Origin of the sequence: Brevibacillus sp. NSP2.1 (assembly GCF_000470975.2) — a bacterium.
Taxonomy (GTDB): domain Bacteria; phylum Bacillota; class Bacilli; order Brevibacillales; family Brevibacillaceae; genus Brevibacillus; species Brevibacillus agri.
Window position 1 is genome coordinate 3,348,092 of the sequence record NZ_CP048274.1, and the last position, 226,521, is coordinate 3,574,612.

At 54.7% G+C, this 226,521-nt stretch carries 233 protein-coding genes, 1 other RNA gene, 6 pseudogenes, 3 riboswitches and 3 other annotated features (1 of these 246 running past the window's edge); of the genes and pseudogenes, 78 read left to right on the forward strand and 162 right to left on the reverse strand.

Features of this window, described 5'->3' with window-relative positions; translation table 11 throughout:
* From spoIVB to dxs, 6 genes are all read right to left on the reverse strand, one after another.
* Positions 1–175, reverse strand: the beginning of a protein-coding gene (spoIVB, locus tag M655_RS16170; RefSeq protein WP_005827304.1) for a SpoIVB peptidase. It extends 1,160 nt beyond the left edge of the window; the window shows 175 of its 1,335 coding nt (coding positions 1–175); its start codon is at positions 173–175; the stop codon falls past the left edge of the window.
* Between the two features lie 163 nt (positions 176–338).
* On the reverse strand, positions 339–2,063 hold the full coding sequence (gene recN, locus M655_RS16175) for a DNA repair protein RecN (protein WP_005827302.1): 1,725 nt from the start codon (positions 2,061–2,063) through the stop codon (positions 339–341).
* A 16-nt stretch (positions 2,064–2,079) separates the two neighbouring features.
* Positions 2,080–2,529: a transcriptional regulator AhrC/ArgR gene (gene ahrC, locus M655_RS16180; RefSeq protein WP_005827301.1), complete on the reverse strand. Its 450-nt coding sequence runs from the start codon at positions 2,527–2,529 to the stop codon at positions 2,080–2,082.
* Positions 2,530–2,534: 5 nt separating this feature from the next.
* Positions 2,535–3,392 carry an NAD(+)/NADH kinase gene (locus M655_RS16185; protein WP_005827300.1) on the reverse strand — a complete coding sequence of 286 codons (858 nt, stop codon included), beginning with the start codon at positions 3,390–3,392 and terminating at the stop codon, positions 2,535–2,537.
* Between the two features lie 113 nt (positions 3,393–3,505).
* A complete protein-coding gene (locus M655_RS16190; RefSeq protein WP_005827298.1) occupies positions 3,506–4,324 on the reverse strand; it encodes a TlyA family RNA methyltransferase in 819 nt (272 codons plus the stop codon).
* Complete coding sequence (gene dxs / locus M655_RS16195) at positions 4,321–6,207, reverse strand: 1-deoxy-D-xylulose-5-phosphate synthase (RefSeq protein ID WP_026557065.1); 1,887 nt, start codon at positions 6,205–6,207, stop codon at positions 4,321–4,323. The genes M655_RS16190 and dxs overlap by 4 nt, the downstream gene beginning before the upstream one ends.
* Positions 6,208–6,460: 253 nt before the next feature.
* Between dxs and M655_RS16200 the strand changes: the two genes are divergently transcribed.
* Positions 6,461–8,155, forward strand: coding sequence for a M3 family oligoendopeptidase (locus M655_RS16200; protein ID WP_025843729.1), 1,695 nt, complete (start codon positions 6,461–6,463; stop codon positions 8,153–8,155).
* Between the two features lie 55 nt (positions 8,156–8,210).
* Here the strand turns inward: M655_RS16200 and M655_RS16205 are convergent, their stop codons facing one another.
* From M655_RS16205 to M655_RS16305, 21 genes are all read right to left on the reverse strand, one after another.
* On the reverse strand, positions 8,211–9,104 hold the full coding sequence (locus tag M655_RS16205) for a polyprenyl synthetase family protein (RefSeq protein WP_025843728.1): 894 nt from the start codon (positions 9,102–9,104) through the stop codon (positions 8,211–8,213).
* A gap of 7 nt (positions 9,105–9,111) precedes the next feature.
* Entirely contained in the window at positions 9,112–9,363 is a 252-nt protein-coding gene (xseB, locus tag M655_RS16210; RefSeq protein WP_005827293.1) for an exodeoxyribonuclease VII small subunit, read from the reverse strand.
* Entirely contained in the window at positions 9,332–10,711 is a 1,380-nt protein-coding gene (gene xseA, locus M655_RS16215) for an exodeoxyribonuclease VII large subunit (RefSeq protein ID WP_007785592.1), read from the reverse strand. The genes xseB and xseA overlap by 32 nt, the downstream gene beginning before the upstream one ends.
* A 90-nt stretch (positions 10,712–10,801) precedes the next feature.
* Complete coding sequence (folD, locus tag M655_RS16220) at positions 10,802–11,656, reverse strand: bifunctional methylenetetrahydrofolate dehydrogenase/methenyltetrahydrofolate cyclohydrolase FolD (RefSeq protein WP_005827289.1); 855 nt, start codon at positions 11,654–11,656, stop codon at positions 10,802–10,804.
* A gap of 88 nt (positions 11,657–11,744) precedes the next feature.
* A complete protein-coding gene (locus M655_RS16225) occupies positions 11,745–12,707 on the reverse strand; it encodes a Kae1-like domain-containing protein (RefSeq protein WP_025843727.1) in 963 nt (320 codons plus the stop codon).
* A 20-nt stretch (positions 12,708–12,727) separates the two neighbouring features.
* Positions 12,728–13,132 (reverse strand): transcription antitermination factor NusB, encoded by a 405-nt coding sequence (gene nusB, locus M655_RS16230; RefSeq protein ID WP_005827285.1) that lies wholly within the window; start codon positions 13,130–13,132, stop codon positions 12,728–12,730.
* Positions 13,133–13,190: 58 nt separating this feature from the next.
* Positions 13,191–13,403: a DUF2273 domain-containing protein gene (locus M655_RS16235; protein ID WP_005827283.1), complete on the reverse strand. Its 213-nt coding sequence runs from the start codon at positions 13,401–13,403 to the stop codon at positions 13,191–13,193.
* Positions 13,404–13,415: 12 nt separating this feature from the next.
* Positions 13,416–13,973 (reverse strand): alkaline shock response membrane anchor protein AmaP, encoded by a 558-nt coding sequence (amaP, locus tag M655_RS16240; RefSeq protein WP_007785599.1) that lies wholly within the window; start codon positions 13,971–13,973, stop codon positions 13,416–13,418.
* Positions 13,974–14,122: 149 nt separating this feature from the next.
* Positions 14,123–14,539, reverse strand: a complete 417-nt coding sequence (locus tag M655_RS16245; RefSeq protein ID WP_005827279.1) for an Asp23/Gls24 family envelope stress response protein — start codon at positions 14,537–14,539, stop codon at positions 14,123–14,125.
* 70 nt (positions 14,540–14,609) lie between these two features.
* Positions 14,610–15,965, reverse strand: coding sequence for an acetyl-CoA carboxylase biotin carboxylase subunit (gene accC, locus M655_RS16250; protein WP_007785602.1), 1,356 nt, complete (start codon positions 15,963–15,965; stop codon positions 14,610–14,612).
* A 16-nt stretch (positions 15,966–15,981) separates the two neighbouring features.
* On the reverse strand, positions 15,982–16,494 hold the full coding sequence (gene accB / locus M655_RS16255) for an acetyl-CoA carboxylase biotin carboxyl carrier protein (RefSeq protein ID WP_005827276.1): 513 nt from the start codon (positions 16,492–16,494) through the stop codon (positions 15,982–15,984).
* A gap of 213 nt (positions 16,495–16,707) precedes the next feature.
* On the reverse strand, positions 16,708–17,370 hold the full coding sequence (locus M655_RS16260; protein ID WP_005827274.1) for a SpoIIIAH-like family protein: 663 nt from the start codon (positions 17,368–17,370) through the stop codon (positions 16,708–16,710).
* A gap of 13 nt (positions 17,371–17,383) precedes the next feature.
* Complete coding sequence (gene spoIIIAG / locus M655_RS16265; protein ID WP_005827272.1) at positions 17,384–18,022, reverse strand: stage III sporulation protein AG; 639 nt, start codon at positions 18,020–18,022, stop codon at positions 17,384–17,386.
* Between the two features lie 31 nt (positions 18,023–18,053).
* Positions 18,054–18,731, reverse strand: coding sequence for a stage III sporulation protein AF (spoIIIAF, locus tag M655_RS16270; protein ID WP_026557064.1), 678 nt, complete (start codon positions 18,729–18,731; stop codon positions 18,054–18,056).
* Positions 18,732–18,739: 8 nt separating this feature from the next.
* Positions 18,740–19,927: a stage III sporulation protein AE gene (spoIIIAE, locus tag M655_RS16275; protein WP_026557063.1), complete on the reverse strand. Its 1,188-nt coding sequence runs from the start codon at positions 19,925–19,927 to the stop codon at positions 18,740–18,742.
* Between the two features lie 16 nt (positions 19,928–19,943).
* Complete coding sequence (gene spoIIIAD / locus M655_RS16280; protein WP_005827266.1) at positions 19,944–20,333, reverse strand: stage III sporulation protein AD; 390 nt, start codon at positions 20,331–20,333, stop codon at positions 19,944–19,946.
* 13 nt (positions 20,334–20,346) lie between these two features.
* Positions 20,347–20,550, reverse strand: coding sequence for a stage III sporulation protein AC (gene spoIIIAC / locus M655_RS16285; protein ID WP_005827263.1), 204 nt, complete (start codon positions 20,548–20,550; stop codon positions 20,347–20,349).
* A gap of 16 nt (positions 20,551–20,566) precedes the next feature.
* Positions 20,567–21,085, reverse strand: coding sequence for a stage III sporulation protein SpoIIIAB (gene spoIIIAB, locus M655_RS16290; protein ID WP_005827261.1), 519 nt, complete (start codon positions 21,083–21,085; stop codon positions 20,567–20,569).
* Positions 21,073–22,035 carry a stage III sporulation protein AA gene (gene spoIIIAA / locus M655_RS16295; protein ID WP_007785609.1) on the reverse strand — a complete coding sequence of 321 codons (963 nt, stop codon included), beginning with the start codon at positions 22,033–22,035 and terminating at the stop codon, positions 21,073–21,075. Before spoIIIAA ends, spoIIIAB begins: the two co-directional genes overlap by 13 nt.
* A gap of 193 nt (positions 22,036–22,228) precedes the next feature.
* Positions 22,229–22,711 carry a CD1247 N-terminal domain-containing protein gene (locus M655_RS16300; RefSeq protein WP_005827255.1) on the reverse strand — a complete coding sequence of 161 codons (483 nt, stop codon included), beginning with the start codon at positions 22,709–22,711 and terminating at the stop codon, positions 22,229–22,231.
* Positions 22,712–22,796: 85 nt separating this feature from the next.
* Complete coding sequence (locus M655_RS16305; RefSeq protein ID WP_005827253.1) at positions 22,797–23,060, reverse strand: YqhV family protein; 264 nt, start codon at positions 23,058–23,060, stop codon at positions 22,797–22,799.
* 151 nt (positions 23,061–23,211) lie between these two features.
* Between M655_RS16305 and comA the strand changes: the two genes are divergently transcribed.
* Genes comA through M655_RS16320 form a run of 3 tightly spaced genes read left to right on the forward strand, consistent with a single transcriptional unit; the run spans position 23,212 to position 25,250 of the window.
* Complete coding sequence (gene comA / locus M655_RS16310; protein WP_005827251.1) at positions 23,212–24,033, forward strand: phosphosulfolactate synthase; 822 nt, start codon at positions 23,212–23,214, stop codon at positions 24,031–24,033.
* Entirely contained in the window at positions 24,024–24,740 is a 717-nt protein-coding gene (locus M655_RS16315) for a 2-phosphosulfolactate phosphatase (RefSeq protein WP_026557062.1), read from the forward strand. The genes comA and M655_RS16315 overlap by 10 nt, the downstream gene beginning before the upstream one ends.
* A 39-nt stretch (positions 24,741–24,779) precedes the next feature.
* A complete protein-coding gene (locus M655_RS16320; RefSeq protein ID WP_025843720.1) occupies positions 24,780–25,250 on the forward strand; it encodes a DUF441 domain-containing protein in 471 nt (156 codons plus the stop codon).
* Positions 25,251–25,378: 128 nt separating this feature from the next.
* Here M655_RS16320 and efp read toward each other — a convergent pair whose 3' ends face one another.
* From efp to M655_RS16340, 4 genes are all read right to left on the reverse strand, one after another.
* A complete protein-coding gene (gene efp, locus M655_RS16325; RefSeq protein ID WP_005827245.1) occupies positions 25,379–25,936 on the reverse strand; it encodes an elongation factor P in 558 nt (185 codons plus the stop codon).
* Positions 25,937–25,978: 42 nt separating this feature from the next.
* Complete coding sequence (locus M655_RS16330) at positions 25,979–27,049, reverse strand: M24 family metallopeptidase (RefSeq protein ID WP_005827243.1); 1,071 nt, start codon at positions 27,047–27,049, stop codon at positions 25,979–25,981.
* A 35-nt stretch (positions 27,050–27,084) separates the two neighbouring features.
* Complete coding sequence (gene aroQ / locus M655_RS16335) at positions 27,085–27,525, reverse strand: type II 3-dehydroquinate dehydratase (RefSeq protein ID WP_005827241.1); 441 nt, start codon at positions 27,523–27,525, stop codon at positions 27,085–27,087.
* Positions 27,526–27,696: 171 nt separating this feature from the next.
* Positions 27,697–28,188 (reverse strand): YqhR family membrane protein, encoded by a 492-nt coding sequence (locus tag M655_RS16340; protein ID WP_005827239.1) that lies wholly within the window; start codon positions 28,186–28,188, stop codon positions 27,697–27,699.
* Between the two features lie 136 nt (positions 28,189–28,324).
* Between M655_RS16340 and M655_RS16345 the strand changes: the two genes are divergently transcribed.
* Together M655_RS16345 and M655_RS16350 are read left to right on the forward strand one after the other, a co-directional pair.
* Positions 28,325–29,260, forward strand: a complete 936-nt coding sequence (locus M655_RS16345; RefSeq protein ID WP_025843718.1) for a DUF1385 domain-containing protein — start codon at positions 28,325–28,327, stop codon at positions 29,258–29,260.
* Between the two features lie 35 nt (positions 29,261–29,295).
* The gene (locus M655_RS16350; RefSeq protein WP_005827235.1) at positions 29,296–29,649 is read left to right on the forward strand and encodes a hypothetical protein; all 354 of its coding nucleotides are present in this window, start codon (positions 29,296–29,298) and stop codon (positions 29,647–29,649) included.
* 49 nt (positions 29,650–29,698) lie between these two features.
* Here M655_RS16350 and M655_RS16355 read toward each other — a convergent pair whose 3' ends face one another.
* The 3 genes from M655_RS16355 to M655_RS16365 all read right to left on the reverse strand — a co-directional run bounded on the left by M655_RS16355 (position 29,699) and on the right by M655_RS16365 (position 31,893).
* On the reverse strand, positions 29,699–30,628 hold the full coding sequence (locus M655_RS16355; protein WP_005827233.1) for a patatin-like phospholipase family protein: 930 nt from the start codon (positions 30,626–30,628) through the stop codon (positions 29,699–29,701).
* 176 nt (positions 30,629–30,804) lie between these two features.
* Positions 30,805–31,233: a transcriptional regulator MntR gene (mntR, locus tag M655_RS16360; protein ID WP_005827231.1), complete on the reverse strand. Its 429-nt coding sequence runs from the start codon at positions 31,231–31,233 to the stop codon at positions 30,805–30,807.
* Positions 31,234–31,329: 96 nt separating this feature from the next.
* A complete protein-coding gene (locus M655_RS16365) occupies positions 31,330–31,893 on the reverse strand; it encodes an NADPH-dependent FMN reductase (RefSeq protein ID WP_025843715.1) in 564 nt (187 codons plus the stop codon).
* Between the two features lie 160 nt (positions 31,894–32,053).
* On the opposite strand from M655_RS16365, the gene M655_RS16370 reads away from it, so the two are divergent.
* Entirely contained in the window at positions 32,054–33,064 is a 1,011-nt protein-coding gene (locus M655_RS16370; RefSeq protein WP_026557061.1) for a membrane protein, read from the forward strand.
* On the opposite strand, the gene M655_RS16375 is transcribed toward M655_RS16370, so the two are convergent.
* The gene (locus tag M655_RS16375) at positions 33,055–34,716 is read right to left on the reverse strand and encodes a PAS domain-containing sensor histidine kinase (RefSeq protein ID WP_286085840.1); all 1,662 of its coding nucleotides are present in this window, start codon (positions 34,714–34,716) and stop codon (positions 33,055–33,057) included. The two genes, M655_RS16370 and M655_RS16375, sit on opposite strands and share 10 nt — an antisense overlap.
* 390 nt (positions 34,717–35,106) lie before the next feature.
* Positions 35,107–36,447 carry a M28 family peptidase gene (locus tag M655_RS16380; protein WP_007785304.1) on the reverse strand — a complete coding sequence of 447 codons (1,341 nt, stop codon included), beginning with the start codon at positions 36,445–36,447 and terminating at the stop codon, positions 35,107–35,109.
* 355 nt (positions 36,448–36,802) lie between these two features.
* Between M655_RS16380 and dat the strand changes: the two genes are divergently transcribed.
* Positions 36,803–37,654: a D-amino-acid transaminase gene (dat, locus tag M655_RS16385; protein ID WP_026557058.1), complete on the forward strand. Its 852-nt coding sequence runs from the start codon at positions 36,803–36,805 to the stop codon at positions 37,652–37,654.
* A gap of 82 nt (positions 37,655–37,736) precedes the next feature.
* On the opposite strand, the gene lipM is transcribed toward dat, so the two are convergent.
* The 5 genes from lipM to gcvT form a co-directional block, all read right to left on the reverse strand.
* The gene (gene lipM / locus M655_RS16390) at positions 37,737–38,567 is read right to left on the reverse strand and encodes an octanoyltransferase LipM (protein ID WP_005827220.1); all 831 of its coding nucleotides are present in this window, start codon (positions 38,565–38,567) and stop codon (positions 37,737–37,739) included.
* A gap of 76 nt (positions 38,568–38,643) precedes the next feature.
* A complete protein-coding gene (gene murG, locus M655_RS16395) occupies positions 38,644–39,717 on the reverse strand; it encodes an undecaprenyldiphospho-muramoylpentapeptide beta-N-acetylglucosaminyltransferase (RefSeq protein WP_026557057.1) in 1,074 nt (357 codons plus the stop codon).
* A gap of 106 nt (positions 39,718–39,823) precedes the next feature.
* Complete coding sequence (gcvPB, locus tag M655_RS16400) at positions 39,824–41,296, reverse strand: aminomethyl-transferring glycine dehydrogenase subunit GcvPB (RefSeq protein WP_005827216.1); 1,473 nt, start codon at positions 41,294–41,296, stop codon at positions 39,824–39,826.
* Positions 41,289–42,641 (reverse strand): aminomethyl-transferring glycine dehydrogenase subunit GcvPA, encoded by a 1,353-nt coding sequence (gene gcvPA, locus M655_RS16405; protein WP_005827214.1) that lies wholly within the window; start codon positions 42,639–42,641, stop codon positions 41,289–41,291. Before gcvPA ends, gcvPB begins: the two co-directional genes overlap by 8 nt.
* A 43-nt stretch (positions 42,642–42,684) precedes the next feature.
* Positions 42,685–43,788 carry a glycine cleavage system aminomethyltransferase GcvT gene (gene gcvT / locus M655_RS16410; protein WP_025843709.1) on the reverse strand — a complete coding sequence of 368 codons (1,104 nt, stop codon included), beginning with the start codon at positions 43,786–43,788 and terminating at the stop codon, positions 42,685–42,687.
* Positions 43,789–43,879: 91 nt separating this feature from the next.
* Positions 43,880–43,996, reverse strand: a riboswitch (glycine riboswitch).
* A riboswitch (glycine riboswitch) is annotated at positions 43,997–44,093 on the reverse strand. It lies immediately after the preceding riboswitch.
* Positions 44,094–44,313: 220 nt separating this feature from the next.
* Between gcvT and M655_RS16415 the strand changes: the two genes are divergently transcribed.
* The 3 genes from M655_RS16415 (at position 44,314) to M655_RS16425 (ending at position 48,125) form a co-directional block, all read left to right on the forward strand.
* A complete protein-coding gene (locus M655_RS16415; RefSeq protein ID WP_005827210.1) occupies positions 44,314–46,014 on the forward strand; it encodes a DEAD/DEAH box helicase in 1,701 nt (566 codons plus the stop codon).
* 36 nt (positions 46,015–46,050) lie between these two features.
* Positions 46,051–47,172 (forward strand): YqhG family protein, encoded by a 1,122-nt coding sequence (locus M655_RS16420; protein ID WP_026557056.1) that lies wholly within the window; start codon positions 46,051–46,053, stop codon positions 47,170–47,172.
* Between the two features lie 104 nt (positions 47,173–47,276).
* Complete coding sequence (locus M655_RS16425) at positions 47,277–48,125, forward strand: hypothetical protein (RefSeq protein ID WP_286085841.1); 849 nt, start codon at positions 47,277–47,279, stop codon at positions 48,123–48,125.
* A gap of 113 nt (positions 48,126–48,238) precedes the next feature.
* On the opposite strand, the gene M655_RS16430 is transcribed toward M655_RS16425, so the two are convergent.
* The 5 genes from M655_RS16430 to M655_RS16450 form a co-directional block, all read right to left on the reverse strand.
* Positions 48,239–48,493 carry a YkuS family protein gene (locus M655_RS16430; RefSeq protein ID WP_005827202.1) on the reverse strand — a complete coding sequence of 85 codons (255 nt, stop codon included), beginning with the start codon at positions 48,491–48,493 and terminating at the stop codon, positions 48,239–48,241.
* A 36-nt stretch (positions 48,494–48,529) separates the two neighbouring features.
* Positions 48,530–48,691, reverse strand: coding sequence for a YqzE family protein (locus M655_RS16435; protein ID WP_005827201.1), 162 nt, complete (start codon positions 48,689–48,691; stop codon positions 48,530–48,532).
* Between the two features lie 66 nt (positions 48,692–48,757).
* A complete protein-coding gene (locus M655_RS16440; RefSeq protein ID WP_026557054.1) occupies positions 48,758–49,279 on the reverse strand; it encodes a shikimate kinase in 522 nt (173 codons plus the stop codon).
* A complete protein-coding gene (locus tag M655_RS16445; RefSeq protein WP_025843704.1) occupies positions 49,276–51,144 on the reverse strand; it encodes a stalk domain-containing protein in 1,869 nt (622 codons plus the stop codon). Before M655_RS16445 ends, M655_RS16440 begins: the two co-directional genes overlap by 4 nt.
* A gap of 181 nt (positions 51,145–51,325) precedes the next feature.
* Positions 51,326–52,288: a substrate-binding domain-containing protein gene (locus M655_RS16450; protein ID WP_005827190.1), complete on the reverse strand. Its 963-nt coding sequence runs from the start codon at positions 52,286–52,288 to the stop codon at positions 51,326–51,328.
* Positions 52,289–52,434: 146 nt separating this feature from the next.
* On the opposite strand from M655_RS16450, the gene modA reads away from it, so the two are divergent.
* Genes modA through M655_RS16465 form a run of 3 tightly spaced genes read left to right on the forward strand, consistent with a single transcriptional unit; the run spans position 52,435 to position 54,673 of the window.
* Positions 52,435–53,247 carry a molybdate ABC transporter substrate-binding protein gene (gene modA, locus M655_RS16455; RefSeq protein ID WP_025843703.1) on the forward strand — a complete coding sequence of 271 codons (813 nt, stop codon included), beginning with the start codon at positions 52,435–52,437 and terminating at the stop codon, positions 53,245–53,247.
* Between the two features lie 22 nt (positions 53,248–53,269).
* Positions 53,270–53,953 carry a molybdate ABC transporter permease subunit gene (modB, locus tag M655_RS16460; protein WP_005827184.1) on the forward strand — a complete coding sequence of 228 codons (684 nt, stop codon included), beginning with the start codon at positions 53,270–53,272 and terminating at the stop codon, positions 53,951–53,953.
* 15 nt (positions 53,954–53,968) lie between these two features.
* On the forward strand, positions 53,969–54,673 hold the full coding sequence (locus tag M655_RS16465; RefSeq protein ID WP_026557053.1) for an ABC transporter ATP-binding protein: 705 nt from the start codon (positions 53,969–53,971) through the stop codon (positions 54,671–54,673).
* 90 nt (positions 54,674–54,763) lie between these two features.
* Here M655_RS16465 and M655_RS16470 read toward each other — a convergent pair whose 3' ends face one another.
* Positions 54,764–55,528, reverse strand: coding sequence for a LamB/YcsF family protein (locus M655_RS16470; RefSeq protein ID WP_005827181.1), 765 nt, complete (start codon positions 55,526–55,528; stop codon positions 54,764–54,766).
* A gap of 160 nt (positions 55,529–55,688) precedes the next feature.
* On the reverse strand, positions 55,689–56,033 hold the full coding sequence (locus M655_RS16475) for a YlbG family protein (protein WP_025843702.1): 345 nt from the start codon (positions 56,031–56,033) through the stop codon (positions 55,689–55,691).
* Between the two features lie 77 nt (positions 56,034–56,110).
* Here M655_RS16475 and M655_RS16480 point away from each other — a divergent pair, with 77 nt between their 5' ends.
* On the forward strand, positions 56,111–56,440 hold the full coding sequence (locus M655_RS16480; RefSeq protein ID WP_026557052.1) for a hypothetical protein: 330 nt from the start codon (positions 56,111–56,113) through the stop codon (positions 56,438–56,440).
* A 14-nt stretch (positions 56,441–56,454) separates the two neighbouring features.
* On the opposite strand, the gene M655_RS16485 is transcribed toward M655_RS16480, so the two are convergent.
* The gene (locus M655_RS16485) at positions 56,455–56,910 is read right to left on the reverse strand and encodes a YlbF/YmcA family competence regulator (protein ID WP_005827176.1); all 456 of its coding nucleotides are present in this window, start codon (positions 56,908–56,910) and stop codon (positions 56,455–56,457) included.
* 72 nt (positions 56,911–56,982) lie between these two features.
* Positions 56,983–58,881 carry a hypothetical protein gene (locus M655_RS16490; RefSeq protein WP_286085842.1) on the reverse strand — a complete coding sequence of 633 codons (1,899 nt, stop codon included), beginning with the start codon at positions 58,879–58,881 and terminating at the stop codon, positions 56,983–56,985.
* A gap of 70 nt (positions 58,882–58,951) precedes the next feature.
* Between M655_RS16490 and M655_RS16495 the strand changes: the two genes are divergently transcribed.
* Positions 58,952–59,398 (forward strand): protease complex subunit PrcB family protein, encoded by a 447-nt coding sequence (locus tag M655_RS16495; protein WP_502708208.1) that lies wholly within the window; start codon positions 58,952–58,954, stop codon positions 59,396–59,398.
* A 93-nt stretch (positions 59,399–59,491) separates the two neighbouring features.
* On the opposite strand, the gene M655_RS16500 is transcribed toward M655_RS16495, so the two are convergent.
* A complete protein-coding gene (locus tag M655_RS16500; protein WP_005827170.1) occupies positions 59,492–59,911 on the reverse strand; it encodes a hypothetical protein in 420 nt (139 codons plus the stop codon).
* Positions 59,912–60,113: 202 nt separating this feature from the next.
* Between M655_RS16500 and M655_RS28345 the strand changes: the two are divergent.
* Both M655_RS28345 and M655_RS28350 read left to right on the forward strand, forming a co-directional pair.
* A pseudogene (locus M655_RS28345) lies at positions 60,114–60,492 on the forward strand (ribonuclease J); the annotation flags it as partial.
* Positions 60,493–60,798: pseudogene (locus M655_RS28350) on the forward strand (ribonuclease J); the annotation flags it as partial. It lies immediately after the preceding pseudogene.
* Positions 60,799–60,851: 53 nt separating this feature from the next.
* Here the strand turns inward: M655_RS28350 and M655_RS16510 are convergent.
* The 16 genes and pseudogenes from M655_RS16510 to M655_RS16585 all read right to left on the reverse strand — a co-directional run bounded on the left by M655_RS16510 (position 60,852) and on the right by M655_RS16585 (position 74,198).
* Positions 60,852–61,421 carry a manganese catalase family protein gene (locus M655_RS16510; protein ID WP_005827166.1) on the reverse strand — a complete coding sequence of 190 codons (570 nt, stop codon included), beginning with the start codon at positions 61,419–61,421 and terminating at the stop codon, positions 60,852–60,854.
* Positions 61,422–61,441: 20 nt separating this feature from the next.
* On the reverse strand, positions 61,442–61,711 hold the full coding sequence (locus M655_RS16515; RefSeq protein WP_005827164.1) for a spore coat protein CotJB: 270 nt from the start codon (positions 61,709–61,711) through the stop codon (positions 61,442–61,444).
* Positions 61,701–61,937 carry a spore coat associated protein CotJA gene (locus M655_RS16520; RefSeq protein WP_005827163.1) on the reverse strand — a complete coding sequence of 79 codons (237 nt, stop codon included), beginning with the start codon at positions 61,935–61,937 and terminating at the stop codon, positions 61,701–61,703. Before M655_RS16520 ends, M655_RS16515 begins: the two co-directional genes overlap by 11 nt.
* A 140-nt stretch (positions 61,938–62,077) precedes the next feature.
* Positions 62,078–63,121: a 2-hydroxyacid dehydrogenase gene (locus M655_RS16525; RefSeq protein WP_026557049.1), complete on the reverse strand. Its 1,044-nt coding sequence runs from the start codon at positions 63,119–63,121 to the stop codon at positions 62,078–62,080.
* Positions 63,122–63,139: 18 nt separating this feature from the next.
* Positions 63,140–63,994: a class II fructose-bisphosphate aldolase gene (locus M655_RS16530; RefSeq protein ID WP_005827160.1), complete on the reverse strand. Its 855-nt coding sequence runs from the start codon at positions 63,992–63,994 to the stop codon at positions 63,140–63,142.
* Between the two features lie 31 nt (positions 63,995–64,025).
* A complete protein-coding gene (locus M655_RS16535; RefSeq protein ID WP_238500528.1) occupies positions 64,026–64,802 on the reverse strand; it encodes an SDR family NAD(P)-dependent oxidoreductase in 777 nt (258 codons plus the stop codon).
* Positions 64,799–66,313 carry an FGGY-family carbohydrate kinase gene (locus tag M655_RS16540; protein ID WP_026557047.1) on the reverse strand — a complete coding sequence of 505 codons (1,515 nt, stop codon included), beginning with the start codon at positions 66,311–66,313 and terminating at the stop codon, positions 64,799–64,801. Before M655_RS16540 ends, M655_RS16535 begins: the two co-directional genes overlap by 4 nt.
* Positions 66,314–66,334: 21 nt before the next feature.
* Complete coding sequence (locus M655_RS16545) at positions 66,335–67,597, reverse strand: PTS galactitol transporter subunit IIC (protein WP_005827156.1); 1,263 nt, start codon at positions 67,595–67,597, stop codon at positions 66,335–66,337.
* A gap of 150 nt (positions 67,598–67,747) precedes the next feature.
* Complete coding sequence (locus M655_RS16550) at positions 67,748–68,326, reverse strand: glycerol-3-phosphate responsive antiterminator (protein WP_026557046.1); 579 nt, start codon at positions 68,324–68,326, stop codon at positions 67,748–67,750.
* Positions 68,327–68,566: 240 nt separating this feature from the next.
* A pseudogene (locus M655_RS28355) lies at positions 68,567–68,816 on the reverse strand (EAL domain-containing protein); the annotation flags it as partial.
* Positions 68,817–68,896: 80 nt separating this feature from the next.
* Positions 68,897–69,943, reverse strand: a complete 1,047-nt coding sequence (locus M655_RS16560; RefSeq protein ID WP_286085843.1) for a response regulator — start codon at positions 69,941–69,943, stop codon at positions 68,897–68,899.
* Between the two features lie 167 nt (positions 69,944–70,110).
* Positions 70,111–70,854, reverse strand: a complete 744-nt coding sequence (locus M655_RS16565; protein ID WP_026557044.1) for a thermonuclease family protein — start codon at positions 70,852–70,854, stop codon at positions 70,111–70,113.
* Between the two features lie 191 nt (positions 70,855–71,045).
* Positions 71,046–71,721 (reverse strand): annotated as a pseudogene (locus tag M655_RS28360) (transposase).
* 4 nt (positions 71,722–71,725) lie between these two features.
* A complete protein-coding gene (gene tnpA, locus M655_RS16575) occupies positions 71,726–72,124 on the reverse strand; it encodes an IS200/IS605 family transposase (protein ID WP_025843694.1) in 399 nt (132 codons plus the stop codon).
* Between the two features lie 448 nt (positions 72,125–72,572).
* Entirely contained in the window at positions 72,573–73,622 is a 1,050-nt protein-coding gene (locus M655_RS16580) for a MerR family transcriptional regulator (RefSeq protein WP_005827143.1), read from the reverse strand.
* A 135-nt stretch (positions 73,623–73,757) separates the two neighbouring features.
* Entirely contained in the window at positions 73,758–74,198 is a 441-nt protein-coding gene (locus tag M655_RS16585) for a CBS domain-containing protein (RefSeq protein WP_005827142.1), read from the reverse strand.
* 176 nt (positions 74,199–74,374) lie between these two features.
* On the opposite strand from M655_RS16585, the gene M655_RS16590 reads away from it, so the two are divergent.
* Positions 74,375–74,719 (forward strand): YugN family protein, encoded by a 345-nt coding sequence (locus M655_RS16590; protein ID WP_005827140.1) that lies wholly within the window; start codon positions 74,375–74,377, stop codon positions 74,717–74,719.
* 70 nt (positions 74,720–74,789) lie between these two features.
* Entirely contained in the window at positions 74,790–75,959 is a 1,170-nt protein-coding gene (ftsW, locus tag M655_RS16595; RefSeq protein WP_007785222.1) for a putative lipid II flippase FtsW, read from the forward strand.
* 53 nt (positions 75,960–76,012) lie between these two features.
* Here the strand turns inward: ftsW and M655_RS16600 are convergent, their stop codons facing one another.
* Both M655_RS16600 and M655_RS16605 read right to left on the reverse strand, forming a co-directional pair.
* On the reverse strand, positions 76,013–76,348 hold the full coding sequence (locus tag M655_RS16600) for an Asp23/Gls24 family envelope stress response protein (RefSeq protein WP_005827135.1): 336 nt from the start codon (positions 76,346–76,348) through the stop codon (positions 76,013–76,015).
* Between the two features lie 74 nt (positions 76,349–76,422).
* Complete coding sequence (locus M655_RS16605) at positions 76,423–78,051, reverse strand: thiamine pyrophosphate-binding protein (protein WP_007785220.1); 1,629 nt, start codon at positions 78,049–78,051, stop codon at positions 76,423–76,425.
* A gap of 148 nt (positions 78,052–78,199) precedes the next feature.
* On the opposite strand from M655_RS16605, the gene sleB reads away from it, so the two are divergent.
* Positions 78,200–78,967: a spore cortex-lytic enzyme gene (gene sleB, locus M655_RS16610; RefSeq protein ID WP_007785218.1), complete on the forward strand. Its 768-nt coding sequence runs from the start codon at positions 78,200–78,202 to the stop codon at positions 78,965–78,967.
* A 68-nt stretch (positions 78,968–79,035) separates the two neighbouring features.
* Here the strand turns inward: sleB and M655_RS16615 are convergent, their stop codons facing one another.
* The gene (locus tag M655_RS16615; RefSeq protein ID WP_005827129.1) at positions 79,036–79,296 is read right to left on the reverse strand and encodes a hypothetical protein; all 261 of its coding nucleotides are present in this window, start codon (positions 79,294–79,296) and stop codon (positions 79,036–79,038) included.
* 171 nt (positions 79,297–79,467) lie between these two features.
* Here M655_RS16615 and cax point away from each other — a divergent pair, with 171 nt between their 5' ends.
* Positions 79,468–80,511, forward strand: coding sequence for a calcium/proton exchanger (cax, locus tag M655_RS16620; protein WP_005827127.1), 1,044 nt, complete (start codon positions 79,468–79,470; stop codon positions 80,509–80,511).
* 87 nt (positions 80,512–80,598) lie between these two features.
* Here cax and M655_RS16625 read toward each other — a convergent pair whose 3' ends face one another.
* The 5 genes from M655_RS16625 to M655_RS16645 all read right to left on the reverse strand — a co-directional run bounded on the left by M655_RS16625 (position 80,599) and on the right by M655_RS16645 (position 86,946).
* A complete protein-coding gene (locus M655_RS16625; RefSeq protein WP_025848480.1) occupies positions 80,599–81,939 on the reverse strand; it encodes a sodium-dependent transporter in 1,341 nt (446 codons plus the stop codon).
* A gap of 56 nt (positions 81,940–81,995) precedes the next feature.
* Positions 81,996–82,245 (reverse strand) — a binding site (T-box leader).
* A gap of 39 nt (positions 82,246–82,284) precedes the next feature.
* Positions 82,285–82,525, reverse strand: a binding site (T-box leader).
* Positions 82,526–82,628: 103 nt separating this feature from the next.
* A complete protein-coding gene (locus M655_RS16630) occupies positions 82,629–82,910 on the reverse strand; it encodes an Fpa/YlaN family protein (RefSeq protein ID WP_005827123.1) in 282 nt (93 codons plus the stop codon).
* Between the two features lie 93 nt (positions 82,911–83,003).
* Positions 83,004–83,936: a glutaminase A gene (gene glsA, locus M655_RS16635; protein WP_005827121.1), complete on the reverse strand. Its 933-nt coding sequence runs from the start codon at positions 83,934–83,936 to the stop codon at positions 83,004–83,006.
* Between the two features lie 107 nt (positions 83,937–84,043).
* Positions 84,044–85,213, reverse strand: coding sequence for a MalY/PatB family protein (locus M655_RS16640; RefSeq protein WP_026557042.1), 1,170 nt, complete (start codon positions 85,211–85,213; stop codon positions 84,044–84,046).
* A gap of 203 nt (positions 85,214–85,416) precedes the next feature.
* Positions 85,417–86,946 carry an AbgT family transporter gene (locus M655_RS16645; RefSeq protein ID WP_026557041.1) on the reverse strand — a complete coding sequence of 510 codons (1,530 nt, stop codon included), beginning with the start codon at positions 86,944–86,946 and terminating at the stop codon, positions 85,417–85,419.
* 277 nt (positions 86,947–87,223) lie between these two features.
* Between M655_RS16645 and M655_RS16650 the strand changes: the two genes are divergently transcribed.
* On the forward strand, positions 87,224–87,727 hold the full coding sequence (locus M655_RS16650; protein ID WP_005827115.1) for a hypothetical protein: 504 nt from the start codon (positions 87,224–87,226) through the stop codon (positions 87,725–87,727).
* A 161-nt stretch (positions 87,728–87,888) separates the two neighbouring features.
* Here M655_RS16650 and M655_RS16655 read toward each other — a convergent pair whose 3' ends face one another.
* Both M655_RS16655 and M655_RS16660 read right to left on the reverse strand, forming a co-directional pair.
* Positions 87,889–88,026, reverse strand: coding sequence for a sporulation histidine kinase inhibitor Sda (locus M655_RS16655; RefSeq protein ID WP_005827113.1), 138 nt, complete (start codon positions 88,024–88,026; stop codon positions 87,889–87,891).
* Positions 88,027–88,301: 275 nt separating this feature from the next.
* On the reverse strand, positions 88,302–89,513 hold the full coding sequence (locus tag M655_RS16660) for an ornithine--oxo-acid transaminase (protein ID WP_007785208.1): 1,212 nt from the start codon (positions 89,511–89,513) through the stop codon (positions 88,302–88,304).
* Positions 89,514–89,791: 278 nt separating this feature from the next.
* Between M655_RS16660 and M655_RS16665 the strand changes: the two genes are divergently transcribed.
* The gene (locus tag M655_RS16665; RefSeq protein ID WP_237716668.1) at positions 89,792–91,132 is read left to right on the forward strand and encodes a sigma-54 interaction domain-containing protein; all 1,341 of its coding nucleotides are present in this window, start codon (positions 89,792–89,794) and stop codon (positions 91,130–91,132) included.
* Positions 91,133–91,348: 216 nt separating this feature from the next.
* The gene (locus tag M655_RS16670) at positions 91,349–92,782 is read left to right on the forward strand and encodes an amino acid permease (protein WP_007785204.1); all 1,434 of its coding nucleotides are present in this window, start codon (positions 91,349–91,351) and stop codon (positions 92,780–92,782) included.
* A gap of 307 nt (positions 92,783–93,089) precedes the next feature.
* Here M655_RS16670 and M655_RS16675 read toward each other — a convergent pair whose 3' ends face one another.
* The gene (locus tag M655_RS16675) at positions 93,090–94,307 is read right to left on the reverse strand and encodes an MDR family MFS transporter (RefSeq protein ID WP_026557039.1); all 1,218 of its coding nucleotides are present in this window, start codon (positions 94,305–94,307) and stop codon (positions 93,090–93,092) included.
* 133 nt (positions 94,308–94,440) lie between these two features.
* Between M655_RS16675 and M655_RS16680 the strand changes: the two genes are divergently transcribed.
* Positions 94,441–95,325: a LysR family transcriptional regulator gene (locus tag M655_RS16680; protein WP_005827103.1), complete on the forward strand. Its 885-nt coding sequence runs from the start codon at positions 94,441–94,443 to the stop codon at positions 95,323–95,325.
* Positions 95,326–95,330: 5 nt separating this feature from the next.
* Here M655_RS16680 and M655_RS16685 read toward each other — a convergent pair whose 3' ends face one another.
* Both M655_RS16685 and M655_RS16690 read right to left on the reverse strand, forming a co-directional pair.
* Positions 95,331–95,999: a phosphatase PAP2 family protein gene (locus M655_RS16685; RefSeq protein WP_026557038.1), complete on the reverse strand. Its 669-nt coding sequence runs from the start codon at positions 95,997–95,999 to the stop codon at positions 95,331–95,333.
* A complete protein-coding gene (locus M655_RS16690) occupies positions 95,983–96,447 on the reverse strand; it encodes a YaiI/YqxD family protein (RefSeq protein WP_005827098.1) in 465 nt (154 codons plus the stop codon). The genes M655_RS16685 and M655_RS16690 overlap by 17 nt, the downstream gene beginning before the upstream one ends.
* Positions 96,448–96,520: 73 nt before the next feature.
* On the opposite strand from M655_RS16690, the gene M655_RS16695 reads away from it, so the two are divergent.
* Positions 96,521–96,847, forward strand: coding sequence for a hypothetical protein (locus M655_RS16695; protein ID WP_026557037.1), 327 nt, complete (start codon positions 96,521–96,523; stop codon positions 96,845–96,847).
* Between the two features lie 76 nt (positions 96,848–96,923).
* Here the strand turns inward: M655_RS16695 and M655_RS16700 are convergent, their stop codons facing one another.
* Positions 96,924–97,853, reverse strand: a complete 930-nt coding sequence (locus M655_RS16700) for a S8 family peptidase (protein WP_005827093.1) — start codon at positions 97,851–97,853, stop codon at positions 96,924–96,926.
* Positions 97,854–98,044: 191 nt separating this feature from the next.
* Between M655_RS16700 and M655_RS16705 the strand changes: the two genes are divergently transcribed.
* Positions 98,045–98,284, forward strand: coding sequence for a stage VI sporulation protein F (locus M655_RS16705; protein WP_025848465.1), 240 nt, complete (start codon positions 98,045–98,047; stop codon positions 98,282–98,284).
* Positions 98,285–98,373: 89 nt separating this feature from the next.
* Here the strand turns inward: M655_RS16705 and M655_RS16710 are convergent, their stop codons facing one another.
* The 3 genes from M655_RS16710 to rnz all read right to left on the reverse strand — a co-directional run bounded on the left by M655_RS16710 (position 98,374) and on the right by rnz (position 100,537).
* Positions 98,374–98,463, reverse strand: coding sequence for a YjcZ family sporulation protein (locus M655_RS16710; RefSeq protein ID WP_007785194.1), 90 nt, complete (start codon positions 98,461–98,463; stop codon positions 98,374–98,376).
* A gap of 130 nt (positions 98,464–98,593) precedes the next feature.
* Positions 98,594–99,250 (reverse strand): YczE/YyaS/YitT family protein, encoded by a 657-nt coding sequence (locus tag M655_RS16715; protein WP_025848460.1) that lies wholly within the window; start codon positions 99,248–99,250, stop codon positions 98,594–98,596.
* A gap of 327 nt (positions 99,251–99,577) precedes the next feature.
* Positions 99,578–100,537 carry a ribonuclease Z gene (gene rnz, locus M655_RS16720; RefSeq protein ID WP_025848458.1) on the reverse strand — a complete coding sequence of 320 codons (960 nt, stop codon included), beginning with the start codon at positions 100,535–100,537 and terminating at the stop codon, positions 99,578–99,580.
* Between the two features lie 130 nt (positions 100,538–100,667).
* Between rnz and M655_RS16725 the strand changes: the two genes are divergently transcribed.
* The 3 genes from M655_RS16725 to M655_RS16735 are packed head-to-tail and all read left to right on the forward strand — an operon-like array spanning position 100,668 to position 103,256.
* Entirely contained in the window at positions 100,668–101,660 is a 993-nt protein-coding gene (locus tag M655_RS16725; protein WP_005827085.1) for an ABC transporter substrate-binding protein, read from the forward strand.
* 5 nt (positions 101,661–101,665) lie between these two features.
* Complete coding sequence (locus tag M655_RS16730; RefSeq protein ID WP_005827083.1) at positions 101,666–102,469, forward strand: ABC transporter ATP-binding protein; 804 nt, start codon at positions 101,666–101,668, stop codon at positions 102,467–102,469.
* Positions 102,450–103,256 (forward strand): ABC transporter permease, encoded by an 807-nt coding sequence (locus tag M655_RS16735; protein WP_005827080.1) that lies wholly within the window; start codon positions 102,450–102,452, stop codon positions 103,254–103,256. Before M655_RS16730 ends, M655_RS16735 begins: the two co-directional genes overlap by 20 nt.
* Before the next feature lie 90 nt (positions 103,257–103,346).
* Here M655_RS16735 and M655_RS16740 read toward each other — a convergent pair whose 3' ends face one another.
* The 3 genes from M655_RS16740 to M655_RS16750 all read right to left on the reverse strand — a co-directional run bounded on the left by M655_RS16740 (position 103,347) and on the right by M655_RS16750 (position 105,342).
* A complete protein-coding gene (locus tag M655_RS16740) occupies positions 103,347–103,736 on the reverse strand; it encodes a VOC family protein (RefSeq protein ID WP_007785186.1) in 390 nt (129 codons plus the stop codon).
* Between the two features lie 170 nt (positions 103,737–103,906).
* A complete protein-coding gene (locus tag M655_RS16745; RefSeq protein ID WP_007785184.1) occupies positions 103,907–104,869 on the reverse strand; it encodes a tetratricopeptide repeat protein in 963 nt (320 codons plus the stop codon).
* A gap of 98 nt (positions 104,870–104,967) precedes the next feature.
* Positions 104,968–105,342, reverse strand: coding sequence for a hypothetical protein (locus M655_RS16750; protein WP_005827074.1), 375 nt, complete (start codon positions 105,340–105,342; stop codon positions 104,968–104,970).
* A gap of 174 nt (positions 105,343–105,516) precedes the next feature.
* Between M655_RS16750 and M655_RS16755 the strand changes: the two genes are divergently transcribed.
* Positions 105,517–105,954, forward strand: a complete 438-nt coding sequence (locus M655_RS16755; protein WP_007785178.1) for a DUF2621 domain-containing protein — start codon at positions 105,517–105,519, stop codon at positions 105,952–105,954.
* Between the two features lie 152 nt (positions 105,955–106,106).
* Complete coding sequence (locus tag M655_RS16760; RefSeq protein ID WP_005827069.1) at positions 106,107–106,352, forward strand: hypothetical protein; 246 nt, start codon at positions 106,107–106,109, stop codon at positions 106,350–106,352.
* Positions 106,353–106,442: 90 nt separating this feature from the next.
* Here the strand turns inward: M655_RS16760 and M655_RS16765 are convergent, their stop codons facing one another.
* Positions 106,443–107,051, reverse strand: coding sequence for a DUF502 domain-containing protein (locus M655_RS16765; protein WP_025848451.1), 609 nt, complete (start codon positions 107,049–107,051; stop codon positions 106,443–106,445).
* A gap of 97 nt (positions 107,052–107,148) precedes the next feature.
* On the opposite strand from M655_RS16765, the gene M655_RS16770 reads away from it, so the two are divergent.
* The 3 genes from M655_RS16770 to M655_RS16780 are packed head-to-tail and all read left to right on the forward strand — an operon-like array spanning position 107,149 to position 108,948.
* Complete coding sequence (locus tag M655_RS16770) at positions 107,149–107,994, forward strand: sulfurtransferase (protein WP_025848449.1); 846 nt, start codon at positions 107,149–107,151, stop codon at positions 107,992–107,994.
* Complete coding sequence (locus M655_RS16775; protein WP_005827063.1) at positions 107,991–108,782, forward strand: DUF817 domain-containing protein; 792 nt, start codon at positions 107,991–107,993, stop codon at positions 108,780–108,782. Before M655_RS16770 ends, M655_RS16775 begins: the two co-directional genes overlap by 4 nt.
* Positions 108,769–108,948 carry a hypothetical protein gene (locus tag M655_RS16780; RefSeq protein ID WP_129552215.1) on the forward strand — a complete coding sequence of 60 codons (180 nt, stop codon included), beginning with the start codon at positions 108,769–108,771 and terminating at the stop codon, positions 108,946–108,948. The genes M655_RS16775 and M655_RS16780 overlap by 14 nt, the downstream gene beginning before the upstream one ends.
* A 255-nt stretch (positions 108,949–109,203) precedes the next feature.
* Here M655_RS16780 and M655_RS16785 read toward each other — a convergent pair whose 3' ends face one another.
* The 3 genes from M655_RS16785 to M655_RS16795 form a co-directional block, all read right to left on the reverse strand.
* On the reverse strand, positions 109,204–111,147 hold the full coding sequence (locus tag M655_RS16785; protein ID WP_081414681.1) for an AraC family transcriptional regulator: 1,944 nt from the start codon (positions 111,145–111,147) through the stop codon (positions 109,204–109,206).
* 246 nt (positions 111,148–111,393) lie between these two features.
* The gene (locus M655_RS16790; protein ID WP_026557036.1) at positions 111,394–112,395 is read right to left on the reverse strand and encodes an NADP-dependent oxidoreductase; all 1,002 of its coding nucleotides are present in this window, start codon (positions 112,393–112,395) and stop codon (positions 111,394–111,396) included.
* A 95-nt stretch (positions 112,396–112,490) separates the two neighbouring features.
* Positions 112,491–112,814, reverse strand: coding sequence for an ArsR/SmtB family transcription factor (locus tag M655_RS16795; protein ID WP_005827057.1), 324 nt, complete (start codon positions 112,812–112,814; stop codon positions 112,491–112,493).
* 517 nt (positions 112,815–113,331) lie between these two features.
* On the opposite strand from M655_RS16795, the gene M655_RS16800 reads away from it, so the two are divergent.
* Positions 113,332–115,305 (forward strand): hypothetical protein, encoded by a 1,974-nt coding sequence (locus M655_RS16800; protein ID WP_025848438.1) that lies wholly within the window; start codon positions 113,332–113,334, stop codon positions 115,303–115,305.
* 528 nt (positions 115,306–115,833) lie between these two features.
* On the opposite strand, the gene M655_RS16805 is transcribed toward M655_RS16800, so the two are convergent.
* The gene (locus tag M655_RS16805; RefSeq protein ID WP_026557035.1) at positions 115,834–116,985 is read right to left on the reverse strand and encodes an MFS transporter; all 1,152 of its coding nucleotides are present in this window, start codon (positions 116,983–116,985) and stop codon (positions 115,834–115,836) included.
* Between the two features lie 123 nt (positions 116,986–117,108).
* Complete coding sequence (locus M655_RS16810) at positions 117,109–118,707, reverse strand: peptide chain release factor 3 (protein WP_025848437.1); 1,599 nt, start codon at positions 118,705–118,707, stop codon at positions 117,109–117,111.
* A 188-nt stretch (positions 118,708–118,895) separates the two neighbouring features.
* Between M655_RS16810 and M655_RS16815 the strand changes: the two genes are divergently transcribed.
* From M655_RS16815 to M655_RS16830, 4 genes are all read left to right on the forward strand, one after another.
* Complete coding sequence (locus M655_RS16815; RefSeq protein WP_026557034.1) at positions 118,896–120,416, forward strand: carboxypeptidase M32; 1,521 nt, start codon at positions 118,896–118,898, stop codon at positions 120,414–120,416.
* 186 nt (positions 120,417–120,602) lie between these two features.
* Complete coding sequence (locus M655_RS16820; RefSeq protein ID WP_005835081.1) at positions 120,603–120,746, forward strand: hypothetical protein; 144 nt, start codon at positions 120,603–120,605, stop codon at positions 120,744–120,746.
* A gap of 122 nt (positions 120,747–120,868) precedes the next feature.
* On the forward strand, positions 120,869–121,447 hold the full coding sequence (locus M655_RS16825) for a mismatch-specific DNA-glycosylase (RefSeq protein ID WP_026557033.1): 579 nt from the start codon (positions 120,869–120,871) through the stop codon (positions 121,445–121,447).
* A gap of 77 nt (positions 121,448–121,524) precedes the next feature.
* Positions 121,525–122,511, forward strand: a complete 987-nt coding sequence (locus M655_RS16830; RefSeq protein WP_025848433.1) for a YutH/CotS family kinase-like spore coat protein — start codon at positions 121,525–121,527, stop codon at positions 122,509–122,511.
* Positions 122,512–122,591: 80 nt separating this feature from the next.
* On the opposite strand, the gene M655_RS16835 is transcribed toward M655_RS16830, so the two are convergent.
* Positions 122,592–124,457 (reverse strand): bifunctional homocysteine S-methyltransferase/methylenetetrahydrofolate reductase, encoded by a 1,866-nt coding sequence (locus tag M655_RS16835; protein ID WP_005835074.1) that lies wholly within the window; start codon positions 124,455–124,457, stop codon positions 122,592–122,594.
* A gap of 33 nt (positions 124,458–124,490) precedes the next feature.
* The gene (gene metH / locus M655_RS16840; protein ID WP_005835072.1) at positions 124,491–127,943 is read right to left on the reverse strand and encodes a methionine synthase; all 3,453 of its coding nucleotides are present in this window, start codon (positions 127,941–127,943) and stop codon (positions 124,491–124,493) included.
* 116 nt (positions 127,944–128,059) lie between these two features.
* A riboswitch (SAM riboswitch) is annotated at positions 128,060–128,161 on the reverse strand.
* Positions 128,162–128,371: 210 nt separating this feature from the next.
* Between metH and M655_RS16845 the strand changes: the two genes are divergently transcribed.
* Complete coding sequence (locus tag M655_RS16845; protein ID WP_005835070.1) at positions 128,372–128,479, forward strand: YjcZ family sporulation protein; 108 nt, start codon at positions 128,372–128,374, stop codon at positions 128,477–128,479.
* Here the strand turns inward: M655_RS16845 and M655_RS16850 are convergent.
* Entirely contained in the window at positions 128,476–128,754 is a 279-nt protein-coding gene (locus M655_RS16850) for a hypothetical protein (RefSeq protein WP_025848430.1), read from the reverse strand. The two genes, M655_RS16845 and M655_RS16850, sit on opposite strands and share 4 nt — an antisense overlap.
* Positions 128,755–128,967: 213 nt before the next feature.
* Between M655_RS16850 and M655_RS16855 the strand changes: the two genes are divergently transcribed.
* The 3 genes from M655_RS16855 to M655_RS16865 all read left to right on the forward strand — a co-directional run bounded on the left by M655_RS16855 (position 128,968) and on the right by M655_RS16865 (position 133,166).
* Positions 128,968–129,462 (forward strand): hypothetical protein, encoded by a 495-nt coding sequence (locus tag M655_RS16855; protein ID WP_005835067.1) that lies wholly within the window; start codon positions 128,968–128,970, stop codon positions 129,460–129,462.
* A gap of 43 nt (positions 129,463–129,505) precedes the next feature.
* Positions 129,506–129,766 (forward strand) — a binding site (T-box leader).
* Between the two features lie 76 nt (positions 129,767–129,842).
* Positions 129,843–131,558 (forward strand): arginine--tRNA ligase, encoded by a 1,716-nt coding sequence (gene argS, locus M655_RS16860; protein WP_025848427.1) that lies wholly within the window; start codon positions 129,843–129,845, stop codon positions 131,556–131,558.
* A 336-nt stretch (positions 131,559–131,894) separates the two neighbouring features.
* Positions 131,895–133,166: an erythromycin esterase family protein gene (locus tag M655_RS16865; RefSeq protein WP_026557032.1), complete on the forward strand. Its 1,272-nt coding sequence runs from the start codon at positions 131,895–131,897 to the stop codon at positions 133,164–133,166.
* A gap of 202 nt (positions 133,167–133,368) precedes the next feature.
* Here M655_RS16865 and M655_RS16870 read toward each other — a convergent pair whose 3' ends face one another.
* From M655_RS16870 to M655_RS16895, 6 genes are all read right to left on the reverse strand, one after another.
* Positions 133,369–134,556 carry a thiolase family protein gene (locus M655_RS16870; protein ID WP_026557031.1) on the reverse strand — a complete coding sequence of 396 codons (1,188 nt, stop codon included), beginning with the start codon at positions 134,554–134,556 and terminating at the stop codon, positions 133,369–133,371.
* Positions 134,557–134,584: 28 nt separating this feature from the next.
* A complete protein-coding gene (locus M655_RS16875; protein WP_025848422.1) occupies positions 134,585–135,325 on the reverse strand; it encodes an amino acid ABC transporter ATP-binding protein in 741 nt (246 codons plus the stop codon).
* A gap of 18 nt (positions 135,326–135,343) precedes the next feature.
* Positions 135,344–136,009, reverse strand: a complete 666-nt coding sequence (locus tag M655_RS16880) for an amino acid ABC transporter permease (RefSeq protein ID WP_025848420.1) — start codon at positions 136,007–136,009, stop codon at positions 135,344–135,346.
* 87 nt (positions 136,010–136,096) lie between these two features.
* Positions 136,097–136,912 (reverse strand): transporter substrate-binding domain-containing protein, encoded by an 816-nt coding sequence (locus M655_RS16885; protein ID WP_026557030.1) that lies wholly within the window; start codon positions 136,910–136,912, stop codon positions 136,097–136,099.
* A gap of 40 nt (positions 136,913–136,952) precedes the next feature.
* Entirely contained in the window at positions 136,953–137,615 is a 663-nt protein-coding gene (locus M655_RS16890; protein WP_007785141.1) for a 3-oxoacid CoA-transferase subunit B, read from the reverse strand.
* Positions 137,615–138,283, reverse strand: coding sequence for a CoA transferase subunit A (locus tag M655_RS16895; protein WP_005832850.1), 669 nt, complete (start codon positions 138,281–138,283; stop codon positions 137,615–137,617). The genes M655_RS16890 and M655_RS16895 overlap by 1 nt, the downstream gene beginning before the upstream one ends.
* A gap of 287 nt (positions 138,284–138,570) precedes the next feature.
* On the opposite strand from M655_RS16895, the gene M655_RS16900 reads away from it, so the two are divergent.
* Positions 138,571–139,995, forward strand: a complete 1,425-nt coding sequence (locus M655_RS16900) for a sigma-54 interaction domain-containing protein (protein ID WP_026557029.1) — start codon at positions 138,571–138,573, stop codon at positions 139,993–139,995.
* Positions 139,996–140,120: 125 nt separating this feature from the next.
* On the opposite strand, the gene M655_RS16905 is transcribed toward M655_RS16900, so the two are convergent.
* Complete coding sequence (locus M655_RS16905; protein ID WP_007785135.1) at positions 140,121–140,522, reverse strand: hypothetical protein; 402 nt, start codon at positions 140,520–140,522, stop codon at positions 140,121–140,123.
* 51 nt (positions 140,523–140,573) lie between these two features.
* Entirely contained in the window at positions 140,574–141,416 is an 843-nt protein-coding gene (locus tag M655_RS16910) for a deoxyribonuclease IV (RefSeq protein WP_005832855.1), read from the reverse strand.
* Between the two features lie 151 nt (positions 141,417–141,567).
* Between M655_RS16910 and M655_RS16915 the strand changes: the two genes are divergently transcribed.
* Positions 141,568–142,161: a TetR/AcrR family transcriptional regulator gene (locus M655_RS16915; protein WP_026557028.1), complete on the forward strand. Its 594-nt coding sequence runs from the start codon at positions 141,568–141,570 to the stop codon at positions 142,159–142,161.
* A gap of 147 nt (positions 142,162–142,308) precedes the next feature.
* Positions 142,309–142,701 (forward strand): MFS transporter, encoded by a 393-nt coding sequence (locus tag M655_RS16920; RefSeq protein WP_007785128.1) that lies wholly within the window; start codon positions 142,309–142,311, stop codon positions 142,699–142,701.
* 128 nt (positions 142,702–142,829) lie between these two features.
* On the opposite strand, the gene M655_RS16925 is transcribed toward M655_RS16920, so the two are convergent.
* The 14 genes and pseudogenes from M655_RS16925 to M655_RS16990 all read right to left on the reverse strand — a co-directional run.
* On the reverse strand, positions 142,830–143,699 hold the full coding sequence (locus tag M655_RS16925) for a universal stress protein (protein WP_005832862.1): 870 nt from the start codon (positions 143,697–143,699) through the stop codon (positions 142,830–142,832).
* A gap of 150 nt (positions 143,700–143,849) precedes the next feature.
* Positions 143,850–144,911, reverse strand: a complete 1,062-nt coding sequence (locus tag M655_RS16930; RefSeq protein WP_007785125.1) for an HD-GYP domain-containing protein — start codon at positions 144,909–144,911, stop codon at positions 143,850–143,852.
* 175 nt (positions 144,912–145,086) lie between these two features.
* On the reverse strand, positions 145,087–145,716 hold the full coding sequence (locus M655_RS16935; RefSeq protein ID WP_235694763.1) for an HD-GYP domain-containing protein: 630 nt from the start codon (positions 145,714–145,716) through the stop codon (positions 145,087–145,089).
* 77 nt (positions 145,717–145,793) lie between these two features.
* Entirely contained in the window at positions 145,794–147,047 is a 1,254-nt protein-coding gene (locus tag M655_RS16940) for a molybdopterin molybdotransferase MoeA (protein ID WP_026557027.1), read from the reverse strand.
* A 5-nt stretch (positions 147,048–147,052) separates the two neighbouring features.
* Positions 147,053–148,060: a GTP 3',8-cyclase MoaA gene (moaA, locus tag M655_RS16945; protein WP_026557026.1), complete on the reverse strand. Its 1,008-nt coding sequence runs from the start codon at positions 148,058–148,060 to the stop codon at positions 147,053–147,055.
* Positions 148,047–148,868, reverse strand: a complete 822-nt coding sequence (fdhD, locus tag M655_RS16950) for a formate dehydrogenase accessory sulfurtransferase FdhD (RefSeq protein WP_025848403.1) — start codon at positions 148,866–148,868, stop codon at positions 148,047–148,049. The genes moaA and fdhD overlap by 14 nt, the downstream gene beginning before the upstream one ends.
* Positions 148,869–148,904: 36 nt before the next feature.
* Complete coding sequence (locus tag M655_RS16955; protein WP_005832873.1) at positions 148,905–149,255, reverse strand: Na-translocating system protein MpsC family protein; 351 nt, start codon at positions 149,253–149,255, stop codon at positions 148,905–148,907.
* Positions 149,252–149,674, reverse strand: coding sequence for a phosphate-starvation-inducible protein PsiE (locus tag M655_RS16960; RefSeq protein ID WP_026557025.1), 423 nt, complete (start codon positions 149,672–149,674; stop codon positions 149,252–149,254). The genes M655_RS16955 and M655_RS16960 overlap by 4 nt, the downstream gene beginning before the upstream one ends.
* A 44-nt stretch (positions 149,675–149,718) precedes the next feature.
* Positions 149,719–150,198 (reverse strand): helical membrane plugin domain-containing protein, encoded by a 480-nt coding sequence (locus M655_RS16965; RefSeq protein WP_005832877.1) that lies wholly within the window; start codon positions 150,196–150,198, stop codon positions 149,719–149,721.
* A complete protein-coding gene (fdhF, locus tag M655_RS16970; protein WP_026557024.1) occupies positions 150,198–153,149 on the reverse strand; it encodes a formate dehydrogenase subunit alpha in 2,952 nt (983 codons plus the stop codon). Before fdhF ends, M655_RS16965 begins: the two co-directional genes overlap by 1 nt.
* 246 nt (positions 153,150–153,395) lie before the next feature.
* Entirely contained in the window at positions 153,396–154,409 is a 1,014-nt protein-coding gene (locus M655_RS16975; protein WP_007785108.1) for a cytochrome d ubiquinol oxidase subunit II, read from the reverse strand.
* Entirely contained in the window at positions 154,406–155,734 is a 1,329-nt protein-coding gene (locus M655_RS16980) for a cytochrome ubiquinol oxidase subunit I (RefSeq protein ID WP_026557023.1), read from the reverse strand. The genes M655_RS16975 and M655_RS16980 overlap by 4 nt, the downstream gene beginning before the upstream one ends.
* Before the next feature lie 151 nt (positions 155,735–155,885).
* A complete protein-coding gene (locus M655_RS28115; RefSeq protein WP_309479501.1) occupies positions 155,886–156,380 on the reverse strand; it encodes a helical membrane plugin domain-containing protein in 495 nt (164 codons plus the stop codon).
* A 111-nt stretch (positions 156,381–156,491) separates the two neighbouring features.
* Positions 156,492–158,629: pseudogene (locus M655_RS16990) on the reverse strand (molybdopterin-dependent oxidoreductase); the annotation flags it as partial.
* Positions 158,630–158,844: 215 nt separating this feature from the next.
* On the opposite strand from M655_RS16990, the gene M655_RS16995 reads away from it, so the two are divergent.
* Positions 158,845–159,498, forward strand: coding sequence for a hypothetical protein (locus M655_RS16995; RefSeq protein ID WP_286085844.1), 654 nt, complete (start codon positions 158,845–158,847; stop codon positions 159,496–159,498).
* Positions 159,499–159,510: 12 nt separating this feature from the next.
* Positions 159,511–159,750 carry a Ger(x)C family spore germination C-terminal domain-containing protein gene (locus tag M655_RS17000; protein ID WP_035422680.1) on the forward strand — a complete coding sequence of 80 codons (240 nt, stop codon included), beginning with the start codon at positions 159,511–159,513 and terminating at the stop codon, positions 159,748–159,750.
* Positions 159,751–159,800: 50 nt separating this feature from the next.
* On the opposite strand, the gene M655_RS17005 is transcribed toward M655_RS17000, so the two are convergent.
* From M655_RS17005 to M655_RS17030, 6 genes are all read right to left on the reverse strand, one after another.
* Positions 159,801–160,112, reverse strand: coding sequence for a hypothetical protein (locus M655_RS17005; RefSeq protein WP_005832886.1), 312 nt, complete (start codon positions 160,110–160,112; stop codon positions 159,801–159,803).
* A gap of 46 nt (positions 160,113–160,158) precedes the next feature.
* Positions 160,159–161,676, reverse strand: a complete 1,518-nt coding sequence (locus M655_RS17010) for a solute symporter family protein (protein ID WP_206699488.1) — start codon at positions 161,674–161,676, stop codon at positions 160,159–160,161.
* Positions 161,677–161,811: 135 nt separating this feature from the next.
* Positions 161,812–163,338, reverse strand: a complete 1,527-nt coding sequence (locus M655_RS17015; protein WP_005832888.1) for a solute symporter family protein — start codon at positions 163,336–163,338, stop codon at positions 161,812–161,814.
* Positions 163,335–163,685 (reverse strand): DUF485 domain-containing protein, encoded by a 351-nt coding sequence (locus M655_RS17020; protein WP_005832890.1) that lies wholly within the window; start codon positions 163,683–163,685, stop codon positions 163,335–163,337. The genes M655_RS17015 and M655_RS17020 overlap by 4 nt, the downstream gene beginning before the upstream one ends.
* 140 nt (positions 163,686–163,825) lie before the next feature.
* Positions 163,826–164,554, reverse strand: coding sequence for a LytR/AlgR family response regulator transcription factor (locus tag M655_RS17025; protein ID WP_005832892.1), 729 nt, complete (start codon positions 164,552–164,554; stop codon positions 163,826–163,828).
* Complete coding sequence (locus M655_RS17030; RefSeq protein WP_025848389.1) at positions 164,554–166,305, reverse strand: LytS/YhcK type 5TM receptor domain-containing protein; 1,752 nt, start codon at positions 166,303–166,305, stop codon at positions 164,554–164,556. The genes M655_RS17025 and M655_RS17030 overlap by 1 nt, the downstream gene beginning before the upstream one ends.
* A 133-nt stretch (positions 166,306–166,438) precedes the next feature.
* On the opposite strand from M655_RS17030, the gene asnB reads away from it, so the two are divergent.
* A complete protein-coding gene (asnB, locus tag M655_RS17035) occupies positions 166,439–168,286 on the forward strand; it encodes an asparagine synthase (glutamine-hydrolyzing) (RefSeq protein WP_007785093.1) in 1,848 nt (615 codons plus the stop codon).
* 46 nt (positions 168,287–168,332) lie between these two features.
* Here the strand turns inward: asnB and M655_RS17040 are convergent, their stop codons facing one another.
* From M655_RS17040 to rnpB, 3 genes are all read right to left on the reverse strand, one after another.
* The gene (locus M655_RS17040; protein WP_235694761.1) at positions 168,333–168,926 is read right to left on the reverse strand and encodes a DL-endopeptidase inhibitor IseA family protein; all 594 of its coding nucleotides are present in this window, start codon (positions 168,924–168,926) and stop codon (positions 168,333–168,335) included.
* Between the two features lie 47 nt (positions 168,927–168,973).
* The gene (locus tag M655_RS17045) at positions 168,974–171,016 is read right to left on the reverse strand and encodes a molybdopterin-containing oxidoreductase family protein (protein ID WP_026557022.1); all 2,043 of its coding nucleotides are present in this window, start codon (positions 171,014–171,016) and stop codon (positions 168,974–168,976) included.
* A gap of 225 nt (positions 171,017–171,241) precedes the next feature.
* Positions 171,242–171,631, reverse strand: an RNA gene (gene rnpB, locus M655_RS17050) — RNase P RNA component class B.
* A 135-nt stretch (positions 171,632–171,766) separates the two neighbouring features.
* On the opposite strand from rnpB, the gene M655_RS17055 reads away from it, so the two are divergent.
* Both M655_RS17055 and M655_RS17060 read left to right on the forward strand, forming a co-directional pair.
* Entirely contained in the window at positions 171,767–172,075 is a 309-nt protein-coding gene (locus M655_RS17055; protein ID WP_025848379.1) for a HesB/IscA family protein, read from the forward strand.
* Positions 172,076–172,088: 13 nt separating this feature from the next.
* Complete coding sequence (locus M655_RS17060; protein WP_007785089.1) at positions 172,089–172,619, forward strand: gamma carbonic anhydrase; 531 nt, start codon at positions 172,089–172,091, stop codon at positions 172,617–172,619.
* A gap of 45 nt (positions 172,620–172,664) precedes the next feature.
* Here the strand turns inward: M655_RS17060 and M655_RS17065 are convergent.
* A pseudogene (locus M655_RS17065) lies at positions 172,665–173,210 on the reverse strand (GNAT family N-acetyltransferase).
* Positions 173,211–173,422: 212 nt separating this feature from the next.
* The gene (locus M655_RS17070; protein ID WP_026557021.1) at positions 173,423–174,103 is read right to left on the reverse strand and encodes a DUF1385 domain-containing protein; all 681 of its coding nucleotides are present in this window, start codon (positions 174,101–174,103) and stop codon (positions 173,423–173,425) included.
* Between the two features lie 78 nt (positions 174,104–174,181).
* On the opposite strand from M655_RS17070, the gene yfkAB reads away from it, so the two are divergent.
* Both yfkAB and M655_RS17080 read left to right on the forward strand, forming a co-directional pair.
* Positions 174,182–175,297 carry a radical SAM/CxCxxxxC motif protein YfkAB gene (yfkAB, locus tag M655_RS17075; RefSeq protein ID WP_005832907.1) on the forward strand — a complete coding sequence of 372 codons (1,116 nt, stop codon included), beginning with the start codon at positions 174,182–174,184 and terminating at the stop codon, positions 175,295–175,297.
* Between the two features lie 30 nt (positions 175,298–175,327).
* Positions 175,328–175,582, forward strand: a complete 255-nt coding sequence (locus M655_RS17080) for an alpha/beta-type small acid-soluble spore protein (RefSeq protein ID WP_026557020.1) — start codon at positions 175,328–175,330, stop codon at positions 175,580–175,582.
* Between the two features lie 5 nt (positions 175,583–175,587).
* On the opposite strand, the gene M655_RS17085 is transcribed toward M655_RS17080, so the two are convergent.
* The 8 genes from M655_RS17085 to M655_RS17120 all read right to left on the reverse strand — a co-directional run bounded on the left by M655_RS17085 (position 175,588) and on the right by M655_RS17120 (position 183,133).
* Entirely contained in the window at positions 175,588–177,114 is a 1,527-nt protein-coding gene (locus M655_RS17085; RefSeq protein WP_286085845.1) for an MDR family MFS transporter, read from the reverse strand.
* A gap of 263 nt (positions 177,115–177,377) precedes the next feature.
* The gene (locus M655_RS17090) at positions 177,378–177,566 is read right to left on the reverse strand and encodes a hypothetical protein (RefSeq protein ID WP_005832911.1); all 189 of its coding nucleotides are present in this window, start codon (positions 177,564–177,566) and stop codon (positions 177,378–177,380) included.
* A gap of 121 nt (positions 177,567–177,687) precedes the next feature.
* Positions 177,688–178,071, reverse strand: coding sequence for a LysM peptidoglycan-binding domain-containing protein (locus tag M655_RS17095; protein ID WP_005832912.1), 384 nt, complete (start codon positions 178,069–178,071; stop codon positions 177,688–177,690).
* 177 nt (positions 178,072–178,248) lie between these two features.
* Positions 178,249–178,995: an HIRAN domain-containing protein gene (locus M655_RS17100; protein WP_005832914.1), complete on the reverse strand. Its 747-nt coding sequence runs from the start codon at positions 178,993–178,995 to the stop codon at positions 178,249–178,251.
* Positions 178,985–179,449: a HipA domain-containing protein gene (locus M655_RS17105; RefSeq protein WP_286085846.1), complete on the reverse strand. Its 465-nt coding sequence runs from the start codon at positions 179,447–179,449 to the stop codon at positions 178,985–178,987. Before M655_RS17105 ends, M655_RS17100 begins: the two co-directional genes overlap by 11 nt.
* Before the next feature lie 147 nt (positions 179,450–179,596).
* Complete coding sequence (locus M655_RS17110; RefSeq protein WP_007787630.1) at positions 179,597–180,790, reverse strand: transposase; 1,194 nt, start codon at positions 180,788–180,790, stop codon at positions 179,597–179,599.
* An 80-nt stretch (positions 180,791–180,870) separates the two neighbouring features.
* A complete protein-coding gene (locus tag M655_RS17115) occupies positions 180,871–181,410 on the reverse strand; it encodes a hypothetical protein (protein WP_286085847.1) in 540 nt (179 codons plus the stop codon).
* Positions 181,411–181,597: 187 nt separating this feature from the next.
* A complete protein-coding gene (locus M655_RS17120) occupies positions 181,598–183,133 on the reverse strand; it encodes a fumarate hydratase (protein WP_007785077.1) in 1,536 nt (511 codons plus the stop codon).
* Between the two features lie 179 nt (positions 183,134–183,312).
* On the opposite strand from M655_RS17120, the gene M655_RS17125 reads away from it, so the two are divergent.
* The 3 genes from M655_RS17125 to M655_RS17135 all read left to right on the forward strand — a co-directional run bounded on the left by M655_RS17125 (position 183,313) and on the right by M655_RS17135 (position 186,843).
* Positions 183,313–185,259 (forward strand): beta-propeller domain-containing protein, encoded by a 1,947-nt coding sequence (locus M655_RS17125; protein WP_007785074.1) that lies wholly within the window; start codon positions 183,313–183,315, stop codon positions 185,257–185,259.
* Positions 185,260–185,339: 80 nt separating this feature from the next.
* Complete coding sequence (locus M655_RS17130; protein WP_007785072.1) at positions 185,340–186,026, forward strand: tetratricopeptide repeat protein; 687 nt, start codon at positions 185,340–185,342, stop codon at positions 186,024–186,026.
* A gap of 199 nt (positions 186,027–186,225) precedes the next feature.
* A complete protein-coding gene (locus tag M655_RS17135) occupies positions 186,226–186,843 on the forward strand; it encodes a SurA N-terminal domain-containing protein (protein ID WP_026557017.1) in 618 nt (205 codons plus the stop codon).
* 89 nt (positions 186,844–186,932) lie between these two features.
* On the opposite strand, the gene M655_RS17140 is transcribed toward M655_RS17135, so the two are convergent.
* The 6 genes from M655_RS17140 to M655_RS17165 all read right to left on the reverse strand — a co-directional run bounded on the left by M655_RS17140 (position 186,933) and on the right by M655_RS17165 (position 191,907).
* Entirely contained in the window at positions 186,933–187,622 is a 690-nt protein-coding gene (locus M655_RS17140; RefSeq protein WP_005832924.1) for an MBL fold metallo-hydrolase, read from the reverse strand.
* A 93-nt stretch (positions 187,623–187,715) separates the two neighbouring features.
* Positions 187,716–188,507: an ABC transporter ATP-binding protein gene (locus M655_RS17145; protein ID WP_005832926.1), complete on the reverse strand. Its 792-nt coding sequence runs from the start codon at positions 188,505–188,507 to the stop codon at positions 187,716–187,718.
* A 172-nt stretch (positions 188,508–188,679) separates the two neighbouring features.
* Positions 188,680–189,117: a hypothetical protein gene (locus M655_RS17150; protein WP_005832928.1), complete on the reverse strand. Its 438-nt coding sequence runs from the start codon at positions 189,115–189,117 to the stop codon at positions 188,680–188,682.
* The gene (locus M655_RS17155) at positions 189,114–189,944 is read right to left on the reverse strand and encodes a DUF3100 domain-containing protein (RefSeq protein WP_005832930.1); all 831 of its coding nucleotides are present in this window, start codon (positions 189,942–189,944) and stop codon (positions 189,114–189,116) included. Before M655_RS17155 ends, M655_RS17150 begins: the two co-directional genes overlap by 4 nt.
* A 33-nt stretch (positions 189,945–189,977) precedes the next feature.
* Positions 189,978–191,153, reverse strand: a complete 1,176-nt coding sequence (locus M655_RS17160; protein ID WP_026557016.1) for an amidohydrolase — start codon at positions 191,151–191,153, stop codon at positions 189,978–189,980.
* A 271-nt stretch (positions 191,154–191,424) separates the two neighbouring features.
* The gene (locus M655_RS17165) at positions 191,425–191,907 is read right to left on the reverse strand and encodes a hypothetical protein (RefSeq protein WP_026557015.1); all 483 of its coding nucleotides are present in this window, start codon (positions 191,905–191,907) and stop codon (positions 191,425–191,427) included.
* A gap of 312 nt (positions 191,908–192,219) precedes the next feature.
* Here M655_RS17165 and uvsE point away from each other — a divergent pair, with 312 nt between their 5' ends.
* The 5 genes from uvsE (at position 192,220) to M655_RS17190 (ending at position 196,454) form a co-directional block, all read left to right on the forward strand.
* On the forward strand, positions 192,220–193,152 hold the full coding sequence (uvsE, locus tag M655_RS17170) for a UV DNA damage repair endonuclease UvsE (RefSeq protein WP_026557014.1): 933 nt from the start codon (positions 192,220–192,222) through the stop codon (positions 193,150–193,152).
* A gap of 347 nt (positions 193,153–193,499) precedes the next feature.
* Complete coding sequence (locus tag M655_RS17175; protein WP_155808674.1) at positions 193,500–193,673, forward strand: hypothetical protein; 174 nt, start codon at positions 193,500–193,502, stop codon at positions 193,671–193,673.
* Positions 193,674–194,087 (forward strand): hypothetical protein, encoded by a 414-nt coding sequence (locus tag M655_RS17180; RefSeq protein ID WP_286085848.1) that lies wholly within the window; start codon positions 193,674–193,676, stop codon positions 194,085–194,087.
* A gap of 324 nt (positions 194,088–194,411) precedes the next feature.
* Positions 194,412–195,920 carry a histidine ammonia-lyase gene (gene hutH, locus M655_RS17185; RefSeq protein WP_007785063.1) on the forward strand — a complete coding sequence of 503 codons (1,509 nt, stop codon included), beginning with the start codon at positions 194,412–194,414 and terminating at the stop codon, positions 195,918–195,920.
* A 105-nt stretch (positions 195,921–196,025) separates the two neighbouring features.
* On the forward strand, positions 196,026–196,454 hold the full coding sequence (locus tag M655_RS17190; RefSeq protein ID WP_026557013.1) for a thiol-disulfide oxidoreductase DCC family protein: 429 nt from the start codon (positions 196,026–196,028) through the stop codon (positions 196,452–196,454).
* Between the two features lie 106 nt (positions 196,455–196,560).
* On the opposite strand, the gene M655_RS17195 is transcribed toward M655_RS17190, so the two are convergent.
* The 10 genes from M655_RS17195 to M655_RS17240 all read right to left on the reverse strand — a co-directional run bounded on the left by M655_RS17195 (position 196,561) and on the right by M655_RS17240 (position 203,611).
* Positions 196,561–197,481 (reverse strand): aldo/keto reductase, encoded by a 921-nt coding sequence (locus tag M655_RS17195; protein WP_026557012.1) that lies wholly within the window; start codon positions 197,479–197,481, stop codon positions 196,561–196,563.
* Between the two features lie 75 nt (positions 197,482–197,556).
* Positions 197,557–198,066 carry an acyl-CoA thioesterase gene (locus M655_RS17200; RefSeq protein ID WP_025848534.1) on the reverse strand — a complete coding sequence of 170 codons (510 nt, stop codon included), beginning with the start codon at positions 198,064–198,066 and terminating at the stop codon, positions 197,557–197,559.
* 67 nt (positions 198,067–198,133) lie between these two features.
* Complete coding sequence (locus tag M655_RS17205) at positions 198,134–198,907, reverse strand: DUF3109 family protein (protein ID WP_005828016.1); 774 nt, start codon at positions 198,905–198,907, stop codon at positions 198,134–198,136.
* The gene (locus M655_RS17210; protein ID WP_007785058.1) at positions 198,904–199,227 is read right to left on the reverse strand and encodes a hypothetical protein; all 324 of its coding nucleotides are present in this window, start codon (positions 199,225–199,227) and stop codon (positions 198,904–198,906) included. Before M655_RS17210 ends, M655_RS17205 begins: the two co-directional genes overlap by 4 nt.
* Positions 199,228–199,332: 105 nt before the next feature.
* Positions 199,333–199,617: a 4a-hydroxytetrahydrobiopterin dehydratase gene (locus M655_RS17215; RefSeq protein WP_005828012.1), complete on the reverse strand. Its 285-nt coding sequence runs from the start codon at positions 199,615–199,617 to the stop codon at positions 199,333–199,335.
* Positions 199,618–199,705: 88 nt separating this feature from the next.
* On the reverse strand, positions 199,706–200,443 hold the full coding sequence (locus tag M655_RS17220; protein WP_005828009.1) for a class I SAM-dependent methyltransferase: 738 nt from the start codon (positions 200,441–200,443) through the stop codon (positions 199,706–199,708).
* A gap of 268 nt (positions 200,444–200,711) precedes the next feature.
* The gene (locus M655_RS17225; RefSeq protein WP_005828008.1) at positions 200,712–201,401 is read right to left on the reverse strand and encodes a deoxynucleoside kinase; all 690 of its coding nucleotides are present in this window, start codon (positions 201,399–201,401) and stop codon (positions 200,712–200,714) included.
* 44 nt (positions 201,402–201,445) lie between these two features.
* Complete coding sequence (locus tag M655_RS17230) at positions 201,446–202,087, reverse strand: deoxynucleoside kinase (protein WP_025848528.1); 642 nt, start codon at positions 202,085–202,087, stop codon at positions 201,446–201,448.
* Between the two features lie 160 nt (positions 202,088–202,247).
* Complete coding sequence (gene splB, locus M655_RS17235) at positions 202,248–203,321, reverse strand: spore photoproduct lyase (RefSeq protein ID WP_026557011.1); 1,074 nt, start codon at positions 203,319–203,321, stop codon at positions 202,248–202,250.
* Positions 203,322–203,401: 80 nt separating this feature from the next.
* Complete coding sequence (locus M655_RS17240; RefSeq protein ID WP_035317425.1) at positions 203,402–203,611, reverse strand: hypothetical protein; 210 nt, start codon at positions 203,609–203,611, stop codon at positions 203,402–203,404.
* A gap of 140 nt (positions 203,612–203,751) precedes the next feature.
* Here M655_RS17240 and M655_RS17245 point away from each other — a divergent pair, with 140 nt between their 5' ends.
* Both M655_RS17245 and M655_RS17250 read left to right on the forward strand, forming a co-directional pair.
* Positions 203,752–204,276 (forward strand): sigma-70 family RNA polymerase sigma factor, encoded by a 525-nt coding sequence (locus M655_RS17245; protein ID WP_025848525.1) that lies wholly within the window; start codon positions 203,752–203,754, stop codon positions 204,274–204,276.
* 6 nt (positions 204,277–204,282) lie between these two features.
* Positions 204,283–205,620 carry a DUF4179 domain-containing protein gene (locus M655_RS17250; RefSeq protein ID WP_241753010.1) on the forward strand — a complete coding sequence of 446 codons (1,338 nt, stop codon included), beginning with the start codon at positions 204,283–204,285 and terminating at the stop codon, positions 205,618–205,620.
* 62 nt (positions 205,621–205,682) lie between these two features.
* Here the strand turns inward: M655_RS17250 and thiD are convergent, their stop codons facing one another.
* The gene (gene thiD, locus M655_RS17255; RefSeq protein ID WP_026557009.1) at positions 205,683–206,477 is read right to left on the reverse strand and encodes a bifunctional hydroxymethylpyrimidine kinase/phosphomethylpyrimidine kinase; all 795 of its coding nucleotides are present in this window, start codon (positions 206,475–206,477) and stop codon (positions 205,683–205,685) included.
* Between the two features lie 106 nt (positions 206,478–206,583).
* On the opposite strand from thiD, the gene M655_RS17260 reads away from it, so the two are divergent.
* The 3 genes from M655_RS17260 (at position 206,584) to M655_RS17270 (ending at position 208,538) form a co-directional block, all read left to right on the forward strand.
* The gene (locus M655_RS17260) at positions 206,584–207,390 is read left to right on the forward strand and encodes a sensor histidine kinase (RefSeq protein ID WP_005827995.1); all 807 of its coding nucleotides are present in this window, start codon (positions 206,584–206,586) and stop codon (positions 207,388–207,390) included.
* Entirely contained in the window at positions 207,387–208,037 is a 651-nt protein-coding gene (locus tag M655_RS17265; RefSeq protein ID WP_005827993.1) for a response regulator, read from the forward strand. The genes M655_RS17260 and M655_RS17265 overlap by 4 nt, the downstream gene beginning before the upstream one ends.
* Before the next feature lie 99 nt (positions 208,038–208,136).
* Positions 208,137–208,538 (forward strand): SET domain-containing protein, encoded by a 402-nt coding sequence (locus tag M655_RS17270; protein ID WP_005827990.1) that lies wholly within the window; start codon positions 208,137–208,139, stop codon positions 208,536–208,538.
* A gap of 148 nt (positions 208,539–208,686) precedes the next feature.
* On the opposite strand, the gene M655_RS17275 is transcribed toward M655_RS17270, so the two are convergent.
* The 3 genes from M655_RS17275 to M655_RS17285 form a co-directional block, all read right to left on the reverse strand.
* On the reverse strand, positions 208,687–208,902 hold the full coding sequence (locus M655_RS17275; RefSeq protein WP_026557008.1) for a gamma-glutamyl-gamma-aminobutyrate hydrolase family protein: 216 nt from the start codon (positions 208,900–208,902) through the stop codon (positions 208,687–208,689).
* A gap of 81 nt (positions 208,903–208,983) precedes the next feature.
* Entirely contained in the window at positions 208,984–210,135 is a 1,152-nt protein-coding gene (locus tag M655_RS17280) for a TIGR03943 family putative permease subunit (protein WP_026557007.1), read from the reverse strand.
* A gap of 13 nt (positions 210,136–210,148) precedes the next feature.
* A complete protein-coding gene (locus tag M655_RS17285) occupies positions 210,149–211,153 on the reverse strand; it encodes a permease (RefSeq protein ID WP_007785036.1) in 1,005 nt (334 codons plus the stop codon).
* A 139-nt stretch (positions 211,154–211,292) separates the two neighbouring features.
* On the opposite strand from M655_RS17285, the gene M655_RS17290 reads away from it, so the two are divergent.
* From M655_RS17290 to M655_RS17300, 3 genes are all read left to right on the forward strand, one after another.
* On the forward strand, positions 211,293–211,694 hold the full coding sequence (locus M655_RS17290) for an ArsR/SmtB family transcription factor (protein ID WP_005827982.1): 402 nt from the start codon (positions 211,293–211,295) through the stop codon (positions 211,692–211,694).
* Between the two features lie 135 nt (positions 211,695–211,829).
* A complete protein-coding gene (locus M655_RS17295) occupies positions 211,830–212,876 on the forward strand; it encodes a flavin-containing monooxygenase (RefSeq protein ID WP_026557006.1) in 1,047 nt (348 codons plus the stop codon).
* A gap of 27 nt (positions 212,877–212,903) precedes the next feature.
* Entirely contained in the window at positions 212,904–213,869 is a 966-nt protein-coding gene (locus tag M655_RS17300) for a cation diffusion facilitator family transporter (RefSeq protein WP_005827978.1), read from the forward strand.
* Positions 213,870–213,994: 125 nt separating this feature from the next.
* Here the strand turns inward: M655_RS17300 and acsA are convergent, their stop codons facing one another.
* Entirely contained in the window at positions 213,995–215,710 is a 1,716-nt protein-coding gene (gene acsA / locus M655_RS17305; protein ID WP_005827976.1) for an acetate--CoA ligase, read from the reverse strand.
* A 162-nt stretch (positions 215,711–215,872) separates the two neighbouring features.
* On the opposite strand from acsA, the gene M655_RS17310 reads away from it, so the two are divergent.
* From M655_RS17310 to M655_RS17340, 7 genes are all read left to right on the forward strand, one after another.
* Positions 215,873–216,781, forward strand: a complete 909-nt coding sequence (locus tag M655_RS17310) for a metallophosphoesterase (RefSeq protein WP_005827974.1) — start codon at positions 215,873–215,875, stop codon at positions 216,779–216,781.
* A 44-nt stretch (positions 216,782–216,825) separates the two neighbouring features.
* A complete protein-coding gene (locus M655_RS17315) occupies positions 216,826–217,860 on the forward strand; it encodes a PucR family transcriptional regulator (protein WP_025848506.1) in 1,035 nt (344 codons plus the stop codon).
* A gap of 109 nt (positions 217,861–217,969) precedes the next feature.
* On the forward strand, positions 217,970–219,085 hold the full coding sequence (locus M655_RS17320) for an ABC transporter ATP-binding protein (RefSeq protein ID WP_005827971.1): 1,116 nt from the start codon (positions 217,970–217,972) through the stop codon (positions 219,083–219,085).
* Between the two features lie 134 nt (positions 219,086–219,219).
* Entirely contained in the window at positions 219,220–219,996 is a 777-nt protein-coding gene (locus M655_RS17325) for a Cof-type HAD-IIB family hydrolase (protein WP_005827969.1), read from the forward strand.
* Between the two features lie 19 nt (positions 219,997–220,015).
* The gene (locus tag M655_RS17330; RefSeq protein ID WP_005827967.1) at positions 220,016–220,648 is read left to right on the forward strand and encodes a trimeric intracellular cation channel family protein; all 633 of its coding nucleotides are present in this window, start codon (positions 220,016–220,018) and stop codon (positions 220,646–220,648) included.
* 70 nt (positions 220,649–220,718) lie between these two features.
* Positions 220,719–222,122: a S8 family peptidase gene (locus M655_RS17335; RefSeq protein WP_007785028.1), complete on the forward strand. Its 1,404-nt coding sequence runs from the start codon at positions 220,719–220,721 to the stop codon at positions 222,120–222,122.
* Positions 222,123–222,155: 33 nt separating this feature from the next.
* Positions 222,156–222,749: an NAD(P)H-dependent oxidoreductase gene (locus tag M655_RS17340; RefSeq protein WP_007785026.1), complete on the forward strand. Its 594-nt coding sequence runs from the start codon at positions 222,156–222,158 to the stop codon at positions 222,747–222,749.
* 63 nt (positions 222,750–222,812) lie between these two features.
* On the opposite strand, the gene M655_RS17345 is transcribed toward M655_RS17340, so the two are convergent.
* From M655_RS17345 to M655_RS17360, 4 genes are all read right to left on the reverse strand, one after another.
* The gene (locus tag M655_RS17345) at positions 222,813–223,325 is read right to left on the reverse strand and encodes a DUF3907 family protein (RefSeq protein ID WP_005827960.1); all 513 of its coding nucleotides are present in this window, start codon (positions 223,323–223,325) and stop codon (positions 222,813–222,815) included.
* A 93-nt stretch (positions 223,326–223,418) separates the two neighbouring features.
* Positions 223,419–224,594 (reverse strand): ABC transporter permease, encoded by a 1,176-nt coding sequence (locus M655_RS17350; RefSeq protein WP_005827958.1) that lies wholly within the window; start codon positions 224,592–224,594, stop codon positions 223,419–223,421.
* Entirely contained in the window at positions 224,587–225,777 is a 1,191-nt protein-coding gene (locus M655_RS17355) for an HlyD family secretion protein (protein WP_005827956.1), read from the reverse strand. The genes M655_RS17350 and M655_RS17355 overlap by 8 nt, the downstream gene beginning before the upstream one ends.
* Positions 225,778–225,824: 47 nt before the next feature.
* Complete coding sequence (locus tag M655_RS17360; protein ID WP_007785022.1) at positions 225,825–226,406, reverse strand: TetR/AcrR family transcriptional regulator; 582 nt, start codon at positions 226,404–226,406, stop codon at positions 225,825–225,827.
* Positions 226,407–226,521 lie beyond the last annotated feature (115 nt).

Here is a 226,521-nt window from a genome sequence, read left to right on the forward strand (position 1 = left end):
TGATTAGCGTGCCCATCACCGGCACGGAGACCCGGAGTTGCTCAAGGGACCCTTCCATCAAACGCAATTCACGGGGAAAGGAGGACAGATCGCGAAACGGGGTGGAACTCACGACAAGCGCCGTGATGAGGAGAAGGAGACTTCCCATCCATTTTCTTTTGTTTTGTCGGATCACCAGCAATCACTCCTACCGTTCCCTACCTACACCTACAAAGAGACACCTCCACCTTGTGTACTTTTAATGTTGCCCCCAGCCAAGCGGATTATGTCAGGAAAATCCCTCACCTGCCAGCGTCTTTGCAAACTTTTTTGCGTCAAAAAAAGACTGCCAACCCGGATCAGTTGACAGCCTTTCTTTCGCGGCCGAGGACAATCATCTCGCGCGCGTGTTCTTCTGTTTTCGCCGTTACTTCCGCCCCGCTGAGCATGCGGGCAAGCTCGGTCACCCGCTCCTCCTCCGAGAGCCTCGTCACGACCGTTTTCGTCTCGTGCTCGCTCATTTCCTTTTTAATGAGAAAATGAGCATCGGCCATGGATGCTACTTGCGGCAAGTGCGTAATGCACAATACTTGCCGCTTCTGGGCGACACGGGCCAGCTTTTCGGCAATCGCCTGCGCCGCTCTTCCGCTTACCCCTGTGTCGACCTCGTCAAAAATCAGCGTCTCCACCTGATCGGTTCCGGCGAGAATCGTTTTGATCGCCAGCATCACCCGCGACAGCTCCCCGCCGGAAGCGATCTTGGCCAGCGGGCGCAATGGCTCGCCCGGGTTCGGGGAGATCAAAAACTCGATCTGGTCCATGCCGTTCGCGTCGACGTGCCGCTTGATCCCTTCGATTTCTACCCCTTCCTCGTCAGGGGTCTGGCGCACGTCAATGGCGAAGCGCGCCCGTTCCATGTGCAGCTCTTTTAGCTGCTGCTCGATCTCGCGGGCGAGCTTCGTCGCACACTCCTGGCGAATGACGGACAGCTCCAGCGCCTCTACGGCCAAGTCTGCTGCCAGCTCTTGCAGGCGCTTTTCCACCTGTTGCAGCCGATCTTCGTAATGGTGCATCTCGTCCAGCTCGTCGGAAATCGTTGCCGCGTACTCCAAAATGTCGTCCACGCTTTTTCCGTACTTGCGCTTCAAGGACTGGATCTGATCGAGCCTGCGCTCCACTTCCGCGAGCTGCTCCGGCTCAAAGTCGAGGTGGTAGGAGAGCTGGCGCAGCTTGTGCACGACGTCTTCAATCTGGTAGTACGCCGTCTGCACCGTCTCGAGAATCGGAGCCAACTGCTCCTCGTACAGCACCCCGCGCTCCAGCTCGCTCATCGCATGTCCGAGCCAGTCCATGCCTTTTTGATCGCCGTGCAGCGAGCGGTACGCATCCTGGACGGTCGCGTAAACCTTCTCAATGTTCATCCACTTTTTGCGCTGCTGCATCAGCTTTTCGTCCTCGCCCGGCGAAAGCGCAGCCGCTTCGATCTCGTCCAACTGGTATTGCAAAAGGTCAATGCGCTGCACCAGCTCGCGCTCGTTGCGGGCCATCCGTTCGAGGTCCTGCTTCGTTTTCCGGTACGCGGCGTACAGCTTGCCGTACTCCTCTTTCGCCGCTCCGAGCGCGGCCTCGCCGTAGGCGTCGAGCCAGTTGATATGCTTGTCCGCCTGCATCAGCATGTGCGTGTCGTGCTGTCCGTGCACCGTGACCAGCCACGGTCCCAGCTCGCGCAGCATGGCAAGCGTCACCATCTGCCCGTTCAGGCGAATGATGCTTTTGCCCTGGTTGGAAATGTCGCGGCGGACGACGAGCATGCCATCTTGCTCGACTTGTACGCCGACGTTGGCACACACCGCGAGCGCCGGATGGCCAGGCGGCAGTTCAAACAGCCCTTCCACCTCTGCGCGCTGTTCGCCATAGCGGACAAAATCTGCGGAGGCGCGACCGCCCAGAAGCAGCCCGAGCGCGTCGATAATGATGGATTTTCCGGCCCCCGTCTCCCCTGTGAGGATATTCAGCCCGCGCTGAAAAGAGACAGTGACCGATTTAATGATGGCAAAATTACGGATAGAGAGTTCCACTAACATCTGTTGCGCCCACCTTCTACAGCATTTCCATAAAGCGCTTGGTGACTTCCGCTGTATTTTCCTTGGAACGGCAAATAATCAGGATCGTGTTGTCCCCGCTGATCGTGCCCATGATCTCTTCCCAAGGCAGGTTGTCAATCAGCTCCGCTACGGCGTTGGCATGGCCGGAAAGTGTTTTCAGCACGATGAAGTGATCGGCCTGGTCGATGCTGACAAACGAGTCGACCAACATCCGTTTGAGCTTTTGCAGCGGATTGAATTTTTGTTCAGCAGGCATGGAATATTTATATCGCCCATCAGGGAGTGGCACCTTCACCAGATGCAATTCCTTGATGTCTCGGGATACTGTCGCCTGCGTAACATTGAACCCTGCAGCGCGCAGTCGCTCCACCAGTTCATCCTGAGTTTCCACCTCTTGGTTGCTGATGATATCCCGAATACGGATATGTCGTTGCCCCTTGTTCATATGGATTACTCCCATTCCCCTTGTAGTTTCGTGCGAATTGCTTCAAAAAAGCTGCCCTTTTTCCACTTGATGAGCGGAGTGACGCACGGAGACTTTTTGATGTAGATTTGATCGCCGCCCTCCAGCCGGTAACCGAACTGGCCGTCGATGGACAGCCCCATCTCCTGGTGGATGGCATCGACCTCTACGCGAATCGTCTGATTGCCCGACAACACCATCGGCCGCGCCGTCAGCGAATGGGGCGCCACCGGAGTCAGTAATAGCATGTCCACATTCGGGGCCACAATCGGTCCGCCCGCAGACAGCGAATAGGCGGTAGATCCGGTCGGACTCGATACGATGACCCCATCTCCGCTGAACGTAGCTACGTATTCGTCATCCGAGTAGACAGCGCATTGAATGATCCGGCAAAAAGAGCCTTTGGCGATCCCGATGTCATTCATCGCGGTATATGTACCCAGCGTGCTGCCTTTGCGGACTAATGACGCTTCCAGCATGGCGCGCTCTTCGATATTGTACTTGCCTGAAAGCAGATTATCTACGGCGTGAGGCAGGTGCTCCGGCTCCGCTTCTGACAAAAAGCCCAGCGTGCCCAGATTGATCCCGAAAATGGGGATCGATCGTCCGGCGAGCTTGCGGGCGATGCTGAGCAGCGTTCCGTCGCCGCCGAGCACACAGACCAGGTCAGCGTGGCTGCCGATTTGCTCGATGGAAGCACCCAGCTCGGCGCGCCCCAAATCCGATGCGATCGTTTCGTCCAAAAATACGTGCGCTCCCCGTACCTCCAACAGATAGACGAGCTCCCGCGCCACGATCCGTGCCTCGGGCTTTCCTTTGTTTGCAATGATTCCTATCTTTTTCACATGGTCCACCCCAAACTGGTTGGTTGGAAATCCTTATACAAGTATACAACTTTTCATGCATAAATAAAAAGCCTCGATTGCAACAAAACTCCCGAGGCTTTTGTTTTTTGTCCCTATTTCAATTTGGCATGGGCCTGCGCGACAACCTCGCCGACGAGCTTCAGCCACGCTTCGGCGTCCATGCCGCCTTCGCTTTTTGCCACATGCATGACAAATTCAATATTGCCCTCGCCGCCCGTAATCGGCGAAAAGTCCAATCCTTTCAGCGCAAATCCAAGGCCGCTGGCGAATTGCCCGATGTCCGTCAACACCGCTTCGTGTATTTCCGGCTCCCGCACAATCCCGTTTTTTCCGACCTTGTCCTTGCCTGCCTCAAACTGCGGCTTGACCAAGGCCACTACGTCTCCGCCTTCTTTTAAAAAGCGGTACAGGACGGGCAAGATCAAGCGCAGCGAGATAAAGGAAACATCAATGGAAGCGGCGTCCGGACGCTCCTGTTCGAAGGCTTCCGGGTCCATGTGGCGGAAGTTGGTCCGCTCCATGACGACGACTCGCTCATCCTGGCGCAGACTCCACGCGAGCTGTCCGTAGCCGACGTCAATCGCGTAGACGAGGCGGGCGCCGTTTTGCAGGGCGCAGTCGGTGAATCCGCCTGTCGAGGCTCCGATGTCCATCATGACTTTGTCGTGCAAGTCGATGCCAAACACTTTCAGCGCCTTTTCCAGCTTCAGCCCGCCGCGGCTGACGTACGGATGGACCTCGCCTTTGACCGTAATCGCGACGTCCTCGGCAAATTTGGTGCCTGGCTTGTCGCAGCGCTCTCCCGCCACCTGAACCAGCCCAGCCATGACGGCTGCTTTCGCTTTTTCCCGGGTTTCAAAATGTCCCCGTTCGACGAGCAATACGTCGACTCGTTCTTTTCTCACACTCATGCTTCCAGTACACCCTTCGATATCGGCATCAAGGCGCGTACCCGGGAAGCGATGTTCTCCACGGTCAGCTCGACCTCTTGACGCTGTTCTTTTACGCTGCCATGCTCGACAAAATAATCCGGAACGGCAACGACCTGCACGTTCACGCCGTGGTAGCCCGCGCGGTTGTAACATTCGATGACGGCGCTGCCGAATCCGCCCATTTCACAGCCTTCCTCGACGGTGACGATGTCGTAGCCTTCCTTCGCCAGCCTGAACAACAGCTCCTCATCGAGCGGCTTGCAGAAGCGGGCATTGACGAGCATCGGTCTGATTCCTTCCGCATTCAACTGGTTGACTGCCTGCTCCGCCAGTTCAAATACATGGCCAAACGAGAGGATCGCCACTTGCTTTCCTTCGCGGACGATCTCCGCCTTGCCGATCGGCAACACTTGCAGCTCCCGATCCAGCGGCACGCCGCGCGCTGGCAGGCGCGGGTAGCGGTAGGAGATCGGCCCTTCGTTGTAGGCCAACGCCGTTTTCATCATGTGGCGCAGCTCGTTTTCGTCCTTTGGCGCCATGATGACCATGTTCGGAATGATGCGCATGAACGCGATATCGTACATGCCCTGATGGGTTTCCCCGTCCGCCCCGACCAGTCCTGCCCGGTCGACCGCAAACACGACGTTCAGCTTTTGTCTCGCTACATCGTGAATCAACTGGTCGTACGCCCGCTGCAAAAACGTCGAGTAAATCGCAAGCACCGGCTTCAAACCTTGTGTCGCAAGGCCAGCCGCAAAGGTACAAGCGTGCTGCTCGGCAATCCCGACGTCAAACAGGCGGTCCGGGTATTTTTGTCCAAACGGAATCAGGCCGGAGCCTGCCGGCATGGCTGGGGTCACTGCCACGAGCGACTTGTCTTCCGCAGCCAGCTCGATCATCGTTTCCGCAAAGACGGACGTGTAGGTCGGTGCCGACTTCGGCGTATCCCCGGACTCGATTTTGTACGTGCCGATTCCGTGCCATTTCACGGAATCCGCCTCTGCCGGAGCGTAGCCTTTGCCTTTTTTCGTAATCGCGTGAATCAGTACCGGGCCTTTTGTCTGCTTGGCCGTTTTCAGCGTATCGACCAACAGCTCCATGTTGTGGCCGTCAATCGGCCCGATGTAGGTGAAGCCCAGTTCCTCGAATAGAACGCCGGATACGAGCAAATACTTCATGCTGTCCTTGAAGCGCTCGGCGATTGAGGCCAGCTTGCCGCCTACGGCCGGGATGGATTTGAGCAGCCCTTCGACCTCGTCCTTGGCCCACTGGTAGTTTTCCGTGGAGCGGATTTTGCCCAGGTAGTTATGCAAAGCGCCCACGTTTGGCGCGATGGACATCTCGTTGTCATTCAACACGACGATGACGTTTTTGCGCTCGTGCCCGATATGGTTCAACGCTTCCAGCGCCATGCCGCCCGTCAGCGCCCCGTCTCCGATGATCGCCACGACGTGGTTTTTTTCTTTTTTCAGATCGCGGGCGGTCGCCATCCCCATCGCAGCGGACAAGGATGTGCTGCTGTGCCCGGTCTCCCAGACGTCATGCGGGCTCTCGTTCATCTTGGGGAAGCCGCACAACCCTTTGTACTGGCGCAACGTAGGGAACATATCCCGGCGTCCTGTCAGCATTTTATGTACGTATGCCTGGTGCCCGACATCCCAAATCAGCTTGTCCTTGGGGCTGTTAAACACGTAGTGCAAAGCCAGCGTCAGCTCGACAACGCCCAAATTCGGCGCGAGGTGTCCCCCCGTCTTTGAGAGCGTCTCGACGAGAAACTGCCTGATTTCGGATGCCAGCGTATGAAGCTGCTGCGAATTGCACTTTTTCAGGTCTTGAGGATCATTTATGGTAGTAAGCAGCATTGGTATTCCTCACTTTCCACTGTTCGTTCTCCGGCGATTGTGCATGCTGCAATTCAATCCACCACATGGAAAACTAGGCTTCTTCGTTGTGGCCTGGAGCCTATACTCCGCTTAATTTCAACTTGATTCATTATAACGGTTTCTTCATAAAAACACCACTTTTGATCCACACTCGCAATCTTGTGCGCAACGGCTGCTAACTTCTGGTAAAATAAAATGGATCAATCCATTCGAGAAAAAAGAGGTGGACCCCGTGAAGTTCTCGCAAATACCGTACACACGCGTTGATATGACAGATGTCGAGGAACGTTTCACAAGCTTGTTGAAAGCGTTTCAGCAGGCCGCAAGCTTCGAAGAGCAAGACCAGGTGATGGGTAAGCTGAACGAGCTTCGGCAAGAGGTGGAATCCGCGCGAGAAGTGGCGCAAATCCGCCACACGATCAATACGGAGGACCCCTTTTACAAAGAAGAGCAGGACTACTGGGACGAAGCGGGTCCGGTGTATCAGGGCATCGTCTCCCGCTACTACGCCGCCATCGTCCACTCTCCCTACCGCTCCCAGCTTGAGCAAAAATGGGGAGCCCAGCTTTTCCGCATTGCCGAAACGACGCTTACCACCTTTTCCCCGGAGGTCGTCGCCGATTTGCAGGAGGAAAACCGTTTGGCCAGCCAGTACATCGCTCTGATGGCTTCCGCGAAAATCATGTTCGAAGGCGAAGAGCGCACGCTTCCGCAACTGCTCCCCTTCCAGACTTCGACGGACAGAAAAATGCGCAAAAAGGCGAACGAAGCCAAGTACGATTTTCTCCGCCAGCACACCGAGAAGCTGGACAGCATCTACGACAGTCTGGTCAAGGTGCGGACCCGCATTGCGAAAAAGCTCGGCTTCAACAGCTTCGTGGAGCTGGCCTATGCCCGGCTGAACCGCACCGATTACGACGCGGATATGGTCGCCCGCTTCCGCCGTCAGGTCGAGGAACAGATTGTTCCGGTCGCCACCAAGCTGGTCGAGCGCCAACGCGAGCGGATCGGCGTAGATACTATGAAGTATTACGATTTGGCTTTCGATTTCGCTACGGGTAATCCGACGCCAAAAGGCTCTCCGGACTGGATCGTGGAAAACGGCAGAAAAATGTACGCGCAGCTTTCTCCGGAAACCGATGAGTTTTTCAGCTTCATGCTCGAAAACGAATGTCTCGATTTGCTGAGCAAAAAAGGCAAAGCGACAGGCGGCTACTGCACCTATATGAGCAAGTACAAGCTGCCTTACATCTTCGCCAACTTCAACGGCACCTCAGGCGATATCGACGTTTTGACCCACGAGGCGGGACACGCCTTCCAGGTGTACGTCAGCCGCGGCTTTGAAGTGCCGGAGTACCACTTCCCGACGTATGAAGCGTGCGAGATCCATTCGATGAGCATGGAGTTTTTGACCTGGCCGTGGATGGAGTTGTTCTTCGAGGAAGATACGGACAAGTACAAGTTCTCGCATCTGAGCAGCTCGCTGCTGTTCATCCCTTACGGCGTCGCCGTCGACGAGTTCCAGCATGCAGTCTACGAACAGCCGGAAATGACCCCGGCCGAGCGGAAGCGCACCTGGCGCGAGATCGAGCGCAAATACCTCCCGTACCGCAATTACGACGAGAACGAGTTTTTGGAGGAAGGCGGCTTCTGGCAGCAGCAATCGCACATTTTCCGCGATCCGTTCTACTACATCGACTACACGCTGGCGCAAATTTGCGCCTTCCAGTTCTGGAAGCGGGCTCAGGAAAATCCCGAGCAGGCGTGGGCAGACTACTTGACGCTCTGCCGGGAGGGCGGCAGCAAGTCGTTTACGGAGCTGGTCAAAGTCGCGAAGCTGTACTCGCCGTTTGAAGATGGCTGCATCCAGTCGGTCATCGGCGACATCGAGGCGTGGTTGAACAGCGTGGACGACAAGCGCTTGTAAACACCGGCCTATACGTAAAAAAGCTGGCATCCCCATGCAGATGCCAGCTTTTATATTACTTGTTCCGGTTTTGCACGTAATCTGCCAGCGGGCTTAATGCGGAATGCTCGATTCCGGCATCCGCGAGAGCCGCCTTTGCTTCGGCAATCAAAGCGGTGAGCCTTTCCTTGGACTCAGCCAGCCCGAGCAACGACGGATAAGTCGCCTTTTCCCGGTCCGCGTCGCTGCCAACGGCTTTCCCCAGCTCCGCGGCGTCCCCTTCTACATTGAGGATGTCGTCCTGGATTTGAAAAGCCAGTCCGATGCAGACGCCGTAGCGGGTCAAAGCGTCCATCTGCGCTTCGCTCGCTTCCGCCAGATAGCCGCCGCCGCGCAAGGCTGCCACCAGCAAATCCCCTGTCTTGTGGCGATGGATGAACTCCAGTTGCTCCAGATCAAGCTGCTTGCCCTCTCCCTCGATATCCGCCATCTGTCCGCCGACCATGCCTGTCGCGCCCGCTCGTTTGCCCAGCTCGGCAATCAGCTTGACAGTCGTGATTGGCGCCACATCGGAGCGCTCCTGGTACGCCTCCGCGATATAGGCAAACGCCCGCGTCAGAAGCGCGTCTCCCGCGAGAATCGCCGTCGCCTCCCCGAACACTTTGTGATTCGTCGGCTTGCCGCGGCGCAAATCGTCGTCGTCCATTGCGGGCAGGTCGTCGTGAATCAGCGAGTATGTATGGATCATTTCCAGGGCAACCGCGAACGGGACTCCGCGCTCCATCGGCTTGTCCAGCGCTTCGAGCACAGCGAGGACCAGCATCGGTCGCAGCCTTTTTCCGCCTGCCATGAGCGAATACTTCATGGATTCGTACAACTGGGTCGGGACTCCTTGCTGCTCCAGGGCAGGCAAGAGATGCTGCTCAATGTAGGACGTTTTTTCCACCAAATATTGTTGGAATGTATCCACGGTGTCTTTATTCCCCTTCCACGCGAAAAGCCTTCTGCTTCAGTTGCCCGTCTTCTTCTACCAACTGAATGATCTTGGCTTCAATTGCATCGAGCTTCTGTCCGCAAATCCGCGAGAGTGTGACCCCTTCCTGGTACAGCGTAATCGCTTCCTCCAGCGGGATGTCTCCTTCTTCGAGCTTCCCGACGACTTCCTCCAGCCGCTTCATCGCTTCTTCGAACTGCATGTCAGTCTCTTGGTCCGTTTTCTTGCGAGCCATTGCGCTTCTCCTCCCGATTCAACTGTTCCACTCGTGCAGTAGCACTGCCATCACTTAATCGTACCACGATCTCGTCGCCAGGAGCAAATTGTTCCACGGATTTTACCAGCTTGTCACCCGTGTACACAAGCGAAAAACCGCGCTTCATGACCGCGAGCGGACTGAGCGCCTCCAGCGTCGCGATGCGCGAGGCAAAAGCCATCCGCTTTTGGTTGAGCCGCGCCAGCATCCGCTCGTCCAGCCGGGCGCGAATCGTCGCAACCGCTTTGCGCCGTTCCCCGACCTGATCCGCCAGCCGATACCGCTTGATCTGCTCGTCCAACCGCGTGTAGCGCTCGCGCCTGCGCTCCATCAAATGCTTCATCGCCTGGCGCATCCGCAAATGCGTCCGATCCAGCCGTTCCGCCGCTTCCTCCAGTCGCCGCTGCGGCTGACGCATCGCATACGAGTTGCTCAGGCGGTTCAGGCGGGTGCGTTCCTCTGCCAACTGATTGCGCACCGCCCTTTGCATGCGAATGTCCAGTTGCCGAACGCGCTCCACCCATTCCAGATAGTGCGGCACGGCCAGCTCCGCCGCTGCCGTTGGCGTCGCCGCACGGACATCGGCCACGAAATCGGCAATCGTGACGTCTGTCTCATGGCCCACCGCCGAAATGACCGGAATCATCGAAGCCGCGATGGCTCGCGCTACGCTTTCATCGTTGAAGGCCCACAGCTCTTCAATCGAGCCGCCGCCCCGGCCGACGATCAGCACGTCGATGTCGGGTTGCTGGTTGATAATGCGAATCGCCGAGACGATCGAAGCCGGAGCGTCCGTCCCCTGCACGACTGCTGGCGACAACACAATCTCCGCCTGCGGGTATCGCCTGCGGATCGTCGTGCAAATATCGCGAATCGCCGCTCCGGTCGGAGAGGTCACCACTCCTACCCGCTTCGGAAAACGAGGGAGGACGCGCTTTCGCTCCGCTGCAAACAGACCTTCCTGCGCGAGCTTTTCCTTGAGCTGTTCAAAAGCCAAGTAGAGCGAGCCAAGGCCGTCCGGCTGCATCTCTTTTGCATACAGTTGATAGGCGCCATCGCGTTCGAAGGCGGAAATCGAGCCGCGCACAATCGCCTTCGTCCCGTCCTTGGGCAAAAAGCGCAGGAAGCGGTTGTAGCTGGCAAACATCACGACTTTGATCCGCGACGTCTTGTCCTTCAAGGTAAAATACATATGGCCGCTGGAATGGTGCGTGAAGTTGGAGATTTCCCCCCTCACCCAGACGTCCTGCAAATTCGTCTCTCTTTCCAGCACGAGCTTGATATAACGGTTGAGATCGCTGACAGACAAAATATTGGGTGCAGCCATACACTCCTCCTCCTTTCAGTCCCTTGTTTGTTCCGATGCAAAAAGAAATGGATAAAGCACAGGCCCTATCCATTCCTTGCGATGCTTCTTCTACAGTTGCGCTTGCTTGCGTGCTGCCACGACCGTGTTTTTCAGCAGCATGGTAATCGTCATCGGCCCGACACCGCCAGGTACCGGAGTCAAAAAGCTGGCGACCTCTTTCACTTCGTCGAACTTGACGTCTCCGACCAGCTTCCCGGTTTCGATCCGGTTTACCCCGACGTCAATCACGACCGCTCCCGGCTTTACGTGCTCCTTGCCGATCATGTGCGCGCGGCCTGTCGCCACCACGAGAATATCTGCCCTTCTCGTATGTTCTTCCAGGTTTTGCGTACGCGAGTGACACATGGTTACCGTAGCGTTTTCCTGCTGCAGCAAAAGCGATACAGGCTTGCCGACAATGTTGCTGCGTCCGATGACGACAGCGTGCTTGCCTGCGATGTCTGTTCCCGTCCGCTTAATCAGCTCGATGACGCCATGCGGAGTGCACGGCAGCATCGTCTCATTGCCGAGTACCATGTTGCCTACGCTGATCGGATGGAAGCCATCCACGTCTTTTTCAGGATGAATCGCTGCAATGACTGCCTTCTCCGAAATATGCGCCGGCAGAGGAAGCTGAACCAAAATCCCGTGAACGTTCGGATTTTCGTTCAACTCGTGGATGATCGCGAGCAGTTCTTCCTCTGTCGTCGAAGCTTCCTTGAGGATCAGCTCGGAGTGGATACCGACTTCCTCGCAGCCTTTTGATTTTCCGCGTACATACGAATGCGATGCGGGATCGTCACCCACAAGCACAACAGTCAGACCAGGGACAATGCCTTGTTTTTTCAGTTCCGCCACTTCAATCGCGAGCTCTTCGCGAATGCTTTTTGCCACTTCTTTTCCTTGGAGAATGGTTGCAGTCATGGAGAAAAAGCCTCCTTCTTAAACGTCGATACCATTAGTGTACCGATTTCGCTCGCAACTGTAAAGCCGAATCATAAAAAGTTTATCATTATTTAATGTTCGTCTTTTGCTTCATCCATCCAAGCATCGCTACTCCGTAGGCGTTGTCGCCGGAGTAAACCGGGTCGCAAAAATACAGCTTGGCTTTGACCGCAGGGTGCTCCAGCCGCTTTATCAGCCGCTCGCGCATGTACTGATTGGCAGCGACTCCCCCTACGATCAGGATGTCCCGTGGATGGCCCTGTTCGACAGCGTGACGCAATACTTTTTCCAACGTGTTGGCGATACACTGTTCGGTTGCGCGGGCGATATCGGCATGGCTCGTCTCGCCGCGCTCGATGGCCCGCAACAGCGACGCTTCCGGGCCGGAAAAGCTGAAGGCCAAGCCGTCCACCGCAGAGGCGATGCGAAATTCCCCTGTCGACTCCTTGGCCAACTGCTCCAAATACGGTCCCGCCGGAAAAGCCAGCCCGAGCGCTACTCCGATCCGATCCACCAGTTGTCCTGCGTGCAAGTCGATCGTGCCGCCGATTTTTTCAATCGCATACCCGGCCGCCTGCCGCTCGCACAAGAGCAGCTCGCTCGTTCCGCCAGACAGATGGACGGCCAAAAAGCGGTCCTGCTGCGGGCGTTCTTCGGCTGTGTACTCCCCTGCCGCAATATGTCCTTCCTGGTGGGTGGTCAGGTGCAAGGGAACGCGCAAGTAGGTCGCAAGCGATTTGGCCAGCCCTTCCCCTACCTTGAACACCGGCATGTACGAACGGTCGACGGGCCTCGGCTTTTCGCTGACGCAGATCGCCTCGATCTCGTATTCGTTCCACTTCATTTGCTCGCTTAGTTCCGGCAAGTTCATCACATGCTGAAAGACGGCTTCGGATTGTTGCAGCCCGCGTTTGCCCTCCTTCACTTTGAGAAGGCGTTTTGCTTCTGCAACAATTCGGCCGTCTTCCTGAGCCAAGCACAGCGATGTCCGGTAATTGCTCGTATCAATGCCTAACATTACCTTACTCATGCTTGTATCTCCTGCCTGTTTTATGCCTTTTGCGTTTCTCTTGCCTGCAAGAAGCTCGCCAGTACGCCGTTGATATAACGGTGGGACGCTTCGTCGCTGAACAGCTTCGCAATTTCAATCGCTTCGTTCATGACGACCTTGTCAGGCGTATCCGCTTCAAACATGATCTCGTAAAAAGCGAGGCGCAAAATGGCGCGGTCTACGTTGGCAATACGCTCCAACTGCCAGCCGCGCAAATACTTTTTGATCTCTGCGTCGATCTCTGCCAGGTTCGCCAAAACCCCATCGAGCAAATAACGCAAATACTGCGAGCTTTCCTCGGACTCTTCCATGACCAGATCAACCGCTTCCTTGACAGGCACCTCGGCCATGTCGATCTGGAAAAGACATTGGACTGCTTTTTCTCGTGCTGTTCTACGCTTCATTCCATTCACCTACTAATTAAAGTCAGCAGGGGAGCAAATTCCTTCCCCTCTTAATCTGCTACCGAAACTTGCCAGGCAGAATCCGATCCAGTATTTCGCGCAAGTCTTCCTTATGGTCGAGCTTGCGACCGATGTAATAGCCGGTCCCGACAAACACAACAAAGACTAGTGTATTCCAAAAACCGACGAGAAGGTAGATGATGCCGAAAAAAATTCCGGCCAAAATCCCCATTAGCTTCCCCTTGTGTTCCCACAATAACTCCCACATCATGGACTTCACCTTCTATTCCACTCGCTTGCGAGCCGCGTAGTTTTCTTGCTGAGCCACTTCCGTTACCACAACCGACACTTCGGAAATCACGACGCCAGCAATTCCTTCGACTTGCTCCTTCACGTCTGCCTGCAACTTTTGCGTCAGCTCCGGCAACGGGGTCTCGCCATCGACGGAAACGCGCAAGGTGATGATGTTCCCACTCTCCAGCGCTTTGACTGCCGTTTTCATATCGCGCACGCCTTTTACGCGCCGGGCAGCGCGCTCGGCAATCGTCTGGATCGTCTGCATCGTAATGTGGACTTCGCCAAGATCACTGCGCTGGCGAATGCCACGATCAATTTTTGGCTTCGTGGAACGAAAAGAACTGAAAAAGAAGCGAAGACTCACAACGAGGAAAATAATCGCGACGATGAGATACGTGATGTTCGTTCCCGCCAGCATTTGCTCGACATAAGGGCGGAAAAACTCGGGTGAAATCAAACCGCTGGTGGCAGTTATCGCGATGCAGGACAAAATAATCAGCGCAAAGCTGTAAATCGTCAAAATAAAGCGGTCAAACAAATTCACATGCATCTCTCCTTTTCGCCGTGTTTGAAAGGAGACAAACAGGGCAAGGTCAAAGGCTAATTCCCCGCCTTAGCCAAGGCTTGGCAAAACAACTGACTTGGAATGAGGAAAATGCCCCCTGTCAGTAGGGGGCATCCATCCGGTGCATGTTAGCGCACACGCTGGTAATCTTCGACTACAGGCGTCGCCGGAGCTTTTTCTTCGGCTTTCAGCTCTACATCGACGATATGTACGTTTACTTCCACCACCGAAAGTCCGGTCATTCCTTCGATCGCATTGCGCACACTATCTTGAATATTACGAGCGACGTCTGGAATCCGGTGTCCGTACTTGACAATGATGGAGACATCCACTGCCGCTTCGCGGGAGCCAACCTCCACGCGAACGCCGCGAGCTATATTTTTACGGCCTAATCGTTCAGCTATTTCCCCTACGAAACCGCCGCTCATCTGTGCTACGCCTTCCACCTCGGACGCAGCCATGCCGGCGATCACTTCCAGTACTTCGGGAGCGATCTGGACCTTTCCAAGCTCTGTTCTATCTAAATCCGGAGTAAACTCTTCCATGCTTCGCACCTCCCTTTAGATTTGTAATTCATTATACCAAGCGCACCGTTTTTTTACAAATCAGCCTTGATTATTCTTCATCCAGGTTCAATTCGTAGTTTTCCAGGAACTTGGTGTCGAAGTGGCCGCTCACGAACACTTCATGCTCCAGCACTTTTTGATGGAACGGAATCGTCGTGGTGATGCCGTCGATGACAAATTCGCCGAGTGCGCGCTTCATCCGTTCGATCGCCTCGTTGCGGTCCTTGCCCCAGACGATCAGCTTGGCGATCATGGAGTCGTAGTAAGGCGGAATGGAATAGCCCGCATAGGCAGCGCTGTCCACCCGCACGCCGAAACCGCCCGGAGGCAAGTATTCGGTGATGCGTCCAGGTGACGGCATGAAGTTTTTCGCCGGGTTCTCTGCGTTGATCCGGCATTCGATCGCCCAGCCGTCAAGCTTGATGTCTTCCTGCGTAAAGGACAGCGGCTCTCCCGCTGCTACCGTGAGCTGCTCCTTGATTAAGTCGAAGCCTGTAACCAGCTCGGTCACCGGATGCTCTACCTGAATCCGCGTGTTCATTTCCATAAAGTAAAACTGTCCGTGCTTGTCCAGCAAAAATTCGACCGTACCGGCTCCGTGATAGGAAACCGCTTTGGCCGCCGCGACAGCCGCTTCGCCCATTTGCTTGCGCGTCTCCTCGCTCAAGGCAGGCGATGGCGCTTCTTCAATCAGCTTTTGGTGACGGCGCTGGATGGAGCAGTCGCGCTCGCCCAGGTAGACCGCGTTGCCATGCTTGTCGGCCATGATCTGGATTTCGACGTGACGCGGACCTTCGACGAATTTTTCCAGGTACACGCCCGGGTTGCCGAAAGCGGTTTTCGCCTCGTTTTGCGCCTGGCGGATCGCCTTTTCCAAATCTTCGTCGTCGACCGCTACGCGCATGCCGCGTCCGCCGCCGCCCGCAGTCGCTTTGACCATCACCGGATAGCCGATTTCGTTGGCTGTCCGGATGGCGCTCTCGATATCCTCAATCAGCCCTTCTGTCCCAGGTACTGTCGGCACTCCGGCCGCTTTCATCGTATCTTTTGCCGTGGACTTGTCGCCCATCTTCACGATCGCTTCCGGATCAGGACCGATAAAGGTGATGTTGCATGCCGCGCAAATCTCGGCAAAGTCAGCGTTCTCCGCCAAAAATCCGTAGCCCGGGTGAATCGCGTCTACGCCCACCTTGGTCGCCACGCTCATGATGTTCGCTATGTTCAGATAGCTTTCCTTAGATGCTTTTGGACCAATACAGTAAGCTTCGTCGGCCATTTTCACATGAAGCGCTTCACGATCCGCTTCGGAGTAGACAGCGACCGTACGAATGCCCAGCTCGCAGCATGCCCGGATGATCCGAACGGCAATCTCCCCGCGATTGGCAATCAATACTTTTTGAAACATTTCGCTCTCCCCCACCTTATTCTGGCTTCACCAAAAACAGTGCTTGACCGTATTCAACGAGCTGGCCGTCTTCGACCAGCACTTTGACGATCTCGCCATGTACTTCTGCTTCGATTTCGTTGAACAGCTTCATCGCTTCCACGATGCAGACGACCTTGTTCGGATTGACCTTGTCGCCAGCTTGTACATAAGGAGGCTTGCCAGGCTCTGGTGCGCTGTAGAAGGTTCCGACCATCGGCGAGACGATCTTGTGCAGGTTCGCGTCGTCAACAGCAGGAGCGCTCGGAGCAGCTTTCGGCGCTTCCGCCGCAACAGGCGCTGCTTGCACAGGCGCTGGAGCCGCCGCTACTGGCGCAGCCGCAACAGGAGCCGCCGCCTGGGCTTGTACGACTGGTTGTGTCACTACTACTGTCTCTGTACCGCTGGATTTCTTCAGAGTCACTTTTGCCCCTTCGGTCTCCAGTTTAAATTCATTAATGGAAGATTGATCGATCAGCTTAATAATTTCTCGGATTTCATGAATTTTCATGACGAAAAAGCACTCCTTCGTTTGTTTCAATAGCGGAACAGGGAGTCCCATATGTATCCTTTTTGGCAAACCATAAATCCATGGTAGCCTGTTGCCCATACCACGTCAAGAAAGGATTTCCCCGCTTCCTGCCGAGAGGAAGCGAGAAAATCCTTACCAGCATGCCCACTACAGGGGCCGCTTATAACGGGTAGCTCAGCTTGTTTTCGCCAGTCAGGACGCCTTGAACTGGACGTTGATGTTCGTCGCCGGCATGTTCAAATGCTGCTTGACCTGGGCGATGATTTCCACCACTTCGTTTGCGCTCAGTTTGTCTTTTTGCACAATCACAGTGGCTTTGTCGTTCTTGATGAGGACGACCGCATCCTGGTAGCCGCTCGCCTTGAGCATTTCTTCCACGTTCATCGTAGCCGTCTCCAACGTGGACAGCTCGTCGTACTTGGCCTTGGCTTCGGCTACCGCCTGCGGAGTAGCATCGGCATTGTTGATAATCGCAAGCTGCTCATCCTTTTGCTGCTGGATTTGCGCTTCCCGATTCAGCTTGAAGCCCTGGAAAACTTCGGCCGCCGTCTCGGCTACCGGAACGACCGCGTTGCCAGAAGTTTGCTTCGCTTCTTCAGGAGCTGGCGTTTGCCCGACAGGAGTCGTTGCTTCCTGCTTGCCATCCTTGGCATCGACCGCAGTAGCGCCTGGAGCCTGCTCGACTTGCTTGGTCTCCACCTCCACGCCGGAAATCTGCTCTTGCTTCTGGACTGCCTGCTCTTGTCCCGAGGTCGGAATCTGCTCTTGCGGCCCCTTCACCAAATAGTAGCCGGAGAGTACCACCATTACAGCCAGCATCGTCAACAACCAAACTGTTTGCTTGCGCAGAATCATTCGCCATTACCTCCTACCCTTTTTTGGGCAATATGGATATCTTGTAAGCGGGAACATCCAAAACCTTTTGCACGGCCTCGGTGATCCACGCTTTTACCTGGATGTTGTCGGCCCCTTTGGCCACGACCAGCACCCCCCGGACGCGCGGCTTCAATGTCTTGACGATGACGGGCTGGTCTTGCTTGCCGCCCTGGACAATGACGACCTGCGAATCGCGTGATTGGTCACTCTGATTCCGGGTTGCCTTTTCCTTATCCATCTCCTGGTTGACCGAGGAGCGGACATTCGTGTTTTTCTCGACGACCAGCTCCGGTGTCGATTCCAGATTGACCATGACTTCCACCTCTCCCACGCCGACTACACTCGCGAGGATATCGCGAAGCTGGGATTCGTAGATGTTTTCGTACTCCGCGATAATGTCCGGCGCGGGCGACCCGCCAAGCACCGGAGACGTCGCATCGCCTGATGGCTGCGGCGACGTCTCGCCGGAGTTTATCGCGAATCCGAGCGGCTGATCTTTTTCGACGTGCAGAAAATCCGTCAAGATCATGACAGCAATCCCGATGCCAAGGACGACGATCAAATAGTGCAACGGCTTGAGCTTTTTGTTGCTGCCGTTTCCTTCCCACAGTTTTTTCAGCTTTTCCAGCATTTTTCTCACCTCGCTTGTGTCGACAGCGCCATTACTGTTTTTCTCTTTCCCTGGACTCGTCTTTGATAATGACCTGCTCTTTGGAAAGCCCCCATTGTGCGGCCAGATCGCTCGCCATCCGGCTCATCAGCGGATTGTCCTCGCGCGCCGCCACCTCGACTTCCTGTTTGGGCTCCTGCGCCTCGCCAATCGTGACCTCCACCGGGGCGATGGGCGTAATCGGCTTGATCGGCTGGACCTGCTGCAACCCGTTCTGGTCCGGGGCGCTGTCCGCTTCGCCGATCACCAGCTCCATGCGGGACAAGGTCGGCTCTCCCTGCTGCTTCTGCTCGATCACGACTGCCACGTCCGCGACCTCCACACCGTAATCGGCCTTGATTTTCGCCTTCACAGCGGCTGCTACCTGCGCCTGCACGTAAGCGGTCATCTGCTCGTTTTGCTGTCCCAGAAGCTTGTCAGTCATTTTTTTCCATTCGACAGAGGCCGGTTTGTTCAGCTCTTGCTGGTAGCGATCCAACCGGAGGGCGAGATCATCCTGCGACAGACTGAACAGGCTGAACACCGGGGAGATGATCGTCAACAAAAGGATCAGCCCCATGACCATTTTCACGTAGCGCTGCAAGGTCGTATTGGGCAGGATCAGATCGAGAAAGGCTGCCAGGAGGACGAGCAGGATGATTTTTTTCAGCCAAAGCGTTAACCATGTCATGTCATCACCTACCGAACCATCATGGAGATGTTGCCTGCCGCAATGATGATGGTAATAGCCAGAAAGAACATCAAGCCCACCGTCGCCAGCGCGGCGAAGACGAACAGGAGACTTTTTCCGATCGTGCCGAGCGCGCTGATGATCGGGCTGTTGCCGAGCGGCTGCAGCACGGCGGATGACACGTTGTAGATCAGGGCGAGCACCAGTATCTTGAGAGCCGGGAAAGCGCACAAGATGATGAGGATGACCACTCCAGCGAGGCCGACTGCGTTTTTGACCAGAAGCGATGCGTTTAAGACCGTATCGGCCGCATCGGAGAACATGCGTCCGACGATCGGGATGAAGTTGCCGGTAATGTATTTGGCAGTCCGCAAGGTGACGCCGTCTGCGACAGCCGAGGTGGCTCCCTGAATCGAGATGACCGCGAGAAAAATCGTCAGGAAGGAACCGAGCACGCCCATCGCGATATTTCGGAGCAGCGTAGCAAGCTGCGTGACCTTGTAGCGTTCCGAAAACAGGCTGACAATCGACAGCATCGCCGAGAGAAACAGGAGCGGGAACACGACGTACGTAATCATCATGCCGCTGATGTTAATCATGAAAATAATCAGCGGGTGAAACATGGTCGCTGTCGCGAGGTTCCCCACTGATGCCAGGAGGGCGATGACCAGCGGGATCATGGCGAGCATGAAATCCGTCATGCTGCTGATCGCGTCCTTGGCGTAAGTGATGGCGAGGTGAAAGCTGTTGATAGCCAACACCATCAAAACGAGATAAGCGATGGAATAGGCCACGGTAGAAACGGCGTTTCGTTCGAAAGCATTTTGCATCGTCTCCAGGATCATGGCAAACACCGTGATGATGATAATCGAGCTGAGCAGTTTGCCGTTCATCAAGATTTCGTGGAAGATGAATTTGCCCATCCCTTGCAGGACGCCAGAGATCGTCAGTTCCTCCTGCTGCATCAAAATCTGGATGAAGCCCTGGGATTTCAAGTCCGGCAAGTAGCCTTTGTACTCCCGCTGAAGCTGCTGCCAATACTGCTCGACACGCTCCAGTTGCAGGTGATCGACTTGCTCTTCGACGATTTGGTTGATCGGGTTGGCTGCGGGTGCCCCGGCTGCATCGACCATTCCCGGCGACAGATAGAAAAAGAGTGCGAACCATAACAGGATCAATTTGCCAGTACGCGCCACAGACATCCCCCCTCCCTTACGCCGGCAGCAAGTCGATCACTGTTTCGATGATGATTTGGATAATCGGCACGGCCATGACCAGGATCAGCACTTTTCCCGCCAACTCGATTTTGGAGGCAATCGCCCCTTGTCCGGCATCGCGGGTCATTTGCGCCCCAAATTCTGCGATGTAGGCAATTCCGATAATTTTTAAAATCGTTTCCAGAAACACGAGGTTCAAATCTGCCTGGACCGCCAGCCTTTCCAGAATGCGAATGACTTCGGCGATTTTTCCTACCAGGAAGTAGAAAATGATGACGCCGCTCGCAATCGCCAAAAGAAAAGCGAACATCGGCTTTTGTTCTTTAATCACCAGGGCAAGTATGGTTGCGACCAGTCCAAGTCCAACGATTTGTACGATTTCCATCGAGAGCCCCTCCTCAGTTGAACAGGAAGACGCGTTTCACCTCAGAAAACAGGTCGCCGAGGTAGTGGGACACCATGTACAGGACGATGATGAATCCGACCAGTGTCGCCCAGTGCGCAATATCTTCCTTTCCCGCCTGTTTGAGGACCGTGTGCAAGATCGCTGTGATGAACCCTACCGCTCCGATCTGGAAAACAGGTGTCAAATCAAAATCCACTGTGAACACCTCGCCTTTAGAACATCAGGATGACGACCAAGAGCCCGCCGAGGAAGCCAAGACTTTTGTACATGCGTTCGTATTTTGCCTGCTCCGCCCGCGCTTCTTCCTCAAGTCCTCGCAGGTGGGTCACCGCAAGGCGCAGATGCTTTTGCTGGTCTTCCCTGTCGGATGACCCGAGAACCTGTCCGAGACTCGCGAGCACCTCCCGCTCCTGCCGGCGCAGGGCCGTTTGCGCCCAATGCTTTCCCATCGCCTGCTGCAAGGAATCTTCGGCCGATTGCGCCTTTTCGCTGACCAAAAGCTCTGCGGCGTGCAGAAACACTTTGCCCACTTCCTCGGAGACGCGGCGACCCACTTTGACAAAAGCGCGGTGCAGCGGCGTCATGCCGTACACGATTTCCGTCTCCAGCATTTGCAAGGCGACCAGGAGCGCCCGTAGCTGAACCGGGCGATAGGCGTAGTACCTGCCGATCTGCCAGCCGACCATGGAAGCGGAGAACAGGATGAGCACCGCACCAATCAGCTTGACCATGCGACCTTCTCCTTTTCGAGCGGCTTCATGCTTTGGTCGTAGATCGCCTGGATCGTGCCCACGCCTTTCGCCCGGCTAAGCACGATATAGCGGGCAAACACGCCGTGTCGCACCAGGTTGCCGAGCATCGGGCGCCGGGCCACCTCCTGGATGTCGGCGCCATGCGCGGAGCAGATGACCGCGACTCCGGCATGAATCGCTTCCCAGACGGCATCCCCGTCCTCCGCCCGCCCCACCTCGTCCACGATCAGCACATCGGGAGACATGGAGCGAATCAGCATCATCATCCCTGCGGCTTTCGGGCAAGCGTCCAGCACATCTGTCCTGGGGCCGACATCTCGCTGCGGCACTCCCTGGAGACACCCGGCCAGCTCGGAACGCTCGTCCACAATCCCTACCTTGCGACTGGACGACCATTCACTCCCGTAGCTGAGGGAGCGGGCCATATCGCGCAAAAGCGTCGTCTTCCCGCATTGCGGCGGAGAGATCACCAGCGTACTCAGCACTTTGCCGCCTTCAAACAAATAGGGCATTACTTTTTGCGCAGCCCCTTTTTTCTCCCGGGCAATCCGGATATTGAAGCTGGTGATATCCCTGATGCCTTTGACATCCCCTTTGTCCAGCACCACTTTTCCTGCGATGCCGATGCGATGGCCGCCTACGACTGTAATGTAGCCCCGCTTCAGCTCTTCCTCCAGCGCGTACAAAGAATGCTGGCTGACCTGATTCAACAGCTTGACTGCGTGCTCTGCGGAAAAAATCCATCCTTTACTCGCGGTGGAGGTAAGCTGGCCTGTCGGCGTCACATAGCTGGATTGCTGGCCAAAGCGCACTTCCAACGGCTGATTTTGCCGAAGCCGTATCTCTTCCAAATGCTCTTTGACTGCGGAGGGAAGAGCAGTCAAAATCGAGCGTATGGCTTCCGGCAAGATCGCCATGATCTCTCTCACATCTGGTACCCTCCTTTTTGTGGCTGACTCTCGTTTGTCCACATTGACTTACCTCCATCCTATGCGCGGATGGACGAGATTTATGCTAAGACTCTTTTGGCAAAATGCGAAAAAGCAGCAGGCTCATTCGCGTGCCGCTGCAAACAAAAAAAGCTTGCCCCGGCGCTTTTGGCAGCACGCGGGGACAAGCTTTTTACGTAGGGTTGATCGGCTGGTATTCACGCTCGCCAGAAGACTGCTCGATGACGTAGTGGGTGTAGCCTTCCTCATCATGGCCCTCTCGCAAGTGAATCTCTTTTTGGCAGTGCGGGCAGGAAAATTCGTAGCCGCCCGCCAGATATGCGTCGCCATCTGCTTCGTACAAATACGCGTCCTCGTCATCGTCGAGGTCGTAGCAGGTGGCGTACTCTATGTCGTCGTCTTCTATCGTTTCGTACAAGTCGTCGTCCTCTTCGAAAAGATAGAGTTCCACATCTTCGAGGTCTTCGTCCAGCGCCTCGACATAATCCTCCGCCTCTTCCACGCGGGCGTGCAGCTCGCGGAACTGGGCGCACACCTCGTCCATGATCTCGATCATCTCTGCCATGATTTTGCCTTCCGCACTCTTTTCGCCCACATCCAGGCCGTCAGCCAGTCCACGCAAATAGGCGATTCGATTCGCCATCGCTTCGATCATCCCATTCCCTCCCATTGGTCTTTTGACACTAGCATTCCCTAGAGCGGCGCGGATTACCATTGGAAGGAACTGGATCGTCGAATCGCTACTTGCGCACCCCGATCAGGATGCAGGAGATGCCGAGCAAAATCCAGGCGATTTTGGCAAAGCTGACCCGATCCGACATGCCGAGCAGGCCGATCGTCGTCGTCGTAATCAAAATGACAGGTCCGACAATCGCCAGCCCGGAATTGATGAGCAGCGCCTTTTCGACCTGATTGACCTTCAAAATGAGCAGGGCGGCCAAAATTTCGATGCTGCCTGACAAAACCCGCAGGGCGGCCATGCCCATAATCGCTTTTTCCCACATACCGTCTCGTCCTCCCCTCCGTTCACTCTATGCCTGTACCCGCTCATTTCAGCACTTGCGCTGGGCGATCGCCTACCGCCTTTCTTCTTCACTCCTGTTGTCAGATGGGCATACACTGAACCATACGCCTAGAAGAAATGAGGAAAATGCGATGGTAGACTGTGAGCATCCGTTTTTGCCCCCAAGCTGGGCGAATCCGTCCGGGCGCATGCGCGAAAAGCCCCGCCAGAAGGGGCTGACCATGGTCATTGACAAAGGACTGGGACTTACTGCTTACTTCGATTTACTGGATCTGGCTTCTCCTTATATGGATATATACAAACTCGGCTTTGGCACGACTGCCCTCTATCCGCCAAAAGTGCTCCGGCAAAAGCTCGATGCCGCGAAGGCTCACGGACTGCACATCATGCCTGGCGGAACCTTTTTCGAGGTCGCCATCCGGCACAGCACGATCAAGGAGTACATGCAGCAAATTCGTTCGCTCGGATTTTCCGCTGTGGAAATTTCCGACGGCACCTTTCCCCTCCCTTTTGAAAAACGCAAGGAGGCGATTGCGCTGGGCGTGGACGCCGGGCTTATCGTCTATACAGAGGTGGGCAAAAAGGCTGCCGGCTACCGCGCCCAGCGCCAGGAGCTGCTCGAAACGCTCGACTTTGACCTGACGGCCGGCGCCAGTTACGTCATCGTCGAAGCGCGGGAGAGCGGGACAGTCGGCGTCTTCGACGGAAACGGCAAGGTCGATCACACGTTTCTTCGGGACATTGTCTGGGCAGCGCAGGCCAACGCGGAGCGGCTCATCTGGGAAGCGCCACAAAAAGATCAGCAAGTGGGCTTGATTCAGGCTCTTGGCAGCGATGTCAACCTCGGCAACATCGCTTGCACGGACGTCTTGTCCGTCGAGACGCTGCGCCGGGGCCTGCGCGGGGATACGGCCCTGATTATGGAAGAGGGGAGGTCGGCTCCGTGCGAATAGAAGTAGTGCCGACAGTCGAGGAAATTCGCTTTGACCAGATCAGCAACCACGTCGTCATCGTCATCGACGTCCTGCGCGCTTCCAGCACGATCGTCACCGCGCTCGGAAACAGCTTTGTGTGCGTCATTCCCGTCGAGACGATCGGGCAGGCAAACTCGTTGCGCGCTGCCGACTGCCTGTTGGCTGGCGAGCGGCACTGCCGCAAAATTCCGGATTTTGACTGCAACAACTCGCCGACGGAAATCTCTGCGACCAAAAAGCCAGGCAAGCGCCTCGTGCTCACGACGACGAACGGAACGCGCGCGATCCAAAAGGCGGAGCGAGCCTCTGCGCTGCTGATCGGCTGCTTTTTAAACGCGACGGCCTGCATCAAGCACGCGCTCACCTATCATCTCGATATTACGCTGTACTGCGCGGGCACGCGCTCCGAGTTCGCGCTCGAGGATGGGCTTGCCGCCGGGCTGATGATCGTGCAGGCGCAAAAAGCGTTGGCCAACATCCAGACTTGCGATCTGGGGGAAGCCTTGAAAGCGAGCTACCTGTATTACGCGGACAAATTGAGCGAGCAGTTGCTGCAAACGACGACGGGAAAGCGGCTCGTCTCGCATCATTTTGCCGAGGATTTGCGCTTCTGCTCCCAGGTCGACCAGTTCCAGCTCGTTCCCTACGTCAAGGACAAACGCATACTCCCCCACCTTGTCTCATAGAGTGAAAGGAGAACAGGGACAGGGGTTTTGATGCCAATGATGATGTCTGGAGAAGTGATGCTTGTCATCCTGATCGTCATAGGGTTAATTGGCCGTTCACCGATTATCGCGACGGCAGCGAGCATTCTTTTGGTGCTGAAGCTGACGGCCCTGGAGCGCTTTTTCCCCACGGTCGAGCGTCGCGGCCTGGAACTTGGCCTGCTTTTTTTGACGATTTCCGTACTGGTCCCGTTTGCCAGCGAAAAAATATCGTGGAAAGATGTCACGCCGCTGTTTACGACAGTCGTCGGTTTCACAGCACTCGCAGGTGGCGCGATTGCCACCTGGATGAACGGCAAGGGGCTTGACCTGTTGCGCACCGAGCCGCACATGATTATCGGCCTCGTCATCGGGTCGATCATTGGCATCGTGTTTTTTCGCGGCATTCCCGTAGGCCCCCTCATGGCGGCAGGCATTACCGCTTTCGTGCTGAAGCTGTGGGAATGGTTTGGCGGGCGCTGGCCCCAATAAAAGCGGCAAGATCGGAAGTAAACGGCACCCCCCTTTTTCTCAGGCGAAAAAGGGGGTTCTTGTCCGTACAAAAAAAAGCCGCACCCGAGCGGGCACAGCTTTTTCTTGTCCATTCTGTCGGTTACGCCTTACGCGCGAGAAACGTATGCCTCTGTACGCGTGTCGATAATCAGACGCTCGCCTTCTTCTACGAAGAGGGGAACGTTGACGACAAAGCCAGTTTCCAGCGTTGCTTTTTTGGTCACGTTGGAAGCGGTATCGCCTTTAACGCCTGGCTCACATTCCGTTACAACCAGTTCGACTGTGTTTGGCAACTGGATACCGATGGTTTCGCCGTTGTACTGCATGATTTGCACATTCATGTTTTCCTTGAGGAAACGCAGCTCGCGCTCGATCTGGCTACGAGTGAACGTCAGTTGCTCATAGGTTTCGGTGTTCATGAACGTGTACTCGTCACCGCTCGCATACAAGTATTGCATGGTGCTGGTTTCGATGCGGGCAGGGTTTACTTTTTCACCGCCGCGGAAAGTCATTTCTGTGGTGTTGCCGTTGCGCAGGTTGCGCAGTTTGGAGCGTACGAACGCCGCGCCTTTTCCTGGTTTTACGTGTTGGAATTCAAGCACGGTGTAGATGTTGCCGTCCACTTCGATCGTCAAACCGGTCCGAAAATCGTTTACAGAGATCATCGTTGTCCTCCCAAATCAATCAATAACGTAGAATAGTATAAATTACACGGGCAAAATGAGCAACTCTTTCGTAGACTTGTTGAGGTTCTCATGCCCGTCTGCGGTAATCAGCACGTCGTCCTCGATGCGCACGCCGCCCAGTCCGGTAATGTAAATGCCCGGCTCCATCGTCACGAGCATGCCTGGCTCCAGTACGAACGTGCTTGCGGTAGACAGACCTGGCAGCTCATGCACTTCGATGCCAAGGCCGTGACCCGCGCTGTGTCCGTACGCTTCGCCGTAGCCTGCCGCCGTGATGATGTCTCTCGTTGCGGCATCCGCTGCTTTTGCCGTCACGCCTGGCTTCAGCGCTTCCAGACCTGCCAGTTGCGCCCGCAGCACGATGTCGTAAATCTCTTTCATTTTCGCGCTCGGCTCTCCGACAGCGAGTGTGCGGGTAATGTCCGAGTTGTAGCCTTTGTAGGCAGCTCCGAAATCGAGCGTGACCATTTCGCCTGCCTCGATCACTTTTTCGCTGGCTCGTCCATGCGGCAGCGCACCGCGCACGCCGGACGCCACGATCATGTCAAAGGCAGAGCCTGTCGCGCCCTGCTTGCGCATGAAATACTCCAGCTCCAGCGCGACGTCCACCTCGCGCACGCCTGGGCGGATATATCCTTGAATATGCGCAAAAGCCGCTTCGGCAATTCCCACCGCTTCGCGGATGATGACCATTTCCGCCTCGTCTTTGAACATGCGGATTTTTTCCAGCAGGCCGCTTGTCGGGACGAGCTCTACGCCGTCAAAGCCTTTGCTCCACTCCTGATACGTGCCGAAGGAGATGCTGCTTTCGAACGCCAGTCGCTTGACGCCTTTTTCCTGCAGCAGCTTGGCGATCGCCTCGACGGCTTTGCGCTCGTTGTTGACGACCGTAAAATCCGGCGCCTGCTCCTGCGCTTGCTCCACGTAGCGGAAGTCTGTAACGAGGAACGCTTCTGTTTCGGTGACAACCACCCAGCCGGTCGAGCCGGTAAAGCCGCTCAGATAGAAGCGGTTTTCCGCTTTTTCCGTAATGAACGCATTCGCTCCCACTTGGGCAAGCGCTTCACGCAATTTATCCAAACGTTGTTTCATGGCAATCCGTTTCCCCTTTCGTCTATGCGAAGCCGTTATTTTTTTTCGATTTTGCGGACGAGCGCCCGCAGCGCCCACTCGTATCCGTCCATGCCCAAGCCGACCACCTGGCCGATCGCAACGGGCGCAATGACCGAGTGATGGCGAAATTCCTCGCGCGCGTGAATATTGGAAATATGTATTTCAATCGTCGGGAGCGCCACACTGGCGAGCGCATCGCGAATGGCATAGCTGTAGTGCGTGAATGCGCCAGGGTTAATCAAAATGCCGTCGTGAACGCCTCTTGCCTGGTGAATCGCATCAATCAGGACTCCCTCGTGATTGGACTGGCAGTGCGCAAGTTTGCCGCCCAGTTCGTCCATGACAGAAGACAGCTTGGCTACCAGATCGTCCAGCGTTTCCTTTCCGTAAATTTCTGGCTCCCGCGTTCCCAGCAAATTGAGATTGGGACCGTTCAACAGCAGAACGGAAGTCATTGTCATCCCTCCCCATATGTTTTTTCGCAAAAAGTTTTTTTACTAATGAAACATTTTACCACAAGCCATTCCCTGCACAACAGTAGGATGCAAAAATCGGCTAACATTGCGAATCTTCCGACTCTGGCAAACGAGAGGGGGCGATCCGCTCCCCTAGCGTTTTACACCGTGTCACTGCTCCTCGTCCGAATGCTCCAGGACGAGTGTCATGCCAATGAACAACCCGTAAGACAAATACCAGGCACCTTCCGTGCTCAAGGTTCCTACTTCCCAATTCCCTATGCGAAAGAAGAATCCTGCAATCGCAAGCAAGATCGCGCCGTAGAGAAGTCCGGTCCACCAGGCGCGCATTTGCCCGAACAATAAGGAAAACAGGAAGCTTGCCAGAACCGTTTCCACAAACAGCACAATCGCCCCGAGCGCTACACCTGTCAGGCTGTCCTCCTCGAACCCGGTGAGCAGCGGCCGGGCAAACGCGCCGAGCCCGTACGGCGTCAAATTCAGGAAGTGCGCGAGCAGACGAATGATTCCCCATACAATCGTTCCCCAAAAAGCAAGCTCCACAATTTTCGCGCCCGCCGCCGGCTTGCGCCCCTCTTTGCCGCGCTCTTTTGGCTTGCCCCACAGCTCCTTGTGCCTTCGTGCAGCTTTGCCTGCTACCATTTCCTATCACCTCACACGTAGTATGTGCTGTTCCCATGTTTTTCACTAACTGTTTACATTTCTTGGCGATGCTTGAACTCCTTGTAGCTTCAAGGCCCGCTTTCCGTTAAAATGGAGGGTAAGGAAGGTGATTGTGTTGGCTCAGCAAAAAGTACCCAGCTACGGCGGTCAGGCCGTCATCGAAGGTGTGATGTTCGGCGGCAAAACGATGACCGTAACGGCTGTTCGCAAAAAAAATCATGAGATTGAGTATTTTGAAGCCCCGCGCACGGAATATAAATGGATTACTCCGCTGAAAAAAATTCCGTTCATTCGCGGCCTGGTCGGCCTGATCGAAGCCAGCGCCAACGGGGCCAAACATCTGAACTTCGCCTCTGAACGCTACAACATGGAATCCGGAGAAGAAGTGAGCGAGGGCCCTTCGAAACTGACGATGATTCTGGGGGTCGCCCTTGTCGGTGTGCTCTCCTTCCTGTTCGGTAAATTCGTCTTTACACTCGTTCCCGTTTTTCTCGCCGATTTTCTTTTGGGCAGATGGGTGCCGGATGGAGTTCCGCAAACGTTGGCAGAAGGCGGCTTCAAAATTTTGCTGCTGCTCGGCTACATCACAGCTATTGCGCAAGCCCCGCTCATCAAGCGGCTCTTTCAATATCACGGAGCGGAGCATAAAGTGATTAACGCCTTCGAAGCCGGGGTAGAATTAACAGTAGCGAATGTGCAAAAATTTTCCACCTTGCATTACCGTTGCGGTAGCAGTTTTCTCATTTTCACCGTGTTCGTCGGTGTCGTGATCTACTCGCTGTTCAGCTACGACTCCCTGACTGAGCGGGTCGTGCAGCGCATCGTCCTCTTGCCGCTCGTCATCGGGGTTTCCTACGAGGTCCTGCAGTGGACAAACAAGCTCCGCGACACGCCTGTTTTGCGCTACCTTGGCTATCCGGGGCTGTGGCTGCAAAAAATTACGACACGTGAACCGGATGACAGTCAGGTCGAAGTAGCCATCGCTTCTTTCCAGAAGATGCGGGAGCTGGATCTTCAGCAGGTTCAGGGGAAAATGGCTACGACCGGATAACGTGAGGCATTCTTATTCCCATTGAGGTGAGGCCTATGTTACGTCGCATTCCACCCGTGATTTTGATTATTGTGCTGCTCGCCATTTACGGATTTTTGTTGACCTTCATCCGTGACCCGATCAATACGCTGATTATTCTTGGCTTGTCAGCGGCTCTGTTTTTGATCGTCCGCAACTATTTGCGCACGGGCTCCTTTTTTCCGAAAAGCGCAGGACCTGGCAAGCCGAAGCAACAAAAGGCAAAAGCAAAACCTCCGGTGATGCGACAAGCGCACAAAAAGCAATCGACGGCCTCCAGAAAAGAGCATCCGTTCCGCGTGATCGACGGCAACAAAGGAAAATCGAAAGAAAAACAGGACGAGAAAGCGCAAAACAACATTTCTCACTGAAAGCAAAAACAGGTTGCCAAAGCGGCGACCTGTTTTTTGTGCCCGTTTGCTAGACCAGGTGTTTCGGGGACGAAAAGCGAAAGACTTTGACGTATTCTTCGAAATCCCAGCGCTGCAAAAACTGCTGGGCTGCCGCTTCTCCCGATGCGTACAGCCGCTCGCGCATCTCTTTGGACAACTGAAATTGCGTGGTCCGCACGCCGAGCGTATGAATGAACACCGTCCGGACCGCGTGCGCTTTGTCGACGTACAGCCTGTCGTGGGCATCGAGCATCGTCGCCAACAATCCGCGGGAAAAGGAAAACAAGCCGGTGATCTTTTTCTGCTCCCGTTTGTCCTGGTCGTCCGAGAGCCGGAACCCGATCGTCGGCCACTGCGGGATCCCCGGCACGTCGAACAGCCAGACCGGATAGTTGCTCAGCAGCGCTCCGTCCACGATATAGTGCGTGTCGTTGCCGCTTTTCAACTGGGCCGGCTGAAAGAAAAACGGAATCGAGGAAGACATGCGCACCGCTTTGGCAACCGAAAAGCTGTCCGGATCAATGCCGTAGCGCGGAAGATCGTCAGGCAGCACCGCCATTTTCTGCGCAGTGACATCGGAAGCGACGATTTTCAGCTTTCCAGGCGGCAAATCGCCAAAGGTGCGCACTCCTTTTCGCAGCAGCAACTCTTCAATGAACAGCTCGATTCGGTCGGCGCGAAACACCCCTTCCCGCACGATCAGCTCGTAAATCGGCCCGATGAGCGGAAGCCTGCCGATCCCCGCCCGATGCAAAAAGTGAAGGTAATCCAGCTCGTCAAAAATCGGTTTCAGCTCCTGGCTGTTGTACCCTGCGCTGAGCAGGGCGGCCACGATCGAGCCTGCCGACGTGCCGGCCAGCTTCTCCCACACATATCCGTTTTCCTCCATGACTCGCAAGGCGCCGATAAAAGCGATCCCTTTTACGCCTCCGCCTTCAAAAACCGCGTCCGCCTTCAACCTGTCGCCCCCTTCCCCAAAAACGCTCTACTACCAAATATAGGGCGACAGCTCATCCGTTAGGATTAGAAAACAGGGTTCGCTTTCGTTTTTTTTGTGCAAACTCGGTCCTGCCCGCGTCCGTTTTTCAGGCAAAAGAAAAGCGCAAGCCTGATTCGCTTGCGCATTGTAGATGCCTATTCTTCTTTTTGCTCCTCTTCCAGCCGAATCCGGCGAAGCTCCTCCATCCGGTTCGGGTCAGCCTGAAAGTATTGCACAAGATATTCCAGACAAGTAATGGATTCCCAGCTCAAGTGGTGTTCGATCCCTTCGACATCCTGGTAAATGTGCTCTTCGTCAACGCCAATGACCCGCATGAACTCTTCGAGCAGGCTGTGGCGATCCACCAGACGCTTCCCGATCTTTTTCCCTTTGGGCGTCAACACGAGGCCACGGTATTTTTCATACACGAGATATTTGTCTTTATCCAGCTTTTGAACCATTTTCGTGACCGAAGAGGGATGTACTTCCAACGCTTCAGCAATATCGGAGACACGAGCATAGCCCTTTTCTTCAATTAAGCTGTAAATACGTTCCAAATAGTCTTCCATACTCGGCGTCGGCATGTGAACCCCTCATTTCAAACCATATTTCTTCCGTCCAAAAAAGGCACGTAGAAATATAATACCTTTAAATGAGAACGATTAGCAAGAGAAACCTGCCTATTGTAATTGTTTTTCTGCTTTCTGGTTCATCAAATTGACAAATTCAACCAATTGCTGGCCAAGCGTCTCCATCCGCGCCTGCAAGCGCTCGTCTTTCAGCTTGCCGTCCGGCGTGAAGGCGTTGTACGCGCTCGGAATGCTCGGGCTGGCTGGCAGCGGCCATGCGTGCAGATTGCGCATAATCAGTTGCAGCGTGTTGACAGTGTTGGTAGCGCCCATGCTTCCTCCGGCGACGCCAACCAACGCTACCTGCTTATCGCGCAGATGGCGGCCTTCCAAAAAGTCGAGCGCATTTTTCAATGCCCCGGTCATCGTCCCGTGATACTCAGGCGAACCGATCACGAGGCCATCCGCTTCGGAAATTTTTTGCACGAAGCGATGGACTACTTCCGGATATGTCGACGCGTCTTCCCGATCGTCGTAAATCGGCAGCTTCCAGTCTGCCAGGTGAATCATTTCAATATCAGCACCTGCAGCCTTCGCTGCATCGAGTACAATCGCTACCGCTTGCTTCGTCGTGGAGCTCTTGTTCATGCTTCCTGCGATTCCTACAATTTTCATTCTGAAGTCACCTCATGCGCTCTGCTTTTACTGGTATGTTTTTCATTATAATCCATATCGTCATACTTTGTAAACGAAAAAGTCTGTTTAATATTCCCTGTTCTGAACAAGCCTTGCCTGGACATACACATGTAGCAAGTTGGGAATAAGGATGATGCCTATGGACAAAGTCGCTTGGCAAATCGCCATTCTTTTTGCCGGGTCCGCACTCGGAGGACACTATCTGGGCGGTTATGAGTGGCTCCGTTTCTTCACCTATTTCGGCTCCTGGGGGACAATCGGCATCGTGCTCGCTAGTCTTGGGATCGGGTGGCTCAGCCTGCAACTGTTGGGCTTTTGCCACCGCCATCATATCCGCTCGCTCTATGAGCTTTACCTGCGCCTGTTCGGCGAAGCGTTTGCTTCCAGCCTGTCGGTCATCACGCATCTGTTCCTGCTTGGGTATGTCGGCGTCATGCTCGGCCAGCAGTCCGCATCTCTCATTGCAGGGCTGTCTCCGATCTGGGTCCTCTTATTGTCCCTCATCGTCACGATCAGCTTTCTGTTCAAGCGCTGGCAATGGATTTTCACTGGGACGGGAATATGCCTCGTGGCCGGTCTGTTGTTTTTCGGCTTGCTTTTTTTGCGGCAGCCACATGTCCCGATTCCGAATCTCGGCTATCAAATGAATGGAAACTGGCTCATTCACGCCGTTTTTTTCCTGGCTCTGCACTTTTTGCTTACGCTCGCTGTACTGCTGCCCTTCGCGGGACGGGCAAGCCAGCCCCAATCGTTTCGGCTCGGGCTTGGCGTCGGTACGGTTGCCGTCTCTCTGTTTTGGCTGCTCGGTCAAGCTGTTTTGCTCTCCCACTGGCATGATATTCACGCCTCGCTCTTGCCGGTAAAGCTGATTTCCGTACAGCTTCTGTCCGGCGGCGAACTTGTTTTCGCGCTGCTCGCGCTGATTCAGGGAGGGGTGCTGTCAGCCTTGTTGCTCTATTCGCTCGCCCACCCTGTCACAGAGCGCCACCAGTTGCAAATGGCGCCGCTGCTCTTGGTCATGCTGCTTGCGGTCAGCCTGTTTGCCGTCCTGTCGATCGTTCTTCCGTGGAGCGTCTCTGTCGTGGCGAGCGGAGCCACCTACTGCGGCTTATTTTTGATCGTCTGGTTCGTCTGGAAGCGTCAGACCTGACTTGCGCTTTTCACGCATACCGGCAGCACGATGCTGACCGTCGTTCCTTTCTGCCGCTCGCTTTCAATTTGCAGGCTTCCGCCATGGTCCTCCAAAATCCGCTGGCTGACCATCAGGCCGAGGCCCGTTCCGTTTTCCTTCGTCGTGTAAAAAGGCTCGCCCAGACGCGGGATGCGCTCGGGATCAATTCCGCAGCCGTTGTCCCTGATGCTGATCTGAATGTGCTCCGCGCTCACCTGCTGGCCCTTCACGTAAATCTCGCCTCCGTCGGGGAGCGCCTCCATCGCATTTTTGCATAGATTGAGCAGCACTTGCTTGATCTGATTTTCCTCACACGAAATAAGCGGCAATTGCTCGTCAATCGAAGCGTGCATCTGGATGTTTTTCAAATTGGCCTGGCTTTCCAGAAGCGAGAGCACATTGCGAATCAGCTCGGACAAATCTTTTGGCTGAAAACGCACCGCTTGCGGCTTGGCCAAAACCAACAGCTCGCTGACAATCAGATTGATCCGGTCCAGCTCAGAGAGCATGATCTGGCAGTAGTTGCGCTGCGCGCCTCCCACCGAAGCGTCGAGCAACTGGATAAATCCGCGCAGCGACGTCAGCGGATTGCGGATCTCGTGCGCAATGCCTGCCGCCAACTGGCCGATGGCAGACAGCTTGTCTGATTGGCGCAGCATCTCTTTTGTCTTCGTGATCTCAGACACATCGCGCGAGACGATCAGCATGCTGTCGCCCACTCCGTCACTGTTGCCCACAGGTTTGAAGCGCGACTCCACATTGACCCAATGCCCCTGGCTGTGCTTCAGCCGATAAAAGGTCGTCGCTTCCTCTTCCTTGCGCCAGCACTGTTTGAAAAGCTCGGTGACTCTCTTCTGGTCTTCCGGATGAATAATCATATGTATGACGGCAGGACCCATTCTGGTCATTTCCTCGCACGAATACCCCAAAAACGTCGCGTGCGCATTGGACACATACGCGACGCTTCCGTCCCGCTTTACCAAATAGATCATTTCGCTCATGTTTTCCGTAATCAGGCGAAAATGGGCCTGGCTCTCCTGCAACTCCTGTTCGATCTGTTTTCGCTGGGTAATGTCCCGGGAGTAGCAAATGATCCCTGTTACTCGTCCCTGCTTGTCCAAAACAGGGCCGTACGACAGCGAGACATGCATGAGCGAGCCGTTCTGGTGCCGACGGACTGTTTCATAGCCGACAATCGCCTTTCCCCGCAAAACTTCCGCATGGTAATGCTCCATCTCCGCGCGATATTCTTCGGGCACACACGGAATCGTTTTGCCGAGCAGGTCAGACGTACTGTAGCCGAACTGTTCCACGGACGCCTGGTTCACGTGAATGAATTTTCCGTCCAGATCCAGAATCGAGACTGCATCCGGAGTCTGCTGCAAAAATGCATCAAGTAGCTCCTTGGCTTTATCCAGCTCTCTTCTCAGCCGCGCCAGCTCTTCCTGTTCCCGCGTGTGCTGCCCTCCTTCCCTCGCCTGTTTGTACATGCGGTAGCACGGAATCGTCAGCAGCAGCGCGTACAGTAAATTCAGCGAAAAGAAAGACCACAAATCAATTCTCTCGGGATAGTGGCGCAGCAACAGTACGCTGACTGGAATCCAGCCGATGATGAGTGTTAACGAAAGCATAAAACTACTTGAGCCTATTGGTATCATCACAACCTCCGCTGTTCTTTGCTGAGTAGTATGGACTGTCGTAACTAGCATGGATTGGATTGAATATAATTTTCAGAAATATGTAAAAACAACAATATAGACTGGACGAACTTTTTTAGGATTCTTAAAAATTATAAACTTTTTTCCAATGTGTGGCTATTCCTTGTCATTCGACATATTACGACAAAACGCAGGCAAAACCCCAACAAAACACTCCTTCATGGCTAAAGTTCGCGGTGCGGCCAGAAATCAGGGCACATCCCCTTGTGTTCGCTTGCTCTTCAGCAAAAAAAGCGCCCTCCCGAGGACGCTCCACCTCTTCGTTTCCCGCACTTGTTCCATCGCTCAACACGCAGCAGCGCACTACTGAAAATCTTCCTCCGGCTCGCCCTGTCCGGTCGTCTGTCCTGACCGGATCGGATAGGCCGGAGTCGCCGTGTCCGTTATGTTTCCGACCGCGGAAAAAATCATTTGCGCCGCTTCGGCGAGCTGCTCTTTTTCTATAGTGGCGGGCACATCTCCCGCTCTGTCTGCCTCACCCGCCGCTTTTTGCCGCGTGACGAGCACAGCGGGAATGCCTGCCACGGTCAACGGCGCAAGCTCCCTTTGCTGCTCTGCACGCGCGACTTCCAGCGCAGACTGCTGTGCTCCCGCTTCCGCCAGCAAGCCAGTCGCCAGAACGGCTTCCCGGCGCCCGGCGAAGGCCGTTACGTCTCCGCTCCGCCCCACCGCATCGACGTAGTAGGCGGCGACGATTTTTTGCCTGTCCTGCTCGGTCAGCGATTCGCTGAAGGCCCGCTGCCCGCGCTGGCCCGCTGTCACGGCGCCAAAGCTGACCAGTTGCACCTCGGTATCGAGCTGGCTCTCGGACAGCTTGCGGGCGACCTCAAGCATGACTGCCACGCCGGAGGCATTGTCATTAGCCCCTGGCGACGAAGCGGCTGAATCGTGGTGGGCGAGGATGAGCACGCGCTGGCCTGTTGCCGCCTCTGTCGGCTTTTTCGTCGCGATGATGTTGTAGGCAGTATGCCGCCTTGTCACGCCGCCCTCGACCTTCACAGTGGCTCTCAGCGGCTGTTTCAGCGCCCGCTGCCGGAGCAGTTGCCCTTCCTCCCGCGACAGGCCGATGACCGGAACTGACATGTCCAGCGGCTCGCCCAGCGACGCCCGCCATTCCCCCTCGCGATCGTTCCAGACGATAACCGCTACGGCTCCGGCGGCAGCGGCCTGTCTGACCTTTTCTCCAAACGGAATTTCCCCGCGCTTGACCAGTGCAATTTTCCCCCTCGCCGCGCCGCTGGCAAAATCAGCGGCCCGGCCATAGCCCGCATCGACCAACTCTGCCGTCTGCGCGCCGTTTTGTCCAAACGTCAATGGCAGCGCCGCCCAGCTCCGCTCCCAGCCTTCGATCGCCAGAGACAGGCTCGCGGGCTTTTGGTACGTATGATAATAAAAAGGCTGCAAGGCAGTCTCATAACCGTATGAGCGCAAGGCATTCTCCACATATACCCCTGCGGCAAATTCCGTCTCGGTCGCGGCTGGTCTCGCTGTTTTCGCCAGGCGCTCCACATGGCTGTACAACAGATCGGCATCCATCCCTGTGCGCGCCTGATTCGCATATGCCTGCGGCAGCGCGAAAGACAGCGGCAACAGGCTTCCCCAAACAAGCAGTGCTCCTAGTGCGTAATGACCGGCGGATCGCATGGCATTCTCCCTTCTTCCTGATGCGGTTTGCCTTTATTATGGGCCGCCCTGCCAAACAGCGTCTAGTCAGAATAGTTAGTCAAATACCGGCACGCGCCGTCAGCGGCGGACAGCTTTCGTTTTCCTTCTGCCCAAATCGGCTCGCAGGCACATCTGGTCTTCGCCGAACGCGTCGATTTGTCGAGACGGCGGCGCCTATATGAAAACTTAATAGAGTAGCGCTTCTCCCCGCTAAATAATTGATAGCGGATTTTCCGTTTTCAAATTGACCCTGCGCAGTGCGATTTGCTACTGTTGTATCAAAATCATAAACCGTTGGAAAAAAGCGGATGGAACCACTAGAGGAGGACTCACCATGCTATATGTCGATGGCAAATGGGTTGAAGAGGGGCAAGCGGCCGTTCAACCGGAAGATCGCGGTTACAACTTTGGGGACGGCATTTACGAAGTCGTACGAATCTACAAAGGGCGCCTGTATCAGTGGGACGCGCATCTGACGCGGCTGTTCCGCAGCGCCCGCGAGATCAAGCTTGCGCTGCCGTGGAGCGCTGAAGAGCTGACCCAGTTGGCCAAGGAACTGCTTTTGAAAAACAACATCACCGAGCAGGACGATGCGACTCTCTACTTGCAAATCTCTCGCGGCGCAGCTCCGCGCATTCACGATATCCCGAGCGGCATCAAGCCTGTCATCATGGCTTTTGTCCGCCACAAAGCCCGACCTGTAGAGGACTTGAAAAAAGGCTGGACAGCCCAACTCGTCGAAGACATCCGCTGGCTGCGCTGTGACATCAAGACGCTGAACCTGCTGGGAGCCGTACTGGTCAAGCAGTACGCGAAGGACGCCGGAGCGCAAGATTCGATTTTGCACCGCAACGGCATCATTACAGAGTGCAGCTCGGCCAATCTGTTTGCGGTAAAAAACGGCGAGCTGTACACGCATCCGGCCGACCACTTGATCCTGCACGGCATTACCCGCCAGGTCGTCCTTGATCTGGCGAAGGCAAACGGCATCGGCGCTCACGAGACGGCTTTTGACATCGCCTTCCTGAAGCAAGCCGACGAGCTGTTCCTCACCAGCACGACAGCGGAAATCATGCCGCTTGTATCCGTCGATGGCGAGGCCGTTGGCAACGGACAGCCCGGTCCTGTCACAGCGAGGCTGCAAGCTTTGTTTGAACAGCACATTCACGACAGCGTGCTCGTCTAATTCGATTGATTCCATAAAGAAAGCTCTCCTGACTGGCAGTACGCCCAGGAGAGCTTTTCGCGTATGTTCGCCAACAAACAGCCTAGCGGCGCAAATTCCACTCATCCGTCGCATAGCGCGTCCGGGCGAGCTCCTCCGCCAATGCCAGTTCCTCGTCTGTCAACGCGGACGGCACCAGCTCCACTTCCAGTCCGGTGGCGAAGCCTTTGGAAAACGCTTCAATCGCTTCCTGCAAGCTCACAGGCCGCGGGCTTACCTCGTTGATCGTCACCGCTTTTTGGCGGAAGCTGTCCATCATCCGCTGCTTGACGCGGTCCGACGGGAAGTGCAGCAGCGAGAACAGCAATTCGACGTCCATGTCGAGCAAAATGGAGCCGTGCTGGAGGATGACGCCCTTTTGGCGCGTCTGCGCGCTGCCTGCGACCTTTTTCCCTTCCACGACCAGTTCATACCACGATGGCGAATCGAAGCAAGCGGACGAGCCTGGAGAGGTGTACTTTTCTTTTTCCTCCTCGCTCGCAAGCGACACCATCTCTGCTGCCAGGCCGAGGTTTTGAAAGCCGTGCAAAAGGCCGAGACTGATGATTTTGTACGCCTCGGTGACGCCGGACGGCATCCGCGGATGCTCCTCCGACACGATCACGCTGTAGGTCAGCTCCTGATCGTGCAAAACGGCACGTCCTCCTGTCGCGCGGCGGACAAAGCCCAGCCCGCGCTTTTGCACTTCCTCCAGATTGATTTCCTTGATCGCCTTTTGAAAATAACCAATCGACAAAGTAGCCGGGTCCCACGTGTAAAAGCGAACGGTCGGGGGCACCTTGCCCTCGCTGTGCAACTGCAAAATCGCCTCGTCCACAGCCATGTTCATCGCCGGAGACATCGCTTCCGTCACGATATAGCGCCACTGTTCCATCGTATGTACCTCCCTACTCACAACACCTTCATTTTACGCTTCTCCCCATAGGACGGCAAGGCTTGGATCGGCTGCATCAACGAGCCGTCTCCTCGATGATCGCCATGACCTGCGCCAGCGCGTCCTGCTGCTTTTCGCTTGCGGCGCGCAGCTTCTCCGTAATCGCCGGACGCTTTTGCTGCAAACGGTCCAGCGCCCGGATCAGGCTGTCTGCGCTCAACGCTTCCTCTTCGAGCACCTCGCAAAAGCCTTGCTGCTCAAAAGAGCGGGCGTTCAATATCTGGTCTCCCCTGCTCGCCGCCCGCGACAACGGCACGAGAAGCATCGGCTTTTGCAGTTGCAAAAACTCGTAAATCGCATTGGAGCCTGCGCGCGAGACGACGAGGTCGGTCATCGCCAACAGGTCAGGCAGCTCGTCCTGGACGTACTCGAATTGCCGATAGCCGTCCCGCTTCAGGCTGTTGTCCAACTGATTTTTGCCGCAAATGTGCACGACAGAAAAACGCTTGGTCAACGCGTCGAGCGTGCCGCGAACGGCTTCGTTCAACCGCCTCGCCCCCAGGCTGCCGCCCATGACGAGCAGCACCGGTTTGTCCGGGGAAAAGCCGCACAGCGCAAGCCCCGCTTCCTTCCGGCCTGTTTTCAGCTCGTCGCGAACGATCGCCCCTACATGTGTCCCTTTGCCCTTGGGCAAATGCTGGAGCGTATCGGGAAACGTCGCGCACACTTTAGCGGCAAAAGGCAGCGACAGCCTGTTGGCGAGTCCCGGCGTCAGATCGGACTCGTGCAGGACGACAGGCAGCCCATTCAGCCAGGCGCCAAAGACGACGGGCACGGAGACGAATCCTCCTTTGGAAAAGACGACAGCCGGCTTCCAGGCTGCGAGAAAGCGGTAAGCTTGCCAGGCGCCTTTGCCTACGCGCAGCGGGTCGGTGAAGTTTTTCCAGTCGAAATAACGGCGCAGCTTGCCTGTCGCAATGCCGATGTAGCGCACGCCGTCGAGCCTGCTGACCAGCTCCCGCTCGATCCCTGTCGTCGAGCCGATGTAGGCGACCTCCCAGCCTTGCTGCAAAAAACGCGGGATGAGCGCGAGGTTGACGGTGACGTGCCCCGCGGAGCCGCCGCCTGTAAATACGATCCGTTTGTTCATCATTGGTTCTCTCTCCCCGAAATGTCGGATCAATCCCATCTGTTCATGATAGCATCATTCGGAAAGAAAAACCGCCCTGTAAAAAGGCGGCTTTTCCAAAAGAGAGCTATTGTGCTTGCGGCTGGTAGCGCAGAATCGGCTTGCGCGCCGCTGTCGCTTCGTCCAGACGTTTGACCACGGTTGTGTGCGGCGCTTCCTGTACAAGCTCAGGCGTTTCCTCGCACTCGCGGGCAATTTGCAGCATAACGTCGATGAACTCGTCGAGCGTTTCTTTCGTTTCGGTTTCGGTTGGCTCAATCATCAGGCACTCGTCGACAATCAGCGGGAAGTAGATAGTTGGCGGGTGATAACCGAAGTCGAGCAAGCGTTTGGCGATGTCGAGCGTGCGTACGCCCAGCTTTTTCTGGATCACGCCAGACAAAACAAACTCATGCTTGCAGACGCGGTCATACGGCAGATGGTAAGCCGTAGCCAGACGGCGCATCATGTAGTTCGCGCTGAGCACCGCATTTTGCGACACTTGCAGCAAGCCTTCCGGACCCATGGTGCGGATGTAGCTGTGAGCGCGCACGAGAATGCCGAAGTTTCCGTTGTAGCCTTTTACGCGGCCGATGGAAGCCGGACGGTTGCTGTCCCAGTAGAAGCTGCCGTCTTCTTTTTTCGCCACGATCGGCGTTGGCAAAAACGGTTCGAGAATCTTTTTCACGCCGACAGGGCCAGCACCTGGTCCGCCGCCGCCGTGAGGGCCTGTAAACGTTTTGTGCAAGTTGAGATGCACCACGTCGAAGCCCATGTCGCCTGGACGGGCAATGCCGAGGATCGCATTCGCGTTCGCTCCATCGTAATACAAGAGGCCGCCTGCTTCGTGGACGATTTTCGCCATTTCCACGATGTCTTCCTCGAACAGACCGAGCGTGTTCGGGTTGGTCAGCATGAGTGCCGCTGTATCAGGGCCTACGGCATCGCGCAGCGCCTGAATGTCTACCAGGCCGCGCTCGTCAGAGGCAATCGTGACGGTGTCCAGTCCTGCTACCGCTGCAGAAGCCGGGTTCGTACCGTGCGCGGAGTTTGGCACGATGACTTTTGTGCGGTGGCCTTCGCCGCGGCTCTCGTGGTACGCGCGGATCATCATCAGACCTGTCCACTCGCCTGCTGCCCCCGCAGCCGGTTGCAGCGTAACTGCGTCCATCCCGGTGATTTCAGCCAGCTCTTCTTGCAGGTTGTACAAAAGCTCCAGTGCGCCTTGTACGGTTTCTTCCGGCTGGTACGGGTGCGTCTGCGCGAAGCCTGGGTAGCGGGCAACGTCTTCGTTGATTTTCGGGTTGTATTTCATCGTGCAAGAACCGAGCGGGTAGAACCCGTTGTCTACCCCGTGGTTGCGACGGGACAATTCGGTGTAGTGACGAACCAACTGCAGCTCGGATACTTCCGGCAGTTCAGCAGGAGTTTCGCGGATGAGGTGCTTCGGCAGCAGGCTTGCCACCTCTACCTCTGGTACATCCAATGCCGGCAGATTGTAGCCCACACGGCCCGGTTTGCTCATTTCAAAAATCAGTGCTTTTTCCTGGTCGTTACGCACGTGTGATCGCCTCCAATTCAGCCGCCAATGTGTCGATTTCTTCCTTGGTCCGCAGCTCGGTTACCGCAAGCAGCGTATGGCCCGCGTATTCCGGGTAATCCAGTCCCAGATCGTAGCCGCCGATGATGCCAGCGTCAAGCAGCTTTTTGTTTACTTCTGCCACCGGCTTGGACAGTTTGACTACGAATTCGTTGAAGAATGGAGCGGCAAAGACCACTTCCAGACCTTTTGCCTGCAGCGCTTGCTTGGCGTAATGCGCTTTTTGCAAGTTCATCATCGCCATTTCCTGTACGCCCTGTTTTCCGAGCGCAGTCAGGGTGATCGCAGCCGCCAGTGCCAACAGAGCCTGGTTGGAGCAAATGTTCGAAGTCGCTTTTTCACGACGGATATGCTGTTCACGAGCTTGCAGCGTCAGTACGAAACCGCGCTTGCCGTTCTCGTCTTTGGTTTGCCCGACGATCCGGCCTGGCATTTTGCGCATCAGCTTGGTAGTCGTTGCGAAATATCCGCAGTGTGGTCCGCCAAACGATGCCGGAATGCCGAACGGTTGCATGTCGCCCACCACGATGTCAGCGCCCAGTTTGCCTGGCGCTTCCAATACGCCCAGCGCAAGCGGGTTGGAAGAAACGATGAACAGAGCGCCTTTGCCATGAGCAATCGGCTCGACCGCTGCCAAGTCTTCCACGTTTCCAAAGAAGTTAGGATATTGCACGATAACGGCCGCTGTGTTTTCGTCAATCAGCGCTTCCAGAGCTTGTGTGTCGGTTACGCCGTCGTTGTTGATGCCGACTTCAACCAGCTCTACGCCTTGACCGTACGCGTATGTTTTCAGAACGCCGCGCGCTTCCGGGTGCACAGCACGGGAAACGATGACGCGCTTTTTGCCAGTGTGACCAGCCGCCATCATCGCCGCTTCTGCCAAGGAAGTCGCTCCGTCGTACATGGAGGAGTTCGCTACTTCCATTCCGGTCAGTTCACACACCATAGTCTGGAATTCAAAAATGGCTTGCAGCTCGCCCTGGCTGATTTCAGGCTGGTAAGGCGTATAGGCGGTAAAAAATTCTCCGCGCAGCAACATGTGGTTGACTGTGCTTGGCGCATAGTGCTGGTAAACGCCAGCACCCAAAAAGTTGACGTGCGTGCTGAAGTTCACGTTTTGATTAGCCAGACGCGTGAAGTATTTCACCAGATCAGGCTCGGACAGAGCTTCCGGAATGTTCAGCGCCCCTTTGAAGCGCACTTCTTCCGGGATGTCTGCAAACAGTTCTTCTACACTGGAAATGCCGAGAGTTTCGAGCATTTCGCGCTTGTCCTGATCGGTTTGGGGCAGGTAGCGGTATTTCACGAACGTTGTCCTCCTCAAAATAGGATGTATAGTGGGCGATTGCTTAGTTTTTCGGACGTTTATAAAACGGAGCGGCGACAACCTCTGCTTTGAGGCGTTTTCCGCGAATTTCCACTTCCAGTTGGGTGCCAAGCGCCGCATGTTCGCTTTTCACGAGCGCCAATCCGACGTTTTTCTTCAAGGTAGGGGACTGCGTGCCTGTCGTCACTTCGCCCACCAGCTCTTCGCCGACGTAGACCGGATAGTGCGTGCGCGGAATGCCGCGGTCGATCATCTCGATGCCGACGAGCTTGCGCGGCGCGCCGTTTTCTTTTTGCGCCTTGAGCACCTCTTGGCCGATGAACGGCACTTCTTTGTCCACCTTCACCGCGAAGCCGATGCCTGCTTCAATCGGCGTGATGTCCTTGCTCAGCTCCTGGCCGTACAGCGGCAGCTTCGCTTCGAAGCGCAGCGTGTCGCGCGCGCCAAGTCCGCAAGGCAGAAGCCCGTCTTCCTTGCCCGCTTCAAGCAACGCGTCCCACAGTTCAGCGGCACGCTCTGCAGGCAGGTAAATTTCAAAGCCGTCCTCGCCTGTATAGCCTGTGCGGGATACCAGAGCGGAAATGCCAGCGACCTCTACGTCGCGCTCGAAACGGAAGAAGCCGATTTTCGACAGGTCTGTGGCGGTCAGCTTTTGCAAAATCGACTCGGCCAAAGGCCCTTGAATGGCGATTTGCGCCGTTTGCGGCGAAATGTTTTCAATCGTGACACCCGGAATCAGGTGCTCTTCCAGCCATGCATAGTCTTTGTCAATGTTTCCTGCGTTGATGACAAGCAGGTAATGGTCGTCCGCGTATTTGTAAACGAGCAGATCGTCGACCGTACCGCCGTCCGGGTAGCAGAGCACGCTGTACTGCGCTTGCCCGACAGCCAGCTTGGACACGTCGTTGGTGGTGACGCGCTGCAAGTATTCGAGCGCACTCTCGCCTTTTACGTCTACTTCTCCCATGTGGGATACATCAAACAGACCTGCTTTCGTCCGAACGGCTTCGTGCTCCTGGCCAATGCTGGAAAACTGTACAGGCAGCTCCCAGCCGCCGAAGTCGATTGTCTTGGCGCCGTATTTTGCGTAGGAATCAAACAGTGGCGTTCTTTTCAGATTGGACATGTGTGGCACCTCCCAAAAACTGTTAGTCGGCATTTCTCCCCATGAAAAAACAGAGGCGAAAAAACGGGTACACCAAAAGAACGGTGCCCATTTCTCCTCCTCTGTCCTTGGTACCTGAGAGTTACCTTGCCAATCAAGCGCGGCGGGGATCACCGCGCTTGCAAGTTTCCCCTTTGGTGGCTCCGATTTCGAGCTCTCTCCAGAGTTGCGTCCAGTAGAGGTTCTTTTGCCTGAGAGATTCACCGTTCCCGGCTTGCTCCTTCGGCGCTGCAGTGGTTCGCGCAGTCTCTCCCTGCTACTATCATTCGCGTTGGTTAGATGGTCATACATAAGTTTTTGCTATGATTTCCATACTAATGAATGAACTTCCTCTATATCCTACCATGAGAGTCCGCCGTTGAAAATATGCAAATTAACAGTCAGATCAAGAAATACTTAACAAAATGATGAACACGATCATAAATGTTAAGTTTTTTGATAAAGCGCATGAAAGTTATGGCAGAGCTGTGTAAAGGAGTAACGTATATGCCGAATATTCCTGTTTCATTTGACACGAGCTGGATATCCCCGCTGACGGAGCGAATGCACGAAGACGGCCCCTGGGACAAGTGGGAGCTGTTCAAGCTGGCGCTGGAAGCGGAAGAGGCCATGGCTGTTCGCGAGTTCGATCAGTTGCAATGCCTGAAATACTTGCCGCTGCTCTCCCCGTTTCCCCACCAGTTGCAAACGGCGGAGCGAGTGCTCAACGACATGCGCGGACGCGCGATCCTCGCCGACGAGGTCGGACTGGGCAAGACGATCGAAGCCGGGCTGATTATGAAGGAGTACATGGTCAGGGGCCTGGCGAAAAAAATTCTCGTGCTCGTCCCCGCCTCCCTCGTCATCCAATGGACGAAGGAGTTGCAGCAAAAATTCGGGATTCCCGCCGTGGCGCAAAAAAAGGAGTACATGTGGCGGCAGCATGAAGTCGTCGTCGCCTCCATCGACACGGCGAAACGAGATCCGCACCGCCGCCACGTCCTCGACATCGACTACGACATGCTGATTATCGACGAGGCGCACAAGCTGAAAAACAAACGGACGCGAAACTATCAGTTCGTGAAGGAAATTCGCAAAAAATATTGCCTGCTGCTCACGGCTACGCCGATCCAGAACGAAATGGACGAGCTGTACAACCTGATTAATTTGTTGAAGCCGGGGCACCTCGGCCACTCCACGTCGTTTTCCTCCAATTACGTCGAAGGAAAGCGACAGTCGAAAAACAGCGACAAATTGCGCGAAGAAATTGAAAAGGTGATGATTCGCAACAAGCGAAGCGACGGCGGCATCCAGTTCACCAGTCGCCGCGTCCAGTCGATTCCGATTGAGCTGTCGCAGGAAGAGATGGAGCTGTACGAGGGCGTCACCCGCTTTGTGCGCGACCAGTACCAGACAGGAGCTGGCCTGTTCAACTCGCTCGCCTTGATTACGTTGCAGCGCGAGGTTTGCTCCAGCAAGGAAGCCTCGTTCATGACGCTGTACAACATGCACCAGCGCACCAGCGAAGACTCCCCCCTGCGCGGCCGAATTTTGGAGCTGGTGGAGATGATTAAGCGGATCGAGACGCATTCCAAGGCGGCCAAAACGGTCGAGCTGATCCAGGAGATCAACGACAAAGTCATCATTTTCACCGAGTACCGGGCGACGCAAAACTACCTGCAAAAATATTTGCATGACCACGGCATTACTTCTGTGCCGTTTCGCGGCGGCTTCAAGCGCAGCAAAAAAGACTGGATGACCGATTTGTTTCAAAACCGCGCGCAAGTACTGATCGCCACAGAGGCTGGCGGGGAAGGGATCAACCTGCAGTTTTGCAACCAGGTCATCAACTACGACATGCCGTGGAACCCGATGCGCGTCGAGCAGCGGATCGGCCGTGTCCACCGTCTCGGCCAGAAGCGGGACGTGCACATTTACAATTTGTCCACCGTCGGCACGATTGAGGAGCACATTTTGAAGCTGCTGTACGAAAAAATCGACCTGTTCGAGATGGTCATCGGCGAACTGGACGACATCGTGGAGCGGCTGAATCTCAACTCGTCGCTGGAAGAAAATTTGACGCAGATCATCATGGATTCCAAATCGGCCCGCGAAATGGCGTTGAAGCTCGACAACATGGGCCACGCCATCCGCGCCAGCAGACAACAGCACGCATCCCCTGCCCTGTCGGAAGCGGCAGAGCAGTAGCAGAAAAAACGCACACAAGAAAAGAGGTTTCTCCTGATGCAAGCCAACCAGGTCAGGCAATTTGTAGAGCGCTACCTCGCGACTTTTTCCGCGCACATCGTCGAAGCCCACCCGGATTACTTGACGGTCAAGCTTCCGGTCGAGGTCGACAAGGATATCGGCAACCGCCCGTTTTACTGGAGCTGGGTCGACAAAATGAACCTGGCCTACCAGCCGCTCGTGCTCACCTTTGCGTTTCACCCGGACCGGATGCCGGACGGGCTGCGTGCCGAGCATCTGCATCTGGGCGCTGCGCGCATGCAGCAAATTTTTGCCTCGGCGAAAAAGCACGGGCGCTTTTTATGCATGTACGAGCAAAATACCGCTTCCTTGCCAAGCACCGGCAAGCGTCGCTCCACGCCGCTCGTTCCCTGGCTCGGGCTCAACCTGAAAGTATCGCTCATCTGCGACAAACGGCGCGACATCATGCTCTATCTCGGGATCAACCTGCATCAGCCGCGCCTCGTGCACGACTTTTCCTCGTTTTTGTTTCAGTTGACGCTTGCGCCCGCGATCCCGGACTACTTTTACACGCTCGACCGGAAGCTGTCTGTGGAAGACGCGCTGGAGCTGGCCCGGCAGGAGGTCGATGCGATCATCGCGCAGGAAGACCAGGAGTGGGCCGTAGAGGCGCGGGCGCGACTGACGGAGGAGCTGGACATCCTCGCCGCCTACTACGAAGAGCTGGCCCGACGAGAGCCGCCTGCCGAACAGAGCGAGACAGAAGCAGCCGAGGCGGAAGCGGTAGAGTCCCCGGAGCAAAAAGCCTCGATCCCGCTGCCTGCGCGCGACGCCGTCCCCGCCAGGGAGGCTGTTGTCGAAGCTGCGCAGACGCTTGACGAATACCGCTCTTCCGGCGGGCGAATCCTCGACTTTTTACGTGCCAATGGCGTCCAGGTGACGCCGCGCGAGGAAATCAACCAGGAGGAATGGAAAAAAAGCACGCCGGAAGAAGAAAAACAGCGACGGATGGACGAGCTGCGCTGGCAGTACGAGCCGCGCATCGAGGTTCATTTTATTAACGGCGGACTGTTTTACTTGCACTCTGCTCCGCCTGTCATTAAAGCGCATCCGGCAAAAACGGTGCGCCATCTCCCCGCATCCGGGCGAATCATGTAAAAGATCAGCGAGAAGAAGTGCTGCGGAACTGACAAGTTGCAACAAATCTTTTTGTCATAGCTGGTTACAATAGGAATAAGCTTAGCCTGTACAAAAGGTGGTGCATGTTTGTGACCAGACGATTCCTCCCCCTTCTCGGGGTGCTCTTGTCTTTTGCGTTGCTCGCCTGGCCTGTCCACGCAGAGGAGAGCTGGGACAGAGAGTTTCACGCCCAAATCCAGACGTGGATGAACGAACTCGCCAACCGCGATCCGCAATTCAAGGAGTGGCAAAAAGCCGATACAGAAGTGCAGACGCTCGGCCCGAATCAACATCAGTGGCTGGTCAGCATCAAAAAAACAGACAGACAGGTAGGGTACCTGGTCGTGGGAGAGGCCGTCGAAGCGCCTGCCCAGGAAAAATTCGTGCTGTTGGAATACGGGGTCGGGGAATACATTTTGTTCGACGATGCCTTTGCCCCGCGGGAAATTGCCGCAGAGCCTGTCTACGACGGATTCGCTTCCCACTGGCTGATCGCCCGCCAGTCGTCGCCGCAACTGGTGAACGCCAAAACAGGCGAAGCGTACCCCGCTTCCTTCGCCGCAAACGAGCCAGTCTTTCGCAGCCTGGCTGCGCAAAATCTGGTACAGACCGGGCAACGGCTAACAGAGACGCGCATCCTGCAGCGGGCGCAAAGAGATCCGTTCGACCAGATCGGCTGGGTCAGCCAGTTGTACGGGGACAGCGCAATTTCATGGCCGCAGTTGTGGCAGCAGCAAAGCGATGCACCCGTGACGCTGACCGTTCCGCTGTACCACTCCCAGGTGCTCGCCCCGTTCGTCGTCGGCTCGCTTCATTTGTGGAACGATCAAAACGCTTACGTGGGAGTATGGGATGAAGGGCTGCGCTTTGTCCCCTACGCTTACGCTGACAAGGTCGGAAGATTTTACGTAGCGGGACAGCCGCAGAGCTGATCCGTCGCTTTTGGCAAAAAAACAAGCTCCCTGCCAGTCGCTGGCGGAGAGCTTGTTTTTGATTGGGCTGCGCATGCTTGTCTAGCGAAGGCGCAGCCTTTGGCTTTTTTCGATCAATGATGATCGGTTGGGGAAAGGCGTTCGTGTACGGCATGAAAAACTTCATTGGCCGTCATTCCCTCTGCATTGATTACCGACGCACCTGTAATCGTCTTGTTCTGATCGCCCAAGACGTTTATATCCTGACCCGTAATCACGATCGCGTCGACCACCTGTTGCCAGTTTCCCAAATCGACGACATCATAGCCGTTATCGCACAGCATTTTGCGAATCTGGGAAAGGGACTTTTCTACCGCTACTCTCGCCATACGCACCGCACCCTCCGTCCGCTTACCAAGGTAGGATTATTTGCGCCACAACAGCCGGATCGACATAGGGATCGCCCCGAACCAGCGTGCCGACCAAGGCTCACGCGGAGCCTTTCGCTGACGCCGTTCATCTTTTGGCGTATCCATGTACTGGACAAACAATTTCGTCAGGTACTTCAAATACTCTTGAAAGGACATCGCACGTGACCTCCTTCGTACTCGCAGATACACGCCGTCTTTTTTCCGGCAATAGCGCTGTCCTTTTTATTGTTTCCCGTCTTTTGCGCTTTCAACCACCTGCGCCTTAATTTCGTCCACGATCGCCTCCAGGCTTTTTCCGGTCGTATCCACCTGGATCGGGGCAAAATCGTACGCCCCCGCGCGTTCCGCCATCAATGTTTTCACACGTTCTGCCACCCCGCCGGAAAGCAGCGGGCGCGAAGTATCGTTTTCCAGCCGCCTGATTAATTCTTCTTCGCTGGCATAAAGCGAGATCACGGTTCCTTTTGCCAGCATGACCTCGACATTTTGCTTGCGCAGGACAGCTCCTCCGCCTGTCGTCAAAACTTGCGGACCATCGTCCAGAAGCTGTGACAGCAGGCGGGACTCCGCATCGCGAAAATACGTCTCCCCGTGCCGGGCGAACAGCTCCGGGATGGAGCAGCCTTCCTTTTCGATGATCGCGGCATCCAGGTCATGGTGCGCGATTCCCAAAGAATCGGCCAGCGCGACGCCGACCGTCGTCTTTCCGGTTCCCATAAAGCCGACCAGAATCAAGTTTTTCATTTTGTTTCCGCCACCTTTCCACTCGCTTTTCGCGTTTGAATTTTTACGGTTTTCTCGGCTGGATTGTAGTCCGTATCCCATTCGAATACGTCAGCGAAAAACGACAGCGGCACCATCGTGCGCTCCTTGATTTCCGTCAGCGGATGACCGAGGTCGAGCTTTTGCCCATCGCGGATGGCGAAGCGTTCCCGCTCCTTGACGAACACTTCTCGGCCATTGCCTCTTACGCGAATCATCTGCTTTTCCTGATCCCAGCTTATGGCAAGCCCCATTTTTTCCCCCAGCTCGCGCAGCGGCAAATACACCGTGCCGCCTGTCGCCCTGGCCGGAATGGACGGATAAAAGCTCATGTTGTTGATGATCGTCGTGATGTACGGCTCCAGTTGCACAGCGCCCAGGCCTTCGCGATTCGGCTTTTTCGTCGCGTACACGAAGTATTTCGCTTCGCCTTGCAGCGTTTGCCCCAGCGCCTGGTCGAGATGCTCGGCCCCGATCACGCTGCCGTGGTAGTTTTGCTGCACGCGGTGCAGAAAACGTTTGTACGCGTCATCGCCAATCTGCTTGCGCAAATGGTCAAACAGCAGCGCCCCTTTCGAATACCACGTCCAATGGAACTCTTCTTCGGTCGCGAACTTTTGCAACGGCTTGTCCAGGCTGCCGTTGGGGTAGCGCTCCTGCAAGCGGCGGGCGTCGCGATTGTACTCATCGAGCAGCGTGGAGGCCGACTGCGCTCCGTACCGGTTTTGCAAGTAATGGTACACGCTCAGCTCCACAAGCCCTTCGTCCAGCCAGCCGTGAGACGCTTCCAGCGTCGCCACGCTGTTGTACCACCACAAATGGGCGATTTCATGCGGCAACCAGTGGTCGATCAGATTGCGCTGGTACATGTCGCGCTTGAAAATGGCGAGATTGGCGTACTCCATCGCATACGTCGTGCCCGTGCTCGTCTCGGCAATCGCGACGTGCGGATACGGAAGCGGTCCGTACCAGTCGTTGTACGTAGGAAACACCGACTCCGCAATCGTCTTGATCCGCTGGATGTTGCCTTTGTCCACGGACGCAATATCGACAGACAGGTTCGGCCCCATCTGGATCGTCTCCACATGATACAGCGGGCTGCCGACCAAGGCGAAATTGAGCAGCTTTTTGCCCTCGTAGCGGATTAGCTGCTTGCTGCCCTCGACTGCCTTTGTACTGCCCCGGCCCCACGAGCTGACCCAGTTGTAGCCTTTCGGGGAGACGAAGGAGACGTCGTAGTCGGCGTAATGGTAGACGAACGGATCGCCAAAATCTACCCGTTGCGGCGGATCGTACCATTTTCCTTGCTGGTTTTGCGCGCCCAGCATCGGATACCACGTCGTCAGCGTCCAGATGTCGTCCTTGACGCCAAAGCGCGTCCCTCTGCGCGGCACCGGATTTTCAAACTCGATCGCGAGCGTCCCCCGCATTTCCGCTCCCAGCGGGTTTGCCAGCTTGACCGTGGACAGGCCGCGTTCAAAGGCAAGCGGCTTGTCTTTGTAGCGGATCGACTTGACCGTCATTTTGTTCCACAAATAATCGTAGACGTACAGACGCAGGTCTGCCGTCTGCGGATTGTCAAATTCGACCGTCATTTTCCCCGTAATTTTGGCCTCAGACGTATGTAATTCGGCTTGAATCTTGTAAACGGGATGCAAATCCTTCACGTAGGAAGGCAGCGGCGGATCGTATGAAAACGGATCGGCTCCGGTTTGTTCCGCGCCTGTCGCCTGGCTTGTCTCCAACCATTTGGAAATCGCTGGCCAATAGCTGATGATGCCGATAGAGCCAAACATGACCAGAATCGTTACACATACCAATAAACTCGTTTTTTGCAAAGTCTTCATGACAGCCCCCAAAAAATCGCTCGGCTGCAAGCGTTCATTTTTGTTCCATTGTAGCAAATAAAAAACAGAGTGAGTAGAAATTCAGGAGATTCTGTAGAGAAATCGCCATTTTTGTCGATCTGTTTTGCCGCAAATGAAAAAGCCGCCTCCCTGTCAGCAGCTTGGGCGAACGGCGAATTTCCTACCATGTTTCGTATATGATTTTTCCTGTCTGGCTCAGATCGTAGCCGCCGACTGCCTCCATCTCCTTTTGGAAAGCGGCAGAACGCAGAATGTCGAGGACGGCAGCAAGCAAGGCTTCGTTTTCTTTTGTTTTGAGCATAACGAGATCGTACCTTTCCTTCACCATCGGCACGAACTCCACCCCGACCAGACGCGCTGCCTTTTCGATCCCGACGCCTACGTCCGCTTCCTTGCGGGCGACGACTCCCGCCACCGCGAGATGGCTCGTCTCTTCGTGCTCGTAGCCGTTCACGTCGCGCCCTGCGATTTTCGCCAGCCGGAACTGTTCCTCAATCAGCGTCCGCGCCCCCGAGCCTTTTTCGCGATTGACCATCCGCACTCCCGGCTTGGTCAGGTCGGTCCAGGACAAAATATGTTTGGGATTGCCCTCCTGCACGTAAAAGCCGGCCCAGCGCGCCAGCATGTTGACGACGAGAAAGCGATGCCCGGTCAGGATGCGGCGAACGTATGGCACGTTGTACTCCATCGTCTCTCCATCGAACAAGTGGGTGCTGACGATATCGGCTTTGCCCGTGTACATGGCAACCAGGCTGTTCAGCGAGCCGGCGTAGGAGCGAAGCGGCCGCAGCGACAGCTCGCGCTTTTCCAGATGGCTCGCGAGCAAGTCCAGGCTGACATCCTGCCCGCTAATAATGACGTGGCGCGTCCCTGTCGATTGCGCCTGCTCTATTGTCTGTTGGGCTTGTCCCTGCAGCGGGGCGGAATATGCCGCCTGCGCCGGGCGATAGCCGCCTTTTGCCCGCGCCTTGTACGCCTCCAGGTCGCTTTTGTCTACGCGCATCTGCCTGCCGACACGGTAAGCGGGCAGCTCGCCTTTTTTAATCAGATCGTACACGGTCAACTTCGAGATGCGCAAAAGCTTTGCGATTTCTTCCGTTGTATAAGAATTTTCGTCAGTCATATTTGGCCTCCGTTCCGTTCTTTCCTTTCATTTTCTTTCCATTCTCCTAAATTCGCAATTGATTATTCGCAAGAAGCTACTATAATTCATTTATATCCAGTTATAATTAGTTATAACTAGACATAACAAATGGAGGTCAATTTCCAATGAAAAAGCAATGGCTCGCTCTATGCGCAGCATTCACCCTGATGCTCGGCGCATGCTCGACTTCACAACCCGCTCCGCAGGCGACTGAACCTGCCAAAACAGAAAATGCGCAGCAACAAGCGCCACAAGCGGAGCTGATGGTTTCCGCAGCGGCAAGCTTGACGGATGCCTTAAACGAACTGAAAACTTCTTTTGAGGCCGAAAACCCTGGCACGACACTCACCTTCAACTTCGGCAGCTCGGGAAAACTGGCTACCCAGATTGCCCAGGGCGCTCCTTCTGACGTCTTCCTGTCTGCCAGCCAAAAAGACATGGACGGGCTGGATGAAAAACAACTGATCGTAAAAGATACGCGTCAGGACTTTACCGGCAACGCGCTCGTGCTCGTGGCAGGCAAAGACAGCACGCTTGCCATCAGTTCTTTTGAAGAACTGAACAAGCCGGAAATCAAGCACATCGCAGTCGGCGAGCCGGAAACCGTTCCAGCAGGCCGCTATGCAAAAGAGTCGCTGGAAACGCTGAAACTGTGGGAGTCCTTGTCTGGCCGCATGGTATTCGGCAGTGACGTTCGCCAAGTGCTGACCTTCGTAGAGTCAGGCAACGCCGAAGTCGGAATCGTCTATTCCAGCGACGCGGCGATCTCCAAAGATGTGAAGGTGCTCGCGACAGCCAAACCGGAATGGCACAAGCCGATTGTGTACCCAGGAGCGGTCGTCAGCGCTTCCCAGCATCAAGATGCAGCAAAAGCTTTCCTTGCCTACTTGACAAGCGACAAAGGAAAGGCGATCTTACAGAAGTACGGATTCCAATAAGAAAACGGAGGTGGCGAGCGTTATGGAAACCAATTTGACACCGTTGATGCTCTCATTAAAGGTGGCTGCGCTATCCACCTCCTTTGTTTTTGTGCTCGGCATGCTCGGCGCGCGCTGGATGACGCAGAAGGAGTTTTGGGGCAAAAACGTGCTGGAGTCGTTTTTTTTGCTCCCGCTCGTCCTGCCGCCGACGGTCGTCGGCTTCGGCCTGCTATTGCTGTTCGGAAAAAATGGAGTTTTGGGCCAACTGCTGTTCCAATGGTTCGGCATCCAGGTCGTCTTCACGCTGACAGGCGCAGTGATCGCTTCTGTCGTCGTTTCGTTTCCGCTGATGTACCAGAGTGCGGTCGCGGCGTTTACCGGAGTGGATCGCCGCCTGGAAAATGCCGCGCGGACGATGGGGGCTTCCGAATGGCGGGTGTTCTGGACGGTCGCTTTCCCGCTCGCCTGGCCGGGGTTGTTGGCAGGACTTGTCCTGTCGTTTGCCCGCGGCCTGGGCGAGTTTGGCGCCACGCTGATGCTTGCCGGCTACATACCAGGAAAAACGGATACCATCCCGGTCGCCATCTACTTTGCTGTAGAGGCCGGGCAAATGGAAAAAGCGCTGTTTTGGGTCGTCATCATCGTATCGCTCGGCATGGGCACCACGCTTTGGCTCAACTGGTGGAGCCGCCGCAATGTGCGAAGGTACGCCAATCAAAAGTAAGGCAGGGGAACCTACATGCTTTCGGTAACGATTCAAAAGCGTTTGCCTGATTTTTTGCTCGACGTCTCCTTTTCCACGGAACAGGAGATCGTCGTCCTCTTCGGTCCATCCGGCTCAGGGAAAACCACGATCTTGAACAGTATTGCCGGACTCGTGCATCCTGATGAGGGCGAAATCGCGCTGAATGGTCGGACTTTTTACAGGCAAGGGCAAAAACCGCTCCCCGTGCAAAAGCGCAAGGTCGGCTATTTATTTCAGGACTACGCGCTGTTCCCGCACATGACGGTCGCCCAAAACATCCGCTACGGCTTGAAGACGGGCCATGAGCTGCATCTGGAGCCGCTCTTGTCTACGGTCGGGATCGATAATCTGCTGGAAAAGTACCCGCATCAGCTCTCCGGCGGGCAAAAGCAGCGGGTCGCGCTCGTCCGGGCGCTGGCCACCGAGCCGGATATTTTGCTTCTGGACGAACCGCTCTCCGCGCTGGACGCGGACACGCGCAGGCAATGCCAGGATGAGCTGCTCCGGCTCCATGCCATGTGGCACATCCCGTTTCTGCTCGTCACCCACGACCGGGAAGAAGCGGAAAAGCTGGGAGACACGATCCTGCTTTTGGAAAACGGAAAAATCGTCGAGCAAACGAAGCAAAACGGCCAAGACCGTTTTCCCCTCTTGTCGGGGGACAAACACGCTGACCGCATGCGGTCGCAGCCGCTTTGATGAAAAAAGCCAACGGCAACGTCCTCTTCCTGACCGGATTTGGCGTTGCCGTATGGCTTTTTATGCGGATTGCCTGGCACTCTGGCGAGCCTAGCGAGCGCTGATCGGCTCGATCTTCACATCGTTTTGCTTCGCCCATTTGTGCAGTTCACCCAAAAACTGCAAAATATCGTGGCTCTCGTGATGAACGCAAAGCGTATCTGCCGCCAGATCAATGTGCTGGCCGTTCACGGTCTTCACTCGCTGCTTCAGGACGAGCTGGCGCGTCTGCTCCATCCGCTCTTCCTTGCTGATGAGCACGCTGCCCTCCAGCTCGCGGGGAGCGAGACGGCCATTCGGCAAGTACGCCCGCTCGGCAAACACTTCCTCGGCCACCTGAAGCCCGTGCTCCAGTCCGGCCTCGACCAGCTTGCTGCCGGACAGGGCGTACAGGATCAGCTCCTCGTCGATGTCGGCTACCGCCTGAACCACCGCCTCGGCAAGCTCCGGCCGCTCCGCCGCTTCGTTGTACAGCGCCCCGTGCAGCTTGACGTGATGCAGCTCGCCACCGAGCGCCCGCGTCATGCCGGAGAGGGCTGCCACCTGATACAGCACCAGCTCATACACTTCGTTGACGGACAAATTCATCGAGCGCCGTCCAAAGCCTTGCACATCCGGGTATCCCGGGTGCGCTCCGATTTTTACGTCGTGCTTGAGCGCTGCCTCAATCGTTCTGCATATGAGATGCGGATCACCTGCGTGCATGCCGCAAGCAACATTGACGGAGGTGATCCATTTCATAATTCCCAAATCCTCTGATTGTCGTCCCCTGCTGAAGCCCTCGGCCATGTCGCAGTTAATGTCAAGATGAATCATGTATGTACGCCCCCACCTTTCCTCTCATGATCTATGTACGCGTGTTGAAAGCGCATTCATTGGCACTACTTCTGGTGTTTTCCTATTCCTCTAGCATACCATGTACGGTGGCCGAGCAAAAGGAAAAAAGCTGCCGAAAACTGGCAGCTTGGTGAACATCTTATGTCGAACCTACGGTCGCTGGGCTGCTCTCTTCTGCCATCAGTGTCTCTGCCAGCGCCATCACTTGATTTTTTTCCTGCTTGTAGTCGTATTCCTTCGCCTTGTCCGGTCTTGCGTTGTTGTACTCGACCGGAATCTCGTGACGATGGGAGCGCTCGATTTTGGTCACGAAATGCAGCTTCTCCATGATGCGGATCGTTTCATCCAACATATTCGCATCAACGTACATCGAAACGTAATTTAACCGTTTGGAGATGTAATGAATGGTGCCAAATTTGCGTAAATTTTTGGCCGCACGCGTGTTTTTTACCCACACCGCAACACCCAGACGTCGTTCTCTCATGTAAGCCGTTGGTCTCCTTCCCCATCATGGTATAATCACCTGTAAACGCCTGTTACAGAAAGGAACTGTGGTCTTTTATGCTGGCTACGTTTTATCGACGCTTCGAGGAAGCACTGCACCAGGAAGGCATCGTCACAAAAAGCGGCTGGCGCACCCATGCCGGCCAACGCTTCTTCTATGTAAGCAGCGCGCTCCCCGCTTCCAGCCTGACCGAACGGCTGATGGAAGCGGGCGAGCGACTGACCACCGGTACCAAGCTAAAGCCCGAATGCATTTACGTGCGCTCAGGCGACGACCAGCACGTGTACCGCTTTCGCTTTCTGGTCCCCAGTGAAAAGCAGTTTTGCTGCGGCAACCTGTGCGAAGACTGTTTTCTGCTGCGGGAAAAATCTCCGCCGCAAAGCTAAGCCTCGCTTGCGAATCAGGAAGACTTTTTCACGCTGCAACCGCAGCTTCCGCCCGTGCCGCAACCGCTTCCTTGCGCTTCGAGAAACGGATTGTTGCTCGGCACCTTGATCGTGTCGGAGACAGAGTGGGCGATCGTTCTGCTCACCTGGTAGAGCAGTTCATCCAGCGCGTCCTCTGCCCGCTTGAAGGCTTGCACGGAATCGCGCAGCTCGATCGTCCGCTTCAGCTCGCGGACTTCTTTTGATATATGGTTGTAATCGGGATGGTACTTCCCGAACCGTTGGACATCCTCGTACTGTTCCTTTTTCTTTTCGAACAGCAACAGGAGGCGCTGCACTTCCTCGTCTGCCTCCATCCGGCGCTTGGCCTCCAAGTATTCCAAGACCTCGCGCGATTGGTTAATCATGGTGGACAGCTCGTGCGACTCCATAATAAGCTGTGCCATATCCACAGTCTCTACTGCTTCCATTGAGCGAGACCCCCTTTCACACTAAAGGCGTAAAGCTTTTAGTCCCTTCTGATTGTACCACGATCCACATTCTTAGTACAGATAGTCAGGCACCACAATGCGCACTCGGCCGATCTCGTCAAGCCTGTACGGACGCTTTCCGTGCGGCCCGCTGATCGTGACGAGCCAATAGCCCATTTCCAGCTTGACCTCCACGGGCAGCCCGCGCAGCTTCTCCTGGTTCGTCAACTGCACTTCCACTTCCAACTGCAGCTCTGTCGCGCGTTTCAACAGATCGCGCAGCGACTGCGGGTGATACGATTGGAAGTGCTGCGTCCACATTTTGGGAAGCGTCGACAGTTGCGGCATGGCTTCGCTTTGGGCCGGAAACGTATTTTCGATGGCGTAGCCGTCCCACGGGCGCTCGATGACGAGCAGCCCTCTGTCGGACGATTGGGCGTCCTCGTGCGTTTCTTTCGCTTCCGCGGACTCCGCGTGCAAGACGACGTGCGGCTCGTAGCCGTAATGCCTGAGCAGCTCGACCAACTGCCTTTTTTGCGGGAGCGGAATAAAAAACTCCGTCGGCGAGAGGACGTGCTGCAAAAAGGGCTGAAAGTCGGGGATTTGCCGCCATTCCTCCACGAATCCGGCATGTGCGGTCCTGACGCAAAAAAACGGCTCCAGTTGAATTTGCGTAGCCGTCTTCGCCCAATGCCCGATGACTTCGACGAGCCCCTCCGGCAGCGGATGGGCGCAGGCGACCCGCAGCTTTTCCATGACCAGCTCTTCGCTGCCGCCGGAAGCGAGGTACGTTTGCAGCAGCTTCGCTTGCAACTCTCCGCGAATCAGTTGCCCATCGAAGCGCAACTGACAAAACTCGCTGATCTCCCACACTTCCCGCAGCGGAACGAGCGGCGGAATCGTCAGCGCTCCCGTCGGGTCTACGAACCAGCCCTCTTCCGCCGTCAGGTGCGGCAAGCTGTTCCACCGCCAGAACAGGCGCTCCTGCTCGTCTGCCCCAAGCTGCACCCAGCCCAGCCCGAGCAAGACGTGCAGCCACTGCTCCACAATCAGCCTGTCTGCCTCTTGCGGCAAGGCAAAGCCCGCTGTCTCTAGCATGCGCAATTGGCTGTCAACACAACACCATTGATCCAGCGGAACCTGTCTCATCATCTGGGCAAACGCATCCCACCAATCGCCGTGCGGCAAAAGCTGCTCCGCAACCAACTGGTACAGCTCTTCCCACCGCTCAGGCGCCGACTTGTTCAGCCAGCGCCTGATCTGGAAGGAGTCGAGCGCCATGCTCTTGTCCCTGCGCACTACGAGCCCGAGCCGAAAAGCCAGATCGAGGACAACCGTCAGCGCGAGCCCCTCTCGCTGCTCTTTGTCCAGCGGCGCAAGAGTGACGCCCTGCACGTGCTCGTCTGTCATCGACAAGAGCGGAACCATTTTTTGTATCGCCCTGCGGTGAATGCTTCCTTTTTGCGTCACCGGCACCTGATTGTCGCGGATGTACAGGAGAAGCCCAAAAAGATCCAGATGTATCCCCCTGCCGGCTGGTATATAATAAGGGAGCGTTTTGGACAAGGACACATACGCCGCGGATGAGTCCGGCAACAGTTGAAGCGTCAACTGCTCGCGAATTTCCTGCGGCATCACATAGCCTATTTCACTCCACATTTTGCGTACAGTCAAAATCAGTCCCAGTCGGCGCAGCTTCGTCAGGCCGACGGACAAGTGCCTGTGCTCTTTTGCCGTTTCGCGTTCCCAGGAACGCTTGCTGAAAAATCCTCTCGTCGCCTTGGTGATGAACAGCTTGATGACCGTTCGTTCCAGTTCGTCGGCCTGTTCCCACACCTGCTGCAAAAAGCGGGAATCCGCCAGCCTGGACGACAGCTCCTGATCTTCTGTTTCGATGCAAAACCGCTTTTGTTGTTCGTTCAGAATCGCTTGTCTCGTTGCTTCGGACAGGTATTCCAGCGAATCCTTCACACGCACTCCTGTCACCTCAGTTTTTATGATCTCATCACGATTACTTTTACCAATTGGAGGGAGATTGATGATGAATATATTCTCTGGCTTGTTGCTCGCTGCTTCCCTGTGTGTCACTGGCGCTACGTCCATGTCTCTTCCACATCCTACCGCATCTGCGCCCGCAGGAAAAGAGGTTGTACCGTCCGCTGTAGAGACTGTTCCATACGAAGCTGTCGCCGCTCCGTATCCGCCTGCTGTGACGGAAGCGTTGAAAAAAGTGCGAAAAAGCGGCGGACACACGGTCGTGCGCGCAAACGGCAAAGCTTATGTCGTCATCGGCGCGGGACAGAAGCCGACCGGCGGCTATCGCATCGTAACCGACCAGGTCAAACGGACAGGCCCGCACGGCTTTACCGTTCGCGTGCACGTGCAGCCGCCTGCTCCGGGTGCCTTGAAAACACAGGCGATCTCGTACCCGACGCTCGTCATCGCCTTGCCGGACCAGCAGGCACAAGTGAGCGTGCACATGCGCTAGCCGTTCCTGTTCATGATAAAAGCCGACAATTCGAGTGCCCATGGCGCTTTCCTGTCGGCTTTTTTCTATGGAATCCAATCGACTAGGCAAGCATCAAGGCTTGACCTCGATGCTGAAGCGCTCGGATACTCCATACGATTCATGGTTATTGTGGGCCAGTTCGACCGTGATCTCGTGCTTGCCACTCGGAATGTCTTTCAAGACATAGCTTGGTTCAAACACTTTCGCGATCTTTTTCCCATCCAGATACAAATGGACGTGGCCTTCGCCGTGCTTGTTTTCTTTCCCCATGTTCTCCAGGGAAAAGTTGAAATTCGTAACGGCCAGCTTGAGTTGCAGGTCATCCTGTTCAAGCGAGTGCGCGACTTTTAGTGTAGGCGCTTCCTGATGCGCCTCTGCCTGTTCGACAGCCACGTTCGTCTGCGTATCGTCCTTGGAGTAGACGAACCACTCGACAACCGCTGCGATCGCGATCAGCAGGAACAAGCGGAATATCAATCGTTTGCTTTTCACCGGGACGGCTCCTTTCCAAATTCAGTCATCCCACATTGTGCCCGATTGCTCCCGTTCTCATTCACGCTGCTGTGCTGTTGGCTTCCTCGCCGTTTCCCCGTCTGGCTTTCATACATAATCCTTCTTTCTCGCGCAAAAAGTAACCCCTTATCATCACATGGTTTTCGGGAGGTCATGGTTCGGTATGAGTACACAAAACGGCACGCGCCTGACGCTCGGACTGATTGAAATCAAGCTGAAGAGCACGGCTTGCTGCAGCAGGCAGAGCTGGTTCAAATCGACCGCAACGCCAAGCTCGCACTGGGCGCCATGACCGCCAGCTTTTTTCAGACGAACCACAGCATTCCTGATTGCCTTGGCGTCGTTTTCGACACGCCGGAAGGCAAAGTGGTATATTCCGGGGATTTCAAGTTTGATCTGACCCCTGTCCACAAGCAGACCCCCGATTTGCACGAAATGGCCGCCATCGGTCAAAGCGGCGTGCTCGTCCTGCTGCGGAGAGCACGAATGCCGAACGCCCGGGCTTCACGCCTTCGGAAAAGCTGGTCGGCGATCATCTGCGCGAGGCGTTCGCGCTGGCCATTTTGCGCGACCGCAAGCATCTGTCTGAGGACGGCATTCTCGTCGTCGTCACGCGCAACAAAACAGACGGAAAAATCATTTCCGGTCCTGACCTCATCTCGCGCGGGTTTGTTTACGGCCCCGATTCGGATGGGCTGATTGACGAGGCCACGCGGATCGCGGCAGCCGCGATTGAGGATTTGCAGGACGAGAGCATCACCCAGTGGAATCGCTTGAAGCAAGCGCTGCGCGAGTCGATCGGGCGGTATTTGTACGCGAAAACAAAGCGCAGGCCGATGATTTTGCCGATTATTATGGATGTGTAGCAAAAAAGAGAGCGCCAAGGCTCTCTTTTTTTGATCGGGCTTGACGTGCGCTGTTAAAAAATCGTCTTGCGCCCTTGTTCTTCTTTCAAAATCTCCACCGCTTCCCGGAAGCGCAGCGAGTGGACGATTTCCCGCTCGCGCAAAAACTTCAGGCTGTCCTGCAGGTCGACGTCGTCTGTCATGTCGATCAGCCATTGGTACGTGGCCCGCGCTTTTTCCTCTGCGGCGATATCTTCGTACAAGTCTGCGATCGGATCGCCCTTGGCCGCGATATAGGTAGCCGTCCAGGGAACCCCTGCCGCATTGTTGTAAAAAAGCGCCCGGTCGTGGTTGGCGTAATGCGCGCCAAGCCCGGCTTCCTCCAGTTGTTCGACCGTCGCGTCCTTGGTCAGCTTGTAGACCATCGTCGCGATCATTTCCAGATGGGCAAACTCTTCAGTCGCAATGTCGGTCAACAGCCCGATGACTTTGTTCGGAATCGTGTAGCGCTGGTTCATGTAGCGCAAGGCCGCCGCCAGCTCGCCATCGGCACCGCCGTATTGCTCCGTCAAGTATTTGGCCATTTTCACATCGCATTTGCTGACACGAACCGGATATTGCAGCTTTTTCTCATAAATCCACATCGTCTACGTCTCCCTCATTTCTACACTTGCCATGGCCAAGGCTCGTCGTTCCACTGCCACGGGTATCCGGAATAGCTCCGCCCGAAATTTTGCAAGGGGCCGTAATGCTTCTCGTACTCATTCGCCAAAGCCCAACGCTTTTCTGTCAGATCGTTGAACTGTTCAATCGCGTTGACATCGGTTGGATGCGTATCCAGGTACAGATTGAGCTCGACCAGGACAAAATCGATCTCCTGCAGTTGCTGTAACAGTGCGTAATATTCTTTGCCTCGCTGTTGACTATGTGCCATGGGAACCCTCTCTTCCTACGTAATCCTGCTGCGGATTGTAAGGACTGTACAGAGACGGCCACAATGTGCCTGCCCGTAATGCCTCGGCCGGGGAATACTGTGGCAGGTCTGGCGGCTGGAACGTGATAAACAACTGCGGAGGAACCGCGTATGTTTTGACCCGAATGGGCGGACAAGGATCGTATGGGCTGACGTAAGGAAACCAGATACGTGTTTGCGAGTTCAACAGATGCCCTCCTCCATGCGCATTTTTCTCGTTCGTCATGGTTACCATATGCCGCCCACCCAGCAAGCGTGATAAATGTCCCGCCATGAAAAAAAGCCTTTTGTTCATCAAGTTGCGATGAACAAGAGGCCAAGCGTGATCTACGGCAGCCGCGGCTGTAATCGGTTGACGATCGGCAGCTTTTCTTCGCCTCGCACGATCGCAGCCAGGTAGCCTGCCATCTGCTTGGGACTGTTCGTAAAAGCGTCTCTCGTGCTGCCCGCCATATGCGGGGTAATCGTCACATTGTCCAGTTGCAGCAACGGATCGTCTGCTGCCAGCGGCTCGTTGTCGAATACGTCCAGGGCGGCGCCTGCGATTCGCCCCGCTTGCAAAAATGACACCAACGCTTTTTCGTCAATCAGCCCGGAGCGTGCCGTATTAATCAGGACGGCGTTTGGCTTCATCAGCGCCAGCTCCGGTGCCCCGATAAAATGGTGCGTCTTTTCCGTGAGGCGCAAATGCAGGGAGACGACGTCCGCGCGCTGCAACAGTTCGTTCAGTTCCACCTTTTGACAAGGTTCGGGCACTTGAGCGATGTACTCGTCGTACACGAGGATGTGGCAGCCCATGGCCGTCAAAAAACCGGCGATCAGTTGCCCGACATTGCCATAGCCGATCAATCCTACTGTTTTTCCATACAATTCGGGAATCGCGTCGCTGTTCGGAAACGATTTTCGCCACTCCGCCTGTTTGAGTGCCGCGTGCGCGCGGGCGATGTTTCGCACTTCTGCGAGGATCAGCCCGAGCGTAAACTCCGCCACGGCCCGGGCATTTCGGCCTGGCGTATTCAGTACGCTGATCCCCCGTTCGTTGGCTGCCGCAATCGCCACATTTTCCGTACCGCCGCGCAAAATCCCGATGACCGCAAGCTTGCTCGCCGCTGCGATGATTTTCGCAGAGACCGGCGTGAACTGCACGATGAGCACCTCGTACTGCTCGATTCCCGCAAACACGTCGTCCGGCATGGTCACCGCCTCCGGCCCGTGCAGCTCTACCGCGAGATTGTCTTTTTGCAGCTCTTCCAAAGAGGCGTGCTGCCATTCCCTGACCTCTACGTCCCAGCCCAGCTTTTCCAGCTCTCCAAGTCCTTCCGCCATCTCGCGTGCAGGAATAAACCGATCGGCAATCGCCAATACTTTCATCTCTCTCACTCCTATCCGTTACGCTCTGCCATTTGCGCCCAGCATGCGAATTTTTTGCTCCACCGTTTGCTCCAGCTCTTGTCTGATCGGCAAAAACATTTCTTCCGGCAGCGGGTCGATCCTGGTCATTTCCGCCGCAGCCCGCTTCAAGCCTTTTGCCATCGCGATCCGGCAGTCGGCGTACAGGTTCACTTTGCTGATTCCGTGCTGCACGACTTCCTGCACCTGGGCATCCGGCGTGCCCGAGCCGCCGTGCAAAACGAGCGGGACAGGGCTGACCAAATTGATCTGCCGCATCCGCTCTACGTTCAGCTTCGGCTCCGCCGTATAGACGCCGTGCGCTGTTCCGATGGAAACGGCCAGGGCATCGACACCTGTTCGCTCGACGAACTCCGCTACCTGATGCGGCTCGGTCAGTTTCGACTCGGTGCCGTACGTGCCGCCCAGCTCGTTGCCGCCGACGTGCCCAAGCTCCGCCTCCACGCTGATGCCGTGGGGGTGCGCCAACTCTACGACCTGTTTGGTCAGCGCTACATTTTCGGCAAAAGGCAAGCTCGATCCGTCGATCATGACAGATGTGAAGCCGTGGGCAATCGCTTGCTTGACCAACTCCGTGTCCATCGCGTGATCGAGATGCAGGACGATCGGAATGCGATAGGCAGGGGCAACTGCCTTGATGTACTCTGCCAGGAAAATGAATCCGTTCGGCTCCTTCAGGTTGTGCTCCAGGCACATCAGGATGACGGGCGATTGCAGCCGCTCCGCCGTATCGAGAATCGTCCGCACCATAATATCGCCCACGCAGTCAAAGGCAGGGACGGCGTACTGATTTTCTCGGGCATCGTTTACGACTTCGTGCAGTGTGGTTAACATCTTTCTTCCTCCTATCCTTTCGTACAGCTCTTTATCTCATCAGCATGCCGCCGGTGGCATCCATCGTCGCGCCTGTAATGTAGTTCGCTTTTTCCGAGACGAGAAAAGCGGCGATATCGGCAATTTCTTCCGGCTTGGCGACACGGCCGAGCGGGATCCGGTTGACGTAGTAGTCTTTTTTCAGCTCCAGGTCGGCCTTAATCATGTCCGTCTCCACGATGCCAAGCGCGAGCGCGTTGACGTTGATTCCTTGCTTCGCGACCTCGCGGGCAAGCGAGACGGTAAACGCGACGACTCCCGCTTTGCTCGCGGCGTAATGCGCATGGCCTGTCGTCGAGCCGTGGAACGCCGCTTGCGAGGTCACGTTCAAAATTTTGCCGCGGCGTTTTTCGGCCAACAGGTGATGGACAAAGCTTTGGCAAGTGAGAAACACCGAGGTCAGGTTCACATCCATGGTGTGGTTCCACTCAGCAAGCGAGATGTCCGTCACCCAGTTTTTCGGCCACACGCCAGCGTTGTTGACCAAAATGTCGACGCTGCCGAAAGCTGCGGTCGCTTCCGCCATCAGCCGGTCGCACTCTTCCTTTTTGCCGATGTCCGCTTGAATCGTGATACACTCGCCGCCTTTTTGCCGGATCAGATCCGCTGCCTCATTCGCGCTGTCGGCGCTGCGGTTGTAGTTGATGACGACTTTTGCCCCTTCTTTCGCAAGCGCGAGAGCAATGGCCCGCCCTACGCCGCGGGAAGCTCCGGTAATGATTGCGCTTTTTCCTTTGATGCCGAAGTCCATGTCGATTCCATCCTTCACGAAAGTTTTTTCCACAGTGGCTGCAACGCTTCCAGCACTTCCAAATACGCTTGGTACTTCTGCTCGTAAATGGCCTGATGCTGTTCGTTTGGCGTGTACGTCTTGCTGATTTTCACCATCGACTGCGCCGCTTCGGAAAACGACGCGAAATGCTTCGTCGCGACCCCGGCGCAGATGGAGGCCCCGAGCGTGCCTTGCTCTGTTCCTTCCACCACCTCGACGGGCAACTGCAAAATGTCTGCGAACATCTGCATCCATTCCTCCGACCTCGTGGCCCCGCCAGCGAGACGCACAGCTTTTGGCCGGGAGCGGTGAACGAGCAGCTTGTCGATGTGCTGGCGATGGCCGAAAACGACTCCTTCGTACAAGGCTCTGACCATATGCGCTTTCGTATGCCAACCGTTCAGGCCGATAAAGCACGCCTTGGCGTTGGCATCCACATTGGAGCCGAACAAAAACGGGAAGAAGACGATATGCGAATCCTCGGGCTTCGTGCCTGCGACCATCTGGTTGCAAAGCTCATACACGCTGATGCCCTGCTTGGCGGCCGCGTCGTGCTCCTGGCTGAAAAACTCGTTGGTGAACCACTCCAGGTTGCTCGCCGAGGTCGGACTACCCTCCAGCGTCAGCCAATAGCCGGGGATGCAGTAGATGGAGGTCATGAACAAGTCTTTGTCCACCACTGGCTCCTTCGTGATGTACTCGTTGATGCTCCACGTCCCCGCGACGACGCACAGTTTGTCTTCGTCCGTCACGCCCGAGGCAATCGCGGAGGCGTCGATGTCGAACAGTCCTCCAGCCACCGGTGTGCCCACGGCAAGCCCCGTTTCCCGCGCCGCCTGCTCCGTCACATAGCCGCAAATGTCGGCGGAGTATTTCACCGGGGGCAGCTTGTCGAAGATTCCTTGCAAGCCAAAATCGGCAAGCAGTTCGCGGTCGTAAGCGACTTCTTTAATGTTGAACAGGTTCGTGCCGGAAAGATCGGTCACTTCGGCGTACGCTTCCCCCGTCAGCCGATAGCGGATAAAGTCTTTGCACATCAGAATCCAGCGCGCTTTTTCGAGCAGCTCGCCTCGATGCTCCTGCAGCCAACGCAGCAACGCGACCGGCTGACCAGCCCAAATCGATTGCATCGTCTTCGGCAGGACGCGCTCCGCCGTTCCGTCCGCGTACCACTGCTCGACCAGATGCTTGGCGCGCGTATCCGTCGAGACGATTCCGTTTCCGACCGCCTGCCCTTCGCCGTCGACGAGGTACAGTCCGTTTCCGTGTCCGGTCACTGCCAATCCCGCCACGTCGTGCGGATCAATGCCCGATTGCCTGAGCACATCTGAAATTACGGCCACATTGGCTTTCCACAGCTCCTCCATGTCTCGCTCGGTATGTCCGGGCTGCGGCATCAGCATGGCCGTTTTCCGGCTGGAGACAGCTACCTCCCGACCGTCGATGGTGTACACCGCTGCTTTCGTGACCGTTCCCCCATTGTCAATGCCAATCAAAAATTGTGCCACGTTCTCTCCCCCTTAACGGTTTCATGCAAAAATTGAGGCCAGCTTGATGAGCAGCCAACCAAGCGGCGTCGTTGCTCCGCCGACCAGGTTAGCCAGTTCTGTCGTGGCGCTGACTCCTTCCGGCAGCGAGACGTTCACCAGATTGGCCGCGGTCGTGTACAGCGGGGCGATGCTCGTTCCGGCATAGAGGACGAGCGCGACCATGACCAGCCCCGAAATAAACAGGCGGACGAGGTTTTTTTGCAAATACGGAGCCGCCATCGGAATCAAAAACACGAGCGACGCCAAGTCCACGAACGGCAGCACCTTGTTGCCCGGAAGCAGGATGGCGAGGATCAAAGCACCCGGGATCAGCAGCAAGCCAGTGGCGAGCACGGCAGGGTTTCCGATCAGCAAGGCCGTGTCCAGACCAATGTAAAACTCCCGGTCCGGGAACCGCTGTTTCAAAAACGCCTCCGCTGCTTTGCGCACGATTTCCAACCCTTCCACCAGCACGTTAATCATCGCAGGCAGCAGCACCATGACCGCCGCCACTTTTACACCGAGCGTCAAAATTTCGGCAATCCCGAAGCCCGCCAATATCCCGAGCAGAACGCCGAGAATCGTCCCCAAGGTGAGCGGCTCGCCCATCACTCCGTATTTTTTGGTGATTTCTTCCGGATCGGCTTTGATCGTCCGCAGGCCCGGAATTTTTTCGATGATCCAGTTCACTGCCATCCCGATCGGCACGTAAATGGCCGAAGTGGCATGCGCGAACGAGACGCCTTTCAGATCAAATTCCTTTTGGATTCGCGGGGCGGTGACGTCTGCGATCACGATGGCAATCAAAAAGTGGATCAGCGCCGCAATCGTTCCGACCACGACACTGTTGGTCGCCGCGTAGACGACGCCCCCGGTCAGCATGAAGTGCCAGTAGTTGAAAATGTCGATGTTGACCGTTTTCGTCCATTTAAACATAAGCAGCAAAATATTCAAAATTACGGCACTAAACACAACAAACGGAACAATCGGCGTCCCCCAGCCAATCGTCGCTCCGACCGGCCAGCCCGGGTCTACGACCGTCAGCGACAGGCCAAAACGGCTGACCATCGCTTCTGCTGCCGGTCCGAGCGTTCCGAGCAACAGGCCGATGACGAGGTTGATCCCGACAAACCCGATGCCTACCAGCATGGATGCTTTGAAGCCTTGCCCGACTCTCACCCGAAAGATCATCGCCAGAATAAAGAAAATAATCGGCATCATGACTGCTGGACCAAGCTGAATCAAAAATTGAATAACCGCCATTTACGTTTGCCTCCCCCATTTGTTTTTTGGCTTGCACAAGCAGCACTCGTCGGCTGCACCACCTCCTTTTTCGCAAACAAAAAACCCTACACAGAGCTAGCGCCTTTTCGCACTAACTCTCTGTAGGGTTTCGCATCTACACATAACCCGTTACTGTATTTTGTTGTACATTGTATTCCACAAATCCCGCTTGCTCGTCGTCACGCCGTTAATCCCGGCGTCGAACAGCTCGTGGATCACTTCCACCGAATCGATAAAACCGCCCGCGAGAATCGGCACATTTTTGACCGCCCGAAACTGGTTGAGAAACGGTTTGGCGAACGGGCCGGGAAGAATCTCGATCGCATCGAGTTCGCTCATTTCAAGACCTCTCAAGCCGTTTTCCAGCGAGCGCGAGTCGAGCAAAAAGAAGCGATGAATCCCGATCAGGCCGACATCTTTTGCCCGATTGACGATCTTGGCATTCGGGGAGATGAGTCCGTCCACCTGAAACAAATCTTTGAGCAGCTTGATGCCGATTTGGTCTTTGTTCAACCCGCCGATCAAGTCTACGTGCACAATCACTTTTTTCCGCGCTTCGTGGCACTTTTGCGTCAAGCTCTTCAGATTGCCGATATGGACATCCGAGAGCAGGATGATGGGCGCCTCACTCTGCAATGCAAACTGAAAATGGCGCAGGTCCCTGACAGAAGGAATTGTGACGTGATTAGAAAAAAATGCATTCGCCATCTGGGAGGCCCTCTTTTGACATTTCGTTGTTGATTGTTAATTAAAGCGCTTTCGCCATTATTTAATAACAGAATTTTTGGTTTGTCAACCGTCTGTAATAAAAATCTTCCCACTTTTCTGCCCACAACCTTCGCCCCGTAAAAATCGAGGCCAACCCGAAATCACAGGTTGGCCCAAAGCGCACGGCAAACGCCCTCGTCGAAGTTTTTGCCGCTGAAAAGAAGCCGCCTGCCAGCCCAGCTACTTGCGACTGTCCAGAAGGCGCGAAGGCATGAAAAACATTTTCTCCACATCGTCCGCTGACAGGGGGCAGGCGAAGTAGTAGCCCTGGATTTTTTGCAGTCATTCTCCGTCAAAATGTCCAGTTGGTCTTTCGTCTCGATCCCTTCCGCAATGACGTCGAGCTTGAGGTTTTGCGCCATGGGATGATCGTGGACACGATTGCCCGGTCGTTTTGGCTTGGCGAAATATCGGTAATGAACGAGCGGTCATTTTCTTCCGTGATGTCTTTGATGATGATGTGCGTCCCCATCAATTCTCCCGCGATGTCGACGGGAACCTTCATGACGCTCAGCTCGATGCTTCTCCCGTCCGGATGCAGCCAACGCGTTTCAAAGCTGTTCGGCAAGTCGCCGGAAGCCTCGTAAAACAGCTTTTTTGTTTTCTCCCGCTCTTCTTTTGGAATGTGCAAGCCGATCTGGGCAATATGCCGATGGATATAGTACTTCGGCACCGGGCGAGGCGATGGGCATGCTGCAAAAATTTTCCGCGAAGCCGGCTTCGTTCTGTTTCCGCCCATCGGTAATGGTGGTCCGCCAAATAGTCTCCCCTGTATTGCTGCGACAGCCGCAAATGCCCGTCCACGGTTTCGCCAGTCAGCTCCGGCGCGCCGTCGAGCGCTGCTTCCCATTCAGACACGTCCAGCCTCGTTCCGTTCATCTCCAGCAAATATCCTTCATCACAATTTACAATCTGGATCGCCAGTCCTTCTTCATTCAATGTTTTTCTGATTGGGTACACGGTCGTATAGAGCTGCGTAATGCCTTTCTTCCAGTCGATGTCCGGCCAGAGCTGGTCGAGCAGCACCTGCTTTTTGACGACCGTTCCCCGGTGATGCAGCAAAAAGGCGAATACTTCCTGCCCCTTGACCGTTTTCCAGCGAATCGTCACCGGCTCTCTTCCAGCCTGCTCCATTTGCAAGGAGCGAAAACAGCGAAGGAAGCCAGTCCCAGCCTGCAGGACGCTCGCTGGCTGAGGCGGCCGGCTTTTGAAAAGCCGCTCGATCGTTTTTTGCAGGCGGTCGTACTGAATCGGCTTTAACAAATAGTCCAAGGCGTTCAGCTCGAATGCCTTGATCGCGTATTCATCGTAGGCGGTGACGAAGATGATCGCGGTATCCGGATGCTCCTGCAAAATTCGTTCGGCCAATTCGATTCCGTTTCGCTCAGGCATCTGGATGTCGAGAAACACGGCCTGCGGGGGTGCTTGGACGATTTTATCCAGAGCCATCCGCGGCTCCCGGTACTGCCCCTGAATGTTCAGACCGCCCACGCGCGCGAGCATCCGGGCCATACGGCGAAGAGCAAGCGGCTCGTCATCCACAATAATCACGTTCATAAAAATTCCCCACCTTCCCTGTCGGCAAACGAATCAGAAATGCGCTTCATCCAGCGCCCCGCTCATGCGGTATGTCGGCGAACTGCTCTTGCCTCTCTTCGGGCGCCTTGCTGGATGGTCGGGGACATCCGCTCGCTCCGGCAGCCCCTCGCAGACAGCAAACCCGCCTAGCGTTTGGGAGCGCGAAACCCGGCAGCTTGCGCCTCTTCTTCTGTTGCGAACCACATCTCGGCCTTCGTCTGCTCGTAGCTGGCGGAGCCGGGGACGTGATAAATTTTTTCGCCCTTGGCGTTGATGTTGCCTTTGATCGCTTTGCCTTCTGGCGGCGTATCGCGGTCACTGTCCGTTGGTTTGCCAGGCTTCGCGGCGGACTTGCCCGTTTCTTTGTCTGCTGATTTTTTGTCCGCTGGCTTTTTGCCCGCGTCCTTGCCGTCAGGATCTAGGCCCCACAGCCCGCGATTGGCTTCCCGCGCCTCGCGCTCCGCTGCCAGAAACACATCGGCCTTGGCGACATTCGGCGGAATCGTCATGATGCGCGCGTAGCCGTCCCGCACCAGCTTTTCATTGACGAACGTCCCGTCTTCCATATACACATAAGCGAGCAGCCGCTGATATTTGTCGTACGGCTCCACGTCAAACTTGAGCGTCACTTTTTTCCCTGTCAAAAGCTCTTTGGTGTAGTTGCTGGCTTCCTTGCCATATGGCTCGACCGGATGGTTAGGCTTGACCGTCTCCGGCGTGTCGACTCCAATCATTCTCACCTTTTCCCCGCTCGCCAGCTCAAACGTGTCGCCGTCCACCACCCGTTTGACCGTAGCGGTCATCTCCCCGTTTGCCTCGGGCTGTCCCGAAGCGGAACAGGCGGCCAAGAGAAGCGCCAGAGCGAACAAGTAAAGTACGATTGGTTTCATTGATTCTTCTCCTCTTCTTTGTTGCATTGATTCTCAGATTATTGAGATTCCCACTCCTAAAGGGGCAAGCTGACACCTTTGGTACCAATGGGATTCTTGGGTGGTAGTCGGAAGTGCATTTCTGCTATCCGTAGTTCCCCCAAGTTCAGGGCTGTCTCATCAGCCCGTCCTAAGACAGTGCGTCTAGCATCTTAGGCTGACAGACTGTTACCATCTGCCACAGGTTGACGCATGATATTGATGGCTCCAACCCGATCACGATGCGTTTTGAATCCGCATGAACATTCGTACTTTCTGTCTCTCGCTTTGTTCTTCTCCCCACAGACAGGAAAGAGTTGAGAAGTATAGGCTGGATTCACTTCCACAACTTGTATCCCAACAAGATTTGCTTTGTAGGAGATGAATTGCTGAAGCCTACCGAAATTTGAGCGTACCATTTCCCTGACTTTTCCATGATACGCATCAACCCACATTTTCCTTTGCGTAACCGTTCCCGATCTCGGCTCGTCATCCTAGCATCAAACGCTGTTTTCTTCGTCTTTCCATCTACCACGATCGGGAAAGCAACTGTATTTTCGGATACCGTGTAGTTTTGATTGTTGACGAAATAGACAGGTTTTTTCAGAATGGGGCGAGTACCCAACTTCTTGATTTTTCGGTATACACTCTTGGCATCACGTATGGCTTGATTACAGACGGCTGATGGTAGAATGGTTTCTACATTTTTCGTCGTTGTCTTTGGAAACGTACCAAGTTGTTCAGCTTGTTCCGTTAGCTGATTGACTACACGAATATATTCCTTTCCTAAATGACGAAGAAGATCTGGTGATCAGGAGATAGGCGAACCGTAACCGTTAAAGCTTGCATGTGTTCACCCCCTTTTCTTTTGTTCTTCCACATAACGCTTTACGGTTTCGCTTGATACGTTTCCTGCTGTACTTACGAAAAAAGAGCGTGTCCACAGACTCGGCAAATGAGCAAGATGCTTGAACTCCTGCCTTATGATTCGAGAGGTCACTCCTTTCACTTTTGCCATGATGTCTGATGGAGAATCGGTGGGAAGACAGTTCAGGAGCAGATAGACATGATCTGGCATCACTTCCATGGCTACTATATGCCAGTCATTCTCTTGACATATTTTTTCAAGTAGTTCCTTGAATCGAATTTCCACCTGGTTCACTAATACTTTTCTTCGATAACGAGGGCAGAAAACAAAATGATAGTGGATGAGAGATACTGTGGTAGCTGTACGTCTATATTCTTGTCCCATAGGGTCATTGTATCAGTATAAAAAACAAACTTCAACGATGAATAACAAAAGAAAAACACTCGCACATGTGCTATGTGTTTCGTAAGTCCGCCGCTGCCTGCGCAGCTTGACGGCCTCGTCTTTTCGCTCGTTCCGCACGCGGCTTTGCGTGAAGCCCCGCCAAAAGAACAGATTCTGGCGACAGAAGTTTTTTTCGCCTAAACCGAAAAAACGACCTTCCACAAGGTCGTTTTGTCTATACGTACAGACTTAGTCACGATCGGCGCTAAACAAGAACAGCAGAACGACCACGACAATGATAATCCACAGAAACTCCTCGTTATCGCGATCAAAAAAGCTATCGAACAGACCCATAGTGGAGTCCTCCTTTCCTTCTCGCTACAGCCTATGCAGAAGGCTAGGCACGTGTCAGCGTTTGGAAGAGCCCAAAAGTAAAGGAATGTTCTTCTTATTTCAGCCTCGCGACGATCATATGCGTGTACGTGGTGAGCTGTCGCGCCTCTGCGGCGAATCCGAGCGCCGCAAGCTCCCGGAGCAGCCGCGAGCGGTCGGCGTAAAAGCGGTCCTCAATTTGCGCAATCGCCTCGTTCTTCCCGTCTCGGGCCAATGCAGCGAGATGCGCCTGTCTGGCAGCCTCGTCCACAAACATCAAATCCGCGATCGCCAGGCGTCCCCCCGGCTTCAGCACCCGGCGGCATTCGGCGAGCGCGAGCAGCTTCTGGTCGTCATCGAGAAGGTGCAGCGCATAGCTCGTCGCCACAAAGTCAAAGCGATCCTCGAGAAACGGAAAGGCGAAAAAGGTTCCGAGCTTCGTCTCCATCCCGGGCAGCTTGCTCCGGCAGCGCTTCAACATTTGCGGCGACTGGTCGAAGCCGCTCATGCTCGCCCCCTGGCGGACGAGACGGCTCGCCAGGTTGCCCGTGCCTGTGCCTGCGTCCAGCCCGCTCTCGCCTTTCACGGGACCGAGCGCGGCGACGACTTCATCCAGCACCCGCTCGTACGCTTGATGGGCGTTCGTGCTTTGCGACTCTCGCTGCACCCACTCGTCGTAACTGTCTGCCATCTGGTTGAAATTCCAGCGATCCACCCAGTTGTCGCGCGTTTGCCGCAGCCGTTTGTTCGCTTCTGCCAGCTCGAACAGCTCGCCCGGGTCGATCGTCTGGCTGTTGCCGATGCGCTCGATCATCGCCTCCGTCGTCTGGATGACTTTGGCCATCTCCACCCATCTCGTGTACATGAAAGAGCGCTGCAGTTCCAGGTAATGCAGCAAGGTACCTTCGTGCTCCTTCATCTGCGCCAGCAGCTCGCGAATATCGTCAATCGACATTCCGACCTCGCGCAGCGTCATGATCGTTTGCAGCCGCCAAACATCTTCTTCGGTAAACTGGCGATATCCGGAATCACCTGCCTTCGCCGGCCGGATCAGCCCTTTTTCCTCATAATAGCGAATGGCTCGCGGCGTGATTTGCAGCCTGCGCGCCATGTCCTTAATCAGCATGCGTGTCTCTCCCTGTCAGCTTCTTTATCGGTATCATATACCTTACCGCTGCGTCAATGTACAGAGAAAAAACGAAAAAGCTGCCCGGCGTTGCTTCCGGCAGCTTTTCATGCGTGCTTTTGGTTCAGGCAGCCATTAGTGATGAGCAGGCTCGGAAATTTCTTGGAGCGCGTCGCTCGCCTCGTCGTGGTGCACTTGCCGGATCGCCATGTCTGCGAGGGCGACAATGCCGACGAGCTTGCCGTTTTCCACCACAGGCAGGCGGCGGATTTGGTGCTGGGCCATGATCTTCGCCGCTTCATCGACTGTCATGCCCGGCTGGCCGAGAATGATGTCCTTGGTCATGACTACTTCTGTCGCCGTGGAGCCTTCATGCTTTTCCGCAAGTCCGCGAATGACGATATCGCGGTCGGTGATGATCCCGATGACGTCGTTCTTTTCGTCGACGACAGGGATGACGCCTACGTTCCAGTCACGCATTTTGCAAGCTACTTCGTACACATTATCCTTAAGCGTCACGGTTGCGACATCTTTGGTCATAATTTCGCGCAGGGTACGGTTTTCCACTTTGGCCATTTCGTTCTCCTCCTTTTGCTAATTGAACGATTGTAGTTTGTCCTCTCCGCTATCCTTTCATTCGCGAGAAAGGGCAAGCTAAGGTCGCGGCCGAAATGGAGTTATGCATTGCGCTTCTTCCAAAAACAGACTATCATTAATAAGTGAAAATCTCACCATTTGTAGGAGGAAAAAGAATGGTTATCAAGGACACTGGGCTTAGCACGAAAGAAGTCTTTTTCGCCGATCTGGAGCATTACATGAGCGAGCTTGGCTTTGATCGTGGCGCCTGGGATTACAAGCACGCTACATACGATTATAAGATCCAAGATAAAGGAAACGTCTTCTACCTGCGCATCGAAGCAAACGTGATCGAAGGCAAGCTGGAAGACACCCATGCCGTCCTGAAGCTGGAAGATCCGTACATGGGCAAACACCTTTTCCCGCACGGACTGGATTACGACTATCCGATGCCTGAATCCGTTGTCAAAACGGCGAAGCTCAAGCTGCAAATGCTTGGCGAAAAGCTTTCCTCGCACTAATTCCAAATGAAAACGCACTGCGGTACAGAGAGGTATCCCCTCTCTGTTTCACGTAGAAGGGGGTATTACCGTGAAGACTAGGGGCGTACCTGACTTCCTGCTCCTGTTTTTAACCGCCCTGATCGTCGGGTTTGGTATTACCATGGTGCTTAGTGCAAGCTCCATTTTCGCCCTGACCAGCTTCACTAGCAATGGCTGCTCTTATTGCAACGGGGACGAGCTGTATTTCGTGAAGCGGCAAATCCGCTTCCTGCTGATCGGAATCGTCGGCATGCTGGTCGCCATGAATATTCCCTTCTCCTTTTACAAGCGCAATTTCTTGCTGATTGCGTTAGGAAGCTTCATCATGCTTGTGCTCGTGCTGATTCCGGGAATCGGGGAGGATGTGAAAGGAGCGCGTTCGTGGTTCAGGATCGGATCATCCAGCCTGCAGCCCGCAGAGTTCGCCAAGCTAGGTCTGATCTTGTACCTGGCGGCGATTCTCGCGAAAAAAGGAGAGGGGGTACGCAAACTCCAGTCTGGTTTGCTTCCCCCGCTCATGGTTACCGGTTTGTTTTTCCTCCTGATTGTCGTGCAGCCCGATCTTGGGTCAGCCGCCATTCTTCTGGGCAGCGCCTTGATCGTGATGATCTGCGGCGGAGCGAGACTTCGTCACCTGATTGGCCTCGGCGGCCCGGTTGTGACCGTGGCTTTTCTCGGATACATCACGTTGAAGCCGCATGCCTTGAATCGCATTAACTCCTACATCAATCCATGGAACGATCCGAGCGGAACCGGGTACAACATCATTCAGTCGTGGATTGCCATCGCCCACGGAGGACTGTCCGGGACGGGCTTCGGGAAGAGCATCCAAAAGTATTTGTACTTGCCGGAGATGCACACCGACTTCATTTTCTCCATCATTACGGAGGAGCTTGGGTTTATCGGTTCTTCTCTGTTCCTGCTGGTCTACCTGCTGTTCCTGTTGCGCGGCATCCACATATGTCTGCGCGTCAAGGACACCTTTGCCAGCCTGGCCGGGATCGGGGTCGTCAGCATGATTGCCCTGCAAGCGATCTTAAACATCGGCGGCGTGACAGGACTGATTCCGCTCACGGGCGTACCTCTTCCTTTCATCAGCTACGGGGGCTCTTCCTTGCTCGTTTGCTTGATCTCGACAGGCTTTTTGCTGAGCGTGTCGCGCGAGGTCAGCCGCCAGAAGCTGGAGGAGCAGCTCAAGAAGCAGCCTTATTCAATGTAGCATCTCGCTTTGCCCAGAAGCAAAAAAACGGCCTGCCGATGCGCAGGTCGTTTTCATTTGCCAAGCTCGATTGTCTCTACACGCACATTGACCGCTTCCACAAACAGTCCGGTCAAGCTCTCGACGGCTTCCTTCACCTTTTCCTGCAACGTGTGGCACACGCGATGAATTTGCGCGCCATAGCGGACTGACACGCGCATGTCGACGATGACTCTGTCCTCTGTGACCGCCACGGTGATTCCTTTCGCCCCGCCATTCAGCTTTTTCGCCAAGTCCTGATACAGCCCACCCGACCGCACAGTAACGTCCAGCACTTCCTCCACGGCTACGGCAGCAATGATCGCGATTACTTGATCGGCCACTCTGATCTCGCCAAGTCTGTCAGCCATCAGGATGCCCTCCTCTTCGACCGAATGATATCTGCTCCCCCGTTTTATCTGAGTTTTCTTTCATTATAAACAACTCATGCTTGGGCTTGGAAGGGAATTTGTTTTTTTCTCTCGGATAATGTCGGCGCTGTGCAATGGATGTCAAGCAATGTCAAGCGCTCGCCCGTGAGCGCTTGCCGCAAGACAGGCTCCAAGGCCGCACCCGTGCGCACCACCTGGGAGTCCACCCCGCACGCCTTGGCCCACAGGGCAAAATCCGGGTTGTGCAGTTGCACGCCAAACGGGCGAAACCCTTCCTGCTGCATTTTCAGTTCTTCCAAACCGAGCGTCCGGTTGTTCACGACCACGACCGTGATCGCGAGTTGCTGTTCGGCTGCCGTCATCAGCTCCGCGAGATTCATTTGCAGGCCGCCGTCTCCGGTTATGCAGACCACTTGCCTGCCCGGAAAAGCGAGCTTGGCCGCAATCGCCGCTGGCAAACCGAAGCCCATCGTGCGCCACTTCCCGGAAAAGAGCGGCTGCTGTCTGCTTGCGCGAAACGCGCGATTGAACCAGATCGTATGCTCGCCGGTATCGAGCGCGACAATCGCATCGTCTGCCACCACCTCGCCCAATGTGTGCATCAAGCTTTCCGGCCTCACTGCCTCGTCAGGCGACTGCGCCTGACTGCGCTTTGCGTTTTCCGCCCAAAACCGAGCATGCCAGCTCTCTACGCTCTTCTCCCAAGCATCGCCTGGCGGACGGGTTTTTAAACGGTGGCTCCACATCGGCAGGACGTCCAGCAGATCGGCCGTGACAGGCAGAAGCTGCGAATGCGCATGCATGGATGCCGCCGCGTGATCGACCTGGATGATCGGCAACTGCTTCGGAATGAACTCCTTCGGAAACCAGCTTGCGCCCAAAATGACGAGCAAATCGGCCTTTTCCAGCGCTTGCAGGGAAGCCTCGCTGCCGCCTTCGCCCAAGCCGCCGAGCACCAGGCGATGCGACTCGTCGATGGCCCCTTTTGCCCCGAGCGACAACAAAATTCCTGCGCCCAACTGCTCCACGAACCGTAAACACAAAGCTGCCGCCGGACGCGCTCCTGTGCCAAGCAGGATGAGCGGCGCTTTCGCACGCATGATCTGTTCTGCGGCGGATTCGATCTCCACCCGGTCGCCGAGCACGCGCGGGATGCGCGGCAGTTGCGGCAGCACGACCGCTTTCGTTTTTTGCGCAAACACGTCCTTGCAAATCGCCAGATGCGCCACGCCTTTTTGCTGGGCAGCCGTCACGAAGGCGCGGTGCAAAGCTTCGCCCACGGCGTCCGGGTGACTGACGGTCGTCTGGTAGGCGCTGATCGGCCGAATCATGTCTTCCTGGGCGACAAACTGCTTGTAGCCCCCGCCCAGCTTGTGCGTCTCGACCTGTCCGGCGATAGCGATGACGGGAACGCGATCTGTATGCGCATCCGCCAGCCCGTTCAGCAGGTTGACGAAGCCCGGTCCCATCGTCGCTGCGCACACGGCCGGCTTGCCCGTCAGCTTCGCTTCGGCGCTCGCCATCATCGCCGCCGCAGACTCGTGCCGGCACGAAATGTACTGAATCTCCGACTGTTTCCCCAGCGCGTCCAGCCAGGCGAAAATGCCGTCCCCGGCCACGCCGTAGACGCGTTTTACGCCCCACTCTGCCAGTTGTTTCGTCACGTATTGCGCCACTCTCATTTGCTACTCCTCCATTCAATCTACAGCCATGAAAAAGTCAATGGTAGTGTACGCATTCTCCAGTATTTTACTAGGGCGTTGTGTAGAAAGTTGGAGAACCTAACAATTATCATCAGTTGATTAGCACATTTCCAAAGGAGGAGCAAAAATGAAGCAGCCTGTGAAATGGCTGATAGCACTGGCAGCAATAGCGCTCGTTGTCACAACCGCGATCATGATCTCTCCCATGCGCTCCGATGCGTTCAGCCAGCAAATCGTCAAAGTGGGCGCAGAAGGGAGCGACGTCCGGGAAATGCAGTATCGCCTGAAGCACCTCGGATTTTATACCGGGACGGTAGACGGGATCTTCGGCTGGCGTTCGTACTGGGCACTGCGCAACTTCCAGTACGAGTTCGGACTGCCTGTTGACGGCGTGCTCGGAGCGAAAACGAAATTGAAGCTGTACAACGCTACGAAAAACTACAAGCCGACCGCGGCAGACTTGGGCGTGTCGCCATCAACTCCGAGCGCACCTGCGGCGCCGAGCAGTCCGAAAAAAGAGACGTACCACGCCGCCAACATCTCGGCCAACGACCTGCGCCTGATGGCAAATGCGGTTTACGGGGAAGCCCGCGGTGAGCCGTACATCGGGCAGGTAGCGGTGGCAGCGGTCATTTTGAACCGGACGAAAAACCCCGCCTTCCCGAACACACCTGCCGGGGTGATCTTCGAGCCGCGCGCTTTCACCGCTGTAGCAGACGGGCAAATTTGGCTGACGCCAAACGAGCAGTCGAAAAAAGCGGTCAACGACGCCTTGAAAGGTTGGGACCCGACCGGAGGGGCAATCTACTACTTCAACCCGGATACGGCTACGTCCGGTTGGATTTGGAGCCGTCCGCAAATCAAAAAGATCGGCCGCCACATCTTCTGCCGATAAGGTTTGCAAAAAAAGAACAGGCACAACAGTCGAGCAGACTGCGTGCCTGTTTACGTTTTCCCGTCCTGTCAGGTGGAGCGCTGGGACTGCATATGCTGCGCCATCTTGACGAACCGCTCTTCCGATTCGGTCGTGCCGCATACTCCGCACTGAATCATGTAGGATTCGCCCTTGTACGGCTGATGAAACAAGTCCAGTTCCTCGCTGCCCATCTGCTGGACGACTTCTCCCGTTTGCGGGTCCAGCCGTATGTAGCGCGGGATTTGTTCGATAATGGTAAAGCGCATCCGGTTTGACTTGCACGTGGGACACAACAAAGGCTTGGTCATAGTAGCACCTCCCTGTCTTCTTTCATCGTTTAGTTTCTGCCAGAAGAGGAACTCTATACCTATCGTCCTGGTTTCCAGGAGAGCATCAATTTTTTGGTACAAAAAGGAAGACTTTGCTGGTATGATTCAATAGGTAGGTAACTAATGGATATTTGCAATTGAGGTGATCGCATGAATTTACGACTCTTTTTTTCTCTCGTCGGGGCCTCTGTGCTCTTGGCGGCTTTTGCGCACTACTTTACTGATAACGAATTTTTCCAGTTCGCGACCTCTGCCCTGGCCATCATCTTTCTCGCGGCCTGGCTCGGCAAATCGACGGAAAGCGTGGCTCATTATGCGGGAGACCGGATTGGCGGCTTTTTGAATGCCACCTTCGGCAACGCCGCCGAGCTGATTATCGCGTTTTTCCTCGTCAAGGAAGGCTTGTTCGACATGGTCAAGGCGTCGATCACCGGGGCGATCATCGGCAACATGCTTCTCGTGCTCGGGCTAAGCGTGCTCTTGGGCGGACTGAAGTACAGGGAGCAAAACTTCAACAGCCGACTGGCTGGGCACAACGCCTCGCTGATGACACTCGCGATCGTCGCCCTGTTTATTCCGGCTGTCTTCATGAGGGAGCTGCCGCCAGTCAAAATTGAGACGCTGAGCATCGTCATCGCGATTTTGCTGATCGTCGCCTACATCCTCTGGCTGATTTTCTCCATGATTACGCACAGCGACTTTTTGTCCGACATCGAGCCTCACGGAAGCGACGCTGTCTGGTCGAAAGGCGTCTCGATCCTGATGCTCGCCGTCTCGACCGTGTTTGTCGCGGTCGTCTCGGAATGGCTCGTGCACGGCGTCCAGCATGTGTCGCACTCGCTCGGCTGGTCCGAGCTGTTCGTCGGTGCGTTCGTCATCGCCATCATCGGGAACGCCGCCGAGCACAGCGCAGCGCTTTTGCTCGCGATGAAAGGGCGGATCGGCGCTGCCGTGGAAATCGCCATCGGCTCGAGCTTGCAAATTGCGCTGTTCGTCGCTCCTACGCTCGTCTTGGTCAGCCTGCTGCTCGGCAATCCGATGGACATCGTGTTCACGCCTTTTGAGCTGGCAGCGATCGGGGTTGCGACCTTCATTACGATCTCGATCACGAAGGACGGGGCGACCAACTGGTTTGAAGGGGTTCTTCTGCTCACGGTCTACATCATTCTCGGAACCGCCTTCTTCTTCGCCTGATCCCCGCTGCTTTGGGAAAAAGCAAAAAGGAGCGCCGCGGCAGTCGTTGCCGTTGCACTCCTTTTTTAGTTGGCCGGCTCGCTGCCGCTACCAGATTCCGAGCATCTGCATGAAGACGAGCACGATCGCCAGGGGCGACACATATTTCAGCAGCAACAGCCAGACGACGAACAGACGCTTGGCGAGCGGCGATTGGTCGGCGCGCAGTTCTTCGATCAGCACTTCCCGCTTCATTTTCAGCGGCACAAAAATGGCAATCAGCAAAGCTCCGAGCGGCATCAAAATGTTGCTGACGAGATAATCGAATGCATCGAAGATCGACTTTCCAAACACGGTCACCTCGCTCCAGACGCCAAACGACAAAGCAGACGGCACGCCGACGACGAAAATGAGCAGGCCGACGATCCACGACAGGCGCTTGCGCTTTCCTTCCTCTCCTTTGGCCAAGGAAGCGACGATGATTTCCAGCATGGAAAAAGCAGAGGTCAGCGTGGCAAACAGGAACAAGGCCAGGAAGATGAACAGGAACAGTCCGCCGAGCGCAATTTTTTCAAAGACAGACGGCAGGACGATAAACAGCAGGCCAGGACCAGCCGTTGGCTCCAAGCCGAGCGAGAAGACCGCCGGGAAGATGGCCAGTCCGGCGAACAGGGAAACGAGCAGATTCAGGCTGACAATCGAGCCTGCGGAGCGCACCAGGCTTTCGTTTTTCGCCAAATACGAGCTGTACGTAACCATGACCGATACGCCGACGCTGAGCGAGAAGAACGACTGGCCGAGCGCGTACAGGATCGCTTCTGCACTCAGTGCGGAAAAGTCGGGCCGGAGGAAGAACGCGACGCCTTCCATCGCCCCAGGCAACGTCAAGGAACGGAACATCAACACGAGAAACAGAATGAACAAGGCCGGCATCATGTATTTGTTCGCCGATTCGATCCCGCTCTGCACACCGCGGGCCACCACCCAGGCCGTAATCAGCATGAACACAAACTGGGCAGCGACTGCGCCTACCGGAGCGGAGATGACCTCTCCGAAAAGCTGCTCATACTGCGCACCGATCAACTGTCCCAACAGGCCACGCATCAGGTAAGTGAGAATCCAGCCTCCGACCACACTGTAAAACGACAACAGCAAAAAGCAGGTCACGACGCCAAGGCGGCCGATCCAGTGCCACATCGTCCCCGGTGCAATCGCCCGGTAGGCGCTGATCGCTTCTTTTTGCGTGCTGCGGCCAATCGTAAACTCGCCTAGCAACAGCGGCAGCCCGATGACGAGCGTAAAGATCAGGAACAGGCAAAAAAACGCGCCGCCCCCGCTCGTCCCTACCATATACGGAAATTTCCAGATCGCTCCCAAGCCAATGGCGGAACCTGCTGCGGCCAAAATAAAGCCGAGCCGGCTCGTCCACTGTTCTGCTTGATTTTTCATCATGATTCACTCCTCAACTATACAGATTGCTGCCACACATAAAAAAACCCGCCCCAAAAAGGGACGAGTTGTTCGTTTCTCGCGGTACCACCCTAGTTAGACATCGCCTTTGCTTATAAAGACATGTCTCTCCTCGTCATTGATAACGGGTATGACCCGGACTCTCTTACTTGCGGCGCCTTGCGTTCAGAGGTCAGCTCCAGAGGGAATTCGACGAAGGCTGTCCTGCGGCTGCTCTCAGTCTATGGCAGCGGCTTCCCTGTCAGGCAGCACATTTCGTTTACTGGTCTCTTTCGTAGCTATTTTCCTATGCAGGGAGGCAGGCGAATAAAAAAACCCGTCCAAAAAAGGGACGAGTCTGTTCGCGGTACCACCCTGATTAAGCACCAGGAACATTCGCGCTCCCGGCACTTCACTTGCTCATCGTTAACGGAAATGACCCGTTTCCTCCTAGTTGGCTCTGCCGTTCAGAGGGCTGCTCCGGAGGGAATTCCACGGTTCGCGCTTCAAAGCTGCTTGCAGTCTGGGGCAGCTTCTCCCTGTCAAGCGGTGTCTTCCGTGTACTGGTCTCCGTCATCGCATTTTCGCTTATATCAAATACTTGTGTATAAATTTAATATATACAACACAAATAGGCAAGACCTTTTTCAAAAAAACGAAAAGCGAGGATAATCGCCGCTCTCCTCGCCTTACTTTTGATTGAACAGTTCATGGAGAGTCGCCAGTTTGCGTTCCAATGAACCCATGATTTCACGACCAATTTCTTCCGCAATCAGTCCAAGGCGAACTGCATACTCTACTTCCCGAGAAAGCCCGAACATTTGGGTATCAAGCACTTCTTCATACAGTGGGCACTGCGGCATGGTCAGGTTTTCCATCTGTACGTCGATGAGCTTGTAAATCTTGTCTGCGTCTGCTTTGAGCAGTGCTAGCGCTTTCTGTTCCAGATCAGGAACTTTAATTTCTGTCAAAACCTATCCCTCCGTTTGCCTCCATCCTTATCATACATAGTACGCGATTCTGGGCCATTTGAAAAGGGGAGAAGCTGGATCAACTGCAAGAAGCTAAAAGATAGCAAGATTCCATTCCTTTGCGAGAAGCTCAAGCAGCTTGACTCCGGCGACCGAATTTCCTTTTTCGTCCAGAGCAGGACCGAAGACCCCGATCCCCATCCGCTGCGGGACCGCAGCCATGATCCCTCCGGCTACGCCGCTTTTCGCAGGAATCCCGACGTCAATGGCAAACTCTCCGGAAGCGTTGTACATGCCACAGGTCACCATAAAAGTTTTACAGATGCGGGCGACCTCTTGCGGGATCACTCTCTCGCCCGTCTCGGGAATCACGCCGTCGGCGGCAAGCACCATGCCCAATCTCGCTACCTCTTTGGCTGTGACCTCAATCGCGCAATGCCGGAAGTACAAATCAAGCGTCTCTTCCACGTCTGTCGCAAGAACCCCGCTGTCTTTCAAAAACCAGGCGAGCGCCCGGTTGCGGGCAGCCGTTCGCTTTTCCGAGCAGTAAACCGCTTCATTGATGGACAGCGCGGGATTTCCTGTCATTTTGCGCAGCAGGCTAAGCACTGCGTCCAGGCGCTGCTCCACTCCATTGCCCTGAATCATCCCCGCGACGGCAATCGCCCCGGCGTTAATCATCGGGTTCAGAGGCTTGTGCGGCTTGATCGTCTCCAGCTTGATAATCGAATTGAACGGGTCCCCTGTCGGCTCCTTGCCTACCCGCTCAAACACATGCTTCTGTCCGTTTTGGCACAACGCGACGATCAGCGAGCATATTTTGGAGATGCTTTGCAATGTAAACGGAACATCTGCATCTCCCGCCGACAAAATCGTCCCGTCGGGCAGGCAAACCGCGGCCCCGAGCATGCGCGAATCTACTTTTGCCAGCTCGGGAATATACGCCGCCACCTTGCCTTGTCCTGTATAATCGCTGGCCGCTTTCACTGCTTCGGCCAGTTGAATCGACGCTCGCTCGATCTCCATCTGCTATCCCCTCTATCCATATTCACGATGTATATGAATAGATTGTAGATTTGAATACGGTGGCTGTCAAATTGTGGGACGCATCGCCACTCTTTTTGCCACCCGCCCTACTCCGTAATGGCCCGCTTCAAACGCTCCATCGCTTCTTCGACGACAGCGCGCGGGCAGGCAAAATTGATCCGCTGGAAGCCTTCCCCTTCCTGTCCGAACACGACGCCGTCCTGAAACCCGAGCTTTGCTTTTTCGCGAAGCAGACGATTCAGCTCCGGCTGTTTCAGGCCCAGACGGCGAAAATCCATCCAGCCCAAATAGGTTGCTTGCGGCACAGGCATACAGACGCCCGGTACATGCTCAGACAAATAGCGCTGGATGTACGTCGCGTTTTGCTGCAAGTACATAAGCAGTTCGTTGAGCCATGGCTCCCCGTGCCGATAGGCCGCGATGGTGGCTTCCATGCCGAACAGGTTCAAGTTTTCGTAGCCCATCCGGGAAGCGGTCGCGGTAAAATCGCGCAGCAGTTGCCTGTTTTCCGTCAGCAGATAAGACGTGAACAGCCCTGCCAGATTGAACGTCTTCGAAGCCGCCAAAAACGTCACGCTCTGTCTGGCCAGCTCCGGGGGAAGCGAATAGTACGGGGTGTGGCTGCCTTGCTCGTAGACGAGGTCGGCGTGGATTTCGTCAGCCACGACGATTACGCCATGCTCTAGGCACAAGGCTCCGAGCCGCTCCAGCTCCTGCCTGGTCCATACTCTGCCGACAGGATTGTGCGGGCTGCACAAAAGCATCAGCTTCACTGCGGGGTCGCTCAGCTTTTTGGTCAGGTCGTCCCAGTCCATCTCATAATGGCCGTCTTGCTCGCGCAACGAGCTGCGCACGACTTGCCGTCCCCGGTTTTCAACCGCATGGAAAAACGGATGGTACACCGGCGTCTGAATCAGGACGCGCTCCCCTGGTGATGTATATGCCTCAATCGCGACATGGATGCCAGGAACTACACCTGGAATGCCCGCCATCCAGCTCGTTTCCACCTCGACTCCAAACCGTTTGCGAATCCACTCCTGCAAGCTCGCAAAAAAAGCGGCGCTCTTCAGCGAATAGCCGTAGATCGGGTGCGCCGCCCGCTGCACAATCGCTTCCGTCACTTCCGGCGGGCAGGCAAAATCCATGTCGGCCACCCACATCGGCAGCATGCCCTCTCCGTTCACCTTCGGATTGTCAATGTCCCATTTTACGCTGTCCGTTCCTCTGCGCTCGATTCTCGTCTCAAAGTCGTACATGGTTTTCCCTCCCGCGATTTCCAAAGCTTCCGGCAGCCTGTCCGCCCTGTTCCCGCTCGCTCCTGTTGTCCGTCTCCAGGCCAAGCCAAGCTTTCCTCTCTATCGTTCAGCATAACCGCTTCGTCGGCAATTGTCCAAGGCTGCGCCTGCTTTTTGACGCACAAAAAGCCGCGACGAAGTCAGCGGCTCTTTGGCACCGTTTGTTAACGCGGATAGACACCTGGCCCGACTGGCAAGCCTGCGTAATACCAGATCGCCATTTGAATGAGCCAGATGACCAAAAAGACGATCGCATACGGCATCATGGTGGAGAAAATCGTCCCCATCCCCGCGTTCTTGTTGTACTTCTGGTAAAAAGCGAGGATGAGCGGCAAATAAGGGTTCACCGGAGAGATCGTGTTCGTGGCCGAATCGGCAATCCGGTAGGCCACCTGAATGAACGCCGGGTGGTAGTCAAGCAGCATCAGCATCGGCATGAACACGGGAGCCAGGATCGCCCACAGCGCGGAGCCGCTCGTGATGAACAGGCTGCAAATGCCTGTAAACAGGCTGAAGGCAATCACAACAGGCAGCCCGGTCAGCCCGACGCTTTTCATGAACTCTGCGCCGTTTACCGCCATCAGGATGCCGATGTTGCTCCAGTTGAAAAAGGCAATGAACTGAGCGGCTGTGAACGCGAGCACGATGAAGCCGGACATGTCCTTGATCGCCTCTGACATGTAGTGCGGCATGTCCTTCGACGTCTTCATTAGCCCCATGGCTCGTCCGTACACATACGAGACGGTGACGAAGAACAGCAAAATGAACGGAATGATTCCTTTTAAAAACGGCGAGGTCAGAAAATCGCCTGTCTTCGGATCGCGCAACAGCGCTCCTTCCGGTACCACGAGCAGGGCGAGAATGACGACAAAGACGAGCGCGGCGATCCCCGCGTGACGCAGCGCCTTGTTTTCCTGCAAAGTCAGCTCGTCGAACTGGACGTTCCGATCCCCCTGGTATGTGCCGAGGCGCGGCTCGATGATTTTGTCGGTAATCCAGCCTCCGGCAAAGGCGAGGAAAAAGACGGACGCCGACATGAAAAACCAGTTGTCCACCGGAGTGACGACGGCATTCGGATCAATCGTCCGCGCTACCTCTGTACTGATCCCCGACAGGAGAGCATCGGTTCCCGCGATAAACAGGTTCGCGGTAAAGCCCGAGGATACACCCGCCATCCCGGCGGCAAATCCTGCGATCGGATGGCGCCCCATCGCCAGAAAAACAAGCCCGCCAAGCGGCGGAATGATGACCATCGCCGCATCAGACGCGAGATTGCCGAGAACGCCCACGAATACGACCGCGTAGCTGACAATCGCCTTTGGCACACGGGCCATCATTTTTCGCAACACGGAGGTCAACAGCCCGACTTTTTCCGCAAGGCCGATCCCGAGCGTCATCGCCAGCACCAGTCCGAGAGCCGGAAACTCGATGAAGTTTTTCAGCATGCTCGTCAAAATCCAGTGAATGCCTTCGACGCTAAGCAGGCTTTTGACCGCGACTGCCTCTCCTTTTCCGGGATGCACGACGGACAAGTTCATCGCGGACAAAATCGCCGAGATGACCATGAGTGCCAAACAGAGGATGACAAAGAGCATGAACGGATGCGGCAGCTTGTTGCCGACGGTTTCGATCCATTTGAGAATGCCTCTTTGCTGCTCCAGTTGCGGTTTCAGATTTGTTGCCCCATTTGCCATAGTATGCCCCCTCATGATGTCCAAGTTTTTTGACCTGAACGTGTTAGCGCGTCCAGTCAGGCGTCCGTTCAAAACCGCGGCTCGTTCCTTCCCCTGCCGTCCTGCGCCAAATATCTTACTTATAAGAATATTTTAATATAATTATATAAATTCAAAAATGTGTGTCAATAATTTTCAGACTGATTTATGAAATTTTCGTTATTTTCATTGTTTGCCCTTTCGCGAACAGGTATAGTAAAATGCTAGATGATGTTGAAAGATTACGGAGGTATGCTTCATGTCTGATGTTATCGTGTTCAAAGGGGCTGTCACGTACCCGATCACTTTGGACCCGACTGTCTGGGTTTTCGACGAGCGCAAGTTTGATTTGAACACGTATGCGGGCGAAGAAGACCCGTCCTTGTCCAAACAGATGCAATATTTGCAAGGAACAGGAACGCAGTGGGACAAGGAGCTGAAGGAAGGCGCGCAACTGCCGTCCGAGCGCAAAAGCCTGGCAGAGGAGCGCAAAGTGCTGGACGGCGACTACGGGATTCGGCTGGATCCGTTTATTACGAATGCGGCACCGCTGCCAGAGGCGACACACGTCCGGCTGCATCGCGAGAACGCGGACCCGGTCGTCCTCCCTATTTCCGAAGCGAGACGGGCCATCCTGCAGTTTTCCAAAGCCGGCAAGCCGATCAAGGAAGACGGACCTGTCTACTTTTACTTGCCGGAAACTTTGCTGAAAAAAGAAGCGCCGATTACGGGAATCACGGCGTTGGAGTTTTTCACGGCCTGATCTATGGATTTGGGCAGCATGGAAAGCAGTCAAACAAACGAACGACAGAAAAAGCCATCCTCTAACTGAGCGGCCCCTTCCCATTGTCAGGAGAATCTGGCAATCCGGAGCTGTTCGTCGCCAAGGATGGCTTTTGTCGCTGGTTCTTATGTGTGTTGCTCTTAGGCGCTGGCCTGTGTGATGCGAATGTTGCGTGTCTGCAGCTCTGCGCGAAGCAATTCAATAAAAGCGGAATCTAGCTGAAGGTCGACAGCACGATGATATACTTCTATCAGCATCTGGTCACTCAAGTATTTCACCCTTGCTCACCTCCATCCTCTCGTATGCGTTCATTGTACCAGATGATAGAGTATCGAACAACCGTTCTGATATCCACAAACGATGTGGAAATGCTGTGAGTAACTTGTGGGCAATCTGTGTGTAACAACAGAAAACGCCGCTATACGTATGTGGATATTTATTCCACTTTTATCCACAGACAGTCGAAATTTGTCGAACGATTGCGACTGCTCTTTCCTTTTTCCCTTTCAAACAAAGAAACAGCCCTCCTGAATCGGAAGGCTGTTTGTGTTTGTTACGCGTTTGCTGTTTCGGAAACGTGCAATACTTGCTTGATGCGCTCGATCGCCCAGTCGAGGTCTTCCTTGCTAATTACGAGCGGCGGTGCAAAGCGGATGGTCGTTTCGTGCGTTTCCTTGCACAGAAGACCCAGCTCTTTCAGCTTCTCGCAGTAAGGACGGGCAGCAGTCGTCAGCTCCAGGCCGATGAACAGGCCGCGGCCGCGAATTTCCTTGATGATCGGGTTGTTGATTTCCTTCAATTTTTCCATGAAGTACTCTCCCATCTCCAGGGAACGTTGGACAAGACCTTCGTCAGCGAGAACGTCCATCGCCGCTACGGCTACAGCGCAGCCGAGCGGGTTTCCGCCGAAGGTAGAGCCGTGGGAGCCTGGTTCGAACACGCTGAGAATTTCTTTGTCCGCTGCAACGGCAGAGATCGGGAATACCCCGCCGCCAAGCGCTTTCCCCATAATGTACATGTCTGGCTTGACGTCTTCCCAGTCGCTTGCAAACAGTTTGCCTGTACGTCCGAAGCCGGTCTGGATTTCGTCGCAGACGAGCAGGACGTTGTTTGCTTTACATACTTCTTGCGCTTGTTTCAGGAAGCCCTCTTGCGGAATGATGATCCCCGCTTCGCCCTGGATCGGCTCGAGCATGAACGCGGCTGTATTTGGCGTGATCGCTTGCTTCAGCGCCTCGATGTCGCCGTAAGGGATGATTTTGAAGCCAGGCGTGAACGGTCCGAAGCCGCGTCTGTACTCTTCTGCGGAAGAGAAGGACGTGATGGTCACGGTGCGGCCGTGGAAGTTGCCTTCACAGACGATGATTTCCGCCTGGTTTTCCGGTACTTTTTTCACGTCGTAAGCCCAGCGGCGAACAGCTTTGAGAGCGGTTTCCACTGCTTCCGCGCCTGTGTTCATCGGCAAGATCATCTCTTTGCCTGTCAGTGCGGACAGCTTCTCGTAAAATTCGCCCAACTGATCGTTGTAAAAAGCGCGGGAGGTCAGCGTTACTTTGTCTGCCTGATCTTTCAGCGCCTGGATGATGCGCGGATGGCGGTGTCCCTGGTTCAGAGCGGAGTACGCGCTCAGCATATCCAAATATTTATTGCCTTCCGGGTCTTCTACCCATACGCCTTCTGCCTTGGAGATGACGATCGGTAGTGGATGGTAGTTGTGTGCGCCGTATTTTTCGGTTTGTTCAATGACAACTTTTGTTTTCGTCATGCTGATAGCCTCCTTCGATTTCACTTGCTAATCTTATCCAAGCAAGAATGATGCCAATGTAAAAAACAAAGGAAATGACGGGGAACGGGCCGTTTTGAGCAAAAAAATTTTGCAGGTCCTTCCCGTATTATTTTGCAGGTGCATAATCATTTTGCACGCAGTCGTTTGTATGATATGATACTGTCACGAAGAAAGGCTGGTGAACCATTGTGTCGTCTTCAAGGCAAGAAAACTCCCTCGAAACGCTACTTCGCATCTACGAGCATATCCTAGACAGAATGAATGAGGGCGTCCACGTGATTGACGCCACCGGAACGACGATCGTGTACAACCAGAAAATGACCGAGCTGGAGTCGATGGCACGCCAGGACGTCCTGCACAAGCCTCTGTCAGAGGTGTTCCAGTTCCACAGCGGACAGGAGAGCACGCTGCTCACCTGCTTGCGGACAGGAAATAGCATACGCAATACGCGGCAAACGTATTTCAACGACAAGCAAAAAGAAATTACGACCATCAACAATACATACCCGATCATCGAAAACGGGCAAATCATCGGCGCGATGGAGATCGCCAACGATGTGACAAAGATGGAGCGGCTCATCCGCGAAAACTTGCTTGCGAAAAACGGCTCCCGCTACACGTTTGACCAGATTATCGGAAAAAGCGGAGCGATTCTCGACGTGATCGAAAACGCCAAGCGGGCAGCGCGCACCTCCTCCTCCGTGCTCGTCGTCGGCGAAACCGGAGCAGGCAAAGAACTGTTCGTGCAAAGCATCCACAATGCCAGCCTGCGCTCATCCGGCCCGCTCATCTCGCAAAACTGCGCGGCGCTTCCCGACAGCCTGATTGAAGGCTTGCTGTTTGGCACGGCCCGCGGCGCTTTTACCGGAGCAGTGGAAAGACCGGGCTTGTTCGAGCAGGCAGAAGGCGGCACGTTGTTTCTTGATGAAATCAACTCGCTTAGTATGCCTCTCCAGGCCAAATTGTTGCGCGCCCTGCAGGAGAAGTCGATCAGGCGCATCGGCGACACGAAGGATCGGGCGATTGACGTGCGCATCATCGCCGCTATCAACGAAGACCCGGTAGAGGCGATCGCCAATTCTCATTTGCGAAAAGACTTGTACTACCGCCTTGGCGTCGTCACCCTGTTCCTGCCTCCGCTGCGCGAGCGCAAGGAAGACATCCCGATGCTCGTTTCGCATTTTATTGAAAAGTACAATGAGCTGTTTCAAATGGAAGTGACAGGTGTCGCGAGCGACGTCCTGCAATTTTTTCAGGAGCACGACTGGCCCGGCAACGTCCGGGAACTGCAGCATCTCATCGAAGGGGCGATGAACTTGATGGTGGACGAGACGACGATCCGCTACGAGCACTTGCCGCTGCACTTTTTGCGCCGCTCCCCTGCCAGCGCGACCGCAAGCGAGCAAGCGTCTCCCCGCTCTCTTCCGTTTATTGAGGAAGGTAAATCGCTGAAGGAAACGATGCAGGAGTTTGAAACCGCCTATATTCATCACGTCGTAGACCGCTACAACGGCAACATCTCGCGCGCGGCCAAGGAACTGCACATCAGTCGGCAAAGCTTGCAGTACCGCCTGCGCAAATTGGGAATCAGAGGATAAGCGGCTTGCTTCTTCATTTTACGACGCCAAAATTTTTGGCGTTTTTTTATTTTTTTTGCACAGAAACGCCCATTTTCTTTGCACTCTTCTCCATAATCTACCTGACAAAGATGATTTGCTTGCGCTGATACTTTTGGTATCATTCTTGCAAAACATATAGCACGCCTGAAAACGCATTCATCAAATCAATATTTCTCGCGTGAAGGAGAGGGTTTTATGACACCAAGCAGCAACGAACAGCACAATGAACTAAAACGCAGTATGAGCAGTAGGCACCTCTTCATGATTTCTCTTGGAGGCGTGATCGGGACCGGACTGTTTCTCGGTTCTGGCTATACGTTAAGCCAGGCTGGACCCGTTGGCACGATCCTTTCTTTTCTGGTCGGCGGCTTTATCATGTATTTGACCATGCTCTGCCTTGGCGAGCTGACTGTAGCGATGCCGGTAGCTGGTTCGTTCCAAACGTACATGACCCGGTTCGTCAGTCCGTCCCTTGGCTTCGGCGTAGGCTGGCTGTACTGGCTCGGCTGGGCCGTAACCGTTGCCCTCGAGCTTTTGTCTTCCGGTCTGTTGATGCAGCGCTGGTTCCCTGACTCTCCGGTCTGGATGTGGTGCGCCATCTTCGGTGTCCTTCTGTTCCTGTTGAATGCGCTTTCTGCCCGTGCGTTCGGTGAGTCCGAATTCTGGTTTTCCAGCATTAAAGTAAGCGCTATCATCCTGTTTATCATCTTGGGTGGAGCGGCTATGTTCGGCTTGATTGACATGAAAAATGGACAACCTGCTCCGATGTTCTCCAACTTCACCAGCAGTCCGCTGCTTCCGTTTGGCATTACCGGCCTGTTGATGACGATGATTACGGTGAACTTCTCCTTCCAGGGTACCGAACTGATCGGTATCGCGGCCGGCGAGAGCAAGGAACCGGAGAAAACGATTCCGAAGTCCATTCGCGCTACCGTGTGGCGCACGCTCGTCTTCTTCATTTTGGCGATTGCCATCGTGGCCGGGATGATTCCGTACCAACAGGCTGGCGTGATCGAAAGCCCGTTTGTCGTCGTGTTTGACAGCATCGGTATCCCTTATGCAGCAGACATCATGAACTTCGTCGTCCTGACTGCGCTGTTGTCTGTAGCCAACTCCGGCTTGTACGCCGCTACGCGGATGCTCTACTCCTTGTCCAATGAGCGAATGGCTTCCCGCAAGCTTGCGATCGTCAACCGCAAAGGCATTCCAATGAATGCGTTGATTATTACTTTTTCCATCTCTCTGCTCTCGCTTCTGTCCGGCTTTTTTGCAGAAGATACCGTGTTCATGGTGCTTCTGTCCATCGCTGGCCTGGGTGCTCAGGTAGGCTGGATCTCGATTTCCGCGTCCCAGCTCGCTTTTCGTCGCCACTACCTGAAAAATGGCGGCAAGCTGGAAGACCTGAAGTTCCGTACGCCGCTGTACCCTGTACTTCCATTGGTTTCGCTGATTTTGAACCTGAGCGTCCTCGTCAGCCTGGCCTTTGATCCGGAGCAGCGCATCGCTCTCTACTGTGGCATTCCGTTCATGCTCATTGCGATTCTGATCTACCAGCTTCGCTTCAAAAACAAGCTGGAGCCGCAGCCAGACACTGAACTGGGCTCCTATCGCAAAGCGAACAATCTGTAAGCAAATATAAAAGAAAAGCTTGCACTCCTGTTCAAAGGAGGCAAGCTTTTCGCTTTATGGTCATGATTTTTTGGCCATGCTACAGGGAGATTCGCACAATTTCCGTTATGACTACCATGGCAAAGACGGCAAATCCAAGGGAACTCGTCACCAGCAACATCCGTTTCAGCTTTTTCATATCTTCCATATCAGATTCCCTCACTTTCCTAACGCCCATCGTTTTCGTTTCTATCGTTATATACGCACCACCCATGGAAAATGTTTCAATGGGCGCCCAATAACATTTCGTGTTTTCTCGTCAAAAAGCTTACGGTTGCGCGATTTTTGTCAAATCGTTGCCGAGCTTGAACGTGTCTTGCTCCATCAAATGGAGCATCCAGGCAACCAACAAGCCTACGGCGAGACAGATCGTCCACGGAAGCCACGCCGCCTGCAGCTTCAGCCCGACATCGTACACCCAGCCGCCTGCGACCTGGCCGAGCGAGCCGCCGATGGCAATCGAGTATCCGTTGAAGCCGTAATAGGCTCCTACCAAATCTTTTGGCGCAAAACGCGGAACGACATCTACCAGATTCGGCACGGCGATCATCGTGCCCAGCGCGAACAGGAAGACGTCGATGAGCAGCATCCACAGCGAATCGGCAAAGGTAAACAGGAACAGCCCCACGCCCATGACCAGCGTGCCGATGCCGATCAAGGTCAGCCGATGCGGATATCCTTCCAGCCATTGCGTCACCTTCATCTGGAAAAGAATGACGAACAGCGACATCGCCGACAGGACAATCCCGACAGAAGTTTTGCTGTGTGTCACATGCTCCACGAGCAGCGGTATGGTCAAAAATACTTGCATATTCAAGTAATAATAGCCCATCAGGATGAACGTGAAGCGGACAAAACGCTTGTCCCGGATCACCGTGAACATGCTCTCCCAAATACTGTGCCGTGTATTGGTGGCACTGATCGGGGACAGAAAAAAGAAGGAGACAAGCGCGTTCACGCCAAAAATCGCTCCGGCAAACAGCGACAAGTACGTAAAATCAACGGCCGAGAGTGCGGTGCCGACGATTTGCGAGCCGACTACCGCAATATTGCCGAGTACATTGCGAAAGGCAAACACTTCTTTGCGAATGGAATCCGGCGTCAAAATCGCAAACGCAGCCGAGCCAGCCGGGTCAAACAGCGCCCCGCCGAGGCCAGACAAAATCGCTGCGATAAAAAAATGCCACGTCTCTGTACAGAATGCGAACATCGCAAACCCGACAGCCCGCACGGCCATGCCGAGAACCATCGCACCTTTGTAGCCAAAGGCGTCGGCCATCACTCCGCCCAAAAACGCAAAGCCTTGCTGGGAAAACTGCCGCACGCTGAGCACGAGTCCCGCCATCGCCAGCGTCCATCCAATACTGCCCGTCAAGTACAAGGTCAGATACGGAATCAGGGCATAAAAACCAAGGTTCATCATAAAGGATGTCGTCAAGAGCAGCTTGACAGAAATCGGTGTTTCTTTCCACATTTCCCTCTTCATTTGATACCCCTCGCTCTCCCGCTATCTCTCATGATTTGGGGATATCCCCAGCTTAAAGAACAGGGTATAATTTGGGAAACGAACGTTTTTGTATATGGTTATCAAATATTTAGATAAGAGGGAAACACACGCTATGGACTTCGAACAACTGCGCGCCTTCTACACGTTGGCACAGACGAAAAACTTCACCAAGGCTGCGGAAATGCTCCATCTCGTTCAGTCTACGGTGACGATGCGAATCAAGCAACTGGAAGAAAAAGTCGGGAAGCCGCTGTTTATCCGCGACAAGCGGAGTGTGGAAATTACCCAGGCTGGCTTGACGCTTTTGCCCTATGCCGAAAGAATCCTCAAGCTGTCTCACGAGGCACTGAGCGAAGTCGCTTCTCTCCAGCCATATGAAGATTACTTGTCCATCGGCAGTCTGAACGCCATCTGGACCTCTACCCTCGAACCGATCTTGAAAGAGTATCATTACCGTTATCCGCAAATTGCCATCAGCACCAAAACCGGGCATTCCTCCGACGTCATCCAGTATTTGCTCGACAACGTCATTCAGATCGGAATCGTATATGTGCCGCCGTCTTTGCCGAACTTTGAGGTCATTCCCACCTGGGACGATGAAATCGTCCTCGTCTGCTGTCCGCAGAGCAGCTTCGCCCAGTCGACTCATGTGGACTCACGCGAGCTTCGCAACCTGCCGCTGCTCTACATGAACTGGGGACCGCCCTTCAACGAATGGATCAGACAGACGCTGCCGCGCAACTACGTGCCCAAGCTGACCGTCGACAAGGCGGAGCTGGCCATTGATTTGATTAAGGAAGGGCTGGGCGTCAGCCTGCTGACCCGCTCCGCCGTCAAGTCGGAGCTGGCTGCCGGAACGCTCAAGGAACTGCCGATTACAGGAAACAAGCCTCCGAAGCGCTCCGCCTACATCGTCCTGCCGAAAGACAAAAAAAATAAACCCAGCGTGGAAAAATGGCTGAGTCTCATGAGTGAATTAGGTTATTCTACCACTTAGCGAATCTAGCGCGATTGCGGTATGGGGTCGACGACGGAATCTCGTCTCCCCAGCCTTCTTTCATAGCCCCAGCGGACGAGAAAATACCAGCACAGCGACAGGCAAAATCCCGTAAGCACGTCGCTCAAATAATGCACACCGAGGTAGACGCGGCTTGCCGCGAGCAACACCACGACGACGAGCGCAATCGGCTGTATGTACGCCGACCAGCTTTTCTCCTGATACCAGCGCGCAATCAAAAGGGCGAGCATGAGGTAAAAGCAAGGAGCGATCATGGCGTGGCCGCTCGGGAACGAAAACGAATCCGGCAGCTCGATCAGATTAAAGCCACTAGGCCGGGGACGGGCAAACATCAGCTTCAACAGTTCATTGGCGACCTCGCTTACCCCCAATGTCAGCAGGACGACGACCGCCTCCAGCTTGTGCCCTTTGAAGAAAAAGGCTGCAACCAGCACGACGCCGAGCGGCGCTAAGGTCGTTGCGTTCCCCAAGAGCGTAAGCATCTGAAAAAAGGTCGTTGCCGCCTCCGAGCGAACGTCTGCGAAAAACGCAAAGGCCGCCTGATCCATCCCCGCTACCTCACCTGCTATGTACTGGCGAAACATCCATGCTCCAAGCACCGCAAAGACGAAGCCGCACACAATCAATCCACTTTCCTTAGCCGTCCACTTCATACGTTTCTCCTCTCTCCAACAGCGAGCGCAGCGCAGCCGCAAAGCGCTGGTCATCTTCGCGCGTACGCGCCGCCGGGCCTCGCGTTCTTCCTCCCCCGCGACGATAGCGGGCTTTTTCGTTTCGCTCCTCCAGATGAAAAGCAATTCGCTCCGGCTCAAAAACAAGACCGTGCGGCGTCAGCGGCCGCGCCTTTTTGCCGAGGATGAGCGCAGCCAGTCCAATATCTTGCGTCACGACCACATCACCCGGACGGGTTTCGTTGGCGAGCTTCATATCGACCGCCTGTGGCCCTGCATCTACCGTTACGTGATGTTCAGAGCCGATCTGATGATTGTAGCTGGCAAAAGTCAGGCAAAGCCACCCGAATTCCTTGCACAGCTCCTGTGCGATGACGAGAGCCTGTCGTGGGCAGGCATCGGCATCGATGAGAACGCGTCCTTTTTCCATTCGCCACTTCCTTTCGTGCGCTTTTCTCTCTCCCCGCGCTGCTCCGTTTTTGGTATGATGGAAGTGGAGAGGAGTGAGATCACCTTTGCGCAATTATTTTATTTTCGATGAACGATTAGGTATTCGCCTTCCTGCATTGGATATGCCATGGGAGGAGTATTCACATACGGAACGAGCCGACATTTTGATGGAGTGGGAGGAAATCCGCGCGACCATCCCGGATCAGATCCAACGGGTGGAAGCTGTCATCATCGAAAAAACAAGGCAGATGTCGGAAGAGGAAAATTTCGCCCGTTCTTGTGAGCTGAACAGCGAGATCCATGAATTAGCAAGCGTCATTAATGATCTTAATATATGGTTTCGCGTCCAGCAAGACCATGACACCAAAGTCCATCAATAATTTTCCGATGGAAGGAACACGAAAAAAGCTCCGCGGCTACCTCGCTGCCATGGAGCTTTTTTTCGTCCTCTTCGGACTATTTCTTTTTGTTTCGCTTTCGCCCGATTTCGAGCGCCATCAGACCAGAAACGTGCGGGGCAGCCATGGAGGTTCCGTTCAACTTTTTGAACTGGTTTCCGGGCCATGTTGACAAAATTTCCACGCCAGGCGCTTTCATGTTGGCACCTTTGCCGCGCGCGCTAAACGACGCCAGTTTGCCCGACTGATCGATCGCGCTTACCCCCATCACGCCTTTGTACCTGGCCGGATACTCTACTTCTCCCCCGCTATTTCCCGCAGAAGCTACCAGGACGATGCCGTGCTCGTTCGCCTTTTCCACCGCTCGCGCCAGCGCCTCACTGTACTGCGGCATGCCGAAGCTCATGTTGATGACATCCATTTGATTGGCAATCGACCACTGCAAAGCCTGCAAAATCGTCGACAGCGACGATTTGCCTTCGTGGTCAAAAGCACGCACGTCGTACAAGTGGGCTTCGGGAGACACACCGACAATCCCGCGCTGGTTCATCTCCGCGACGATGATCCCGGCCACGTGCGTGCCATGCCCGTTTTGCTTGCCGCGCACAAAATTGACGCCGCCTTTGATCCGTCCCTTCAAATCAAAATGATTGCGGGAGATTCCCGTGTCAATGACAGCGACCTTCACGCCCTCGCCCCTGCCTTTTCGCCACAGTCGCTCTGCTCCGACGTAGCGGACACCCCACGGGATTTCGTCCTCGTTCTCGGTCTGTGCATGCACGCTTACCGTCACGTTCTCCTCTACCATCGCCTCATACCTGCGAAAATGTTCGCAGTGCTGCTCGTATATGTTTTCCTTGATGCACAGGCAAGACCAGTCGTCGTAACAACGCCAAGGAAGTCTCTCCGTTTTGGTCATTACTTTTTTCTGCAAATCGGTCAGGATTTCGTGAAACGGCATCCCCCGCTGAAAGCTGATGATTTTCAACCCGCTAGCCTCCTGTCATGCATGGCGTTGCCACATCCTATGTCACATCCGCCTGTGTCTGCTTGGGCATTCGCACATCGCCCGGCAAAATAGGCGAATAGCCCAGTCGATCTGTCCAAGCGAACAGAAGGCTTCTCCCATATATTTGCAAGGGGCAGGCGTAAATACATTTGGAGAGGAGCGAGTGCTGCATGGCAAAAGCAAAAGGAAAGAAAACGAGCGATCTTCTGAAAAAAATCAACAAAAAGAGCAAGAAGAAATGGAAAATGGACGATATCAAGTCACTGGCGAAAGGGATTACGAAAAAGGACCTGAAAGATGACAAAAAGCTTGCCGACCTGATTAAAAAGGTCAGCAAAGCGGTCGGGGTCAAACTGTCCGACAAGCAAATGGCAAGCGTCAAAAAGCAGGTGCATGAAAAGCTCGGCTGACGCCGCTGACAAAACAAAAACAGCAAAAAGGGAGAGCAGCTACGCTCTCCCTCTTGCTATTGCCAACCTATGCAGCCGGTGTTACCTCGTTAGTCGCAAGAGCAAGCAACGATTGTCAGCAATACGAACAACACCAGAATCAAAGCAAAATCGTCGAATCCTCCGTTGAACAGACTCATTCGCTTTCCCTCCTTTGTCAGCAACTAATCATACTGTATGTGCGAATAGCCAATCTTGATTGGACGCTCGCCCAGTCCGTGCCCATTTCTGGTTACGTGTGTAGTTGCTGTGAGGAAAAACAGCGGCAGATCAACTCGCCCGCCGCTCGATCGGCTCCATCATGCCGTACTGCTTTTTCATGACCGATTGCCAAAACGGAATGGTCCTCTGGATCATCGGCCCCGTCAGCAGGGCGATCAGCACCGTCCCGATGGAAACGGGTCCGCCCAATGCTGCCCCGGCAATCAGGACCGCGACTTCAATAATCAGCCGAACCTTCTGAATGCTCCAGCCCAGCCGCTCGTTCATCGCCAGCATGAAGCTGTCGCGCGGCCCGGCTCCCAGCCGAGGCGACAAGTACATCCCGATCCCGATGTTCATCACCACAAGGCCCAGCAAAAACATCGCCAATCGCGACCAAACGGACGACAGCTCCGGCACGATATCGAGCCACAAAATCAGATCGAGAAAGCTCCCGAAACAGACCATGTTCAAAAACATGCCAAAGGTCGGCTTGATTTTGGCAACCAGATACGATGACAAAATCACGGCCAAGCCGACGATCTGCGACCAGATGCCAATCGTTAAGCCAAACGTTTTTTGCAAGCCGATGTGGAACGTATCCCACGGCGCCACTCCCAGGTTTGCCTTGATCGCGAGCACACAGCCAAATGCCCCGATAAACAGCCCGAGAACAAACATGGCGTAGCGCACGACAATCGACCTGCTGACCCGTCTACCGGACACAGTCTTTCACCTTTCCTCTCCCGTTGCGCTCTCTCTTTTTTCCCGGCGAAAACGCCGCCCTGGCGAACAAAATGCCAGGGCTTGCCGCGACGAGCCGGTTACTCTCTTTCCAGCAATCCGTTCTTTGCAGTCATGCCTCTTAGGCTTTGCAAAAGTTACATGCAGCTTCCTGCCTCGGCAAGCTGCCGTCTCGTCCCGATCCGCTGACGCTTTCCCGGCTGACTGCTTCTGCCTCCCAGGGACAACCGCCTTCCCGTGAGAGGGGCAACGTCATTCGCTGCATGCTCCTCCTCTTTCCTAAGTAATAATTTATTCATTATAGCAGGGTTACTCGGTTTCTCCCACCGTTTTTCGCACTCGCTTTACCGCGATACTGCCCAAATCCTCCGCGAGCTGCGTCTCCGGAAAAATCGCCTGCGCTTCCGCCAGCAGGTCGGCCATGGAAAAATCGCCATCCTCGTCTTCATAGCGCGGGCTGAAGTGCGTCAGACAGAGCGCCTTCACGCCTGCCCGCTTCGCCAGCTCGGCGGCCTCCTTCGCCGTGGAATGCCCGCTGCGCACAGCCAGCTCCTTGTCGCGATCCGCGTAAGTAGCCTCGTGTACCAACAAGTCAGCCCCTGCTGCCAGCTCCTCGACACTTTGGCACGGCTCCGTATCACCGCTGAAGACGATTTTGCGGCCAGGCTGCGGAGCGCCGACGAAGTCTTTGCCATCCAGCACGCGCCCGTCTGGCAGCATGACCTGCTCGCCCCGCTTCAACGCGCCGAACAGCGGTCCGGACGGCACCCCCGCTGCTTTCGCCCGCTCGACCAGAAACGCCCCCGGCTTGTCTTTTTCCAGGACGCTGTACGCGAACGAAGGCACCCGGTGCTTCGCCTTGCGACATGTGACGATCACGTCCTCGTCTTCGTACACGATGCCTTCGCTGACGATGCACAGATCCAGCGGGTATTGCAAATGCACCGGGCTTATGTCCATGATCGCGCGAAAATAGCGGTCCAGCCCCGGCGGCCCGTACAGCGCAAGCGGAGGCGCCTCCCCGTTACGCAGCGATCTGGAAGCGAGCAAGCCGATCAGTCCGTACAGGTGATCGCCGTGCAAATGCGTAATGAAAATTTTGTCCAACTGGCTGATTTTCATCGGAGAGCGCAGCAGTTGATGCTGTGTCCCTTCCCCGCAGTCAAACAGCCACCATTTTCCTGCTTGTAAAAAGCGAAGCCCGATTCCGCTCACATTGCGGCGGGTAGTGGGCGCACCTGATCCAGTCCCTAAAAATGTCACGATCACGACTATTGCACCTCTCCTTTGGCGGAGCTTCCCACAAGCTTGCCTGTCACGGTCTGTAGGCATTCACCCTTTTTTGTCTGGGCGCATAACTTACAACAAACAACAGCCTAGCAAGGAGGGACTCCCGATAATGAAACGATTTTTTGCGCTGGGGCTGGCTGCCTGTCTGGCTCTGTTCGCCGCTTTGACCGGCTGCTCCAGCACTTCTGAAAAAATAAGAATTGGCGAAGTAACCCGCTCCCTTTTTTACGCTCCCCAATACGTTGCGCTGGAAAAGGGATTTTTTAAGGAAGAAGGCCTGGACGTGGAGCTGTCCACGATTCCCGGCGGCGACAAGGTGATGTCTGCGCTCCTGTCCGGCGGGATCGAGGTCGCTCTGGTCGGTTCGGAAACGAGCATCTACGTCTCGCAGCAAGGGGCGGCAGACGTCGTCGTCAACTTCGCCCAGTTGACCCAGACAGACGGTACTTTCCTCGTCGCGCGCAACAAAACGGACTCGTTTTCGTTTGAACAGCTCAAAGGCAGCGTCTTCCTCGGTCAACGCAAGGGCGGCATGCCGCAAATGGTCGGAGAGTACGTGCTGGGAAAGCACAATATCAATCCACAAAGCGATCTGGAGCTGATCCAGAATATCGAGTTCAAAAACATTGCCTCTTCCTTTGCTTCCGGAACCGGCGAGTTTGTACAGTTGTTCGAGCCGGAAGCGTCCCGCTTCGAACAGGAAGGGATCGGCCACGTCGTCGCCTCATTCGGCAAGGAGAGCGGCACCGTCCCTTACACCGTCTACATGACGAAGCAAAGCTATATCGACAGCAATCCTTCGGCTATCCAAAAGTTTACCAATGCGGTCTACAAAGGGCAACAGTGGGTTGCCAGCCACAGCGCCAAGGAAACGGCTGAAGTCATCGGAAAATACTTCGAGCAGATCGACCCGCAAATTTTGGAGAACGCCGTACAGCGCTATTTGGAGCAAGGTTCCTACGCCGCCGATCCAGTGTTGGACGAACAGGAATGGAACCAGCTTCAAGAAATTATGGATGCGGCAGGTGAGTTGAAGCAACGGGCGGATTACACCAAGCTGGTCAACACCACCTTCGCCAAACAATCCAAGGAAGGGAATTAATCGTCATGAACCAGATTCCTTCTACGCCGGCCAAGATTGAACTTTCCCACGTGACCCATCTCTATTTATCTACGACCAGGGCGTTCATGGCGGTGCAGGACATCAACCTGCGCGTGGAGGAAGGCGAGTTCATCTGTATGGTTGGCCCTAGTGGTTGTGGCAAAACGACACTGCTCTCCCTCGTTGCGGGACTGGAGACGCCGACTGCCGGAAACGTGCTGATCGATGGAAAACCCGTTCGCGGAACGTCCCGGCAGGTCGGCTACATGCTCCAGCAAGACTATTTGTTCAACTGGCGCTCGATTGAAGACAACGTTTTTCTCGGACTGGACATCCAGGGAATCCGCACCAGGGAGACGGAACAATACGCCTTGCATCTGCTCGATGAAATGGAGCTTGCCGACGTGCGCAAAGCTTCCCCGCAGCAGTTGTCCGGCGGCATGAGACAGCGGGTCGCCCTCGTCCGCACCCTTGCCTGTCAACCGGATGTGCTGCTTCTCGATGAACCGTTTTCCGCTCTGGACTATCAGACGAAGCTGAAGCTGGAAGACCTGATTTTTTCCACCTTGCGCAAGCATAAAAAAACCGCCATCCTGGTGACGCACGACCTGTCCGAATCAATTGCCATGGGCGACCGCATCTACATTTTTTCGCGCAACCCGGGCCGGGTCAGCAGCGAGCTGGCCGTCCCTGCCGCGATTCGCGACTCTCTGCCATTCGACGCCCGCAACCAGGATGGCTTCCAAGACTTGTTCCATCGCGTCTGGAAGGAGATGGAGGTGGTATCCGATGCAGCGAAAGGACATTGAAGCCATCCACCGCAACTACTTGAAGCAGGAGGCGACGGGCCGCTACTGGGTGTTTTCCACGCAATGCCTGCTGTTTCTCGCCTTTCTCGGCTTGTGGGAGCTGCTTGCGCGCACGAACACAATCAATGCGCTCATTTTCAGCTACCCTTCCAAAATCTGGGCACAGTTTTGGTCCCAGCTACTGGACGGCAGCCTGCTTCCCCACGTAGGCATGACGGTATGGGAAACGGTCATCGGCTTTCTTTTGGGCACGCTGCTCGGGGCGGTCATCGCGACCGTCATCTGGTGGTCCCCGTTTCTGTCGCGCGTGCTGGAGCCGTATCTCGTGATCGCCAACAGCATGCCGAAAGTCGCGCTCGGCCCGGTCTTCATCGTCGGCTTCGGGCCGGGGCTGATGTCTGTCATTGCCATGGGCTGCGCGATCTCGATCATCATCACCACGATCAACGTCTACTCCGGCTTTCGCGAGGTCAACCAAAACTACGTCAAGGTCGTCCAGACGCTCGGCGGCAACAAACGGCAAATTTTCCGCCTCGTCATTCTCCCTGCGACGATTCCGACCTTGCTTGCCACGTTGAAGGTAAATGTCGGCCTTTCCTGGGTGGGCGTCATCGTCGGCGAGTTTCTCGTTTCCCAGCAAGGGTTGGGCTATCTGATTATTTACGGATTCCAAGTGTTTAATTTTACCATGGTCATGATGAGCCTCGCCATCATCGCGGTCGTCGCCACGCTGATGTACCAGGGCGTCGCCTTTCTCGAGCGGCGGCTCACCAGCCAGTTTAAATAGATGGAGGTACGAAACAGCGCGATCATCATCCGGGGATGGTCGCGCTGTTTCGCTGGTTGTGTGTCTTGCCCGGGCGCTTTCGCCACTCTCTTACTCCGGCGCTACGATCTCCACCTTGATCCGATCCGGGTCTTCGCAAAACAGCGCGTAATGCTCCCGGCCGCCCGCGTGTGGATAGCGGTCCTCGTAGAGCAGCGGCACGCCTCGCCGCCACAGCTCCTCGCGAATCGCCTCCACCTGCTCCCGGCTGCGCGCGTGAAAAGCCAGATGGTTCAATCCGACGCGACAGCGGTGATACGGCACATCGAGAAACCGTTCCTCTGCCTGCACGAACACCAGATACGTGTTGCCGTGCTTCCAACTGATCCCGCTCGCCCATTGCTGGTAGCGCTCATAGCCGAGCTGTTCCTCCAAGAGCCACCCCCAAAACTCCGCGGATCGCTTCAAATCCGCTACATACAACTCCAGATGGTGCAGCATGCTTCGTCCTCCTTTTTGCTCGCGGTCTTTTGGCGCGGGCGGCCCCGTTCGCTCGCGGCTTTTGCGCCAAGCGCGCGTGGCTGTCCCCTGCCGTTCGCCGCACAGGCTGTTGCAACCGCATAGAAAAACGCCCGACAGCCAGATGTCGGGCGCTATGTACGCGTTTTCGGCTACTTCCAAAACTTCCACCAGCTCTTTTTCGCCGCCTGATCGCCAGGCTGGCTGTTGGCTGCCACTTTTTGCTGCGCTGCCGCTTCCACTTCCAACGCTCCGGGAACCCGGGCGAGGAAATGGTCGACCATCGGCTTGTAGTTGTCCGGCAGATGCTCCTGCATCGTGCGCAGAATCGCAATCGCCTTTTCCTTCTGGTCGGTCGCCAACAAGGCGTTGGCATAGTTGAAGCCGGCATACGGATACGGAAACTCCGGCGTCCAAAACTTCTCACAGATTTGGATCAGTTGATACACATAGCCTGCCTGTCCCAGCTCGCCCGTTACCGTCATGACCACTTCGAAGCGGTCTTTGGCTCCTTCGATAGCCACCGTGTACCATTTCATCGCGTTCAGCAGATCGTTTTCGGTCAGAGCGAGGCGGGCCAGATGCAACTGCGGCCTCCAGGCGCCTTCCTTGACACAGAGCGCTTCCAGGCGAGAGCGCAACTCCTCGCGCTTGCCGCTCTGCAAAAAGCTCTCGACGTACATGTTCAGGCCGTTTTCCTGGTTCGGGTCTTTGTGCAGGCCCGTATTCAAGATTTCGAACGCTTTGTCTTCTTCTCCCTCATACGCGTAAATCTTCGCCAGATTGGTGCAGGCCGTCCCCGACGAAGGGAAGCGCTCCAGGCAATCGGTCAGGATCGTTTTCGCCCGCTCAAATTCTCTCGCCTGCATGTGAACAACCGCGCGGAAAATGAGCGCAGACTCAATTGGCCCGTACAGCTCAAGCAGCCTGTCCGCCGCAACAGCCGCCTGCTCATGAAATTGCTCCTTCACCAACTCCATCGCAAAGTCACGAAGCTTTTCTTTTTGGTCCCAATACATATCCAGATTGTGCGGAATCACTTTTTTCTGGTAGTCCTCCCGGGACATCTCGATGGTTTGACCAAATTCATTGGTAAACGTCACAAATTCAGACATGAAACAGCCTCGCTTTCATTTCCTTCACAATAGTATCAAGGGACAAGCCCCGTCCTGCAAAGAAGAACGATTTTCCCCAAAAGGAAAACCGCAGATCGTTATATCCAGGCTTTCAGATTTACTTTACGGATAAAATCCTCCATTGATTCCTTCGCTGGTTCGTCATTTGCCTCTTCTGCATCCGACATGCCCATCAGTTGCCTGAAGAGTGCTTCGTTGCGCGTCGCCAGAGCGTAATCAAGCAAAGCTTCCTGCGAGACACGCTGCGCTTCCTCCTCCAGCAGTTTTTCTTCCAGGGCGATGTCTTCTTCTACCACTGGAATATGCTTATCTATCTTGGGTATGCGAATGACCCATGCAAACGCACTGTCCGGGTTGCGGTCGCGTGCGATCAAATACCCGTATTCGCCTATCGGCAAGCCTTGCTCGAAGGAGTCGGCAACAATGACGACGCGTTGTCCAAGCTTGAACATGAGCGTCCACTCCCAATAAAGATTAATTCTAATCATACTAAATTGTATGTGTACTTGGGAAGAGAAAACCAGCAGGATGGGCAAAAGCACAAAAAGTTTGTTGCTCGACTGAAAATAAGGTACACTTTACCTATATGCGCATTTTTATGGATTACGGTTACGAGGTGTACGCACATGAGTGAAATGTCGACAGGGTTTTCCCTGTTTATTGTCGGGTGGACGTTTGTGCTTGTCGGGTTGATGGGGATCGGCGGCTACTTCATGTTTCGCAAATTCCTCAAGTCCATGCCGAAACAGGACGGGAAGTCCGATCTCGACTGGCAGGACTACTACATCGAGCAGACGCGCTCGCTGTGGACAGAAGAAGGCCTGACGCTGCTCAACGAGCTGGTTGAGCCTGTTCCGCAGCTATTCCGCGATGTGGCAAGACGCTCGATCGCAGCCAAAATCGGGCAGATCGCCCTGGAAGAGAAAGCGACCTCGATTACGACAGAGCTGATCGTCAAAGGATACATCGTCGCTACTCCCAAGCGCGACCACAAATGGCTCATCGCCCACTTGCAATCCAAGCAAATCGACTACACCCCTTACGAGAAATATTTGAACGCGTAAAGGCAGCAGGCACTGCCCCGCCTGCCCGAAAGCCGGCTTGCTCCGTCTGAAACTTCCTCTCTGCCCATCCGTAAGAATACTTATACGGATCACTGGCCTGCGCAAAAAGCTTTTTCAACGCGAAACGGGCTGGGCAAAAGGAGACGATGCAGATGTCAGTCATACTGACCATTTTGGGGATCGGGTTCGTGCTGTTTGTTGTCGCGGTCATCATTGTCGTGGCTCTGTTGAAAAAAGGCGCGCGGTTTTTTTGGAAAATGGGCGGGCGCGGCTACCGCAAATACAGCAGCAGCGATTATCGCCATCGCGGCCCGCTGTGGAAGCTCGGTCACAAAACGTATGGCCATCGCTACTATCGTCGCAAGCATTCCAGCCACAGCGGTTTTTTCAGCAGTTAATGGACGCGAAAAAAGAGCAGGGCAGCTACCGGTCGCAAAGCCGGAAGCTGCCCTTTGTATGTTCCATAGAAAAAAAGACGAAAAGCTGCCTCATGCCTGGCAGCTTTGTTCGTTTTCGGCCTTGGGGGTCGCCTTTTTGCCGGATACCCCGCCCGAGACGAGAAACGCCATCACCTCGGCGCTGTCCATGTCGAGCGGCTGCACCTGCTCGCTCGGAAAGAGCAGCAAATTGCCCGCAAAGTTGTACGACTGCGGGAGATAAACGGCGACGTGATCGGCAAGCCCGTATGTATCCATGCTTTCTTTTGTGATGAAGCCGATGACTTTGGCTCCCGAATCCTTCGACAGCGTCACCAGAACCGGCTTGTCGAAGCTTTTTTTGTCGCCGACGAACGCCCCGATCAAGTCCTTGATCGCGGTATAAATCAGCTTGATGAACGGCACTTTTTCAAAAATGCTGTCCACGACGGCCAACAGGCCGCGCGTCAGCACGTTGGAGGCCAAAAAGCCGACAATCGTAATCCCCACAATTGTAATCAGCACTCCGACGCCGGGAAAATGGAGATGGAACCGGTTGCTGGCCAGATTGTAAAACCAACTGTCCACCGTCGTAAAAATGGTGTATAAAATGTAAATCGTCACAGCCAGTGGAATCACGTACAGCAAGCCTTCCAAAAAGTATCGGATCACACGCTTCATCCCGTTGCTCCTCTCTTCCGCCACTTTTTAGAAATATTGTACCCCATCGGATAGTCATCTGCTATGATGAAGAAAAAATCAGAAAGCAGGGTGAACCATGCAAGCACTTGTCACACCACAATGGCTCCGCGATCATTTGCACGACGAGCGGATCGTCATCGCCGATTGCCGCTTTGCGCTGTCCGCTTCCGAACAAGGCGCGCAAGAATACGAAGTCGATCATATTCCAGGGGCGCTCTACTTTCATCTGAATCGCGACCTGTCCGGTCCAAAGGGCGAGCATGGCGGACGCCATCCCCTCCCGGACATCACCGCTATCGCTGCCCTTTTTTCGCGCGCAGGAATTGATGAGCAGACGACCGTGATCGCCTACGATGACCAGGAAATGTCGATGGCTGGACGTCTCTGGTGGCTTTTGCGCTACCTCGGTCACGACCGCGTCGCCGTGCTCGATGGCGGATACGCCGCCTGGAAAAAGGCTGGCTACGAGGTGACCGCTGACGTGCCGACACCGCAGGCGCGTACGTTTGTCCCGCGCCCGCGCCCGGAGATGCTGGTCGGCATCGAAGACGTGCAAAAGCGCACGCCTGAAACCGTGCTGCTCGATTCGCGGGCAGGCGAGCGCTATCGCGGCGAACAGGAGCCGCTCGATCCGAAGGCCGGACACATCCCTGGCGCCCGCCATTTCTTTTACAAGGACAACCTGGCAGCGGACATGACCATGCTTCCGCCCGAGCAGCTCAAGGCTCGCATCGCCGACTTTGCAGACCGGGAAATCATCGTCTATTGCGGCTCGGGAGTCACAGCCTGCACCAACCTGCTCGCCTTGCACCAGGCAGGACGGGCTGACGCCAAGCTGTACGCAGGAAGCTGGAGCGACTGGAGCTCCTACGATTTGCCTGTCGCCAAAGGCCCTACTCCTGCCGAAGGAATCGAAGAATGATCCGCTTCATTCGCCTCCTGCTGCACTTCGGGTATCAGGAGGCCATGTCTTGCCTGTTTCCCGTCTTCATCTTCGCTTCGCTCGCGGTATCCAAATTCGTCGCGATCCCTGGCCTGCCCAGATACGACTTGCTTTTGCTGCTCTGTTTGGCTTTTCAGGTGTTCATGGTGAAAAGCGGGCTGGAGTCGCGGGACGAGTTGAAGGTAATCACGGTCTTTCACCTGATCGGACTGTGTCTGGAAATATACAAGGTGCACATGGGCTCCTGGAGCTATCCCGAGGCCGGGTACAGCAAGGTGTTTGGCGTTCCGCTCTACAGCGGCTTCATGTACGCGAGTGTCGCGAGCTATTTGTGCCAGGCGTGGCGTCGCCTGGACGTCAGCCTGACCAACTGGCCGAAGCCGATCTGGGTGACCTCGCTCGGTGCGGCGATCTACCTCAATTTTTTCACCCATCACTTCATCTGGGACCTGCGCTGGGTGTTAATGGTGCTCATGTTCATCGTGTTCTGGCGATCGAAAGTGTACTTTCGCGTCACCCACGAGCGCTTTTCCATGCCGATCCCGCTCGGCTACTTCCTGATCGGCTTTTTCATCTGGATCGCGGAAAATATCGCCACCTTTTTCGGCGCCTGGGCGTACCCGAACCAGCGCTCCGGCTGGGAGCTGGTGCATCTTAGCAAAATCAGCTCGTGGTTTTTGCTCGTCATCGTCAGCTTCATCATCGTGGCGGAGTTGAAGCATGTAAAAGCGCGACGGACAGGCGGCAAGTCGGTTGAGACAAAGTGAGCAGGCGGGCAATAGCAAAAAAGGCAACGGTAGGTTCGTTGCCTTTTTGCGCTGGGAATCTCTCTACTTTTTCGCTTCCGCGACCAGCCAATCCGCCAGAAGCTCTGCCTGCGACAGCACGGCGATCGGGTCCTGGAACCACGAGCTTTCCTCGCCCCAGATGTAGACCCGCCGTTTTGGACCGCCTGCAATTTGCCCCAGATCGGGTCTGCCTGGTAGTCCGCCAGCTTTTTCGAGTCGCTCGTCAACACGAGGTAATCGCCATCGTACTCGCCCAGCGTTTCCAGCGAGATCGGCTTGTGGGCTGCCAGAAACAACTGGCTATCATTATAAGTGATAATTATTCTAAATGACAGACGGCAATAAAAAATCCCAAACCGCCGCCCGCTTGCTGCGAACGATGGTTTGGGGTGTGAGTGACTTATTGTTTCAATACGTTTTCCAGCACGTTCTCGATCATCTGGCGGTTGGCGATCACGCCTGTGTACAACCAGCTTGATTCTGTCGTAAAGTCGTAGACATGTCCGTTTTTCACCGCAGGGATATTCGCCCAGACCGGCTCCTTCAGAAACTCGTCCTTGGACACGCCTTTGCTGTTTACGACAAACAGGTAGTCGGCGTCAAGCTGTGCCAGCTTTTCCAGAGACACGGAGTTCCAGTTGGCATCGCCCGACTTGGAAATTTCCTGGACGACAGCAGGCACTTTGAACCCAAGGTCTTTGTACAGCACGTCCCCGCTGGACAAGTCCTGACGCGCCATGTAGACGGCTTTCGCCGTTACCCACAGTGCCGCCGCCGATTTTTCGCCAATGCCCTGCTTCAGCTTTTCTTTGCTTTCGGCCACGTACGTATCGTAATCGGCCAGTACCTTTTTCGCTTCCTCGCTCTTGTTCAGGACCTCGCCCACGATCAGAAGCTCTTTGCGCCAGTCGCTGTTCTTTTCTTTGCCAATCGTGTACGTCGGCGAAATTTTGGCGTACTGGCTATATTTGTCTCCCGCTACCAGTTCTGCATTGTCCATGATAATCAAGTCGGGATTGTAGCTCATCACGACTTCAGGCGGCAGGTCATACGGAATCGCCGGGATTCCTGCCAAATCTTTTTGCAGATACCCCTGCACGTCGCCTTTGCCTACCGACCACTGGGCGACCGGCTTCACGCCCAGCGCCACCAGATGGTCTTCCAGATAAGAAGCGATGATCCGCTGCGGATGCGCAGGTACGGTCACTTTGTTGCCCAACCCGTCTGTCAATTCGCGCTGGGCCGCTCCGGCTTGCTCCTGTACGCTCCCCTCGGCTTGCGGTGTCGGACTTGCCGTGCCGGAGCACGCGCTCACGAGCAGTGCGAGACTGACCATGAAGAGAGTTGCCATGTGGCGCGTTGATTTTTTGTTCATGCGAACGATCCCCCCAAAGCTTCGTTGATAACGATTATCGTTAACACTATAGCTTTCCCCCTTCTCGTCCACAATAGATAATCCGGGCTTTCCATATAGACGATCCGGAACTGGAGGCGCGGCCAGGGCATGCTTGGAAAAGGCGCTCGGCGTCATGCCTGTATGCTTTTTGAACAGCCGACTGAAGTAGAGCACATCCTGGTATCCGACAGCAGCCGCTACTTCCTGCAGCTTCGCGTCCGTCCGGGCCAAAAGCTCCTTCGCTTTTTCCATCCTCAGTGAGATGACGTAATCAATCGGGCTGTGGCCTGTCTCTTCCTTGACCAGTCGGGTCAAGTAGCGGGCGCTGTAGCAAAACTGCTCAGCGAGGCTCTCCAAAGAAATCCGCGTTGTGTAATGCGCTTCCAGGAAGCGGACGACCTGCTTGGCGAGCGGCTGTTGTTCTTGGTGAAACCCGTGCTGAATGAGCTGCTGCATGACCTCGTGGACAAACTGCAAAAACGTGCCTTTTGCCCGAAGCCGCTCCTGTGCGTCCCATTCGCGGGCCATCGTTGCGGCCAGATGGTACAGTCCGGTTGGCTCATGCGGCACAAGCGCATAAGGCAACTGAAACGGCTCTTTGCCGCCATCGTTTAGCAACGCATGGTCGGCAGGGCGCGGCAGCAACGTTTTTGCTTTGTACAAGATCAGGTAAAACGCGAATAGCTCGTCGTCTGTCAGCTTCACGTCGAGCACCATGCCTTTGCCGCCGTGAAGCAGCAAGAAGCGGTCTGCCGCATATTCGCGCCCATCCAGTCGAACCGTGGCCTGTCCCTTGCAAGCGTAAAAATAGCTGGAGGCCGGAAGCCGGTAGCTGTTCCACGACTCTTGCGCCTGCAACACAAAATGCCGAACGTCGATCACCTGAACAGCCGCGTGCGTCCAATGTGCCAACAAGTCATGGATTTTCTTTTTTTCCTCTTCCTTCATCCGAGCACACCTGCCTGTTATTGCGCAAGAAGCGTTGATTTGTTTGATTTTTATGAGAATGATTATCACAAAAACACATCGGTATTATAAGGGAATTTGGGGGCCAGATCAACCTGCGGAAAATTCCAGTTCGGGGTCTGGCCCGTGCAAGTTCGCGAGCATTCCAAAAACGTCGGCAGCATGGCAGGGAAGCGTTCCTGTTTCAATTCATGCGGAGCGGTTGCCTTTTCTTCCTTGCATTACTGTTTACTTTACTTTTACGATTACCTTTCCTTTGGCCCTTCCGCTTTCCAGGTAGTCGAATGCTTGCGCGGTATCTTTCAACTGGTACACCTTGTCAATTACAGGCTTAATCTGGCCTGCTTCGATCATTTCCGTCAGGATCTTCCATTGCGCGCCGCTCGCTTTCATAAAAAGGAAGTGATATTTCGTTTGGGTCTTCCGCTCAAGCGCTGTGATTTTACGGCTCACGATGGACAACATAGCCGTTTTCATCCAACCCAAATTGGCTTCTTTTCCGAATCTTGCGTTTGGCATGCCCGAGACGGAGACGATTTGTCCGCCTGGCTTGAGGATGCGGAACGATTTTTCCAGGACGTCTCCCCCTAGCGTATCAAAGACAGCGTCATACCCGGTAAGCATTTCCTCAAAGTTCTCTTTTTTATAATTAATGATGAGATCGGCCCCCAACGATTTGACCAGTTCATACCCTTTGTCGCTTGCTGTTGTCGCCACGAAAGCGCCCATCCTTTTGGCCAGTTGGATGGCGAAGGTGCCTACGCCGCCCGAACCTGCGTGAATCAAGATTTTTTGGCCTTTTTGAAGATGCAAAATATCGGAAAACGCCTGGTAAGTCGTAAGTCCAACCAGCGGTATGGACGCCGCTTCTTCAAAGGTCAAATTTTGCGGTTTCAGCCAAATATCATCCTCATGCACAGCAATAAATTCGGCCAATGTGCCGATCCGGCTTTTGCGGGGCCTGCCGTAAACTTCATCTCCGGGTTTAAACGCCTTCACCCGTTCGCCAACCTTGACGACAACTCCGGAGAAATCGTTGCCCAAGATCAGCGGAAACTTGTAACTCAACAGGAATTTCACTTTTCCTTCTTTAATTTTAAAGTCGATCGGATTTAAGCTGGCAGCATGAATTTCCACCAGCACATCATGTTCTCCGATACTGGGCATTGGCTGTTCTGTCAATACTAATGGAGCATTTTTTCCATAATTCTCAATGACGATGGCCTTCATGTACGATCACTCCTGTTTATGATTATTGGTTTAAACAAACGAACCAATTGTGCAAAACAATTTCGCTACCACATTTCTCTTGCATCTCTAGGTAGTCACTGCGACCCATTGCACTCGGCTTCCACGGCGGTAATTAATGCTTTGAGTTGTTCAAGCGGTTTGCGGACAGTCAATACGTAATAATTTTCTACGCCTTTTTTTTCGGATGTGATAAAGCCGGACTGCTTCAACACCTTCAAATGATGGGAGACAGCCGGTCTGGACAAATCTATATGGCTCGCGATCGCATTGACGTTCAGTCCCGATTTGTTCTGTGCCAGCAGCATAATAATCGCTTGCCGATTTTCATCGGTCAGCACTTCCAGCAGAGGAATGCAGTCTTTAAATTGTTGCAGCACATGCTCGGTTCGCTGGCTCATGCGGTTCATCCTTTCGTTCGTTCATTGGTTCTTTGGTTTAATCGTTTAAACGTAATTATAACCACTTGTTTTGTAAATGCAAGTGGGAGGTGGAGGTTTTTGCAGATGCAAGCCCGTTGTTTTACTTTCTTACTTTGAATCTTTGTCTCTACCAGCAGCAGCTTCCATTTGCCACTGAATAAGTTTTTATTTACTGCCAAATGTGCCCCTTCCTGAGTTCCCTCTTTCATTCATTTTTTCAATTGCCCGCTTTTCTATGTATCCTCCTGCCACTCGCTAGTTATAGGGAAACGGTTCCCGCTACAATGTTGTTAGAATGAACGTCTGTTTGCCCATAGCCATTCATGCGGAGTAGAATATACACTCGACTTCTTCTAATGAAACTTGCAATTGTTGGCTGACATCATATATTCCCACATTCTGCGCTTGTGTATCTTCGGGGGTACTCTTGCAATCAACAGGAAAAACATGGTAGATTGTCTTTTGAAGTCTTATGTATGTTTGGAGGCATGGTAATTTGAAGATCACTAGCATCCGTAAATTATTATTTAATGAAAAATCTTTCAACCCATTTAGTGACAATTACAACCCAGAGCAAATTCAACTTATCTTAAAAGAGTATCTAAAATCGGAAAAGGAAGATACATCACAAATTAAAGATAAGGAAAGTGATATTGACGCCGTTAGAATAGCTGTGCAAACGCCTGTATTTAATTACTATTACAAAGAACTGTACGAATATATGAAAAAAACTTTAAGTGAACCAGGAATTAATGTAATAAACGTTATCCAATACTTAATTGCGATTGTAAATCATGATACAAAAATGATTGAGATGTCAATAAATAAAATGATTCAATCAACTAATCAATTAAGACTTGAAGAAATGGCAATGCTCAAAATTGATGAAAAAAATTTCAAAAGTAATGCTGTAAATTCTTATGAGTTGCAAACTGATCTTTTAAATCTACTATTAAATTACTTAAAATATTTTCACAAAGAAGATTCTCGGCATGATAATGCTGTACCAGCAAGAATTCATGAAGCTTCTAGTAAAATGTATAGAGCTTCGAACCTGCTATACGTAGTTAAAGATGCTTTTGATCGTATGGTATGGGAGAACGGAACGATCATTGAAAAAAATGAAGAATTATATCTACGTTACATTGAACCGGATTCCCAAATTCTTCTTCAACTTGGTATGTTCAGAGTGCAAAGGAATGCGCTTGCATACTCTATAACTATTTACCAGCACTTAAAGGAAAATCCGATTTACTTACGCTTTTTATCAGAAACGAGAAAAGGGAAGAACATTTCAAATATCCGTATTAACTCGAGAGGATATATTCGCTATTCAGTTCAAAACGAGGGGCCGAATGCTTTACTACAATCAGAGTTGGTACAAGGATTGGCTTTTATTGCAGCATTCTACCCACATTTCACAAGAAAAGAACTTGAAAAATTAGGAAAGCTAACTGTGGATGATTTAATGGTTTTACACAGTGAGCTAGTTCATTTAACCGAAAAAGTTAAGGATTGCTTACCTGAAGTAAATGATGCGACAGATATAAAAGACTATATGGTTAGAATTAGAAAAAAAGATTTAATGAATTATTTTATAGATACAACGACATACACAACTACTCAAATTGAATCTTACATAAATCTAATACAAAGCGACATTCTCCAAATGGAAAGAATAAATCTATGGAAACGCCCTTTAGTAAAAGATCAAGATGTATTCTATCTTTCTATACCATCCATATTATCTCCCAATTATCTGCAATTGATCGATGAATGGCTTGAAGGAGCTGGATTTAATTTAAATGAGAGGGGTTTTGCACTAGAAACTTTCATTAAAAATGATTTAAAATCCAAGTTAGTCTCTAAAGGTAATTTTACTATTCCTTCACTAAGCGATTTTCAGATTTCAAAGAAAGTTTCTGAGGAAATTGACCTTATCGTTTCATTCGATGATTTTATCTTTATTGCTGAAATAAAAAATGTAAAGTATCCAATGGAGCCAAGGGATGTCCATAATGCCATCAAAAGATTATCTGATGGAGCCCTACAGTTAAAGAGAAAAATAAACTTTGTACAAAAACATAATGATTACTTTTCTGAAATACTAAATGGTGTAGAGGGGAAACCAATTTATTCTGCTGTTATTTGTAATTATCCCCACTTCACAGGAATGAAATTGCATGACGTTCCAATAATTGATTTTATGGCACTAGCAACATATTTTGGCCATGGGTCTATTACTGACCTTCGCTCTGAGAATATTGATGCTGAATCACAAAAAGTAAGAGAACTCAGGTTATGGAACAATCGGAAAGAGTTCGCTGACAATTTCCCCAATTACCTTATAAAGCCAACTGTCGTTGATGACTTGAAACACAAATTTAAAACAAAATTTCATCGAATAACGCTAGAGACCGCTAATCCGCAAATGCACTTACAAGTCGCAGAAATAATTGAAACAAATTAGTCTGTAAAGTATTCTGTCTAAACACTCAATCTTCCCCCCTACTTTTAACTATTTGCTTTTTATAATGACTGGATCACCAAATTACCCAGTTTACACTGGACTTCATGTAGTTTAATAGTGCCAATCGTGGAGCCAGCCCCCATAAGGTGTGCATATTACAACACACTAGTATCATGGACACTAGTTTTGTCTACTGTTTGGGAGGCTTGCTTCACTCTGGAGCACAGAAACTAGATCTACAGTATTTCGCCTCGCTTGTGTCTACTTGAATTCCTCTGAAAATTACTCTGGCAGACTAAGGAAAACCAAAGAACAGTGTAACTGCAGTACTAAACGAAGATACTTGCATTTCTAGAAACTGTCCCAACATTTTCTCTCGTTAAAGACCATGAATCATACTTTCGTTAATAGCTATTATTATCAATAAGGCATTTTCGGTCGCCCCCCTCATTTCTGCTTTTAAAAATGTCGATATACCCCGCACACAAAAAAAGAGTTCCCCCGCCCCAGGAAAACTCTCTCCACCCCCTACCGCGGAACCCCGCTCAACAACAACCGATGCAACACGCCGATCAAACACACCCCTGCCGTCACGAAGAACGCAATAAAGTACGAATGATGCCAATTCTCCAACAAGCCCGCGATGACCGGGCTCAGCACCGCCCCGACAGACAGCACCGCCGAGTAGATGCTGAACACGCTGCCGTACAGCTCGCGCGGCGAGTGCACCGTCAGGATCGTGGCAAAAGCCGGGAACAACATGCCGAAGCAGGCGCCGAACAAAAACATCATCACCTGGATCGGGATCGCCACGCCGAGCGCGAGCATGTACAAAAGCGCGCTGAGCACTCCGAGTCCGGCAAAGCTTCGCGTCTCCACCGGGACTTTGTGCAGCCAAAACTGGCAGAGAATCGCCAGCGCCCCCAAACCTTTCAAACTGAACAAAATGCCGGTCACGGCTGGCGACATCCCTTGCTTTTGCACGAGCAGCGGCACCTCGTAGATGATCGTCCCTTGCGCGTAAATGATCGCAAACCCGCCCAAAAAGGCCGGATACAGCATGCGATTTTCCAGAATCGTCAGCAGGCTTTGGCGACCTGCCGCCTTGGGCAATAGCTTGGCAGGCATGCCGCCGCCATCCACTTTGGCCGGGAGCACGAGCCAGGAAAACACGCCGGCTACGATCATGATGTAGCCGAGAATGACAAACGATTGGCCGTAGCCGAACTGAACGGCAAAAAAGCTGCCGACCGCTGGCGACACAATCCCCGCTGTCGTGAGCACCAGTCCTTTTTTGCCCATGATCTCGCCTTGTTCGAGCGCCGTCTTGCCCGTCTCGCCCAGCATCGCCGAGCAGGCGGGAGAGACGAAGGCCATGACAAAGCCGAGCATGAGCCGAAAAGCAAAAAAACCGCCCGTATGCGTCACGACGCCTTGACCAATCAGCATGAATCCGGCCAGAATCAAGCCTCCGGCGATAAACCACTTTTTCGGAAACCGATCGAGAAAAGGACCCGCGAAGAGATTTCCGGTCAGATTGCTTACTGCATAGCCGCCCAGCACAAAGCCGATCATGGCAGCCGACACACCCAAAATATTCAAGTACGGCGCCAAAAGCGGCGTCTGTGCGTGCATGTCGAAGGCAACGAGAAACAACACGACCAACAGCAGAACCCTCAAAGCATTCCCTTCCTCTCATCCCGCCAGTCTTTGTCCCAGTATATGAGGGGAGTCGTCCAAGTAGGATAGGAAAAGCAAAACAGGACCCCGCCACTGCTCAAGAGGTCCTGTTCTTTTCATCACTTATGACTGCGTCGCCTTCAATCCGAGCGAGCTTTCGTGGAACTTGATCGACGAATACTTTTCCATGGCGACCCGCAGTTGATACTCGCTTTCAAACAGCATCACCGGGCGGCCATAGCGGTCGGTAACCGTTTTGTTTTTCACGGCGTCGAGCGCCGCCTTATCGCCTTCCAGCCAACGCGCGATCTGGTACGGCATTCTCGTCAGCATGATTTCGACACCGTACTCGGCCTTCAGGCGGTATTCCAGCACCTCGAACTGCAGGACGCCGACTACACCCAAAATCAGCTCTTCCATCGGATAGGTGCGGAACAACTGCACCGTCCCTTCCTCTGTCAGTTGCATGATGCCTTTTTGGAACTGCTTGTGTTTCATCGCGTCTTTCACCATCACCTTGGAGAAAAACTCCGGCGAGAAGTGCGGCATTTCCTCGTACTCGAACGATTGGCCGACACAGAGCGTATCGCCGATCTGGAAAATGCCCGGGTCGAACAAGCCGATGACGTCACCGGCGAACGACTCCTCGACGATTTCGCGATCTTGCGCCATGAACTGCACAGGCTGGGCCAGCTTGATGTCTTTGCCGAGACGCACGTGCTTCACGGACATGCCCCGCTCGAACTTGCCGGAGCAAATGCGCAAAAAGGCGATGCGGTCGCGGTGGGCAGGGTTCATGTTGGCCTGGATTTTGAAAATGAAGCCGGAAAACGGATTCGTGTACGGATCGATCAGGCCGATATTGCTCTTTTTCGCAGAAGGCGCTGGCGCCATTTGCAGGAAGTTGTCCAGGAAGGTCTGCACGCCGAAGTTGTTGATCGCACTGCCGAAAAATACAGGCGTGAGCTGTCCTTGGGCGATCAGCTCGGGATCAAATTCGTCCCCGGCGACATCGAGCAGGGAGATTTCGTCCTGCAACTGCTGCCACAGCTCCTGACCGACGCGCTCGCCGATCATCGGGTCCTCTGCGCCCTTGACCGGGAAAAACGAAATTTCCTCGTGCTGCGAGTTGTTCTGGTACAGCTCGACGCGGGATTTCATCCGGTCGTAGACGCCGCTGAAGTAGCTGCCCATGCCGATCGGCCAGTTCATCGGGTACGAGCGGATGCCCAGCACGCGCTCGATTTCTTCCAGCAGTTCAAACGGGTCCTTCCCGTGGCGGTCGAGCTTGTTGACGAACGTAAAAATCGGGATGCCCCGCATCCGACAGACTTTGAACAGCTTGATCGTCTGCGCCTCCACCCCTTTGGCCACGTCGATAATCATGACAGCGGCATCGGCGGCGGTCAGGGTGCGGTATGTGTCTTCGCTGAAGTCCTGGTGACCAGGAGTGTCCAAAATATTGATATGGTGCCCTTTGTATTCAAAGTCCATCGCACTGGACGTCACGGAGATTCCGCGCTTTTTCTCGATCTCCATCCAGTCGGATGTGGCGTGCTTGGCGTTTTTCCGGCCTTTGACCACCCCTGCCTCACGAATGGCTCCACCGTAGTAGAGCAGCTTTTCCGTCATCGTTGTTTTACCCGCATCCGGGTGGGAGATGATGGCAAAGGTGCGGCGTTTTGCTATCTCATTTTCCCATTGGGGATTGGTTTGACTCATCTTCATTCTCCTGTCGTCGCGAATAAGGTGCCAGATTGTTTTCCTATACGATTATACCGACAAATGCGCCCTGCATCCACCTAGTAATTTTTCTCCAAATCGTTATAATATTTAGTAGTAAAAATTTTTTGACTGCATGATGTACATATTGATAACATGGCTATGCACAATTACACAGGAGGGACTTCATGACGACGAATCTCGAAACACGCGCGGCCGATTTTCGGGCCTATGTGAAAAAAATGACCAGCTACAACCAGGCACTCGCCGTCCTGCATTGGGACAAAGCTACACAAGCTCCGCGCAAAGGGATGGATGCCCGCTCCGAGATCATCGGCGTGCTGGCTGGCGAACAGTTCAAGCTGGCGACGTCCAAGGAAATGGAAGCGTTTCTCGCCGAGCTCGGTGAACCGTCCGCCCTGGAAGCACTCGACGAAATCACCCGCCACAGCGTCCTCGAATGCAAAAAAGAGTTCGACCGCAACAAGCAAATTCCGGCTGCCAAGTATCAGGAGTTTGTCGTGCTGACCTCCCAGGCGGAAACCGTATGGGAAGAAGCCCGGGCGAACAACGACTTTTCCATGTTCCAGCCGTACCTGGAGAAAATCGTCAACTTCCAGCTTGAGTTTATTGAATATTGGGGACACGACGGCAAGAACAAGTACAACACCTTGCTCGACCTGTACGAGCCGGGCATGACGGTCGATCAGCTCGATCCGATCTTCGCCACCTTGCGCGAAAAAACCGTCAAGCTGGTCAAAGCGATCGCCGACTCCCCGAACAAGCCGGACACGTCGTTTTTGCACAAAAACTTCCCCATTGCCGAGCAGGAAGCGTTCAGCCGCTATATCCTGGAGAAAATCGGCTACGACTTCAAGGCAGGCCGGATGGACAGAAGCGCGCATCCGTTCTGCACGACCTTCAATCCGGGAGATGTCCGCATCACGACGCGCTACGCCGAAAATGATTTCAACTCCGCCTTGTTCAGTTGCATTCATGAAGCGGGCCACGCGATGTACGAGCAAAACATCAATCCGGAGCTGCTGTTTACCCCGCTGTGCGACGGCACCTCGATGGGCATTCACGAGTCGCAGTCCCGCTTCTGGGAAAACATGATCGGGCGCAGCCTGCCGTTCTGGAACCACTTTTTCGCGGATTTGCAAAAAGCGTTCCCGGCGCAGTTCGCAGGCGTGACGGCCGAAGACCTGTACCGCGCTGTCAACTCCGTGACCCCGTCGTTCATCCGCACCGAAGCAGACGAGCTGACGTACAACCTGCACGTCATGATTCGCTACGAGATCGAAAAAGGGCTCATCAACCAGACGATCCAGGTTGCCGATCTGCCGCAAATCTGGAACGAAAAGATGAAGGAATACTTGGGCATCGAACCGCCAACCGACAAGCTGGGCGTCCTCCAGGATGTGCACTGGTCCGGCGGCAGCTTTGGCTACTTCCCAACCTACTCGCTCGGAAACGTGTACGCCGCCCAGTTCGCCCATGTGATGAAAAGCGAGCTTAGCGGCTTCGAAGACCTCGTGGCGAACGGCGACTTCGCTCCGATTCGCGCCTGGCTCAAAGAAAACATTCATCAGTACGGCAAAATGAAAAGCCCGCGCGAACTCGTGCAAGCGATTACCGGGGAAGGCACAAACGCCACTTACCTGATGGATTACCTGGAGAAAAAATATACCGACATCTACAAACTGTAACAGGTTGTACCCTCAGCGTTCCCGATCCGGGAGCGCTTTTTTCATCTGTGGCTGAAATCGCTTCCTTTTTGTTCACGTTCTATCCACCATTTCTTCACGCCTTATTCACAGATCCCCAACCACAAACCAACAAAACAGGAGTATGATGAGCATGTAAAACATTACCACCAAGTGAGGAGAATCCTTATGATTCAATCGTTGTCGCGCTGGTTGTGGGGCAAAGAAGAACACGAAGCCGTTCCATTCGAGACAAAAAAATACGTCCGCAATGAAATGGAACAATTCATCATGAACGAGCCGGAGCACATGCTGCCGTACGCTCAACTGTAATTTCACTACCGAACCGATCGACCTTTTACCGATAAGCTGCCAGCCGTCTGGCGGCTTTTTTTGCTTGTTGCTGTAAGCGCTCTCGGATGTGCTACAATGTGAAAAAAACGGAGGGAATCGCATTGGTCGACTTTACGGAAAAATGGCTGCCAACTTACATCCGCCGCGATCTGGCGGTTTTGTTTTGCGGCATCAATCCCGGGCGCGTCTCGGCGTCGGCAGGCTTCCACTACGCGAACCCGGCGAATTTGTTTTGGCGCGGCCTGTTCGAAGGCGGGCTTACCCCCCGGCAACTGCGCCCGGAAGAAACCGCCCTGCTGCTTGAATACGATTACGGCATTACCGATCTCGTCTCGCGCCCTACCCGCTCGTCGCAGGACCTCACCCGCGACGACTTCGCGACAGGGGCCGAGCAGTTCGTCCAGATGATCCAGACCTATCGCCCGCGCGTCATCTGCTTTAACGGGATTACCGCCTTTCGCCATGCCACGGGCCGGAAGAAGGCGGCTGTCGCTCTCGGCTTGCAGCCGGAAAAAGCATTTGCCACAGATGACTGGGCTGGCAGCTATCTGTTTGTGATCCCGTCCACGAGCGGAGCCAACGCTTCCTTCACGCGCGCAGAAAGAATCGCCAAATTCGCCGAGCTCAGCGCCTTTTTGCGGGAAAAGAACTGGCATCCGCTGCCCTTGCCGCCCGGCTGAGCATTTTTGTGTCAACTGCTGTCTCTCTTGGCGTACTATAATCGTACGATCTTATACGCAAGGGAGGCGCAAACCGGATGGACGACCTCATCCGCAAGATCGAGCAAAAATACGCCCTGACTGTCATCCAGCACGAAAAGCTTAGGGAAACGCCCAAGTCGCTCGTCGTTTTTTTCGATACTTCCATCGGCAAGTTCATCGGCAAAGTATCGTATTTGCCCAAAGAGCGCCAGCATTTTATCCTGAACGCCGAAGCGCACCTGCGCAAACAAGGAATCCTCATCCCCGGTATTCAGCGGACGAAAAACAGCAAACGCTATATTATTTGGAAAGACAACCTGTTCGTCCTCCATCAGTGGCTGTCCTGGCCGAAGCTCGCCTACAACTCGCCGGGCAAGCTGGAGCAGGTCGGCGCTTTGCTCGGGCAGTTTCACAAAAGCTCGCTCGGCTTTACCTCCAAGCACGGCGAACTTTACAACGGCGCCAAAAAATGGTCGGAAGAATACAAAACGGACCTGGCCGCGCTGGAAAAATGGGAGCAACGGCACGCAGACAAGCAGAAGCCGCATTTCTCCACCATCGTCGAGTACCTCCCGTATTTTCGCCAGGCTGGACAGACGGCGCGCAAGCAACTGAATACGTCCGCCTATTTTGCCAAGTGGAAAAAAGCGCCGCTCAGCAAGCACTTCCTCTGCCACGGCGACTTCAACAACGGCAATTTGCTTGTGCGCAACAAACGAATCGCGATCATCGACTGGGAAGATGTCCGCTACGACTTTCCTTCCAAAGACATCAGCCGTGTGCTGTCGCTTGCCATGCGCAAGGAAGGGGCATGGAACAAGCAACTGTTTGCCTACCTGTTGCGCGGCTATTTGCGGGAAAACCCGCTGTCGGCCGAACAGCTTCACCTGCTGTTTGTCGACCTCGCCTTTCCGCATATAATGGAACGCTTTTTGCGCATGAAGCAGTACGAGCAAATGGATGCGGCGCACATCCAGCAATTTTGCACACGCGAATCCTTAAAGACTGCGTACATGCTGGACGAACTAAAAGCCCTCGCGTAAACGACAAAGGCTGTAGCCTGTCTTTTACGCGAGGGCCTGTTGGCATGTCGACAGAGAGTGGGCTTGGCGAGCGAAAGCCGTTACGGCTGCGCCGTTTTGACCAGCGCGCTCTGCTGGCGCACGTAGGCGATCAGCTCCGCTGCCATCTCGTAGTAGTTGAAGGGCGTAATCAGGTAGATGCCGTTGAAATAGCGGACAGCCGTATCGAGCAGCTCTTTCGCAATGGCGATCCCTTCCTGTCTGGCGGCCGGACCCTGCACCTTTTTCATTCGCTCCAGCGCTTCCGCCGAAAGCTTGATGCCCGGCACCTCGTTGTGCAAAAACTCGGCGTTGCGCGAGCTGGTCAACGGCATGATTCCGATAAAGACGGGAATCCCGATGTGCTTGGTCGCCTCGTGCACCTGCCGGATCGATTCGACGTCGTACACCGGCTGAGTCATGATGTAATCGGCCCCGGCCTCGACTTTCTTTTCCAGTCGGGCGACGGCTGCCGCCATGTTGCGGACGTTCGGGTTGAAGGCCGCGCCGACGATAAACTGGGCTTTTTGCTTCAGCGGACGTCCCGAGAACGAGACGCCTTCGTTCAGTTGCTTCACCATGCGGATCAGATCGAAGGAAGTAACGTCAAACACCGAGCTTGCCCCCGGCAAATCGCCGAAGCGCGACGGGTCGCCCGTGATGACGAGAATTTGATCGATGCCGAGCGCGTGCAGCCCCATGAGGTGGGATTGCTGACCGATCAGATTGCGGTCGCGGCAGGCGATGTGCAGCAGCGGGTCGATCCCATGCCTGTTTTTCATCAGCGCGCCGAGCGCCATGTTGCTCATCCGCACAGTGGCGAGCGAATTGTCCGCCAGGGTGATCGCATCCGCCCCGGCCTTGTGCAGTTCGCAGCAACCGTCCAAAAACTGCTCGGCGTCGAGATCGCGCGGCGGATCAAATTCGACGATGATCGTCGTGCCTGTTTTGACCCGCTCGACAATGCTCGGCTTTTCCCGCTCGTGGGTGCTTTGCACGGAAATGTGCGGGCGCTCGACCAGGGCAACGGGCGGATTGACGCGGGCTTTCGGCTGTTGCGAAGCGAGCGCGTCTGCCATCGCCTTCACGTGCGCAGGAGTCGTTCCGCAGCAGCCGCCGATCAGGCGAACTCCCTGGTCCCTCAGGCGCAAGGCGCTTTCGGCAAAGTATTCGGGAGACGACTTGAAGGCGTACTCCCCGTCCGTCATGCCCAGCCTTCCTGCGTTTGGAAACGCCGACAGCAGCGAATCGTCCGGGAAGATCGTCCCTTCAAAAGAGCGCAAAATTTCAGCCGGACCCAAACGGCAGTTCAGGCCGATGATGTCAGCTCCTGCCTTTTTCAACTGCGGAAAAGCGTCTGTCAACGAGTAGCCGTCGCGCGTCCGCCCGACTTCGAGCGTCGCAAGCTGGGCGATGACCGGCACATCTGTCAACGGACGGATGACCTCAATCGCCAGCAATAGCTCCTCCAGATCGAGAAACGTCTCCAAAATCAGCGCGTCTGCGCCTGCGTGCAACAGGGCGATTGCCTGTTCCTCGTACTGGTCGCGATATTCATCCAGTACCTTTTTCTTGACCCGTCCGGCTAAAATCGAGCCGATGCTGCCCGCTACATACGCATCATCCTGTGCCGCCTCGCGAGCGATCGCCACAGCGAGACGGTTGATCCGCGCTACCTTGTGCTCCAGGCCGTAGCGGCTGAGCGCGTCGCGGTTCGCCGAAAACGTATTCGTCTCCAAAAGGCGCGCCCCCGCCTGATAGTACGAGGCATGAACCTCATGCACCACGCGCGGATTGGATAAACACAATTCTTCAAAGCTGACGCCAACCGGGGCACCCAGCGCATGTAGCTGGGTCGCCATGGCTCCGTCTCCGACCAGCAGGTGATCTTGCAAATAGTCCCGTAAGTCTTTCTTGCTCGTCGTCAACTCAATCCCTTCTCTCCCATTTCATTAGACGATCTATACTTCAAACACCGACGGACCCGCGTTAAAGTAGCGCGCTTCCGGGTGGGCAAATACCATCGCGGAGACAGATGCTTCCGGCTCCATCATGAAGCCTTCTGTCAACTGAACGCCGATATCCTCTGGCCGCAGCAGACGGAACAACTGCGCCTGGTCCTCCAGATTCGGGCAAGCCGGATAGCCGAACGACACGCGAATGCCTTGGTAACGGGCACCGAAGCGCTCCAGCATGGTCATCTCCGCCGGATCGGGAATCCCCCAGACGTCGCGCATCATGTGGTGAATCCGCTCGGCGAACGCCTCCGCCAACTCCAGAGCGAGCGCCTGCAAGACGTGCGAGCGCAAATAGTCGCCGCGCTCCTTCAGTTCCGTCGAACGCTCGCGGATACCGCCCCCTGCCGTCACAGTCAAAAAGCCGACGTAATCCATTTCCTTGCTCTCGACCGGGCGCAAGAAATCAGACAGACACAGATGCGGTTCCTCCGGCTGGCGCGGGAACGAGAAGCGCTCCAGCACTTTGCTGTGATCGTTTGGATCGTAGACGATAATATCGTTGCCGTCCGCTTGCGCCGGGAAAAACTGGTACACGCCGTGCGCAGTAATCGTTCCGCGCTGCTTCGCTTCCTTTAATAGTTCCTCGACCACGCCGTACAGCTCCAGCACTTTTTCGTCGCCCGCTTCGAGCAGCTTTTCCACATTGCCGCGCACGCCCAGATGCTTGCCGAGCAGCATGCGCAAGTTCAAGTACGGCTGCAAGTGGCTGATCGGGTATTGGCGCAGCACATGGCGGTCGCAATCCGGCGGCAGGTGGATCGGAACGGTTCTGCTGATGGCCGAACGCGCCGGGAGCGGAGCTTTTTTCTCCTGCACGACAGGCTGTGCAGCAGCGGCAGCAGCCGCTTCGGCCAAATCCTGCTGTTCCGCGATCAGCCGCTCGCGCTCCTCCGGGTTTTGCAGACGGTTGACGAGATCGAGGCCGTCCATCGCGTCTTTGGCGTACAGCACAACCCCGCGGTATTCAGGCGCAATCCGGTTGGAGGTGAACTTGCGGGTCAACGCCGCCCCTCCGACCATCATCGGCACGTCGATTCCCGCCGCACGCAAGTCCTGTGCGGTAATGACCATCTGCTGGGCCGACTTCACCAGCAGCCCGGACAGGCCGATCGCATCCGGCTTCTCTTTGCGGCAGGCGGCAATCAGTTGCTCAGGCGGCACTTTGATCCCCAGGTTCACGACGTTGTAGCCGTTGTTGGCCAAAATGATCTCCACCAGATTTTTGCCGATGTCGTGCACGTCGCCTTTGACGGTCGCCAGCAAAATTTTGCCTTTCGACGCGGAATCGCTCTTTTCCATGAACGGCTCCAAAAACGAGACGGACGCTTTCATGACTTCCGCGCTTTGCAGCACTTCCGCAACGATGAGCTGGTTGCCGTTGAACAGACGGCCGACCTCTTCCATCCCGGCCATCAGCGGACCGTTAATGATTTCCAGCGGCGTGTACTTTTCCAGTGCCAGCTTCAAATCGTCGACCAGGCCGTCCTTCGAGCCTTCCACCACATAGCGGGCCAGCCGCTCTTCCAGCGTCAGCGAGGAAGCTTCCACGCGCACTTCTTTTTTCTTCTGGCGGTAAAACTCCGTAAAGGCTGCCAATGTCTCGTCGTTTGTTTCAAACAGCAGCGCTTCCGCCAGCTTGCGCTCGTCCTCCGGGATCGAAGCGTAGCGCTCCAGCTTCTCCGTATTGACGATGGCAAAATCAAGTCCGGCGAGCGTCGTATGGTACAAAAACACCGCGTTGAGCACTTCGCGTCCCGCTGGCGGCAAACCGAAGGAAACGTTGCTGACGCCAAGAATCGTCTTGCACTGTGGCATCGCTTCTTTAATGAGGCGAATCCCCTCCACCGTCTCCCGCGCGGAGCCGATGTACTGTTCATCTCCCGTCCCTACCGGAAAGACGAGCGGGTCAAAAATGATATCCTGCGGCGGGATGCCGTACTGGTTGACCAATATGTCATAGGAGCGCTTCGCGACCTCAAGCTTTTTCTCGCGGGTGATCGCCATTCCGGCTTCCTCGATCGTCCCGACGACGACGGCCGCCCCGAACTTGCGGATTAGCGGAGCCACTTCTTCAAAGCGCTCCAGTCCGTCCTCCAGGTTGATCGAGTTGAGAATCGCTTTTCCCTGGGAATAACGCAAGCCCAGCTCCATCACTTTCGCGTCTGTCGAGTCGATCATGAGCGGAGCCTTGACCTTTTTCACGACGAACTGCAAAAACTTTTCCATGTCCGCATACTCGTCGCGATCCGGGTCAGCCAGGCAAATGTCGATGACGTGCGCCCCGCGCTTCACCTGGGCGCGGGCGATGTCGGACGCTTCCTCGTACTGCCCTGCTGCGATCAGATCGCGGAATTTTTTCGAGCCGATGACGTTCGTGCGCTCCCCGACCAGAAGCGGGCGATTGTCGTCCTCGACGTAGACGACCTCGATGCCGGATACGGCACTGACCGCCTGCTCTGTTGCCTGGCGCGGCTTGCAGTCTTTGAGCGCCTCCGCCATTGCCCGGATGTGGTCAGGCGTCGTTCCGCAGCAGCCGCCTGCCACGTTCAGCCAGCCTTGCTCGGCAAAAGCGCGCATTTTCGCAGCAAGTCCTTGCGGCGTCTCGTGGTAGTGCCCGTTTTCGTCCGGCAGCCCGGCGTTTGGATAGCAGCTTACCCCACATTGGGCCAAGCCGGACAACGTGCGCAGATGGTCGCGCATAAATTCCGGCCCTGTCGCACAGTTCAGGCCGATCGTCACGGGCTTCAGGTGCTCAAGCGAGATGTAGAACGCTTCAATGTTTTGCCCCGCCAAAGTCGTACCCATCGGCTCGATCGTTCCGGACAGCATCACCGGCAGTTCTACGTTCAGTTCTTCAAACGCCTGGCGAATGCCGATCCCGCCTGCCTTGACGTTCAGCGTATCCTGCGACGTCTCCAGCAACAGGACGTCCACCCCGCCGATAATCAACCCTTTTGCCTGGCGGTAGTACGACTCCACCAGTTCCTCGAAAGTGACGCCGCCTGTCAGTGCCAGCGTTTTCGTCGTCGGCCCCATCGCCCCCGCCACGTAGCGCGGCCATTCGGCTGTGGAGTAGGCATCGACTGCTTCCTTCGCCAGACGGGCAGCGGCGATATTGATTTCCAGGTCCTTGTCCGCGACATCGTATTCGGCCAACACGACCGAAGTCGCCCCGAATGTATTGGTCTCCACGATGTCCGCTCCCGCTTCCAAATATTTTTCATGGATGGAGCGAATCACATCGGGCCTGGTCAAATTCAGCAGCTCGTTGCAGCCGTCGTACGCTTCGCCGCCAAAATCATCGGCGGTCAGGTTCGCCTGCTGCAGCATGGTGCCCATCGCACCGTCCAGAATCAGAATTTTCCGGGAAAGCTGTTCGCGAAAAGTGGGTTTCATTGACGTGCTCCTTTTCTCCCTTGCGTCGGTTTATTCTCAGCCGTTTTTTGCATCAAAAAATCCTCTTCTTTGAAAGAAGAGGATTTGTCCGCGGATACACTTGCGCCTGAACCATCCTCTCATCTTTCAAAGCACGTAGCTTTGCTGGAATTGGCACCGGATTTTAACCGGTTGCCGAGGCTTCATCAGGCCAGTCCCTCTGCCTCTCTTGATAAGAGTTGTTACTATGCTATTCATTTTTTGCTTTCAGGTTTGATGTTTGAAAGTATCTTAACACCGCGAAAAGTCTTCGTCAATTGAGAATTTGTCTATTCTTTACACTCTTCCCGCTCTTCTGCGCCCATTTTTGCGCATACCGGGCATTCGCCCACGCCAATCTGTGCGTTCGTGTATAGACTGTAGCATAACGGAAAGGAGGGGGAACAAACGTGAGTACATCTTACTGCGGACACGGCATCTTTGGAGACAGCTTCGCATTGGTGCTCGTACTGTTTATCCTGCTGGTCATTGTCGGGTGTTCGAACGACGACTGCTAAGTAAATGACAGGAAGAGGCTATCCCCCTTGCCTTGGCTTGAAGGGATAGCCTCTTTTTTCATGTCATGGACAGTGCGATCGCAGCCAGACCGCCTGCCGTAAAAGGCGACGCGCTCACGCTTGTCCACCTGGACGGTCAGGACGTCATACGGGACAGGCTTGCCGTTTTCCATCCGCTGGTCGCTGACGTTCATCCACGTTCCGTTGCGCCAATGCTCATCCGCATAAACCTCTGTCGCCTGGCGCTCGTAAACGTCGGCTTCTTCCCCCACCATCGTTTTCCAAAAGGCTTGCGCGACTTTTTCTGCTGCCGCAGGCGCGACCGTTGCCTTCTCGCCGCCATTGATCCAGCTACGGGCTTTTTGTGAGAAGCATCGTTAGTTAACTTTTTTCAACAGGATGGCACTTGACCGCTCTGCCTTCATTGTCAGAGCGAAACGCTTTTGCTATCATGAGGCTACCCAAACCGATGAAAGGAACGATCGACAATGGACGCTCTGCTCGCGCGTGAAAAGGACGAATTTCTGTCCTGTATAGAAACGATAAAAGAACTGGAAAGCTCCGAATTTGAAAGCTACTCCATCGTAAAGCATACCGAAACAGGAGAACATTATTTGCGCTACTTTTTGTCCCATATCAACCTGTCGGAAGGGGGCCGCAGGGACAACTACGATCACTTCCTGCCGATTGACTCCGATGACGTCCTGGGACTGATGTTCGGCGAGCAGCCGTACCGCTTCCCGGAAAACTGGCGCTCCCCCTACCTGCGCAGCGGCAACGACAATCGGCTCATTCCGTTTGATCCATCCGAAAACTACGATCTGGACGAGGAGGCGGCGGCCGAGCTGGCGATGGTGGAGCAACTGGAGCTTTACAAGCAGCAGTGGATGAACGCGGAAACTATGAGCGCGGAAGAAAAAGAAAAGCTGACGAAGCAATATTTCGCCGAGCTCGACAAGATTTTGAAAAAAGCCGAAGAGTAAGTTGCATCCTGGCACCAAAAACGGCTATAATGCTAGAGAAACAAGCGAATCGTTGATGAGGAAAGTACTCCTGGAATGAGGCTGTAGCGAGTCGGGGATGGTGGAAGCCCGATGCCGAACCACGCGAGGAAGCGCCCCTCGGAGATGCGGCCTGAACATCCGGCGAAGCAAATCGCGCCCGGATCGCGTAGGGTTTTGCCGGGTCTGCCCGTTACAGCAGCACAAAGCGGTTTTTGCCTGATGCACGCATGCAGGCGAAAACAACAAGAGTGGCACCGCGGGAGCACAACCTCTCGTCTCTTTTATCCAGGAGACGCGGAGGTTTTTTTGTTTTCTTTTGCGTCCCTTAAGCTTTTTCCCATTTTGAAAGGAGAATCACAATGAGCTACAAGCACCAAGTCGCGGAAAAAATCGCCGCTGCCCTCACCTCTCTCGGTGTGGACACCTTCCCAACAGAAACAGTTTACGGCATGCTGGAAACGCCGCCAAACCCTGCGATGGGAGATATCGCCTTCCCTTGCTTCCAGCTCGCAAAAGCGCTCCGCAAAGCGCCACCGATGATCGCCACAGAGCTTGCCGAAAAAATCGAAGGAGCGCCACTGCGCTCTGCCCAAGCGGTCGGCCCTTACGTCAACCTGTTTCTCGATCAGGAAAATGTGGCGGCGCAAGTGATCGGAACGATCCTTGAGCAAGGCAGCGCCTACGGCAGCAGCCAGGTAGGCCAGGGCCGCAAAGTGCCAATCGACCTGTCCTCGCCGAACATCGCCAAGCCGTTTTCCATGGGCCATCTGCGCTCTACCGTGATCGGAAACGCGATTGCGAACATCATGGAAAAACGCGGTTACCAGCCTGTGCGCATCAACCATTTGGGCGACTGGGGCACGCAGTTCGGCAAACTGATCGTCGCCTACCGTCTGTGGGGAGACGAGGAAAAAGTAAAAGCCGAGCCAATCAAGGAGCTGCTCAGCCTGTACGTGCGCTTCCACGAAGAAGCGGAAAAAGACCCGACTCTGGAAGACCAGGGCCGCGAATGGTTCAAAAAGCTGGAGGACGGCGACGCAGAAGCACAGCATCTGTGGAAATGGTTCCGCGACGAATCGCTCAAGGAGTTCATGAAAATTTACGAGTTGATGAACGTCTCCTTCGACTCCACGCACGGCGAAGCTTTCTACAACGACAAGATGGATCGCGTCGTCACCTTGCTGGAAGAAAAAGGACTGCTGACCGAATCGGACGGCGCCTTGGTCGTCAACCTCGACGAGTACAACATGCCGCCGTGCCTGATTAAAAAATCGGACGGTGCGACGCTGTACGCGACGCGCGATCTGGCTGCCGCCCTGTACCGCCACGAGACGTACGACTTCGCCAAAGCGCTCTACGTCGTCGGAAACGAGCAGCGTCTCCACTTCCAGCAACTGTACAAGGTACTGGAAAAAATGGGCTACGCCTGGTCCGCCGACATGCACCACATCCCGTTCGGCATGATGCTCAAGGACGGCAAGAAAATGTCCACCCGCAAAGGAAAAGTCGTTTTGCTGGAGGAAGTATTGGCACAAGCGATTGCCGACGTGCAAAAAGTGATCGAGGAGAAAAACCCGACGCTCGCGAACAAGGAAGAAGTTGCCCGCCAGGTTGGGGTCGGCGCTGTCATTTTCCACGACCTGAAAAACTACCGCCTGAACGACATCAACTTCTCCTGGGAAGAAATGCTCACCTTCGAGGGCGAAACCGGACCTTACGTGCAATACACGCACGCCCGCGCCTGCTCGCTTCTGCGCAAAGGCAACTACCAGCCGCAAACGGCGGCGAGCCTCGTACCAGGCGCTTTGGACAGCAAGGAAGCATGGGCGGTCATCACCTTGCTGAACGGCTTCCCTGAGGTGATCGAACGGGCCAGCGACAACTTCGACCCGTCGCAAATCGGCAAGTACGTCATCGACCTCGCGCAGTCGTTCAACAAATTCTACGCCAACGTCCGCATTCTCGCGGAAGAAGAAGACGTGAAAGCTTCCCGCCTCCAGCTCGTAGCAGCGGTGGTGGCGGTGCTGAAAGAAGGGCTGCGCCTGCTCGGACTGGCAGCGCCAGAGGAAATGTAGGAAGCGCCGTTCTTTGACGCATGATCTGACCCAAAAGCCGGAAGCCTGCCTTGGCAAAAGGTGGCCCCGGCTTTTGCTTTTGGATGAAAAGCGCCTCGCGGGTAGTTGACTCATTTGTTTCGTGCCCTTTTTTCCAGCCTGTGCCATAATAGGAGAGGAAAGCAAGAAGGATGTGGCAAATACGGGCAACGGGCAGATTCCTTCCGTTTGACACCCCGGCTTAAGATAGCGGCTCCCCCGCAGGAACGCCTTGGCTCCACTCGGCAACAAACACATCCCGCTGTTCACACCTGGTCGCAAACAGGCGACCTGCCACAGAAAGCGAGACGGTAAACGATGAAAAAATTTCTTTTGCTCGCCACAAGCTTGCTGCTCGTGCTGAGCGTATTGACAGCCTTCGAGGCGAAGGCGGCAAGCGCACTGCCATCGTCTATGAACAAGCATGTCGTTCCCGTATCGAAAATGGAGCTGCCCCAAAAAACGGTTATCGGCTTTGGCGAAGCGACCCACGGCAACAAACAATTTACGACGCTCAAGCTGGACGTGTTTCGGCAACTGGTAGAAAAGCACGGCTACCGCGCCTTCGCCATCGAAGGCGACTTCGGCGGCGGCCAGAAGGTCGACGCCTACATATCCGGCGGAAGCGGGACAGCGCAAGAGGCGGCAAAAGCGCTCGGCTTTGCGATCTACAACACCGAGGAGATGGCAGCGCTGTTGTCCTGGATGCGCGCGTACAACGAACAGCGCGCTGACCGCGACCGCATCCGCTTTTACGGCTTTGACATGCAGCGCTACGACCAGAACAAACAAGCGCTGTTCGCCTATTTGCAAAAAGTCGATCCGCCCCTCGCCGCAACCTATGAAAAAGCTTTAGCAGCTTTGACCGATCAAACGCTGTCCGAACAACAGCCGGCCAAGGAAGGGCTTCCCCACATCCAGAGCTTGCTCGGCCGGATGAAAGCAAACAAAGCCGCCTACACCGCCAAAAGCTCCGAAAAAGACTACGAGCTGGCGTTAGCCTTTGCCGAGTCGATCAGACAAAACGCGATCCTGCACGGAACGAACGTCAACTACGGCAGCGCCCGCGATCGCTACATGGCGGAGCGCGTCATGTGGATTCTCGCGTTGGAAAAGAAACATTACGGTCGCGAGCGCCTGTTCATTACCGGACACAACGGGCACATTGAAAAGACGTCCACGACCACGGGCGTTGCAACCTGCATGGGGGCGTATTTGGCGAAAGCGCTCGGCGACCAGTATTACGCAATCGGCAGCGAATTTTATGAAAGCGCCTTTCTGGCCAAGGACGCCACTACCGACGAACGCAAGCTGTTTGCTGTCAAAAACGCCGGGGATCACCGCCTCGCCGTGCTGTTCGCGCGCACCAACCTGCCGGACGGCTTCCTGGACTTCGCCAAAACGCGGCAGGATGCCGATTTTTACGCCTATGTGAATCGTCCGCAGCCGATCAGCGCCATCGGCGACGTGTTTAGCGGCTGGTACGCGAGCATCGAGAACATGTACACGCTGCAAATGGTCCCGGCAAAAGCGTTTGATGCGCTCGTGTTCGTGCGGACGGCGACTCCTTCTGTCATGCTCGCGGACTGACGGCGTGCGAACGAAAACGTGCACCGGAACCATCCGCCTGCTTTCCGGTCGCTTGTGCGCAAAGCGCAAATGGCTCCGCTCCGCCCCAAGACGTCGCCCCGGATCACCAGCAAAAGAAAGCCCCGCCAGACCGCCACGAGCCGAGATCGACGTGGCCCTCTGACGGGGCTTTTCCTGTGCTGTTCTTTGTCCGCCGAAAAGCTTACGAGGACAGCGTCAAGTTTTCATAAATGACAGACAGGCCCATTCCCCCTGCCATGCAAAGCGTCACCATGCCGTACTTGACGCGGCTGCGCACCATTTCGTTCATCAGGCTGACGGTCAGCTTCGCGCCGGTGGCACCGACCGGGTGGCCGAGCGCGATCGCGCCGCCGTTGACATTCACCTTGGCCGGGTCCAGCTCCAGCCCTTTCATCACCGCCAACGCTTGCGCGGCAAACGCCTCGTTCAGCTCGATCAGCCCGATGTCGTCCAGCGTCAGCCCTGCTTTTTGCAGCGCTTTTTGGGTGGCCGGCACAGGCCCGATCCCCATCACGCCCGGCTCGACTCCCGCGCTGGCAAACGCCTTGATTTTGACCAGCGGCATAAGCCCCGCTTCCTCCGCTTTTTCGCGAGACATCATCAACACTGCGGCTGCGCCGTCATTCATCGGACACGCATTGCCTGCCGTGATCGTTCCGTCTTTTTGGAATACGCTTTTCAGCTTCGCCAAGTCTTCGAGGCTAATCTCGTGGCGGACCGACTCGTCCTGATCGAACACCCGCACTCCTTTGCGCTCATGGATGGCAATCGGCACGATCTCGCTGGCAAACTTGCCTGCGGCTATGGCAGTCGCCGCCTTTTTGTGGCTGTCGTAGGCGAAGCGGTCCTGTTCCTCGCGGGAAATACCGTACTGCTGCGCAAGCCGTTCAGCCGTGTTGCCCATGTGCTCGCCTTCCAAGGAACAGATCAAGCCGTCAGACAAAAGCGCATCTTCCATCGTCAAGTTGCCGAACTTGCTGCCCCAGCGGTTTTTCATCAAATACGGCACGTTGCTCATGCTCTCCACGCCACCCGCAACCACCACGTCCTCTTGCCCGGCCATGATCGCAAAAGCGCCGCTGCCAATCGCTTTCAAGCCCGAGCCGCACGCCTTGATGATGATGTGCCCGTACACATGGCGGGGAAATCCGGCCAACTGCGAGCTGATGCGCGCCGCGTTCAGCCCGCCTCCGTGCACGTAGCCGTTGCCGAAAATCACTTCGTTCACTTCCTGCTTGGGAAAAGCCGCCTTTTCCATCAGCCCTTCCAGCACTTGCCGTCCCAGCTCCGTTGCCGGGACGTCGCGCAAGCTTTTGCCGAATGCGCCGACCGCGCTGCGCACGCCGGCGACAATGACTACCTCTCTCATCGTTACGCTCCCTTTCGTTTTGCCCTCGTTACAAGACCCGGTTCAAAAATTCGCGCGTCCGCTCTTCCTGCGGATTGTTGAACATTTCTGCCGGGCGGGCCATCTCCACGATCTTGCCCTGGTTCATGAACGCGACCCAGTCCGCCACTTCTTTGGCGAAGCCCATTTCATGCGTCACAATAATCATCGTCATCCCGTCCTGGGCGAGCTGCTTCATCGTCTCCAGCACTTCGCCGACCAGCTCCGGGTCGAGCGCGGAGGTCGGTTCGTCGAACAGCATGATCTCCGGCTTCATCGCCAGCGAACGGGCGATCGCTACCCGCTGTTTTTGTCCGCCTGACAGCGAGGATGGATAGACGTTTGCTTTTTCGGACAAGCCTACCTTCTGCAACAGTTGCAGCGCTTCCTGCCTCGTTTGCTCCTTGTCCGCCCTTTTCGCGATCAGCGGCGCTTCCATGATGTTTTCCAAAACCGTTTTGTGCGGGAACAGATTAAAGTGCTGGAACACCATGCCGACCTTTTGCCGCACCTTCGTCAAATCGTCCTTTTTCGGATCGATGCTCTTGCCTTCGATGAAAATCTCGCCGCCGTCCTTGATCTCCAAAAAATTGATGCAGCGAATCAGCGTGCTTTTTCCCGAGCCGCTCGCCCCGATCAGCACGACGACTTCGCCCTTTTTCACCTGTAGCGTCACGTCTTTCAGCACCTCCACGGCGCCGAAGCTTTTTTTCAAATTTTGCACGCGGATCATGACTTGCTTGTCTTCCATCGTTCTCCCTCCCCTCTTCTATACGTCACCTTTGGCCAACCGCTTTTCCATCACATGGACGATATACGTAAAGATCATGACAATCACCAAATAGTACAGGGCCACGATCAAAAAGTACGTCATCTCATCAAAGGTTTCCGCAGACAGGCGGCGCGCCAGCGAGAACAGCTCATCCATCGCGATGAAAGCAGCCAGCGACGACTCCTTCAGCGACAAAATAAACTGGTTGCCGAGCGGCGGAATGGAGCGCTTCATCGCCTGCGGCAAAATGATCCGGCGCATCGTCTGGCCGGTAGACATCCCGAGCGACAAGCCTGCCTCCATCTGTCCCTTGTCGATCGACTGGATGGACCCGCGGAAAATTTCCGCGATGTACGCCCCGCTGTGGATCGCCAAGGCCAAAGCCGCTGACCAAAATTGACCGAGATCAATCACCTTGTAAAAACCGAAATAGAGGACAAAAATTTGCACGATCAAAGGCGTTCCGCGAATGACCATAATATAGACGTTGGCAACAATTTGCCCGAGCTTGAACTTGGAGACCTTCAACAGGGCGACGAACAGCCCGATGATCGACCCTGCGATGACGGAAGCGATCGTCAGCTCAAACGTCAAGAGCAGCGGCTTCCAAAAAAACGGCAATGTGCGGAAAAACTCTTCTGTCAAATGGGCAATACTGGGCACTCGATGCCACCCCTCGCTGATAAAATGTCCCTGTCACCCGCCGCTTTCCTTGTGCGGATGACAGGCGGCCTTACACAAACGTCAACCTTATTCGTTCTTGCTGATGTCGCGATTGAAGTACTTTTCGCTCAGCTTCAGATACGTGCCGTCTTCGTGCATTTGGTTCAGCACCTCGTTGATTTTGTTCAACAGCTCGCTGTTGCCTTTGCGCACGGCGATTCCGTGTTGAACCTCGGACAACGGCGCGCCGCTTTTCTTGATTTTCAAGCCTTGGGCAATCGCGATCTCGCCGACCACACTGTCCGTAATGACCACGTCATGCTTGCCTTGCTCCAGCGCGCGCAGGGCCGTGACGTCGCTGTCGTACGTCTTGATGTTGTCGGTGTACTCCCGCGCCATTTTTTCATGCGTAGTGCCCAAGGCGACTGCGACTTCCTTGCCCTTCAGCTCTTCCAGCGTAGAAGTCGTGCCGTCGGGACGAGTGAACAGTTGGCCGCCGGACAAGTAGTACGGATCGGCGAAATCAATTTGCTGCTTGCGCTCTTCCGTAATCGCGTGACTGGCAATTGCCGCATCGTAGCGCCCTTCCTTGACCCCCGCGATAATCCCGGAAAACGGCGAGGTGACGGGCTTTGGCTGCAAATTCAGCCGTTTGGCGATCTCGTTGCCGATTTCGATGTCAAACCCGGTAAGCTGCCCATCCTTGAAATAGCTGAACGGCTGGTACTCGCCGGAAGCGGCAAAGACGAACACGCCTGCCTCCTTCGTCATCGCGGACGCATTTCCGCTGGCTGCGCCTGCCTGTCCCCCGCCATCGTTCGTCGAAGCCCCCTGGCTACATCCTGCTACGAGAAGCGACAGCGAGAACAATACGCCTGCAACGGCTTTGAGTGATTTTTTCATGTTGGTAAGCCCCCTTATCTTTGTGCGGAAAAATTTTTCATTACTCCACCATTTGCAAATGTTCTGAAATCAACAACGGCGCTCCGGTATGGTAAATGACATCCTGCAAGGAGTACGGATACATGACCTCTGTCAGCATCAGCCCCTGCGGCGTGACCTCGATAACCGCCCGCTCTGTGACGATCAGGTCGACACAGCGCTTCGCGGTCAGTGGAAACGTACACTCCCTGCGGATTTTCGGCTCGCCTGTCCGCGTCACATGGCTCATCAGGACGATCACCTTTTTGGCGTAATAGGCCAGCTCGGCTCCACCGCCGATGCCATGAACGCGCGAGCCAGGGACGATCCAGTTCGCCAAATCTCCCCTGCGATTGACCTGCAAGGCCCCGATAAAAGCGACATCGAGCTTCTTGCGCCGAATCATGCCGTAGGCAATCGTGCTGTCGAAGTAAGAAGCGCCCGGAACTACGGTAACGGGCGCTCCCCCCGCATTGGAGATATGCTGGTCTTCTTCGCCCTTGATTGGCGTGGGGCCTACCCCGAGAATGCCGTTCACGGAATGAAACATCACGTGCCATTCGTGCGGGATAAAGTCCGCGACCAGCTCCGGTATCCCGATCCCCAGATTGACAGCCATCCCCGGTTCGATTTCCTTGGCGGCGCGCCGCGCGATCATGTTTCGCTGATCCATCGTCAGTCGCATCAGCCGTTCCCCCCGCCGCTGCGATTCACCATGTAATCGACAAAAATGCCGGGTGTCACGATTTTTTCCGGGTCCAGCTCTCCTGCCGGAACGATCTCCTCCACTTCGGCAATGGTGATGTCAGCAGCCATCGCCACCAGCGGATTCAAGTTTCTCGCCGACTTGTCGTAGATGAGATTGCCGTACGTGTCCGCCTGTTTCGCATAGACGATGCCTACATCGGCCGTCAGCGCCGGTTCCATCCAGCACGGCTTCCCCCCAAAAACCACCGCTTCCCCTCCTTCTGTCGCTTCTCCCCACATTTGCGCATCGACAACAATGCCGGGAATGCCTACGCCCCCTGCGCGAATTTTTTCCGCAAAAATTCCTTGGGGACAAAACGTGACCTGGAGCCGTCCGTCCATCATCTGTTGACCAGCTTCCGGATTGGAGCCGATATGCGTCGTCATCAGCTTCCTCACCCGCCCGTGGCTAATCAGCTTGCCGATCCCGACCTGCGGATACCCCGCGTCGATTCCGATCAAGGTCAGGTCGCGCACCCCTTTTTCCAAAATCGTGTCGATCAAAAGAGCCGGGGAGCCGATCGTTCCGAAACCGCCGTACATCAGCCGGACACCGTCTCGTACACATTCCGTCGCTTGTTCGCGCGTCACCAGTTTCGCTAGCATCGCATGCCATTCCTTATCTCTCTTGTTTATTGAGCAAAGTCGCTTACGTCCTGCTAACAGTAGCAAGTCCTGTGCCAACACCCAAAAAGCTGGATGGTAGCGAAAATTGCCGAAACTACGTCTTTTCTGACGAATCGAAGTAGAATCACTTTTGAGTCGAAAGGGAGAGAAACGCACTCTTTTCAGGTGAATCGAAATCGACTCGCGTTTTTTCAAATCCGACTCACTATACAATCGGCAGTCACTTCCTGTACAATCAGGTCAAAAATGGGGGGAGCGTATCAAGCGTGGAAAAAGATGCGGAGATTTTGGCCTTGTCGTCTGTAGATCGGTTCATCGACATATTGAACTCGCTTGCGGACGGCATTTTTATATCGGATGCGCAAGGAACCACACTGTGGCTGAACAAGGCGAGCGAAAACTTGTGCGGCATCCCGAAAGCCGAGCTGATTGGGCAAAACGTGACCGATCTGGAGGAAATGGGCATTTTCAGTCCTTCCGTGACCCGGCTTGTCCTGGAATCGGGCAAGCCGACGACGACCATCCAGCTTGTGAACAGCAAAGGAAAATTTCTCGTGACAGGCCATATTATCCCGGACGAAGACGGAAAGCCGGAGCTGATCGTCGCCCACTCCCGGGACATTACGGAGGCGGCACGGGCCAGCTCGCAGTTGGAGGAAACCGTCGCGCTATTGAAGCGCTACAGCGAGGAACTGCAGCTCATGAAGCGGGAAGCGAACCAAAGCTCGTCGCAGACGCTGATCGGCAACAGCCGCTCGTATTTGGCGCTCATGGAACTGATAAAAAAAGTCGCGCTGGTCGACACGACTGTGCTCATCACGGGCGAAACCGGGGTGGGCAAAAGCCATCTCGCCGAGCAAATCCACCAGCTTAGCGAGCGAAGCGCAGGGCCGTTCGTGCATGTAAACTGTAGCGCCATCCCCGAAACGTTGATCGAATCGGAGCTGTTCGGCTATCACAAAGGGGCGTTTACCGGGGCGAACCACTCGGGGAAAATCGGGCTGGTCAAAATGGCGGACAAAGGGACGCTGTTCCTCGACGAAATCAGCGAGCTGCCCTACCATTTGCAGTCGAAGCTGCTGTTGCTTTTGCAAAACAAGACGTTCATGCCGATCGGCGGCACCAAAACTTACACGGCGGACATCCGCATCATCGCCGCGACCAACACCAACCTGCAGGAGCTGGTGCGCCAAGGGAAGTTCCGGCACGACCTGTACTATCGGCTCAACATTTTGCCGATCAACGTCCCGCCCTTGCGCGAGCGCAAAGACGACATTTTCCCGTTGTTGCACCACAATTTGCAAAAATTCAACGCCAAGCACCACCAAAAACGCCGTTTCACATCTGACGTGCTGGACGTGTTGCACCAGTATGACTGGCCAGGCAATGTGCGGGAGCTGGAAAATTTGGTCGAGCGCATCGTCATCACGTCCAAGTTCGACGAGATTTCCGCCACCGATTTGCCGGAGGAACTGCGCAGCATTCGCGAGCTGGAGGACGGCATCCTCACGCTCGGCTCCCTTTCCTTGACGGAGCGGATGGAAAAAATCGAGGTCGAATTTATCATGCAGGCGCTGCGCATCCACAAAACGACGCGCAAGACCGCGGCGGCGCTCGGCATCACCCAATCGCTTCTGATGCGGCGGATCAAAAAGTACGACATTCAGCTTGAGGACGAGACGGCCGAATGATCTCGGTACTTGCCGCTCCCAGCCTTCGCCTGTTCCTCGTCACGAGCGACTACATCCTGCGATTTTTTGCGCGAAAAAAAAGGAGCGCTACCACTCGCAGCGCTCCTTTCCCTGTTCTTGTCCGACTATTCCTCGACCTTTTTTGGCGCCTTGCCAAACCAGGTCTTCGCTATCAGCTCGACGACTTGCTTCGGCAGCGATTGCGGCGGCTGCACTTCCTGGCCTGACGCGTCGACGCTGCGATACAGCAGCGCTGTGTCGTCTGCCGGATCTGACTTCGTTTGCAAAGTCCACTCGCCGATTTGCCCGGCGTTGGTCCATTCCTCGATCATGAGCTGGTATTCGCCCGGTGCCAGCTCAATGTAGTCGTCCTCTGTCACATCAATGACAGCGTAGCCGTCGTGCTCGATTTCGGCATCGTATGTATTCCCGTTGGCTGCTTCGTAAAGAGCCAGCTCTTCCGGGTTGTTCAAATTCTCTTTCAGCGTCGCAAAATCGTGAATCGTCACTTTGATCCGTTTTGCCATTGGTACCCCTCCCTCGTTGACAACATCCTCTCACACTGTACCACAATCCGGTCAAGCCTGCCAATTGTTCGCCAGACGCCGGACGTGCCTGATTTCTTCGCGATGCCCCCCGCTTGACCCTCGCGCTGTCTCCAATACAATCGGCAAGCCTTGAAGCTGCGGCGTGCGCAACAGCTCGGCAAAAGCATTGTCCCCGATCATCCCTTGTCCGATGCGCGCATGCCGATCCCGAAACGAGCCGCTCGGGTAAACCGAATCGTTCAAATGCACGGCGGACAAATACGGCAAATAGTCCAGTTCTTCCATACGCTGTATGACCGCGCCCCAATTTTTCCCGTCCCACAGCCCGCTGGCAAACGCGTGGCACGTATCGAAGCAAAACCCGACCTTCTGCGGCTCGGCAAGCAGTTGCCGCACCTGTGCCAGCTCCTCCAGCGTCGTGCCCATCCGGTTGCCCTGTCCGGCGTTGTTTTCGATCAGCAGCTTGGCCTGTCCGGCCCAGCCGTCCACGATTCGATTCGTCAGCAAAATCATCCGCTTGTAGCCGGCAAGCACGTCCGTCCCTTTGTACTGCCCGAAGTGGACAACTACGCCAAGCGCTCCGCACGCCTCGGCAATCTCCAGATCGTTGCGCACCGATTGCACCGTCACCAGAGCCAGCTCGTCGTCTTCCACGCACAAGTTGACCGGATAAGCCGTATGGGCAATCGACGCCAAGCCGTGTTCCTCGCAAAAAGCGCGGCAAGCTGCCGCATCGGCCGGATCAAACTGCTTGACCCCCAGGCTGCGCGGGTTTTTCGGGAAAAACTGATAAGAGGCGGCTCCTTCCCGCAGAGCGGTTCGCGCCGCCTCTGCATAGCCGTGGCGGATGCTGATGTGACACCCGATTTTCATGCGTTCCTCGCCCCCTCACTCGCTTTCCCCATTTTTCCCCTGGCCGTCCATTCTCAATCGCCTTGCGGGAAAGCACTTGCGCTTCTTTCTCCCATCCGGTAGACCGAAATTAAACCGAACGTTCAGTCTATAAAAAGGAGCCTTGCCTTTCATGTCCAAACGTCGCCTTGATGGGGAGAAAACCAAACAACATAACGTCGAGAAAGCAACCGAGCTGTTTTCCCAAAAGGGCTACTTCGCCACATCGATCGAAGACATCTGCCAAGCGACCGGAGCGAGCAAAGGGAGCCTTTACTACCATTTCAAAAACAAGGAGCAGCTTTTTTTGCACCTGCTGGAAAAGCAGTATAACGAGTGGACAGAGCTGTGGAAGGAAAAAGAGAAGCAGTACGCCACTTCGGTGGAAAAGCTGTACGCCTTGGCCGCTTTTCTGCTCGAAGACTTTTTGTCCCACCCGTTGAAACGAGCCGGAGAAGAGTTTTCCGGCAGCCAGCTCGCCGATCCGCTCATTATGGACCAGGTGCTTGCGATGCTCAGCTCCTCCTACATGCTGTACACGTCGATTTTTCAGGAAGGAATGGCGCGCGGAGAATTTGCCGAGGCCGATCCGGAAGAGCTGGCGATGATCCTCGAAGGGTTTGTCAACGGCCTTATCAATGTCGGCTTCAAAATGGAGGAGGAGCGCCTTCATGCCTTGATGAAGCGGGGGATTGATGTTTTGCTGCATGGTATTGTCGCCAGGTAGCTTTTTTTTTCGAAAGTTTATAGACCGAACGTTCGGTTTAATTAATCGCAGGAGTGTGCAAAATGAAGCCACTAATGGGGAAATCGCGTCTTTCTCACCGTCTTTGTCTCCGATACGCTGGAAAACGTCGGGATTTGGATACGCAACATGGCTTTGCTTTATTACGTGATGGAGACGAGCGGAAACAATCCGGTTGCCGTCTTCGCTCTCTCCATCGTCGTCGAGGCGCTCTCTGTCTGGCTGATCGTCACCGCTGCCATGCGTTTTTTCACCGGAGTGGGGCTTGCTTTTCTGGAAATTGTGATCGGAATGCGGATGATTACGCTTGTCGAAGAAGCGTACGTCGGCCGGGTAAACGGGACGATTGCGCCGCTGCTCGTCGGGCTGATGATGCTCGGTTCGTTTGTGGCCGGGCCACTGATGCAGTTGACCGCGCTGATTTATGTCTTCGTCATCGCAGGCGCGGTCGTGCTCGTTGCCGCCTGGGGAAGCTCCCGCATCAACTGGGCGTCCGGCGCTGAGCGTGCCCTGGAGCATTAGAAAACTTGGCTGCGCCAAGCCATTGGCACAGCCTTCGTTGCACTTTCCGCTGGATAAAATCTTATCCAACCTTATCTGCACAAAAAAGCTGCCCGGAGTCCGGACAGCTTGCCTGTTCACGAATGAGCCTATGATTTGACGATCAACAGCGGCGTTTTGGTGCGATGAATCGTTTTGAAGGTCACGCTGCCGAGAAGAGTGCCCGCGATGCCGCCAAGCCCGTGGTGACCGAGCACGATCAGACCTGCTTGCTCCTCTTCGGCGGTCTGGCGAATCACTGTCGCCGGATCGCCAATTACTACCTTGCTCTCGTAAGGAATTTGCGCCGCTTCCAGCACTTCTTCGCAAGTGCGCACGGTTTCTTTTCCCCAGTTTTCCAGCGTCGCTGTGTCTTCCCAGCCTACGCCGTACACTCCGGCATAAGCGACAGGAGGCGTCACGACACTGAGCAGCAGGTAGGAAACGCCCGGAATGTCCTGGCTCAAGGCAATCGCTTTTTGCGCTGCGTTTTTCGCCTGCTCCGAGCCGTCGACGGCGATCAGCACTTTTTGCCAAGGGAAGCGGCTGGCATCGGTCTCCTCGGAAATGAGGAAGACAGGAAGCTGGGCGTCGTGAATCGTCGGGTAGCTGACGCTTTGCAGCAGGAATCCGGTGATCCGGCCGTATCCGTGCGTCCCCATGACGATTGCGGCGTACTCGCCTTTTGTCGCGTGCTTGGCGATCACTTCATGCGGCTCGCCGAACTCGATTTCCAATTCGTAAGTGACTCCTGCCTCTTCGACAATCGTGAGGAACTTTTTCAAGTCTTCTCTCGCTTCATCCAATTGGAAATCTTCCACGCTTTTTTGCCCGAGCTTGCGGACGACGTTGCGCGATGGAAACGGAGGGATGGCATGAAGCAGAGTCAGTTCATGCTTATCTTTGGCGTACGCAAGAGCAAAGCGAACCGCCTGAATAGACTGTGCAGAGAAATCTACTGGTACTAGAATACGGGACATAAGGACACGTCCTTTCCTCTTTCATCGTCGCAAAAAGTCGATTTTTGAGACTTTTTGCCTGTTTTCATTGTAGACTGACACCCTCATTATGTATGTAGGGGAATTCCCTGATCTTGGCATCGAAAAAACCCTTAGGTCTAGTTTCTCTCTCTATTCTAGTACTCCTGTAATAAAAATGGTGGGCTCTGCGCCGAGATCAATATCGCAAATCTCGTGATCTTCTGCCATCCGCCTATTCGCCTGCTGCTCCCGCCTGATGACCCGCACGACCGGACGGGCTGGCAGGCCGCGGTTTTGGTCGATCACGACGCCGACTTCGCCTGTGCTCAGCTTGAGCGACGTGCCGATCGGGTACAGCGCGATCGAGCGCAGGAAGTGGATGACCATTTTGTGGTCGAAGCGCTTTTCCGCAAGGCCCATGATTCGCTCGCACGCCTCGTAGGGAGGCAGCGTCTCCTCTTCCTCGGAAAGCGGCGAGATCAGATTGTCGTAGTAGTTGCAGATCGCGACGATTTTGGCGAACTCGTGAATCTCGTCGCCGCTTAGTCCGCGGGGGACTCCGGTTCCGTCGACCCATTCATGGTGCTGGAGCGGCACGTGCGCAGACACGATGCTCATCTCGTGTTTTTTTCGCAATATTTCAAACCCTATCCAGGTATGATGATTGGTCCTGCTGTTTTTCTTGTAGGCTGGCGCTTCCTTGTCCACCGACAGCTTGCCGATGTCATGCAAAAGCGCGCCGATTGCCAGCTCTTTCAGTTGCGTGGTGTTGTAGCCAAGCCCGACGCCCATCACGGTCGCCATCATGCAGACGTTGAGCGAATGGATGTACAGGGCGTTGTCCTTGGTGCGAATTTCCCCGAGATTTAACAGCACCTTGCGATTGCGCAGCGTCTCTTCGACAATGTTGCCGACAGACTTTTGAATGCCGCGCACGTCGAACTCCTTGCCGGACTGGACACACGAAATCGCGCCTGACAGATTGCGAATGGCATCTTTTCGCGTCGTCTCTGTGACTACCTCCTGTTCCTTCACCTCGTCGAAAAAAGGGTCCTTGATACTGAGCATCGTCACCCCAAAGCGCCGCAGCTTGTTTATCATTCCGACGGTCAGTTGCACACCCGTCTGCAACAGCGTCAAGCCCTCGCTCGTATAAATGCTGCGAGCCAGCACATCCCCAGGCTCAACTTGATCTACGCTCACATATTTCATGGGGTCAATCCTCCTGATTCCTTCTCCCCTGATGCTTTTTCCCTATCTTAGCATTGGAAAAACATGTTTCGCAGATGTTTTTATGAACAATCCGGCAAAAAAGGACCTTTGCAGCAAAAAAGCACCGGATGATCCGGTGCTTTTCGCACAAAAGACGGCGCTGTTTCTTTTGGCCTTACAGTCGCGCTTTTTCTCTGCGGCTGGCCATCGCCTCCAGGAACACGTCGACGACGGTCGGGTCAAACTGGCTGCCTTTTCCGTCCAGCAACTGGTCGACAGCCTTCCCGTAGTCCAAAACAGGGCGGTAAAGCCGCGCTGATGTCATCGCGTTGAAAGCCTCGGCGACAGAGACAATTTTTGCGCCCAGCGGAATCTCGGCAGCGAAAAGGCCGTGCGGATAGCCTTTTCCATCCAGCCGTTCGTGATGGTACAGCACCGTCTTGGCAATTCCTCGCTGTTGCAAGGGAGCAATCCGTTTTACAATCGCGTAGCCGATCTCTGGATGCTTTTTCATGATAGCCAATTCTTCCGGTGTGAGCGACCCGTTTTTCCTCAGGATCGAATCCGGTGTGCCAATGATCCTGATGTCGTGCAGCAAGGCGCCGATATACACATTGGCACATTCTTCCTCGTCGAGCTGAAGTTGGTTGGCGATTACCCAGACGTAAAAGCCAACGTTGACCGAATGCTGATACGTATAAGGATCACGGGCGTTCACGCATGAAACGAGCGAGTGGATCGTTTCGACCATGTGATTCGTAGCCGCACGGTTACTATGCAGCATCGTCGTTAACAGTTTTTGCAATGGTGCCTCCCCGGCCATGTCATCCCGCTCTTTTCTCTCAAGCGAAATTTACGAAATGTAGCGCCGCAACGTTTTCGTCATTCTCGGAGCAGCAGAGCAAAGACAAGCTCTCCTTGCTGCACACCCTTCCCGCCAGGGGGAATCTTAATCAAGCAGTCGGAATCTTTAATCGACACGGTTACGCTTGACTGGTCCATTCCGACAGGCTTTACGAACAGTTTGCCATCTTGCACATACGATTTTCCGCGGACATAGCGCGGATACGCATTGACCTTGGCAAACGCCTCTCCTAAAAAAGCCGTGCATTCCGGTCTGTATTTGTTTTTGCGCCCTTGCATCCCCAAAATCGCCGGGCGGACGAACAGCTCGAAGCCGACAAAGCACGCCCCCGGATTGCCTGACAGGGCAAATAAAAAGGCGTCTTTCCACACCCCTGCCGTCGTCGGGCTTCCGGGCCGCATCGCTACTTTGTTGAACAGCAGCTCCCCTTCCCAGTTTTGGAAAAGATCGACGAGAATATCGTAGTCGCCTACCGATACGCCGCCTGATGTGATGACAAAATCCGCGGTGGAAAACGCATCGAGAATAACCGCTTGCGCTTTGTCCGCTTCATCCGGGACCGCGTTCATCAACAGCGGAATGCCCCCCGCTTCCCGAACGAGCGCTGCCAGCATGTAAGAGTTGCTGTTTCGGATTTTCCCCTGGCACAGTGGCGCGTCCACAGGCAGCAGTTCGGAGCCTGTGGCGAATATCGCGACGGTCGGGCGCTTATATACGTTGACACGAGAAAAGCCGAATGTAGCCAGCAGCGCCGTCTCGCCAGCGCGAATTTCGCTTCCTTTTTGCAGGACGCATTCGCCTTTGGCGAGTTCGTGGCCGATCGGAGTCAGATTTTTGCCGGGCGGCATCTCTTTTTTGATGGACACGAACGTTTTGCCCTGCTTCTCCACGTTGTCGGTCATTTCCAGCATGATAACCGCGTCTGCCTGTTCCGGCACCATCGCTCCGGTCATGATCCGCGTAGCCGTATTAGGCGATACGGCTTTAGTCGGAACTAAGCCGCACGGAACATGCTCGATCACTTCCAGCAGGACGGGCGATTCCGGTGACGCTCCCTTGGTAGCGCTCGCCATGATCGCAAAGCCATCCATCCCGGAACGGCGGAAATGCGGCATCGGCTCGGGCGCCGTCACCTCCTCTGCCAACGTGCGGCCGCAGGCATCTTCCAGCGAAACCTCCTCCACGCCAAGCTGGCGCAGATGCTGTTCGATTCTTCGCTGCGCTTCCTCCACCTGAACAGTCTGTCGGCGAAAACGATTTGCGTTTTCCATCTCGCTTATCCTCCAATTTGCGACATGCGCCTTGCCGTCGGTACATGAGATTGGCTTTCATCTGCCAAAGCCTTGGCCATTTCGTGATTCATCGGCTTGATGCTCAACGCTTTGAAAAAAAGCTGGCGAATCGCTTCATCGTCTCCGATATGCTTGCGAACGTTAAACTCGTCTGCCCAATACAGGCACGGCTTGATGTTGCCATCCGCCGTCAAACGCAGCCGGTTGCACGTTTCGCAAAAATGATCGCTCACCGGGTGAATCAACCCAAAGCTGCCTTTGGCCCCGGCAATCCGAAAGGTCTTGGCGGGACCGTTGCCGCGCACGTCATGGCTTTCCTCTGTTTCCCAGCCAAGCTGCTTACATCGCTCCAAGACGGTCGACAGCGGCAAATACGACTGTTTCCAGCGCATGTCGTTGTGGCCGATCGGCATGTACTCGATAAAGCGGACTTGCACAGCGCCGTCCAGCGTCAGCCGCAAAAAATCTTCAATCTCGTCGTCGTTGATTCCCTTCATGAGAACGACATTCAGCTTGATCGGCCAAATCCCGGCTTGTTGACAGGCCGCGATACTGTCCAAAACGCGCTGGACATCGCCGCCGCGGGTGATAAGCGAAAAACGGTCGGCCTTCAATGTATCCAGGCTGATGTTGACGCGCTTCAAGCCCGCTGCTTTTAATTTCGCCGCCTTTTTCGCCAAAAAAATGCCGTTGGTCGTCAAGGCAATGTCTTCGATTCCCGGTGTTTCCGCTATCGCTGCGACCAGTTCTTCAATGCCTTTGCGGACGAGCGGCTCCCCGCCCGTCAGCCTTACTTTTTTCACGCCCATTTCGGCCAACACTCTGACAACCTCGGTAATCTCGTAAAAAGACAAAATGTTTTCGTCCGGCTCAAATTCCATCCCATCCGCTGGCATACAGTACACACAGCGCAAATTGCACCGATCAGTTACGGAAAGGCGCAAATAGTCGTGAACGCGGCCAAACGAGTCCACTAATTCACTTGGAATCACTGGACGTCCCCCCTTCGGCCTGTTCGATTCGCTCAGGCCAGGTGTACACGTTGAACGACTGGTTGCGAATAAAGCCAACGGTAGTAATGCCAAGCTCCTGCGCCAGCCGCAGGGCCAGCTCGGTCGGCGCCGATTTGGACAACACGATACTGCATCCGATCTTGGCTACTTTCAACAGTACTTCTGACGAAATCCGGCCGCTGAACACCATGATTTTGTCTTCTACCGGCACGGAATGCATCAGGCAATGCCCGTACAGTTTGTCGAGGGCATTGTGCCTGCCGATGTCCATTCGGGAGACGACGATCCCGTTTGCATCGCACAGGGCAGCATTGTGAACGCCGCCCGTGTCCTGAAAAAGCTTCGCTGACTGCTGCATCGCCTGCATGAAGCGAAAGCAATCCGCGCTTGAGATCGTCACGCCTGTCGTTTCCAACTTTTTCACCGTGCGCGCGTCGTTGTAAAAGTAAAAGCTTTGGCGGCTTTTCCCGCAGCACGAAGTGACGTACCGTTTCGAGTGGAACATCTGGTTGTACCTGTTCACTTTTTCGGCGCGGACGTAGGCGTACCCAGTGGTTTCGTCCACAAACAGGTCAGTCACATCCGTGTATGCCTGAATTACCCCTTCAGACGCCAAAAAGCCAATGACAAGCTCTTCGATGTATTCCGGGCTGCACACTAACGTCGCAAACTCTTCCTCGTTCAACATGATCGTAATCGGCGACTCTGTGACGATGGAATCTTCTACTTCCTCCAAAGCGCCATTTTCATAGTGCAGGACAGGAGACAAAATAGACACGGGCTGAATCACGATTGTTTCCCACCTTTCCTTTGCTGCTGCTCGTTATGAAATGGATCGGTCCAGTACATATACGGTCATGGCGATGTCTTCTTCCAGGCTGATATCGGAAAAAATCCGCAAAATTTTGGCGTCGATAATTTCCTCCAGCTTCGCTACTACCGCCGGATCATTGTAAATGTTCTTCACCAGCTTCGTACGCGCATCGTGAACCATTCGTCTGCCGTCTTCGGACATAATCATGAACTTTTCTACGTTGGTCAAATTGCCTTTCATCTCGCAAATGACCCACGGCCCGCAAAACCGAGTGAGGATTTCGCGCGGACCGTTTCCAACGTATTCCTTGCGTATCTCGCGCACAAGCATGCTGAATTGGTGCTCAAGACTTTTTGTCATTCGATATTCTCCTTTAGCTCCCCGACCTTGTTCTGACGGGGAGCCAGCATAATATAGCTGATGACCAGGATAAAAATAACGAGCGATAAAATCAGATTGTTCATCGCATCATCCCGATTGACGATGATAAAACGCACAGTGCCTGTGATCCCGATATAGATCAGATAGCGCAACGGAAAGTGATACGCTTCGTGGAAATACTTGACGATCATCGAAACGAAGACAAAGTAGAGAAAAAAGGCCAAGACTTTTTCCAAAATATCATGGACGTTATTATTTCCTTGAAGGGCATCCAGTACAATGGCATACAGTTCGCGTACAAGGTAAAAGCTCAAGACCAACCCGAGAATGATGAGCGAAGTATTTAGCATGAGTTGATAAAAGCGCACGATTGTCAATTCGTTTTTGCTTTTCGTCATCCAACTAGCTGACCTCCTCTTCAAAAAGCTTGCTGCCTGTTTCATCAGTCTTTCAATCCTTCCCCGACTCCTTTCAGCAGGTTGATGCCAAATCCCATCGCCCGGTTGATGTCCGGATCGCGCAACGCTTTTATCAAATCGAACACGCCGACCTTTGCTCCCGACTGCAAAGCTTCATCCGCTCTTTGCAGCCCTTTGGTAACGCCGGCCATCAGCTTTTTGGTCATTTCCGGATCGAGCTCTGTCAATCCTCCCGCCGCCGCCATCGCATTGTTAATCATGTTCGTGACGGGCGGACGAACCATTTGTCCGACGACGATTTTGGCGATATCTTCTTTCGCTTCGACAGCGGCGTTGAGCGCCCCCAGTATGCCGCTGTCATGCAGCTCCTGCAGCAGCTTGATCGTCGCCTGAATCCCCTCTGGATTTTCGGCCAGGGATTGCAGGACGCGATCGACTGTTTGCGCTTGTTTTTGTTCTTCGCTAACCTCTGGTTTCACTACTTTCGTTATCGGTCTTGCCATTATTTTTCTCCTCCCGCAACGTTAACTTCTGCAATCGGCACGTAATCTTCTCTCGCCCATTTCCGCTCTACCTGGACACCCAGTTGCGGGTTTCGTTTCGCGTAGCGAGGATTGTACATAGGCAGCGGGGTCATGCCTTTTTCTTTGAGCAGCTCCATGCGCACCTTCGTCTGTTTGTACGCAGGGGTTTGCGTGCGAACGTCGCCCACGCTGCCTGTCAGCAGGTTGATCGCATTTTCATGGCTGACGGAGTGCATCGGTACGTACAGTTCGTTGCCGCTGACCCGATCGGTCACGAGCACCCGCAGCTTGATCGCTCCGTACGGCGAGACGAGGCGAACCAGGGAACCGTCTTGCACGCCGCGTTCGCGGGCAAGTTCAGGCGAAACCTCCACAAACACTTCCGGCAGTTTGTACTGGATTCCTTTTGACTTGTTCGTCATGTTTCCTTCGTGGAAATGTTCCAGCAATCGACCATTATTCAAAGTAAGGTCAAATTCCGATGGATATTCCACAGGCGGAATGTATTCCACGAGCGAAAGTCTCGCTTTGCCGTCCGGGAAGTTGAAGCGCTCCTGGTAGAGAAGCGGTTCGTCGGTGCCGTCTTTTTGTACCGGCCAATGCAAGCTGTTCCATCCTTCCAGACGGTCGTAGGACACGCCTCCGTAAAGCGGCGCCAGGCTGGCGATTTCGTCCATGATTTCGCTCGGATGCTGGTAGTTCCAGTTGGCTCCCATGCGTTGCGCGATCATCTGGATGATCGCCCAGTCCGGCTTGGAATCGCCAAGCGGTTCCAAAACTTGATACAAACGCTGGATGCGTCTTTCGGTGTTCGCGAACGTACCGTCTTTTTCCAGCGATGGCGACGCAGGCAAGACGACATCGGCAAATTGCGCCGTTTTGGTCAGGAATACGTCCTGGACGACGAAGAAGTCGAGCTTGCTGAGCGTGTCGTGCACGTGGTTCGCGTTGGAATCTACCCACGCCATGTCTTCGCCCATCAGGTACATCGCTTTCAGTTCGCCTTTTTCGACGGCTTCCAGCATTTCGATATTGGTCAAGCCCGGTTTGTTGGAGATGGTGACGCCGTACGCTTTTTCAAATTTCGCTCTCGCCGCATCATCGGTAATATGCTGGTACCCTGGCAGCCAGGTAGGCAACGTGCCCATGTCGCAAGCGCCCTGGACGTTGTTGTGTCCGCGCAAAGGATAAGCGCCCGCTCCTGGACGGCCGTAGTTTCCTGTCACCAGCAGCAGGTTGGAGATCGCCGCCGATGTATACGAGCCTGCGACGTTTTGCGTGACGCCCATTCCCCACAAAACGCAAGTGCCGTCCGCTTCATGGATCATTTTGGCGGTCTGGATCAGTTGTTCTTTGCCGAGTCCGGTAACTGCTTCGGCGTAGTCCAGCGTGTATTTTTCCAGCATGGCGCGATATTCGTCAAACTGGTTCACCCGCGCCCGGATATACGCCTCGTCATGCCAGCCCTGGTCGATGATGTACTTCGCAACGGCCGTCAGCCAGACAAAATCTGTTCCTTGTTTCGGGTGCAGGAACAGATCGGAGCGCTCTGCCATCTCATGCTTGCGCAGGTCGGAAACAATCAGTTTTTGCCCGTGCAATTTTTTCGCCCGTTTTACGCGGGTTGCCAAAACGGGATGGCCCTCTGTCGGGTTCGCCCCGACGATGATGACCAGTCCGGCGCTGGCGATATCTTTAATCGTGCCTGAGTCTCCGCCGTATCCGACAGTTGCGAGCAGTCCGTCGGTTGCGGGCGATTGGCAATAGCGGGAACAGTTGTCGATGTTGTTCGATTCAAAAACTTGGCGCGCCAGCTTTTGCATCAGGTACGCATCTTCGTTTGTCGTTTTCGACGAGCTGACAAAGCCAAGCGCTTCGCCTCCGTAGGTTTGCTTGATCGCACCCATCCGCTCGGCAATCAGCGTCAGCGCCTCATCCCACGTCGCCGGAACGAAGGCGTCGTCTTTGCGAATCAGGGGCGTAGTCAAGCGCTGGTCGCTGTTGACAAAATCCCAGCCGAACTTCCCTTTCACACATGTGGAGACGCTGTTGACCGGAGAGTCTTCCGTTGGCTCCACTTTCAAAATGTGGCGGCCTTTGGTCCATACTTCAAACGAACAGCCTACGCCGCAGAACGTACAAACCGTTTTCGTTTTTTTGGTTCGCGTCTCCCGCATCGCCGCTTCGACTTCTGAAATCGCAAAAATGCTGCTGTACCCAGGCTCGACTTCTTTAATCAGATCGATCATCGGGTTCAGCAGGTCTTTTTGAATGCCTGACATGAATCCTGCCTCGCCGAGCATCGATTTTTCCATCAGCGCATTGCACGGGCAAACGGTCACGCACTGACCGCAAGATACGCACGAGGAGTCGTTAATCGATTTGTTGTCATCCCAAATGACTCGCGGGATTTCCCGCTCCCAGTCGATGGTCAGCGTTTCGTTTACTTGCAAATCCTGGCATACTTCGGTACAACGTCCGCAGAGGATGCATTGATCGGGATCGTAGCGGTAAAAAGGATGCGACATGTCCACTTCGTAGTTTTTGCCGCGGAACGGACGCGTTTGGTGGTCGATTTCGAGCAACTCTGCCGTGTTGTGCACCCGGCAATTTCCGTTGTTGTTGTCGCAGACGGTGCAATACAGCATGTGGTTTTCCAGGATGCGGTCCATCGCTTCGGTCTGCGCGCCTTTTGCCCGCTCGGAGGAAGTGAGAATCTTCATCCCGTCTGCAATCGGCGTCGAGCACGCCCGCATAATTTTTCCGTCCACTTCGCACATGCACGTATCACAAGTTTGAACTGGGCCTAAAATGGGTGAGTAGCATATATGCGGATGCTCGATGTCGTGTTGCAGCAGGTAGTCCAGGATGCGGGTCCCTTCTTCCGCTTCGTGCTTCACGTTGTTTAGTTCAAACTTTACCTTTTTCATTTCCCAAAAACCTCCAGAATCATAATAAAAGCCCACCATAAAACAATTCGGGCATAACGCATGCACAAATTGTCTTATGGTGGGCTAATGACTAAGCATCAATTGATACCAGTTATCCATCCCATTCGTATGGAGGAGATCAGGATGCGTTGGCTATACGTGATGACCACCCATCAATGATCGACTATAGCTTCATTATAGCACCAAAACCGCCCGAAAATCCAACTCTTTTTGTTGAAGGATTGCTCACACCTTGCCTTTCACATATCTTGCGTTAAAAATGAACAGCCGCATCAGCAAAAACAGCGACGGAATGAGCAACACCATCCCGCCGATGAAAGCCGCGACCAAAAACTTGGCCATCGTCGGATTCGTGACGCTCGTATGAAAGGAGACGTACGGGTAGAGCAAATACGGCAAATGGGACTTTCCGTACCCCCAGAACGCCGTGAAAAATTGCAGCATGACGGAAATGAACATCCAGCCGTATGCCCTTTTGACGATCAATAAGCGCAGCGCATTCAAGAAGAAGCCAAACGACAAAATAAACCAGATGCTATGGTCCATGAGCGAAGAAAAATGCTCAGGATTATGCTTCCACAAGGCCATAAAGACGAGCAAAGACGCAAAAATCGTCGGCAAGCTGTTAAACAGCGCCCATTGCCGCAGCACGCCCTCTGCCTGCGCGTCCTCCGCCCGATTCGCGTAATAGGTCAAAAAGCTTGCGCTGATAAACAGCACACTCACGAGAGCCAAAAACACAACGGCCCAGGAATACGGGCTGTAAAAAAGGTTGCCGGGCAAAAAATGCGGGACGCCGCCGTCCATTTCGATAAATCCCCCTTCCGATATCGTCAGGACGGTGGAAAAGGAAGCCGGGATCAGGACGCCTGTTGCCGCGTACAAAAAATGGTACAGGTGGCTGCTCGGATTGCCGTATTTGCTGAAGGCGTAAAAAGAGCCGCGAATCGCCAGCAAGACCAGGGCGACGCTCGCCGGGACGAGCAGCGCTGTCCCGTAGAAATAGCCTGTCTCCGGAAAAAAGCCGACGATGCCGACGAAAAAGAACACGAGAAAGACGTTGGTCACTTCCCAGACCGGCGACAAATAGCGGGTAATCACTTTGTTGATGATTTCTCCTTTGCCTGTGATCCTTCCGTAGTAGGAGAAAAAGCCCGCCCCGAAGTCAATCGAAGCGACGATGATATAGCCGTACAAAAACAGCCAGAGGATGGAGATTCCAAGCCCTTCCGTCGTCACGTCTGCTCACTCCTCGCATCCAGTAGCGGCTCCACCGGATTTCTGCGCGCCATTCGAACCAGCACATACACGGTCAATATGCCTAATAGAGCGTAAATCACACTAAACAGGACAAGCATCGCCCCGACGTCTGGCGATGTTGTCGCCGCCTCTGCCACGGTCATATACCCGCGCAAAATCCACGGCTGCCGCCCTACTTCAGCAAAAATCCAGCCAAATTCGATCGCAAGCATCGACAACGGGCCTCCGAGCACGATCAGGCCGAGCAGCCAGCGGTTCCATTCCAGTTGCGGCTTCCAGATCCGGCAAGCGACAAAGATACAGGAAAGCACAATCATGAAGCTTCCAATCCCTACCATCAGGTCGAACCAGTAATGAATGATTAAGGGAGGCCAGTTTTCTTTCGGAATGTCGTTTAAGCCCGTGACCTCTCCCTGAAAGCTGTCGGTTGCCAAAAAGGAGAGCATGCTTGGCAATCGGAGGGCGTAGTTCACCTCGTTCGTCGTTCTGTCCAAGGTTCCCCCTACCAGAAGGTCAGCGTGCGTTTTCGTCTCGAAATGCCATTCCGCCGCAGCCAGTTTTTCCGGCTGGTAGGCAGCGAGAAACTTGCCCGACAGATCGCCCACCACGGCCGTCGCCACTGCAAAAATCAGTCCTACCATCATGCTCAGTCGCAACGCCTTTTTATAGTACTCGTTGCGGTGGCCCCGCAAAATAAACCAGGCCGCAATGGCGGCGATCACGAAAGCCGTTGTCATGTACGCAGACGTGAGTACGTGCGCTACCTTGGTCGGCGTCGCCGGGTTGAACATCGCTTTTAACGGCTCGATGTTCGCAATCGCTCCGTTTTCGATCGTAAACCCTTGTGGCGTATTCATGAACGCATTTACCGTCGTTATGAAAAAGGCGGACAGGCCAGAGCCAATCGCGACCGGAATCAAGACGAGCAAATGAAAGAGCGGCTTTTTAAACCGGCTCCACGTGTACAGGTAAATCCCTAAAAAAATCGCTTCAAAGAAAAAGGCAAACGTCTCCATAAATAGCGGCAGAGAAATCACTTGCCCCGCGATTTTCATAAACCCCGGAAACAGAAGGGACAATTGCAGGCCGATGATCGTCCCCGTCACGACGCCAACCGCAACCGTGATCGAATACCCTTTGGCCAGCCTGCGCGCCAAAAGCCTGTACTGCTGGTCTTTTTTCACAATCCCCATCGTTTCAGCCAGTAACAGCAACAACGGCATTCCCACTCCGATGGTGGCATAGATGATGTGAAACCCTAACGTAAGTCCGAATAAAATTCTGCTTTGCAACGCCAAATCCATCCGCTTTCCTCCTTGGCAGCATTCGGTCGTCCCTGCTCGTCTCCCGGTGGAACCCGGCAGCACCGCTCACTTTTTCCGCGTCGTTTTCATCCTTCATTCCCTGCACGGGGATTTTGTCTGTATGCATTCTCGCGCCTCCTTGCTGTCGCGGTCAATGAACGTGCTTCTCGGCTTCCTGCATGCCTTCGCCCATTCCGCGCAAAAAGTTAATCATGGAGCCAAGCGCGAGGGTGACGTTCGGCTCCATCATCGCCCTGCCCATTCCCATCAGGCCCATCGGTTTCTCGCTTTTCGTGTCCGTTAACCGCACGATTCCATGATCGACGGCGTTCAAGATGTTTTGCAGCTTGCCAGGCTCCAGCTTGCCCAAAAACTGCAGCGCGTTCATCCCGTTTTTCATGATCCGGTGCATGCCGGGCTGGTTGAGCTGGGACACGGCGATAACCCCGATGTCATGCCGATTTTTCAGCGCTCCCTGGACGATGTCCAAGACGCCAATCTCCTGCAATTCCTTCACGATATCGAGCAACGTAATCAGCGCCTGGTGGTTTTCGCTCACCGCATCCAGCACCTGCTGGATCGCCTTTTGCTTTTCTTCCTCCGGCGTGGGAATGTACCGTTCAATGTTTGTAATCGCTTTGGCCATCGGCTTGCCCTCCTGTTCCGAGTAAATCGGGGATGGAAATCCAGTCGTCACGCTTCCGTCCTTGATGTCTCGTTCTTCGGCCAGCTCCGGCGAAACCTCCAGCCACGGATTCGGAACCTTGTGGGTAATTCCCGTCGCTTTATACGTCATGTTTCCTTCATGGAAATGCTCCAGCAGGCGGCCGTTGTTCAGATGCAAGTCGAAGTCCTTCGTCAGCTCGAACATCGGCGGCAGCCAGTCAACCTGAATCAGTCGTACCTTTCCATCCGGGAACGGGAACCGCTCGGTAAAGAGCAACGGCGTATCCTCCCCGTCAGGCTTCACTGGCCATAGCTGGCTGTTCCAGCCTTCCAGCCGCTCGTAGCTGACTCCGGCAAACATCGGAGCGAGGCTGGCTGCTTCCACCATGATTTCACTTGGGTGCGTGTAGTTCCCGTTTGCGCCCATCGTGTTGTCCAGATCGCGAATAATCATCCAGTCCGGCCTGGATTCGCCCAACGGCTCAAACACTTTGTGCAGCCGCTGAATCCGCCGTTCCGTGTTGACGAACGTCCCGTCTTTTTCCAGACTCGGCGATGCGGGCAGCACCACGTCGGCAAACTCGCCCACAGGATGCACGTGCCGTCGGCTTCGTGAATCATCGTCGCCAGCTTTATCTGCTCTTCTTTTGTGAACCCGGTCACTTCTTCGGCATATTCGAGGGTGAACTTTTGCAGCGATTGGACGAACTCTTCGTAGCCGTTTACCCTTGCTTGAATAAATTCTTTTGCTTCCCAGCTCTGGTCGATGATGTATTTCGTAATCGCGGAAATCCAGACCAGATCGGTTCCCGGCTTCGGATGCAGATGCAAATTCGCTTTTTGCGCCAATTCGTTTTTCCGCAGATCGACAACCGCGAGCTTTTGCCCAAACAGCTTGTGCGCTCGCTTGATCCGGGTCGTCAGCACCGGGTGGGATTCCGCCGGATTGGCCCCGACCACGATGACCAGGCCGGCGCTGGCGATGTCCTGAATCGTTCCCGAGTCGCCGGAGTAGCCAACCGTCCGCATCAACGCCATGGAAGCAGGCGACTGGCAATAGCGGGAGCAGTTGTCGACGTTGTTCGTCTGGATGACAGAGCGGGCGAACTTCTGGAAAATGTAATTTTCTTCATTGGTGCATTTGGAGGAAGCGATGAAGCCGATCGAATCTGGCCCGTACTTTTCTTTCAGTTCGTTCAGTTTCTTGCTGATAAACCCAAGCGCTTCTTCCCAGCTCGCTTCGACGAATTTGTCGCCTTTGCGAATCAACGGCCTGGTCAAGCGTTCTTCGCTGTTGACGAAATCCCAGCCCCATTTCCCTTTGACACAGGTGGAGATGCCGTTTACGGGCGCTTCTGGCTGCGGCTCGATTTTCAAGATTTTGCGGCCTTTCGTCCATACCTCGAAGCTGCAGCCTACCCCGCAATACGTACAGACCGTTTTGGTCCGCTTAATCCGGGTTTTGCGCATGCTGGCCTCGATTTCGGATACGGCAAAAATTTCTTTGTAGCCAGGTTCCACTTCTTTGGTGATGTTAATCATCGGCTCCAGCACATCGGCGGGAATCCCTGTCATATACCCGGCTTCGCCGAGCATGGATTTTTCCATTAACGCGTTGCATGGGCATACGGTGACACAATGCCCACAGGAAACACAGGAAGACTGGTCGATCGGCACATCGTTGTCCCAGATTACGCGCGGATTTTCGCGGTTCCAGTCGATGGAAAGCACTTCACTGACTTGCAGATCATGGCATGCTTCCACACAGCGGCCGCACAGGATGCATTGATCGGGTTCGTAGCGGTACATCGGATGGGATAGATCGGGGGGATACGGCTTCGGCTTGAACTCGTATTTTTGATGCTCAATTTCCAGGTACTCGGCGGTGTTGTGGACGACGCAGTTTCCGTTGTTGTTGTCACAAACCGTACAGTACAACTGGTGATTGCGCAAAATGCGCGACATCGCCTCCAACTGCGCTTCTTTGGCCAGCTCCGACTTTGTGTTGACGATCATTCCCGGCTCGCTCCCCGTTGCACAGGAGCGAACCAACTGGACGTTCACTTCCACCATACATGTATCGCACGTCTGAATCGGCATCAGATTGGGATGTTTGCAGATATGAGGAATATAACAATCATGGGATTCTGCCACATCCAAAATCGTTTGCCCTTGCACGGCGGGGTACGTTTCGTCGTTGATTTGAATCGTGTACGATCGCTCGTCCATTTTGCCATCCCTCCACAAAATAAAGAACATCCTGGTATGTACGCAAAGCAAACAAAGGTAAATAAAATGCCTGTACCCTTTCTATTCTGAAGTTATTCTGTCGTAACGCTGGGGGATTATACATTTTTACGCAGACGCTGTCCGGGCGCACGAGCTGCAGCTTTACATTCCGCCTGCTCACGTTGGCAACAAAAAACCCAGGGTGTTTGCCCTGGGTGTCGTGCCGGAGAATCGCGTATAGAGAGCGGTATGACGGCGCGATTTTATCGTTGGCACTCGGCCCGATCATCGGGGACATCCTCATGTACATCTTTACCAGCACGATGCTGACGTTTCGCGGCCAATGGTTGCCGGAAATCTTGCGGCACGCGTTGCCCAGGGCCATTGCGATTCCGGCGCTGCTGCTTCTGGGCAGCGCGTCGTTTATATCGGGAGCGCTCGTATTGATTAACTACGCCTTCATCGTGTCCCGCTATTTAAGCCCGGAGACTCCGGTGTACGTACTGTTGATTCTATTTGTTGCGGTAGCGAGCTTCGGCGCCTTGCAAGCTTCGAAAACGGTGCTGTACAGCACGGAGCTGATTCTGATTTTGAACGTGCCGCTCCTGCTGTTTTCAATTGTCAAGGCGTACACGAACCCAAACATGAACTTCGACGAAGTAAGGGCGATGATTGATTACACGTGGATTTTTCCCAGTTGGAAAAGCCTCGCCGTCTCGACGTATGCGGTGACGGGATACATCAGCCTGTCGATTTTCAACCGCGCGTTTTCCGGTGTCCAAATACTCAAGCACCGCTGGACGATCTCCTGTATCGGGTTCAGTATCCTGTTTACCGCGTTTTTTGCATTTCCTATTTATTCGCCATGATTACATGGCGCCTTGTTCGGGATCGGGACCGTAATCGTCGGAAGCTGGCTCAGCGAAGGGACAAAGCGCTATCACCACGTGCTGCGAAAGCTGCAGACGCTTGGCGTCGATCCGATCGGGTTTGGCTTGCGCTATCGGGCTACCCACTACGAGCGGGAAAAAGACTGGGAGAGATGGAAAGCGATCTATCCCCGGCTCGACTGGCAAATCAAGGTGAACATCGACCTCGTCGGATCGGGCGGAATCAAATGACACAGCCGCCCACAAAGACAAAACGACCCTCTGCACGGGGTCGCCAGTTTCTACTCTTCTTTTTTCATGACGCTGTACTCGTCGCGCACCATGGAGACGTCATCGCCTTGCTGGGTCATCTCCAGCTTGTACAAAATGTCGGAAAGCACCGAGGCGACGATCAAGGTCAGATCGCCCGTATTGACGGGTTGGCGAAAATAGTGCCCGATCATCTCGTAGCCTTTTCGCTTGAACGATTCGGTGTCGTCCTCGCCCAAGGCATCACACAATTCTGCGATCAACTCGTTCAACGCGATTCGCGCCCGCTCGTACACGTCGGGCTGATCGGTGGAAACGACATCTGCTTCCTTTTTCTGGCCCAAATTGTCTCTCCTCCTTCCCCCTATAGGGTGGAACAGGAACAAATTTTTATGCAGAATCCGCTTGGCGTGCTGTCCGCGCCTGCGAAGTGCGGATGCCCGTCAATGCCTGGAGCAGCACGCGGTCGTAGTGCGCTTCAGCGTCAGGCTTGCGGGAATCGAGCAGCGTGCCGAGCACAGCGCCCAAAAACCCGAGCGGAATCGAAATCAAGCCGGGGTTGGTCAGTGGAAAAATCGGCTCGGCCAAAATGAAGCCGGTCTGTGGATTCATCACGGTCGGTCCGGCCACGACGAGTACGACGGACGCGATCAGCCCCGTCAACACGCCGCAAATCGCCCCGCGCACGGTAAAGCGGCGCCAGTACAGCGTAAACAACAAGAGCGGCAAATTGGCCGAGGCGGCGACGGCAAAGGTCAGACCGACGAGAATCGCGACGTTCATCTTTTCCGCGCCGATCGCCAGCCAGATGGAAGCGAATCCGACGGCAACCGACGAGCATTTGGCCATCGCGACCTGTTCTTTTTCCGACGCCAGCCCCCGCCGGATCAGATGGCTGTAGACGTCATGGGCAAAAGCGGACGAGGCGGACAGCACCAGCCCGGTCACCACGGCCAAAATCGTGGCAAAGGCGACTGCAGCGATGTAGGCCATCAAAAATTCGCCGCCGAGCGCATCCGCGAGCAGCGTCACGGTCAGATTGCCGCCAAAGCCGACATTTTTCAGCGCCTCATAGCCGACGAAGGCGCTTGCGCCAAAGCCGAGAAAAATCGTCAGCAAATAAAACGCGCCGATCACCCACGTAGCCGTGTAGATCGAGGAACGGGTGGTCACCGCATCCTTGACCGTAAACAGGCGGGAGATGATGTGCGGCAGCCCGGCGGTGCCGAGAATCAGGGCGAGATGCAGCGAGATCGTCTCCAGCGGATCGTTCAACTGGTTGCCCGGATGCAAAAATTGCTCCTGCAACGGCGTGATCGTGCTGACGTGGGAAAACATCTCCGACAGGCTCCAGCCGAATCGCGAAAAGACGATCAGACTGAGGATGAGCGTCCCCGTCAGCAACAAAATCGCCTTCACAATCTGCACCCACGAGGTCGCGACCATCCCGCCGAAGACGACGTAAAACGTCATCAGGCTGCCGACGATCATGACCGCCGTATCGTAGTGGACGCCGAGCAAATAGTGGATGAGCGCCCCTGCCCCGACGAGCTGCGCGATCATGTAAAAAATCGTAATCAACAGCGTCGTACAGGCGACCACCCCGCGCAGCCACAAGCTGTCGAAGCGGACGGCAATCGCGTCGGCGAGCGTATAGCGCCCGAGGTTGTGCAACGGCTCCGCGATCAGAAACAAAATGATGAGATAGGAGACAAAAAAACCGATGGCGTACACGAAGCCGTCAAAGCCGTACATGGCAATCGTCCCGGCGATGCCGAGAAACGAAGCCGCGCTCATGTAGTCGCCCGCAATGGCAATGCCGTTTTGCAGACCCGTCAGGCGGTTGCCGGCGGCGTAAAAATCTCTGGTCGTTCCCGTCTGCTTGGCAGCCGAATACGTAATCGCCATCGTCCCGATTATGACAGCCAAAAAGAAAATGATCGTCGTCACGGACCCGCTCTCCTTTCCCCGCGCCAAACGAAAAAGCCCAGGGATCACCCTGAGCCTTTTTGCCTGGCAGGAGCTTCCTTGCGTTATTTGCTTCTACGCCGAGTCCTTTATTCCTGTGTTCGCCCGCACCAAAATTTCGTCGTACTTCGCGTCGTTGCGCGAGCTGGACAGCAGCGTGCCGATCCAGGCGGCCAAAAACCCGAGCGGGATGGAGACGATTCCCGGATTCGGCAGCGGGAACAACGCTTCTCCGACCAAAATCGCTTTTCCGGCAACCGGATTCCAGACGTTGGGGCTCAAAGCCACGAGAATCAGCGAACTGAACAGCCCGACCAGCATGCCGCTGACCGCCCCTGTTGTGTTAAACCGTTTCCAGAAGATCGTGAACAAAATGACGGGCAGGTTGGCGCTGGCCGCAACGGCGAAGGCAAGCGCGACGAGAAACGCCACGTTCAAATTTTGGGCAAACAGCGCAAGTGCGATGGACACGACCGAAACCCCTACCGAAGCCCATTTCGCCATCTTCATTTGCTCTTTTTCCGTCGCTTTGCCCTGGCGGATGACGTGGCCGTAAAAATCGTGGGCAAACGCCGAGGCTGCGGTCAGCACCAATCCGGCCACGACGGCGAGAATCGTCGCGAAAGCAACGGCGGATACAAAGGCAAAGAGGAAGTTGCCGCCGAGTGCCTGGGCGAGCAGCGGAGCGCCCATGTTCCCGGCCGCATCCATGTTTTCCGCTCCTACAAACGCCGCTGCGCCAAAGCCGAGGAAGATCGTCATGATGTAGAAGAGGCCGATAATCCAGGTGGCGTAGACGACGGACTTGCGGGCAGTCGTCGCGTCTTTTACCGTAAAGAAGCGAATCAGGATGTGCGGCAGCCCGGCCGTTCCGAGCACCAGCGCCAGGTTGAGCGAGATCGTATCCAGCCCGACCTTGAACTTGTTGCCCGGATTGAGGAACTGCTCCCCGAGCGGCGTCGCCGTTTTCATCTGTTCAAACATCGTCATCAGGTTGAAATCAAACTTGGCAAAGACCATCAGCGAGATGATGAACGTGCCGACCATGAGCAGCACGGCTTTGACAATTTGCACCCACGAGGTTGCCGTCATGCCGCCAAACACGACGTAGACCGTCATCAGCGCCCCTACAATCAAAACAGAGGTCGTGTACTCCAGCCCGAGTAATAGCTTAATCAACGCCCCCGCCCCTACGAGCTGGGCGATCATGTAAAAAATCGAAATGGCGATGGAGTTCAGTGCAGCCACACCACGTACCTGCTTATTGTCAAAACGCGCAGCAATCATGTCCGCCATCGTGTATTTGCCGAGGTTGCGCAAAGGCTCCGCTACCAAGTAAAGCACGACGAGGTAGGCGACGAGAAAGCCGATGCTGTAAAAAAAGCCGTCAAACCCGCTTAATGCAATCATTCCGGCAATCCCGAGAAACGAAGCGGCAGACATGTAGTCGCCCGCAATCGCCAGCCCGTTTTGCCACCCTGTCAGCCCACCGCCCGCGGTGTAAAACTCGCTGGTCGTATTCGTCCGCTTGGAAGCGTAATACGTAATCACCAGCGTAAGCACGACAATTCCTAAAAAAAGTAAAAATGCCGTTACATTCATTTGCCCCCGCCCCCTGTCTCCCGCTTGATTTTCTCCACCAGCTCGTCAAAGCGCGCGGCCCGTTTGGTGTACAAAATACAGAGGCCCCAGGTCATGATGAATTGGGCAAAGGCGAACACCCACGCCCACGAAATCGCTCCAATCGCCGGCTGGTTGAGCACGGTGAAATAGGAGGTCAAGATCGGCAAAGTAAAGTAGAAGACAAAGAAGAAAATGGAAGATGGCAGGATGAACGCCCGTTTGCTGCGCAACAGCTCCTTGAAGGTGTCTGATTGGATGATCGCTGTGTAATCACTGCTATCCTGCTTCTGGCCCTGTGTTTTTGGAACCGAAAGCGGCTTGCTCATTGGAACCTCCCCCTCTTCAAACAAAAAATGTAAGCGCTTCCTCTATTGTAGGGAATCCGTTTTTGTTCGTGTGGCTTTTCGCGCAAGATGTCTGGGGGCGTGCGCCAACGGCCGATTTTGCATCGCGATCTGCAAGCGCCTCATTCTTCGAGCCGTCTCAGCAAATCTTTGGCCGAGGTTCGGGACACCGGGATGCGCGTCTTCGCCTCTCCTTTCAATAGCAGGTTGTAGGCGCCGTTGAACCACGGCTCCAGCTCGCTCACATAGTGCAGGTTGACCAGGTAGCTTTTGTGCGTGCGAAAAAAATCGTAGCCGGCAAGCTTTTCCATGAGCTGGGTCAGCGTCATCCGCGTGGAATACGTGTCGGTCTGGGTAATGATGCGCACGAGCCTCTCTTCTCGCACAGCGTAGACGATCGTGGCCGGATCGATCACGACCAGCCTGCTGTTGTCCTCCACGATCAGCTTGGAGCGCTTGGGAGCAGCCGGCTCCTGCCTAGGCTTGACCAGCCGCTCGCGGATGCGCTGCATCGTTTCCACCAGCCGCTTCGGCTCCGTCGGCTTCAGCAAATAATCGACGGCGTTCAGCTTGAAGGCGTCTACGGCAAACGTCTCATACGCCGTACAGAAGACGATGAGCGGCTGCGGCTTGCGGGCGGCCAGCATTCTCGCGGCCTGTGCCCCTTCCAGCTCCGGCATTTTCATATCGAGAAAAACGACGTCCGGCTCGTGCTCGTCGACCATTTCCAGCAACTCCCGGCCGTTGGTCGCGTAGGGAAGCAGCTCGACATCCCCTTCCTGTTGCAACAAATAGCTCAACTCTTCACGTGCAAGTCGTTCGTCTTCTGCAATCATGATGCGAATCGGCATCAGGCACTCACCTCTTTTTTGATTGGAATCGCAAATGTGATCGAACTGCCGCCTTCTGGCCTGTTGGCAAAATGCAGTTGCGCATCCGGGCCTTGCAAACTGATGAGCCGCTGGTTGACGTTGTGGACCCCGATGCCGTTTCCGTCCTTGCGCTCCATCGGAATTTTGCCCAGGAGCGGAAGCAGTTCCTCCGGGAATCCTCGGCCGTTGTCCTCGATCGTAAACACGATGGCATGGCCTTGCCGCTTTACGCGCAGGCTGATTTCCCCGCCTGCCCCCATGTCGCGCAAGCCGTGGTGAATACAGTTTTCAATCAGCGGCTGCAAGGTGCCGGGCGGCATGAGCGCGTCTTCCACGCCGGGATCAACGGACGTATGCACGGCGAACTGCTCGGAAAAGCGGATGCGGATAATCTCCAAATAAGCGTGCAGATGCTCCAACTCCTGGCCGACCGTGACCAGCGTGCTCGACGTGAGCTTCAGATTGAAGCGCATGAACACGCTAAGCTGAATGGTCATATGGCGGGCGAGCTGCGGGTCGATCCGGATCAAGGTCACGATCGAATTGAGCGTGTTGAACAAAAAGTGCGGGTGAATTTGCGCCTGCAGCATTCGCAGCTCCGCGTCCTTCATCAGCCCTTTCATCTGCTCGGCGAGCGACAGCGTCAACTGGTTGGAGATGAGGTTGCCAAGCCCTTTTGCCAGCGCCTCCTGAACTTTGCCGATTTGCTGGGGACGGCGAAAATACAGCTTGATTAAGCCGACGACGCTTCCCCCTTCTTTGATCGGAACGAGTATGGCGGCTTGCAGTTGGCATTGCTTGCGCTTGCAGCCGAGCATCTCCCGGCCCACGCCCTTGTCGATCGAGCCGCTGGCCAGCACGCGCTGCTCCAGATCGCTCTGAACCGTTTCTCCGGGCAAGTGATGGTCGGCCCCGGCGCCGACGTGGGCCAGTACGCACTCCCGGTCCGTCACGGCTACTGCGATCGCTTTCGCCTCGCGTTGCAGCACGAGCGCCGCTGCTTGCGCTGTCTGCGGCGTCAGCCCCATTTTCAACTGCGGCAAAATACGCTGAGCAATCGTGAACGCACGCTCAGCCTCCAACGCAGCGGAGCGCTCCTCTTCTTGCAAGGCGACGCGAATCATCGTCGTAAAAATGGCAATCGAAATGCTGTTCGTAAGCACCATCGGAATGCCAATGACATTGACCATCGTGCGAACCAGCTCCGGCGGTCCTGACATAATCAATAGCAGCGACATCTGGATCACGGGAGCAAACATGCCGATAAACAGCGCTTTGGAGGGCGAGATCACCCGTTCTTGCGAAAAAAACCGCGCCACATAACCTGCCAACAGCCCTGTGAGCGGAACGGACAAGCCCATGGGAACCGCGGCAAAACCGCCCAACTGATACAAGTGCAGGCCTGCAATAATCCCCGCTCCCAGCCCGACCATCGGCCCGCCCAGAAGCCCTCCGATCACGACGCCGACCAGCGTGGAATTGGCAACGATCTCCTCTCCTGCAAGCGAAAAAATCCAAAAGCCCGGGATGTACCCGTCTTTGTGCACCACCACGCCCGCATACGTGCCCGCGATGCCGAACAAGCCGAACATCATCGAAAAAGCGATGGAGGTTCCAAGGTGCAGCTCCCGGTCCAAAAGCTGCCGGAACAGCGGAATCCGCGTCAGGATAAACCCGAGCGTCAAGAGAATGCCCATCCGTTCGATGAGCAGCAGCGTGAGATTGTCCACGGCTTCCTCCTGTTTATGTTGAAATCTTCTATAAATTCCGCATTTATTTCGAATTCCCTGCTGGACAGACAATCAAGCTGGGCGTTTTGCATACGCTGAGTGTGCAATGCTTCATGGGAAGGGTGATGGAAACATGTGTGGAATCGTAGGTTGGATTGATTGGGAAAAGGACCTTTCCCAGGAGCGTCCGGTACTGCAAAAAATGACCCGGTGCCTCACGGATCGCGGGCCTGACGCCGACGGGTTTTGGCTGACTCCGCGGGCCGCCCTCGGTCATCGTCGCCTCGTCGTGGTAGACCCGGCAGGCGGGCAACAGCCGATGACGGCTCTCAAAAGCGAACATGCCTGCACGATGATTTACAACGGGGAGCTGTACAACACGGAAGACTTGCGGCAGGAGCTGCTCGCCTGCGGCCATACTTTTCAGTCCCATTCGGATACGGAGGTGCTGCTGCACACGTATCTGGAATGGGGCACGGACTGCCTCTCCAAGCTGAACGGTATTTTCGCTTTTGCGATCTGGGACGATCGGGCACAGCAATTGTTTGTCGCACGCGACCGACTGGGTGTCAAGCCGCTGTTTTACGCGCAGAGAGGCAGCTCGTTTTTGCTCGCCTCCGAATTAAAAGCGCTGCTGGCCCACCCCGATGTACGGCCGGAGCTGTCGCGGGAAGGGCTCGCGGAAGTGTTTGGCATCAGCCCCGCGCGCACGCCGGGCCATGGCGTGTTCCATAACGTGCACGAAGTACGTCCGGGCTGCTTCCTCACCGTCACGCGCGACCGGGTCAAACAGGAGCGATACTGGCAGTTGGAAAGCCGTCCGCATACCGACGACCTGGACACGACGACAGCGCGCGTCAGAGAGCTCGTCGTCGATTCCATCCAGCGCCAGTTGGTAGCGGACGTCCCTGTCGCGACCCTCCTGTCCGGCGGGCTTGACTCCAGCGTCATTACGGCTGTGGCCGCCGACTATTTCAAAAAAGAAGGCCGCGGAACGCTCCACAGCTACTCCATCGACTATGTAGACAACGACAAGCATTTCAAAGCGAGCGCTTTTCAGCCGAACGAGGATGCGCCGTATGTGCAGCTCGTTTCCAAATTTTTGGGCACCGCGCACCATACGATCGAATTTGATACGGCTGAGCTGATCGATGCCTTGAAAACAGCGACGCTCGCCCGCGACCTGCCAGGGATGGCGGACGTGGACGCCTCGCTCTACCTGTTTTGCCGCGAGATCAAAAAAGAGACGACGGTTGTCCTCTCCGGCGAATGCGCAGATGAAGTGTTCGGCGGCTACCCGTGGTTTCACCGGGAGGAGCTGCTTACCGCCGGGACCTTCCCTTGGTCGCGGGCGGTGAAGGAACGGGCCTCGTGGCTTGCGCCCGAGCTGCGAGCCTGGGTCAAACCGGAGGAATACGTCGCGATGCGCTATGCGGAATCGCTCGACGAAGTGCCGCACTTGCCGGGTGAGGACCCGCTGGAAGCACGCCGCCGGGAAATGTTTTACCTCAATATTACGTGGTTCATGAATACGCTGCTCGATCGCAAGGACCGGATGAGTATGGCGGCCAGCCTGGAAGCGCGCGTGCCTTTTTGCGACCATCGGATCGTCGAGTACGTCTGGAATATCCCCTGGGAAATGAAAACGTACGGCAATCGCGAAAAAGGGATTTTGCGCAAGGCGATGGAAGGCATTCTCCCCGACGAAGTGCTGTACCGCAAAAAAAGCCCGTATCCGAAAACGCACAACCCGTCCTACACCGAAGCCGTCCGCACCTGGCTGCTTGATACTTTGAACGACCCGAGCTCGCCGCTGCTGCGGTTGGTCGATGTCCCCGTCATTCGCAAAATTGCCGAGTCGGACGCCCAGGCTTCCAGCATACCGTTCTTCGGTCAGCTCATGAGCACGCCGCAGCTTTTCGCCTACCTGGGCCAGCTAGACTACTGGCTGCGCGAATACAAGGTCACGATCAAGGCGTAGCGTAACGATGGCAACCGTGCAAAAGCAAAGCTCCTCGACCCCATGGTTATGGGGTTTTGAGGAGCTTTTTCTTTCCTTTGCTCTTTTTCTTTTTGGCCTGCTTTGCCTCGGGCTTCGCTGCAGGGTGCAAGACCGGCTTCGGCGCCGGCTTCGGCGTCGCCTTCAAAGCGGCGGCAGGCGGACGGTATCGCACGTCACCTTCGCGGCCGGACCGCTTCATGATCGTAAACGCATCGGTTTCTCCCGCGCGGATCAAGCGGTAATCCACTCTCGTCTTCTTTTCTCCCCCGACGAGGATCGCTGCCACCACTCGCTGGTTGGGGCAGTTCGCTTTGACTTGTACAGACTGTACCGTGTTCGGAAACGGCGGGACCGCGCCATACGGGATACACAGCTTTCCTTTTAGCATCCGCAGGCGGAGGTTGCGAATCATCGCCTCTGTCAGTTGCTTGCCCCAATACCTGCGAAAGATGCGGGAGATTTTCCGCTTCGTGTTGTATTTGTCGGGCAAGGGCGTGTAATCGACGCCATTTACGGTGTAGACGACCTTTCCTCGCGGCGACGTGGCGATCTGTGTCCAGACTTGCTCGGCCGAGCTGATAAACTGCTTGAACATGCGCCATTCATCCAACGATTTCACCTCCTCCATAAACCGTATGGAGAAGGGCTTATGCTAGTACGCCCTTTTTATTTGGCGAGCTTCACAACGTCCACACGCCCGGAGAAAAAGGTCGCGCCGCCGCCCATGTCGGCAACCCGATCAGGGGTGAGCGCGTTCACGTAATGCTTGGCCTGCGGGGCATCTGCCCACAAGCCTTGGCTGACGACCACGCCCGGCAAAACATTTTCGCCGACGGATACGACCAGCTCGCATTCTCCCCGCTCATTCCAGACGCGCACCGTGTCCCCATCCGCAATCCCGGCGGCGAGCGCATCCGCGCTGTTCATATGCAGGCGAGGAATTTTCTCCATCTTGACGTGCTTGTCATTGTTGGAAAACGTCGAGTTCAAAAAGTTATGGTTCGGGCCGGGAATGAATCGGTACGGATAAGCGTCGTCCGTCAGAAGCGGCGTATATGTCGGCAAGGCCGGATAGCCTCTGTCTGCCATCGCCTGCGAGTACAGCTCGATTTTTCCGCTCGGAGTTGCCAGGCGGCCGGCAAAGTACGAATCGACCTTGGCCTTCATGAAGTTTCGTTCCGCGAGCGTCTCGAAGTCGATTCCTTCCAGATGCGGATTGCCGTGCCCCTGCAGCGCCTGGCGAATCATCTCCTCGTCGGAATCGCGGAAGGCAGGCTCGTCGTAGCCCATGGCAGCAGCGAGCAAGCGGAACAGTTCCGTGTTGGACTTGCTCTCGCCATACGGGGCGAGAACCGGCTTTTGCAACTGAATGTAGTGGTGCCAGTAGCTTGTGTAAAAGTCCATGTTTTCGTACGAGGACGTAGCGGGCAACACGATGTCGGCATAGCGAGCCGTCTCGGTCAAAAACAGATCGTGGACAACGGTGAACAAATCTTCCCGCGCAAGCCCTTGTCTGACCTTGTTGCCATCCGGAGCGACAATCGCCGGGTTGCTCGTGTACACAAACAGCGACTTCACAGGTGGATTCGCTTCCAGGAGCGCTTTGCCCAGCTCGTTCATGTTGATGACGCGGGTGTTTTTGTCGGCGAGCAAATCCGGCCGCTGCAACGCGCTTTTGTTGTGCTCCAAAAATCCTTTGTTGCCCTTGATCGCGCCCCCGCCCCGCACGAGCCACTGTCCGGTGAGCGCGGGCAGACAGGCGATCGTCCGCACGCACATGCCGCCGTTGTCGTGATGCTGAATGCCGTTGCCGATGCGGATAAAGGCTGGCGACGTCTGCCCGTACCAGCGCGCCAGCTTGTAAATATCGTCAACCGGGACGCCCGTAATCGCGGACACGGTAGCCGGGTCGTACGCTTTTACGTGCTCCCTCAGCTCTTCGTGGCCGACCGTGTACGTTTGCAAAAAGGCGGAATCGACCAAGTTTTCTGCGAACAGGACGTGCATAAGTCCGAGCGCCAGGGCGGTATCGGTCCCGGGCAAAATCGGGATGAACCAGTCGGCCCAGCGTCCTGTCTGGTTTTTATGGACGTCGATGACGACGATTTTCGCGCCGTTTTTCCGCGCCTGCTCGGCAAGCACGACCTGGTGCATGTTCGTGCTGACCGTGTTGATGCCCCACATGATGAACAGCTTGGCGTGTACCGTGTCCTCAGGGTCGGTCCCGAAAGCGCCGCCCATCGTGAAGTTGTAGCCGACCGCTCCTGCGCTGTTGCAAATCGTGCGGTCGAGAATGCTCGCACCCATGCGGTGGAAAAAGCGCCGATCCATGCCTTCCACATTGATCCGGCCCATATTTCCGTAAAAGCTGTACGGCAAAATGGACTCGGGGCCGTCCGCATCAATCAAGGTACGCCAGCGCGAAGCAATCGTTTCGATCGCTTCCTCCCAGGTGATGCGGACAAACTCGCCGCGGCCTTTTTTCCCGACTCGCTTGAGCGGATAGGCCAGCCGCTTCGGATCGTAGAGGCGCGCCGCCATGTTGCGCACTTTGTTGCAAATGTTTCCTCTCGTCACCGGATGGTTCGGATCGCCCTCGATTTTTACCAACTTGCCATCCTGCTTGTGAAGCAACAGTCCGCACTGATCCGGGCAATCCAGGGAGCAGACGGCAGGAAATACGCCATTTTCCTCTGTCGTAAAAGTCACGGTAGTCCCTCTTTCGTCGTTTGCTTTTTTTGGTTGTTCGCTGCAAGCTGCCACAAGCTCTAAATCCATGTAACCAGATCGCGTAACATTACTTTTCTATGTATTTTAGCATGAGTGGTGAGCATTTTCGCTACCGAAAACGCCGCGGCCTGCACTTGCGAGTCGGTCCATATAAAAAACCGCCTGAAAATCAGGCGGTTTTGTCTTATCCTATCCAGCAGGAAATGCTATAAGCCAGGTTCTGTCTCTCCCGTGCTGCAAGCGGGACGTATCCCTCGCACCAAGAGCGGTAGCCATCTATCTATGGCATCCGAAGATACCATCCGTCCCTTCCGTTTGATTCCTTCAGGACGGTTCCCCTACCAAATTTGGGTTTCTCGCTCGCAGGGTTTACCGCGTTCCATCTTTTCTGTCGCCAGAAAAGCTACGTTTCTGTGGCACTTTCAGCGTACTCGGGCCTCAGAGAGAGCCCTTTCCACGCCGTCAGCGAGGCTTGCGCCTCACTGCCCTGGCTTGCGCCAGGTACGAACACTCCAAGCATCTCAGCTTGGGCGAGCCTGGACTTTCCTCTACCGCCAATCGCCGAGACGATTGCGGCAGCGGCTACCCGCATTTCCTGCATTTCAGAATCAGTACTACATACTCTATCATACAGCTCATGTGCGGTCAACCAGCAGAACCTGGAACGTTCCCATTCGATCCTTTTGCCAACCTGTAGTACAATGAAAGAAGCGACAAGGAGGGTTGACCGTGATAACCATTACCCCACAGGCGGCAGCGCGCCTTGCCCTGATGATCGCGGAAGAGCGTGACGCAGACAAGCTGGGGATCAGGCTCGTTCCTACAACGACAGGCTGCGGCAGCTTTACCTACAGCATTGCCATCACCGAAGCGGAAAAGCACGATCAGGTCCAGGTCATCAACGAAGTCCGCTTTTTTTACCAGCCGCAAGACGTAGACAAGCTCCTTGGGACTGTCATCGATTGCGATCCTGTCACGGGGCGTTTTTCCATTCTCCATCCCCGGCCGCAAGAGGCAAATTGCCCGCATACTCACTGACCAGGAGGTTATTATGCTACTGCTTTCGTTCGAAAACATCAAGCCCAACATTCATCCAACTGTTTTCCTCGCCAAAGGCTCCGTCGTGTCGGGAGACGTGGAAATCGGCGAGGATTCTTCCATTTGGTACAACACCGTCATTCGCGGCGACATCGCGCCGACCATCATCGGCAAACGAGTGAGCGTGCAAGACAACAGCACGCTGCACCAAAGCCCGAACAACCCGTTGATTCTCGAAGACGAAGTAACGGTCGGACACAATGCCGTCCTGCACAGTTGCATCGTCCGCCGCGGCGCCTTGATCGGCATGGGCGCGATTGTGCTGGACCGCGCCGAGATCGGCGAGGAAGCGATGGTCGCGGCTGGCGCACTCGTCCCGCCCGGCATGAAAGTGCCGCCCCGCACGCTCGTAGTCGGCAACCCGGCGAAGATCAAGCGGGAGCTGACCGAAGCAGACTTCAAAGAGCTGGTGCGCATCCGCCAGTCTTACGTCGACAAAGGAAAAATGTACCGCAAGCTGGAAGAAAGCCCGCTGGAACGGTAGAGCATAGAGACGAAAGGTCGAGGACATCCGTGCCCTCGACCTTTTTTAGTCGCGATATCTGCCCATCACGATCGTATTGTAGTAGTTGCCGTCGGAAAGCAGTTTGTCCTGTTTCAAAACGCCCTCCACTTCAAAGCCAAGCCGCTCGTACAGCCGGATCGCTTTCTCATTCGTTTCCAGGACGTGCAGCGTCATTTTTTTCACGCCAGTTCGATCCGCCCACGCGATTGATTCCTGCAACAAATGTTTTCCGATGCCCTATCCCCAAAAAGCTTGCAGGACTCCTACGCCAAACTCCACCTTGTGCGCGAATCTTTTCAGCGGGCTGCCTGCGCAACGCGAAAACGCGACGATCTGCCCCTCTGCCACCGCCACCAGAAACAGGTTGCGGCTGCTCGCGGAGTCGGCGCGAATCAGCTCGCTGAACCCGGCTTCGTCGATGTAGTCTTCGCCTTTGTCCCGGTCCAGATTTTCCGTCTCGCCGTCGATTTGCAGCCGCAGCGCGGACAGCTCGCCCGCGTCCTGTTCCGTCGCGGAGCGGATCGTGTAAGTCAGCCCATTGACGGTAAAATCGCGCTTTTCGATTCGCATGCTGCCCCTCCCTCTCTGTTTGGAGTTGATAAACTCTGCTGCGCTCGTCCATTTTTTCACAAAAAAGCCCTCAAGCGAACGAGTATTGGAAATTTTACCAAAACAAAGGAAATGGCGCAATTGTTTTGGCAACTCCTGGCATGGAGATAAAAGAGCAGCGTATCCATCCATTAAGAGGACACTCTGCTCTTTTCCTGCCCGCCCGCTCGTGTTCAGGCGGAGCGCTGCCGCTCCACTTCACGAATATGCTCAAACAGCATATAGGAACGAATCGCCGTCTCCAGGTGCAGGCGATCCGGCTCTTTTGTCGTGAAGTGCTTCTGAAAAAAAGCGGACAGCTTGTAAAGCACGCCGCAATATTTGCGCACGTAGCGCTCCCCAAACATCCCGACGAACAGGCCGCCCACGCCGCAGACAACGCTCCACTCCAGCGGCAAAAACCAGACCGAGAGCAAAAATCCGACGAAAAACCAGACGACCAGATTGGTCGAGCAGCCTTCGTTGACGATATCGGCTTTGGCGATTTGCGGCAAGGCCGCCAGCGATTTTTTGCCTGTATAGCTGAAGACTTTATGTTCTGCACCGTGAAACTTTTTCATCATTTTTGGAAAAACAAAATGAAAGCCGCCGATGTAAACCGCTACCCACAGCGGATCTATAACCACCCACGCCGGATTGACCAGGGCTGCGACCACATAGCAGGCAAGCAGCAGATGAAAAAGCTGATAATACCAGGGAAAGGAGAAAAAAATCCGATACCACAGCTTGCCGATCGTCTTGAGCGTAATTTTTTCCGCCCACATATGGATGACGCCGTCTTTTACTTCGGCACAAGCAAGCACGTTTCGATCATGAAAAAGCACACCGCGTCCAAAAGACATCCCCATAATCATGCCGTTAGCTATTCTCCTTCCGCTCTAATGTCGTTATAATAGGTTGAGTTGTACGCAGAATGAAGGAGGTTTCCACAATTGATCCGCATGGTTCCAACAACACCAATCACACCGATACACGATCCATGGGAGCCGTTGTTTAATGCGACACCGCCCGCTTACAAGCTTACCAGCGTGGAGTTTACGGTAACGAATCTGTGCAATCTCCGCTGCGAGCATTGCGCGGTTGGCGATACATTGCGATATAAAGACGATCCCGCCCTGCCTGTCGATCTGATCCTGCGCCGTCTGGACGAAGCCAAGGATTTGCTTACGCTAAGTATAACAGGCGGGGAACCGATGTACAGCGAACGAACTGTAAAGGAAGTCATCCTGCCGATCCTGCGCTACGCAGCAGACCGCGGACTGCGCACACAGATCAACTCGAACATGTCGATGCCTTTTTCCCGCTACGAGCTGATTTTGCCTTACATAGATGTGATGCACATTTCCTGGAACTGGTCTACGCCAGAGGAATTTCATGATATTGTTTACGCAAAAGCAAGGCAAACGGTTTCAATCAAACAGGCAGAAGCGCAGTTTGAGCGCATCATGGAAAATTCCCGCAAGCTCGCTGCAGCAGGCGTGTTCGTCTCCGCGGAGACGATGCTCAATCATCGGACGTGGCCGAAGCTCGATACACTGCATCGGCAAATTCAGGAAATGGGCAGCCGCAGGCACGAGGTTCACCCGATGTACGCCAGCGACTTTGCCCGCGACCTGAACGTGCTGTCTTTGGATGAGCTGCGCCAGGCGATTCACCGGATGCTCGACATTCGCAACGAAAACTTGTGGATGCTGTTCGGGACTCTCCCCTTTTTCGCCTGCAGCCCTGATCCGGCAGACCGAGAGCTGATCCAAAGACTGCGAACAGCGAAAAATGTGACCACCCGCAATGATCCGGATGGTCGGAATCGCTTGAATATCAACATTTTTACGGGCGATGTGATCGTGACCGACTTCGGCGATGTCGAGCCGCTCGGCAATATCCAGGACGCTCAGCTTCAACATATGTTTGACGCCTGGCAGCGCCATTCGTTGAACCAGAAGATCAACTGCTTCTGTCCCGCGGCCAAATGTGCCGGGCCGAACCTGCTCGTTGCCAACACTTACTACCCGGAGACGGACTTCACGTTGCGCAAGGCACTCGTCTAGTTGGGCACGCTAAGGCGAGAGGTGATATCCATGAGCAGACGAAAACGTCCTCTCGTCCCAGGTGCCAGAGCAGGGCTCGATGCCTTGAAAGCGCAAGTCGCCCATGTCGCCGATCCGAACCAGGCGAAGTATGAAGTGGCTTCCGAGCTTCACGTCCCGCTGCAGCGCGGCTACAACGGCCAGCTCAGCTCACACGACGCAGGCCGGATCGGCGGCAGGCTGGGCGGCAGCATGGTAAAGGAAATGGTGCGGATGGCCGCGCAAGCCATGAATCAAAAATCGTAACGGCCTCACGCCTTGGGAACCCTGTCTTTTGCTGAAAGCGAGCGGCGGGGTTCTTTTTCGATCAATCGCGCCCTCCCCAACAGCATGCTGGCAGCCAGGCTGATGAAAATCAGTAGCATCCCGGAGAAAAACACGCCGTGCAAAGCCTCGCTGAATACGTGCTGCACGGCCGCGAGCGACTCGGGCGCAAGCGCACTGCGAAGCTGCTCGTCCAGCAGAAGCTTCGGATCGGCAAGGGCGGCAAGCTGCTCAGCAGACAGCGTGGAGTCTGCCATACCGCTCACCTCGTTCATCCCCGCCTGCATGCGCCACGCCAAAATCGTTCCGAATACGCTGATGCCCATCGTCCCGCCAATCGAGCGAAAAAATTGCGAGGTCGACATGGCGACGCCGCGTGCCTCGGGCGGAACCGCACTTTGGGCTGCTGTACCGAGCGCCGGGAAGACTGCTCCCATCCCAAGCCCCGTCACGATCATGGAAACCAAAAGCTGGCTGTTTGGCGTGGTTGCCTGAAGCTGGCCTAAAAGGTAAAAGCCAATCGCTATCAAGACCAGACTCGGAACCAGAATCGCGCGAAACGAAGCTTTGGCCAGCAGCCTTCCGCCAATGGCAGAAGACACTGCCACGGACAGCATGAGCGGTGTCAGCATATACCCCGCCTCCGCCGGACTTGCTCCGCTCACGCCCTGGACGAACAGCGGAATGTAAGCAATGGCACCAAATAGCGCTGCGCTCACGAAAAAGCCTGCGATATTTCCGAAGCCGATGGCCGGAATCCGAAACAGCGAGAGCGGCAAAAGCGGCTCCTTCGCCTTGCTTTCAACCCAGATGAACAGCCCCGTCAAAAGCAGACCCGTACCGAACAAGCCGAGAACCGGCCATGAGCCCCATGCGTCATGCCGCTCCCCTCCGATCACCAGGGCGAGCAAAATCGCAAGGACAGCGGCGCTCAGGCTGATGGCTCCGTACCAGTCAATCTGCGGCTTTTTGTCGCGAATCGTTTTCCCGCGCCACGCCAGTGCGATGAGCAGAAAGGCGGGAATGCCGATCGGCAGATTGAGAAAGAAAATCCAGCCCCAGTCCCACTTCTCCACTATGATCCCTCCCAGCGTCGGACCGACCATGCTCGCCAAAGCGAACACCGCTCCGAACAAGCCCTGGAATTTTCCGCGTTGCTCGGGTGGGTACAGCTCGCCGACAATCGTAAAGGCAATCGGCAGCAAAGCCCCGGCCCCCAAGCCTTGCACTCCCCGGGCGGTAATCAGCTCCATCATCGAGCCTGACCATCCGCACAAGAGCGACCCCGCCAAAAACAGCGCCAACCCGCTCAAATAGACAATCCGCGTGCCAAACAAATCGGCGAGCTTTCCGTAAATCGGCATCGTGATCGTCGAAGCGAGCATGTAGATCGCAAACACCCAACTGTAGAGCGACAATCCTGCCCATTCTTTTGTAATCGTCGGCATGGCCGTGGCCACGATCGTCTGATCCAGCGACGCCAACACCAGACCAAGCAGCAAGCCTGCCGTCACCAGATTCACCTGACGCTTTTTTTTGTTCCTTCATCTCGTTCCCTCCCTTTTTTTGTAAAACCATCGTTGACAGCTTTAAAAATATAAGGGAAATCGCGAAAAATGAATAGACTTTTTCTTTGCGATCGGTTATTCTGATGATAGAGTCTGCCCCTGAGAACTTGCAGGTTTCCATTGCTTTCGGACGCCTTGCCTATAGATAAAAAACCGCCCCAGCAACGACTGGAGGCGGTTTTTTGGTTGTCCGGCTTCATGCCTGATCGTCATCTGAGTTTGTCGAGATTTTTCGCACTCGGCTTGCGTGGCCCAAGCATCGTCTTGCTGATGCTGTTTACTTTGTGAAAGGAATCGAATACTTGGTCGATGACTTCCACCAGCTCGCGAATCTGCACCACTTTTCCATAGACGCCCATGAAATGGTGTCTGACGTTTTTGCCGTTAAACCCTAGCATGGCCGCACCTCCTCGTAATCCTCTAGTACTACCTTATGCAGTTCGGGGCCAAGAGGCGATGGCGTAGCGGGAAAATTATTAGCCCTTTGCAAAAAGGAAGGATGGCCGGACGTCCAATGGCTTAGCGCGGGCGTGGAGTCGCAGTCGGGCGCGGTCGAGGGGGCGGGGTTGGCGCAGGCGTCGGCACCGGGCCGGGCACGAGGCGTTCCAGACGGGTCACGCGCGCCTCCAGGCGGTTGACGCGTGTTTCCAGGCGATCCACGCGATCATCGACTTTGGTGTAGTCGTCGCGCAGCGCATCCACGCGATTTTCCACGCGCGTCAATCTCCGTTCCACATCACTCGTCGGAGCAGGCGTGGCAGTGACCGGGATGTACAGGTTTTGACCGACGTAAATGTAATACGGATAGGCGATATTGTTTACGCGGATCAATTCCTGAACGGGCACGCCAAAGCGAGCGGCAATACTGTTCAGGGTATCTCCCGCACGGACTGTATAGTTCACGAAGCTCACTCCCTCTATCGTTTCTTGTTCGTTACTAGCCTATGCCCGCCCGGAGACAGTGGAGATAAACCAATACCCATTTTTGCAAAGATAGGTAAACACCCAGTATATTCGCCGTTGCAGGCGCGCAGCGGCAAGGCGCCCAAGAATGCTTAGGAGTGAGAATGAACAACAGTGCTAATCATGATACTCAATTAAATACTGCAAATCTGTTTCCCTTTCGATTATTTCCCTTTCAATATCTTCGGTATAAATAAGCACATGTGGTCGGTTATCTTCTTTTCCTAAGTGGTAAACTTTTGAATAAACACTGATTTTTTGTTTCAACAACCGATAAAAAAGCAGATTAAACGGTCTTGGTATGTACCCCACTCGTTCATAATGATTTTCTTGGTCAATAAATTCAACTGCAGACGAATCTTCAGGATTAACATCGTCTATTCTGACAATAAACTCAATGTTCTCCTTCTGTTGAAAATCCCTGTTCTTAGATTTTGTATATGACCAGCCTGCAACCTCACAACTAAATAAAACATAATTCTTTTCATAAACAATTGGTTCCATGAACGTTAACGAGTCCGTTGCCAATTTCCCTTTTGTTACACATAAGTAATCCCAATACACATCATCAGAACCCTGCAAATCATTATCAGACAAAAATTTTTGAAAATCATTTCGTTTCGTGTTAGGAAGTCTTCTTTCAAAAACGGAAAACAATTTCTTGCTTTCATAGACTGACTCGATATCACTAATCCCGATAAACGGAATGAAACCTTCCGCCTTTGCCTCTTCAACGACTGAAATGTTATAAGAAAACACGTACAGACCGCTATCAAGCCTTTTTTGCAGTACTCCTACTGGGAAATTTCTCCCTGAAACTGGACTTTTCCAGTTTAGAAGTAATTTACTAAAACTAATTTTCATGGCTAAACTCCCTTAACATATAGTCTCGACGAGTTATTAACAAGCGTATAACGAATTGCTTTTGAAGGTCAGTCATAACTACGTCCGGTACTTTTTCAAGCAATTGGATTATCAAATTATCAGAAAGTCGTTCAATACGCGACACATATTTACTAATTTCAGGGGTACATTCCCTGATTTTTTGAAACAACGAAAAAATATTCAATTTCTCATGCTGTTGAATGTTTCCCCATTTGATTAAAGAACTTGATTTCCTTCCAAATAAGTATGCATCAAACATTTGTTTATCCCGCATCATTAGCATGATTTTATGTTGAGGTAACTCTCTTCCTAAACTAGAAGAATTATCGTAAAAAGGAGCAAACCGTATCTCGTTTGTTTTTTCATTTCTTATGATTCCAAAATTATCTTGATGTCGATCTGTGTTCCCTATTAAAGTGTCAAAAACCATCATTTTATACAGTTCTTGAGCACTTTGCATAATTCCATTTTCGAGAAAAAGACAACAGATTTATATGGCCTGTGGTTGGTTTCAATGTCGTGATGTGATGGCTTTGGAAAAATGGGCAGACCTGCAGAATTTTCGTCTATGCTGAAAAATTTAAGCTGCGGCTTTGCTTGAATGCTTAACCATGGCTAGTGCAGAAGCCAGCAATACAATGGCGTTAAGGTACTGGTGCGTTGTGACTTTCTGAATTCCCCAAACGTGCATCGCATCGGCAGTTAGATAGGTTTTCAAGCGGGAATTGCATCGTTCCACGCTAGTTCTTTCGTTGTACAGTTCTTTCCAACGCTTGCTCTCCCGATGCGGTGTGGAGTAGCGGCGCAGATCACTGGTTGTATCCACCTTAACGACCATCCCATAATTGGAAGACGAACAAGCGGCCATTCCGAGCGGGCAGTCTACCTTGCCTGTAGCATGGGGACAGCGGAATTTCAGAACATCGCCATCCGCTCCCCAATAGGTCATCGGAAAACCCATGGAGCAGCAAGGCGTTCCGTTTGATGTCATGCCGGCAGGCGGCTCTTTCTCATTGCGAAGATTCATCGGGATGATCGCCTGTGCTTTCAAATTCCGGGCAGCCTCATAGTTTTTTAGTTGGTCGTACCCAGCATCGAGGACAAAGAAGCTGACTTTGGTTTTTGCCGCGACTTGTTCCATCAGATCTGGCGCCATATCGCCGTCATGGACATGAGCCGGTGTCACGGCGAGCGCCATCGGCAGTTCGCTTTTGGTATCGACGGCGAGATGAAGCTTGTAGCCAAACCACTTCACCTTATTGCCGAAGGAGTCGAACTTGGCACCCCAGTTTGCATTGCCTGTGAGCTCGCTTTTACGTTTCGGCTGTTTCTTCTCGTAGGCATGGATCGCGGCACTATCGATGGCCACATGACTTCCATCGACGATGCCTTCTTGCTTGCAGCGTGTGACCAGATCCTCAAAAAGTCGCTTGACCAGGTCTTTGCTCGTAAGCTCGGCAAAGACGCGGCTCAACGTTGCCACGGAAGGAGCTTTCCGATCAAGCCGAAGTCCGCATCGATAGCGAAAACGAAGATCCATATCCAGCCGGCGATGTAGGCCAGTGAACGTACTGATATTCTCAAGCGGAGCTGCAAGCAAAGCCCGAAGGATTCCTTGTCTGCAGTGACCGTCAGCGCCTCGGGGGGAACGGCTTCTCAGTTCTTTGGCGTAAGGACGTAGGTCAAGAGCGCTGAAAAAGATAGGCAATCGTTCTTTGGATTCAAGTTTTTGCAGTTCCTCGAAGGAAAACAGACTTTCTTGAAGAATATACAAGGTGACTTCCTCCTTTTGGGCGTTTTTGGTTTGGTCACCGAAAAACTTCTCCAAATTGGGGTGAAGTCCCTTTTTTATCCCTAGAAATCCTTGTGTCTCAAGGGCTCAGATTTCTGCAAAATGCTCAGTTCTTCTATAAAATTGTATTTACGAAAAATTTTCTCTAATAACTCATAGCTGTAAACTTCAAACTCTCCCCGTAAAATGTCCCGATTGTATGTAAAATCATATTCCATGATCATATCTGCACCTTCAACTAAACTCTCCTCCCCTTCAACAAGAAAGGAATGACAAAGTGCTCCGTAAATCATTCCCGAATCCAACTTCGAAATATCTAGCCCATAATGCCCTACGATTTCGTCGTCAGCCGCAACACAAGCTATGTCTACAGTATGTGTGCTAAAACCCAGAATTTTGCCTATTTCGGAAGCAATTTTTTCAGCCCACATTTCCCCAGTAGATTCTCCTTCTATTTTCCATGTACTACTTGTCAGCGAAACAGGAAGCTTGAATAAGCCTAGCTTAAAACTCTCAGGAAATCTGTACCATCTCTTTTCTTTTGATCCCGAAACGTATAGATCTTCGAAGGGCCACCCTGAAATATTTAAGATTGGGTACATATGGCAATCTCCTTAACAATAATCTATGCTGATTATATCAAATAGCACATGTTTAATGCTAAAAGCTATTACTGCTTTTTCATGACCACAGGACAAGGGTTATTGCTTGAATGACTCGTTTACAGCTCAAAAGCCTCTGGCATCATATAATGTCAGAGGCTTTTGCGTTATTTCTATACGGTTTCCCTTATTTGAATACCGGCTCGGCAAACTGAGCCAATTTTTCCAGGGACGATTTCTCGACATCGGCATGCAAGCTGTTGCCGTGGGAGTCCATCGTCACGATGGCGGCGAAGCCTTTTACGCGCAAATGCCACATCGCTTCGGGAATACCGAACTCCAGGAAGTCCACGCCTTCGACTTTTTCCAGGCACTCTGCATAGTACTGAGCCGCGCCACCGATTGCATTCAGGTAGACAGCACCGTGCTCGTTCAACGCTTTCAACGTTTTTGCGCCCATTCCGCCTTTTCCGATAACGGCACGGATTCCGAATTTCTTGATAATGTCGCCCTGGTACGGTTCCTCGCGGATGGAAGTCGTCGGTCCAGCCGCTTTTACATGCCACTCGCCCGCTTCATCCTTCAGCATGACCGGACCGCAATGGTAGATGATCCCCCCATTGAGGTCCACAGGACAGTCGTGATCCATCAGGTAGCTGTGCAGGGCATCGCGTCCGGTGTGCATTTCGCCGTTGATGATGACGACGTCGCCCACTTTCAGGCTGCGGATTTGCTCTTCCGTAATGGGCGCTTCGAGCACTACCTCGCGACGGCTTTCGCCTTCTTCGCTTGCGGCTGCGGTCGGAGCCAAATCCATGGCGACTTCCTCGTCCTTGTACAAGTAACGGAGAATTTCGCCTGTTTCGGCGTTCAGACGCACACCTTGACGGCGGAACGCCCAGCAGTTGTAGGCAACGGAAACGAAAAAGCTTGCGGGCAGGCGATTTTCCACGCCCACTTTACAGCCGAGCAAGGTCGAGTTTCCGCCGAAGCCCATCGTCCCGATTCCCAGTTGGTTCGCTGTTTCCATAATGTAGTTTTCCAGCGCGGCCAGGTCCGGGTTCGGATTGACATCATCCACAGGGCGGAACAGTTGATGCTTCGCCAGCGCATAGCCGGAGGTGCGGTCGCCACCGATGCCTACGCCGATGAAGCCGGCGCTACAGCCTTGTCCTTGTGCCTGGTAGACCGCATGCAAAATGCATTTGCGCACGCCATCCAGGTTGCGGCCCGCTTTGCCCAGACCTTCCAGCTCACAGGGCAGGGAGTATTGAATGTTCTTGTTCTCACAGCCGCCGCCTTTTAGGATCAGCTTGATTTCGATTTCATCCTCTTCCCATTGCTCGAAGTGAATGACCGGAGTACCTGGCCCCAGGTTGTCCCCGCTGTTTGCCCCTGTCAAGGAGTCAACGGAGTTGGGACGCAGCTTGCCTGTTTTCGTCGCCTCTACAATCGCTTCCTTGATCGCTTTTTTGATCGTGAGCTGGTTGACGCCAACCGGAGTTTTGACCTCAAAGGTCGGCATCCCCGTATCTTGGCAGATCGGAGAGACGTTTTCCTCGGCCATCACGACGTTTTGCGCGATGGTGGACAAGGACAGCGCAGCACGAGTGCCCAAATCTTCTTTCAGTTTTGCTGCATTGACGGCGCGACGCACGTCTGGCGGCAAGTTTGTTGACGTATCCGTGATGAGTTCCAGAATGCTTTGCTTCAAGTTTTCCATCTATGACGCCCCTTTTGACGTAAGTGTGAATGGTAGCTTAAACCGCCTATTATTATAGCACACGCTCTCCCCCCTGTCCGTAGATTGCTGACCAAAGACAATGTGAAACGTTAAAGCAGCATTCTGCGTCTTATAACTGAATGCACATCCTGCCAAGATCGAGATGCGAGGGGATCGAGATGAAGAAAAAAGCAGCGGGACTTATCGTGACAGCCGTCGTGCTGTGCGCTCTGCCGTTTTTGCTCCCGCCAGGCTCGCTCAACGAGCCGACTGTCACAGCCTCAGAGCAAGACGGATTGCCTGTCGTCGGTTCCTACGGGCAATTCAAGAAGCTGCTGAAAAAGGCGAAAACCAACTACGTCGTGGCAGAAGCCGAGTTGAGCATGCCCGCAGCGGCTGCTGTCCTTGAAGCGAGGGATTCCGGCAAAAGCGCAGCAGCCCCGGATTTTTCGGCGACGAACACGCAGGTGCAAGGCGTCGATGAAGCCGACATCGTCAAGACGGATGGCACCTACCTGTACCAGTCGACGAGTCGCGAAGTGCGCATCGTCAAAGCGTACCCGGCCTCGGAGATGCGCATGACGAGCCGGATCAGCTATGAGGACGGCCTGTTCACGCCGCTGGAGATGTTCGTCGACGACAAAAAACTCATCGTCATCGGCCAGGCGAACAGCAGCGTCGAGTTGGCTCCTTTGCCCGCTTCGAAGCGCGCTATCCCGTATTACCGCCACAACCAGCTTGTCAAAGCGCTCGTCTACGACATCCAAGACAAAGCGCAACCGCGGCTCATCAGACAACTGGAAGTGGAAGGCCAGTATTTGTCGTCCCGCAAAATCGGTTCCAGCCTGTATTTGACGGCCAATCACTACATCGACACTTACCGGATTTTGCAGGAAAAAACGGAGCTGCCTGGCCCTGCCTATCGCGACAGTGCCTTCGGCGAGCAGTATCAAACCGTTCCGTACAGCGACATCCGCTATTTTCCGGAAAGCTTGCAGCCGAACTACCTGATGGTGGCAGGCGTCAATCTCGACGAGCCTAAACAAAAGCTGTCGCTTTCCACTTATTTGGGCGCAGGGGAAAATATTTACGCCTCCCCGACCAATCTGTACGTAGCGGTAACCGAGCATAAAGCGGAGCCGATCAAGCTGAAGCAAGGCGAGTCACTTGCCCCTTCGTTTGCCCCCCCGCCGCTTGCGACGGACACGACGATCTACCGCTTCGGCATGAACGACGGCAAGATCGCCTTTTCGGCAAAAGGCAGCGTGCCGGGCCAGATTCTCAACCAGTTTTCCCTGGACGAACACGACGGCTACTTGCGGATCGCGACGACGAGCGGAAACATGTGGCGCACCGATTCCGGCACTTCGCAAAACAACGTGTACGTCCTTGACAGCACGCTCGGAATCCACGGCAAGCTGGAAGGCATCGCTCCGACCGAGCGCATCTACTCCGTCCGCTTCATGGGGAAACGCGCCTACATGGTGACGTTCCGCAACGTAGACCCTCTGTTCGTGCTCGATTTGGCAAAGCCTGCTGCCCCGCGTATTTTGGGAGCGCTGAAAATTCCGGGCTACAGCGATTACCTCCATCCGTATGACGAGAACCACATCATCGGATTCGGCAAGGAAGCAGAGTCAGACAAGGACATGGCTTTTTACCAGGGCATGAAAATCGCGCTGTTCGACGTCAGCGACGTGACCAAGCCGAAAGAAAAGTTCAAAACCGTCATCGGCGACCGCGGAACAGACTCCGAGCTGTTGCGCAACCATAAAGCTTTGTTGTTTTCCAAGGAAAAAGGGCTGCTCGCCTTCCCGGTCACCGTCTACGAATGGACCGAGGAACAAAAGGCGAAGCAGGACATTCGCGGCTACGGCCACTTCACGTTCCAGGGCGCGTACGTCTACCGGCTCGATCTGGAAAAAGGCTTTACGTTGACGGACAAAATTACACATCTGGAGCAAGCAGACAGAGACAAGGCAGGGGAAGGCTGGTACGAAAGCACAAAAAACATCAAGCGAATCCTGACGATTGACCAGACGCTCTACACCGTTTCCGACGACTTCGTCAAAGCCCAGCCGCTTCAAGGGCCGAAAGCTGTAAAGACTTTGCCATTGACGAAATAAAGGGAATGGTCTGTCACGCGGACAGGTTCTGTGCTAAGATGGGGGAATAGAGGCAGCGCAAAAAGAGAGGGTGTCATTACGTGGAGTATTTGAGTCTTAATCTGACTTCAACACTGGCGGGATTAGCTGCCGTGCTGCTGGTCATGTTCATTCGCCTGCACTGGCCCTTCCGTTTTCAATATATGGCGAATCTGTACAAGCGCCGATTGGATGTACGGCTTAGCTGGTTGGAGGCATCCTACCGAAAAAACCGTTCGCGTGCGGTAGCCATGCTCGATAAATCGACACACGAAATCATGATCGGCAATTACGAACTGGCTGAAAAGTACATTGTTTCGGGCATCAACGTCTGCAAGGAACGCCCTTCTCTGTTCAATCAGGCCATGATTCACTACCTGTTTTACAACCTGGCGATCGTCTACTACTCGTCCGGCCGTTACAGCGAATCGCTGGAAGTCGCTTTCCGCATTTACCAACGCGACCAGAGGATGACGGATTCGCTCGCGCTCATCGCCTGCTCGCACGCTCGACTGGGCGAAATCGAAAGCGCACTCGAAGCTTATCAACTGATTGCCACCAAGCGCTCTGCCAAGGAGTGGAAGCTGTTTTGCCTCGCTGAAATCGAAGCGGCCAAAGGCAACTACGAGCACGCCTTGACCTATCTCCGCCAGTTGCTGAACAAATCGGCCAGCTCTTTGCACTTCAACCGCTCCGAGCTGGAAAAACGCCTGGAGGAATGGCAAAAGGCTTCGACTCACGTCAGCTAAATATCCGCCTGCTTTCCAATCCAAATGACACCGCACATGATTTTTCTGGTGTGCGGTTTTTTATTGCCGCCTGCTTCCAGAAAACGGGCATATCGGGCAGGAAAATGTGGCATTCTCGTAAAAGCCGTTCCATTTTTCTTCCGTATCGCTGCTCTATACTATTTCAACAGATGTAGGCCAGAAAGAGAGGTTTCTTGAAATGAAAAAGTTTGACATTTCCATCCTGACAGTCGCCGTCCTCCTGACAGGACTGGCTGTGATCGGCGTATCGCAGGCAAATGATCCTGCCGCCGCCCACACAAGTGCAGTCGCGACAGTCGGCAACACCGCGATCTCGCAAACCGCGCTCTATGAGCAGATGAAAAAAGAGGCTGGCGCCAAAGTCGTGACCGACCTGATTGCCATTGAACTGTGCAAGCAGGAAGCCGCCGCCCAAGGCATCAAAGTGACCGAGCAGGAGATCGACGCGAAGATCAATCCGATCAAGGATAAATTGAAAACACCGGAGAAGTTCCAGGAGTATTTGCAGGAACGAAAAATGAATGAAAAAGAGCTCCGCGAGCGGTTCGGCATGCTCCTTTTGCGCGACAAAGTGTTTGAAAAGGCATTCCCGGTAACAGAGGAGCAAATCAAGGAGTACTACGAGAAAAATAAAGAAAAGCTCGGAAAAACGTATGAAGAAGCTCGTCCCGAGATCGCCGAGAAGCTGCTAGAGCGCAACAGACGCAAGCACTCGGACGAGTGGCTGGAGCAAATGAAGAAAAAGTACAACGTCCAGATCATGGACCCGGTTCTGGTGGAGCAAGCAAAGGAATAATCGCGCTTGATTCACCCGCACGCGTAATGCCAAAAGACTTGTGTCGCCCGTTTTTCCGGTGCACAAGTCTTTTCTTTTGCAGAAAAAAGTTACGGACGTAAAATCGCGATCAGCTCCTGCAAAAAGTCGGGGATGTCGCCTTGCAGGATGGGACCGTGTCCCGTCGCCAAAAATTCGATCGGCCAGTCAAGCAACGCTTCCAGCCCCTCCACGTACTCCGGGACCCGATCAGGCTCGTCGATGGCCCAGCTTTTTATATGCGCCTTGTACGCCGCCCGGCACTCGCTTTCTTTTCCGACGATCTGACCCAGCTCGGCTTTATCAAAGCAGATGTGGTCGCCGACAAAACAAATTTTGCTCTGCGGGTCGAAAAACGCCACGGACCCTTCCGTATGAAAGGACAATTGCCGAAAACGCAACGACGGTAGATCTCCGCCGCTCCCCGTGAAGGTGTGCCCGAACAGCGTCTGAGAGAAATCGTCCAGCTCGTAGTAATCGTCGAGATGAATCCAGTTGTTTCGGGAAGGAAACATGTCGGCATTCCCGATATGGTCCGCGTGCCGATGGGTAAAGTAAACGTATTCAATCCGCTCCGGCTTGGCACCGATTCCCTCCAGCGCCTGCTGAAAGTACGTCCGCTGCTTGCGCAAGTGGGAATCGATAACAGCAAACGATTCACCTTGTTTGACCACGTAGCTGTTCACGTAGCTCTGCCACGCATCCTCGTAGGTGATGATCGCCCAGGTGGAGTCTGTGATTGGTGCAATCACGTTGTTCATGCCTCCATCTCTCCTCTCCTCCCAGTTTCTATTCATACTGTTATTATACACAATGTTACACGACCTTGCCGACTCTTGCCAAAAGATCGGCTGTTAAAGCACCGATGCCGCTTCCCCGAGGCTGACCCAGGAGCGTCCCTGCGACCGCGCAATGTTGACCGGAACCCCAAAAAAGCGGGTCAATCCGTCTGCCGTCAGCACCTCGTCCGTTTTTCCCGCCCGCTCGACCTCCCCCGCCTTCAACAGCAGCGTGTGGGTAAAGCACGGCAAAATTTCCTCGATATGATGAGTGACGTACAGCAATGTCGGCCCGTCCGGCTGCTTGGCAATTTGCTCGATCATCGACAAAAGCTGCTCTCGTGCCAGCAAATCCAGTCCCGTACATGGCTCGTCCAAAATGAGCAGCCGGGGGGACGCCATCAACGCCCGCGCAATCAGCACCTTTTGCCGCTCTCCTTGCGAAAGCGCTCCGAACGGCCTGTCCCGCAGCTCCGTGCAGCCGAATGTTTCGAGCAGTTCGGACGCTTTTTGCACATCTTTCTCCGCCGGAACCGCGTACAGGCCAATCGTCGCTTCTCTCCCGCTCAAAATGACGCGAAAGGCCGTCTCGTGCTCGTGAAGCTGTGCGATCAAAGCCGTGCTGACCCAGCCGATCGATTTTCTTACTTCGCGCAAATCGACCGTTCCGTACACATTTCCGAGGACGCTGACCTGCCCCTTTGTCGGCCAAGTGTAGCCACAGATGATTTTCAGCAGGCTCGTTTTGCCGGAGCCGTTCAGTCCGACCAGGCACCAGTGCTCGTTTTCTTGCACCTGCCAGTTAACGTCGCGCAAAATGACCGTTTCGTCTCTTTGCCACATGACTTGGTTCACATCAATAATCATTTGCTCTCTCCACTCCTGTCTTACTTTGTCGGAAGCCGTAATCTTTCTGATTATTAAGAGTATAACTGTCCATTCCTGATCGATCAATTCTTTTGTACACCCGGAGGCGATGCGAAAAAACCTTCGCGGCAAGTTGCGAGCCACGAAGGTTTGTTTCGCTAATGCGGTTTGCTTAAAACTTTCCTTGAATCTTGAACACGATCTCCGCGAACAAGGTTGCGAACAGGAACGTCCCTGTGAAAACGACGAGGGATACGACTACGATCCGCCAGCTCAACTGCTTGAACAGATGAATGTCTTTTCCAAGCGACAGACCGGCGTATGCGAGAATCGGTGTCGCGAGCGCCAGCAGGTTGATTTTGGCAATCGACGCTGCCGTGTACTCGCTTCCTGGGAAGAAAGGAGAAGTAGCCAACATGGCAAACAGAGAAATCCAGACAATCACCGGAGATTTGAACGGCAAAATTTTCGTAAAGCCCATCCCGATCAAGGTGATGACCGCGAGAAGCACAATGCCTGGCAACGATTCCATGATCGGCACGCCATAGCCGATCCAGTTACCGATGAGTGAGATTGCGCCAATGATGAGAATCGTCAAAATTTGATTCATGCGCTTCTTTTCCCCCCTTCTGTGTCAGAAGAAGCGTTTTTGCGGCCGATGATCGGCTCCAGCCATGCGTACAGCCGCTGCGTGAGCGGCAAGGAGACGAAAATGCATACATACGTACCGATAATGCTCATCATCAAGTTCGCCGCCCCCGAGTAGAAGGCGATGTCTTTTTGCGCTTCCGGGAAAATTACGGCGAGCGAGCCTGTCGCTGCCGCCATCATGCTCCCTGAACCAACCGCTGCGCCCATCGCGAGCGAAATCGGATGGAACAGTCCGCTGCTGCCGAGGATACTTGCGAGCAACGACATGAAAATCGCGCCAAACAACGTACCGCAAATGTAAACGCCCAGTGCGCCGCGCGCTTCCGGCGAGCTTGCCCCGAACTTGTCCACGATAATCGCCAGATTAGGCTCGCGGTCGAGGGAATAGGTAGCCCCGATTGATTCGCGCTTCAGACCGAGCAAAAGCGCCACTGGCAAGCCCAAAATGATCGTTCCGACGATGTGGCCTACCTCCTGGACGAGCAGCGATACGCCCGCTCCAAACAGCTTGGGCAACTCTGGACCAATGTTGGCGCCGAGCTTACATACGAAGATCAGAAAAGAAACGCCCAAAATGTTTGCCGCGACATTCATATCTTTTTCTTTCAAAAACTTGAATGAAGGCCAGCTAATGACACCGCCGATAACGAGTGCGTACAGCATCGGGAACAAGGCGATGACGCCGATGCCGATATTGATTTTTTTCGTGCCGATAAACTCTGTCAAGGCTACCAGTACAAGCACCAGGAAATGCAGCTTGTACACATTCACGCGTCCCTCAGTCATAAGGATCCCCCTGTTCGGTCTTGTTTCTGTCTGCTATTCGATGACTACCTTTTGCGCTGCCCGAACGAACAATTCGACGCCGCGAGCCAATGCGTCTTCATCAAAATCAAAGCGTGGGTGGTGGTGCGGGTAAACAAAGCCTTTCTCCGGATTGCCCGCTCCCAACTGGATGAAGCAGCCTGGCGCCTTTTTCAAGTATTCGGAGAAATCCTCGCCCGGCATCAGCGGGTCGATGTACATAATGTCTTCCTCGCCCCAGCGCTCGCGAATGATGTCCTCCATCAGCCTGGTCACTTGCTCGTCGTTGACGACGGAGGTGTAGCCGTGAGAGAACGAGAACTCGTAGCCGGCCCCATGTGCTTCGGTAATCCCTTTGACAATCCGCTCAATCCAGACCGGCAGATTTTCGCGAATTGTCGCGTTAAAGCAGCGGGTCGAGCCTGTCAGCGTCAGCGTATCTGGAATGATGTTGTAGGCCGTGCCTGCGTTCAACATCGTCACGGAGAGGACGACCTTGTCCAACGCGCTGACATTGCGGGAGACGATTTGCTGCAAAGCGGTGATGACTTGCGCGCCGATGACGACCGGATCGATCGCCGACTCCGGCTGGGAGGAGTGTCCGCCCTTGCCCTGGATTTTCACATCAAAACGGTCTGTGGAAGAGGTGAGCGCCCCGTATAAAACTCCGAATTTTCCGACTGGCATGTAAGAAGCGAGGTGAATCCCGATAATCGAATCCAGACCGTCCGCCGCTCCTGCCCGGACAATCTCGACCGCGCCGCCCGGCGGAAGCTCCTCTGCGTGCTGGAAGAAAAATCGCACTTCCCCTTTGATGCGGTCTTTGTACTGCGACAATATTTTCGCCGCCCCAAGCAGCATCGCGGTGTGCCCGTCGTGCCCGCAAGCGTGCATCACGCCCGCTTTGCCGGATGCGTAAGGCACATCGTTTTCTTCGTGAATCGGCAGGGCGTCCATGTCGGCGCGCATGCCGAGCACTTTTCCCGGCTGGGAGCCGATCAGGCGAGCAACCACACTCGTTTTCGTCGGACGGGACAATTCCAAATTTCCGAAAGATCGCAATTTTTCATACACATATTGAGACGTCTGTTCTTCTTCAAACGACAGTTCGGGATGCTGGTGCAAATGTCTGCGCCAGGCAACGACCTGTTCTGCCAATTCGTCCGCCAATCGCTTCGTATCCAAACTCACTGTGTCCACTCCTTTTCTCTCTAGCTTTACGTTCAGTTAAGTTTCATTAAACAAATTGGCTTTCCGTGAATTCTATCACGTGTGAGCCAAAATTACAAATGTCCATTTCAGAAGGACATTTTTTGTCAAATCCACCTCGATCCCCGTCTATTTATTAGTTATTTTAGAATTTTCTATCTATAATGTCCACGTAAAATATACATAAAACGCAATAAAAATTTTTGAACAGCGTCCTTTAGGGCTTTTCCGCAGAAAAGCCCTGCCCCGCTTCCTACAAATTGACGGCAAACCACACGTACTTGCCGCCGCTTTGGCCCAGCCACAGTTCACCGTTGCCCACCATCACGCCTTGGGCGTTGACGAACGTCTCACGGACGTTTTGGGCGAGCAAAGCTTCCTTGACCTTCGGTGTGACAATCTCGTCGTACTCCGCGAGGAACTGCTGCTCATTTTGCACGTAGCGGCTGCCCCCGTCCTTGTTTATGCGCAGCGGATACTGGACCATTCTTGCGACTTGTGCTTTGTTCCCGGCCTTCACCGCCTCCTGAAGCTTGTCGAAAAAAGCTTCAAAGGCAACCGGGTCGGTAATGCCTGCCACTTCGTAGCGATTGTGCTCGCTCTCCGCCTGTTGCCGCGCCGCTTGCTGCATCATCTGGCCCGGTTCCGCCGCTTGTCCGGCGAGAGCTGGGGAAGTCAGGTGAAGCAGAACGGTTCCGATGACGAGTAACGTTCTCACGCTTTTGCTTTTGCTCATCACGCTTCGCTCCTTTACGGTTTATCGTTCGTTTCTACCAGTAGCTTTTCTCCGGGGGCTTTGGCTTATGAGTCGCGGCGGCCCGTTGCCCAAGCTTTTACCGTGTCGCTGCGGCAATCCATCGCACCTGATGCTTGTCCGTTGCAGGCGGGTGGCCGTACGGAAAGGAAACATGCCGATCGAAAAAGGGTGTACACAGGCGCCCTGCCTGTTCGCTCACCTTCATGCGCGCAACTGGGAAGTTTTCATATCACACGCCGCTACTGTTTTTGGAGATACTACGTGGTGACGACGATCCCAGGGGTGATTTCCTTGATCCGTTTGGGCTATGCCTGCATCAGCGTAAAGCTGAAAAACAATCCGAACAAAAAGACGACCGTTGCGCAAATCAATAAACTGGAGCCGCAGGCGCGCCTGAAAAAGCTGCGGCTAGTGTTGCAGACGAATTTTTTCAACCTGATGGATTTGCTCGCCTACAACGTGGAAAACCGCATTTTTTTGTATCGCCTCCCCTCGGAATTTGTGCCGCTGGCTACGCACCCGGTCGCGGCAGACTGGGACTGGGCCAAAGAATTTTCCTGGGACTTTCAGAAGACAGGCACATTCATCCGCAACAACGGCATTCGCCTGACAGCGCACCCCGGCCACTTCAGCATTTTGAACAGCGACAAGCCATCCGTGGTCGAAGCGGCGATAGCGGATTTTTCGTATCACGCCAAAGTGTTTGATCTGCTTGGATTGGACGACAATTCGGTGCTGGTCACGCATGTCGGCGGTGTGTTCGAGGACAAGGTCACTTCCCTGGAACGATTTGCGGCGAACTTTGAGCGACTGCCTGAGCAGGTCAAGCGGCGACTGGTCGTGGAGAATGACGACACGTCCTTCACCATGCGCGAGGTGTTGGAGCTGTGCGAGCGGATCGGTGTGCCGATGGTGTTCGACATCCATCACCACCATTGCCATTCGGACGGCGAGGAATGGACAGAGTATCTTCCGCGCATCATCCAGACGTGGGGGAAGCGCATCCCGAAAATGCACATGTCCTCGCCGAAATCAGCCAAAGACTTTCGCTCCCATGCGGACAATATCGATCCGGACGAATTTATCGCTTTTGCCAGCGCTCTCGCCGATTACCATGTCGATATTGTGCTGGAATGCAAAAACAAAGACGATGCGCTGCTGACTCTGCGGCAACATCTGAAAAAACGCGGGGTTGAGGTCGAGGCGTTTGCCGCTGCCCCTTGATCGCCCCGGCAGGAAAACCAATTCGCTTTTGCCGCCAGCCAAACAGCCAAAAGGACGCCTACGCGAAAACAGGCGTCCTTTTTTTGCTTGCTCGTTAATCGCAACTGCAACCACAGTCGCAGCCATGTCCGGAGGAGGAGCTTCTATGTCCGTAAGACGATGAGCTGCTGCGTCCGCCAGAGCTGCTGCCCCTATGATGCCAAACTTGGCAACGGTCGTGATAATGCTTCATTCTCCGTTGATGGTGTTTGTAATGTCTGCGGTATTCGCTGTATTTCCGGCGGTGATCCCGGTATTGCTCGCATTTGTGACGGAAATACTGCATCCGGTCCATATGGAAATGGAACTTGAACAAATACAGTTCGATTTCCGAGCCTGGCCGGACGTTTTCCGCTGACGGCGGCCTCATGTTTGGCGAAGCATTTGGTGGACGCCGGTTCGGCATGACGTTCGGCGGCATCGGATTCGGTCTGCGGTTTGGCGGCATTGGGTTGGCTGGCCTCCGATTTGGCGGCATTTGATTGGACGGCATCCGGTTTGGCGGCATCGGATTGGCTGGCATCCGGTTTGGCGGCATCGGGTTGGCTGGCATCCGGTTTGGCGGCATCGGATTGGACGGCATCGGTTTTGGCGGCATCGGGTTTGGCGTATTCGGCATAATCTGGTTAGGAGATGGCACGTTCGGCCGTTGCGGCATCGGGCGTGCCGGGATGTTGTGCTGCGGATTCTCCGAGCTTTGCGGCGCTTTCGGCTTCGACGGTGACGGTACGTTTGGCGATGGTACGTTAGGAGACGGTACAATCGGTGACGGCAACGGCATTATCGAGGAAGGCGGCTTTGGCATTTCTTTGGGACGCCTTGGGGACGATGGAGGCACAGGCGGCATCTTGCGTCGCTTTTCCACGGAAATGAACACGTCCTTTCTGATGAAATAACACAGTACATGGTATGACATTTATCCCGCTCAAGAAACGACAATCGCCCAGTTTCCAAAAATGGATTGAGCCCGTTTTTTCCACTATAGGGAAGGCGCCGTGCCAATCTTGATCTTGACTGCGCGCTCACTTTCGTTACAATAATACTAATAACGAAAATTATCTGACAGTTGTAGAGCGAAAGTGAGGAAAGACGTATGTGGCCTCCAATCGGGCTTACGCGTTTCATCCAATCACATAGAACCCAGGAGCGAGGGGTTAGGATCTAGTATCCTAACCCCTCGCTCTTTTCGTTCTCTGCTCTGTTAAAGGAGGAAACTATCCATGAATCAGCAAGCAAGCGTCATCCATATGAATGGGAATCGCCTGCGCATTGAAGACGTCGTCCGGATTGCCAGGGACGCTCACCGCATCGAATTGACCCCCGAGGCGCTGGAAAATGTGCGCCGCTCCCGGGCGATGGTCGAAGAGATGCTCCAGGAGCAAAAAGTCGTCTACGGCATCACCACAGGCTTCGGCAAATTTTCCGATGTCATGATTCAGGGCGAAGATGTCAGCAAGCTGCAGGAAAACTTGATTATGAGCCACGCCTGCGGAATGGGAGAGCCTTATCCGGTGGAAGTCGTCCGCGCCATGATGGCGTTGCGAATCAATGCGTTGGCAAAAGGCTATTCCGGCATCCGGGAAGAAACGCTGCTGCACCTGGCCGAGCTGTGCAACCGCGGCGTCCATCCGGTCATTCCCCAGCAAGGCTCGCTCGGCGCCAGCGGCGATTTGGCTCCGCTCGCGCACATGGTCCTCGTCATGCTCGGCAAGGGCGAAGCGATCGTCAATGGACAGCGGATGAGCGGAGAAGCGGCGCTCAAAGCAGTCGGGCTCTCCCCGATTCGCCTGCAGGCCAAAGAAGGTCTGGCCCTGATTAACGGCACGCAGGCGATGACCGCCCTGCTCTGCCTGGCCTTGTACGATTCGCGCGTCGTCCTGGAAAGCGCGGAGCTGATCGCGTCGATGACGATTGAAGCGTTGCGCGGCATACCGAAAGCGTTTGATCCGCAACTGCACCTCGTCCGCCCGCATCCCGGACAGCAGGAATCGGCGAGACGACTGCTCGCGCACCTGTCCGGCAGCGAAAGAACCTCGCAGCAGGGCGAGCTGCGCGTCCAGGACCCTTACAGTCTGCGCTGCCTCCCGCAAGTCCACGGAGCGACACGCGATACGCTGGAGTACGTCTGGGCGACGGTCACCCGGGAGTGCAACAGCGTGACCGACAACCCGATCCTGTTCACGGAAACAGGCGATGTCATCTCCGGCGGAAACTTCCACGGGCAGCCGATGGCCTTTGCCGCCGATTTTTTGGCGATCGCCATGGCAGAGCTGGCCAACATCTCCGAGCGCCGTACAGAGCGACTCGTCAACCCGCAGCTTAGCGGCCTGCCCGGATTTTTGACCGAAAACGGCGGTCTTCATTCCGGTTTTATGATTACGCAATATGTAGCCGCTTCCATCGTCTCGGAAAACAAAGTGCTGTGCCATCCTGCGTCCGTCGATTCCATCCCGTCCTCGGCAAACCAGGAGGACCACGTCAGCATGGGGACAACCGCCGCCCGCAAGCTGCGCACGGTCATTTCCAACGTGACAAAGGTGCTCGCCATCGAATATTTGGCGGCAGCACAGGCGATCGACTTCGGGAATGGAGAGCTGGGCGCAGGCACGAAAAAAGCTTACGAAGAGCTGCGCCGCGTCATTCCCCGTCTGCACGAGGACCGGGAAATGCACCCCGACCTGGTGAAAGCAGAGGAACTGATTCAAAAAGGAGCGCTTGTCATTCTCTAGTAGTGATCCGCGCTGGGAATGCCCTCCCTTCTCTGCTATGATGAAAGCGAAGGCGGCACGACCGCACGACCATTCGATTCGCTGTAGAGCATGGAGGGCTGCCTGATGAAGCCAGCATCTGAGCCGCTGCAACACCCTGACTATCTTTTGTTGTTCGACGGTGTTTGCCATTTGTGCAACAGCGCCGTTCAATTCATCCTCAAGCGCGATCCTTCCGGCAGCATTCACTTCGCTTCTTTGCAGTCGGAAAAAGCGCAGCAAATTTTGTCCCGCTTTTCGTATGCCGAAAGCGGGCTGTCATCTGTCGTCCTGATTGCCCATGGACGCTTATACACCAAGTCAGACGCGATTTTGCGAGTGGCGCGCAAGCTGTCCGGGGCCTGGCCGCTGTGCTACTACCTCGGCCGTCTGTTCCCCCGTCCCGTCCGCGATTTCACCTACGATTGGGTGGCCAAAAACCGTTACCGCTGGTTTGGCAAACAGGAACAGTGCATGCTGCCTACTCCCGAGATCAAGGCTCGCTTTCTGGACTGACTGATCGGTTAGAAAACTTGGCTGCGCCAAACCCTTGGCGACGCCTTTGTGGCACTTATGTACAAAAAAAAGAGGAGCCGTCGCGATCTGTCGGCTCCTCTTTTCGCTATTTGACCCGCGCTTGCGGGTGATCGTCGCTTGCGAAGGCAGCGGCTTTGGCGTTTGCCTCCACCTGTGCCGGGCTTTTGCTGCCCGGGATGACCGTCGTGACGGCCGGGTGCTTCAGGCACCACGCCAGCGCCCACTGCGCCATGTCCACGCCCTCCGGCACTTCGCTTTCCTTGATTTTGGCAACCTCTTCGAGCAGGCGGGCGACGTGCTGCGGATCGTGGCGGTGGCGCACATCGTTTCCGGCGAACACGGCTCCTGGCTTGTATTTTCCGCTCAAATAACCGCTCGCCAGCGGCACGCGTGCGAGCACGCCCAAATCCTGCTCCGCGCACGACGCAAACACCGCTTCCTCCGGCTTGCGATCCAGCCGGTTGTAGACGACCTGGATCGTCTGCGCGTTGACGCGGGAAGCTCCGCCCACCTGATGCATGTTGTCGTTTTTGGCAATCGACAAGCCCAGATGGCGAATCTTCCCTGCCTGCACCTGCTTGTCCAGATACGTCCACAGCTCGTCGTTGTCAAACGCTTCGTCTGGCCCGGAATGGAACTGGTACAGGTCGATGTAGTCGGTCTGCAAAGCCCGCAGCGATTTTTCCAGTTGCTCCTGCACAGCGGCAGCCCCGTACTCGTTCGTCCGCGAAAACTTGTCGTGGAAATGGTGGCCGAACTTCGTCGCGATGATCCAATCGGCGCGGCGGCTCTTTTTCAAATAGCCTCCGATCAGCTTCTCGGACAGATGATCGCCGTAGCACTCTGCGGTGTCGATCAGGTTGATCCCCAGCTCGTGCGCCTTGTCCAGAATCTGGTCGACTTCTTGCTGCGAAAAGTCTTGCCCCCACTCTCCGCCAAATTGCCACGTCCCTACGCCAATGACCGAAACAGTCAGTTCCGTTTTCCCTAATCTGCGGTACTTCATTGTCGATTCCTCCTCGCGCCTCTATGTAGAAAAGGCCCTGAGCGAACTGTCGCTCAGGGTGAAACCAAACGAACATCAGATTGTTTTTTCGATGTTTAACTGGCTGACAAACGCTTGCAGGCTGTCTTTCCGTTCCTTGCGCATTTTTTTGCGCTCCTCGGCAGTAGCCATCAACCTTTTCTCTTCCTCGGTTTCCGGAACGATGGCCGGAACCTCGGTAGGATTGCCCGCTTCATCGAGCGCGACAAAAGTCAAAAACGAAGTGGCAGTCAGGACTCGTTCCCCTGTTTGCAGGTTTTCCGAGACGATTTTCACAAAGACCTCCATGGACGTGCGCCCTGTCGAGGAGACAAACGCTTCCAGGCAGATCGAATGCCCCATTTTTACGGGTGCCAAAAAATCGATGGAGTCTATGGAAGCAGTCACGACCGGGCGGCGCGAATGCCGCATGGCAGCGATTGCCGCTACCTCATCTATATAGGCCATCATCGTCCCGCCGAAGATGGTCCCGTGGTAATTCGTATCGGACGGTTGAACCAAGGATGCCTGGATCGTGCGGGATTCTTGTGTAGTCTTGACGTTCATCACTGTTGCTCCTTTGTCAATCATGTTCATGCTCCCCCATCATATCACAAGGCATCCGCTGTTCCAATTACATACTGACAGTTGTCATATGGCTGCGCTCGCGCAGGCGGTCCAGCACGGTATCCGCCTCCTCCTGCAAAAAATAGCGCAGCATCGGCACGTTCCATTCGTAGGCGGGGCGGTAGCCATCGAGCGCGAACCAGTTTTCGTCGATGTGCGCAGCCAGCTTCCTGCGCTCCCGGTTCGCGCAGTAAAACTGCTCCAAATAGTCCGTTCCCCAGCGGGAAAAGGACGACGTCTCTTTGGTCACGGCAGTCAACAAAATTTCCTGGCCCGTATCAATCAAATCCAGCGGGTACAACTGGCAACTGAACGGCTTGAGCGGCAGGACATCGTGCCCTGCCTCTTCCGCGTAGGCGTGGATCGCACAGCCGAAGCGGCCGTTGTTTTCCTGATAAAACAGACAGTTGCCATGCCGCATACGAATCGTGCCTGGCAACTGTCCCCGGTCCCACACGCCGTAGCGCTCCCAGTTTTCCCGCTCGCCTGCTGTCTGCAAACGGGCAGCGATCGCCGGAACCTGTTTTTCCAGCAGCGGGATTTGCCATTCCTCGACGGCGTATGGCTGGCCGCCTTCGCAGCAAGTCTCGCGGTGAACCGCCCGGCAATTCCAGCAGTCCAGGTGAAACAAAGCGAGCAGAGCGGGTACGTCCACCATGTACCGCCCTGCCTTTATCATCGCATGCCTGTTTTTTTTCATGTACTTTTCGCAACTGTACACTTCTTTTTCACTCATCGGATCGGGTGTTCCGACGTAGCGATAGGATGGCTTCCTGTTCATTTTTCCAGGACGATCTCCGCTTCCGTACCGAAAATGTTCAGTTTTCCGTCTGCATAGGTGGCGAGATCCACTTCTTCTCCGGGAATTTCCATCAAAATTTCCACGCTTTCCTCGTCCGCTGCCACAAACAGCAGCAACAGGTCTTTTTCGTCAAATTCGTTGTCGGTGAGCTTCACTTCTGTCAGTTGTCCCTGAAACTGCGCGACTTCTTCATCGTCTTCGCTTTCCGTGTCCCATTGCGTAAAAGTGACAGACAGCGTTTGCTTGGCAAACTCGTCCGCAAGCAGGCGCAAAAGCTGTTCGTGCTGTTGAATTTCCATTGTCAATCCCTCCGAAAAAATATCATTACTGCCCATCATAGCAAAGTGCAGCGGAAAAGCCAAAAGAAAAACCGCTTCCCAAACCGAAGCGGCTGTTTCCTGACGCTAGCTTACTTTGCTGATCGTCTGGGCGAGGGCAAAATCTTTGCCCGTCAGCCCTTTTGCCTCGCGGGTCGCGAGCGTAAACGTCACAGTTCCGCCAGACAGGTGAATCTCGACATGCTGACTGTCATGCTCAAGCATTTCCGCCACACGGTTTACAAAGCTCACAGCCGTGGCAAAGTCTCTACAGTGATATGTGCGAGACAGCGCCATCCTGTCTTCTACCAGCTTCCAGCCCGGAACCTTGCTCAAATACAGTTTGACCTGTTCCAAAGACAGCTTGCTCACTCACATCGCCCCCCTTTTGTCCGATGAATCGGTGGTAACACCATCATATTCAACAGACAGAAAGGTTAGTCACGCTTATCCGCGCTACCTATTGCTTGATCGCGTAAAAAATCATGCGCGGCGATTGACTGGCTATATACGGTTCAAATTGGTAATTGCCGAATACCTGAATTTGTCCGAATCCGGCCAGCTCCAGCATGGCCGTCATCTGTTCCACGGAGAAAAGCCGAACCTGCTCCAAGTACTCCCTCGGCTGCGCGGCGGGATCGTCTCGAATCAAAATCCGCTTTTTTACCGCCTCGTCCTCGATCCAGCGCTTCTCCTCGATCAGCATCCCGCTGACCTCTTTGGTGGAGTGCGGGACAAGATGCTGCTTCACGTAGGCGGGGTTCAAATAGTCGATGACGACTTCCCCGTTCACCTTCAATGCCTGCGCCATATTGCGGACGACCTGCGCGTTTTCCTCATCGGACGAAAAATAGCCAAAGCTGGTGAACAGGTTGACTACGATGTCAAATTCGTCCCGATACGGAATATGGCGCATGTCGCAGCGAGCGAAGCTGAGCTGTGGATAGGTGTTCTGCTCTTCCGCAAGCTGCAGCAGCACGGGGGACAGGTCGACACCTACGACTTCGTATCCTCTGCGAGCCAGCGCACGCGAATGCCGCCCGCTCCCACAGCAAAGATCAAGTACGCGCCCCGTGCTCTTTATCGGCAATCGCTCGAGCAGATTGGCGATCTCGCTGTCGGCCGCCGAATCGTCCCGATGCCGATACACAAGTACGTAATCTTCGCGAAAGCTGCGTTCAAACCATTCTTCTGCCATTCCCTAGCTCCTTTAATTCCAAGATGCTCTCATTATACCACAGCGGGGTTTATCCGCAGCCGATTTCCCCCCGCCGAAGTGCACGGAAAACCGCAGGAAGCCTGACCAAAAGCACACTCGCGAAGAAACGACGACAGCGATGCGCTGAGGCTCGAAGACTATCCCGTCCGGTGAATGGCAAACACAGTCCGAAAACAAAAACCCCCTGTCTTTCCTGCTGGCGGCAAGCCTTGCCATACAGTAGGAGGACAGGGGGTTTTGGGGCTGGCTACGGCAGGCGCGCAGCTCGTCCCAGGCGAATTTTTTCCGCCGCACGGGCAATGATGCTCTCCACGGAGGCCGGGTCGTCCACGACGTCGTACTCGTTGATGTTCACCCGCAGAACAGGACAGGAGGTAAACGAGTGAATCCAGCTATCATAGCGGTTGAACAAATCGCGCCAGTAGTCGATCGGGGTCTGCTGCTCCATCGGGCGTCCCCGCTCCTGGACGCGCCCGATAATGTCATCGAAGCTGCCTTCCAGGTAGATCAAAATATCGGGATGCGGGAAGTACGGCGTCATGACCATCGCTTCGAACAGCTCTGTGTACGTGCGGTAGTCTTCTTCCGTCATGTTGCCCTGCTCGTACAGCATGCGGGCGAAAATGCCGGTATCCTCGTAAATCGAGCGATCCTGGACGAAGCCGCCGCCGTAGTCGAACATCCGCTTCTGCTCCTTGAAGCGCTCGGCCAGGAAAAAGATTTGCAGGTGAAAGCCCCAGCGGGACAAATCGTTGTAATAACGGCCAAGGTAAGGGTTGTTGTCCACTTTTTCCACGGACACGCGAAAACCGAGCTGATCGGCCAGGGCGTGTGTGAACGTCGATTTGCCGACGCCTACCGTTCCGCCGATGGTGATGACCGCATTGCTCGGAATGCCGTATTTTTCACGAAGATGGCTGTTTTGAAACCTAGACATGTACGCAACTCCTTATTGAAATACTTGCCAATCACACGGCATCGTTATGCCTGTTGCCCCCGCAGCTCCTGAATACGCGGCAGGATGAGATCGAGCATATACTGCCGATCCTCTGGCCGATGGACGAAATCCAGCTCGTCACAGTTGAATTTGATGACAGGCGTATCCGGGTGGTGCTTTTCAAACTCGTCCATAAATTCGTTGTAATCGGCGATCAGATTTTCCATATAGCCCACATCCATCGTCCGCTCCACCTCACGATCGCGCATGGCGATCCGCTTCATGACCGTGTCGATGGACGCCGTCAAGTAAATGACCAGATGAGCCTGCGGCAAATCTTCTGTCAGGATATCATAAATTTTGAGATACTTCGGGAGATTGTTGTCGGACAGCGTTCGTTTGGCAAAAATCGTATTTTTAAAAATATTGTAATCGGATACGACAGAAATGCCCTGGTTGAGATAGTGGGCGTGAATATCCTGCAACTGCTTGTAGCGGTTGCACAGGAAAAACATCTCTAGCTGAAAGCTCCACTCCGCGATGTTCTCGTAAAACTTTCCTAGAAACGGATTTTCATAAACAATTTCTTCCAATAATTGCAATTCGCAAGTGCGGTGCAGTTCCCGCGCCAACGAGGTTTTTCCAATACCGATCGGTCCCTCGACAGTTATTAATATGGACTTCATATACGCCTCTGTTCCTTTCGCCAAAATGAGAGCACTCCATATTTTAGCACGCGTACTTCCATTTGTCGAAACCATTCCTTTTCTGTCGCATGCCGCTTTTTTCCAATAAAAAAAACTGCTCCTGACGATCAGAGCAGTCGGTCGGACAAACGCTTTTGCGCTACGTAAAATACTCGATTTTGGCCTTGGGAAACAGTCTCGCAATCTCCCTCTCCAAATGCGCCTGCAAGGCTTTGGCCTGCACGTCCGGGTAGACGTACTTGCCTTTGCCGTACTTGCCCCATTTGTATTTGCGCTCCTCCTCGTTCATCGCCAGCTTGGTTTTCGGATAGCGCTGCAAAATCAAGTTTTTGGCAATTTTGGTGAAGCGGTGCTGGATCAGCTCAAAAGTCAGGTCGGCCAGCGCTTCCGGGACGAGCTGGTTTCGCAGCCGTTCCAGCAAGTCGGTGTAGCCTTCCTCCCATCCGTCAAACCAGTATAAGGGGGCCAAAATGAAGCCGAGCGGATAGCCTGCTTTTGCCACTTTGCCCGCCGCTTCAATTCTTTGCGCAAAGCTGGAAGTGCCCGGCTCGAAGTTTTTGATGACGTAATCGGCATTCATGCTGAAGCGAAAACGGGTATGCTTGTTATGTTTCGCATCGAGCAACGAATCGACGTGGTGAAACTTGGTAACGAACCGCAGACGGCCATACTCCTGTTCCCCCATAAATTCGATCGCTCGCTTCAGGTTTCCTGTCAAATGCTCGATGCTGACCGGATCGGACGTACAGGCTGCCTCGAATCGGGTAATCTCTCCCGGCCGTTCCTCGATGTATGTTTTCGCCTGGGCCAAAATTTCATCGGTATTGACGTAGACGCGAACGTACGGCTTGGACCCGATGTTCGTATTCAAATAGCAGTAGTGGCAATGCGCCGCGCAGCCTGTAGCCAGCGGAATCGCGTATTCCGCAGACGGCTTGGAGGTTTCGAACTTCAACGTTTTGCGCACCCCAATGACCAATGTTCGCTTGGCATTGCGGTACTTTTCCACCTCTGTCTCGCCGGGAATGCCGCGCACCTGATTGTGGCTGGTTGTCATTTGCAGCGGGATGCCTTCCGCTTGCAAACGCTGGTACAGCTCCTGGCCGAGCGGATAGTTCAGTGCGTTTGGCTCGACGAAAACGTAGTCGGGCACAAACAGGCCAGTTTTTTTCTGCCCTGTTTTCGCGGGTGCTTCCAGCAGTGTCGTCACCATAAGCGCAAGATCCCTCCCAGTGTGTAGTATGGCCTGCACAGTCGGACAAGCTTTCGAGGAGATCACTGGCTGCTCACGCTCTACAGCGTGCTTTTGAACTCGCGCAGCCACTGTCGCGCTTCCGCCGCCTGGCTGGACGGCACCTGCAGCGTGTACACATACCCGCCTTTTTTCGTTTCTCTGGACAACAGCCTGACCCGGATTCCTTTTATCTCCAAATATCGCCGGCACTCGCTCGCCACTCTAGGAAGCCCGTACGATTCATGAATCGTTACCCATTTGGTCCACATGCCTTCCCCCACCCTCATTGCTTCTTCCTTTACTGTAAGCAACAAGCAGGCAGTTGGTTCAAAAAAGACGCAGCGATTGCCGATTTTCCCAAAACTGTTTTCGCCTTTGCGCAGTCTAATACGTGTAGGAGGGGGAAAATGTGAATCTGGAACAACTTGTCTCGCAAGCCAGGCAAGGAGACGACGAAGCTTTTTACCAGTTGATTTGCCAGCAGCAACAGCAGCTGTACAGCGTGGCTTACGCCTTTTTGCGCAACGAACTGGACGCGCTGGAGGCGATACAGGAAGCGACCTGCCGTTCCTATCTCCGCTTGTCTCGCCTGAAGCAGCCCGCGCATTTTCGCACCTGGCTGACACGCATTCTCATCCACGTATGTCTGGACGAGCTGAAACGAAAAAAACGGTTTGCCCCCGACTTTCCCGATGGCGACGGTCTGGCGGACCCGGATCGCAAGCAGTGGGAGCACACGGCGGACAAACTCGTTATCGAGGAAGCGCTGGCCAAGCTTACGCCTGCTTACCGCAGCATCATCATCCTGAAATATTTTGAAGATCTGACCATTCGCGAAATTGCGTTGCGGCTCGGCCATCCGGAAGGAACGATCAAGACCTGGCTGCACAAGGCGTTGGCTACATTGCGAAAAGAACTCGGGAAAGGCTGGTGAATGTATATGGATATCGAAAAAACAGAGGGTCAGACCGACGCGCACGTACCGCCGCACATCGAGCACTACATTCGCTCTGGCATCGCCCAGGCCAAAAGCCTTCAACGCAGACGCCGCCGCAGCCGTCTGGTTCGCCTCTGCTCGGGAATTGCGACAGGGTGTCTGCTCCTGGCCTTTGTGTTCTCGGTGCGCCTCTCCCCGGCGGTTGCCGCTTATGTCAGCCACATTCCCGGGATGGAAAAGTTCGTCGAGCTGATTCGCGATGACAAAGGGTTGCAGCGGGCTGCCGAGCACGAGATGGTCCAGGACATCGGCACAGGCGGCTCGCTTGCAGGCATCACGTTCACGATCGACCAGGTGCTGACCGATCAGAAGCGGATGCTGCTGTTTTACACCTTGAAGCACGAACGTAGCGGCCAAAAGGTCGGGATGCGCAAGCTGGAGCTGTTTGACGCCTCCGGCAAGGAGTGGGAGCACGGAGCGAGCTGGTCTGGCATGGACGTGGAAGCGAACGAGGAGCAAAAAAACCGGATTGATATTTTTCTCCCGGAAACAAGCGAAGTACCTGACGCGCTGACAGCCAAAGTGACGCTCGACCTCGACGGCGTAGAGCTGAACCCTCCGCTTGCGATTACGTTTCCGATCGACCATAGCAAATACACGACATTTGAGAAAAAAGTGGTTCCTGTCGGAAAAAAAGTGACGGTGGACGGACAGACGTTTACCATCGAGCAAATGACGGTGTTCCCTACGCAAACAGAAGTCAGCATCCGCTTCGATCCGGGCAACTCCAAACATATTTTCGGCTTTGACGATCTGCGGCTGGTTGATGAAAACGGCCAGACGTACGCTTTCTGGGGAAATGGCGTGCCGACGCGTGACAACGGGGAAAACGGCAAAGTGTACAATCTGGAAAGCATCTATTTTCTGGAGCCGCAAAAGCTGTTTTTGAAAGCAAACGGGATTCGGGCGCTGGACCGCGACAAGCTGCAGGTGGTAATCGACGCGAAGACGCAGAAGCTCGTCAAAGCACCCGATGCCAGGCTCAAGCTGACTGCGCTGCGCCAGGTCGATGATGTGGTCGGCATGGACTGGGAGCTGGAAGTCGAGGAAGCGGACGCGCATCGCTTCATCCATTTGGGCAGCGACATCACGGACAATCAGGCGAATAAATACGACTACGTCCAGGGAAGCTCGTCTTCGCGCGATCCGGCGAGGCGTCTTCAGACGTACAGCCTGATTTACCAAAGACTGACGAAGAACGGCGCCCCTGATTTCTACACTTTTACCCTCACGGACTATCCCGCTCGTTTGCAAGGCGGGTTTACCGTGCAAGTCAAATAGCAAAATGGCCTCGCAGAGAATTTGCTCTCCGCGAGGCCATTTTGTTGTCGCTCCCCTTCGCTTTACTCCACAACCGCCCAGTGATTGGTCGGACCGTGGCCGCCGCCCAATTGCGGAGCGGTCCTGATCGCTTCGAAAATAAAGCGGTTCGCTTTTTCAACCGCAGCCACGAGCGGCGTATGTTTCGCCAGCTCTGCCGTCAACGCAGCGGAAAACGTGCAGCCCGTTCCGTGCGTATGCCGGGTATGGATGCGCTCATGCGACAACTCGAAAAAGTCGCGGCCGTCAAACAAAATGTCGACGACGGTATCACCGTCGAGGTGGCCGCCCTTCATCAAGACGTTGCGCGCTCCGAGCGCATGAATCGCGCGGGCGCCTTCGCGCATATCGTCCGGGGTGCGAATCGTCATACCTGTCAGGCACTCGGCCTCCGGCAAATTCGGCGTCACGACTTCCGCGAGCGGCAGCAACTCTGTTTTCAGCGCGTCAATCGCTTCGTCCAGGAGCAGCTTGGCCCCGCCCTTGGCGATCATCACCGGGTCTACGACCAGCTTTTGCAGACTCGCGGCGCGCACCTCTGCCGCCACTGCGCGGATGATGTCCGCATCAAACAGCATTCCCGTCTTCGCCGCATCCGCTCCCAGGTCGCGCAACACTTCGCGCATCTGCTGGGCCACCGCCTCTGTCGGCAGCGGATACACCCCGGCCACGCCCAACGTATTTTGCGCCGTAATCGCCGTAATCGCGCTCATTCCGTAAACGCCGAGTTGGTGAAACGTCTTCAAATCGGCCTGGATGCCCGCTCCGCCCCCGCTGTCTGATCCTGCTATCGTCAATGCTCTCGCGATTGTATGCATGAATCTCCCTCCTGCTTTCGCCACCTTTTCTCCTACGAGTATATCATCCGCTTGTCCCATTCGGTATACTTAGGAGTGATGACCAACCGCAAAGAAGGGATTTGTTATGTCGTATCGCTTGTTTTACTGGCTGACCGTGCTCATTCCCACGATCATTATCGGGGGCTTCGAATTTGTTCGGCACGATTTTTTGCTGCCTTATATGTCCATGGAAACGGGCAACGTATATATTACTTTGCTGACGCTCTTGTTGTCTTATTTGTTCGCCACCTGGATGTTTCGCACGATCAAGCAGATGAACGCGCGGATCGTCGAGGAGCAAGCCAGGCGGGCCGTGTACGAGGAGCGCGAGCGTTTGGCCCGGGAGTTGCACGACGGCATCGCGCAATCTTTGTTTTTTCTCAATGTCAAGCTGAAGCAGGGGCATCTGGATGACGCCAGAGTAGCGGTTTCGGCCATCGACAACCACGTGCGCCAGGCGATTTTCAACCTGCGCTCGTTGCCGGAGGAAGGCAGCTTCGACCAGCGGCTGGAAAAATGGCTGACGCAGTGGAGCGCGCTGTCCGGCGTCGATGTCGCAGCGGATTTGCGCGTGAAGGAAAGCTTTTTCACCCCTGCGGAGGAAGTGCAACTGTTCGGAATCATCCAGGAAGCTTTTGCCAACATCCGCAAACATGCGCAGGCCAAGCATTCCTGGATTCGACTGACGACAGGCGAGCCGCGGAGCTGGCAGCTCGTGATCGAGGACGACGGCGTGGGAATTGCCCACACCAAGCCAGACACGAAAAAATACGGCTTGTCGATGATGCGCGAGCGGGCGCGCCAGTTGAACGCCGCAATTGACATTCAAAAACGGGCAGACGGCGGCACCATCATTCGCCTGACAGCCCATCCTGGAGGTTTTTCGCAATGAACGCATACCGTGTGCTGATCGCTGACGACCACCCGATGGCTCGCATGGCGATTCGCTCGCTCTTGGACCCGGACCCTTCGTTTGAAGTGATCGGCGAGGCCGAAAACGGCGAGGAAGCTTTTTTGCTCTGTGGACAGTTGCAGCCCGATCTGGTGCTGATGGACATCAACATGCCGAAATGGAGCGGCTTGGAAGCGACCCGCGAGGTGAAAAAAGCGTACCCGCACATCAAGGTCGTCATCCTGAGCGTCTCGGATGACGTCGCAGACTTGATTACCGCGATTCAATTCGGCGCGCAAGGCTACTTGCTGAAAAACCTGGAGCCAGACGACTGGATCAACTACTTGCACGCGTTGCTTGGCGAAGACAGCGAGTTGACGCGGGAAATGGCCACCCGGCTGATGTACCGGTTCAGGCAGGAGGAGCACGTGGACGATCTGGTGCCGGATGTGCTGACGCCGCGCGAACGGGAAATCGTCATGTACGTCGGAGCCGGAAAGACGAACAGGGAAATCAGCGAAGCGTTGATTATCGCGGAAAACACGGTGAAAAATCACCTGAAAAACATCCTGGAAAAGCTGCAATTGGCCAATCGCGTGCAGCTCGCCGCCTACGCGGTGCGCCACCATCTGATTATGAAAAAGTAAGCTCCCAACCGAAAACAGTTGCTTTCCGCGCCAACCACTGTCATCCTTAGAAGGACCCGTTTTTACGATACCAGACATGAAGAATGGCAGGTGAACCACATGCTCGAAGTCAAGACCTCCAAGCTGAGCAACGGAGAATTAAACAGAGGCGTTTTCGCCATGCGCGACTTTGCAAAAGGCGAATTGCTCCATGAAGCTCCGGTTCTTCCTTATTTGAACGAGGAACACGAGCACATTGAAAAAACGCTTTTGGCGGACTACGCCTTTGAATACGGTGCCAACCATACCGCGTTTTTGCTCGGCTACGGCATGCTATTCAACCATTCCTACACGCCAAACGCCACGTACAGCATCAATTTTGACAACCACACGTTCGATTTCTACGCCTATCGCGACATTCAGGCGGGCGAAGAGATTTTGATTAACTACAACGGCGATGAGGATTGCGACGATCCGCTCTGGTTTTACGAAGAAGAGCAGTCCGGCAATAAAAAGGAATAGGCAAGCGCGATCAACAGGCAGGGGAGCTTTTCCCTTGCCTTTTTGTTTTTTAGCCCGTGTTGGCAGCCAGCGCCGCCTCCAGCAGCTTCAGTTCGTATTCGTCGCGTTCCGGCGCAAGCGCCGAGCAGCGCATGTCAATCCTGGCCCCTTACCGCACCGGGTCGATATCCTCTCCGCCCGCCAGCACAATGCCATCGACCGCCGCTACAAGCTCTTGGCAAGCATCGAGATCCCCGACAGGAATCCCGAGCGGAATCGCTCCTGCTTTTCGCACGGCATCCAAATAGTCGTGCCCGATGACGCTAAAGCCTTGTCCGGCCACTCCCCGCAGCTTCCCGCCGAAGCCTTCATGCGGGTTATCCAAAGGTGAGCAATCTCGCTCTGTTCTGCACAAAAAAATGACTCCGCCAGACGTAACTGCCGAAGCCAATGGTAAACACGATTTTTATGGAGTGATATCTGCCGCCTCGTAGCTGTAGTACACATACGGATCTTTCGGTGCCTTGACCGCCTGGATTTTCGCATCTTTCAGCACGAGCATGTCATAGCCGTCGACCTGGCGCAGCTCCAGCTTGCCCTGCACCTTGACCCAACTGTCCTTCGCCCATTTGCCTGCGTCCTCGCTCTCCACGAGAATGCCGAAGACACTGGCATCCGCCGTGCAGCACGTCACCGAAAAACGCGCCACGACGAATTGCTTGTCGCCAAGTCCAGGCTCCCTGTAGACAAAGCCGAGCGTTTCGAGCTGTTTTCCCGCGAAGTCTTTCGCGTACAGCTCCAGCGTGGTGAGGCCGTCCAAAAAGATTTTGTCATGAAGCGAGATCACGGGCTGCCTGTACATGGAGGCGGCGATGTCGGTGTAAAAATCGCCGAAGCCCCCGCCCGAAAAGTATCGCTTCAGTTCCTCGTCCGTCATGGACGGACTGGCGCCAGAAGTAGCCTGTGCTGTGCCACTTGCTGTCGGGTTCGCAGCCGTTGCGTCTGCGGGCACTGCTTGCTCTATCGCTTGCGGCTGCGCGGATTGCTGTGGCGTCTGTTGCTGATCGCCCTTCTGGCCTTCGCCTGTTGTTTCCACCACGACTGGCGCATTTGCCTGCTGTGATGGCGATGTGTCCTCGCCTGTCTGCTCTGGCGGTGCAGCCTGGCCGCCCTGCTCCCCGGACGGCTGGGACGCTGCTTCTGGTTGCCCAGCTCCTGTCGCCACTGCCGCCAATTTTCTGGCGTCGCTGCTGAGCAGAGTAACCCCGCGGTTTTCCGCTACGGCGCTCCCCAATATTTTATCCGGCATGAAAAAGCCCATGAAGATCGGCAGCAAAAACAGGCTGTAGATGACAAGCGAGCCCCAGCGCGTGCGCGGCACCTGGTGCGCTTCCTCGCAGTCGCACTCGTACGCCCGGTTTTTGCTGAACAACTGGCGCACGCTCACAATGGTCAAAATGACGAGAATGCCTAGCGTGACGTAGCTGAGCATGTGCAGCTTCGGCGCGAGGTAATGCCCCAGCTTTTCCGTCCAGATCAGGTAGGACAACAGCGCGGCGAACCCTGCCAAAATCAGGCTGCGCATCAAATAGTGTCTGGTCCAGTTCGTCTGTTCCATTTCTTTCCTCCCCCTAGATCGGCATCAGCATCGTAACGGCCAACACCAGTATTGTAATGGCGACGACGAGCTTGACGACAAATCCGAAGCGGAACGTGCCGAGCAGCATCAGCGTCGTTTTGAAATCAAGCATCGGTCCAAAGACGAGAAAAGCGAGCAGCGAGCTGCTTTGAAACGTGCCCGAAAACGATGCGGCAATAAAGGCATCCGCCTCCGAGCAAAGCGAAAACAAGTAAGCCATGCCCATCATGACCAGATGGGACGTAATCGGCGTTTGCCCGATCTCCACCAAAATGTCGCGGCTCATGAACACTTGCAGGATGCTGCTGACCAACGCCCCGAACAGCAAAAATTTGCCCATGTCGAAAAATTCGTCAACGGCATGCGCAAAAGTTGCCGACAGCTTGCCCCGCATCGCTTCGCTATGGGCGGCTTCGTGGCGAATTTGCGCCTCTGTCCCGAGCCGCAGCGGGTTCTTTTTCACAAACAGCCAGACCAACAAGCCGACGGCCAGCGCGACGAGAAAACCGGCGACTCCCCGGTACAGCGCCATATCCGGCTGCCGCGCGAAGGCGATGTACGTCGAGGAGAGCACGACCGGATTGACAATCGGTCCGGCGAGTAAAAACACGACGCCGACGGATACGGGCATCCCTTTTTGAATCAGGCGGCGGACAACCGGGACGATCGCACACTCGCACACCGGAAACAAAAAGCCGAGCAGCCCGGCAATCGGTAACGCGACGAGCGGATGTTTTGGCATCCAGCGCCTAACCTGCTCTTCCGAGACAAACGTCTGAATGAAGGCGGAAAAAAACACGCCCAGCAGCACAAACGGGATGGCCTCCAGCAAAATGCTGAGAAAAAACGTTTTGACATCGAGCCAACGCGGCGACCATTCTATGCGAAAGCCGGAAAACCAGCTATTCTGGCTGCCAGTGGTAAGCCAGACTACACACAATCCAAGAAGGACGGCCCCTATAATCTCTATGAGGAAATGACGAATTTTAGCAATCACGTAAGCTGTCCACTCCTTTTAGCAAATCGTCATCATTCCTAATTAGATACTCCTTGCGCACTTTCCTCCTGGTTCCCGTCTTTTTTTCCGTCCCTTTCCGTTTTATAATGGATAAAACCGACTGTGCGGGGGGAAGAACATGGAGCTGGAATTTCAGCGTGCTGCTGAAGAAGGAGACGTTTGCGAGATCCAAACGGTCGATGAAGCGAAGGTAAACAGGCTGCGGCCGAAGATGAGCGAAACAGAAGGCGTCGCCCCTTTGTTCAAGGCGCTGGCTGACGACACGCGCGCGAAAATCATTTACGCCCTGGCGCTGGAGGGCGAGCTGTGCGTGTGCGATGTCGCGGCCACGATCAACAGCTCGATTGCCAACACCTCCCACCATCTGCGCTTGCTGCGCAACATGGGGCTTGCCCGGCACCGCAAGGACGGAAAGCTCGTCTACTACGCCCTGGACGACGACCATGTTCGCCATCTGATTATGTGCGGGATCGAGCATGCGGCCGAATTGAAGCAATCGAAAAAGACAGCTCGTTCTTGAGCAGTTCCATTGTGGCTCGTCACATTTGTGGCGGCTTTTTTTATTGTTTTTACCTAACATTCAAATGATTGTTTGAATATAATAATGAATGTGGTATGATTTAGGTAAATTCCCGGCCGAAAGAAGGGGTCTCCCATGCACGACTACGAAGTCATCATCATTGGCGGCGGCCAGTCCGGCCTTGCGCTGGGCCATTTTTTGCAGCAGCGGCAGGTACGCTTCGTCATTCTGGACCAAAACGGACGCGTCGGGGACAGTTGGCGCAAGCGTTACGACTCCCTCGTGCTGTTTACCTCGCGCAAGCACAATGCCCTCCCCGGCCTGGCCTTTCCCGGAGAGCCGCATACCGTTCCGACGAAAGACGAAGCCGCGGACTATCTGGAGCTGTACGCCAGTCATTTTCAATTGCCCGTCCGTTTGAATACGGCGGTCGTCTCCGTCGAGCGCACGGCATCGGGCTTTCTCGTGCAGACAGGGCACGAAGCGCTGCGAACGAAAAACGTCGTCGTCGCAACAGGCCCGTTTCAATCGCCTTACATCCCGCCGTTTGCCGGGCATTTGGCCCCCGATGCCGTCTCGCTCCATACGGCGCACTACCGAAACGAAAGCCAGCTCCCCGCCGGGCCCGTCCTCGTCGTCGGCTCAGGCAATTCGGGCGCGCAAATCGCCGTGGAGCTGGCCATGCACCGCCCCGTCATTTTTTCCAGCGGACAGCCGCGCGTTCATCTGCCTTTGTACGTTTTGGGCAAAACTATTTTTGACTACATGCAGTTGTTTGGCTTGCTGGACGCCCCGCGCTCGTCGTGGGTCGGAAAGCAACTGATGAAACGACCTGATCCGATTTTTGGCTACCAAAAACAGATGAAAGCTCTGGCAAAAACTGGCGCCATGCGCATCGCGACCAGAACCGTTCGCCTTGCGGACAAAACCGCCTTTTTCGTGGACGGCGGGCAGGCGAGCTTCCAGAGCGTTTTATGGGCGACCGGATTTCGCCCCGACTACGGCTGGCTGTCCATGGCAGACGTACTCGACCCAAGCGGCTGGCCGCGGCATGATCGCGGTGTCACAGCCGTGCCGGGACTGTTGTTTCTCGGGCTTCCCTGGCAGCATACACGCGCCTCCGCGCTCATGGGCGGCGTGGGAAAAGACGCTTTCTTTCTTGCTGAACAACTCGTCCGCTAAAGCGACCCAATAGAGGAGGGCAACACTATGGGATTCCACCATCACGACCACGGAGATGGACACGACCATCATCACCATGGAAAAGGAGCGAGCAAAAAAGCGCTGTTCACTTCTTTTCTCATCATCACGGTGTTTTTGATCGTCGAGACGATCGGCGGCTTTTTGACCAACAGTCTTGCGCTTTTATCCGATGCCGGCCACATGCTGAGCGATGCCCTGGCGCTTCTGCTCAGCCTCGTTGCCTTGCACTTTGCCGCGCGTCCCCCTTCGGCCAAAAAAACGTTCGGGATGCAGCGTTTTGAAATTCTCGCTGCCTTGACAAACGGCGTCACGCTCGTGCTGATTTCCTTGTTCATTTTCTGGGAAGGCTTCCAGCGCCTGCTCCAGCCTCCCGAGGTGGCCAGCGGAAAAATGATCGTCATTGCCGCCATCGGTTTGCTCGCCAATATCGCCGCTGCCTTCGTCCTCATGCGCGGCGATTACAAGGACAACGTGAACGTGCGCAGCGCCTACCTGCACGTTCTGGGCGACATGCTCGGCTCTGTCGGCGCCATTCTCGGCGGCATCCTGATGCTCGCTTTCGACTGGTACATCGCCGACCCGCTCATCAGCATTATCGTCGCCTTCCTGATCTTGCTCAGCGCCTGGCGCGTCACCAAGGAATCGGTCAACATCTTGCTGGAAGGAGCGCCCTCCCGCCTCGACACGACAAAGGTGGAAGCGCGCCTGGGCCAGCTCGACGGCGTGCGCAAAGTGCACGATCTGCACATCTGGACGGTCACTTCCGGCTTTGACTCGCTGACGTGCCACCTCATCGTCGAGGACGGCTTGCCGAGCTACCCTGTCCTGGATGCGGCGCTGGAGCTTTTGCAAAAAGAATTTGGCATCACGCACGCGACGATCCAGATTGAGAACTCTTCAATCTCGCACGGCAAGCTGCATTGTCAGGGAGGGGCGCGGGGGCATGTGCATGAGCACGGACACTCCCGCTGAACACGCGAACTCACACGTTCACGCACACCGCCATAACCACGAACGTCCCATCTCCAAGCCCCGCCCCACTGAGCAAAAAAAGAACCATCTCCCTTACCAAGAGAGATGGTTCTTCGTCTGTTCGCCTAGTCTTCCATCGTGGACAGGTCGCCTGTCGGCAGGCCCAGCTCCCACGCCTTGAGGACGCGGCGCATGATTTTTCCGGAGCGCGTTTTTGGCAGCTTGTCGCGAAACTCGATTTCGCGCGGAGCGGCGTGGGCTGCCAGCCCCTCCTTCACGAACTTGCGGATGTCGTCCATCAACGCTTCGCTCGGCTCGTAGCCCGCGCGCAGCGAGATGAACGCCTTGATAATTTCGCCCCGCAGCGGATCGGGCTTGCCGATTACCCCTGCTTCGGCGACTGCCGGATGCTCGACCAGCTTGCTCTCGACCTCGAAAGGACCGACGCGCTCGCCGGACGTGTTGATAACATCGTCAATCCGGCCCTGGAACCAGAAGTAGCCTTCCTCGTCCTTGTAAGCCGAGTCGCCCGACACGTACCAGCCCGGGATGCTGAAATATTCTGCGTATTTCGCCGGGTTGTTCCAGATTTGTCGCATCATCGACGGCCAGCCGACGCGGATCGCAAGGTTGCCCATCCGGTTTGGCGGCAGCTCGTTGCCTTGGTCGTCGATAATCGCCGCGTAGACGCCCGGGACAGGCTTGCCCATCGAGCCTGGCTTGATCGGCATGCTGCGGTAGTTGGAAATCAGTTGGCCGCCAGTCTCTGTCATCCACCAGTTGTCGTGGATGCGGTGGTTGAACACGCGCAGTCCCCAATACACAACCTCCGGATTGAGCGGCTCGCCGACGCTCAGTACATGGCGCAGGCTGGACAGATCGAAGCGCTTCACAACCTCATCGCCTGCGCCCATCAGCATGCGGAACGCGGTAGGCGCGCTGTACCAGACCGTTACTTTATATTTTTCAATCGTTTTATACCAGTCTTCCGGAGTGAATCGTCCGCCGCGAACGACGTTCGTGACGCCGTTCAGCCACGGAGCGAAAATGCCGTACGAAGTGCCTGTCACCCAACCCGGGTCGGCTGTACACCAGTACACATCGTCTTCTTGCAAGTCCAGCACCCATTTTCCTGTCTGGTAGTGCTGAATCATCGCGTTGTGGACGTGCAGCACGCCTTTTGGCTTGCCTGTCGAGCCGGACGTGTAGTGCAAAATCATGCCGTCCTCGCGATCCACCCACTCGATCTCCAGCTCCGAGGATGCTTTTGCCATCGCTTCTTCAAAGCTGACTTGCCCTTCCGCAAGCTCCTCTTTTGCCCCGACAATAATGACGTGCTTGAGGGCTGGCAGCTCGGATACCGGGATGCGCGGCAGCAGCGCAGGAGTCGTCACAATCGCGGTCGCTTCGCTGTTTTCCAGACGGTCGCGCACCGCTGCTTCCATAAATGCCTCGAACAAAGGGCCGACAATCGCACCGACCTTCAGCGTTCCTAAAACGCTTACATAAAGCTCTGGGGTACGCGGCATGAAGACGAACACGCGGTCGCCTTTTGCGATTCCCAGGTCACGCAGTACATTTCCGAATTTATTGGACAGCTCGCTCAGTTGGGCAAAGGTGTAGGCTTCTTCCCGGGTCAAATCGCTGTACAGCAGCGCGACCTTGTCCTTGCGCTCGGTAGAAAGATGGCGATCAATGGCTTCATAAGCCATATTCACTTTTCCCGTCTCATACCAGGAAAATTGCTTTTCGACATCCTTCCAGTCAAAATTGGCGTACGTCTCGTCGTAATTCTCCAGGTTGAATCGGCCTTCTGTCGCCGGAATTTTTTCTACGTTCATGCTCTCACTCTCCTAAACCCCTTAATGGATTCTTCACTACGCAACATTCATAATATTTCTGCACTTTTCGCTAAATTCCTTCTGCCAGAACCTACTTATTCGAAAAGCGCAGAAATCGAGTATAATGACACTACCTTGGGGATAAAGGAGATGGCCGAAGAGATGTTATGGTTTTTACTGATTGTCGCTGTCGCCTTGCTCTTTGTCAAAGCGTATCGCAATACATTCGATGTCCATACCAACTATGTTTCCATTCCGCTGCAACCGTCGCAGCATATAGATGATCGGCAAGACTTCGAACCGCTCTCTGTCTTGCATCTGTCCGATTTGCACATGGAAAATTTGTCGATTGACCCGATGCGGATCGTCCGCGATTTTTCCGGGCAATCGGTCGATTTGATCGCGATTACCGGAGATTTGCTCGATCGCCATAAAAACATTCCGAAAGCAGTCGCCTACGTCGAGCGGCTGATGCAATTGCAGCCTGCGCTCGGTACGTATGTCGTTTTTGGCAACCACGACTACGTTCTCTCGCCGCCAAAGCTGGCGCAACTGAAATCGGAGCTGACGCGGATCGGCTGCCGCGTCCTCATCAACGAACATGTGACGGTCGACCATAAAGGCCAGCCGCTGCACATCATCGGCGTCGACGATTACAGTACGCGCCGCAGCCAACTGGAAAAGTCGTTTCAAGCCGTTCCCGCGACAGGCGTGCGCCTCGTTCTCACGCACGACCCGAATATCGTCTTGCATATGAAAGATTATGCCTACGATTACTTGCTGGCCGGACATTTTCACGGCGGGCAAATTCATTGGCCGCGTCCTTACCACCTCGCCAAAATGGGGAAGTTGCCGCGGCTGAACATGGTCAAAGGGCTGCATGAGATGGACGGACGGCCGTTCTACATTAGTGAGGGCCTGGGGCAAACAGGGCTGAACGTCCGCCTTCGCTCTCGTCCGGAAATGACACTGCACACGCTAGGCAGCGCAAGCCTGCTTGCGGTCCCAGAGGCAACGGCAGCACAGCCTTCCGCTTTGCAGGAAAGCGCCGCCACGCTTGCCCTGGAGTAATGTATAATAGACCTACGCAAGAGTTTGTAACGGAGGTCTTCGCTGTGGAAAAATGGATGAAGGAAGTCGAGCAAATCAGGCAGGTTACGAACTTGCCGATCGTTTGCGTGAAAGTTTGTGAACACGAGATCAGCCAGACTCAGCAAGAATGGGAGCAAAAAGGCTGGGAACTTGTTTCGCTTGCGTCTGAGCACGATGCCGCCTACCTCGTGCTGATTGAAGCGATGCAGTGGCCCGCGTCTTCCCGTTCCTTGCTGAGTCTGTTTTTTTCCCGTCCCGAAGAAAAAGCGCCTCCGACGCTGCACGAGCAGATTGCGGTATGGCTGCAATCCATGGTCACAGGATTGCGCCAGGCTCCCCCTGAACGTCTCGATGCCCGCTGGCCGTGGAAGGAAGAGCGCCTCGTCTTTTTGATCGAGCGCAACCGGACGGAAGGCACAGGCACGTGGGAAGCGTTGCAAAGCTGTTTGCACCCGTTTTTCCGCGAAACGGCTGCCTACGCGCCAAAAGCGTCGAGCCTCGCCTTTTTTGCATTGAGTCATGCTTATTCTGTCCTGCTGCTCCCGATCTCAATCCTGGAGGGCGCAAAGGAGCGGGCTGACTTGCTGGAATGGGCATCCGGCCTGTACGACCTGATCTCGACCGAATGGATGGAGCCTGTGCGCATCATTGTCAGCGCGCCCGTAGCTGCGCCTTCCTCTCTGGAAAAAACGCTCGCCGGGCAACTGCTGTTGTCCCGCGCCTTGCATCAATACCGGGCACAAGTGATGGTCGCGGGCGACTGGATGTATCCGTTGGAGCGCTGGGCTGCTTCTCTGCCTGCGGAAACGGCGAAGTCGATTGCCCGCGAGCTTGCCGCTCTCATGTCTGTGCCGCAAATCAGCAGCGAGCAGCGCGAAACGTTGGAGACGCTGTTCGCGCGGCAGCTCAATGTCAGCGAGACAGCCCGGCAGCTTTTTTTGCACCGCAACACGCTCTTGTACCGGCTGGACAAGCTGACGGAACAGACGGGCCTTGATCCGCGCCAGTTTCCTGACGCCGTTTTGCTCCAGCTCTATTTGCTCTTTCGGCAGCATTAACAAAACATTTTGTACATTTCGCCCATAGTCCAACTGTCTAAAAATTGTTACTCTTGCAAAAAAGTCATCCGAGAATTGCTCCCCTATCATTCAAGGAGGTGCCTCTTCCATGGCAAAAGTGACACTGAACCACATATACAAACGGTACGGCGGAAATGTAACGGCAGTAGATGATTTTCACCTGGAGATTCAGGATCGGGAGTTTCTCGTCCTCGTCGGGCCGTCCGGCTGCGGAAAATCGACGACGCTGCGGATGATTGCCGGGCTGGAGGAAATCTCCGAAGGCGATTTGTACATAGGCGACCGCCGCGTCAACGACGTCGCTCCCAAAGATCGGGACATCGCGATGGTATTCCAGAGCTACGCGCTCTACCCGCACATGAACGTGTATGAAAACATGGCATTCGGTCTGAAGCTGCGCAAGTTTTCCAAAAGCGACATCGACAAGCGGATTCAGGAAGCAGCCCGCATCCTCGACATTTCCCACCTGCTGGACCGCAAGCCAAAGGCGCTTTCCGGCGGCCAGCGGCAGCGTGTCGCGCTCGGACGCGCCATCGTGCGGGAGCCGCAAGTTTTTTTGATGGACGAACCTTTGTCCAACCTCGACGCCAAGCTGCGCGTCCAGATGCGCACAGAAATTTTGAAGCTGCACCAGCGGCTGAACACGACGATCATCTACGTGACCCACGACCAGACGGAAGCGATGACGATGGGCGACCGGATCGTCGTCATGAAGGACGGCCTGATTCAGCAAGTGGCGACGCCGAACGAGATTTACAACCACCCCGTCAACCTGTTTGTGGCGAGCTTCATCGGCTCCCCGGCGATGAACTTCGTCAAAGGGCAGCTTTCGGAACAGGACGGCGCCCTGTACTTCGATGCGGAAAACATTCACGTCCGCTTCCCAGAGGACAAAGCAAGAGTTTTGCGCGACAAAGGCTATGTAAACAAGCCGGCGATCTTCGGCATCCGCCCGGAGGACATTTACAGCGATGCCGCTTTTATGGAGGCCAATCCGTTCGAAAGCTCGCTTGAGGCGCAGATTGAAGTCGTGGAAAACATGGGCTCCGAGCTGTACGTTTACTTCCATAATATCGGCCAGACACAAATGGTCGCCCGCGTGGACTCTCGCGAAGATTTGAAGCCGAAAATGACGGTCAAGCTCGCCATGGATCTTTCCAAATGTCATCTATTTGACAGCGAGACGGAAGTGGCTGTATTCTAATAGCAAAGTGAAAAGGAATGTCTTTTCCGGCATTCCTTTTTCTGTTGTCCTCAACCGTTTTTCGTCCGTGGCGGCTTCTGTACTGCCGCTGCTTTTTTATGGCTACAAATAGAGAAAGAGTGGAGAGAGCAAACATGGCCTACAAAATTGTCTTTTTCGACATCGACGGCACTCTGTTGAACACGGAGCACGCGATTCCGCCAGCAACCGTGGACGCTGTGCGCAAGCTCAAGCAAAACGGCATCCGGGTTGCCATCGCAACTGGCCGCTCGCCGTACCACCTGATGCCGATCGCCCGGCAGCTCGGGATTGATACGTTTGTCGGGTTCAACGGCTCCTACGTCGTGAACGAACAAAAAGTCATTCACCATACTCCGTTTGCCACGACGACATTAGCCGAACTGGAGCAGATGGCAAACGGAAACGCGCATCCGATGGTGTTTTTAAGCCATGAAGAGTGCTATGCGAACACATCCGATCACCCGCACGTCCTCGACTCGTTCGACTTTTTGCGCTTGCCCGCTCCGGCCCATCACCATCGCTACTGGGAGGTCGCTCCGATCTATCAGGCGTTTTTGTATTGCACCGCCGAAGAAGAAGCGCTCTATACGGAAGGTTTCGAGCAAGTGTCGTACGTGCGCTGGCACAAGCACGTCCTCGACATTTTGCCAAAAGGCGGCTCGAAAGCGCGCGGCATCGAAGCGATCCTCAAGCACGAGGGCCTCACTCCCGCTGACGCCGTAGCGTTCGGGGACGGACTCAACGACAGGGAAATGCTCTCCTACGTCGGAATGGGCGTCGCCATGGGAAATGCCCATGAAGAATTGAAGCCTTTTGCCAAGATGGTGACCCGTCATGTGAACGAAGACGGCATCCGGCACGGCTTGCTGCAACTTGGACTCATCAATTAGGAAGGACGTTGAAAGATATATGTCTTGGGAATGGTTTAACATCGTTGGCACGGTAGCGTTCGTCATCAGCGGCGCGATCATCGCCATGGAGGAAGAATACGACATCTTGGGAGTAATCGTTCTCGGAATGGCCACAGCATTTGGCGGCGGGATCATGCGCAATATTTTGCTCGGCATCCCGCTGACCGCTTTTTGGAATCAGGGAACACTGTTTACAATCGCACTCGTTTCCATGCTCATCGTTTTTGTCCTCCCCCACAAATACCTTGACTACTGGAATCGCTGGGGGATGTTTTTTGACGCAGTCGGGCTCTCTGCCTTTGCCATTCAGGGCGCTATTTACGCCACACAAATGAACTACCCGCTCAGCGCGACGATCGTCGCAGCGGTTTTGACCGGAATCGGCGGCGGAATCATTCGCGACGTTCTCGCTGGACGCAAGCCGCTCGTGTTCAAGGAAGAAATTTATGCGGTCTGGGCCATGGTCGCCGGGCTGGCTGTCGGCCTCAAGTGGGCGACAACCGTCGGCGAGCTGTACACGCTGTTTTCCGCCATCATCGTTTGCCGGATGATTTCCGTCTATCAAGGCTGGAAGCTGCCACGCCGCTCGCTTCGTCCCGTCCCGATTCGCCCTTTTGACAACCGAATGTAAGCTATTTCCTTCATAATCACTCTCTCCATGTGCACGCTATAGTCATCAGCACTGGAGGGAGTGAGTTTTTTTGCGCGTCTTGCCCCCAATTATCGCCGCCCTTGCCTTGGTCGGTCTGGTCGTCCTGCCTTATCGTCACCATCAAAATGCCGAGCAGGAAATGCGCGAACCTCATCCCCGCGTCACTTCCATCGAGGCGAGCATACCGCGGATCAACTATATCGAGCAGGTCAAAGACATTCGCAGGGATCTGGAAAAAAGCAGCCACGTACAGACGCTCCACCACAATCCGCGCGACCGCAGCCATTATGTCGAGCATGAAGTGGTCGTCCGCTTCTCCCCACGCCCTGAACAGAAAAAAATTGACCAGTTGGTCCGTTCGCTGGATGCCAAGATCAAACGCGATTTTGAGCAATTTATCATCATCAAGTCCAAAAGCCTGACGACGAAGCAGTTAATGAAAAAGCTGGCCGAGCATCCCGACTCGGTGTTTGCCGAGCCGAACTACCTGCTTTTGCCCAACCGCAAGCCAAACGACACGTACTACGCGGAGTACCAGTGGAATTTGCCGCTGATCGGCATGGAGCAGAGCTGGGACGTGAGCGAGGGCAGCAGTGACGTCACGGTCGCGGTCATTGATACGGGGATTGACCTCAATCACCCCGAGTTTGCCGGAAAGCTCGTAGAAGGCTACAACGTGCTGGAAGACAACAATCGACCAGAGGACGACAACGGGCACGGCACGCACGTCTCTGGCGTAATTGCCGCAAAAACGAACAACGAGGACGGCATCGCCGGGATGTCGTGGAACAGCAAGCTGATGCCGATCAAAGCCATCGGCGCGGACGGCTCCGGCTCGGCTGTCGATATCGCCCAAGGCATCTACTGGGCGACCGATCACGGAGCTGACGTGATTAACCTCAGTGTCGGCAACTACACGTCATCTGCCGCTTTGAAGGAAGCGTGCCGCTATGCGTATGAAAAAAACGTCGTGCTCGTCGCGGCTTCCGGAAACGACGCCACCGATCAGCCGAGCTACCCGGCAGCCTATGAAGAAGTGCTCGCCGTCGCCGCTGTCGACCATCGCAAGGAACGCGCCGATTTTTCCAACTTTGGCGATTACGTGGATGTCGCCGCTCCCGGCGTCGATATTCCGAGCACGTACATCTACAGCGACTACGCCTCGCTCTCCGGTACTTCCATGGCTTGTCCGCACGTCGCAGCGCTCGCCTCGCTGGTGCGCTCTGTTCATCCTGACATGAAAAACCACGATGTCATGGAGCTGATCCGCCAATCGGCCAAAGACCTCGGCGCCCCCGGACACGATCAGTTGTACGGCTACGGCATGATTGACGTCAATCAGACGCTGCGGCAAATCAAACCGGCAGAGCCGGCGCGCACGGAAAAAACAGAGCATACGGTCGGTGGACTATTGAACAAATTTTTTATGCGCCTGCGCTTTGGCTTCGAATAAGCATACAAACGGTAACCCACGGAGGGATGGACGATGAAAGCGTGCATTGTTTTTGCTCACGAAGGAAAGGAAAGCTTCTGCCATGCCATTCTCGACCGCGTCACCCGCTCCTTGCAACAGCAACAAATCGACTTTGAGGTGCGCGACTTGTATCAGATGAAATTCCAGCCTGTCTTCGATGCGGCAGACATGCAAAAAGTAGCGAACGGGTCAGCCTCGCAAGATGTTGCCACCGAACAGGAGCTGATTTCCGATGCCGATTTGCTGGTGATGATTTACCCTGTCTGGTGGTGGTCGCCTCCTGCGATCCTCAAAGGCTATATCGACCGGGTGTTTACGAACAACTTCGCCTTCCGCTACGACGCCAATGGCCCCGTCGGCCTGTTGTCAAACAAACAGGCGATTGTGTTTACGACAACCCGGGAGTCCGAAGCGGAAATGCAGACGAGCGGCTTCGACGCTGTGGTGAAAAAACAGATCGTGGACGGCACGCTCGCCATGATCGGCTACGATGTGACCTACCGCAATTTTGCCGCCGTCCCTTACGTAGACAACGCCGCCCGCGAGCAAATGCTTGCCGAGGTCGAGAAAATCGCTGCGAGTGCGCGCCAGCCGCTCGGCGTGTAGCCGGATTAGCAAACTTGGCTGCGCCAAATTTTTATCTGTATAAAAGACGACAAGCACAGGTCATTACACCTGTGCTTGTTCTTTATGCAGCCGTTTTTTGGCTATATAGTCATTTTCGTAGTATTGCAATTCATCACGCATTTGCTCAAACACTCTGGACAAGGACAAGGTCAACTGCTGCAACTCGGGTGTTACTTGTTTGCGGAAAATGATACAGTCTTGTCCCGTGTAGGCATAGCGGCCGTCTTCCTCATAAACCTCGCCTTTGGGATAATAGAAGTAATTCACACAAGTGTGGTACACCTGGTACAGAACTTCTTCGGCAAACTCCTCGTTAAATCGTGCTCGGCGCAGGGATACCCCCAGCCTGTCGTACGCATTTTCACAGTAAACCAAAAGGTGGCGCAGATCGGAAAGATACGCTCGATAATAAGTTTCAAATTCTTCCGGGTCGCCCGATGCGGATACAAGACTAGACAAGGTAACCTGATTGAGATAACGCTCCAGTTCCATGCTTACCTTTTTCAACTTGGTGTACGTCTCTTCGCACAATTGCTTCAGATGAGTCGCTGACATATTGTCCCCCTTGCGTTGAAGAATCTGTCTTTTTTAAGTAAGTATATAGGAAAGATTCTTTACAACACAAGGGTTTCTTTTCTGCAAATCTCGCTAAACCGTTGTCGTTTCGGCAACGACTTCCTTTTTTTTCCTTGTCTGTAACAAGTATATGACGTAGGCAGAGAACAGGCCCAAAAGGGTCATGAAGCCCAAAACGGCCAAATCATGCGTCACGTAGGACAGGTCATGCCCTTTGCTCAAAATCTCCCGCACGCCGTCGAGGAAGTACGTCAACGGCAAAGATTTACCAATCGCGGCAACCGCAGTCGGCATCGAAGCGAGCGGCCAGGTGAAGCCGGAGAGCATAAACGAAGGAACGGCAATCATCATCGCGATCTGTGTAGCTTGCAACTGGTCTTTGGAGAAAAAGGAAATCGCGTAGCCGATGGCGAGCACCGCCAGGTTGAACGCCGTTGCGACGAGCATCAGGTCAAAGGTGCTGCCGTAGTACGGAATTTCGAACCCTTTCAGCAGCAGGGTGAAGCCTAAAAACACATTGAGCGTGCCTGCCAAAAAGTACGGCAGCAGCTTGCTTGCCGTGATCGCGAAAAAGCTGTGCGACTTAAGCGTCTCCTTCCACGTCCCCTCTTCCTTCTGCTGCGCTACCGACAAGGCAATCCCGAGGAACAGCACTTGCTGCAGCACAGTTCCCGTCAAGCCGAAGACCATGAAGGACATGTAGCTGAACGTCGGATTGTACAAGACGCGATAGCGGTAGTCGATCCCGGTGAACAAGTTTTTCCCTTCCTCGCCCCAGCTACCCTTCGCTTCCATTTTTTTCAGCGTCGCACCTGCGGACACGGATTTGACTACCGTGCTCGCGGCGCGGACAGCGGTGTTCGAGATCATCATGTTGCTGCCGTCAATGACGGTCAAAACTTCTGCGGGCCGTCCGGCTTTGACGTTTTTCTCCAGCTCCGCCGGAATAATCAGGGCGATGTTCGCCTCGCCTTTGTCAACCAGGCGCATCGCTTCCTCCTCTGTTCCGACGATGGAAGTAATCTTGAACGTCTGGTCGACTTCAAACGCGCGGTACAGCTCGCGGCTCAGCTCTGTCTGGTCCGCGTCTACCATGACAGTCGGGATGTTCATTACCTTCTTTTCGCTGTACAAAAAGCCGAACAGCGTCAAGTATATAATCGGCACGATAAACAGCACATTGCGAATCGTTTTGTTGGCAAACAAGTTTTGCCATTCGCTCCAGAAGAGCCGGGAGAAATTACTCACCTTCAACAGCTCCTTCGAGCTTCCACTCGACCGTCAAGCCTGGCCGCAGCTCTGGGTCAGAGACGAGCAGCTTCACCTGGAACGAACGGATGTCGCGGTCGCCAAGCTCCTGGGTTGCCTTTTTGACGGCAAAATCCGCTGCCGGGGCAATCGTAGCAATTTTCGCCTCTACTTCCCGTTTGAGCGCAGGGACGAACAGTTTGACCGTGTCGCCTGTTTTGATCTGGCCGAGGGCGTATTCGTTTACGTACAGCTTCACGTAGTTATCGGATTTCGTTTGCAAGGTAAGAACGGTAAAGCCTTGCGCTACCAGCTCGCCTTTTTGCACGGCAACGGATTTGACCACTCCGTCCATCGGCGCGACCAGCTTCGTATTGTTCAAATACGCCTCGATTTCCGCGAGAGCGCCTTTGGCTTGCAGCACGCCAGCCTCGGCCGATTTCACATCCAGCTCCTTCAAACCTACCTGACCGCGCGCCGCTACCGCTTGCTTATACGCTGCTTTGGCCTGGTCAAGCTGAGCCTGCGCGGCATCGACCTGTTCGCGGCGTGCGCCGGACTGAGCCATTTTCAACTGTTCGTCAGCGGCCTTCAGCTCTGCCTGGGCTTTTTCCGCCTGCATTTGCGCTTCCTCGACTTTGACTTGCGGGACCGCTCCCTCAGCGAGCAGCTTTTGCATCCGCTCCAGGTTCGAAGCCGCGATCTGGTTCGCTGTTTGCGCTGCTTGCAGCTTCGCTTTCAACTGGGCGATTTCCTCGCTGCGCGCTCCGTTTTTGTTCGCCGCAAGCTGGGCCGCGGCCGAACTGACTACCGCCTGCGCCTGATCGACTTGGGCATTGCTTGAGCTGTCTGTCAGCGACACACCTTTTTTCGCCTGCTCGAGCTTCACCTGCGCCAGTCGATAGGCCGCTTCTGCCTGTTCCTTTTTCGCCAGCAGTTCTTCGTTGTTCAACGTGGCGACCACTTGCCCTGCTTTTACTTCATCGCCTTCTTTAAAGGCGATCTGCTCGATGGAGCCGCCCATTTTAAAGGACAGGTCCACTTCCGTTCCTTCGATGACGCCTGTCAACTGGGTCGATTTTTCCCCGGCCAGACTGCTTCCGCCGGATGCGAACAAAACGGTTCCCAACACTGCGATTCCGGCCACAAAACCGGCCACCCCGATCCATGCTCGTTTTTTCATAGTCGATTTCTCCTCTGTGTCTTTTCTGTATGGTCCTTACGGCTGTTTCACTGTTTCGCTTGCAGCATGCCTGCCAAAAAGCAGCGCAGCGTATACTTGTTTTCTTCCGTGTCCAACGGTTCCTTGCGATATTGCTTGCGGATGGCCGTAAAGCCGACCATGCCGAACAGGCCCGAAGCAAACGTTCCGATTTCGATATCCGGGCGTATGTAGCCTTGCTCCTGCATTTGCTTCAGATACGTTTCCATCATCGTAAAATAGCCCGTCAACAACTTGGCGACTGTCAAATCGCGCTGTTCGTCGCCCGTAAAGACGCTGAGCAAAAGGAAGCACAGCTCGCGATTTTCGCAAAAGAAGCGAAGATGCTCATCCAGCACATTTAAAATGCGATCCTCCAAAGACAGCTCTTCGTTTTGCATCACACTGTCAACATGGTAAATCAGCATCTTCACGCCTTTTTCAATCACGTACAAAAAAAGCTCCTCTTTGGTCGAGAAATGGTAGTACAGCGTTCCTTTCGCTACCTGTGCCATTTCTGCGATCGCGTCCATCGTGGTTTCGCTATAGCCCAACTGGGCAAACGCCGTCAGCGCTCCTTGGGCAATCTGGTCTTTTTTGGATGGTGCCATCACTCCCGTCCCCCTTGTCTTTATTGAACTGACTGGTCAGTACAAAAACAGTGTACGGAACACTCCTAGTTTTGTCAATAGCTCTGTGCGGCATCCGCTGGCGGCTTTTTTGACG

Bases quoted from the DNA above. Each gene is read 5' to 3' on its own strand.
- M655_RS16920 (WP_007785128.1), top strand. From the start codon at position 142,309: ATGGCTTTGCTTTATTACGTGATGGAGACGAGCGGAAACAATCCGGTT.
- spoIIIAD (WP_005827266.1), bottom strand. From the start codon at position 20,333: ATGGAAATCGTACAAATCGTTGGACTTGGACTGGTCGCAACCATACTT.
- M655_RS16665 (WP_237716668.1), top strand. From the start codon at position 89,792: ATGAATGAGGGCGTCCACGTGATTGACGCCACCGGAACGACGATCGTG.
- M655_RS17070 (WP_026557021.1), bottom strand. From the start codon at position 174,103: ATGATTATGGGGATGTCTTTTGGACGCGGTGTGCTTTTTCATGATCGA.
- M655_RS17145 (WP_005832926.1), bottom strand. From the start codon at position 188,507: ATGATTATTGATGTGAACCAAGTCATGTGGCAAAGAGACGAAACGGTC.
- M655_RS16890 (WP_007785141.1), bottom strand. From the start codon at position 137,615: ATGCGACTGACGATGGATCAGCGAAACATGATCGCGCGGCGCGCCGCC.
- M655_RS16760 (WP_005827069.1), top strand. From the start codon at position 106,107: ATGTCAGTCATACTGACCATTTTGGGGATCGGGTTCGTGCTGTTTGTT.
- accC (WP_007785602.1), bottom strand. From the start codon at position 15,965: ATGTTTCAAAAAGTATTGATTGCCAATCGCGGGGAGATTGCCGTTCGG.
- glsA (WP_005827121.1), bottom strand. From the start codon at position 83,936: ATGGAGATCGAGCGAGCGTCGATTCAACTGGCCGAAGCAGTGAAAGCG.
- M655_RS16475 (WP_025843702.1), bottom strand. From the start codon at position 56,033: ATGAGAGAACGACGTCTGGGTGTTGCGGTGTGGGTAAAAAACACGCGT.
- M655_RS16855 (WP_005835067.1), top strand. From the start codon at position 128,968: ATGGACGCTCTGCTCGCGCGTGAAAAGGACGAATTTCTGTCCTGTATA.
- comA (WP_005827251.1), top strand. From the start codon at position 23,212: ATGGTAGACTGTGAGCATCCGTTTTTGCCCCCAAGCTGGGCGAATCCG.
- M655_RS16660 (WP_007785208.1), bottom strand. From the start codon at position 89,513: ATGACGAAAACAAAAGTTGTCATTGAACAAACCGAAAAATACGGCGCA.
- M655_RS16940 (WP_026557027.1), bottom strand. From the start codon at position 147,047: ATGGAAAACGCAAATCGTTTTCGCCGACAGACTGTTCAGGTGGAGGAA.
- M655_RS16625 (WP_025848480.1), bottom strand. From the start codon at position 81,939: ATGAAAAATCAAGCAGAACAGTGGACGAGCCGGCTCGGCTTTATTTTG.
- M655_RS17140 (WP_005832924.1), bottom strand. From the start codon at position 187,622: ATGAACAACGTGATTGCACCAATCACAGACTCCACCTGGGCGATCATC.
- M655_RS17230 (WP_025848528.1), bottom strand. From the start codon at position 202,087: ATGAAGTCCATATTAATAACTGTCGAGGGACCGATCGGTATTGGAAAA.
- M655_RS16755 (WP_007785178.1), top strand. From the start codon at position 105,517: ATGAGTGAAATGTCGACAGGGTTTTCCCTGTTTATTGTCGGGTGGACG.
- M655_RS16545 (WP_005827156.1), bottom strand. From the start codon at position 67,597: ATGGCGGTTATTCAATTTTTGATTCAGCTTGGTCCAGCAGTCATGATG.
- nusB (WP_005827285.1), bottom strand. From the start codon at position 13,132: ATGAAGCGTAGAACAGCACGAGAAAAAGCAGTCCAATGTCTTTTCCAG.
- M655_RS16340 (WP_005827239.1), bottom strand. From the start codon at position 28,188: ATGGTAGCAGGCAAAGCTGCACGAAGGCACAAGGAGCTGTGGGGCAAG.
- dxs (WP_026557065.1), bottom strand. From the start codon at position 6,207: ATGCTGCTTACTACCATAAATGATCCTCAAGACCTGAAAAAGTGCAAT.
- modB (WP_005827184.1), top strand. From the start codon at position 53,270: ATGGAAACCAATTTGACACCGTTGATGCTCTCATTAAAGGTGGCTGCG.
- M655_RS17115 (WP_286085847.1), bottom strand. From the start codon at position 181,410: ATGTACCCAATCTTAAATATTTCAGGGTGGCCCTTCGAAGATCTATAC.
- M655_RS16375 (WP_286085840.1), bottom strand. From the start codon at position 34,716: ATGCTTTCGTTAACACTCATCATCGGCTGGATTCCAGTCAGCGTACTG.
- M655_RS16330 (WP_005827243.1), bottom strand. From the start codon at position 27,049: ATGAAACAACGTTTGGATAAATTGCGTGAAGCGCTTGCCCAAGTGGGA.
- thiD (WP_026557009.1), bottom strand. From the start codon at position 206,477: ATGCATACAATCGCGAGAGCATTGACGATAGCAGGATCAGACAGCGGG.
- aroQ (WP_005827241.1), bottom strand. From the start codon at position 27,525: ATGACTTCCGTTCTGCTGTTGAACGGTCCCAATCTCAATTTGCTGGGA.
- M655_RS17120 (WP_007785077.1), bottom strand. From the start codon at position 183,133: ATGGAAAACTTGAAGCAAAGCATTCTGGAACTCATCACGGATACGTCA.
- M655_RS16530 (WP_005827160.1), bottom strand. From the start codon at position 63,994: ATGTTAACCACACTGCACGAAGTCGTAAACGATGCCCGAGAAAATCAG.
- M655_RS16435 (WP_005827201.1), bottom strand. From the start codon at position 48,691: ATGTCCTTTCAAGAGTATTTGAAGTACCTGACGAAATTGTTTGTCCAG.
- acsA (WP_005827976.1), bottom strand. From the start codon at position 215,710: ATGAACGTAGAAAAAATTCCGGCGACAGAAGGCCGATTCAACCTGGAG.
- M655_RS16725 (WP_005827085.1), top strand. From the start codon at position 100,668: ATGAAACGATTTTTTGCGCTGGGGCTGGCTGCCTGTCTGGCTCTGTTC.
- M655_RS17060 (WP_007785089.1), top strand. From the start codon at position 172,089: ATGCTACTGCTTTCGTTCGAAAACATCAAGCCCAACATTCATCCAACT.
- spoIIIAB (WP_005827261.1), bottom strand. From the start codon at position 21,085: ATGGTCAAGCTGATTGGTGCGGTGCTCATCCTGTTCTCCGCTTCCATG.
- M655_RS16675 (WP_026557039.1), bottom strand. From the start codon at position 94,307: ATGAAGAGGGAAATGTGGAAAGAAACACCGATTTCTGTCAAGCTGCTC.
- M655_RS16705 (WP_025848465.1), top strand. From the start codon at position 98,045: ATGGCAAAAGCAAAAGGAAAGAAAACGAGCGATCTTCTGAAAAAAATC.
- M655_RS17165 (WP_026557015.1), bottom strand. From the start codon at position 191,907: ATGAGCAAAAGCAAAAGCGTGAGAACGTTACTCGTCATCGGAACCGTT.
- M655_RS16870 (WP_026557031.1), bottom strand. From the start codon at position 134,556: ATGAGAGAGGTAGTCATTGTCGCCGGCGTGCGCAGCGCGGTCGGCGCA.
- efp (WP_005827245.1), bottom strand. From the start codon at position 25,936: ATGATCTCTGTAAACGATTTTCGGACCGGTTTGACGATCGAAGTGGAC.
- mntR (WP_005827231.1), bottom strand. From the start codon at position 31,233: ATGCCGACGCCGAGTATGGAAGACTATTTGGAACGTATTTACAGCTTA.
- M655_RS16615 (WP_005827129.1), bottom strand. From the start codon at position 79,296: ATGACCAAGCCTTTGTTGTGTCCCACGTGCAAGTCAAACCGGATGCGC.
- M655_RS16450 (WP_005827190.1), bottom strand. From the start codon at position 52,288: ATGACTGACGAAAATTCTTATACAACGGAAGAAATCGCAAAGCTTTTG.
- M655_RS16235 (WP_005827283.1), bottom strand. From the start codon at position 13,403: ATGATGTGGGAGTTATTGTGGGAACACAAGGGGAAGCTAATGGGGATT.
- modA (WP_025843703.1), top strand. From the start codon at position 52,435: ATGAAAAAGCAATGGCTCGCTCTATGCGCAGCATTCACCCTGATGCTC.
- M655_RS16710 (WP_007785194.1), bottom strand. From the start codon at position 98,463: ATGAGTCTGTTCAACGGAGGATTCGACGATTTTGCTTTGATTCTGGTG.
- M655_RS16485 (WP_005827176.1), bottom strand. From the start codon at position 56,910: ATGGAAGCAGTAGAGACTGTGGATATGGCACAGCTTATTATGGAGTCG.
- M655_RS16470 (WP_005827181.1), bottom strand. From the start codon at position 55,528: ATGATTCATCTTGACATTAACTGCGACATGGCCGAGGGCTTCAGCAGG.
- M655_RS16905 (WP_007785135.1), bottom strand. From the start codon at position 140,522: ATGGCAAAACGGATCAAAGTGACGATTCACGATTTTGCGACGCTGAAA.
- M655_RS16415 (WP_005827210.1), top strand. From the start codon at position 44,314: ATGCCGAATATTCCTGTTTCATTTGACACGAGCTGGATATCCCCGCTG.
- murG (WP_026557057.1), bottom strand. From the start codon at position 39,717: ATGAACAAACGGATCGTATTTACAGGCGGCGGCTCCGCGGGGCACGTC.
- M655_RS16830 (WP_025848433.1), top strand. From the start codon at position 121,525: ATGGACGACCTCATCCGCAAGATCGAGCAAAAATACGCCCTGACTGTC.
- tnpA (WP_025843694.1), bottom strand. From the start codon at position 72,124: ATGGGACAAGAATATAGACGTACAGCTACCACAGTATCTCTCATCCAC.
- M655_RS16865 (WP_026557032.1), top strand. From the start codon at position 131,895: ATGAAAAAATTTCTTTTGCTCGCCACAAGCTTGCTGCTCGTGCTGAGC.
- M655_RS16955 (WP_005832873.1), bottom strand. From the start codon at position 149,255: ATGACAAAAAGTCTTGAGCACCAATTCAGCATGCTTGTGCGCGAGATA.
- dat (WP_026557058.1), top strand. From the start codon at position 36,803: ATGCTATATGTCGATGGCAAATGGGTTGAAGAGGGGCAAGCGGCCGTT.
- M655_RS17090 (WP_005832911.1), bottom strand. From the start codon at position 177,566: ATGCTAGGGTTTAACGGCAAAAACGTCAGACACCATTTCATGGGCGTC.
- spoIIIAG (WP_005827272.1), bottom strand. From the start codon at position 18,022: ATGCTGGAAAAGCTGAAAAAACTGTGGGAAGGAAACGGCAGCAACAAA.
- M655_RS16445 (WP_025843704.1), bottom strand. From the start codon at position 51,144: ATGAAGACTTTGCAAAAAACGAGTTTATTGGTATGTGTAACGATTCTG.
- M655_RS16305 (WP_005827253.1), bottom strand. From the start codon at position 23,060: ATGTGGGAAAAAGCGATTATGGGCATGGCCGCCCTGCGGGTTTTGTCA.
- M655_RS16420 (WP_026557056.1), top strand. From the start codon at position 46,051: ATGCAAGCCAACCAGGTCAGGCAATTTGTAGAGCGCTACCTCGCGACT.
- M655_RS16585 (WP_005827142.1), bottom strand. From the start codon at position 74,198: ATGGCCAAAGTGGAAAACCGTACCCTGCGCGAAATTATGACCAAAGAT.
- M655_RS16765 (WP_025848451.1), bottom strand. From the start codon at position 107,051: ATGAAGCGTGTGATCCGATACTTTTTGGAAGGCTTGCTGTACGTGATT.
- M655_RS17155 (WP_005832930.1), bottom strand. From the start codon at position 189,944: ATGACTGAGGGACGCGTGAATGTGTACAAGCTGCATTTCCTGGTGCTT.
- fdhF (WP_026557024.1), bottom strand. From the start codon at position 153,149: ATGAAAAAGGTAAAGTTTGAACTAAACAACGTGAAGCACGAAGCGGAA.
- M655_RS16685 (WP_026557038.1), bottom strand. From the start codon at position 95,999: ATGAAGTGGACGGCTAAGGAAAGTGGATTGATTGTGTGCGGCTTCGTC.
- M655_RS16850 (WP_025848430.1), bottom strand. From the start codon at position 128,754: ATGGTGGGGGAAGAAGCCGACGTTTACGAGCGCCAGGCGACAGAGGTT.
- M655_RS16790 (WP_026557036.1), bottom strand. From the start codon at position 112,395: ATGAAGGCCATCGTCATTGAGAATTATGGAAAAAATGCTCCATTAGTA.
- spoIIIAF (WP_026557064.1), bottom strand. From the start codon at position 18,731: ATGACATGGTTAACGCTTTGGCTGAAAAAAATCATCCTGCTCGTCCTC.
- sleB (WP_007785218.1), top strand. From the start codon at position 78,200: ATGAAGCAGCCTGTGAAATGGCTGATAGCACTGGCAGCAATAGCGCTC.
- M655_RS16320 (WP_025843720.1), top strand. From the start codon at position 24,780: ATGATGTCTGGAGAAGTGATGCTTGTCATCCTGATCGTCATAGGGTTA.
- M655_RS17195 (WP_026557012.1), bottom strand. From the start codon at position 197,481: ATGAAGTACCGCAGATTAGGGAAAACGGAACTGACTGTTTCGGTCATT.
- M655_RS17200 (WP_025848534.1), bottom strand. From the start codon at position 198,066: ATGAACGTCAAGACTACACAAGAATCCCGCACGATCCAGGCATCCTTG.
- M655_RS16960 (WP_026557025.1), bottom strand. From the start codon at position 149,674: ATGACGAAAAGCAAAAACGAATTGACAATCGTGCGCTTTTATCAACTC.
- M655_RS17310 (WP_005827974.1), top strand. From the start codon at position 215,873: ATGTTATGGTTTTTACTGATTGTCGCTGTCGCCTTGCTCTTTGTCAAA.
- M655_RS16300 (WP_005827255.1), bottom strand. From the start codon at position 22,711: ATGATCGAAGCGATGGCGAATCGAATCGCCTATTTGCGTGGACTGGCT.
- M655_RS17265 (WP_005827993.1), top strand. From the start codon at position 207,387: ATGAACGCATACCGTGTGCTGATCGCTGACGACCACCCGATGGCTCGC.
- M655_RS16560 (WP_286085843.1), bottom strand. From the start codon at position 69,943: ATGAACGTGATTATTGTGGATGACGAGCCGCTTGCTCTTCGCCGTATG.
- M655_RS17260 (WP_005827995.1), top strand. From the start codon at position 206,584: ATGTCGTATCGCTTGTTTTACTGGCTGACCGTGCTCATTCCCACGATC.
- M655_RS17015 (WP_005832888.1), bottom strand. From the start codon at position 163,338: ATGAATGTAACGGCATTTTTACTTTTTTTAGGAATTGTCGTGCTTACG.
- M655_RS17210 (WP_007785058.1), bottom strand. From the start codon at position 199,227: ATGGAAATTCAACAGCACGAACAGCTTTTGCGCCTGCTTGCGGACGAG.
- M655_RS16425 (WP_286085841.1), top strand. From the start codon at position 47,277: ATGTTTGTGACCAGACGATTCCTCCCCCTTCTCGGGGTGCTCTTGTCT.
- M655_RS16815 (WP_026557034.1), top strand. From the start codon at position 118,896: ATGACGACGAATCTCGAAACACGCGCGGCCGATTTTCGGGCCTATGTG.
- M655_RS16820 (WP_005835081.1), top strand. From the start codon at position 120,603: ATGATTCAATCGTTGTCGCGCTGGTTGTGGGGCAAAGAAGAACACGAA.
- M655_RS16875 (WP_025848422.1), bottom strand. From the start codon at position 135,325: ATGGAAGACAAGCAAGTCATGATCCGCGTGCAAAATTTGAAAAAAAGC.
- M655_RS16495 (WP_502708208.1), top strand. From the start codon at position 58,952: ATGAATATATTCTCTGGCTTGTTGCTCGCTGCTTCCCTGTGTGTCACT.
- M655_RS16730 (WP_005827083.1), top strand. From the start codon at position 101,666: ATGAACCAGATTCCTTCTACGCCGGCCAAGATTGAACTTTCCCACGTG.
- M655_RS17020 (WP_005832890.1), bottom strand. From the start codon at position 163,685: ATGAGCAAGCCGCTTTCGGTTCCAAAAACACAGGGCCAGAAGCAGGAT.
- M655_RS17300 (WP_005827978.1), top strand. From the start codon at position 212,904: ATGGGATTCCACCATCACGACCACGGAGATGGACACGACCATCATCAC.
- M655_RS16510 (WP_005827166.1), bottom strand. From the start codon at position 61,421: ATGTGGATTTATGAGAAAAAGCTGCAATATCCGGTTCGTGTCAGCAAA.
- M655_RS16910 (WP_005832855.1), bottom strand. From the start codon at position 141,416: ATGAAAATCGGGTGTCACATCAGCATCCGCCACGGCTATGCAGAGGCG.
- M655_RS16600 (WP_005827135.1), bottom strand. From the start codon at position 76,348: ATGGCTGACAGACTTGGCGAGATCAGAGTGGCCGATCAAGTAATCGCG.
- folD (WP_005827289.1), bottom strand. From the start codon at position 11,656: ATGACTGCAACCATTCTCCAAGGAAAAGAAGTGGCAAAAAGCATTCGC.
- M655_RS16750 (WP_005827074.1), bottom strand. From the start codon at position 105,342: ATGTTCAAGCTTGGACAACGCGTCGTCATTGTTGCCGACTCCTTCGAG.
- M655_RS17025 (WP_005832892.1), bottom strand. From the start codon at position 164,554: ATGCCGATTCGCATCATGATTGCAGAAGACGAACGACTTGCACGTGAA.
- M655_RS16370 (WP_026557061.1), top strand. From the start codon at position 32,054: ATGGACAAAGTCGCTTGGCAAATCGCCATTCTTTTTGCCGGGTCCGCA.
- M655_RS17270 (WP_005827990.1), top strand. From the start codon at position 208,137: ATGCTCGAAGTCAAGACCTCCAAGCTGAGCAACGGAGAATTAAACAGA.
- M655_RS17105 (WP_286085846.1), bottom strand. From the start codon at position 179,449: ATGATGGTTTTTGACACTTTAATAGGGAACACAGATCGACATCAAGAT.
- M655_RS16915 (WP_026557028.1), top strand. From the start codon at position 141,568: ATGTCCAAACGTCGCCTTGATGGGGAGAAAACCAAACAACATAACGTC.
- M655_RS16785 (WP_081414681.1), bottom strand. From the start codon at position 111,147: ATGAAGGAAGAGGAAAAAAAGAAAATCCATGACTTGTTGGCACATTGG.
- M655_RS17295 (WP_026557006.1), top strand. From the start codon at position 211,830: ATGCACGACTACGAAGTCATCATCATTGGCGGCGGCCAGTCCGGCCTT.
- M655_RS16465 (WP_026557053.1), top strand. From the start codon at position 53,969: ATGCTTTCGGTAACGATTCAAAAGCGTTTGCCTGATTTTTTGCTCGAC.
- M655_RS16260 (WP_005827274.1), bottom strand. From the start codon at position 17,370: ATGATTCTGCGCAAGCAAACAGTTTGGTTGTTGACGATGCTGGCTGTA.
- M655_RS16770 (WP_025848449.1), top strand. From the start codon at position 107,149: ATGCAAGCACTTGTCACACCACAATGGCTCCGCGATCATTTGCACGAC.
- M655_RS16605 (WP_007785220.1), bottom strand. From the start codon at position 78,051: ATGAGAGTGGCGCAATACGTGACGAAACAACTGGCAGAGTGGGGCGTA.
- M655_RS16190 (WP_005827298.1), bottom strand. From the start codon at position 4,324: ATGAGTGTGAGAAAAGAACGAGTCGACGTATTGCTCGTCGAACGGGGA.
- M655_RS17240 (WP_035317425.1), bottom strand. From the start codon at position 203,611: ATGTGGACCAAATGGGTAACGATTCATGAATCGTACGGGCTTCCTAGA.
- ahrC (WP_005827301.1), bottom strand. From the start codon at position 2,529: ATGAACAAGGGGCAACGACATATCCGTATTCGGGATATCATCAGCAAC.
- M655_RS16365 (WP_025843715.1), bottom strand. From the start codon at position 31,893: ATGAAAATTGTAGGAATCGCAGGAAGCATGAACAAGAGCTCCACGACG.
- M655_RS17150 (WP_005832928.1), bottom strand. From the start codon at position 189,117: ATGAATCAAATTTTGACGATTCTCATCATTGGCGCAATCTCACTCATC.
- M655_RS16525 (WP_026557049.1), bottom strand. From the start codon at position 63,121: ATGAAAGTATTGGCGATTGCCGATCGGTTTATTCCTGCACGCGAGATG.
- M655_RS16245 (WP_005827279.1), bottom strand. From the start codon at position 14,539: ATGGAAGAGTTTACTCCGGATTTAGATAGAACAGAGCTTGGAAAGGTC.
- M655_RS17250 (WP_241753010.1), top strand. From the start codon at position 204,283: ATGGATATCGAAAAAACAGAGGGTCAGACCGACGCGCACGTACCGCCG.
- lipM (WP_005827220.1), bottom strand. From the start codon at position 38,567: ATGGAACAGTGGCGCTATATCGTGACGGAAGCGATGTCTCCGGCGATG.
- M655_RS17280 (WP_026557007.1), bottom strand. From the start codon at position 210,135: ATGGAACAGACGAACTGGACCAGACACTATTTGATGCGCAGCCTGATT.
- M655_RS16350 (WP_005827235.1), top strand. From the start codon at position 29,296: ATGTTACGTCGCATTCCACCCGTGATTTTGATTATTGTGCTGCTCGCC.
- M655_RS17080 (WP_026557020.1), top strand. From the start codon at position 175,328: ATGAGCAGACGAAAACGTCCTCTCGTCCCAGGTGCCAGAGCAGGGCTC.
- accB (WP_005827276.1), bottom strand. From the start codon at position 16,494: ATGAAAATTCATGAAATCCGAGAAATTATTAAGCTGATCGATCAATCT.
- argS (WP_025848427.1), top strand. From the start codon at position 129,843: ATGAGCTACAAGCACCAAGTCGCGGAAAAAATCGCCGCTGCCCTCACC.
- M655_RS17225 (WP_005828008.1), bottom strand. From the start codon at position 201,401: ATGTCTAGGTTTCAAAACAGCCATCTTCGTGAAAAATACGGCATTCCG.
- M655_RS16810 (WP_025848437.1), bottom strand. From the start codon at position 118,707: ATGAGTCAAACCAATCCCCAATGGGAAAATGAGATAGCAAAACGCCGC.
- xseB (WP_005827293.1), bottom strand. From the start codon at position 9,363: ATGGCTCGCAAGAAAACGGACCAAGAGACTGACATGCAGTTCGAAGAA.
- M655_RS16965 (WP_005832877.1), bottom strand. From the start codon at position 150,198: ATGGCAAGACCGATAACGAAAGTAGTGAAACCAGAGGTTAGCGAAGAA.
- M655_RS16550 (WP_026557046.1), bottom strand. From the start codon at position 68,326: ATGGCGAATGCATTTTTTTCTAATCACGTCACAATTCCTTCTGTCAGG.
- M655_RS16380 (WP_007785304.1), bottom strand. From the start codon at position 36,447: ATGCGATCCGCCGGTCATTACGCACTAGGAGCACTGCTTGTTTGGGGA.
- M655_RS16735 (WP_005827080.1), top strand. From the start codon at position 102,450: ATGCAGCGAAAGGACATTGAAGCCATCCACCGCAACTACTTGAAGCAG.
- M655_RS16640 (WP_026557042.1), bottom strand. From the start codon at position 85,213: ATGTACGACTTTGAGACGAGAATCGAGCGCAGAGGAACGGACAGCGTA.
- M655_RS16225 (WP_025843727.1), bottom strand. From the start codon at position 12,707: ATGAGTAAGGTAATGTTAGGCATTGATACGAGCAATTACCGGACATCG.
- M655_RS17360 (WP_007785022.1), bottom strand. From the start codon at position 226,406: ATGGCACCATCCAAAAAAGACCAGATTGCCCAAGGAGCGCTGACGGCG.
- M655_RS17135 (WP_026557017.1), top strand. From the start codon at position 186,226: ATGAAAAAGTTTGACATTTCCATCCTGACAGTCGCCGTCCTCCTGACA.
- M655_RS17125 (WP_007785074.1), top strand. From the start codon at position 183,313: ATGAAGAAAAAAGCAGCGGGACTTATCGTGACAGCCGTCGTGCTGTGC.
- hutH (WP_007785063.1), top strand. From the start codon at position 194,412: ATGAATCAGCAAGCAAGCGTCATCCATATGAATGGGAATCGCCTGCGC.
- M655_RS17220 (WP_005828009.1), bottom strand. From the start codon at position 200,443: ATGGCAGAAGAATGGTTTGAACGCAGCTTTCGCGAAGATTACGTACTT.
- M655_RS16925 (WP_005832862.1), bottom strand. From the start codon at position 143,699: ATGTCCCGTATTCTAGTACCAGTAGATTTCTCTGCACAGTCTATTCAG.
- M655_RS16645 (WP_026557041.1), bottom strand. From the start codon at position 86,946: ATGGCAAATGGGGCAACAAATCTGAAACCGCAACTGGAGCAGCAAAGA.
- M655_RS16885 (WP_026557030.1), bottom strand. From the start codon at position 136,912: ATGAAAAAATCACTCAAAGCCGTTGCAGGCGTATTGTTCTCGCTGTCG.
- M655_RS16430 (WP_005827202.1), bottom strand. From the start codon at position 48,493: ATGGCGAGAGTAGCGGTAGAAAAGTCCCTTTCCCAGATTCGCAAAATG.
- M655_RS17325 (WP_005827969.1), top strand. From the start codon at position 219,220: ATGGCCTACAAAATTGTCTTTTTCGACATCGACGGCACTCTGTTGAAC.
- M655_RS16690 (WP_005827098.1), bottom strand. From the start codon at position 96,447: ATGGAAAAAGGACGCGTTCTCATCGATGCCGATGCCTGCCCACGACAG.
- xseA (WP_007785592.1), bottom strand. From the start codon at position 10,711: ATGGCTGCACCCAATATTTTGTCTGTCAGCGATCTCAACCGTTATATC.
- M655_RS16480 (WP_026557052.1), top strand. From the start codon at position 56,111: ATGCTGGCTACGTTTTATCGACGCTTCGAGGAAGCACTGCACCAGGAA.
- gcvT (WP_025843709.1), bottom strand. From the start codon at position 43,788: ATGTCCAATCTGAAAAGAACGCCACTGTTTGATTCCTACGCAAAATAC.
- M655_RS17100 (WP_005832914.1), bottom strand. From the start codon at position 178,995: ATGAAAATTAGTTTTAGTAAATTACTTCTAAACTGGAAAAGTCCAGTT.
- M655_RS16930 (WP_007785125.1), bottom strand. From the start codon at position 144,911: ATGAAATATGTGAGCGTAGATCAAGTTGAGCCTGGGGATGTGCTGGCT.
- M655_RS16580 (WP_005827143.1), bottom strand. From the start codon at position 73,622: ATGCTGATTAAGGACATGGCGCGCAGGCTGCAAATCACGCCGCGAGCC.
- M655_RS17290 (WP_005827982.1), top strand. From the start codon at position 211,293: ATGGAGCTGGAATTTCAGCGTGCTGCTGAAGAAGGAGACGTTTGCGAG.
- M655_RS16670 (WP_007785204.1), top strand. From the start codon at position 91,349: ATGACACCAAGCAGCAACGAACAGCACAATGAACTAAAACGCAGTATG.
- splB (WP_026557011.1), bottom strand. From the start codon at position 203,321: ATGGTGACGACACTGCTGGAAGCACCCGCGAAAACAGGGCAGAAAAAA.
- M655_RS17355 (WP_005827956.1), bottom strand. From the start codon at position 225,777: ATGAAAAAACGAGCATGGATCGGGGTGGCCGGTTTTGTGGCCGGAATC.
- M655_RS16745 (WP_007785184.1), bottom strand. From the start codon at position 104,869: ATGTCTGAATTTGTGACGTTTACCAATGAATTTGGTCAAACCATCGAG.
- M655_RS16650 (WP_005827115.1), top strand. From the start codon at position 87,224: ATGTCTGATGTTATCGTGTTCAAAGGGGCTGTCACGTACCCGATCACT.
- M655_RS17340 (WP_007785026.1), top strand. From the start codon at position 222,156: ATGAAAGCGTGCATTGTTTTTGCTCACGAAGGAAAGGAAAGCTTCTGC.
- M655_RS17330 (WP_005827967.1), top strand. From the start codon at position 220,016: ATGTCTTGGGAATGGTTTAACATCGTTGGCACGGTAGCGTTCGTCATC.
- recN (WP_005827302.1), bottom strand. From the start codon at position 2,063: ATGTTAGTGGAACTCTCTATCCGTAATTTTGCCATCATTAAATCGGTC.
- metH (WP_005835072.1), bottom strand. From the start codon at position 127,943: ATGAAACCCACTTTTCGCGAACAGCTTTCCCGGAAAATTCTGATTCTG.
- M655_RS17320 (WP_005827971.1), top strand. From the start codon at position 217,970: ATGGCAAAAGTGACACTGAACCACATATACAAACGGTACGGCGGAAAT.
- M655_RS16895 (WP_005832850.1), bottom strand. From the start codon at position 138,283: ATGCTAGCGAAACTGGTGACGCGCGAACAAGCGACGGAATGTGTACGA.
- cax (WP_005827127.1), top strand. From the start codon at position 79,468: ATGAATTTACGACTCTTTTTTTCTCTCGTCGGGGCCTCTGTGCTCTTG.
- M655_RS17190 (WP_026557013.1), top strand. From the start codon at position 196,026: ATGAAGCCAGCATCTGAGCCGCTGCAACACCCTGACTATCTTTTGTTG.
- M655_RS16565 (WP_026557044.1), bottom strand. From the start codon at position 70,854: ATGAAACCAATCGTACTTTACTTGTTCGCTCTGGCGCTTCTCTTGGCC.
- M655_RS16680 (WP_005827103.1), top strand. From the start codon at position 94,441: ATGGACTTCGAACAACTGCGCGCCTTCTACACGTTGGCACAGACGAAA.
- M655_RS16740 (WP_007785186.1), bottom strand. From the start codon at position 103,736: ATGCTGCACCATCTGGAGTTGTATGTAGCGGATTTGAAGCGATCCGCG.
- asnB (WP_007785093.1), top strand. From the start codon at position 166,439: ATGTGTGGAATCGTAGGTTGGATTGATTGGGAAAAGGACCTTTCCCAG.
- M655_RS16440 (WP_026557054.1), bottom strand. From the start codon at position 49,279: ATGAAAAACTTGATTCTGGTCGGCTTTATGGGAACCGGAAAGACGACG.
- M655_RS16590 (WP_005827140.1), top strand. From the start codon at position 74,375: ATGGTTATCAAGGACACTGGGCTTAGCACGAAAGAAGTCTTTTTCGCC.
- M655_RS17345 (WP_005827960.1), bottom strand. From the start codon at position 223,325: ATGTCAGCGACTCATCTGAAGCAATTGTGCGAAGAGACGTACACCAAG.
- M655_RS17010 (WP_206699488.1), bottom strand. From the start codon at position 161,676: ATGGCGATTACGTATTCGGCTGCCAAGCAGACGGGAACGACCAGAGAT.
- M655_RS16775 (WP_005827063.1), top strand. From the start codon at position 107,991: ATGATCCGCTTCATTCGCCTCCTGCTGCACTTCGGGTATCAGGAGGCC.
- M655_RS16795 (WP_005827057.1), bottom strand. From the start codon at position 112,814: ATGAGCCAGCGAACCGAGCATGTGCTGCAACAATTTAAAGACTGCATT.
- M655_RS17205 (WP_005828016.1), bottom strand. From the start codon at position 198,907: ATGAACAGGAAGCCATCCTATCGCTACGTCGGAACACCCGATCCGATG.
- M655_RS16515 (WP_005827164.1), bottom strand. From the start codon at position 61,711: ATGGCACATAGTCAACAGCGAGGCAAAGAATATTACGCACTGTTACAG.
- M655_RS28115 (WP_309479501.1), bottom strand. From the start codon at position 156,380: ATGGCCAAAGCGATTACAAACATTGAACGGTACATTCCCACGCCGGAG.
- M655_RS16980 (WP_026557023.1), bottom strand. From the start codon at position 155,734: ATGGATTTGGCGTTGCAAAGCAGAATTTTATTCGGACTTACGTTAGGG.